A 205,664-nucleotide genomic window follows, 5' to 3' on the forward strand; every position below is an offset into this window, starting at 1 on the left:
CCTTCAGCTCGTACAGACCGGCACCGGTCAGGGCGGGGATGCCGAGGAAGAAGGAGAGCCGGGTGGCCGCGACGCGGTCCAGGTCCAGGATGAGCGCCGTGGACATCGTGGCGCCGGAGCGCGAGAAGCCCGGGAAGAGCAGGGCGAGGATCTGGGAGCTGCCGACCAGCATCGCGTCCTTGAACGAGGTGTCGTCCTCACCGCGCTTGTGCCGGCCCATCTGGTCCGCCGCCCACATCACACCACTGCCGACGATGAGCGAGCCCGCGACCACCCACAGCGAGCCGAGCGGGCCGTCGATGAGGTTCTTGGCCGCAAGGCCCACGATCACGATCGGGATGGTCGCGTAGATGACCCACCAGGCGAACTTGTAGTCGTGGTGCTGACGCTCGTTCTTGTCGCGCAGCCCGCGCCCCCAGGCGGAGACGATCCGCACGATGTCCTTGAAGAAGTACACGAGCACGGCGGCGATCGCGCCGACCTGGATGACCGCGGAGAACCCGACGACGGCGTTGTCGTCGACGGGGATGCCCATCAGCCCTTCGGTGATCTTGAGATGGCCGGTGGAGGAGACGGGGAGGAACTCGGTCACCCCCTCGACGGCTCCGAGGACGACGGCCTGACCGACGTTGATGACGCTCATGGGATCCAGTTCTGAGGAGTTGGTCGACAGTGCTGTAGACGGTGCTGGGGGACAGTCTTACCTACGCGTGCGAACGCCCGGCGCCTAGGTCCACAAAGCTTGCGCAAACGAGACCCCGCCGAACGCCGCGCCCAGGCCGGCCGTCACGCTCAGGATCACGTTGGCGGCAGCGTAGAACCCTGCGCCGGTCTCGGTCAGCCGCAGTGTCTCGTACGAGAACGTCGAGTACGTGGTCAGCGCCCCGCACAGACCCGTGCCGATCAGCAGCTGCAGGTGCGCGGAGGCATGGCCCGCCGAGGCCGCGCCGGTGAGGAGCCCCAGGACCAGACAGCCTGCCACGTTGACGACAAGGGTGCCCCAGGGGAAGACCGTGTCGTGTTTCAGCTGCACCGCCCGGTCGGTCAGATAGCGCAGGGGTGCGCCGACCGCGGCACCGATGATCACCAGCAGCCAGTTCACAACGACTTCTCACCTTTCCCGGCCGCGTCGCCTTTCCCGTCCGTGGCGTCGCGGGTGTTGCGGGAAGTGCCCTCGGAGGCGTTGCGGGGGATGCCCTCACCGGCACCGCCCCGTCCGACGTACCGGATGACCTCGCAGTCGTCGAGGATCACCAGACCCTCGGTGACGAGTTCGTCGAGCCTCGGCAGGAAGGCCCGTACGCGCTCCTCGGAGTCCACGATCACGATGGCCACCGGGAGGTCCTCGCTCAGCGAGAGCAGCCGGGAGGTGTGGATCAGGGAGGAGGCGCCGAAGCCCTCGATGCCCCGGAAGACACTGGCGCCGGCGAGGCCGGCCGCGTGGGCGCGGTGCACGATCTCCGTGTAGAGCGGCTTGTGGTGCCAGGTGTCGTTCTCGCCGATGAAGATCGTCACCCGCAGGGCGCTGCCCGTCAGCCTCGTCATCGCTGCCTCCATGCCAGGGCGCGGCGTGCCGCCGTCACCGCGAGCCATACCGCCGCGAGCGCCGCGAACAGGGTCGCGGCGAGGTAGGCCAACCCGGTCCCGGGGTGGCCCGCGTCGAGAAGTTTCTGGATGTCGACGGCGTACGTCGAGAAGGTGGTGAAGCCGCCGAGCACGCCGGTACCGAAGAAGGGCCTGACCAGCCGGTGGGCCGCCCACACGTCGGTGATGACGACCATGAAGGCACCGATCACGGCACAGCCGACGACATTGACCCAGAACGTGGCCCAGGGAAATCCGCCCGTCTGCACCGGCCACAGCAGCACCGCGCCGTAGCGGGCCGTGGCGCCGATGGCGCCGCCGAGCGCGACCATCGCCACGACGGGTCCCTGGCCGTGCCAGGGGGACGCCGCCCTCCGCACCGGCATGCGGACGGGGGCGGGCGTGTCGGGTTCGTCGACTCGCTCGGGGTGCGGGACTGTCATGGACGTACTTCTCCTACTCGCCGGGCCCCGCGGGGCACACGTCATCGCAAGTAGGGACCGTTGGCGGCAGCCATGCCGCGGTTCGGGTACGGCGGGCCCCACCGCCGCGCCGCGACACAAGATCGCGGCCGGTGAACAGGGTAACGCCGGAGGTACCGGCCGCGCACACTCGGCTCAGTCTGTGGCCACCGGCCGGGCGTCCGGGCGCCCTCCCTGACGACCGGCCGTGCCCATCGGCTCAGTCCGTGGAAGCGGGCAGGTCGCACAGGGCGATCCCCCGTTCCCAGATGCTCCCCAGGACCAGCCGGCCGTCGGCCTCGCAGGCGCTGGTGACCATGCGGAACCGTGCGCGGCGGCGGTCGAGGTGATGGAGGACGCGGCCTTCGTCGTCGACGGCGATGACCCCCGCGGTGCCCGGGGGACGGAACGGTGCGCGCACCGCGAGGCGGGCGGCGGTGTGCCGCAGCGCGGGGCCTCGGCGGTGGAGGAGTTCCAGGGCGGCGACGCGGGGTCCGGCCAGCGCGACCCAGATCGGGCCGTCGGGGGCGCGCCAGAGGTTGTCGGGCTGACCGGGCAGATCGTCGACGAAGGTCTCGCCGCGGCCCTGCTTCGGCCCGGCGAGCCAGTAGCGGGTGAGGCACCGCGCGCCGGTCTCCGCGACGACGAGGAAGGACTCGTCCGCCGCGGGTGCGAGTCCGTTGGCGAACTGCAGCCCTTCCAGGAGTACTTCGGGTTCCTTCTCCCCCGGTGCCAGGCGCAGCAGGCGGCCGGTTCCGGTGTGCTCGACAAGGTCGCCGATCCACTGCTCCAGTGGGTAACACCGGCTGGAGACCGTGAAGTAGAGCGTTCCGTCCGACAGTGCGACCACATTGCTGCAGAAGCGCAGGGGTTTCCCGGCCACCGTGTCGGCGAGGACGCGCACGATGCCGTCGTCGAGCCCGATCCGCAGCAGGCCGCGCCGGGCGTCGCAGACCAACAGGCCGTCGTCCGGGAGGAGTTCGAGGCCCAAGGGCCGGCCGCCCGTCTCCGCGAGCACCCGGACGCGGGTGCGGTCTGGATCGCCGAGACCATCCACGCGCACGATGCGGCCGTCCTCCAGGCCGGTCAGCACCCGGCCTCGGGAGTCGGCCACCACGTCCTCGGGGCCGCGGCCGTCGAGCGGGACGAAGCGCCGGGGTACGAGCGCGCCACGGCTACCGGCGCCGCGCGAGTGAGCCATGTGTGCCTCCTGCGGCCGGCTGCCGATGTCCTACCAGCCCTTCTCGAAGAAATGCGCGACCTCGGCGATGCGGTACTCGTCGCGGCGGTAGAAGGCCCGCCGTCTGACCTTCTTGACCCGCAGCAGCCCGATTCCGGTGAGCAGGTCGAGATGCGTGCGCGCCACGGCACGGCTCACACCGAGCTTGGCGGCGAGCGCCGCGGGGCTGACGCCGTCCTCGACGAGGTCGCCGTAGCGCTGTGGTGGGAAGTGCGCGGCGGGGTCCCGCAGCCACTCCAGAATGTCCAGGCGTTGCCCACTGACGGGAACCTTCAGCATGTCGCCCCCCTACGTCACGGCGGTCTTCCGCTACTGTCCCGCAGCCCGGGGCGACACGCACAGCCCTCCGGGAGCCTCACCCGCTCAGCGATGGCTGAATCCGTGGTGGCGGCGCCGTGCCCGAAGGATCTGAGCACGGCGCCGCCGAGTCCGACCGGATGTCCCCCCGGAGTCCGGCCGGGGTCTTGGGGTGGGATCGACCGTCGAGTCGCGCGGCCGTGGGTCGTCGAGTCACGCGGCCGTGGATCAGCCGTCGAGTCGTACGACCCGGACCGCGCCCGCGGGTACCGCGAGGCGGTCCGCGGCGCGTTCGCCCGTCAGCAGCTCGGTGCCGTGGGAGTCCAGCGGCACCTTGACCTCCGACGCGGTGTGGTTGATGGCGAAGACGTAGGTGCCCGACTCGCCGGCGCGGCGCACCACTTCGACATCGCGGGGCAGTTCGGCGCGGGGCGCGATGCGCGCGTCGTCGGCCGCCCAGCCGATCAGCGCGTCCAGGCCCTGGGGCCCCAGGCGCGTCGAGACATACCAGGCCGAGCCCTCACCGAGGCGGTGCCGGGTGACGGCCGGGTGGTCCGCGGTGAGCCCGTCGGCGTACGTCCAGACGGTCTCGGCGCCGCGCGGCACCACGAACTCGGTCCACACGTCGCCGGTGAGCTCGGAGCCGTCGGGGCCGGTGATCCGGACGAGGTCGCCCTGGAGGAGGGGCGAGAACTCCTCGACGGTCAGGCCGAGTACGTCGCGCAGGGCTCCCGGGTAGGGGCCGTCGTACACGGCGTCGTGCTCGTCGACGATGCCGGAGAAGTACGAGACGACGAGGGTGCCGCCGTTCTCGACGTACTCCTCGAGGTTGCGGCCGGCGGCCTCGGTCATCAGATAGAGGGCGGGCACGACGACAAGGGGATACACCGACAAATCGGCTTCCGGGTGGGCGAAGTCGACCGTGAGGTGGCGGTCGTACAGCGCCTCGTAGAACGCGTCGGCGCGCTCGCGCGGGTCGTGGTCCTCGCTGGGGCGCCACTGGAGGTTCTGCGCCCACCAGGAGTGCCAGTCCCACAGCACGGCGACGTCGGCGACGGTGCGGGTGCCCTTGACCGGCGTCAACGAGTCGACGGACGCGCCGAGCTCGACGGCCTCGCGCCACACCCGCGAGTCGGTGCCGGCGTGCGGCAGCATCGACGAGTGGAACTTCTCCGCGCCGCGCCGGGACTGCCGCCACTGGAAGAACATCGCGCCCTCGGAGCCGCGCGCGACGTGTGCGAGGGAGTTGCGGGCCATCTGGCCCGGGGCCTTCGCGGGGTTGCGGGGCTGCCAGTTGACCCCCGACGTGGAGTGTTCGAGCAGCAGCCAGGGGGCGCCGCCGGCCACCGAGCGGGTGATGTCGGCGGCCATCGCCAGGTTCACGTGCGTGCGGCGGCCGTCGGTGATCAGGTAGTGGTCGTTGGTGACGAGGTCGACCTCGCGGCCCCAGGCCCAGTAGTCGATGGAGTCGCACTGGCTCAGGGCGGTCATGAAGTTGGTGGTGACCGGGATGCCCGGCGAGAGGCGGTGCAGGATGTCCCGCTCGGCCACGAAGTTCTCACGCATGGTCGCGTCGGCGAAGCGCTTGTAGTCCAGGGCCTGGGCCGGGTTGCCGACGGTCGGGGTCACGCGCGGCGGGTTGATCTGGTCGAAGTCCGCGTAACGCTGGCCCCAGAAGGCGGTCCCCCACGCTTCGTTGAGCGCGTCGATCGTCTCGTACGTCCGCATGAGCCAGCGGCGGAAGTGCGCCGCGCAGGACTCGCAGTAGCAGGCCGAGACGGGGACGCCGTACTCGTTGTGGACGTGCCACATCGCGAGCGCGGGGTGTTCGGCGTACCGGGTGGCGAGCTGAGTGGCGATGTTCGCCGCGGCGGCGCGGTAGTCGGTGTTGCTGTGACAGATGGCGCCGCGCGACCCGAATTCGTAGCGGATGCCGTCGGCGGCCACGGGCAGCGCGTCGGGGTGCTCGCGGTAGAACCAGGCGGGCGGCACCACGGTCGGCGTACCGAGGTCGGCGCGTATGCCGTTCTCGTGCAGCAGGTCGAGCAGTCGGTCGAGCCAGCCGAAGTCGTAGGTGCCCTGTGCCGGTTCGAGCAGCGCCCAGGAGAAGATCCCGACGCTCACCATCGTGACACCGGCCTCGCGCATCAGCCGGACGTCCTCGTGCCAGACGCTTTCCGGCCACTGCTCAGGGTTGTAGTCCCCACCGAAGGCGAGCCTGGTGAGGCCCCTGGGGGTGGTGTCCGGCATGGATCTCTCCCGTTTCATCGATCACGTGGGAACGTGCACACACAGCGTCAGCGGCGTGAGCTCACGATAACCCGACAGCCGCAACCTATGACAAGGGCCCCGGGCGCCATGATCCTGTGAACGCTCACAGAAGCTGTCGACCACCGCGTCGGCGGTCGCCCGCTCCACGCTCGCGCCCTCCCCCGCTTCCACGGCCGCGAGCGGCATCCGTCTCGCGTGGATCCCCGCCGCCGTGATCACCGGCGGACCGCCCGCGATCATCCCGCCGGTCGCGCCGTTCCTGGTCATCCTGCGTTTATGGAGACTCGATCTGCTGTCGGGAGCCGTAAAGTCGTGACCATGACGAACGCGGGAGGCCGGCGCAGACCGCCGACGATTCATGACGTCGCGCGTGAGGCGGGTGTGTCGCGGGGCACGGTGTCGCGCGTGCTCAACGGCGGGCACTACGTCAGCCCCGCGGCGCAGGAGGCGGTCAACGCCGCCATCCGCAGGACGGGTTACGTCGTGAACCGGCACGCCCGCTCGCTGATCACCGGACGTTCGGACTCGATCGGCTTCCTGCTCACCGAGCCGCAGGAGAAGTTCTTCGAAGACCCCAACTTCAATGTCCTGCTGCGCGGCTGCACGCAGGCCCTGGCCGCGCACGACGTTCCGCTCCTGCTGATGCTCGCCGGCACGGAGGACGAACGGCGGCGCATAACGCGGTACATCACCGCGGGCCATGTCGACGGGGTGCTGCTGGTCTCCAGCCACTCCGGCGACCCGGTCGCCGAGGAGCTGCGCGCGGCAAATGTGCCGCTGGTCGCCTGCGGCAAGCCCATCGGGCTCGGCTCGAAGGTGAGCTACGTTGCCGGGGCCGACCGGGACGGCGCCCGGGACATGGTGCAGCACCTGCTGTCCCTGGGCCGCCGCCGCATCGCCACGGTCACGGGACCACTCGACACCCCGGGCGGTGTCGAGCGTCTCGCGGGCTACCGGGAGGTGCTCGACGAGGCGGGCATCGAGGCCGACGACCGCCTCGTCGTCTCCGGCGACTACAGCAGGGCCAGCGGTGAGGCGGGGGCCGAGCAACTCCTGGACCGGGTCCCCGACATGGACGCCGTGTTCGTCGCCTCGGACCTGATGGCGCAGGGTGTGCTGGCCGCACTGCACCGAGCCGGCCGTCGAGTCCCTGAGGACGTCGCGGTCGGCGGGTTCGACGACTCCCCCGCCGCCGTCGCCTCCACGCCCGCTCTCACCACCGTCCGGCTGCCCTGGGACCGCATCAGCGCCGAGATGGTGCGGGTGCTGCTCGCCCAGATAGGGGGCGAGGATCCGGCGGCGGTGATTCTGCCGGCGGAGTTGGTGCGGCGCGAGTCCACGTGAGGCGGTCCGGGGCGTCAGACGCTCGAGGCCCGCTGCGCATCCGGCGCGCTCGCCGTGGCAACCGGTCAGGATTCGAGAAGCCACCTCCCGCCCCTCCCGCTTAGCGTGAAAGCGCCGACGGGATCCGCGTCGGCGCCAGACGCAACTCGCACGCACCGACCAGCTCCACGGAGGAGTCGCCATGACCGCCGGACTCAAGACCATCATCTACCCCGTCAAGGACCTCACGCAGGCAAAAGCCCTGTTCAGCGCACTGCTGGGGGTGGAACCATACGCCGACGAGGCCTACTACGTCGGCTTCAAGGACGCGGGCCAGGATGTCGGCCTGGACCCCAACGGTCACGCCAAGGGAATGACCGGGCCCGTCCCCTACTGGCACGTCTCGGACATCAGGGGGACGCTGTCGGGCCTGCTCGACGCCGGGGCCGAGCTGCTGCAGGACGTCCAGGACGTGGGCGGCGGCAAGCTGATCGCCTCGGTCAAGGACGCGGACGGGAACCTCATCGGGCTCACCCAGGACCCGTCCGCCGAGTAGGCGAGCCTCGGCGGGCAGGCGGGCCCCCGCGAGTATGCGGTCCCGGCGAGCCGAATGGATGCATCTGCACTAGTTTCACTCTCAACAACTGGCCGGATCTCTGTTACCGTTCAGTTATGGCAACGAAGTCGTCCGACGCCCGGCTCGAGGACCACTGGCGAGAGATTCTCGCGGTGCACGCGCGCACGATCTGCGAGATCGACCGCGCCCTGCACCCGCACGGGCTCGGCGCCAGTGACTTCGAGGTCCTCGACATCCTGGCCTCGGGCACGGTCGCGGAGCCCGGCGAGCAGTGCCGTGTGCAGAACATCGCCGGCCAGGTCCATCTGAGCCAGAGCGCCCTGTCCCGGCTCATCGGCCGACTGGAGAAGGACGGCCTCCTGGAGCGCACCGTCTGCCAGGAGGACCGGCGCGGAGTGTGGGTCGCACTCACCCCGAAGGGACGCGACCTGCACTCCGAGGTACGCCCCCTGCAACGCGCCGCCCTCGCCCGCACGTTGAACGAGACCTCGAACGAGACGGCGACGACGGACGAGACCGCGACCTCGAACGCGACTGTGGCCTAGAACGAGAGCGCGGACCAGAACGAGACCGCGGCCTTGCAACGGGACCACACCCCACACCGCGCTCCAGACGACGAACTCAGCCCCGTCCAGGAGGACTTCCACCCCCGCCCGACCCACCGTCGCACTGGCGGCCGAGGCCGGATCGAGCAGCGGATTCGTGTTGTTGAGGTGGGTGTAGATCCTGCGCGGCCCGGGATGGCGGCCGAGGGCGGCCAGGCTGCCGTGCGCGCCCGAGACGGGAAGATGCCCCATCGCGGCCTGCCCGTCGGACGACCGCACCGTCGTGCCCATCTCGTCGGCCGCGTAGAACGTGCCGTCGAGCAGCGCGCAGCTCGCCGTGGTGAGCAGCTCGTCCAGCACGGGTGTCCAACTCCCCAGGCAGGGCGCGTAGACGAGCACTCCCCCGGTGGCCAGGTCCTCGATCCGGTACGCCGTCACCCAGCGGGCGTCCTGGGCGGGGCCGGAGACGTACTTCGGGGCCTTGGAGCCGACCGGATGCGTGCTGACGACCAGACCTCCGGCCAGCACGAACCCGCCCTCGGTCAGACTGTCCGCCCACTCCCACGGGGCGTAGCGGTCGAGCATCGCGCGCAGCGGGGTCAGCGTGGCGAGCACGGGAGGCGCGGCGTAGACCTTGAGTCCGGGGCCGCCGCGCAGGATGGTCAGTCCCATGACGTGATCGGCCTCGGCGTCGGTCAGCAGCACGCCGCGCACGGGCGTGTCCCTGGGCCCCGGACCGGGCGCGAGCGCCGGTGCGGTGGTCAGCTGCGTACGGATGTCGGGTGATGCGTTGAGCAGCCACCAGTCGCGGGAGTTGCCGCTGACGGCGACACACTCCTGCGTACGCGCGGACAGTTTGCCGTCGCGGGCGGCCGCGCACAGCGCGCAGGCGCAGTTCCACTGAGGGAAGCCGCCACCGGCGGCCGTACCCAGCAGGACGACTTTCAAGGGAACCCCCACCCCTCCGCATCCGGTCCTCCGGGGGGATCTTCCCGCCAGAACGGGCCGGACTACCCGGCGGAAGGGGGCAGTTCCGGACGGCCTTCGCCGGGGCGCCGGTCCTTCGGCCGCCGGGGAGGGATCGGGCTGGTGGCGAAGTCCCGCACCCCGGTCCACAGCGCGGGGACCGCGTCGCCGCGACGGCACAACTCGTAGGCGATCGCCTCGTAGTTGACCCGCCAGCCTCGGAAGTGCGGCCACGCCTGCTCGGCCGTCCGCTCGGCGGGGAAGCCCGCCGCCTCCACCATCGCCACGGCCGCGTCGAACTCCAGGAAGGAGAGCTGGATCGGGGCGTCGGGGCTGGGGTCGGTGTCGAAGTCGAAGCGCAGTGCGCGGGCGATGTCGCGCAGCGCGGTGAAGCCCGCGCGCAGCACCAGGCGCGCCTCGGGCAAGGCGCTGCGCGGTGTGAGCGCGAGCTGCATGGCGGCCGCGTCCATGACGGCGATCAGAGCGACGATCCAGCTGCGGTACGGCTGCGGGGAGCGGAAGGCCAGCAGGACCGGGTACGTGGAGTGGCTCTCGCCGATGTCCGCGGCGAGCCGCTCCCAGGCGCGGTACAGCTCGGGCAGCGCGGTCTCGGTGTCGACCAGCCACTGCCGGGCCAGGATCTCCGGGCCCCAGGCGGGCTCGCCCGCACGCGACTGGAGCAGGGTCACCTCGAGTTCGCGGCGGTTGTACGCGGCGTACAGCGTGGGCAGGTACGCGATCTGCAGCGCGATCACCACGGGGCCGGTGGCCGCCGCGAAGAAGTCCACGAAGGAGAGGTGGAGCCGGTCGCCGCTGGCGAATCCGAGCGTGAACAGGCTGGAACCGGCCTCCCGGAGGGACTTGGTCCAGGACAGCGAGGACAGGGCGTGCAGCAGCAGTCCGAAGGCGAACAGCGCCCCGCCGAGCCAGCTCGTGAGCATGCCGATCAGCATGAGCGGGGCCAGCCAGGTCTGCGCGCGGTCATGGGCCTGGTAATCGCCGCCGGACGCGGCGAGACGCAGAACGAAGCGCAGCGAGCGCCACCACCGGATCACCAGCGAGGAGTAGAGCCCGCGGGGCACCACGAGCGTGCGCAGGATGCTGAGGAGGACCAGCGCCAGGAGCAGTCCGCCGGCCACGCCGGAGATCCATTTCATGGGGGTCATTGTCACGCCGGGCCCGGACGGATCGTGCGGTCATTCGTCACGCCGGGTCCGGACATGTCGTGCGGTCATTCGTGGCGCTGGGCCCGGACGTGTCGTGCCCTCATTCGCCACGCCGGGCCCGCACGCCGTCAGCGCAGCAGATCCCGTACCGCGTCGAACGCCACCGTGACCGTCGCCGGGTCCGCTCCGGGGCGGGCCAGCGCGCTCATCGGGATCGGGGTGACCGGGGGCAGTCCGTCGTAGGGGGTGAGGCCGTCGGGAGCGGACCCGACCGCGGCGAGCAGGGCCACGCCCTGGCCGGTACGGGCGATGTCGAGGACACCCGCCAGATACCCGGCGTCGCCGACCACCGTGGCCGCCACCCCGTGCGCGGCGAGCGTCGCGATGGCCCGGCGGCGGATCGCGCAGGGGTCCTCGATGGCGACGAGCGGGACGGGAGCGGGCGCGGCCGGCGGCGTCCAGCCGGGCGTCGCGTGCCAGGTCAGGAGGTCGTCGTCCCCAAGGGCTCCAAGGTGACCGACATCGCGGGTCTGAGGGACAAGAAGGTCGGCTACATCCAGAAAGCGGGTGGCTGTCAGGCCTGCGGTCGGGCCAGCAAGCTCCGGACGCCCTCGGAGGTGAGAGTCAGTCCGTGCGGTGAACTGGCGTCGATCGTGAGCGACAGGTCGTCGGACGGCCACTGGGAGGCGAGTGCGCCGAGCGGCACCAGGCGGTAGCGGGAGACGGACGGGAGCAGCTCGGCCATCTCCCGCTCGGAGGTGAACACCGGCACCACCTCTTCCCCGCCCGGTTGCTCCAGGACGGGCAGCGCGACGGCCGTGGGGTCGGCGGCGTCCTCGTCACTGGCGTCGTCGGGCACCGGGATCAGCACTTCGCTGTCGGCCAGTGTGTCCAGCGCCACCGCGTCCTCGGTGTTCTCGCAGAGGGTGGTCAAGGCCTCCTGGGCCGGTGTCGTGGCCGTGGGCAGGTAGTGGCCGTTCAAGGGTGTGTCCATGGCAGATCCCCGGGTAGTGGCGGACGGGCCGCCCGGGACAGGAGCGGTCCCGGGCGCAACACCCGTCGCGTACCCAGCCCGGGGCGGGGCATTCCTCCTGTGCCGCTCAGGGCAGCAGCGGGATGTCGTCCGACGGCAGGCCGAGGCGGTCGCAGCCGACGCGCCGGTGGAGCGGCTCGGCCATGGTGGGGCCGACATGGGTCCAGTACGTGGCCGCGTCCCGGAAGTAGCGCTGCATCCGCTCGCCGTCGCGCGCGTACCGGGAGCCCGCCGTGCGGAAGAGGATGCCCTGCAGTACGTCCCAGGCCATGCGCCCGGCGGTGAGGAAGACGAGCGCGAGCCGGTTGTCCTCGGCGGTGGTGAACGCGGCCTCGCCCGAGACGTTGCGGCGGCAGGTCTCCATCCAGTCCTCGGCGTTGTGCCGGAGCGCCGCCTCGGCCGTGTGGATCGCGCCCAGCGCCTCACCCAAGTGCCGCTGGTAGTCGTGGAGTTCGGCGCGGGTGCGGCTCGGGTCCGCGATGAGCGGGCGTTCGGCGACGATCCGGGCGTACTCGTCCGCGGCCGCGTAAGCGGTGCCGATCATGATGGCGGCGAGTTCTCCGTGGAAGAAGCTGGGCGCGCGCCCCGCGTACAGGGCATTTCCGTGCAGCTTGGAACCGGGTGTGCCGCCTTCGACAGGCAGGTCGAGCAGACTCACCTCCTGGGTGAAGTACGCCGGGACGCGCCCCTGGTCGATGCGGATGCTGTTGGATCCGCTGCCGCGCAGGCCCAGGACGCCGTGCCAGTCGTCGACCACGGTCCAGATCGCGCGCGGCGCGACGAACAGCACGAAAGGTCCCGGCGGGTCGCCCGGCTTCTCGGGGGCGCGCAGGGTCTGGCCGACGTAATGCGTGGAGTACGGGGCGCCCGAGGAGTACGGCCAGGTCCCGTCGAGTACGACATGACCGTCGCCGTCGGGCTGTGCCACACCGATCGGTACGACGGTGGACGCGGCCCGGAAGTCGCCGTCGTCCCCGAAGATCTCGTCCTGCGCCCTCTCGTCGAAGAGCGCGGCGACCTGGAGGACATGGGCGGCGGTGAGCGACAGGGCCCAGCCGGTGGAGGGGCAGCCGCGCGCGATCTCGGTGACCACGCGGAAGAAGGTGGGCAGCCCGAACTCGTATCCGCCGTACCGGCGCGGTTGCAGCATCCGGTAGAACCCGGCCCGCAGGAAGTCGTCGTGGGTGTCCTTCGGATAATGCGTCAACTGCTCGGTCTCCGGCTGCCGTTCGAGCAGCGCGGGCCGCATCGCCACGGCCCGCTCGATCAGTTCGCGTTCGGTGAGTCCGGGTTCGGGGACGGCGATCACAGTGCCTCCTGAGGAGTGGGGCCATCTGTACGCGCGGCAATAGAAGTGATTGAACACGCCGACCGCTCCGGTGTACCCACCGGATAACGCCAAGTAGGCCGATCCGCCGGTCGGTTGAAGCGCTTGCCTGCCTGCCGGAGGGCGCGAAGGGAGCGCCTTCACGCGTTGCGCGCTCTCGGGCGCCGCCCGCTCCAATCACTTACCGTTACCGAAGTGCGCAGATATCCATACGGAGCGCGAGGAGCCGTCGCGCCGCCATCCGTGCGTTCACCGCCACAGGAATGAGGCAACCGATGCCGCTCGAGCAACGCGCGTGGTCCCAGGCCCACTTGGGCCTGGGACCACCCGCCGCTACTTCAGGTACGGGCCGTCGCTCCCGATCTTCCCGGGACCGTTCAGCACGTACACCCGGAGGTTCCCCTTCCCGGGAGCCGCCACGGACAGTGTGCCGTTCGAGACGGTCTTCACCTCACCGGTGACGGCATCGGTGTACGTCCCGTTCGGGATACCGGTGTACGTCGCGTCGCCGGTGACCGTGACGAGCGCGAAGCTGTCCGTCGATCCGCTCGTGTAGCGGCGCTTGAACGCCATCGAGCCGCTGATGCCGTCGGTGGAGTACTGGCCCATCTGGAGGGCCGGTATGGCCCGGCGGATCTGGTTGAGTCGCTGGAGGTGCTTGACCAGTGGCTGGGCCAGCGTCGTCGCGACCTCACCGCTCGCCGAGTCGACCTTGCCGAAGTCGGAGGCCGTGACGGAGCCCGCGAGGTGGTCGCCGTAGTACGCGCGACCGGTGGACGCCAGTGGGCAGGTCGGGCCGCAGTCGATCTGCTTGCCCTTCTGGAACTCGATCTCCGAGCCGTAGTAGAGGGTCGGGATGCCGCGGAACGTCCACATCAGCGCCATGTTCTCGGCCCAGGCGTCGGTGCCGCCGCTGTAGCGGGTGCTCGACTTGTTCGGGCCGTAGTCGTGGCTGTCGACGTAGACGACGTTGTACGTGGCGTCGTTGACGGAGTCGTCGGAGTCCTTGCCGTTGCTGTAGGCGTTCTGCGCGTCACCGAAGTTCATGTGCATGCGCATGTCGATGATGTTCATGCCGGAGAACTGGCTGCGGTCCGGTGTGTGGTAACTGTTGCCGCTCAGGAAGGCATTGGTGGACGTCGGCTGGTTGCCCGTCCCGAGCTGCTCCTCGTAGGTGTACTGCTCGACGGACGCCGTCTCGTCGTCCGCGCTGTATTCCTTGCGCTCCTTCCATGTGTAGAACTGCGCCGAGTGGTTGACGGACCCTCGGTTCCACTTGTCGTTGACGAAGGCGCCGACCTCGCCGAAGACGAAGAAGTTCTGCGCCGCGTCCGTACCGAACTTCTGGGTGACCCGGTCGTAGATGGCGGGCAGGAAGCGGCGGTTCCAGGTGACGCGCGGGATGTGTACGGCGGTGTCGATGCGGAAGCCGTCGACGCCCATGTCGATGTACTTGTCGTAGGCGCCGATGAGGTAGTTCTGCACGGGCGTCGACTCGGTGTTGAAGTCGGCGAGGTCCTCGTGCAGCCAGCAGGAGCGGGAGTCCTCGCCCTCCCAGTTGCCGATCCAGCACTGGTGGTAGTACGTCTTCGGGAACATGCCCGAAGTGGGGCTGGGCCACTGGCAGTTGTAGAGCGTGTAGCCCTCGGCGCTCTTGCCGCCGGTGGGCTTGCCCCAGTTGACGCAGGTGTTGCCGGAGGGCTCGGCCGTCGACCACAGGTCGCCGTTGTAGTACGACTTCCCGGACTTGGGCTCGACGGTCAGGCCGTCGTACTCGAAGCCTTCGTTCTTCTCGTCGTAGTACCAGCTCCACTCGGAGTCGCGGACCCCGTACACGGTCGGGGTGAACAGGCCCTTGGCGCCCCAGCGGGAGCTGTGGTTGTAGACCACGTCCTGGTAGATCTTCATGCCCTTGGCGTGGGCCGCGTTGATCAGGTCCTGGTAGGAAGCGCCGGCCGATTCCAGGCGCGGGTCGACCTTGTAGAAGTCGTAGCCGTGATAGCCGTGGTAGTCGTAGTCCGAGCGGTTGAGGACGACGGGCGTGATCCAGACGGCCGAGAAGCCGAGGGCCTTGATGTAGTCGAGCTTGTCGACCAGGCCCTTGAAGTCGCCGCGGAACATGGGGTCGTTGTTGGCGGCGTTCCCGGACTTGACGTCCTGGCTGCCGCCGCGGTTGTTGGAGCTGTCGCCGTCGTAGAAGCGGGCGGTGAGGACGAAGTAGATGGGGTCCTTGCGCGGGTCCGTGCCCAGCGGGGTGCCGGAGGCCGGTTCGGGGGCCTGCTCGCCGGTCGTCGCGGTGGCCTCGGCGGAGGCGGGTGAGGTGTTCCCGGCGGCATCGACGGCCTTCACCGTGTACGTGTAGGTGGTCTTCTCCTCAAGTCCCGTGTCCGAGTAGACCGTTGAGCCCACGTCGGTGACGACCGCACCCTTGGTGCCGCCGGTGCGGGTGACCTGATACTTCGTCACCGCCGTGTTGTCGGTGGCCGGGTCCCAGCTCACCACCACAGAGGTGTTGGTGGCGCTCGCGGTGACCTTGGTGGGCGCGGTCGGGGCCTCGGTGTCCGGCGCTTCGGCGGCGCACGGATCCTTGGCGTCCTGGGTGACCGTCTTGTCCTGCACGGTCGTGGTGCCGGCGGGGAGGGTGTAGTCGGCGCTGTTGTTGTTGTCCCAGACGCCGTTGCCGTTGTTGAAGGCGGCTTTCAGTGAGGTCGCCGTACCGATGTCGAGGGTCTTTTTCCACCAGCCCGTGCAGGCCGCTTCCATGCCGACGCCGGGGACCGTCGTCCAGGAGCCGCCGGTGGGCGCGTAGTGGATGTTGGCGGTGGTCCAGCCGGACGTGGCCGTCGAGTAGTAGACGGTGGCCTGGTTTCCGCTGCCCGTACCGGTGTCGGCGCACGGGTCACTGTGGGCGATCACACCGTCCTTGACGGTGATGGTGCCGGTGCCGAGCGCGTAGTTGTTGCCGCCGTTGTTGTCCCAGGTGCCGCTGCCGTTGTTGAAGGTGGCCTGAAGCCCGGTGGCCGAGCCCAGGTCGACGGTCTCCTTCACCCAGTCCGTGCAGGCCGTCTCCATCTGTACGCCGGGCACGGTGGTCCAGGAGCCGCCGTCCGGGGCGTAGTGCAGGTAGGTGGTCGGCCAGTTCTTGGTCTTCGTGTAGTAGAAGACGGTCGCCGTGTTGGACGCGGCGGCCGTCTTCTCCATGGAGCCCGCGTCCGGCGAGACCAGTCCGAGCAGCCCGGTCATCGCCACGAACGCAACGAGCGGGCGCCGCAGCAGGCGTGGGGGTGTCCGTCTCATGCGCGTCTCCAATGCGGTCCGGGGGGTGGGGAGTTGCTTTGCAAGAGGAACCAGCAAGTTCCTGAAAGGGCTTGCAGCGCGGAAGCTACAGGGACATGACAGCCACGTAAAGAGATCTCACAGCGCCCGCGGGGCAGGGTGAAAACGGACCAGTAGTGGTGATCGGCGCCCACTCGCGCATCGCGCACCGGCGCCTAGCGTGAGCGCATGCCGATGCAACCCTGGTTTTCCGATGCCAAGCTGGGCATCTTCATCCACTACGGCATCTACGCCGTCGACGGATGGGCCGAGTCCTGGTCGTTCTACACGGGCGAGGTCACGCACGAGGAATACATGAAAGAGCTCGACGGCTTCACCGCGTCGCGATACGACCCGGAGGCCTGGGCCGAGCTCTTCGCCCGTGTCGGCGCCAAGTACGCGGTGCTGACCACCAAGCACCACGACGGCGTCGCCCTGTGGGACACCTCCCACGGCGACCTGAACGTCGTCCGGCACACGCCCGCCGGGCGCGATCTGGTCACCGGATTCGTCGACGCGCTGCGTGCGCGGGACCTCAAGGTCGGCCTCTACTACTCGCACTCCGACTGGAACCACCCCGACTACCCGAGCATCCGGCACGTCAAGCCGGGCGACGAAACGCCGAGCCCGTTCTCGCACGCCGAGCCCGGCAAGGAGGACCCGGCGGCCTGGGAGCGCTACCTCGCCTACCGCGACGGCCAGGTCGGCGAACTCGTCGACCGCTTCCGCCCCGATCTGCTCTGGTTCGACGGCGAGTGGGAGCGCACCGAGGAGCAGTGGCGGATGCGGGAGCTCTCCGAGCTGATCCTCGCGGGCGACCCGGATGCCGTCCTCAACGCCCGCATGCTCAGTTACGGCGACTACGCCACGCCCGAACAGGGCGTCCCCCTCCAGGCCCCGGACGGCCCGTGGGAGCTGTGCCTGACGATCAACGACTCGTGGAGCTTCCGGCCCAAGGACCGCGACTACAAGTCGGTGCGCCAGCTGGTGCGTTACTTCACCGAGACGATCGCCATGGGCGGCAATCTGCTGCTCGACGTCGGCCCCCGGGAGGACGGGACGATCCCCGACGAGCAGGTGGAGCGCCTGGAGGGTCTGGGCGCGTGGATCGCGCAGCACGCCGACGCCGTGTACGGCACGGCCGCCGGGCTGCCCGCCGGGCACCACTACGGCCCCAGCACCCTCTCCGCCGACCGGCGCACGCTGTACCTGATGTGCTTCGACGCGCCCCGCGAGTGCGTGTCGGTCCGCGGACTGCGCAACGCGGTACGCCGGGTGACCGTCCTCGGCACGGGCACCGAACTGGGCCACCACGTCACCGGCGGCCTGGACGTCGTACCCGGCGTGACCTGGATCGACGCCCCCGCCGCGGCCGACCTCGACGAGTACGCCACCGTCCTCGCCGTCGAGCTCGACGGGGAGCTGGACCTCTACCGGGGCGCCGGCCGCGACTGACGGAGGAACGCGTCCAGCGCGTCCGCGCCCGGCCCGGTGGCAGGACCGGCCGCGGTGACGGCCATCGCTGCCGCCGCGTTGGCGCGGCGCGCCGCGGCAGCCGGGGCCAGTCCCCGGGCGAGGGCGACCATGAAGACGCCCGTGTGCGCGTCGCCCGCGCCATTGAGGTCGACGGCCCGGACGGTGAATCCGGGGATCACATCGAGCGTGCCGCCGTGGTGCAGGAGGCAGCCGTCGGGGCCCGTACGGACCAGGGCCGAGCCGCGCTTCAGCCGGGACCGCACGGCGTGGGCGGCGGCGGACGGGTCGTCGATTCCGGTGAGCAGCGCGGCCTCGCGGGCGTTGCAGCTCCACCAGTCGGCACGGTCCAAGAGCAACTCCAGGGCGGCCGAGGGGATTTCGCCCACCAGCGGGCCCGGGTCCACGATCACGGTGACGGCCGGGTCCAGCCGGGGCAGCCATCCGGTCAGTGCGGCGCGATTGGCCTCGTACAGCAGGCTGTAGCCGGAGACGTAGATCAAGTCTTGTGGCCCCGGCCGCAGTGGAGCCAGATCCTCCGGGGTCAGTGTGGCCTCGGCGCCCGGACTCGTGACGAAGGTGCGTTCGCCCTCGGCGTCCACCAGGCACACCACGAACCCGGTGTCGCGTCCGATGCGCGGGGCGAGCAGTACGTCGATGCCCTCGTCGTGCAGTGCGGCGCGCGCCCGGTCGCCGAAGGGGCCACTGCCGTGGGCTCCCGCGTACGTCACCGGCATGCCCTGACGGGCCGCCGCGGCCATGACGTTGAAGCCGCCGCCCGGGGCGCTCCGGGTGTGCGCGGCCAGCACGTCACCGCCCCGCTCGGGCAGCGCGGGCACGGCCAGGACCAGGTCCATCACCACGTTGCCCAGGTGCAGAATCCTCATGCGATCACTGCCGCCCGCGCAGCGCGAGCAGCGCCGTGGCCGTCGCGTCGAGGTCGAGCTTGTTGACCCGGACCAGGGTGGCCCGCGCATCGGCCGGGAAAGCCTCCACTCCGTGACAGGCACCCCCGATCGCGCCCGCGATGGCGGCGATGGTGTCACAGTCACCGCCGACGGAGGCGGCGAGCAACACGGCCTGCCACGGGTCCTCCTGACAGGCAGTCAGTACGGCGAAGGCGGCCGGTACGGACTCCTGGGTCGCCAGGCTGGTGCCCACCAGCGCGTACACCCGCTCGCACACCTCGGCCGTGGACAGCCCTCGCACGAGGCCGGTGGCCCAGACGATCCGCTCGGCCACGTCGGCGGCGGCCACCCAATGGCCGCGTCCGGCTCCGAGGCGGGCCGCGCCGACCGCCGCCTCCACCGCCTCGGGGACCGACGCGCCGTCGAGTCCCGCGCTGACCGCGGCGGCGACGGCCGCCGCGCCCGCGAGCGCGACCCCCGTGTTGTGGGTCAGCCTGCTGGCCTCGACCACCCGGTCCACCAGGGCGACCGGGTCCGCCGAGGGCACGGCGATGCCCACGGGGGCGATGCGCATCGCCGCGCCATTGGTCGTGCCGTACCGGCCGACCTGGTCCACCGGGGTCCCCGCCAGGACCAGTTCCACCGCACGTTTGGTGGACGGCCCGAGCAGGTCGAGCGAGCCGCGGGCCCGCATGTCGTCCTCCCAGGCCACCAGGCGCCGGGCCAGCTCCGCCGCGTCGACGGTGCCCTCGCCGTCGAGCAGCAACCGGGCGAGCAGCAGGGCCTGTTCGGTGTCGTCGGTGATCGCTCCGGCGGGCATTCCGGCGGCCAGCGGGTGGTCCGGGGCGGCGGCCCGGAAGCCGGTCAGGAGCGGTCCGTAGCGGGCGGTGATCTGCGGGCGGGACAGCATCTGCGTGGGCATGCCGAGGGCGTCGCCGAGCGCGAGTCCGTAGAGGGAACCGGTGGCGCGGCTGTGGAGGGTGGCAGTGTGGCGGGTGAGGCTCATGGGCGCTTTCGGGTGGTGGGGTCAGCCGAACTCGAGGGACAGCTGGAAGTGGTCGGGGTCCAGCAGGCTCACGACATGTTCGACGAAGGAGCCGTCGGCCGCGCGGCTCGTCCGCCGCGTGTCGAGGAACCAGTCGCCCGGTGCGCGGCGCAGCACCTCCGCCTCCCGCGCGTCGATCCGCCGTCCGGCCAGGCGCTGCTCACCATGGTCGGGGCGCAGTCCGGCCCGCCGCATCACCTCGGTGAGCGAGAGGTCGTCGAGGCCGCGCCGCGGCAGCTCCCTGACACCCGGAAGGGGCGGTAGACAGCTGCGTTCGTACGAGATCACGGAGCCGTCCGCGATGAGTTCCCGAGTCCGGTCCACCCGTACGAACGTGGGTGATTCCAGGGTGAGTTGACGGGCCAGGTCGGCGTCGTGGACCTCCTGGACGGCGAGCGTCCGCACACGCGTGTCGATGCCCTGGACGGCCAGGGCGTGTGCCCAGCCCAGCCGGTCGTCCAGCGGACGGCCGTCGTAGAGGACGTACGAACCCTTGCCGGTGCGGGTGGCGATCAGGCCCGCCTCGTTCAGCTCGGCGAGCGCGGCCCGCACGGTGGTGCGGCTGACGCCGAAGCGCTGTGCGAGGGCGTGCTCGCCCGGCAACTGCTCCCCCGCCGACCGGTGTCCGCTGCGGATCTCCTTGGCGAGCACCTCGGTGATCTGCTGGTGCTTGAGCCGGACACCGTTCATGACCGGCCCCCGGTGAGCACCTCGTCCACGGTGACGACGCGGATCAACGGCCGGTACAGGTCCATCACTTGGAGGGCCTTGGCATGCGAGTCGTCGTCCACTCCGGCGCAGGCATCGGCCACCACCAGCACCTCGGCTCCGGCGTCGGCGGCGGCGAGGGCCGTCGACAGCACGCAGCAGTCCGTGCTGACTCCGGCCAGCACCAGCCGGCCGTCCGCGCCGACGCGCTCGGCCAGCGCGGGGGTCCACTTGCCGAAGGTGGTGGCGTCCACCAAGTGCCGTGCCTGCCGGGCGAATTCGTCCGTCAGCTCCCACAGGCGGGCCTGCGGCGGCTGGAGCGCGAAGGGCCACTGGTCGTAGTACATGCGCCAGGCGCCGCTGGGCTTTTCGGGCGCGAGGAAGCGGGTGAAGGTGACGCGGTCACCGAAGGCCGGCAGCAATCGGCGTACACCGTCGGCGGCTTCGTCGAAGCGGGGGGTCGCCCAGGGGCTGTCGGGCTCGGCGAACACGCGCTGCATGTCGATGACGGTGAGCAGGCCGCGAGGCGCCTCGGCGTTCCGGCGGTCGTTGAGCGGGTACTCCGTGCTGTCGGTGAGCGGGTGCTCCGTACGCTCGGTGAGCGAGTGCTCCGTACTCATGCGCTGAGCACCTCCGCGCTCGCCGCCGGACTCGGGTCCTGGCGCTCCTGGGCGGCCACCCGGCCCCGGTCGAGCGCCAGCGTGCCGAGGAAGCCGAGGGCGAGCGCGACCAGGACGCCCAGGTTGGCGTAGGCCCAGGCGCCCGTCTTGCCGCCGAGTCCGAACGGGTCGAGCAGATAGCCCTGCCACTCCAGCCAGCTCGCGGCCGAGTTGGTGACCAGGCCCCAGCCGAGCCCGGTGGCGACGAGGGTGAGCAGCAGCGGCTGGAGCGGAACGTCGCCGTACCTGCCGCTCGTACGGAACAGATCCCGTTCGTCGTAGTCGCGGCGGCGCATCAAGAGGTCCGCCAGCATCACCCCGCACCAGGCGGCGACGGGAACGCCCAGCGTGGTGAGGAAGCCGATGAACTGGCCGAGGAAGTTGTCGGTGAAGAAGACGATGTAGACAGAGCCCGCGATCATCAGGACACCGTCGACGAGCGCCGCCAGATAGCGCGGCACCCGCAGACCGGCGGACAGCAGCGCCAGACCGGACGAGTAGATGTCCAGGACCGCGCCGCCGACCAGACCCAGCACGGCGACCACGGCGAAGGGGACCAGGAACCAGGTGGGCAGGATCGTGGTCAGCGCGCCGATCGGGTCTATGGCGATGGCCTGGCTGAGGTCGCCGGAGGAGCCCGCGAGGAGCAGCCCGAACACCAGCAGGAGCAGCGGTGCCACCGAGGCGCCGAAGGCAGTCCAGCCGATCACGCCCCGGCCGGAGGAAACGCGCGGCAGGTAGCGCGAGTAGTCGGCGGCGGCGTTGACCCAGCCGAGTCCGAAGCCGGTCATCATGAAGACGAGCGCGCCGATGAACTCCTGTGCGGAGCCCGCCGGTACGGCGCTGACGGTGTGCCAGTGGATGTGGTCGGCCACCAGCGCGATGTAAACGACCGTGAGCACGCCGGTGACGACGGTGATGACGGTCTGCAGGCGCATGATCAGATCGAAGCCCATCACCCCGCCGATCACGGTCAGCGCGCCGACCAGGATCAGGGCGACCACCTTGGTCTCGGTGCCGCCGCCCCAGCCGAGCCGCCCGAAGACGGTCGCGGTGGCCATGGTGGCGAGCGCCGTGAGCACGGTCTCCCAGCCGACGGTCAGCATCCAGGAGATCACCGAGGGCAGCCGGTTTCCCCGTACGCCGTACGCGGCCCTGCTGAGCACCATGGTCGGCGCCGAGCCGCGCTTGCCCGCCACCGCGATGAAGCCGCAGAGGAGGAAGGAGAACACGATGCCGATCACTCCGGCGGCGAGCGCCTGCCAGAAGGAGATGCCGAAGCCGAGCGCGAAGGCCCCGTAACTCAGCCCGAGAATCGAGACGTTGGCCCCGAACCAGGGCCAGAACAGGGTCCGTGGGGTGCCCTTGCGCTCGGCGTCGCCGATCACGTCGAGCCCGTGCGTCTCCACCTGGAGCTGCCGGCCCGCGGATGCGGATCTGTTGTCGAGGGAATCCGTCATCGTCGACCCACCTGTCTAGACGTGTTCAGTGGAGGCTAGGTCGGGCGCATCGGGGCGTCAAGGGAGGCGAGCGAACGGGAAGCCGGCCCGCCGAGGTTGGGACTCGCGGTGAGAAGCTGTGCCCGAACCGGCGTACTGAAGGTCGAGGGGCACCAAGCCACCGAGCCCTTCCCTACCGGAGGTACCTCACCCGTGACCATCACCAAGGCATCCCCGCCCCCGGTTGAGCACCGCGCCGCGGACGATCGGCAGGGGTGGCGGGGTTGGCAGTTCAACTCCCCCCTCGTCCTGACCATGCTGCTGCTCCTGGTGGTCGCGCTGCAGGGGCCGGTCCGGCGGGCGCTGTCCACGCCGGTGATGCAGAGCTGGATGACCGTGTTCGTCGCGGTGGTGGTTCAGGCCCTGCCCTTCCTCGTTCTCGGCGTGCTGCTGTCGGCGGTGATCGCGGTGTTCGTGCCGCCGTCGTTCTTCGCCCGCGCGCTGCCGAGCCGGCCCGCTCTGGCGGTGCCGGTCGCCGGGATGGCCGGGGCGGTGCTGCCGGGCTGCGAGTGCGCCTCCGTGCCGGTGGCCGGGGCGCTGGTGCGCCGGGGGGTCACTCCCGCGGCGGCGCTGGCGTTTCTGCTCTCCGCCCCGGCGATCAACCCGATCGTGCTGACCGCCACCGCCGTGGCGTTCCCCCGCAACCCGGAGATGGTCCTCGCCCGCTTCGTGGCGAGTCTGCTCGTGGCGTGCGCGATGGGCTGGCTGTGGCAACGCCTCGGTCGCGCCGACTGGATGCGCTCACCGGCCCGCCCGTCGCACGACGGCCTCGGCAAGGGGGCGGCGTTCTGGGGATCCGTACGGCATGACGTGATGCACGCGGGCGGCTTCCTGGTCGTCGGCGCGATGGCCGCGGCGACGCTCAAGGCCGTGGTGCCGGCGAGCTGGCTGCACGCCGCGGCGAGCAATCCCGTGGTGTCGATCCTCGCGCTGGCGATTCTCGCGGTGCTGTTGTCGATCTGCTCCGAGGCCGACGCGTTCGTGGTCGCGTCCCTGTCCCAGTTCTCCCTGACCGCCCGGCTGGCCTTCCTCGTCGTCGGGCCGATGATCGACCTGAAGCTGTTCGCCATGCAGGTCGGCACGTTCGGGCGCGGGTTCGCCCTGCGGTTCGCTCCCGCCACCTTCGCCCTGGCGATTCTCATGTCGGTCCTCGTCGGGGCGGTGCTGCTGTGAACCGGCTGGCGCAAGCGGCGGTGCTGTTCCTGGTCGGCGCGGCGGTGCTGCACGCCGGCGCCACCGACCTCTACCTGCGGTACGTCAAGGCCGGGTTGCGCCCGCTGCTGCTCGGCGCGGGCGTCGTCCTGATCGTCACCGCGGTCGCCACCGTCTGGTACGAACTGCGGCGGCCGCGCGCGGGCGGGGGGAAACAGGCCGAGGAAGCCCCGGGCCGCGAAGACCGGGTCCAGGAGGACCGGACCGCGGACGACCGGACTACAGACGGCCGGACCGCGGAACGCGGGACCGAGGACGACCACGACGATGGGCACGACAACACTCACGACGACAGTCACGACGACGGACACGGTCACGCCCACCGCGAACCGCGCGTCTCCTGGCTCCTCGTCCTGCCCCTGCTCGCCCTCATCCTGGTCGCCCCACCCGCGCTGGGCTCCTACAGCGCCATGCGCACCGGTACGGCCCTGCAGAAGCCCTTCGGCTACCCCGCCCTCCCTGCCGGCGATCCGCTCCCGCTGAGCCTGGTCGACTACGCCGGCCGCGCGGCCTACGACCACGGTCGCTCGCTCGACGGCCGACAGGTCAAGATCACCGGCTTCGTCGCCCTCGACCGCAGCGGTACGCCCTACCTCGTTCGTATGGCCCTCAACTGCTGTGCGGCCGACGCCCAACCCGTGAAGATCGGTCTGACCGGACGGATTCCCCCGGTGCTGCAACCCGACAGCTGGCTCGAGGTCACCGGGACGTACACCAGCAAGCGGGCCAAGGACCCCGTCAATGACGGCGTCATCCCCTTCATCGACGTCGGTCTGGCCAAGCCGGTCCCGACGCCACGCGACCCGTACGACGAGAGCTGGAACAACTGAGGGCGCGATCGCTGGTGCCGGGCCCCCCGGTAAAGGGGCACACCCAAGCCCGACGCGACGGTCCTCTCGTCCTCATCGCATCAGTTCGTTCGGTCCGCAACGCCATGCCCAGGCACCCTCAGTCCACAAACAATGCACATCAGACAGAACTGGAGCACAACTATCCAATTTCTGTCCGGGATCCGATCGAAGAGATCACAGTAACCACTGATAATTTGTGTGAGCCGCGATGTACCCAAGGGTCGGGGAGGGGGGCTCGCAGCCGCATTCGCGGCAGCTGCGTCTACCCGCGCGAGCAAGACTGAGTGCGGAGGGAGACGCAGGCATGTCCAGGCCATGGCAGCGAATAGGTGAGGTGCGCCCCGGAGGGGGTCCGCGCCCGGAAACCGTCCATGGCTAGGCCGGAGGGAGGCGGCGGCTCGGGCCGCCGCCGTGCCGCCCCGAAGCAAGCGGGGTTCCGCCGCGGCACGAGCGGTACCGGCGGGGAGGGGACGGCCGGCTCAGATCCCCAGGCCGACAGTGAAACCGAGGTCCAGGACGAAGCGGGCGCACCCGTACCGACACGGGTCGACCCGGAGTCCACCCTCATGCTCCGTGTCCTCGGCGCGGCCACGGCGCCTCGCCGCGGCCCCCGGCGCAAACCCGCGCCGGCGACCGCCACCCGTCGCGTCGTGGCGACCGTCGCCGCGCGCCTCGCCCCGGTCCTCAAAGGCGTCGCGCCCGTCGCCCGCCGGCTCCGTCCGCGCTACCCGCGGCCGGGCCGCAGCGGCTGGCGGCGCTGGATTCCGTCCTGGCGTCAGTGGCTGGGGGCCTGTCTGACGCTGTTCGGCCTGACCGGTTGCCTGCTGGGCATCGTCTACGCCACCACGGACATCCCGGACAACCTCAACACGTACGCCACCCAGCAGGACAACGTCTACTTCTGGGCGGACGGGACGCCCATGGCCCGCACCGGCTGGGTGCAGCGGCAGGAGATGCCCCTCAAGGACATCCCCGAGGACGTGCGCTGGGCGGTGCTGGCCGCGGAGAACGAGAGCTTCTACACCGACCCCGGCATCTCCGTCAGCGGCATCACCCGCGCGCTGTGGCGCACCGTGGGCGAGGGGGACACGCAGGGCGGCTCCACCATCACCCAGCAGTACGTCAAGAACGTCTATCTGACCCAGAACCAGTCGGTGAGCCGCAAGCTCACCGAAGCCATGATCGCCATCAAGCTCGACCAGCACATGAGCAAGGACCAGATCCTGGAGGGCTACCTCAACACCAGCTGGTTCGGCCGGGGCACCTACGGCATCCAGCGGGCCGCGCAGGCGTACTACGGCAAGGAGGTCAGCGAACTCAACGTCAGCGAGGCCGCTTTCCTCGCCTCGCTGCTCAAGGGAGCCGGCCTCTACGACCCGTCCCTGAGCGCGCACAACCACCAGCGGGCGGTGGAGCGGTGGTCGTGGATCCTCGACCGCATGGTGAAGATCGGCAAGCTGTCGGCGAAGGAGCGGGCGAAGTACACGGACTTCCCCGAGCCCCTCAAGCAGGCCAAGGTCTACGACACCGGTCACCAGAGCGACTATCTGGTCGAGTTGGCGACCCAGTACGCCAAGAAGTCCGCGCACATCTCGGACAAGCAGTTCGACCTGGGCGGCTACCAGATCTACACCACCTTCGACCGGAAGCGGGAGGAGTCCCTCACCCAGGCCGTCACCCGCGCCCGCAAGGAGGCCAAGGAGCGCGACGCCGCGAAGGCGAAGACCGCGCACTACGGCGCCGCCTCGATCGCCGACGACGGCCGGATCCTCGCCGTCTACGGCGGTCCCGACCACCGCAAGCAGGGCTACAACGAGTCCAACGCGACGACCGTGCCCGCCGGTTCGGCGTTCCTGCCGTTCGTCTACGCCGCCGGCCTGGAATACGGCATCCACAAGGACCGGACCACGACCACGACCCCGGTCGGCCCGGACTCCCTCTACAACGGTGACAACGACGTCCCCGTCACCACGCCCGAGGGGCCCTATTGGGACCGGAGTGGCAAGAAGGTCGCCGCCCACAACGACGGCGGCACATCGTGGGGGCAGATCTCCCTGCACACGGCACTCGCCTCGTCCGTCAACGCGCCGTTCATGCAGCTCGGTATGGACACCGGCCTGGACAAGGTACGCCTCACCGCGCAGGCGGCCGGCATGCTGTCGTCCAGCATGGGCCCGCAGGTACCCGCCCTGACGCTGGGCAGTTCGACGCCCAGCGCGATCAGGATGGCCAGTTCCTACGCCACGTTCGCCGCCGACGGGACACACACGGAGCCGTACTCGGTACGCCGCATCACCCGCAACGGAAGCGGCGTCGCCCTGAAGAAGCCGCAGTCGGACCGCGCGGTCCGCACCGAGGTCGCCCGCCAGGTCACCGAGGCGCTCACGGAGTCCTTCCGCACCCAGCACCCCACCGCGGCGCCGGCCTCGGCGCAGGTGGCGGGGAAGAGCGGCACGACCGAGAAGGACACGGCCGCCTGGTACGTCGGCACGCACCAGGCGGTGTCGACGGCGATCGTCGTCTACCGCATGGACCTGTCCAAGAGCCTCGAACCGCTGCCCTTGAAGGGCCTGGCCGGTTCACCCGCCACCACCGTTCCCTACGACATCTGGTCGAGCGCCATGAGCCCGCTCAGCTGACGCGAGCGGCGACGGCAACAGAGCCCGGTCCGCTCTCCCTCCTCGCAGAATGCGCCACCGATGAACTCCAACTCCCACCGCCGTCGTCGCAGCCGCAGCCACAGCCGCGTGCAAGTCCTGGGCCGCCGCCTCGCCGCCCGGCCCAGGATCCTGATCGCCGCGATCGCTGTCGTCATCGTGTGCATCGCCGTACCCCTGCTGGCGCTGGGGTACGGGGACGATGCGGCATCCACCGGATCAGCGGCCGGCAAGTCCTCCGGCAGCAAGGACAGTTCGGCCAAGGGGAACAAGGAGCCCCAGTGGGACGGCAAGACGAAGGTGATCGGGGACGGCTCCACCTCGTACACCGGGCCGCAGACCGGCGAGCTCAAGGCCGAGCCGCTCAAGCCCGGACAGAAGCCGCCGCAGTTCGTCGTCTTCTCCTGGGACGGCGCCCTGGAGGGTGACGACCATCTCTTCTCGCACTACCGGGAGTTGGCCAAGGAGTACAACGCCCATATGACGTTCTTCCTCACGGGCATCTACCTGCTCCCGAAGGACAAGAAGACGCTCTACCAGCCTCCGATGCACGACGCGGGAGCGGCGGCGATCAGCTACCCCACGGACGAGCACATCCGCACCACACTGGAACAGCTCGCCAAGGCCTGGGAGGAGGGGAACGAGATCGGTTCCCACTTCAACGGCCACTTCTGCGGCGACAAGGGCGGCGGCGACTGGAGCGTCGCGCAGTGGAAGAGCGAGATCAAGCAGTTCTACTCCTTCCTGGAGAAGTGGAAGACCAACACCGGGTACACCGATCTGGCGTCGCTCCCCTTCGACGCGAAGCGGGAGATCATCGGCGGCCGGGCGCCGTGCCTGGAGGGCCAGAAGAACCTGCTCAAGGCCATCAAGAGCTTCGACTGGCGCTACGACGCCAGCTCGGCGGGCGACTTCCAGATATGGCCCACCAAGAAGAACGGCATCTGGGACTTCCCGCTCCAGATGCTGCCCTACGAGGGTGGCAAGTACCAGGGCCTGTCCATGGACTTCAACTTCCTCTACAACCAGTCCGACGGCGAGACCGAGGGCGACCCGGCCAAATACCCGCAATGGCAGACGGAGACGGTCCAGTCCTATCTCGCGGGCTTCAACCGGGTGTACTACGGCAGCCGGGCACCGCTGTTCATCGGCAACCACTTCGAGGACTGGAACGGCGGCATCTATATGAAGGCCATCGACGACGTCATCAAGAACGTGTGCACGAAGAAGGAGGTCCGCTGCGTGTCCTTCCGTGAACTGGCCAACTGGATGGACGCACAGACACCCGAGACCCTGGAACGCCTGCGCAGCCTCGACCCGGCACAGTCACCGGACTGGTCGACCGTCGTCAAGTAGCCCTGGACCGGGGTCCCGTACCGATGCTGTTCGCCAGGGCACACGCACATGCCACGCCTTCATGAAATCTTCATCTGTACGGAGATCATGCGAAGATTCCCTCCCCCGGGATCCCCAACCCGGGGTCAAGGAGAATCCCTGTGAGATCAACGACGTTGAGCCGTAGATGCTCAACCCTGGCGGCGGTCGCCCTGTCGACCGTGCTGCTGCCCATATCCGCCGCACACGCGGCCGGTGACTCGGCGGCCGACACCCCGAAGGTGGACCGGGCGACGATCGACACCTTCGGACGCATCGCCGACGCCGTCCTCAGCGACCGTACGAACGCGCTGCTCGACGGCGCGCAAGTCGCCCGCACGAAGGCCCACTTCGCCGGAGGCGTGCGGCTCTCCTCCGCGCTGTCGCGGACGGAGAACTCCACCGTCTCCGCCCTGCACAGCAGGCGATCACGTCTCGCGGCGCTGGGCGAGGCCTACAGCGCCGCCGACACCCGGGTCGCCGTGACCAGGACCCGCGTCAAGGACCGGCGGGCCACGGTCGAGGTCACCGAGACGACGACCCTGACGTACAAGAAGATCCGTGGTGACGAACCCGCCACGACGGGCTTCACGGCGCACCATGAACTCACCTTCACCACCGGCTCGGACGGCACGTGGCAGCTGTCCGGCATGCGGTCCACGGACCAGGGCCCCCGGGAGATCAACCAGCCCGCCACGACGACGAAGACCACCATGGCCGCCGTCGACGCCCCCCGGGCAGCCACCACTTGGCCGGCACCGGCCAAGCCCAAGAAGCTCGGCACCGGCTCGGCCTACAACTACCCGGCGATGGCGGCCTACGCGGAGAAGTACTGGAAGAACTACAACTCCGCCTACCGGCGCTACAACTCGGCCGGCGGGGACTGCACCAACTACCTGAGCCAGTCCCTGAAGGCGGGCGGCTGGAAGCCCGTCACCAGCTCGGCCGAGGACTACGGCACCTGGTGGTACGGCACGTCCGGCCAGTCCGACTCATGGGTGGGCGTGAACGAGTGGTCATGGTTCACCCAGACCGCCAAGCGGACCACCAGCCTGGCGAACGTGTACCAGATGGACATCGGTGACGTCATGCAGATGGACTTCGACAAGGACGGGTCCAAGGACCACTCCATGCTCACCACATATCGGAGCGCGAGCGGCGTCCCGTACCTGACCTACCACGACACCGACACCTACCGCAGGTCGGTCTCGAGCATCATCGCGTCCTACCCGAACTCGGCGTACTACGCGTACCGCACCTGAGCACCCCCACGCCGTGCCCGACCGACGACCGGCCGGGCATCGTGCGGTGCGGCGCACGTACAGCGAGCCGGCGTGCGCCGCACCGCCGGCCACCGGCGCCGTCTACGCCGGAGTCGAGCCTTCCTGACGTTCCGTCGGTGCGGCGGTCAGCGTGAGCCGCGCGCCCTCGGTACCGCCCAGCCGGATCCGCTGGATCGTCCGTTCGCCGCGGATGGCGAGTCAGGGGTTCTCGTCGGTGCCGGGGTGGAGGACAAACTCCGGGAAGTCGCTGCTGTGGAGGTGCAGGCGCAACCGGTGCCCGGCACACGAACTCCTGCGCCTCCACGAACCCGACCGCGACCAGCGCCGCGACCGCGCCGCCGAACTCCTGGACCGCGTGGGCCTGGACACCCGGACGGCGCGCTCGGCGCCGAGCGCGCTGTCGGGCGGTCAGCGCCAGCGGGTGGCCATCGCCCGCGCCCTGGTGCCGCGTCCCCGGATCCTCGTCCTCGGCGAGGCCGTCTCCGCGCCCGACGTCTCCCTCCAGGCGCAGGTGCTCAACCTCCTCACCGACCTGCGCGCGGAGCTCGGCATCAGCTACCACTTCGTCACCCACGACCTGGCCGTCGCCCAGCAGGTGGCCGACGAGCTGATCGTGATGCACCGGGGCCGGGTCGTCGAACGCGGCGCCACGGACCAGGTGTTGAGCGCGCCGGAGGACCCGTACACCCGTGAGCTGGTCGCGGCCGTACCTCGCGAGGGCCGGCAGCCGACCCGCCGCCGGTGACGGCCGTCAGAGCGTGGCGCGCAGATGGCTGACCGTCACGAACTGGTAGCCGCGGGCGGTCAGCGTGCGCAGGACCTCCGGGACGGCGGGGACCGAGGTGGGGTGGCCTTCGAGGTCAAGGTGATGATCGGGGCTCAGGGGCGGCCAGAACTCCTGCCCCTGGCGCGCGCCCCCTACGACGCGTTCCGGCACTTCACGCGACGCTTCCTCGAAGCGCAGGGCTTCGCGCCGGACGATCCGCCGGCGCAGGTGCTGATGGCCCTCGGCGACGGCATGGTCTATGAGCGCGTCGTCTTCGGAGAGGACCACCAGACGGACATGGCGCGCCAGATCGAGGGGTTCAGGCGGCTGGTCCGATCGATCACCGGCGACCGGGCCGACTCCGCCTGACTGGAAGTTCGTCCGCTACACCCGCGAGGAGATGCTGCTGGCCCTCGGTACCGCGTCCAGCGAGACCGTCATGCCGCGCATGATGCAGAAGCTGCGCCAGGCGGGCTGCCGCGACGACGACGTGGGGCTGGTCCTGCCCACCGGGTACTCCTTCAACCTCGACGGCGCCTCCATCTACCTCTCCATCGGCACCCTGTTCATCGCCCAGGCCGTCGGCGTGGACCTCACCCTCGGCCAGCAGATCACCGTCGTGCTGGTGCTCATGCCGACCAGCAAGGGCATGGCGGGCGTGCCCGGTTCGGCCTTCCTCGCCCTGTCGGCGACCGCATCCGCGCTCGGGGTCATTCCCGTCGGAGCCGTCGCTCTTCTCCTCGGCGTCGACCGCATCATGGACTCGATGCGCGTCGCCACCAACCTCCTCGGCAACTGCGTCGCTGTCTTCGTCGTCTCCCGCTGGGAAGGCGCGTTGGACACGGACCGGGTCAAAAGGTGCTGGACGGCGAGATCGCGTTCGTACCGGAGGAGGACGGGCCGCAGCCCGAAACCAAGGACGTGGCCGATCTCCTCCTCCCGCAGCAGCCCGGCCACACGGAGCGGTCCGCCGGCCAGTCCCCCACCGACGTGAGCTGACCCCAGGGCGCGCCACGCCGCCGGCCGCGGCGAGCCCGCCCCATCCGCCCACCCGCCGTCACGTCGGCGAAGCGGCCCGGGTACTTCCAGGAGCCCTGGACAGGCGCCTGACCTGGTATTTCCCCAGACTCAGACGCCTTCGGCGACTCGCTCATCCGGAGGCCTGGAGTACCCCGTACCGCCCGGCTCGCCTCGCCTTCTTGACCAGATCAGGCCACCGGAACCGGGTAGGTCGGATACTCCACCCCGGATACGTGCTGGACCACCCGGATGACCTGGCAGGAATAGCCGAACTCGTTGTCGTACCACAGGTAGAGAATCGCGTCGTCGCCCTCGACCTTGGTGGCGCCGGCGTCGACGATCGAGGCGTGGCGCGAGCCGATGAAGTCGCTCGAGACCGCGTCGGGGGCGGTGGTGAAGTCGATCTGGCGCTTGAGCGGCGAGGTCAGCGACACGTTGCGGAGGTATTCGAGGACCTCCTCGCGGTTGGTCTCGCGCGCGAGCCGCAGGCTGAGAATCGCGATCGAGACGTCCGGCACCGGGACGCGGATCGAACTGCCGGTGATCCTGGCGTTGAGGTCGGGCAGCGCCTTGGCGACGGCGGAGGCGGCACCGGTCTCGGTGATGACCATGTTCAGCGGCGCCGAGCGGCCGCGGCGGTCGGACGCGTGGTAATTGTCCAGCAGGTTCTGGTCGTTGGTGAACGAGTGGACGGTCTCCACGTGGCCGCGCAGGACGCCGTACTCGTCCGCCATCGCCTTCAGCGGCGGGACGATCGCGTTGGTGGTGCAGGACGCGCAGGACAGGATCTGCTCGTCCGGCTTGATCATGTCGTGGTTGACGCCGTGGACGACGTTGGGGACGTCGCCCTTGCCCGGCGCGGTCAGGACGACCTTGGCGATACCGGGCTGAAGGTGCTGCGACAGGCCCTCGCGGTCGCGCCACCTGCCGGTGTTGTCGATGAGGATGGCGTCCTTGATGCCATACGCCGTGTAGTCCACCGACGTCGGATCGTCGGAGTAGATCACCTTGATCTCGTTGCCGTTGGCGATGATCTTGCTGTTCGCCTCGTCGACGGTGATCGTGCCGTGGAACTGGCCGTGGATGGAGTCGCGGCGCAGCAGCGAGGCGCGCTTGACGATGTCCTGGCCGGCGCCCTTGCGGACGACGATGGCGCGCAGCCGCAGGCCGTTGCCGGAGCCGGCCTTCTCGATGAGCAGGCGGGCGAGGAGACGGCCGATGCGGCCGAACCCGTAGAGGACGACGTCGCGCGACTCACGGCGTTCGATCTTGTTGGCACCCGTGGCCCCGGCCACGGCCTCGGCGGTGAACTCCTCGACCGAGAGACCGCGGTCATCGGTCCTGTACGTCGCGGCGAGCATGCCGATGTCGATCTGGGAAGGGCCGAGGTCGAGCGCGGTGAGAGCCTCCAGGAACGGCAGCGTCTCGGTGACCGAGAGTTCCTCACCGGCGATCTGCCGGGCAAATCGGTGGGTCTTGAGAATGCTGACCACCGACCTGTTCACCAAGGAGCGGCTGTGCAGCAGGACCGTGATGTCCCGCTCCCGGTGCAGCTTCCCGATGATCGGGATCATCGACTCCGCGATCTCCTCGCGGTTCTTCCAGTTGGTGAACGGGTCGTCATTGACAGTCACAGATCTATCTTTCGAGCTAGGCGGCGCTCATATGCTAACCCGGTGCCATGTCGATCATTCAAGCGGTGCCAGCTGAGGGGATTTCGCGCTCGCATTCATGGGGGAAGCACGCACACTCCGGCCCCGAACTACGGTGTCCCACCACACGTGCGCCTGACCTGCGCGTTCCTACGGTGTGCCGAGACGCACCCGTCCCCACCGGACACCGTCACAGAACGTGACCACGATCGCGGCTGCGAGCACGGCGGTCCGGTCCGCCGGAAGCTTCCAGATACCCCCCGGACCGCTCCTCTGCCGCCACGGCCCCAGGCGCCACTTCCTCGCCCCCGCCGGCACCTACTTCCCATCGAGGCATGTCCAAGGTCGCGAGGTCTTCACCTCCGGACGGGCGTACCTCACTTGGTCGAATCAAAGGCACCAAGGCTGATGGCTGTTGCGCGCCTCCAGCGCAGCTCCCTCCCGGAGCAGGCACACGCCACTCGTATGCAGTAGGGCGTGACCCGTGCGCAGCTCATCTCCGTCCATTTGGGCGGGGTCGTAGGGAAGTTGAATCGGGCAGCGAGCACTCCGGGCTCCCACGCCAGGCGTCCGGCAGCGAGGACTCCCTGGCGCCGTCGAGCGCCGCTGCCACGCCAACGCGAGTTCGAGTTCGAGTGGCAGCCCGACAGTGGGCAATGGAGACTGAGCAACGGTTTTGGAAGCGGCCAAGAGACCTCGACCTCATGACTTACGGATTACTCGCTCCGGACATCGAAAAGCGCGAGTACAGGGCGCCAACCGCAGTGGTCGAAGGCGCTCTAAAGTTCCTCAAGGAGCTCGCATGGAGGAGAAGTCCGTCGAAGTGCTGACACCCGGGCCGGATGAATCTGCGATCGACGAGCGCAGCGTCACCGACCCGAAGACCGGCATCGAGAAAGACCTCGCTGAGGTGCTGGCCGACGTCATATCCGTCGAGCGGGTGTCGGTCGACAGCCATTTCTTCGATGACCTCGGCGCCAACTCGTTGGTGATGGCTCAATTCTGTGCACGGGTCAGGAAGCGGGCGGACCTCCCATCGGCGTCGATGAGGGACATCTACCGGCACCCGACGATCCGCAGCCTGGCGACCGGGCTCGCGGACGCCGCGGACGCCCCTGTCGAATCGTCGGTCCCTGCGTCGACCGAAGTGGTGACACCGGCCGGCACGCCGCAGTACGTCCTCTGCGGAGCGCTGCAGTTCCTGCTTTTCCTGGGATATTCCTTCCTCGCCGGATTTGCTGCCGACCGAGGCTATGCCTGGATCTCCGCCGGCTCGGACGTGATCCACATCTACCTGCGATCGATCGTCTTCGGCGGCGCCGGATTCGTCGCTCTGTGCACCTTCCCGATCGTGGCCAAATGGCTCCTCATCGGCCGGTGTACATCGCGTGAGTTCCCGGTCTGGAGTCTGACGTATCTGCGCTTCTGGACCGTCAAGGTGCTGATCCACGCCAACCCGATGATCTTCTTCGTGGGCAATCCCCTGTACGTGCTGTACCTGCGAGCCCTGGGCGCACGGATCGGCAAGGGGGTCACGATCCTCTCCCGCACCATTCCCGTCTGCCCCGACCTGCTGACGGTCGGCGCCGGCACGGTGATCCGCAAAGACTCGTTCTTCCTCTGCTACCGGGCGCACGCCGGCCGTATCCAGACCGGCCGGGTCACCCTTGGCCGGGACGTGTTCATCGGTGAGAAGACCGTGCTCGACATCGACACATCGATGGGCGACGGGGCGCAACTCGGCCACACGTCCACGCTGTACAGCGGCCAGGCGGTCCCGGACGGCCAGCACTGGCACGGATCCCCGGCCCAGCTCACGGACCATGACTACCTTCGGATCGGGCCGGCAAAGTGCGGCACGCTGCGCCGAGCCGGCTTCGGCCTCGTCACCGTGCTTCAGCTGTTCTTCCTGTACGTGCCACTGACCGTCGGGGGCGCGTACATGCTGGTGCACTTGGTTCCGGCGCTGCACAACCGACTGGGCCCGGGCTCGGTGGGGTTCAGCTCGCCGACTCTCTACGTCGACGCGCTGATCCTGTCCTTCGTGCTGTTCTTCGGTTTCGTCGTCGTGGGCATGGCCGTACTGTTCACCGTTCCGCGCCTGCTGAACCTGGTCGTCAAGCCGGACAAGGTCTATCCGCTGTACGGCTTTCATTACTCGACGCAGCGGGCGATCGCGCGCATCACCAACATCAAGTTCTTCAAATGGCTGTTCGGTGACAGCTCCTACATCGTCCCCTATTTGCGGGGCCTCGGATACAACTTGTCCCGGGTCGAGCAGACCGGGTCGAACTTCGGCACGGAAGTGCAGCACGAGACCCCGTATCTGGTTTCTGTCGGCAGCGGAACGATGGTCGCCGACGGGCTCTCCATCGTCAACGCCGACTTCTCCAGTACGTCCTTCCGGGTTTCCCAGGCCTCGATCGGGCCACGCAACTTCATCGGGAACAACATCGCCTATCCCTCGGGTGCCAGGACCGGCGAGAACTGCCTCCTCGCGACGAAGGTGATGATTCCGCTCGACGGCGAGGTACGCGAGGGAGTGGGTCTGCTCGGCTCGCCGTGCTTCGAGATTCCCCGGTCCGTCGAGCGCGACTCCCGGTTCGACCATCTCCGGAACGGCGACGAGTTTCGCCGCAGCCTCGCCGCAAAGAACCGCTACAACATCCGCTCGATGGTCCTCCTCCTGCTCGTGCGGTGGCTTTACTTCTTCGTACTCACGGTGGTCGGCCTCGCGGACGTCGATCTGTACGATTCCTACGGGCATGTACTGATCGCCGTGTTCCTGGTTTTCAGCCTCGCTTTCACCCCCGTCTACTTCGTACTGGTGGAGCGCGGTGTCGTGGCATTCCGCGCGCTGAAACCGCAGTTGTGCTCCATCTACGACCCGTACTTCTGGTGGCACGAGCGCCTCTGGAAGGTCCCCGAGACGTACCTCAACGTCTTCAACGGCACCCCTTTCAAGAACGTGATCTGGCGAATGCTGGGTGTTCGGCTCGGCAGCAGGGTCTTCGACGACGGCTGCCATCTGACGGAGCGGATGCTCACCACTATCGGGAGCGACTGCACGCTCAATGCGGGAAGCAAGATCCAGTGCCACTCGCAGGAGGACGGCACCTTCAAGTCCGACCGCAGCACGATCGGCGTCGGCTGCACCCTCGGTGTCGGCGCGCACGTCCACTACGGCGTGACGATGGGCGACGGCGCGGTGCTCGCCCCCGACTCCTTTCTCATGAAGGGCGAGGAGGTCCCGGAGCACACCCGATGGGGCGGAAACCCCGCCGCGGAAATGCGAGATGCCCCCCGGTCGGGCCACCGAGCCGAGAAATCGACGACGACTACGGCGCCGCCCTGATGGGCACCCCACAGCGCCGTGGCGGCCGTGAGTGGAGCAGGGAAGATTCGATGGGAGTGCAAGTGGAAGCCGACCAGGAGTTCTGGCGCGGTGAGCTCGTCGCCGGTGGATTCACCGCGCTACCGCGGTGGACGCTCAATCCGGTGTCGGGCATCGTCGACCACGAGACGACGATCCCGGAAGACGTCGTAGGACCGTTGCGCCGGCTGGCGGAGGACCTGGCGGTGCCGTTCAACTCGGTGCTGCTGGCCGCGCACGCCAAGGTGCTCACCGCGCTGTCCGGTGAGCGCGAGGTCGTGTCCGGCTACGTCTCCGCCGAGGGCGGCCGGCCGTTGCCCTGCCGGCTGACGACCGAACCCGATTCGTGGCGGACGCTGCTGCTGAACACCCATCAAGTCGAGTCGGAATTGCTGTCGCACAAAGACTTTCCGGTCGATGATCTCAGGCGCGAGATGGGCCTGACCGAACCGTCGTTCGAGACCGTGTTCGATCCGAGTGGCGTCGGCGGCGACCTGGCCGAGGACACCGTGCTGTCGGTGGGGTTCTCGCAGTATGGCGGCCGGCTCGTACTTCGGCTGCGGTACCGGACAGACGTACTCGACGCGGACTGCGCCGGCCGGATCGCCGGCTATCACATCACCGCGCTCGCGCTGATCGCCGCAGATCCGGATGGCGAGCACGGGCGGCAGAGCCTGCTCTCCGCCGAAGAACTCCACTTCCAGCTCGAAGGGCTCGCCGGACCGCGCCGGGACCTGCCGAACCGCCGGTTGCACGAGCTGTTCGAACAGCGGGTGAGGGCACACCCGGACACCGTCGCGGCCGTACACGGCGAGCGGCAGTGGACCTACCGCGAGCTCAACTCCCGGGCCAATCGGCTGGCACGCGCGCTGTTGGCGCGGGGGCTGCGCCGCGAGGGAGTGGTCGCGGTGGTGACCGAACGCAACCTGGACTGGCTGGCCGCGGTGCTGGCGGTCTTCAAGGCCGGGGGCGTGTACCTGCCCATCGAGCCGCATTTCCCGGCCGGTCGCATCGCCACCACGCTCTCTCGTGCCGAGTGCTCCCTCGTGCTGACCGAACACGGCAGCACCACCACCCTCGACCACGCCCTCGACTCGCTGCCCGGGATCCGGACGGTCTTCATCGACGCGGCCTACCAGGAGGATCACGCCGACGGTGATCTGGGCACCGATGTCGCTCCGGACCAGCTCGCCTACATCTACTTCACCTCGGGCTCCACCGGGGAGCCCAAGGGCGCGATGTGCGAGCACCAGGGCATGCTCAACCACCTCTACGCCAAGATCGACGACCTGAAGATCGGCGAGGGACAGGTGGTCGCCCAGACCGCACCCCAGTGCTTCGACATCTCTCTGTGGCAACTGGTGTCCGCGCTCCTGGTCGGAGGGCGGACCCTGCTGGTGGAACAGGAGGTGATCCTCGACGTCCAGCAGTTCATCGACAAGATCGTTGACGGCCGGGTCGCCGTCCTCCAGGTCGTACCCTCCTACCTGGACGTCGTCGTGTCCTGTCTGAAGCAGCACCCCCGCGAGCTGCCGGACCTGCGATGCGTGTCGGTCACCGGCGAAGCGCTGAAGAAGGAGCTCACGCAGCGCTGGTTCGCCGCCCAGCCCGGGATCAAGCTGGTCAACGCCTACGGACTGACCGAGACCTCGGACGACACCAACCACGAGGTCATGGACCGCGTGCCCGACGGAGACCGGGTCCTGTTGGGCCCCGCCGTCAACAACGTGCACGTCTACGTCGTCGACGAGCACCTGACCCCGGTGCCGCTCGGCGCCCCCGGACTGATCGTCTTCTCCGGCGTCTGCGTCGGCCGTGGATACGTCAACGACCCCGAGCGCACCCGGCAGGCCTACCTGGCCGATCCGCACCGTGCGGGCGCCCGGCTCTACCGGGGCGGCGACTACGGCCGCTGGCAGCCCGGGGGCAAGCTGGAGTTCCTCGGCCGCCGGGACACCCAGGTGAAGATCCGTGGCTTCCGGATCGAGATCGGTGAGATCGAGAACACCCTGTTGCGGGTGCCCGGTGTGCGCGACGGTGCCGTGGTGGTCGCCGAGCGGGCCGACCAGAGCAAGCACCTGGTGGCGTTCTACTCCGGCCCGCGGCCACTGGAAGTCGACATCCTGCTGGACCGGCTCGCCGAGTCGCTGCCCGACTACATGGTCCCGTCGGCCTTCCACTGGCGCGAGAGTCTGCCGCTGACGGCCAACAGCAAGATCGACAGGAAGACTCTGCAGGCGCTCGCCGGAGAACTCGACGTCGTCCAGGACGACTACCACCCGCCGAACACGCCGACCGAACAGCAGCTGGCTGCCGCATGGGCGAAGGTGCTCGGCATCCCGCAGCACCAGATCGGACGGCGGGACCACTTCTTCGACCGGGGCGGCACATCGCTGTCGGCGGTGAAACTGGCCATTTCCCTGGACCGTGCGGTGTCCCTCAAGGACGTCACCCGTCACCCGGTCCTAGCCGATCTGGCCGGGCTGGTCGACAGCAGGTCCGAGCCGCGCTCCGGGCTGGTCGACGGCACGTCCGAGCGGCGCTCCGGGCTGCTTCAGTCACTGTCGGAAGCGGACGGTGCGCAGGCCGCTGCCCTGGTGTGCTTCCCGTACGCCGGCGGCAACGCGGTGAACTTCCAGCCGATGGCCAGGGCACTGCCGGGCGGCGCGCCCGCGGTCTACGCCGTCGAGCTGCCAGGTCACGACGTGGCCGCCGAGAGCGAGCCGTTCGCGCCGATGACACAGGTGGTCGAGCAGGTCGTCGTCGAGATCATCCGGCGTGGCCTGACCAGGGTCCTGCTGTGGGGCCACTCCTCGGGCACCGCGTTGGCCCTGGAGACGGCCAGAAAGCTGCAGGAGCGCGGGGTGGACGTCCAGCGGGTGTTCCTTGGCGCGCAGTTGCTCGGTAACGCCGCCGACCGGCGCGCCACCATCACGGAACTGACCGGGCGAAGCAACGCCGAGATCGCCGCGAAGCTGAGCGCGGACGGCGGGTACACCGAGCTCGGTGAGCTGGATGCGCGGCACGCCGAGCACGTCGGTGCCGCCTACCGGCACGACTGCGTGTCCGCACTGCGCTATTTCGCGGACGCCCTGGACAGCCCGCCGACGCCGAAGCTGTCCGCGCCGGTCACCGTGGTCGTCGCCGCCGACGACCCGAGCACGGCGGAGTACCGGCGCCGGTACGGCGACTGGCAGCTCCTGGCCGAGCAGGTCGACCTGCATGAACTCGCCGACGGCGGCCACTACTTCCTGCGCACCCGTCCGGCCGAGGCGGCACAGGCCGTGCTGCGCGCCGCCGAATTGATCGCCTCCTCCTGAGTGGCAACGGAAAGGAAAACGAGATGCCTTCCACATCCACGACGTCGCTGGTCGACGTGGAACGGAAACCCGGCAGACCTCCGCTCCTGCGGGTCGAGGCCACCGGCAACGCGCTGGGCTGGGCAGCCGAGCACCGGGACGCGCTGCGCGCTGTCGTCGCCGAGCACGGCTGCGTCCTGGTCCGCGGCCTCGGGCTGCGCGACGCGGCCGAGGCCGGCGCCGTCTTCTCGAGGCTGGCCACCGGTCTGATGACCGAGAAGGAGGCCTTCACGCCCCGGCAGACCTACTCCGACGGCGTGTACTCCTCGTCGAAGTGGCCGCCGAACCAGCCGATGTGCATGCACCACGAACTGAGCTACACGCTCGAGTTCCCCGGCCTGATGATGTTCACCTGTCTCGGCGCACCCACCGACGGCGGGGCGACCGCGGTGGCCGACTCGACGACCGTACTCGACGCGCTGCCCGCCGAGTTGACCGAGCGGTTCGAGCGGGAGGGCTGGCTGCTCACCCGCAGCTACAACGACGAGATCGGGGCGTCCATCGCCGAGGCGTTCGGCACCGAGGACCGTGACGCCGTCGAAAGCTACTGCCGCGCCAACGCGATCACGTTCGAGTGGCAGCCCGACGGTGGACTGCGCACCAGACAGCGCCGCAGCGCCGTGGTGCGTCACCCGGTCACCGGCCGACGCTGCTGGTTCAACCAGATCGCGTTCCTCAACGAGTGGACGATGGCCCCCGAGGTGCGCGAGTACCTGCTGGACGTCTACGGCGCCGACGGGCTGCCGTTCAACACCCGCTTCGGCAACGGCGACCCGATCGGCGAGGACGTCGTACAGCTGCTCAACAGCGTCTACGAGGCCAACACCGCACGCGAGCCGTGGCAGGCCGGTGACCTGATGCTCGTCGACAACATCCGCACCGCGCACAGCAGGGAGCCCTTCGAGGGACCGCGCGAAGTGCTCGTCGCCCTGGCCGACCCCGTGCGTCTGGCCGACTGCTCGCCGACCGTCGAGGTGACCACAGGATGACCACCATCGGTTCCAACGCAACGGAGTCCGCGATGGCCGCGCAGATCACCGTGCCACCGTTCGCGGTGATCTCAGGCGCCCAGGTCCAGGGCGCGCTGCACGGACGCGAGAAACAGATCGTGGAGCTGGTCGAGGCCACCTACCGGGTGCACGGCGCCGGTGATTCGGTCAACCCACCGTCGTACTTCCTGCGTTTCCCCGACCGCCCGTCCTCCCGGATCATCGCCCTGCCCGCTTCGATCGGCGGAGACATACGGGTGGACGGCCTGAAGTGGATCTCCAGCTTCCCGAAGAACGTAACGGCCGGTATCCCGAGGGCCTCGGCCGTGCTGATCCTCAACGACCATGACACCGGCTACCCGTTCGCCTGTCTGGAAAGCTCGATCATCAGCGCCACCAGGACGGCCGCGTCGGCGGCATCGGCGGCCGACTGGCTCAGCCGCGACCGGCCGCGACCGACGCGTATCGGGTTCTTCGGGGTGGGCCTGATCGCCCGCTACATCCACACCTTCCTGACCGGCACCGGCTGGTCCTTCGACGACATCGGCGTGCACGACCTGTCCGCCGACAGCGCGGCAGGCTTCCGGTGTTACCTGGAGCAGTCGGGCACCACCGGCCGGATCACCGTGCACGACAGCGCCGAGCAGCTGATCCGAAACAGCGATCTGGTGGTCTTCGCCACCGTCGCCGGTGAGCCGCACGTCAGCGACCTGTCCTGGTTCGCACACAACCCGCTGGTGCTGCACGTGTCGCTGCGCGACCTCGCGCCGGAGATCCTGCTCGCCTCGACCAACATCGTCGATGACATCGAGCACTGTCTGAAGGCGAACACCTCGCCGCATCTGGCCGAGCAGCTCACGGGCAACCGGAACTTCCTGCACGGCACGTTGGACGACGTGATGGCCGGACGGGTGACGGTGCCGGCGGACCGGCCGGTGGTGTTCTCGCCCTTCGGCCTCGGGGTGCTCGACCTCGCGGTCGGCAAGTACGTCTACGACGAAGTGGTCCGCTGCGGCGAGTTGCACGTCGTCGACGACTTCTTCCACGAACTGAGCCGGTACGGATGAGCCTGGCCTACAGCCCAGGAGGCTAGTCCAGGTCTCATCCCAGGAGAGATCACCGATCAAGCAGCCGCAGGTCAGGACGCACGAGACGGCGGCCGCTGACGCAGGGCCCCCGTCCGGCTCGGTTGGACAGGCTCCCGCCCGCACAAGCGAGAAGCCCGACCACGGCCGGATGGACCTTCCGAAGTGCTCTGCTCCAGACAGAGGAGACCGTTGTGCCCGTCATTTCCGTTCCCTACGCCTTCAACGAAGACGAGCTCTATGTCGACCTTCGGCCGATCTTCGGGCACTCGCTCTTCCTGAAGTGCGAGGGCTTCAACTTCGCCGGCTCGATCAAGTTGAAGGCCGCGACCGAGATGGTTGAGGCCGCCGAGCGTTCGGGAGTCCTGACGCCGGAATCGATCCTGGTCGAGTCCTCGTCCGGGAACCTCGGCGTGGCGTTGAGCATGATCGCGGCGAGCAAGGGCTACCGGTTCCTGTGTGTGACGGACTCCCGCGGCAACCTGTCGACCAGGATGATGATGGAGGCGTTGGGCAGCCAGGTGCACATGGTCTCCGGACAGGAGGCCAATGGCGGCTTTCTCGGCGCGCGGATCAAGTACGTCCGCGCGCTGTGCGCCTCCGATGACCGGTACGTGTGGCTCAGTCAGTACACCAATCCGAGCAACTGGAAGGCGCACTACCGCACGACAGGGCCGGAGATCGCCCGCCAGTTCCCGCAGCTGGACGTGCTGTTCGTCGGGGCCGGCACCACCGGGACCCTGATGGGCTGCGCGCGCTACTTCAAGGAGTGGCACCGGTCGGTGCGGATCATCGCAGTGGACAGCGTCGGCTCGGTGTCCTTCGGCGGTTCGCCAGGCCGCCGGATGATTCCCGGCCTCGGGATGAGCATGCGCCCGCCGCTGCTCGACGAGTCCTATGTGGATGAGGTGATATGTGTCGAGGAGGCGGACACCATCCGTACCTGCCATCGTCTGGCCAGGCGCGGATTCCTGTTCGGCGGCTCCACCGGCACGGTGGTCAGCGGCGCGACGGACTGGTTGGCCCGTCATGACGCGCGCGAACTCACCTCGGTGGCCATCGGCCCGGACCTCGGCGAGCGCTACCTCGACACCATCTACCAGACCAACTGGCTGCGGGATCTTTACGGCGCGGACGTGTTCCACGCCGACGAGGTGGCCGCCGATTCCTGGGCAGCCGCACCCGCGCCACCGACACGGTGGGGCCGGGCGCTGGACCTGCAGACCGGCGACCACAATGGCAACCAGCGCCATCAGTTCCAGGATCGTAAGACCTAGTGAGCCGGTCCGGAGATCCTGTCGTAGTGGCGGCGGATCCGGCAATCGTTACTCACAGCCGGGCCCTATGCGAGATCGAGGGTTCGGCCGGGAATCAGGTGGACCTCGGCGGTTTGATCCACCCCAGCGACCGCTCGACGGCTCGCTGCCAGTTGTCGTATTCCGATTCCCGCCGCTCGGGGTCCATGTCCGGCAGCCATTGGCCGGCCCGGTGCCAGTTACGGCGCAGGACTTCCAGGTCCGGCCAGTAGCCGACGGCGAGACCTGCGGCGTAGGCGGCGCCGAGGGAAACCGTCTCGACGACCATGGGCCGCACCACGGGCACGTCGAGCACGTCGGCCACGAACTGCATGAGCAGGTTGTCCGCTGTCATGCCGCCGTCCACCTTGAGCTGCTTCAGGGCGACCGAGAAGTCGGCGTTCATGGCGTCGACGACCTCTCGCGTCTGCCAGCCGGTGGCCTCAAGGACGGCTCGGGCCAGGTGTCCCTTGGTGATGTACGAAGTGAGGCCGACGATGACACCGCGTGCGTCGCTGCGCCAGCGGGGTGCGAACAGACCCGAGAACGCGGGGACGATGTAGCAACCGCCGTTGTCCTCGACCGTCCGCGCCAGCGTCTCGATCTCCGGCGCGCTGCTGATCAGTCCCAGACGGTCACGGAACCACTGGACCAGCGAGCCGGTGACGGCTATCGAACCTTCAAGGGCGTAGACCGGGGGCTGGTTCCCGATCTTGTAGGCAACGGTCGTGAGGAGTCCGTGCCGGGAGCGCACGACATCGGTACCGGTGTTGAGTAGCAGGAAGCTGCCCGTTCCGTACGTGCACTTCGCCTCGCCCGGGGAGAAACAGGTCTGGCCGAACAGGGCGGCCTGCTGGTCACCGAGCGCGGCCGTGATACGGACGCCCGGGAGGACCGAGCGGGCATCACCGTAGCCCTCGACCGAAGACCGGATCTCGGGCAGCATCTGGCGGGGAACCCCGAAGAACGCCAGAAGCTCCTCGTCCCAGGTGAGCGTACGGATGTTCATCAGCATGGTGCGGCTGGCGTTGGTGGCGTCGGTGATGTGCAGGCCGCCGTCCGTGCCCCCGGTGAGGTTCCAGATCAGCCAACTCTCCATCGTGCCGAACAGCACCTCGCCGGCCTTGGCGCGCTGATCGAGTCCATTCACATGGTCGAACAGCCAGCGGATCCGCGGCGCCGAGAAGTAGGTCGAGGGGGGCAGGCTGCAGCGCTCGAGGAAGAATTCATCTCCGGGTTGATGTCTCAGGTCCTCGACGAGCGGTGCTGTACGGGTGTCCTGCCAGACGATCGCCCTGCCGAGCGGAGTACCCGTCCGCCGGTCCCAGAGGACCGTCGTCTCTCGCTGGTTGGCAATACCGATGGCGGCGATCTCTCCCGCGCCGACACCGGCATCGGAGAGAGCCTCGGGCACGATGCGCCGCAGATTGCGCCAGATCTCGACGGCGTCGTGCTCGACCCAGCCGGGCCGGGGGAAGTGCTGCTGATGCTCCCGCTGGGCGACCGACACCAGCCGCCCATGGTGGTCGAACAGAATGCATCGGGTGGAGTTGGTGCCCTGATCGATGGACATCACATACCGTTCAACCATGATCAGATCTGCCTTCCGATGTGTCGAGGAGGCGGGGATTTACCAGCGAGCTGCTCCCAGGTCTCTGGAGATCGCCCGTGCGGCCTCGCGGAGCAGGGTGAGCAGGCTCGGTCGGGGACGGCCTTGGCTGTCGCAGATCCTCTCGACCGGGCCGGACAGGCTGATGGCGCCCACCACGAGGCCGCCGTGCCCTCGGATCGGCGAGGCGACGCCGGCTTCGCCCATGCTCATTTCCTGGACCTCGGCGGCCCATCCGAGTTCCCGGATCTCGGCGAGCGCCCGGGTGAGTTGCTCCGGGACGACCAGGGTGTGCCGGGTGTATGCCTCCAGCCCGGCTTCCAGGGCCGGCTCCAGGGGCGCGGTCCCGAAGGCCAGCAGAACCTTGCCGAGCGAGGAGGCGTGGAGAGGCAGCAGCGAACCCACGTCCAGGGTCTGGAGCGTGTCGTCCGGCCGAAACACGTGGTGGATGATGAGGACCTTGCCCTCCAAGGGGGTGCCCAGGCGGACCGCCTCCCCACTACGGGCGGCCAGGGCGTCGGCCCAGTTGATGGAGCGCGACCGCAGCTCATTGACGTCGAGATAGCTGGTGCCGAGGTGCAGCAGGGCCGCCCCGAGCTGGTATTTTCCGGTCGCCGCGTCCTGCTCCACGAAATCCACATGCTGGAGGGTGCGCAGGATGCCGTGGGCGGTGCCCTTCGCCAGGCCGAGCGAGGCCGCCACCTCGCCGAGCCCGAGTCGGCGGGGCCCACCGGCGAGCAGACGCAAGATCGCCGCCGCCCGTTCGATCGACTGGACTGGGCCGGCCATAAAGCGAGCCTAGTACCGCCATGGAGGGTCCGCTTTGTGTGCAGGTCCGCCGGTTCACCACCGGATGGGCGTTCGCGTTCGGTAATGCCGACCCACGTTCATTGACCGGCCTCGCTCCGCTTCCTAGCGTGCTCTGAGGCCCGGCAAGCGCGCTGAGCCCGGCATCCGGCCGACAGCGGTCACCGGAGGAGAGCAGATGGCGGTACAGCTCAATACGATGCTTCGGGAGGCAGTCGAACATGTGTGTCCGCTGCCGCACGCGCCCGGGGCCGTCTCGGCCGTACGCCGAGGTGTGAGGGCAGTCCTCGCCGACTGGAACGTTTCCCCGGAAATCTTCGAGGACGCGCTCCTGGTGGTGTCGGAACTGCTCACCAACGCGATCGTCCACGCCGTGCCCCCGGCGAAGCTGCGGCTGTCATGGGTCCGGGGCGACGGGCTCAGCACCCTGCGCGTCGAAGTCACCGACGCGGGGCCTGCGTTTCCGGCCGGACAGTCGCCCGCGGGATTCGACCCGGACGAGCACGGCCGGGGCGAGGAGATCGTCCACGCACTGGCGACTCGGCATGGCATACGTGTCCACCCCGGCGGGATCACCCGGTGGGCCGAGCTCATCGCAGTATGAGAATGCACGGCTCGTTCGCGAGAATGCGTGGCTCGCAGTATGAGAAACGCGGCCCTGCTGGTCAGTCCCGGTCCGGCAGGGGGTACCGACTGCCCTGCCCCAGCCGCTGGGGCAGCGCCCTGATCATGTGACCGGCCCGAGAGAGACGCCGCACCGGCCGTCGCACACAGCTTTCGGAGTAGCCCGCCCCGCGCGTAAGCGACACCATCGGCTCGGGTGCTCCACCAGCTACGACACGCCTGAAGAGGTACGCCGAGTCGCCGACGGTCTGCGGATCCGTGTCGACAGCGGCCTGTCGCACCAGGCCGACGAGTGGACCGACGCAACCGCACATTTGACGAACAGCTTGCGCCTGGCCGACCACGCGGTGCGGTCTGCCTGCCCCGGCGGCCCTCACACCCCCTTCCCGAGCGGCGCGTCCTAGCCCCTGCGGCGCAGCCGTACCGAAAGATGGTGCTGCATTGGCTGACCGACCGCCTCGAGGTCGTGGTCGAACGTGAGCGTGTCGTCGTCGATCAGCGCGTAGCGGCGACGGGTGGCGTTGACCTTCTTGGCGGTGGGAGCGAGGGCCACCTCGTGGGTGGAGAGGTCGACCGTGCCGTCGGTCGCGCGGCCGACCATGATCTCCGCGATGCCGGTGGGCTGGGTGATCAGTGCCTCCACCCGGCCGTCGGACTGAAGCCGCCACCAGCCGCTCTCCCGGGCCGACGGACGCAGCGGTGCGTCATCGGCGTCGAGCAGCCAGGCCCGGGCCTCATAGCGCAGGAACGGGCGGCCGTCGTGACTGAAGGTCACCTCCTGCGCGTACGCGAAGTCCCCGGTGAGCGTCGGGTACCCGCCCTGGCCCCGGCCGTACCAGGAGCCCAAGAGGCCGAGCACGGGCTCGAGCAGTGCGTGCGGTGCGGGCGCCTCGTCCGGTCGGTGGCCGTCGGGGTACGGGTGCTCGGGTGCGGGGTCAAACACGGTGTGCGCTCCTGGGGTTGGTGCCGGTGCCGGGTGGAAGCCTAGGCTGTCGATCCACGCGGCGACGCGCACGGAGGCCACCTGATCCGGGGGTTTGCTCCTGGTTCTGGTGGGTGCCCGCATACGCGTTCACCGCTTTCCCGCACGAGATCTGACGGCAGACCCAAGACCTGGTCCAACAACCCGCAAGAACGGCTGAACAGGAGATCCGCCGCCGCACCGACGTTGCTGGCGTTTTCCCCGACCGGTCAGTCCCACATGACGGAGTTCAACGCAGCATAGTCAGCGCCAAGTCAGCACGGGAGAGGCGAAGACGGGTGATGACGTGGGCTTTTGGTCGGCGCCCAACCAGCACGGGAGTCAGCACGGCATCATCGAATCGCCCCGAATGGTGCATCACAGACACCGCCTGTTCCGTCGCCGAACGAGCCTCTCACCCAGGCTTCGAACTCCTGGCATAGCGGCCACACGCACATCCCGCCCCGGAACTATGTTGTCCCACCACATGTGCGCCTGACCTGCGTCTTCCTACCGTGTGCCGACACGTACCCGTCCCCACCGACCACGAGGAAGTGGCGCACATGGTCTCCGCAGCAACCGCTCCCCCACCACCCGCCAGCCTCAAGCGGATCGTCGCCGCGAGCCTCATCGGCACCACCATCGAGTGGTACGACTTCTTCCTCTACGGCTCGGCCGCCGCTCTTGTGTTCAACAAGCTGTTCTTCCCGGATTCCGACCCGCTCGTCGGCACCCTGCTGTCCTTCCTGACGTACGCGGTGGGATTCGCGGCCCGGCCGCTCGGCGCGCTCGTGTTCGGGCACTACGGCGACCGGCTCGGCCGCAAGAAGCTGCTGGTGCTGAGCCTGCTGCTGATGGGCGGCGCGACGTTCGCGATCGGCCTGCTGCCCACCCACGCGACCGTCGGGGTGGCCGCCCCGGTGCTGCTGACCACGCTGCGTCTGGTGCAGGGCTTCGCGCTGGGCGGCGAGTGGGGCGGCGCCGTGCTGCTGGTCTCCGAGCACGGGGACGCCAGGCGGCGCGGGTTCTGGGCCTCGTGGCCGCAGACCGGGGCACCCGCAGGGCAGCTCCTGGCGACCGGTGTGCTCTCGCTGCTGACGGCCACGCTGTCGGACGCGGCCTTCGGCTCCTGGGGCTGGCGCGTGCCGTTCCTGCTCTCCGGCGTCCTGGTGATCGTCGGTTTGTGGATACGTCTGTCTGTCGATGAATCGCCCGTGTTCAAAGAGGCGTTGGCGCAGGCCGAGGCCCGCGAGGCGACGCGGAACGCGCAGGCCTCGGAACCGGAGAAGCTGCCACTGGTGTCGGTGCTGCGCCACCACTGGCGTGACGTACTGGTCGCGATGGGCGCCCGCATGGCGGAGAACATCAGCTACTACGTGATCACCGCCTTCATCCTCGTGTACGCCACCACGTCGGCCGGTGTCTCCAAGCAGACCGCGCTCAACGCGGTGCTCATCGCGTCCGCCGTGCACTTCGCCGTCATTCCGGCCTGGGGCGCGCTCTCGGACCGGGTGGGCCGCCGGCCCGTCTATCTGCTGGGCGCCGCCGGGGTCGGCCTGTGGATGTTCCCGTTCTTCTCCCTGATCGACACCGGCAGCTTCGGGAACCTGGTGCTCGCCGTCACCGTGGGCCTGGTGCTGCACGGCGCGATGTACGCGCCCCAGGCCGCCTTCTTCTCCGAGATGTTCGCGACGCGGATGCGCTACTCCGGTGCCTCCATCGGTGCCCAGTTCGCCTCCGTCGCGGCGGGCGCGCCCGCCCCGCTCATCGCGACCGCTCTGCTGTCCGGCTACGGCAGCTCCACACCGATCTCGCTGTACGTGATCGCGGCGGTCGTCCTGACCCTGATCGCGGTGGGAGCCGCGAAGGAGACACGGCACCGTGACCTGGCCGACGTGGATGCCTCCACCGCCGCCACGGAGCCCACTGCGACGCCGACGGCGGACGCCCGTACCGCTTGATCCCCGCTCCGGACCGGCCCCCGCGCGCCCTGTGCGTGCGGGGGTCAGTGCTGTCCGGCGGACGACAACCGGTGCAGCCGCAGGGCGAGTTGGATCTCCAGCGCGCGGGCCGGGCTCTGCCAGCCGTCCCCGAGCAGCCGTCCCACCCGCTCCAGCCGCTGCGCGACCGTGTTCACATGCACATGCAGGTCGTCCTTCGTGCGCGCCGGGCTCATGCCGCACGCGAAGTAGGCGTCGAGGGTGCGCAGCAGATCGGTGCCGCGCCGCTCGTCGTACGCCACGACCTGGCCGATGGTGCGGTCGACGAAGCCGGAGATGTCCCGGTCCCCGGCGAGCAGCAGCCCCAGGAACCCGAAGTCCTCGGCGGCGGCCCCGTCCCCGGCGCGGCCGAGCACACGCAGGGCTTCCAGACACCGCTGCCCCTCCGCGTACGCCTCCGCCACGGCGTCCGGGCGGGCGGCGAGCTGCTCGACGGGCGCGGAGGCGCCGACCGTGACCTCCTCGTGCACGGCACTGCCGAGGTGTCTGGCCGTGCGGCGGGCCAGCTTCGTCGCGGTGTCGCCGGGTCCTAGGGGCAGCAACAGGACGGTGCCGCCGTCGCGGGCGGCGGCCAGCCCGTGCCGGGTGGTGGCGAGATGGGACGCGGCGGACCACAGCCGTCTGCGGGCGGCGGCCTCCTGATCGGCGTCGGCGGCTCGCGCCTCCAGGCGGGCGGCCAGCACCACATGGGCGCCGTCGAGGTCGGCGTGCAGTCGCGCGGCGCGCTCGCGCAGCAGGCGCGGATCGCGGTCGCGGGCGTCCAGCAGGTCGTCCAACAGCTCCCCGCGGACGCGCTGTTCGGCCTCGGCGGCGGAGCGTCTGGCGAGCAGGAGCAGTGAAGTGACCATCGCGGCGCGTTCCAGGGTGCGCTGGTCGACGGGGTCGAGGCCCGGGTGGCCGCGCAGCATCAGGGCGCCGAGCAGCTCTCCGCCGGCGGCCACGGCGGCGACCCAGTCGTCCCCGTGCCGCACGGCGTGGCCCTCGGCTCTGGACGCCTCCAGAGCGGCGCCGGGCGCGGCGTCCGCCTCGGTGAAACCGACGGTGCCGTCGAGGACTTCGGACACCGCGGCGGCCACGTCGTGGACCCCGCCGCCGCGCAGCACGAGCTCGGCGAGCCGGTCGTGGACGTCGGACGCGCGCTCGATCACTCCGCTGCGGTCCCTGATGATCTCGTTGGCGCGGCCCAGGCGGTCGAGGGCCGAGCGGGTCTCCGTGAGCCAGTTCGCCGTGTCGATGGCCGCCGCGGCCAGGGCCGCGAACGAGCCGAGGAGTGCGATCTGTTCCCGTTCGAAGACGCGCGCGCGGCGGTCCGCGGCGAACAGTACGCCGATGACCTGGGGCCCGATCATGAGAGGAACGCCGAGGATCGCGATCAGGCCCTCGTCCCGTACGCCCGCGTCGATGGTCTGGGTGTGCTGGAAGCGCGCGTCCTTGAAGTAGTCGTCGGTGACATAGGGGCGGGCGGTCTGCGCGACGAGTCCGCCCAGCCCCTCCCCCATGCCGAGCCGCAGCTGCTGGAAGCGCGCGGCGACCGAACCCTCGGTGACACGCATATAGGTGTCGCCCCTGGCCGCGTCGTGCAGGCTGAGGTAGGCGACGTCGGTGCCGAGCAGTGACCGGGCCCGCTGCACGATCGCCTGCAGTACGGCGTCCAGGTCGCGCAGGCCCGCCAGGTCGTGCGCGGTCTCGAAGAGCGCGGAGAGCTCGGCCTCGCGGCGGCGCCGCCCCTCTATCTCCGAGCGCACGCGCAACGCGAGCAGCTTGGCCTGTTCCAGCGCGGCGACGCGCTCGGGCGGCCGGCCCTCGGCGCGGGCGAGCAGCACCGGCTGCTCGTACGCGTCGGCGGACGCGCCTCTGGCCAGCAGTTCCAGAAAGGGCGCCTCGGCGCTGTCGGCGGAGCGCTCGGTGGACTGCACGTGATCGCGGGACATGGTCACAGGATTACCCATCGGCGGGCCGGCGCCGCCAGACCTGTGGACAACTCATCATTCGCTCCGCTCAGTGCGCGGTCCAGCCGCCGTCCAGGGTCAGAGACGTACCGGTGATGAAGGACGCCTGCGGACCGCACAGGTACGCCACCGCCTCGGCGACCTCCTCCGGCTCGATGAGCCGCTTCACCGCGCTGTCCTGCAACAGCACCTCGGCCAGCACCCGCTCCTGGGGAATCCCGTGCGCCTGCGCCTGGTCGGCGAGCTGCTTCTCGACCAGTGGGGTGCGCACATAGGCGGGGTTCACACAGTTCGAGGTGACTCCATGGGGCGCGCCCTCCAGGGCGGCGGTTTTCGAGAGCCCCTCAAGACCGTGTTTTGCGGCCACATACGCCGACTTGAACGCCGAGGCGCGCAGCCCATGGACCGACGACACATTGACGATGCGACCCCAGCCCTGCCCGTACATATGCGGCAGCGCGCCACGGATGAGGCGGAACGGTGCCTCCAGCATCACAGTCAGCACGGTGTGGAAGACCTCGGGCGGGAACTCCTCGATGGGGCGCACCAGTTGGAGCCCGGCGTTGTTCACGAGGATGTCGGTACCCGCGGCGGCCTGCTCCGCCGCGTCGAGGTCGGTGAGGTCGAGGACGTGCGCCTCGACGGTGCCCGGAAGGCCTTGCGCCTGCTCGGCGAGCGCGTCCAGGCCCACAGCGTCCCGGTCGACCGCTCTGACCTTGGCACCGGCGGCGGCGAGCCGCAGCGCGCAGGCGCGGCCGATGCCGCCCGCGGCGCCGGTGACGAGAGCGGTGCGGCCACCGAGGTCGGAGGTGGGGGCGTGGGGGCCCGGGAGGGCGCGAGGCGCGGTCATGCCTCGACCCTAGGCAGCGCCCAGGCCCCAACCGATGTGGTCACCACCCACACTTAGCCCTCAGGTCATGGGGTCGAACCACGTGGGTGCATCAGTCAGTGCCTGCTTGATCAGGAAGCGGCTGTGCTCGTTGAGCCCGGGCAGGGCGTCCACCTCGAACCAACCGACCTGGAGCGACTCGTCGTCATTGACGTGGGCTTCGCCACCGACGGCTCGGCAGCGGAACACGATGTCCATGAACTGGCACATGTCGCCGTTGTCGTAGGTGACCGGCTGCCCGGAGCCGACGAGGACAACGCGCTCGACTTCGCAGCGCACGGCCGTCTCCTCGTACACCTCACGCACGGCGCAGGCCGCGGGCTGCTCGCCGGGATCCGGGATACCGGAGATCAGCGCCCACTGACCGTTGTCCGAGCGCTGCCCCAGCAGCACTCGGCCGTCGTCGTCGAAGACGACGGCGCTCACGCCGGGAAGCCAGAGCAGTTGGTGGCCCGCGGAGGCCCGAATCGTGCGGATGAAGTCAGGAGTAGCCATGCACCGACCCTAACGGCCCGGTCACGTTACGCCCTTGGGCTCCGGCAACGCCGTCCTAGGCGCTCGTGCTGTGTTCCGGCAACGCTGTCCCAGACGCCACTGCCCCGTCGTGCGTGGAACTACCCCGTCGTGCGCGGACCGCTGTCGTCGCCGCCCAGCCGAGTCCGCCCGCCGCGAGCAGCACCAGGACCATCTCGGGAAGGATCCCGAGCCGCGTCGCCGGCGTCTCGGAGGAGCGCAGCGGCACCTTCTGGACCAGCGAGTCCGCCACGAACATCCCGGTCCGCTGGGTGATCTTGCCGTCCGGCATGATCACGGCGCTGACGCCGCTCGTCACCGGCACGGTGACGGTGCGGCTGTGCTCGACAGCGCGGACGCGGGACATGGCGAGCTGCTGATAGGTCATCTCGCTGCGGTCGAAGGTCGCGTTGTTGCTGGGCACCGAGATCATCTGCGCGCCATCGGTGACGGTGCTGCGCACGGCCCAGTCGAAGGCGGCCTCGTAGCAGGTCGCGAGGCCGACCTTGGTGCCGTCCATGGTGAACACGCCCGCCTTGGTGCCGCGGCTGAAGTCCTGGCGCACCATGGTCGTCCAGTTCTTGTTGACGGCCCCGAGGAGCGAACGCAGCGGAAGGTACTCGCCGAAGGGCTGGACCTGCCGCTTGTCGTACGTGTCGACGGCGCCCTTGTCCGGGTCCCACAGAATCTGCTCGTTGTAGAGCTTGCCGTCCCGCTCGACGACACCGCCCACCGAGATGGGGGCGCCGATCGCCTTGGCCGCCCCGTCTATCACGGCGGCCGCGTCGGGGTTGGCGAACGGGTCGATGTCGGAGGAGTTCTCCGGCCACAGCACGAAGTCCGGCTGGGCGACCTTGCCCGCCTTGACCTCGGCGGCCAGCCGCTCGGTCTCCCGCGCGTGGTAGTCGAGAACGGCGCGCCGCTGAGCGTTGAACTCGAGCCCAGCACGGGGCACGTTGCCCTGGATGACCGCGACGGTAGCTGTTCCGTCCTCGGCCTTGTCACTCACCAGAGTCCGCGCGGCGAGCGCGCCCACGACGGGGACCACGACACTGAGCAGTGCCGCCGCGGCAGCACCTCGCCGTACGACACCGGTGCGGCGGCCTTCGACGACCTGGCGCACGATCTCGTACAGCCCGAAGCCGCAGAGCACGACCGCGAAGCCGAGCACGGGAGTGCCGCCCACCGCGGCGAGCGGAAGGAAGACGCCATCCGCCTGTCCGAAGGCGATCTTTCCCCAGGGGAAGCCGCCGAAGGGCGCACGCGCGCGTGCCGCCTCGCCCGCGATCCACACCGCGGCCGCCCACAGCGGCCACCCGGGCAGCCGGGCCACGACCGTGATACCCGCGCCGACGAGCGCGATGTACACCGCTTCCACGGCGACGAGAGCGAGCCACGGCCCGGAGCCGACCTCCACACCGGTCCACACGAGCAGCGGCAGCAGGAATCCGAGGCCGAACAGATAGCCGAGCCCGAGCCCGGCCTTCCAGCTGCGGCCGCGCAGCGTCCAGCCGAAGACCGCGAAGGCCGGCAGGGCCAGCCACCACAGCGTGCGGGGCGGAAAGCTGACGTACAGCAGCACCCCGGAGAGCGTCGCGGCGGCGGCCGGAACGAGACGCCGCGCCAGTCCGGCCGCGCGCGAGGCGGGAGCGGCCTGGGGTTCGAGCTGTTCCGGCTCGTCTACGGTGGTTGCGGTGGCAGTCACTTGGGGAGTGTACGGCGCGTGACCTGGGCGCCGACAGCACGGTCCCCTCGGCCTCGGCGGCCGACCCGCTGTCCGGCCGGGCGCTCCCCGCGCATCTGCCGCAACGTTCCTGCGCAACTTGTCCACAAACTGGTACATCACCCGTTACGGTGTGCCCGAGCCTCTGACGTGCGGCCGGATGCGGCCACGACGGCCGGGGCCCGTCATGAGTCGGGGGGCGACGGGGTGGGGTTCACGGGGACGACGTCCGCGGCCGATTCGGCGGCAGCGGGCGACAGACGCAACGCATCGGACGCCACGGGCGTGATCGTGCTCGCGGCCTGCGCGATCTGGTCCTTGATCACGGCGGCCGCGCACGACGGCCGTCCCGAGGGCGTGCTGCTGGCGGTGCTCGCCGTGGCCGCCGGTTATGCCTCGGGCCGGATCTTCGGGGCGCTCCTGCCGGTCGCCGCCCCTTGCGCCGGAGCGCTCGCCGGACTCGGCCTCGCGATCGCCGCTCCGCACACCACTCCCGGCCCGCAGATCGCCTCGCCGCTCGGACACACCGGCGCCACGGCCGCCCTGCTGGCCCTCTCTGCCGGAGCCGCGTGCTGCGCGGCCTGGGCGGCCCGCCCACCGGTGCTGCGCCTCGCGCTGCGGCTGCTGGCCGCCGCGATCGCGGTGACCGCTGCCGTGCTGGGGTCGACCACGGGGCTCGTCACGTGTGCCGGGGTGCTGCTGTGCTCGCTCGCCGCCGACCGCATGCGCCGCCGCGCCCTGGGACTCACGGGCCTCGCGCTCGCCGCGGCGCTGGCGGCCGGAGCGACCTGGGCGGTCGCCGAGGACGTCCTGCCCGGCGGCCTGACCGCCTCGCTGCAGGGCCGGCTCACCGAGCACCGGGTCCTGCTCTGGCACGACGCGCTCCACCTGGCCCGCCAGGATCCCGCGCTGGGTGTCGGCCCCGGACGCTACGGAGAACTCAGTCCGACGGTCGCCCAGTCACTGCTGCCCGACGGCAAGCCCCACTCCGCGCCCTTGCAGCAGGCGGCCGAGCAGGGCGTGTTCGGGGTGGCGCTGCTCGCGGCGGCGTTCTGCTGGTTCCTGTACGCGTTGTGGCACACACCGCGTACGACGCCCGTCGCGCTGACGGCGGGCGCGGCCCTGACCGCACTGGCCGCGATCGCGTCGATGGGCAACGCGCTGAGCTTCACCACGGTGACGGCCGGTGCGGGCCTGCTCGCGGGGATGGCCACGGCACGGCCACTGTCCGACGAGAGGCCGGACAACGTCACAGACCCGGGCCGACGTCCGCGCGGCAACCGCCTGGAACCGTAGTCGGGCGGCCCGGGGCGCTCTCCGCCGCTGCCACCGCGCAGGCCATGGGCGCGCCGGTGGTCGCCGTCAGTGCACCGCGCCGGGCGCGGTCGGCCGCAGCCGGTCCCGGATGATCCGTACCGCCGCCTCCGCGTTGTCCACCGTGATCGTGAACGTATGACCGTCCCCGAGGCGAAGCACCACGCCCTCGCCACGCCGGACGATGACGGCGGTCCCCATCTCCGGCCGCCAGCGGTAGCCCCAGCCGCCCCACTGGCGGGGCGTGACCTGGGGCGCGAAGTCGGCGCCGACGACGCTGGAGAGCGGGATGCGGCGGCGCGGCAGACCGATGTGGCCGCAGCGCACCTCGACGCAGTCCTTGTCGACCTTCACGGCGACATGTACGAACGCGAGCGTGCCGAAAAGGATGAGCAGTCCGGCCGCGATGCATCCGACGACGGACATGACGAGCGGGGCACTGCCCGACGTCCACACGGAGTCGACGGCCAGCTCGATGCCGAGCGCCATACAGGCGGCACCGGCGAGGGCGGGCAGCCACTGGACGCGGTTGGTCGCGCGTCCGGTCCAGATCTCCGGGTGCGAGGTGCTTTCGCCGTGGGGGTGGTCCCTCATGCCTACGAGACTACTCAGGTTCCGTACTGCGGGCATCGGGTTGCGGAGCGTTGCTGCTCCGGGTGGACGTTCGCCTTACGGAGGGCGTTCATGTGGTGGCCGACCGTGGTCGTACGCAGGGTCGCAGCCGGTTACCGTCGGTCAGCGCGCGGGGCTGACCGCCGACAGGAGGCGGCCTTCCCCGTACGTGAGCGCGGTCGCGGGCATCACGCCCTCGCGGCCGCTCAGGATGACCGTGACGGTGGAGGCGGCGGGTGCCTCGGGGTCCGGGAGCTCGCCGATCCTGCGCAGCGCCTGGGCGGCGACCGCCCCGGCTGTGCCGTGCAGGATGAGGGGCGCGTGGCCGGGCTGCTGCACGGCCGCGCGGATGCGCTCGGCGACCAGTTCGTAGTTGGTGCAGCCCAGGACGACCGTCGTCACATCGTCGGGGGTGAGTGCGGCAGCCGCGGCGATCGCGGCGTCGGTCGCCGACTCGTCGGCGTGGTGCACGGCGTCCGCGAGCCCGGGGCACGGCACTTCGGCGACCGCCACGCCGTCGGCGAACTCCCGGATGAGACCGCGTTGGTAGGGGCTTCCGGTGGTGGCGGGTGTCGCCCAGATGGCGACGGGCCCACCGCCCGCGGCGGCCGGCTTGATCGCCGGGACCGTGCCGATGATCGGCAGGTCCGGTTCGAACCGTGCACGCAGCTCGGGCAGGGAGTGCACGGACGCGGTGTTGCAGGCGACGATCAGGACATCGGGACCGTGCGCGGCAGCGGCCTCGGCGACCGCCAGGGCGCGCCGGGTGATGTCCTCCGGGGTGCGCGGTCCCCAGGGCATCCCGTCCGGGTCCCAGGAGAGCACGAGATCCGCGTCGGGTCGCAGACGGCGTACCGCGGCCGCGGCGGGAAGCAGGCCGATTCCGGAGTCCATGAGCGCGATCTTCACCCGGCCACGATAGACGATGCGCTCCGACGAGCCGGTCCTGTGGGGCAGACTGCGCCCGTGAGCGCCTTCGTGTGGATCGCCGCCGGATCACTCGCCGCCTGGTTGTGGCTGCTGCTCTGCCAGGGCTTCTTCTGGCGCACGGACATCAGGCTGCCGGCTCGCAGTGACCCCGCCGACTGGCCGTCCGTCTGCGTCGTCGTCCCCGCGCGCGACGAGGCCGCCGTGCTGCCCGCGAGCCTGCCGTCACTCCTCGCCCAGGACTATCCCGGGCGGGCTGAGATCTTCCTCGTCGACGACGGCAGCTCGGACGGCACCGGGGAGCTGGCCCGCGAGCTCGCAGGGCGGCACGGTGGCCTGCCGCTCACCGTCGACTCGCCCGGCGAACCGCCCGCGGGCTGGACGGGCAAGCTCTGGGCCGTACGCCACGGCATCGGCTTGGCACGCGCGCGTGGACCCGAATATCTGCTGCTGACGGACGCGGACATCGCCCATGCGCCGGACAGCCTGCGGGAGTTGGTGGCGGCGGCGCGCACCGGTGGCTTCGACCTCGTCTCGCAGATGGCCAGGCTGCGCGTGGAAAGCGTGTGGGAGCGACTCGTCGTGCCCGCCTTCGTCTACTTCTTCGCGCAGCTCTATCCCTTCCGCCGGATCGCCGTGAAGGGCTCACGGACGGCCGCCGCGGCGGGTGGCTGCGTCCTGCTGCGCGAGGACGCCGCCGAGCGGGCGCGCATTCCGGAGGCGATCAGACACGCCGTCATCGACGACGTGGCGCTCGCGAGGGCGGTCAAGGGCAGCGGGGGCCACATCTGGCTGGGGCTCGCCGAGCGGGTGGACAGCGTGCGTCCGTATCCGCGGCTGCACGATCTGTGGCGGATGGTCTCGCGCAGCGCGTACGCGCAGTTGCGGCACAATCCGCTGCTGCTCGTCGGGACGGTCGCCGGCCTCGCCGTGGTCTATCTGGTGCCACCGGTCGCGGTCTTCGCGGGCCTCGCCGCGGGAAGTCCGTGGGCGGCGACAGCCGGAGGGCTCGCGTGGCTGCTGATGACGGCGACGTATCTGCCGATGCTGCGCTACTACCGCCAGCCCCTCCGGCTCGCTCCGCTGCTGCCGGTCACCGCGTTTTTGTACCTCCTCATGACGGTCGATTCCGCGGTGCAGCACTACAGGGGGCGCGGCGCGGCCTGGAAGGGGCGCACTTACGCGCGCCCCGATGCCGCCCTCGACGAGCGCTGATCGCTCACTTCCTGCCGGGGGTCCAGTTCATGCCCCACCCATAGGCGTAGTCGACGGTGCGCTGCGGGCTCACGCCGCGCTCGGGCACCAGGTACCGGGCCTCGCGCTGAACGACCAGATCGCCGCCGTTGTTGGTGATGAGGGCGAGGGCACAGACCGTCGAAGGCACCGTGCACTCGTCCAGCGAGAAGTCGACCGGGGCGCCGCCCATCGGCTGGAGGGTGACCGTGGCGTGCAGGTCGGCGAACGAACGCGCTCCTTCGTAGATGGTCACGAAGATGAGGATGCGCCGGAAGCTCTGTTTGTGGTCGAGGTTGATGGACAGGTTCTCGCCACTGGCCACGGCGCCGGTGCGGTCGTCTCCGTCGAGATGGATGTACGGCGGCTGGTGCAGCGCCCCGAAGGCGTTGCCGAGTGCCTGTACGACGCCCTTGCGGCCGTCGGACAGTTCGTACAGGGCGCAGAGGTCGAGGTCGAGATCCGCGTGCATCGCCACGGCCCGGCCCCGCTTGCTGCCCCACCCGGAGAACTGCTTGCGCACCTGCCAGTTGAGGTTCACGCGCAGGGCACCGGACGTGCCGCCCTGCTTGGCCAGCGAGACCGAGGGGGCTTCCTTGGTGAGCGTCACCTTGGAGAGGCGCACCGGGGCCGTGGGCGGGGCGGGCGGCGGAGCCATCGCGGGCGGCGGCATGGTGACAGGCGGAGCGACCGGCGGGGGCATGGTGACGGGAGGAGCGACCGGCGGGGGCATGGTCACAGGCGGCCCCACCGGCGCCGGTGGACCGTCCACGCGCGTGCCGGGCGCCGGCGGCACCGCGGCGGGCCGCGCCGTGTGCTGTGGCTCGTCCACCGTGATCCCGTAGTCCGTGGCGAGCCCTTCCAGGCCACTGCTGTAGCCCTGCCCGACCGCGCGGAACTTCCAGGCGCCCTGGCGTCGGTAGAACTCGCCCAGCACGAAGGCGGTCTCGACGGTCGCGTCGGCGTCGAAGCGGGCGACCTCCGTGCCCCGCTGCGCGTCGAGCACCCGGATGTACAGTCCGGGCACCTGCCCGAAGGTGCCCCCGTCCGCGGAGGCGGCCAGGACGACGGTCTCGATCGCGGGTTCCACGCGCGCGAGGTCGACGAGCAGCGCGTCGGTCACCTGGCCGCCCGCGTTGCGCTTGCCCTCGTGCCGCACGGCGCCGGAGGAGTGCGCCGGCTGGTTGTAGAAGACGAAGTCGCTGTCCGAACGGACCTTCCCGGACACCAGCAGCAGCGCGGAGGCATCCGCGTCGGGCACCCCAGATCCTGAACGCCATCCCAATTCCACGCGCAACGCAGTCGTCGGCACGGGAACATTCGATCCTTTTGGCATTGACATGTACGCCCCCATCACGTGTCTCCGCGCCGGGCCGCGTCTCCGGCCCCGTTCCCGCCAAACCTATTCCCCCGCACGGCGAACTCCCATGACCCGCACAGGAAGATCGGCGGCCAACCGCCGGTAACCCGTCAGGAACTCGGCTTTTACACGATCCGAACGCTCTTCGGTGCCCTTTTTTGCCGAGTTCGCTCGCATTGGGGATCCCGCGTCACTGCCGACACGGAAAACAACCCTCTTATCGGTCTCCCCAACCAGCACATCGTGGGCTTAACTTATGTGCCATGACCTCCCCCCGCTCCACCTATGGCGGCGGTTACTACTCCGCGCCGTCCTTCTTCCCGGACACCCCGATCTACGACTCCCTCGTCGCCGAGCGGGGCACCCCTCAGATCGCCCCGATCCGGGTTCCCGCCGCCTACGACACGGGCAGCCATCTGCCCGCGCTCCCGTCGGCACTTCCCGCCCTGCCGGCCGGACCGTCTCATCAGGCTCCCTCGTACGGCTACCCGCAGGCCCAGCAGCCCGCGCCGCTGCAGCAGGCCCCCGCGCCGTACATCCCGCAGCAGGCGGCGGGACCGCGCGGCTATCCGGGCACCCAGCCGCAGCAGCAGCAGCGCCCGATGGCGGCCGGCACGGGCTACGAGGCGATGCGCCCCGCGGCTCCTCGTCCCGCCCCGGCTCCCTACCAGGATCCGTACAACGGCCAGCAGTATCGGGGTTACTGAGGCATTCCCGACGGATTGTCGGTGTCTGCTGGCACCATGACGTCATGGGAAACGCGGAGCTGCACTCGATCCATGTCCATCCGGTCAAGGCGTTCCGGGGCCAGTCGCCCGCGGAGGCCGTCGTGGAGCCCTGGGGGCTGGCCGGGGACCGGCGCTGGGTACTGATCGACGACGGGGGCAAGGTCGTCACTCAACGCCAGCACCCACGCCTGGCACTGGCCGCCGCCGAGCTTCTGCCCGGCGGCGGCATACGGCTGTCCGCGCCCGGCCGTGAGCCGGTGAGCGTTCCCGTGCCGGAGCCGATCGGCACGACGACGCTGGACATCTTCGGGGACAAAGTGGAGGCCATCCTCGCCGACCACGCCGCGCATGAGTGGTGCAGCGAGTATCTGGGGGCCGATGTACGCCTCCTCCACATGGACGATCCCGCCGCCCGCCGGCCGGTCGACCCGGAGTTCGCGCGCCCGGGCGAGACAGTCAGCTTCGCCGACGGCTACCCGCTGCTCGTCACCACGCTCGCCTCACTGAATGCTCTCAACTCCCTCATAGCGCAGGGCGATCACGCCCATGAGGGCCCGCTTCCCATGAACCGCTTCCGGCCGAACGTGGTGGTGGCAGGCACAACCCCCTGGGCCGAGGACGACTGGTCGCGGATCGCCATCGGCGAGGTCACCTTCCGGGTCGCCAAGATGTGCGGCCGGTGCGTCGTGACCACCACCGACCAGGAATCGACCGAGCGCGGCAAGGAACCGCTGCGCACCCTCGCACGCCACCGCCGCTTCGGAAGCGATCTCGCCTTCGGGCAGAACCTGGTGCCCGAGTCCCCCGGCACGGTGCGCGTCGGCGATCCGGTCACCGTCCTTGAATAACTCCCGCGATCGAGTTCCGCGAATGGGTACCCGAGGAGGGAACCCGGGCCCTGGGCACGATCGTTGAGACTCCGTGAGAAGTTCATGACAGGCGCATGGGGAGGGTGATTTCGCTCTCTCTTCCCGGGCCTCGCGCGTGAACGGCTCCGCTGCGGGTTATCACGGACGCGGAAGGGGGTGCGGGACGGTGCGAGCTATCAGCGGCCTTTGGCGCTGGCGACACAACCCGCTGCGTCGCACGACCGATCTGGTCGAGGCCTGGCTGGGCCTGCTGGCCATCCTGCTCATCCTTGTCGCCGCGCCCCTCATCGGCGCCGTCGTCGGGGCCTCGGCCCAGGACGCCCTGCAACAGTCCGTACGGGACCAGCGGCAGGCCCGCCACGAGGTGACGGCGACCGTCGTCAAGAAGCTCTCCCGCGGCCCCCTGGAGCCCGACCCCGAGACCTCCTCCGCCCGCGACGCGCACAGCCGCGTACTGGCCGACTGGACGGCACCGGACGGGACGGCACGTCACGGCACGGTCATAGCGGCTCTCAAGTCCCCCCACCACGGGGACCACTTCATGATCTGGACCGACCTGCACGGCCGAATAGTCGGCCGCCCGCTGGACAGCGCCACCGCGACCACACACGCCGTACTGGCCGGGTTCGGCGCGGCCATGATGTCCGCAGGACTCATCGAGGGCGGCAGGCGGCTGCTCGTCTGGCGCATGGTCCTTCGCCGATACGTCCGTTGGGACCAGGCATGGGACAAGGCAGGCCCCGACTGGGGCAGGACCGGCACCGGCAGCTGACGGCCTGCCCGCTCCGGTCAACCGCGTGTCCCCGCGCACGCTACGGTGGACCGGCCGAACTGTTCGGCACCGTCGTGAGAGGCTGTCCGTGATCTCGACGGGGTTTCATGACGGCCTCGCAGGACCCGCGTACGACGAGGTGGGGGCACAACAGCGCCATGGCACAGGGCACGGTCCAGGTGACGCACACCGGCACCTCGCGGTGGCGGCGCCGCACGGGTGAGTACGCATCGCTGGCCGCTGCCCTGGAGGCGGCGGGTGACGGCGATGTCCTCACCGTCTCTCCCGGCACCTACCGGGAGAACCTGGTGGTCCAGCGCGCGGTGACACTGCGCGGCCCCGAGGGTTCCCCCGGCTCCGTGCGCATCGCGCCGGTGGACGGGGTGCCGCTCACCGTGCGCGCCTCCGCTGTCGTCCAGGACCTGCATGTGGAGGGCCAGGACTCGGCCGCGCCCGCGCTGCTCGTCGAGGTGGGCACTCCGGAGCTCCTCGACATGCGGATCGTCACGCGGTCGGCGGCCGGAATCGAGGTGCGCGGCGGCGCGCGCCCGACCGTGCGCCGCTGCACGGTCGACAACCCGGCCGGCATCGGCATCGCCGTACTGGACGGCGGCGGTGGGGTGTTCGAGGAGTGCGAGGTCGTCTCGGCAGGCCAGTCGGGTGTCGCGGTGCGCGGAGGTGCCCGTCCGCGCCTGGAGCGCTGCCGGGTGCACCACGCCTCCGGCGCGGGGCTGTCGGCGACCGGCGAGAACTCCTCGCTGGAGGCGGTCGGCTGCGAGGTGTACGAGGTCAAGGGTTCCGGGGTGCAGATCACCGGACGGGCCACGGCTCATCTCACCGACTGCGATGTGCACCGTACGACCGCGGACGGCGTCACCCTCGACACCGACGCGGTGCTCACCCTCGCCGACTGCCGCATCCACGACATCCCGGAGAACGCGGTCGACCTGCGCTCGCGATCGGTGCTCACCCTGACCCGCACGAGCGTGCGGCAGTTCGGGCGCAACGGACTGTCGGTCTGGGACCCGGGCACCCGCGTGGACGCCAACCAGTGCGAGATCTTCGACAGCACCGGCGACTACCCCGCGGTGTGGGTCAGCGACGGCGCGACCGCGGTGCTCGACTCGTGCCGGGTGCACGACGTACCGGACGCCCTGTTCGTCCTCGACCGCGGTTCGCGCGTGGACGTCGTCGACAGCGACCTCTCGCAGGTGCGCAACACGGCTGTGTCGGTGAGCGACGGCGCCACCGCCCAGCTCGACGACTGCCGTATCCGGGACGCCGCGACGGGCGCCTGGTTCCGTGACCACGGCAGCGGCGGGACCCTGTCCGGTTGCACCGTCGACGGCACGCAGACCGGCGTGATCGTCACCAAAGGCGCCGATCCCGCCGTCGAGCGCTGCACGGTCACCTCACCGGCCGAGGCGGGCTTCTACGTGTCGGCGGGTGGCCGGGGCAGCTTCCTCAACTGCCGGGTGACGGACAGCGGGGGTTATGGCTTCCACGTCATCGACGGCTGCCGTGCGACGCTGAAGAAGTGCCGCACGGAGCGGTGCGCGCGCGGGGGTTACGAGTTCGCCGACGGCGGCCACTCGCCGGGCGGCGGGCCGGTCGTCGAGGACTGCACGAGCGACGAGAGTGCCGGACTGCGGACCCCGGCGCACGAGACCGCCATACAGACGTCGAGCCCGTCCCCGAGCCTGCTGGGCGCGATCCCGGGCCAGCGCACCACCGAGCAGGAGCCGCTCGTCGCCGCCCCGGAGCCCGAGCAGCCGGCCCGCACGTCGAAGGCCGTCCTCGGTGAACTCGACACGCTGGTGGGCCTGGAGAGCGTCAAGCGCGAGGTGCGGGCCCTCACCGACATGATCGAGGTGGGCCGCCGCCGGCAGCAGGCGGGCCTCAAGGCGGCCTCCGCCCGGCGCCATCTGGTCTTCACGGGTTCCCCCGGCACCGGCAAGACGACGGTCGCACGGCTGTACGGCGAGATCCTCGCCTCGCTCGGCGTGCTGGAGAAGGGGCATCTCGTCGAGGTGTCCCGCGTGGATCTGGTCGGCGAGCACATCGGCTCCACTGCGATCCGGACCCAGGAGGCCTTCGACCGGGCGCGCGGCGGTGTGCTCTTCATCGACGAGGCGTACGCGCTGTCGCCGGAGGACTCGGGCCGCGACTTCGGGCGCGAGGCCATCGACACGCTGGTGAAGCTGATGGAGGACCACCGGGAGGCGGTGGTGGTGATCGTCGCGGGCTACACGGTGGAGATGGAGCGGTTCCTCTCGGTCAACCCCGGTGTGGCCTCCCGCTTCTCACGGACCATCACCTTCAGCGACTACGTCCCCGAGGAGCTGCTGCGGATCGTGGAGCAGCAGGCCGAGGAGCACGAGTACCGGCTGGCCCCCGGCGCCTCCGAGGCGCTGCTGAAGTACTTCACGGCGATCCCGAAGGGACCCGCGTTCGGCAATGGCCGCACCGCGCGGCAGACCTTCGAGGCGATGGTCGAGCGGCACGCGGGGCGGGTCGCCCAGCTGGACGATCCGAGCACGGACGACCTGACGCTGCTCTATTCGGAGGACCTGCCGGAGCTACCCTGAGGCGCGCCGCCATGCCCTTGACTGCCCTGAGGCGCGCCGCTCAGGCACCCTGCTGCGGGCTGCCGTCGTCCTGTGTGCGCGGGGCCGGGACGTCCGGCCTCAGCCTCGCCAGTAACCGTTTCCGCTCCTCGGCGAAGGCCGGGTCCGCCTGGTAGTCGGAATGGCCGAGGATCGGCGCGGGCAGCGGGTGCTGTTCGGTGCGTCCGTAGGCCAGCGGGTCCCTGAGGGGCTCGTGGTCGACCTGGGGGCCGCAGTCTCCGGGCAGCCGTACGGGGCCGCCGATGGGGTCGGTCAGGCGGTACAGATTGCGCCAGCAGGCCACCTCGCGGTGCAGGGAGGTGAGGGCGGCCGGGCCGAAGTGCGCCGGGAACCAGCGCCCGTACAGGCGCTCCAGCGGGGAGCCGTAGGTGAGCAGTGCGACCCGCTTGCGTACCGCCGGCTTCAGCTGCCAGGCCGCGGCGGCCGCCAGCACACTGCCCTGGGAGTGCCCGGAGAGCACGAGCCGTCCGCCGCTCGTGCGGGTCCAGGTGGCCATGCGCCAGGTCAGGTCGGGCACGGCGCGCTCGGCGTAGCAGGGCGGTGCGAAGGGGTGGGCGGCGCGCGGCCAGAAGGTGCCGACGTCCCAGAGGATGCCGATGGTGCGGCGGGCGGAGGGGTCCTGGTAGGCGCGGCGGCCCCAGGTGACGAAGAGTATGAAGCCGAGTCCGATCAGCCAGGAGCCGAGCGCCTGGGCGGTCTCGGCGGCGCCTTGCACGAAGGCGTACGCCCCCCGCGCGGCCTCGCCCGGAGGGTCCTCGGTCGCGAAAGCACCCGCCAGGGCTCCGGCGCCCAGCAGCAGCGTCGCGGACGAGATGATGCCGAGCATGAGCGGCGCCCGGTCGGTGAGGGCGGCCATCGCTCGCGTGCGGGCGATGCGGCTCGTGCGGGCGGTGTCTTTGGGCTCCCCCTTGTAGTCGAGCTGCACGGTGTCCCTCTCGCGGCTCCGCAGCTGCCAGGTACGCCAGGCCAGCCAGCCGAAGAGGGCCAGCAGCACGATGATCAGCGGGGGGATCGCGGAGGCCTGCCAGGTCAGCAGGACGGGCGGGCCAGGGACCGAGTGCCGGGTGCCGTCCAGCCAGTCGGCGACACGCTGGGAGACCCCGCCGGACATCACGCCGCCCAGCGCGCAGGCCAGCATCGCGACGGCGGGACCGGCCAGACCGCGCATCGCGGTGCGCGTGTCGGGACGGGTGCGGTACAGGATGCGGGCGACCACGCCGAGCGCGATGACCAGCAGCCCCTGGAGGAGGGCGATGCCGCCGAACGTCGTGTCGCCGGGCAGGCGCCCGGCCGAATGCCAGCCGGGGCGTGACCATCCGGCGTACACCAGGGTCAGGGCGAGCAGAACGATCGAGCCCAGGGGCAGCCAGCGCACGAGGGTCTGGTCCAGTTCCTGGTCCAGCCGGTTCTCGCTGCGGCCCCTGCGGCACACCACCCACACCACAACGACCGTGCCCACAACGAGGGTTGCCTCCAGGAGCCGGCCCAGGATCTCGAATACGGCGGGGCCGCCGGACCTGCGGTCGTAACGGGCCGCGGCGCTGCCGACCGCCGCGGCGACCGTGAGGAAACCCGCGGCGGTGTGCGCGGCGCGCAGCCGGGCGACCAGGCGGCGCCCGTACCAGAAGCCGGGTCGGCCGAGCCCGGTGCGGTCGGTCTCCTCGTCGGGCTCCGCCCTGCGGGACATCGGCTGGTGGGACTCGTACGCGCTCCAGGTGCGGTGGGACAGGTACCACAGGAGGCCGGTCAGCGCGGCGGGCACCAGGCAGGCCAGGGCGAGGCGGCGCCCCGGCTGACTCCACCAGCCGTCGCCGGACACCGCCGGTGAGAGGAACCCCAGCCAGGAGTGCTCCTCGGCGCACGCGCGCGTGCCCGCGCACTGCCAGGCGGTCAGATCGAGGGCGACCTCACAGGCGGCGGCGACCAGCAGGACCGTGAGGCTGAGTCCGGCCAGGCGGACGAGGAGGCCGTACAGGCGGACCGTCCTCTTGCGGCCGCGGGTGGTGGGGCGCATCCAGTGGGCGAGGTTGACGACCATGAAGGGCAGCAGCAACAGCCACAGGGCGCGGGCGCCGTTGCCGGACGTGAGGTTGCACCACACGTAGGCCTCGGGGACCGGTTTGCCGCGGTAGTCGTCAGGACGCCGCTCCGCGTCGGCGTCGTCGATGCGCCGGTAGACGGCGGCTGTCCCGTCGCCGGTGATCCGGACGGTCCGTGGATCGTCCAGCATTTCCTCGGGTGTGGTGCCGCCGACTCCATGGACCAGGAGTTCGAGGGCGATCTCGGCCGCTTCGGGCCGCTGGGCGGGGCTGCCGTGCTCCCCCGCCGAGGCATGTTCCCGTGCACGTTCCACTGTTCTGCACTTCCCCCGTGCCGCGCGTATGGCATGTGTCATGTGCAGGCACAAGAATCTCCGCTCCGGGCGGTGTGCACACCTGTTGTCACAGAATCTCCCCGATACGTGTGACAGCGGCGGCACGGGAGGTGCTCAGTGTCCGTACAGGCAGTGACGCGGCTGTCGGTGAGCCATGCGAGGATGGGGCATCCTCCAGACCTCGGACAAGGAGAATGTCCACGTGGGAGTGGGTTCGGACGGCGTGTCGGGCAGAGTGAGCGAAAGGACCGGAGCGGACGTGAGTGAGAATCAGAACCTCCTCGCGGAGCAGCGCCGCGCCCTCATCCTCGACGAGGTGCGACGCCGCGGTGGCGTCCGTGTGAACGAGCTGACCCGCAAGCTCGGCGTCTCCGACATGACGGTCCGCCGCGACCTCGACGCCCTCGCGCGCCAGGGCGTCGTGGAGAAGGTGCACGGCGGCGCGGTGCCGGTGGTCGAGGCGAGCACGCACGAGCCGGGCTTCGAGGCCAAATCGGGTCTGGAGCTCAGCGCCAAGGAGGACATCGCGCGCGCCGCCGCCGAGTTGGTCGCGCCGGGCTCGGCGATCGCGCTCTCGGGCGGTACGACTACGTACGCTTTGGCCCATCAGCTCCTTGACGTCCCCGACTTGACCGTGGTGACCAACTCGGTACGGGTGGCGGACGTGTTCCACTCGGCGCAGCGCACTTCCGGCCAGCGGCAGGGCGCGGCCACGGTGGTGCTGACGGGCGGGGTGCGCACGCCGTCCGACTCCCTCGTCGGGCCCGTGGCCGATCAGGCCATCGGGGCGCTCCACTTCGACGTGCTGTTCCTGGGTGTGCACGGGATATCGGTCGAGGCGGGCCTGTCGACGCCAAACCTGGCGGAGGCGGAGACCAACCGGCGACTGGTGCAGTCCGCACGGCGTGTCGTGGTGGTCGCCGACCACACCAAGTGGGGCACGGTGGGCCTGAGTTCGTTCGCCGCGCTGGAGCAGGTCGACACCCTGGTCACCGACGCCGGACTGCCGGCCGAGGCCCGTGCGGAGGTCTCGGAGCACCTGAGGCGGCTGGTGGTGGCGGGAGAGTCCGGAGACCGTACAGACATCTGACGGTCCGCCAGCTATGGTGACGCTGCCCGCGCCACCTGCGGTGCGGGCCTGCCCTGGGCATGGACCGTTGCCGCCCGGGACTCCGTTCTCGCAAGGGGGTTTCGTACATGGCACGCCGTCTGCGTCAGGTGGGACCGGACTTCGTCGAGACCGCTCCGCTGCGTCTGGTGTTCGCGCGGGGGGTGGCCGCGCCTCCGGAGGCGGTCTTCCGTGCGCTCGCCGAGGACGTAGCCGGCTGGAGCGAGTGGTTCTCGGCGGTGACGCTCGCCCGGCCGACCCATGACGGCGCCGGGCGCGAGGTCCGGCTCAGGGGCGGCACGCGCTTCGAGGAGACGGTCCTCGTGGCCGAGGCTCCCGAGGTGTACGCGTACCGGGTGGATGTCACGAACGCACCCGGGGCCCGCGCCCTGGTCGAGGAGTGGCGCCTCACGCCCGACGGGACGGGCACACGCGTCCAGTGGACGTTCGTCGCCGACGGCAGCGCCCCGTTCCGGTTCGCCCTGAAGCTGGGCCGAGGGGGACTGGGCCGGGCCTTCCGCGACGCGGTCACGGCACTGGACCGGCGGCTGGCGCCGGCACGCGCCTGACCGGGGTCAGTGCGGCCAGACGCCCGTATCGAGCAGTGACGCGATCGCCGCCATGTACGGCGCGATGTCCAGCCCCTGTTCGGCCAGCCACGCGTCCGAGTAGTACTTGTCGAGATAGCGGTCACCGGGGTCGCACAGCAGCGTCACCACACTGCCCGTACGACCCTCCGCCACCATCTCGGCCACGATCTTCAGCGCGCTCCACAGGCCGGTGCCCGTCGAGCCGCCCGCCTTGCGGCCGATGGCCTGCTCCAGGGCGCGCACCGCGGCGACGCTCGCCGCATCGGGCACCTTCATCATCCGGTCGATGGCGCCGGGCACGAAGCTCGGCTCCATGCGCGGCCTGCCGATGCCCTCGATGCGCGAGCCGCAGTCGCAGGTGACATCCGGATCGCCGGTGGTCCAGCCCTCGAAGAAGCACGAGTTCTCCGGATCGGCGACACAGATGCGGGTGTCGTACTGCATGTAGTGGACGTAGCGCGCGAGGGTGGCCGAGGTGCCGCCGGTGCCGGCCGTGGCGACGATCCACGCGGGTTCCGGGAACCGCTCCAACTCCAGCTGGCGGAAGATGGATTCGGCGATGTTGTTGTTGCCGCGCCAGTCCGTGGCCCGTTCGGCGTAGGTGAACTGGTCCATGTAGTGACCGCCGGTCTCGACCGCGAGGGCGGCGGACTCCTCGTACATTTTGCGCGAGTCGTCCACGAAGTGGCACTGCCCGCCGTGGAACTCGATCAGGCGGCACTTCTCGGCGCTCGTCGTACGCGGCATGACCGCGATGAAGGGGACGCCGATGAGCTTCGCGAAGTAGGCCTCGGAGACGGCCGTCGAGCCGCTGGACGCCTCGATGACGGGGCGGCCCGGCCGGATCCAGCCATTGCACAGCCCGTACAGGAACAGCGAGCGGGCGAGCCGGTGCTTGAGGCTGCCGGTGGGGTGGGTCGACTCGTCCTTCAGGTACAGGTCGATACCCCACCGCTCGGGCAGCGGGAAGCGCAGCAGATGCGTGTCGGCCGAGCGGTTGGCGTCGGCCTGGACCTTGCGCACGGCTTCTTTGAGCCAGGTCCGGTACTCCGCGTCGCTGTGGTCGACATCGAGGGTTTCGCCGGTCCGGATCTGCTGAGGGGTGCTCACGGCGGGGCTCCTTACGCATCGCGCCGACGCCGGTTCAGATGGTCGGACGCCTCGATCATAAACACCTTGCGCACGCTTCTCACCTGCATAAACACACCTTTGAGCAGCTCAAAGGCACCCCTGGGGGACGGGTGTGCGAGGCGGCGGGGGGCGCATCCCGGCGTATGCTCCCGTCCCTGCCATCGCCTCGCCATGCGTACTGGTGCTCGCCGCCACCTGCGGGCAGACTGCACCGCACGGGGGCGACGGTCCCCGACGGGAATGCACACTGGATCACGGCGGAGCACAGCCGAAGCGCACAAGGGGGCGGGGCATCATGGCGGAGCCGGAGTTCACGGCCACGGGCGTGCGGATCGGGAAGAGGTTGCGCTCGCTCACCCGGGCCGGGCAGGTCCGGATCAGCGACGGCAGGCTGCAGTTGCTCACCAGTTACGGCAGCGAGATCGACAGCGCGCCGGTGCAAGCGGTGCGGGCGTCGAAGCCATGGTTCGCGCACGAGGACCGGGCGATGGCGGACGTCAACGGCACGCGCTATTCCCTCATCCTCGGCGAGCACGATCCCGCGCCCGGAAAACCGGGGCCGCCTTCGGCGCGCCGGTTCATCGAGGCGGTGCGCGAGGCGGCGGGGCGGCACGGCTGAAGCCGGTCGCGAGACAGCGGGGCCCAACGGCCGAGGCATGTGCAAGACGGCGGGAAGCAACGGCCGGAGCAATGGGCACGACAGCGGACCGCAACAGCCGAGGCCACGTGCACAACAGCGGGATGCAGCGGCTGAAACAGCGGCCGCAGCGGCTGAGAGTGCCGCGAGTTGCAGGACCGCACCCCCTGGGTCACGCTGGTCTCACATCATCACTCTGGGTTTACCGGCGATAACGCTGCGAACCAGCCCGCCGGCCACCTCAGCAGGCGGCCGTTCCACTCAGCCACTCTGCTGGATCCGATCTCCGTCTTCTTCCGGACCTCAATTCGGGGAGTCGCAGCCGTGATCAGCCAGCCAAGCAGGCATTGCACGGTGGAGCTCCAAGCCCTGCCGTCGCGGATCGGCCAGGTCCGCAGAATCGTCTCTGCGCAGTTGCGCTACTGGCATCTGGACCCCTTGATAGACCGGGCCGCGCTCGGTGTGACCGAGCTGTTGACCAACGTCCACCGGCATGCCCAGCCCGACAAGCAGTGCACCGTGGAGATCGAGCTGCTGCTCGACCGGCTCACGGTGTCGGTGCGCGACCACGACCCCCGCCTTCCCGAGGTACGGGACGCGGACCCCACCGCCACCGGCGGACGCGGCCTCGCGATGGTCGCCGCGGTGAGCGAGAGCTGGGGAGCGCGTCCCGACGGCGAGTCGGGCAAGGTCGTGTGGTTCACGCTGCCGGCCACAGTGCCCAAGGTGGCGGTACCGCCCGCCCTGTCGCCCCATGACACGGCCCGCGAGACCGCGCGCAGGCACACGGTCGACGGGCGCAGGCCCGAACACGCTCCCGCCCGGTCCGCCGTTGCCGGCTGACCGGGCGGTGACCCCCACCTGGCACATCACAGGGTGGTACATCCCTGGGTGGCTCACTCGGTGGCGATGGCGCGCAGCACGTCGAGGCGCGCCGCCCGCCGGGCCGGGCGAAGGCCCGCGAGGGCTCCGGCCGCGAGGCCCACCAGCGCCACCACGACGAGCCGCGCGGGCGGCAGGGCGAAGGCGAAGGCGCTGTCCGACGCGCCGTCGGAGGCCTTGACGAGCACCCAGCCGAGGAAGGCGCCGAGGGCGAGCCCGCCGACAGTGCCGAAGGCGGCCACGAGGACCGACTCCCAGCGGACCATGGCGCGCAGTTGCGCCCGGGTCTGTCCGACGGCCCGCAGCAGGCCGAGTTCGCGGGTGCGCTCGTGGATCGCGAGCGTGAGGGTGTTGGCGATGCCGAGCAGCGCGATGAGCACCGCGAGCGCGAGCAGCGCGTAGACCAGGGTGAGCATCATGTCGATGCCGCCGGCCGAGGACTGCGCGTACTCGTCACGGGTCTGCACGTCGGGGTTGCCGTACCGCTCCGCGACCTTCTGCACCGCGGCCTTGCCCTCGTCCGTGCTCACCCCGTCCTTGAAGGACACCGCGACGAGCGTGTCGGAGTCCTGGGTACGGTGCGGGGCCCAGGCGGCTCGAGTGATGACGTAGTCGCCGGCGAGTTCGGACTGGCCGTAGACCGCGCGGACGGTGAAGGGCTCCTTCTTGCCGTCGGTGAAGGCGAGTCGGGCCGTGTCGCCGACCTTGAGGTGCTGCTTGTCGGCCTCCTTCTGGGTGATGGCGATGCCGTCGAGGCCCAGGTGGTCGAGCGAGCCGCGTACGTCGCCGAGGTCGAAGACCTCGGCGAGCGTGACCGGGTCGGTGACGGTCAACGCGCGCCCCTTGCCGTCCACTTCGGCGACTCCGCGCCCCAGGCCGACGGCGTTTTCGACAGTCGCCTGCTCGGCGATCGCGGGAGCCAGCTTCGGGCTCAGCCCGCTGCCGCCCGCGCCGAACGACGGGGTGCTGACGGCGACATCGCCCGCGAAGGACCGGGAGACCGTCTGGTCCATGGTGGCCTTCAGTGAGGCGCCGAAGACCGTGAACAGCGAGACGACGGCGACGCCGATCATCAGGGCGCTCGCGGTGGCGGCGGTCCGCTTCGGGCTGCGCAGCGCGTTGCGCCGGGCGAGTCCACCCGTGACGCCGCGCAGCCGGTCGAGGGGGACGCCGAGGACACGTACAGCGGTCGAGGACGCGACGGGGCCGAGGACCACGAAGGCGGCGAGGGCCAGGACGGCGCCGAGGCCCGCGAGCCACAACGACGGATTCGCCAGTACGCCGGTCAGGGTGGTCCCCACCGCCAGTGCGGCCAGACCACCGCCGACGATCGCGCGCCCGCGCGAGGCCCCGGACTGGTCGACGGCCGTCTCGCGCAGCGCGGCCAGCGGTGCGGTGCGTCCGGCACGTACGGCGGGCAGCAGCGCGGAGCCGAGGCAGACCACGATGCCGACCGCGAGCGGCAGCAGCATGGACAGCCCGCTGATCACCAAGTTGCCGTCGGGGAACGGGAATCCGATGGCCGGGAAGAGCGCCTGCAGCCCGGCCGCGATGCCGATGCCGCCCGCCAGGCCGACGGCCGACGCGGTGACGGCGACGACGCTCGCCTCGACGAGGGTCGAGACGGTGACCTGGCGGCGTGAGGCGCCGAGGGCGCGCAACAGGGCGTTCTCGCGGGTGCGTTGGGCGACGACGATCGCGAAGGTGTTGTGGATGGAGAAGGTCGCGACGAGCAGCGCGATGCCGGAGAACACCAGCAGGAAGGTGGTGAAGATGGTCAGGAACTGGCTGGAGATCATGTCGGTGTTCTCCTGCGCCGACTCCTGGCCGCTGATCGCCTCAACTCCCTGGGGCAGTACGGGAGTCAGGTCGGAGACAAGCTGTTCCTGACTGACGCCGGGGCCTGCGCGCACGCGGATGCTCGCGGCCTCGCCGGGCTTCGCGGTGAGGTACTTCTCGGCGTCGGCCTGCGTCATACCGGTGAACGTCACCTGCGCCATGCCGTCCGCGCCGCCGAAGGTCGCGAAGCCCACGATCGTCACCTTGACGGGATCGGGCGTGCGCAGGGTCGTCGTGTCGCCGATCTTCAGGTCGCCCTTCTTGGCGGCACCCCGGTTGACGACGACCTCGCCGGACTGCGACGGGGCCCTGCCTTCGGCGAGTTGGTACGCGTTGAGCTTCGGGTCGTCGATCCAGTTGCCCGCGAGCGTGGGCGGGCCCTTGCCGCCGATGGGCTTGCCGTTGGAGCCGACGAGCTGGCCGGCGCCCTGGATGTCGGGCACGGCGGCCGCGACACCCGGGGTCTTCTCGATCGTGTTCACCAGGCCGGTGTCGACGGGCCGGCGCACGCCCTGGCTCTCGCCGGGTGTAGTGATGGTGTCGGCGCTGCGGACGACGGCGTCGGTGCCCTTCGTCGCGTTGCCGAACATCGAGTCGAAGCTCGCCCGCAGCGTGTCACCCATGACCAGCGTTCCGGCCAGGAAGGAGACACCGAGGAGCACGGCCAGGAACGTACCGGCGAAGCGTCGTTTGTGGGCGCGCAGGGACGAGACGCTGATGCGCAGCGAGGCGTTCACGACCGGACCCCCGTGCCGTCGAAGGCCTTCATCCGGTCCAGCACCTTGTCGGCCGTCGGGGACTCCATCCGGTCCACGAGGCGGCCGTCGGCGAGGAAGACGACCTCGTCGGCGTGCGCGGCGGCGACCGGGTCGTGGGTGACCATGACGACGGTGCGGCCCATCTGGCGCACCGCCCGGCCGAGGAGGTTCAGCACCTCCCCGCCGGAGCTGGAGTCGAGGTTGCCGGTGGGTTCGTCGGCGAAGACGACGTCGGGCTGTCCGGCGAACGCCCTTGCCACGGCGACGCGTTGCTGCTGTCCGCCGGAGAGCTCGCTGGGGCGGTGGTGGAGCCGGTCGCGCAGGCCGACGACGTCGACGAGCGCGTCGATCCATTCGCGCGTGCCCGTGGCCCCGGCGAGGTCCATCGGCAGCGTGATGTTCTCCGCGACGGTCAGCGTCGGGACCAGGTTGAACGCCTGGAAGACGAAGCCGATGCGGTCGCGGCGCAGCAGGGTGAGGCGACGGTCGTCGAGCGTGCTCAGCTCGGTGTCGCCGATGAACGCGGCTCCGGAGGTGAGCGTGTCCAGGCCCGCCGCGCAGTGCATCAAGGTGGACTTGCCGGAGCCCGAGGGCCCCATGATCGCGGTGAAGCGCCCGGCCTGAAAGCCGACGCTCACCCCGTCCAGGGCCGTCACGGCGGTGTCTCCGCTGCCGTACACCTTGACGGCGTCGGCGACGCGGGCCGCGGCCTGTGTGACGGTCGCGGTGGTCATGCCGCACCTCCCTTGCCCGTACGGCCGAACTGCTCGTCCAGGACGGAGAGCCGGCGCCAGTACTCGTCCTCGTCGATCTCGCCGGAGGCGAAGCGGCGGCCGAGCATGGCGATCGGCGAGTCACCCGTCAGGCGGGAGTCGCCCTCAGGCCCGCCCATCCCGCGCCACGGGCCGCGGCGTCCGCGCCGGCCGGTGCGGCGCAGGACGGTCACGACGCCGATCACGACGGCCGCCCAGATCAGCGGGAAGAAGAGGATCCACGGGCCGGGTCCGCCGTCCCAGTTCGCCAGGGTCTGCATCTCGAGTCATCTCCTCGGTGGGATCTGTTGCGATGCTTCGAGACTCGCTCCGGGAGGGGGTCCGAGTCGTCGTACGGCCAGCGGCCGTTCGCGTACCTCCGTGGGAGTACGCGGGGGGGTCGTCGGCTGCTTCCTGAGGCGCTCCTTCAGGGGCGCGAAAAGAATCTCGCAGGGGCGCGAAAAGGATCTCGACTTCTGTACCTACTAGTATGGATTCTGTACCTACTAGTAGGTACAGTGGCGTCATGAGCACTCCGGAGCGACTGATCGAGTCCACGCGCGAGCTGTTGTGGGAGCGCGGTTACGTGGGCACCAGCCCCAAGGCGATCCAGCAGCACGCGGGCGCGGGGCAGGGCAGCATGTACCACCACTTCAAGGGCAAGCCCGATCTGGCGCTCGCCGCGATCCGCCGCACCGCCGAGGAGATGCGGGCCACCGCCGAGGGCGTACTGAGCACGCCCTGTTCGCCGTACGAGCGCATCGAGGCGTATCTGCGCCGCGAGCGTGACGTCCTGCGCGGCTGCCCCATCGGACGGCTGACGATGGACCCGGATGTGATCGCGAGCGACGAGTTGCGCGCACCGGTCGACGAGACGATCGACTGGCTGCGGGAGCGCCTCGCCGGCATCGTCGAAGAGGGCAAGGAGCAGGGCCAGTTCGCGCCCTCGCTCGACGCGGAGGAGATCGCCGCGACGATCATCGCTACCGTCCAGGGCGGCTATGTCCTGGCCCGCGCGTCCGGCTCGCCCGCCGCGTTCGACACGGGAGTCCGCGGACTGCTCGCCCTTCTCTCGCCCCGCCGATAAGGCTCTCCCCCGACAAGGAAGTTCACCTACGTGCACATCACCAGGAAGCGCCCCGACACGCAGCCGGGCTCGGCCGAGAACTTCACGGGGACGGTGTGGCTCGACGAGGTCGCCGTGCCCGAATCCCCCTCCCGGCTGCGCGTGTTCAACGTCCACTTCGCGCCCGGCGCGCACACCGCCTGGCACCGCCACCCGCACGGTCAGGTCCTGCACGTCCTGGAGGGCGAGGGTCTGGTCCAGCGCGAGGGCGGTGGCGTCGAGACGATCCGCGCGGGCGACACCGTGTGGATCGAGCCCGGCGAACGGCACTGGCACGGCGCGGCGCCGCGCACCTTCATGACGCATCTCGCGGTCGTCGAGGCGGCCGAGGACGGCACGACGACCCACTGGGACGCGCACGTCGACACGTATCCCGCCTGAGGAAGGGCATCCCGATGCACGCCATGCAGTACGAGCTCACCTTCCCCGCCGACTACGACATGGACATCATCCGCGGCCGTGTCTCCCGCATCGGGCACCTGCTCGACGACTGGGACGGGCTCGGATTCAAGACGTTTCTGATGCGCGAGCGCGGGGTGGACGGTTCGCCGGTCAACCAGTACGCGCCGTTCTACCTGTGGAACGCCGCCGAGGGCATGAACTCCTTCCTCTGGGGCGGCGCGTTCCAAGGGCTCGTCAATGACTTCGGGCGGCCGGTGGTCCAGCACTGGACGGGTCTCGCGTACGAGGAGGGCGGCGCCGCCGGCTCACCCGCCAAGGTCGCGGTGCGGCGGCGGCAGCCCATTCCGGAGGGGGTGGAGCTGTCCGAGGTGATGGAGGAGGCCGCGCGCGAGGCCGGGCGGCTGGCCGCGCTGGACGGCGCGGTCTGCGCGGCTGCTGCCGTCGATCCGCGCCACTGGGAGCTGGTGCACTTCTCGCTCTGGGACCACGACTCCCCCAAGGCCTCGGGCGAGGTCTTCCGAGTGCTGCACATGTCGGCCCCGGAACGCGACCGGCTGCCGCGGGGCCGGCAGTGGTGAGCAGGGTCCGTACGGTGCTCGGGGACGTACTCCCCGAGGACCTGGGAGTGTGCGATGCACACGACCACCTCTTCTTCGCCAGCCCCCAACTCCCGGGCCAGGAACTGCGCGACGTGTCCGCCGCGCGGGCCGAGCTGGCCGCGTTCCGCACGCAGGGCGGCACGAGCGTGGTGCAGTGGACGCCGTACGGCCTCGGCCGGCGCGCCGCGGAACTGCCGCTGATCGCCCGCGACGCCGGCGTCCACGTGGTCGCGGCGACCGGGCTGCACCAAGCGGCACACTACACACCGGAGTTGCTCACCGCAGTGCGCGGCAGGCTGGCCGAGGTGTTCGTGTCCGAGCTGACGGCGGGTATCGGCACGTCCGGGGTCCGGGCCGGGCTGATCAAGGTCGCGGGCGGTTTCCACGCCCTCGACGCGCACGCCCGCTGGACAATGACCGCAGCGGCCGAGGCCCATCACGCCACGGGGGCGCCGATCGCCGTCCATCTGGAGCTGGGCACGGGTGCCCTCGACGTACTCGACCTGCTGTGCGGGGAGTTGGACGTACCCGCGCACCGGGTGATCCTGGGCCACCTCAACCGCTCACCGGACTTCGTGGTGCAGCGCGAGGCCGCCGAGGCGGGCGCGTACCTCGCCTTCGACGGCCCCTCCCGCGCCCACCACGCCACCGACTGGCGCATGCCCGACGCCGTACGCGCCCTCGCCGACGCCGGTTTCGGCCACCGCCTGCTCCTCGGCGGCGACACGACGACCGCGGCGGCACGCTCGGTCAACGGCGGTCCTGGGATGCCGTATCTGCTGCGCCGGGTGCGCCCGCGGCTCGAACTCGCCCTGGGCAAGGACCTGGTGGACCACCTCCTCACCGACAACCCAGGGCGCGCCTTCGCCGTCACATGGCGCTAGGCCACCGAAATGTCCACAGAGGGGCGCAGTTTGCCCGCGGACCCACCGCCGGAGCCGTTCCCGATCGGCTTGTGCGTACGCCGAACGGACCTGCGCCGACCCCTGGTCGCGGCGCTGTGGAGCCTCACGGGGGGGAGTTTCGCCGCTAGGACTTGTCCTGGCCGACGGGGTGGACACGGACGAAACCCTCGGTCCACTCGTCGCCGTCGATCGTGTACTCGTCGATGACGAAACACTCCGGCTCCTCGGCGAAGCCCGGCAGGAGCCGTGCGCGGCGCTTGCGTTCCTCGGCCTTCGCCGGCGTGGAGTAGACGCCGAGCAGCTTGGGGTCGTCACCGTCCTGCTCGTCGATGTGCACGGTCTCGCCGTCGAGGTGCAGGGTCGCGCCGCCGTCACCTGCTTCGTTCTGGTGTCCGATGTGCCACAGCAGATAGACCGTCATGGCCGCACGCTATCTTTCGAGCCTTGGCGGGGTCCGCCAGAGGGCCCTAGATCTGGGCCAGCGCCGCCAGCGGGTCGTCGAGTACCGGCTGCCAGGCCAACTCGGCCGCCCCCACAAGACTGTTGTGGTCCAGTGTGCAGGCGAGGATCGGTACGCCGCCGCTCTGCCCCCACAGGCTGCGGTCGGCGACGACGGCGCGCAGCCGGTCCGGGTCGGCGTCGAGCAGGGTCCGGTGCAGTCCGCCGAGGATGATCCGGTCGGGATTGAGGATGTTGACGAGGCCGGCGAGTCCGAGGCCCAGCCGGTCGATCAGCGCCTCCGTGGCCATGCGGACGCCCGGGTCGGCGTACTGGCCGCGGATCAGCTCGTTGGCCTGCTGGAGCAGCGACACCTCGGGGCCCGGATCGCGGCCCGCCGCCGTGAGGAAGGCCAGCGGGTCCGCCTCGACGTCGAGACAGCCGCGGCTGCCGCAGTAGCAGGGGCGGCCCTCGGGGTTGACGGTGAGGTGGCCGACTTCGAGGGCCAGCCCCGAACTGCCCGTGTGCAGGCGCCCGTCGAGGACGAGGGCGCCGCCGACGCCCCGGTGTCCGGTGGCCACGCACAGCAGGTCGCGGGCCCCGCGGCCCGCGCCGTGGCGGTGCTCGGCGAGGGCGGCGAGGTTGACATCGTTGGCCGCGAAGGCCGGCCCCTGGATTCCGGCCGCGCGCACCCGCTCGGCGAAGATCTGCCGTACGGGCGCGCCCGCGGGCCAGGCCAGGTGCAGCGGGTTGAGGGCGAGCCCTTCGGGTTCGGCGACGGCGGACGGCACGGCGAGACCGGCGCCCACACAGCGCCGCCCGCTCGCGCGGAGCAGTTCGGTGCCGGCCTCGACGACCGAGGCGAGCACCTTCGCCGGATCGGCGTCGACGGTGTCGCAGTTGGGCGTGGTCGCGACGATCCGGCCGCCGAGCCCGACCAGCGCGGCACGGAACCCGTCGGCGTGCACCTGCGCGGCGAGCACGACGGGCCCGTCCTCGGCGACCTCGAGGCGGTGCGAGGGCCGCCCCTGCGAACCGGCCGCCGCCCCGGGCCGCGCGTCGACCCGGATCAGCCCCAGCGCTTCGAGCTCCGCGGCCACCGCGCCCGCGGTCGCCCGGGTGACCCCCAGCTCGGCGGTGAGCACGGCACGCGTCGGCGCACGTCCGGTGTGCACGAGCTCCAGCGCGGGCCCGAGCGCCCCGCGCCCCCGGTCCAGTCGCGTCCGCGTGTTCGCATCCCCCGCCGCCCGGGGGCCCGCCTTGCCGTTCATGAGGGCGAGTCTCCCATGATCCGCTCGTCCGGAGGCCCGTCCGGCACACCATCGCGGACCGGCGCGGGCTCAGAGGCCGCTGACCCGCAGCGTGACGTTCAGACGGCCGGTCAGCCCCAACTCGGACGGCGCCGTGCCCGCGTACACCCGCGGTACGCCGTGATACGCGAGCCGGGAGGCCCCGCCGAACACGAACAGATCGCCGCTGCGCAGCTCGACATCCGTGTACGGCCGCGCCCGCGACTCGGTGTTCCCGAACCGGAAGACGCAGGTGTCGCCGAGGCTCAGCGACACCACCGGCACGTCCGACTTCTCGTCGCTGTCGCGGTGCATGCCCATGCGGGCGTCGGCGTCGTAGAAATTGATCAGTGCGATGTCGTACGGGGCTGTCGCCGCGGCCTCCGGGCCGAGGGCGTCGCCGACCGCGCGGCGGCCGAGGTCGGCCAGCCAGGCCGGGAAGGGCTTCACCGGGGAGCCGTCACCGTCGACGACGGTGCGCGCGTACCCGTACGGATACCAGTGCCAGCCGAGGCAGACCTGGCGGGAGGTCATCGTGCCGCCACCGGGGGTGCGGACCGTGCGCAGTCCGGCCGGGGGGCGGGCCCACGTCCGGCAGGCCTCAAGGAGCTGCCGCTGATGGTCGGCGTCCAGCCAGTCCGGGACGTGCACCGCGTCGGGCGCGATCTCGGTACGGCTCCGGGGGAAAAGCTCCGCGTCCATGGACATGGCTTCATCCTCGCGCACCCGGCCCGCCCCGGGCTGAGCTGCGGCTCGGCTAGCCTGGACCCACGATGAACGACCGAATGACCACACCCTGGGGCGAGTACGCGCTGGCCCGCTTCCCCGAGAACCCCCGCGACCAGCTGCGTGCCTGGGACGCCGCCGACACCTATCTGCTGCGGCACCTCGCGGAGAGCGGGACCCCCCTGTCGGGTGCGGTCGTGGTCGTCGGCGACCGGTGGGGCGCGCTCGCCACGGCGCTGTCTGCGCACCGGCCGACGCAGATCACCGACTCGTTCCTCGCGCAGGAGGCGACCCGGGCGAATCTGGCGCGGGCCGGTGCCGAGACGGACGCGGTGCGTCTCCTCACCACGCAGGACCCCCCTCCCGAGCGCATCGACGTGCTGATCGTCCGGGTGCCGAAGAGCCTCGCTCTCCTGGAGGACCAGCTGCACCGGCTGGCGCCCGGCGTGCACGAGGGGACGGTCGTGGTCGGCGCCGGGATGGTCAAGGAGATCCACACCTCGACGCTGCACCTCTTCGAGCGGATCCTCGGTCCGACCCGCACCTCGCTGGCGGAGAAGAAGGCCCGGCTCATCTTCTGCACCCCGTTCCCGGGGATCGCGCGGGAAGCGAACCCGTGGCCGTACAGCTATGAGCTCCCCGACGGCATCGGCCCGGTCTCCGGCCGCACCGTCACCAACCACGCGGGCGTCTTCTGCGCCGACCGTCTCGACATCGGCACCCGGTTCTTCCTGGGGCACCTTCCGCGCAGCCGCGGTGCCGAGCGCATCGTCGACCTCGGCTGCGGCAACGGAGTCGTCGGTACGGCGGCCGCGCTGGCCAATCCCGAGGCCGATGTGCTGTTCGTGGACGAGTCGTACCAGGCGGTGGCCTCGGCGGAGGCGACGTACCGGGCGAACGTCGAGGGCTCGAGCGCGGAGTTCCGCGTGGGTGACGGGCTCGCGGACGTCCCCGCCGGGAGCGTCGACCTCGTCCTCAACAATCCGCCGTTCCACTCCCACCAGGCGACGACGGACTCCACGGCCTGGCGGATGTTCACGGAGGCACGGCGTGCGCTGCGGCCGGGTGGCGAGCTGTGGGTGATCGGCAACCGCCACCTCGGCTATCACCTGAAGCTGCGCCGGCTCTTCGGCAACAGTGAACTCGTGGCCAGCGACGCGAAGTTCGTCGTTCTCAGGGCCGTCAAGAAGTAGCCCCCCGCAGTGACCTCGGCGCGGCCCCGAGCTCCCTGCGGCACGCCTTGTTGAAGGCCTGCAGGTCGGGGATGCCGACGGAGGCGGCCACGGCCGGGATGGAGAGCGTCGAGGCGCGCAGCAGGTGGCGGGCGCGCTCCAGTCTGCGGCGGCGTATGTAGGCCACGACGGTGATGCCCGTCTCGGCGCGGAAGAGCCGGGTGAGGTGGTTGTGCGAGATCCCTGCGGCGCGGGCGATCTCGGGGATGGTGAGCGGGGCGGCCAGGTGCGCCTCGATGTGGGCGATCGCCGTGCTGACCGCGGGATGCGGCCCGGGGCTCGTGGCGACGGCCGGGGTGAGGTGGGCGACGCGCCACAGGGCGGTCCAGATCTCGGCCCGGGTGCGCTCGGGTGCGCCGGGGGCGGCCGCGATCGCGTGCAGCAACAGGCCGGTGAGTATAGGGAGTTCGGGTCCCGCGTCCTGCACGACGGGGACGGTGCGCGCCGGGCCGACGGGGGCGATGCGCAGGTGGGCGTAGAGGTGTTCGGAGCGGCCCTGGTAGCGGTAGCGGACCGTGGTGCCGGGCGGGACGAGGCTCACGCGGCCGGGACGGATGACGTGCGCCGTGCCGTCGACGGTCAGCTCGGCGTCGTACTGGTAGAGGTGCAGCTGCCACAGCTCCGGCAGCCGGAAGACGTCCGTGGCGCCGGCGACGCCGTGCACGCCGACGCCGATATTGACGACGGCGGGCGGCTCGCCGAGGTGGAGCTCCGTGTCCCGCATGGTGAAAAACTACCAGCGGTGGTGAGTGGGGCCAACGCGCAGACGACAAGGCCGCTCCTACGTTGGGGCGCATGACCAACACGTGGGAGCACACGACCGGCACCTTGGGGCACACGACCCGCACCGCACTCCTGAGTTCGGTGCGGATGGCGCACTTCGTGGCCCACGGCTCACTGCGGCTGGATGCCGTGGTGCCGCCGGAGATGAACGCCGAGGGGTTGGACGTGCTGAGCAACGGGCTGCCCCGCGTGCCCTGCGGCAGCGCGGTGCCGGACGCCTACCCGGAGGGGTCCTTCGTTCGCCGCCTCCTCGAAATCCCTGGTGTGGCAGGGGCGTTGCACAGTCTGGTCGGGCCCGGTCCCGCCGTGGACCATCATGCCGTCCACGTCCGGGAGCCTCGTCAGGGGCAGGCGCAGCCGCTGCACGGTGACGCGATCATCGATGTGCGCGCCGATGCCTTCGATGTCCAGTTGATGTACTACCCGCAGGACGTCACGCTCGACATGGGCGGCACCCTCAGCGCGCCGGGCAGCCATCTGCGCCGGACGAACGAATCGGACACCGGGCGCTATCAGAACCTGCGCGGGCAGAGCCGCCTTGTCTGCCCGGCCGGCACCGTGGTGTTTCTGCACCATGGGCTCTGGCACGGCGGGCGGCGCAACGACAGCGATGCGGTCCGCTATATGTTCAAGATCCGCTTCAATCCGACGGTACGGCAGCGACGACTGTGGGACACCTCGGATCTCGGTGACCCGCGGGTCGCCGAGGAACTCGCCACGACGTTCCCGTGGTACGAGCCCGCCACAGGCCGCCTCGAGGTGTACAACCGCGTCCTGCTGTGGCGTTCGCTCACCGGGGACGACTCCTTCGACGTGGACCACTGGGTGACCAGGGTCTCCAACCGCCCTCAGGAGCACACCGCATGAGCATCCGTCAGCAGGTTCTCGTCCTCTACCTGGCCACCTCCGCGCTGGACGCGGACGTGGTGGGCTGGTCGGTCTACGACGGCACCGGCCGTACGTTCCCCACGACCGGGGACAGCGACGAGCCGCCGTACAAGTCGGGCGTGCACGCCCTGGAGGACGGCTGGCGGCTGTTCCAGGCGGCCCAGCTGATCCCGCCGTATCCAGGTCACGAGTACGACGTGTCGTTCCTCAAGCACGAGTTCTTCTTCGAGAAGCTGGTCGAGATCGAGGCTGCCTGAGGTGACCCACGCAGTACACCGGTGGGTCGGCCACGCAGAACGCGAGTGGGTCACCCGCGCAACACGCCTATGGGTCACCCACGCAGCACCCCGGTGGGTCACCCGCGCAACACGCCGATGAGCCGCGCGACCGTCCGCGCCATCGCCTCCCGTCCCACGCTGAGGTATTTGCGTGAGTCCACGGCCTCGGGGTGGGTGGCGAGGAACTCCCTTACGGCGCCGGTCATCGCGATGTTGAGGGCCGTTCCGACGTTGACCTTGGCGATGCCACCCGCGACGGCCGCCGCCAGTTCATCGTCCGGCACTCCGGACGAGCCGTGCAGGACGAGCGGCACGCCGAGCGCCGCGGTGAGCCGCTTGAGCAGGTCGTGGTCGAGGGCTGCGGTGCGGGTGGTCATGGCGTGCGAACTGCCGATCGCCACGGCCAGCGCGTCCACGCCGGAGTCGGTCACGAAGGTGCGGGCCTCGGCGGGGTCGGTGCGGGCGCCGGGCGTGTGCGCGTCGAGCGGTGCCTCACCGTTCTTGCCGCCGACCTGCCCCAACTCGGCCTCGATCCACAGTCCTTGGGCGTGTGCCCAGTCCGCGGCGGCCCGGGTCGCGGCGAGATTCTCCTGGTACGGCTGCCGTGCCGCGTCGTACATCACGGAGCTGAACCCGGCGCCGGGCGCCTGCCGCAGCAGGTCGTCGCTCTGGACGTGGTCGAGGTGGAGCGCGACCGGCACCGAGGCGCGTTCGGCCGCCGTGGTCGCGGCGCGGGCCAGCGGGAGCAGCCGTCCGTAGCGGAATTTGACCGCGTTCTCGCTGACTTGGAGGACGACGGGCGCGTTCGCGGACTCGGCGCCCGCGATGACGGCCTCGACGTGTTCCAGGGTGATGATGTTGAACGCGGCGACGGCGGTCCGCGCCTGGGCGGCGGCGGTGACCAGTTCACCGGTTGCTGCGAGTGGCACAACTCCTCCTTCTTGGCGAGTGGTTGAGCCGACTCAGCGGGCCGTCTGGCTGAGGATCACCGAGCGGGTGAGGTGGCGCGGCTGGTCGGGGTCGAGCCCACGGGCCGCGGCGACGGCGACCGCAAGTCGCTGGGCGCGGACGAGTTCGGCCAGCGGGTCGAGACCGCCGGCCACCCACACCCCGCCGGTGGCCCGGACCTGTTCGGCGAGTCCCTCGGGTGCCTCGCCGAGCATCCAGGTGGCGGTGCCCCGGGTGGTGATGCTGATGGGGCCGTGCCGGTACTCCATCGCCGGGTAGGCCTCGGTCCAGGCCAGCGACGCCTCGCGCATCTTGAGCCCGGCTTCGTTGGCGAGTCCGACGGTCCAGCCGCGGCCGAGGAAGGTGAACTGCGTGCAGCCGACGAGCCCGTCTGGCAGCGGGGTCTTCAGCGCGGTGCGCGCGTCGGCGACTACGGCGTCGGTGTGCAGCCCGAGGTGGGCACGCAGCAGCGTGAGCGCGGTGGTCGCGAACCGGGTCTGCACGACGGACCGCTCATCCGCGAAGTCGAGCACGACGACGTCGTCCGCGGACTGCATCACGGGAGTCCTGGGGTCGGCGGTTATCGCGGTGGTGCGCGTACGTCCACGCAGGTGTCCGAGGAGTTCGAGCACCTCGGTGGTGGTGCCGGAGCGGGTGAGGGCGACCACACGGTCGTACGCGCGGGTGCCCGGGAACTCCGACGCGGCGAAGGCGTCCGTCTCACCCTGCCCGGACTGCTCGCGCAGCGCGGCGACGGCCTGCGCCATGAAGAACGAGGTGCCGCACCCCACGATCGCGACCCGCTCCCCCGCCTCGGGCAGCGCGGCCCCGTGCGCCGCGGCCTGCTCGGCGGCGCGGATCCAGCACTCGGGCTGGCTGTTCAGCTCGTTCTCGACATGGGTCATGCCGTACCCCTCCCACTGATGCTTGTTTGTGCAAGATATAGCGAACTTTCGAGCACAATCAAGCATTCGGGCGGGAGTGGGGGTGCGCTAGGGTCGCGGAAGATCGAGGAATGGAGAGTGCGGATGTCGCGCGACGCCCGCTGGAAGGCGCTGCTGGAACTGCTCGTGGAGCGGGGCCGATTGGATGTCGAGGAGGCGGCGGCCCAGCTGGAGGTGTCGGCCGCGACAATCCGGCGCGACTTCGACCAGCTCGCCGAGCAGCAGATGCTCGTACGCACCCGGGGCGGCGCGGTCGTCCACGGTGTCTCGTACGAACTTCCGCTGCGCTACAAGACCGCCCGCCACGCCTCCGAGAAACAGCGCATCGCGAAGGCGGTGGCCGACCTCATCGTGCCCGGCGAGGCGGTCGGCCTGACCGGCGGCACTACGACCACCGAGGTGGCCCGCGCCCTCGCCGTACGCCCCGATCTCGCCTCCGGTTCGCCCGCGCTGACCGTGGTCACGAACGCGCTGAACATCGCCAACGAGCTCGCCGTCCGTCCCCAGTTCAAAATCGTGGTGACCGGCGGGGTCGCGCGCCCTCAGTCGTACGAGCTCATCGGCCCGCTCGCGGACGGCGTCCTCGGCCAGATCACCCTCGACGTCGCCGTGCTCGGCGTGGTCGCCTTCGACGTCACACACGGCGCGGCCGCCCACGACGAGGCGGAGGCCGCGATCAACCGGCTGCTGTGCGAGCGCGCCGAGCGCGTCATCGTCGCCGCCGACTCCAGCAAGCTGGGCCAGCGCGCGTTCGCCCGGATCTGCGCGGCCGAGTCGGTGGACACCCTGGTCACGGACGCGGCGGTGGGGCAGGAGACGGTGCGGCGATTCGAGGAGGCGGGGATCAGGGTTGTCGCGGTCTGACGTGTCCCGGTGATCGCCTTGGCCGGAGCACCGACCGGTCCGGCTCACTGAGCGCCCTTCGCGCTCTCATCCCTTCGCACTCTCATCGAGGTCGGCTTGTCCGGCTGGGCCGTCCTCTGGTTCCAGTCGGCCTGTCCGGTTGGGCCGCCCTCCGGTTCCGCGAGCGTTCACGAGGCCATCATGTCCAGGCCGCCGGACGCGCAGACGACCGCACTGGCGTCCTGCGGTCAACCGAACCCACAGGAGTGAGGTCTCGATGTCCCCAAGACGCTTCCTCGCCGGCCTGGCCCTGGTGCCGGTGTTCGCCTTCCCGGTGGCCGCTCACGCGACGACGGACCATGGCCCCGAAGTGCCGTCCCACAAGACCCACTTCGACCTGCAGGCCCACCGCGGCGGCATCGGCATGACCACCGAGGAATCGCTGGAGGGCTTCGGCAAGGCTATGTGAGCTGTTCGTCCGCCGGGTCTACCAGGAGATCCACGCCTCCGGCATCGAGGACCAGGTCACCATCCAGTCGTTCGACTGGGGCGCGCTGAAGGCGATGCACAAGCTCGCGCCGAACTGGCCGCTGGTGGCGCTCACGAACTACGACTTCCTCCAGGTCGGCCGGCCCGGCGCCTCCCCGTGGCTCGGCGGGATCGACGCCGACGACTACGACGGCGACTTCGTGAAGGCGGCCGCCACCATCCCCGGCGTCAGGGCGCTGTCCCCCAGCTACGGCTTCCCGCAGAGCGGCAAGACGGTCAGCGCCCATGTGCCCCCGGGCATCCAACGGCTTGCCGCGCGCCTGGGCGACGTCCCGATCGGGGTGTTCACCGCCGACTGGACCCTCGTGTGGTGGAACACCACGTGGAGCGCCCTGCACGGCGACCCCGCCGTGCTCCCGGCCCCCGAGCGGAACCTCGCGCGCGCCCTGTTCGGCAACGGCGCCGCTCATGCCTCGATGCTTCCCGTCCGATCCGAGGCCGGACAGGACGCCTTCGAGGCGTCGATCGTCGCCGATCTCAAGGACGCCGTGTCCCGCTATCCCGCGGACGCCCCGCTCGATCGTCTCGTGCGGGAACTGCGAGGCATGTCCGACGTCTTCGCCCATCTCTGGGCCACTCGGACGGCCGCCGCCCAGCACACGGCCGACCGGAAGACGATCCGGCATCCGGAGGTCGGCGACATCGTGCTCGACTGCGACGTCCTGATCGTTCCGGGCGCCGACCTGCGCATGGTCACCTACACGGCAGCGGCCGGGAGCAGCGACGCGGGAAAGCTCGACCTTCTTCGGGTCACCGGTGGTCATACCGCCACCACGCGCCCCTGACACCGGCTCCCGCTACCACTGCCACTGCGGCTGCGGCTGCGGCTGCGGCTGCGGCTGCATCGTGGGCGGGACGCCCTTCCTCATCACCCGCGACGCCCGGGGTACTTGTTCCCTGGTGTCCGAGCCAGGACTACACGGCCTTGAAGTTGTGACCTTCTTCGAGGTCCGGGATGAGCGCGGCCTGCCCGGGATACCAACCCAGCTACTTCTGGGTCAAGGCGCTCGACGCCGGGCCGTCGAGCGACGCGAAGGCGCCGAGGAAGCCGAAGTGGGCGTCTGCCTCTTCGCGGGAAATACCGGTCACCGGCAGGTTCAGGTGCCGACCGATGACGTCGGCGATGTCACGGAAGGGCACGCCCTCCTCGCCGGCCCCGTGCAGTCGTGCGCCCGCAGGCGCCGCTTCCAGACCCCGCAGTAACTCGTCGGTGAGCGGGGCGAAGGGGCCGCCATCGTCCGTCGCCGTCGCCGTCGCGTCCCAGAACGTCCTGGTGGCTATCGGGCACCTCGCTTGATCTGCCTGAGGATGGACTCGTCGGTGATCTCGGTGTCGGCGGCAAGCAGGAACGCCTTGCTGAGAATCAGCGAGAGCCGGTCGTCCTCGAACGGCAGGAACACCTTGCCGTCACCCTTGCCACGCGACGGGACGATGCACAGGTAGGAATCGTCCGGCTCCATCAGGATGTTGGCCGAACCCAGATGGATCTTGTACGTGCCCAGGTCCCCGCGGACGACCAGGAAGCGGCCGTCGAGCGAGCACCGGCCGGCGATCTTCAGGCGCGGCAGGATCCGTTCCAGCGCCTCGCGGCGGACCTCGGCGCTCGCCGGCAGCGCACCGAACGTGGACGTCCGCCAGTACACGGCATAGCGGTCCTCGCCCCGGTCGGCCCAGTCGGGATCGGCGGCGATCGAGGTCACGCCCACGAACAGATCGACGTCCCTCATCGCCTCGCTGAACACCGGCGGGGGCACCTCCGCCAGCGGAACCTCCCGCCAGCGCCGGCCGTCCCGCCGCTCGAAGCGGACCTGGTCCGTCGCGGCATGCTCGGGCTCGTAGCCGCCGTCGTCATCCGCGGCGGGCTCGTGGTGGAAGCAGGCCCGCCACGTGCCGTCGCCGAACTCGGCCCGCGCCTTCCCGTCGTAACCGCCGTCGTGCCGGCCGAGGAAATTGGCCTGCCAGCCGCGTTCCTTGAACAGCGCGTAGAGCTGCCGGTAGTGGACGATGTGGGCGGCGAACCGGTTGGAGTAGACGCCGGTCTCCTCCTCCGCCGGGGTGAGCAGGTAGACCTCCCGGAAGGCCTGTTTGAACGGCTGCCGCAGCCGCTCGGCGACGAGCCGCTCCCGCCACGCCCTGATGTCGTCCCTCGACGCCCGGATCGGATGCCACAACCGGACGCGCTCGGGCCGACCAGGCGGATCGGCCATCGGTGCCACCGTGCGCCACTGGCTGTCCGCGTCCTGGAACTCCCAGATCAGGCCGCGGACGAGAACCCCCGTGACCGGATGGTCGCGGTAGTAGCGGCACCACTCGTCGCACGGCCACTCGCGCCCGGCCGACATCAGCGCCTCGACGCGGGCCCGCTCGCCCGACAGCGTGCTCCGCACCTCCTTGGCCAGGGCCTTCAACTCCTTGAACTCGTCCGGGTGTCCGTCCTTCACCTCCGCCGGAGCAGTGCGGGACGTCCCCCCGTCGGGGCCGGTGAAGGTGAGCCGCACGGTCGCCGCTTCCTCGATCGCCACCCGTACCCGGTATCCGCCCAACTCCAGTTCCAGCGAGCCGTCCGGCGCCAGGCCGTGGTCCGGCACGCTGCGCTCGACGAGCTGCCCCGCCGTGATGCCCTGCCGGTCGGCGGCCGTCACCAGAGCGGTGTCGAGCTGCTTGCGCAGAGCCCGGTGCTTGATCCGGGACTGCAGCCGCCACAGAGACTCCAGGGCGGCCGGATCGTCGATCTCGGCCAGCGCGTTGATCGTCGCGCCCGCGAGCTTGAGGTCCTCGATCACGTCGGATCCGGGGCCGCCGGCCCGCAGGGCGAGCGCGTCGAGGTACGGCACCGCGGCCGGGCTGCCGGTGAGCGCGGCCGCCCAGACGACGCCGCGCGCCAGGTCGCCGTCGCTCTGATGAACGACGTAGTGGTAGTGGTAATCGCCCATCCAGCCGGTGTGCGGACCCTGTCCGCTGCTGCACAGCGGATCCCCCTCGGTCAGCCCCCGCAGGATCTCGACCGCGAGGTCGCCCACCGCCGCCGCGTCCGCGAGCGCGCGGCATGTCCGCCGCCACCGCTGCGTGGGACGCGGCCCCGACAGGCTTGCCAGGTGCCGGACGAAGCCGGCCAGCTCCGGCGTCGGCGTCGTGTTGACGCGGTCGCGCAGTGGGGCGGCCCAAGGGGCGTACGAGGGGATCAGTCCCTCGGGGATGTGAGCCTCGTCCACGCTTTCGAGCAGCGTACGGAGGCGTTGGGCGAGCGGCCCGCGCCGGCGCGCCGCGACATCGGTGTTCATGAGCTCCGCGTGGGCGTGCCGCAGCCAGGGCGCGACCGCGCGGCGGCCGTCGGCGTCGAGGCACTCGGCCGCGTTCAGCACCATCCTGAGCGATTCGGCAAACCAGTGGCTCATGTCGTACTCGGTGGCGCGAAGCAGCATCACGGCGACCTCGTCCGAAGTCCAGCCGCGCACCCGCGAGATCAAAGTCCCTATCTGGCTGTCGTACTGCCAGAAGCCGGTGTCCTCGAAGCGGGCTGCCAGCAGGAGGCACAGGACCGCGGCCCTGCACTCCTCGTCCGCGCAGGCCGCGAGCCGCATGTCGATCTCGGTCTGGGTCGCCGCACACGCCGCCGCGAACCGCTCGTGCCCGCCGGGCTCCAGCCACCTGACGTCGCCCCACCGGGAATCCGTCCGCTGACGTTCCAGGAGGTCGACGAGCCAGCGGACGCGGCCGAGCGCGGCAGACCTCACGTCGTCGAGCGAGTCGTTCCTACGGGATTCGGCCACCAGGGCGTCGTAGAGCATGGGCGGGATCATGGCAGAGGGGACTGACAATGCGATCAACCCGCTGGATCCTCGCGTCGGTTCATGTGATCCGGGGCCCGACTACCGGCGGTGCGGAGGTTCCGGAAGCCGGGGGGGGGGGGGGGGGGGGGGGGGGGGGGGGGGGGGGGGGGGGGGGGGGGGTGTGGGGGGGGGGGGGGGGGGCTAGGTGGGGGGGCGGGTGGTTGAGCACCCCCCCCCTCCCTCCCCCCTTCTCTCTCCCCCCCCCCCCCCCCCCCCCCCCCCGGGCCGCTCCCCTGGGCGGCGGTGCACCGACTACGGGGTCCAGGTGTGCCCCGGCGCCGCGCGGAGTCCGGCTCGGCCGGGTGTGGCGCAGGCGCCGGCTGCGCACGCCGTGAGCCACTGGTCGAAGTCGGCGTCGTAGCGGGTGGCGATATCGGAGCCGTAGACGGCGTATCCGCCCGTGTAGTCGCCGACGCGGAAACGGGCGAGCATGCGGTGGATGTCCGTCGGGTGTTGCTCGAACATGTAGCGGACCGCGAGGTAGCCCCATGGGTAGGTGCGGGTCACGTCGCTGTTGGCATAGGTGTTCTGGAACAGCGTGCTCAGTCGGTAGGTGTGCTTGCCCGCCTCCGTGACCGCCTGTTCGTCGGTGATGCCGCGGTAGCCGTAGGAGACGTATTCGGCCAGGCCCTCGATCCACCAGACGTCCGGCACCGACGTCTGCTGGGCGAAGTCGCCCTTCATGTCGTCGCGGGCGTCGAGGAAGTGCGTGTACTCGTGGTTGAGGTTCCAGATCCGGGCCGTGAAGCCGTCATCGACGTTCTTCTGGTACATGATCGCCAGCGGTTGGTTGGCGGGGTCGGACGGGTCTCCTGTCAGCGTGATGCCGCCGTTGTCCGTACTGACGCCGAAGATCGCCCCGGCGTAGGTCTGGTAGTCCGCGCGGCTGGCGAAGACGACGAGTTGGAGGGTCGACACGTACTGGCCGGGTATGGGGCCGTCGTCCGTGACGAGACTGTCGAAGTACGGGTCCTGACCCAGCAGGTTGGCGCAAACCGCGTCGAGTTCGGCGGAGGTGAGCGCCTGGGCCCGGACGGTGTGGTTCGCGTCGCAGGTGTGGGTGATCGGCAGGGCCGCCCTGGTCAGCCGGCCGGTCAGGTCGCAGACGTCGTAGTACGAGCAGTTGGGGCCGTCGTAGTAGCCGGCCTGCGTCGCCACCGCGATCCACAGCCCGGCCTTGGGGCCGGTGATCTCCGACGCGTTCAACAGGTCCTTGGCCAGAGGCCGGACCGTCGCCTGCAGCGCGGTGTGTTCGACGTAGCGGGCGAGATTCATCCCGGCGTTGGAGTTCAGGTAGGCGCGGTCGGTCCCGAGCAGATCCAGGTGCTTGAGCGCGAACGTGTGGAGGGTCCGGACGACGCCCGGGTCGGCGGCGACCGCGTTGACATAGTCCGTGTTCCAGTTGCCGCGCCACAGCGGGGTGTAGACGTCGTTGACGGCCGCGAGCATGCTGCCGACGGCGTCGTAGGAGCTGTCGTATCCGTTGAGCACCCGCCGGTAGACCTTCAGATAGCGGGCCTGCTGGTCGGCGCTGTCGGTGAGGATGACGACCTCCCCCAGCACGTCACCGTTCGCCGCGGTGACATCCCCGGAGTGCCGGTTGGCGAAGAAGGCGTCCAGGCCGCGTGTGGTGGCCCCGGACAGGGTCGCGCCGTAGGGGCCGACGTCGGCCGGGTTGTTGAACTGCACGTAGTAGCCGGCACGCAGGAACAGGACGAGCTGCCACACCTGGGACGAGTTGTCGCCTCGATAGCGTTGCGCCTCTCGCGTGAAGGCCTTCGCCATAGTGACCATCTGGGACTCGCGGAAGATGTCGCGGGCGTCGGTACCGGTGACGGCGAACAGGGTGTTGACGCAGTCCGTGGTCGAGGCTTTGACGAACGCGACGAGTGCGGAACCGGTCCTGCCGGCGAAGTCGGCCGGAGCGCAGGAGGCGGCCTTCGGTGTGGTCTTCGTACCGGTTCCCGCGCTCGGACGGGCCCGGGAGGGCGTCGGCGCCAGAGGAGGCAGCTGGGCCGCGGTGAGCGGTCGGCCCTGTCGGGCGGGACGGTCGGTGGCGCCGACGGTCGAGCCGGTCGGCGGCGGGGGTGGCGTCGCCTTCCGGGACGCGGTCACCGGGGTGGTGCCGTCCCCAGCGGGGGGTGCCGCGAGCGCCGGCGTCGACAGCAGGCCGGCGAAGGTGACGCAGACGGCGAGGACGCCGGCCATGCGTCTGGGCAGCGCGAAGCGGTAGCGCATCTGGACTCCTCCACGGATGGATGCGCCTCGATACGGGTGTTGAGGCGTGTGTGGCACCTTCTCAACACCGGCCCGACCCAACAATGGCGTGTGACATAGCACATTGCATCGGCGAGCCATAACACCAGGAGCCGCCCTACGCCCCGGTCACGCTCCAGGTGCGCGCGGCCCACGTCCTCAAGTGCGGTGACTGGCCGACGAGTTCGCGGTACGCGGAGGTGGCGGAGTGGAACAGCGTCTCCGCCACTTCCCCGGCAACCGCATCGCGCCGCCAGGCCAGCACGTAACGGCACCACAGTGGCGTACCGATCAGCGGCTTGATCACCACGTCCGGGATCGGTCGCAACGTCGCCTGTACGACGGACACACCGAGGCCGTCGCCGATCATGCTCTGCAACTGCAGCTGGTCGCCGAGGAATTCGTGCACGGCAACCGGCGAGAAACCGGCCGCTTCACAGGCGGTGTAGAAGACTCGCGGCCAGCCGGCTCCGTCGTCCGGTGTCAGGAACCACGCGTCCTCGGCCAGATCGGCGAGCGAGACCTGAGCGCGGTGTCTGAGGCGATGGCGGGACGGCAGGGCCACGAACGTGGGCTCGGTGACGATCCCGCGGTGCGTCACCGCGTCGGAATGCCTCAGCTCCATTCCGGGGTAGTCCGCGGCGACCGCCGCGTCCACCGCGCCCTCCTCCAGGAGTTCCACGATCCGCGAGGAGGCGTACACACTGCTCACCGCAAGCGGGACATCCGGCAGCCTGGCCCGGACCCGGGAGACCATGCCCGACAGCACCGGGGAATTGGTCGCCGCCACGCGCAAGGTCCGACGGGTTCTCGCGGCTTCGCCGGCCGGACGGCACCCGATCGCGGCGGTACGGGACAGGACATCTCGCGCCTGAGCGACGACCTCGATGCCGTACGGTGTCAGCCTCACCCCCGCCGGCCCGCGCTCGAACAGCGACTCGCCGAAGTAACGTTCGATCCGCCGGAGTTGGGTGCTCATGGCCGGCTGCGAGTAGCCCAGGTCCGACGCGGCCCGGCCCACGCTCCCCGCGTCGGCGATCGCGCACAGGACGCGCAGATGCCGAAGCTCCAGCTCCATCCGTCCACTCCCCCATCCGTCCACCCGGCCGGCCCCACGACGTCATCGCCGGCGTGGGCCCCTACTGAGCCGATGCCGGTCCGTGGTCGCGGCCGGCGGACAGGAAGCGTTCCATCGCGTCGTCGCAGGCACAAGGCACATGTCCGCCACGGCGCGGCCGACCGCGCCCATCGCGTCCGTCGCAACACCAAGGCCGAGAAAGCGGTGATCGCGACCATGATCGCCCACGGCGCCATCAACACCGGCATGGCGCCGTGGCAGCCCGCTCCCTCACCGTCGCCCGTCCAGCGCTCAGTGTCCGCGGAACGCCTCCTCAAGCCACCAGGCCCCCCGGTCTCTGACCACCTTCGCGTCGATGAGCAAAGGCGCGGATCGTGGCCCGGCGACCCAGTCCTCGACGGCGTTCAGATCCGCCCGCGTGCGCACGGTCACCGCCTCGAAGCCGTATCCGCGCGCCACGGCGGCGACGTCCGTCGGCGGGAACTCGACTGTCCCGAGCGGATATCCGTCGGGCCCGAAGTGGTGCACCTCGGCTCCGTAGGCGTCGTCGTTGTACACGACGACCACCATCGGCAGCCCGAGCCGGCGTACCGTGTCGAGTTCCGCGGCGCCCATCATCGCGCCGCCGTCCCCGAGCGCGGCCACCGGAAGCCGGTCGGGCTGCGCCAGTGCCGCACCGATCGCGGTCGCCAGCCCCAGGCCGATCGACTGGAACGCCTGGGTGAAGCACAGGCCGTTCTCGTCCGGCACCGACAGGTACATGCTCGGGTAGCCCATGAAGTTGCCGGAGTCCACGCCGATCACCCGCTCCATGGGGAGAATGCCGTCCAGCGCGATGCTCAGCGTTCGCGGGTCGATCCGCTCGCGGCTGCTCGTGTCTTCGTACGGCACATCCCGCCACCGCACGCGTGCGGGGAGAGCCGCCCCGACATCGGCGGTCCGATAGCCGTTCCGCCGCCCGCCGGCCCTCGCGAGCGCACGCCGCGCCGTCAACTCCACGTCACCGGTGACCCCGAGGTCCACTTCCCGATGCGCACCCAGCGCCGAGGCGTCGTCGTCGACCTGTACCACGGTGGTGTCCGGACCGATCAGCCGGCCGTGGCGCATGGTCCACATGTTCAGCGCGCAGCCCCACCCCACGATCAGGTCCGCCCCCTGGATCAGCTCGGCCGCCAGGGGTGACGCGAAGCCTCCGGACACGTCGAGCGTCCACGGATTGCCGTGGAACAGGCCGCGGGCGACGGCCGACGTCGCCAGCAGCGCGCCGTGGCGTTCGGCCAGCGCCGCCAAGGCCTCCCGGGAACCGGGCGAGCGCGCGCCCCGGCCGGCCACGAAGACCGGGCGCCGGGACTTCTCCAGCGCCTGTGCCAGCGCCCCCACGTCGGCCGACGCCGGCTCGATCGCGGTCCGTTCGGGCGGCGCCACGGCCAGGGCGGGTGCGCCGTCGGGTGCATCGAGGGCCTGTACGTCCAGCGGGAGGTTGAGCAGCACGGTACGTCGCTCGTGCACAGCACGTCGTAGCGCGTCGCAGGCCTGCGTGACGGCGCCCTCCGGCGACGTCACGCGCGCCGTGACCGCGCCCACCGATCGCGCCAACGCCTCTTGGTCGACGTAGAAGTTGGATCTCGGCTCGGTCACCTCGGCTGCCAGCACGAGCAGCGGTGTACGGCTCTTGGCCGCCTCGGCGATGCCGGTCATGGCGTTCGTCAGGCCGGGTCCCTGATGAACGCTCAGCGCGGCCACTGTGCCGCTCATCCGGCTGTAGGCGTCGGCCATCGTCGCCGCGCCGCCTTCATGGCGTGCGGCGACGAACCGAGAGCCCTGCGCGACCATGGCATTGGTGAGATGGAAGTTGCCCGATCCGACCACGCCGAAGACATGGCCGACCCCGGCCGCGGACAGCGCCCGCCCGACGGCCTCCGCGACTTTCACGAGCTCTCCACGAGCGCGAGCACCCGCGCGGGAGCCCCCGACCCCGTGACGATGGGCAACGGTCCGGCGATGACGACGCAGCCGGTCGGCGGCAGCAGCTCCAGGTTCTGCAACTGGGTCAGCCCGTACTTGTCACTGCCCATGAGATAGGAGTGACACGGGAAGGCCGGGTCGAAAGCGTGCGCACGTCCTGCGTCGGTGCCCACCGTCTCGACTCCGAGGCCGATCACCGGCGACTCCTGAGCCACCCAACGGGCGCATTCCGGCGACAGGCCAGGGGTGTGCGGGCCGTTCTCGTCCGCGTTGAGGAACGCCTCCTGAGAGTGCGCGCGGGCGTCCCAGCCGGTGCGCAGCAACAGCCATCCGCCGTCGGGCAACGGCCCGTTCTCAGCTTCCCAGGCCCGCACGTGATCCACCTCTACGAGGAAGTCCGGGTTCTCGCGCGCCTCGGCGGTGAAGTCCAGCACGGCGGCCGGTGCGATCAGCCGACGCGCCGGCACCGACGCCACGTCGGAGAGGTCCTTCCCGGTCACCCAGTGGTTCGGGGCGTCGAAGTGGGTCCCCGTGTGCTCGCCACTGCGGAAGTTGTTCCAGTACCAGGCCGGCCCCTGTTCGTCATACCTGCTGATCTCCTCCAGTTCGAACACCGCCGTCTGGCCGAACTCCGGCGGCAGCTGGATCACCGGTGTCGACGACGACAACGGCGACGTGAGGTCGACGACTTCGATCGACCCGCCCCGCAACCCGGACACCAGCGAAGCGAGGACGGACGGCTCGGACATGAGGGCCTCCTGAGACAGCGCGGAACTGACAGCATGCCAGCCCGATGTGACGGTGGCTCAGATGAACGAGCCGACGCGCCTCACCACGCGTGTGGCCGCCAGGCAACACCGGGGCCGGTCGTGAATACGCAGCCACCCCTGCTCGTACTGTGTTCCCGTTGGGGGCGGAATACGGGGTCAGTGCTTGGCGAACTGGACCCGGGTCGGCTGCACGACGTTCGGCCGGATCGCGATCCCGTCGACTGTGAGTCGTTCTCCGAAGATGTCGGTGATCCTGATCGCGCCGCCGCATCCGGTGCCGTCGTCGGAGATGAAGTAGTTGTAGTCGGTGCGGGGCAGCTGACGCCAGCCGCTGCCGGCACGGACCTCCAGCCGGGCCACTGGATTCCGGTGACCTATTACCTGGATGCCGCACCAATAACGGGTGGACCCGGTCTTGTACCGGATCGACATCGTGCCGGGAGTGCTGGGGCTCACCAGCTTCCACGTGATCGGGATCCGGCCGAGCGAGGGGTTCGCGAGTTCGGCGAAGGCCTCTGCGCTGAGGTCGATCTGCCCGGGTGAGCACTCTCCTGGGCATTCGTTGGTGATGCGGACCGTGATGGAGGCTCCGTTGGCCGCGCGGACGGACACATACGCGCCGCAGGCCTTGGCCGACTCGTAATCGGTGGAGTTCATCGCTCCGGTCATGACATCACCGCTCGGGTCGTACAGGCAGGCGCCTCCGCCGTCCGAGTCGTAGAAGGTGGCGACTCCTTCGTAGGTGACGGCGGGCCGTATGCGTCCCGACAACGGTGCGCCGGCGGACACCGCTTGCGGGGTGCCCGTCGCTGACGGCTTCGCCGACGCGGCGCTCGCGTCGGCGGACGGCGTCCGCGAAGTGTTCTTGGCTGACGGCTTCGCCGACGCGGTGGTCGCACTACCGGAGGAGGTCGGAGACCCCGTCGCGGGCGTGACGCTCGCCAAGGTGCCGACGACGGGCGTGGCCGCGGCGTGCCTGGCGTCGGCCTCATGGTCGGGGAGGAGCACCACGACCAAGGAGGCGACCACGAGCGCCGCGGCCGCCGATATGAACAGCCACCGCCTGTACATCGGACCTCCTTGACGGCCACCACCCGTTGCTGCGAGTGACGGGCGCAGCGATCGTTCCAGACCCGGGGGCACGACGGCAAGCCTGATCTCGGGGCGCACTTGTGGCCCAGCGCGGTCCGAAGAACCTCCCGGTGAGCCACTCGCCGAAGAAGCCGGGCTTCTTCCAGACACAGAAAAGGGGCGCCTACTCACGGGTGGTGAGGATGCCGTCGGCGTCGCTGTAGACGTGGCAGCCAGGCGTGAAGGTCACCTCGCCGAACGAGACTTCGACATCCTTGTCGCCGGTGCCTCCTTGCGGCTCTTGCGGCTCTTGCGGGGGTTTGATCCGATGGCCCTGATGCCGAGGTTGATCTTGGACAGCGCCTCGACGTCGCGGACGGCGCCGTGGTCCGGCAGCACAACGTCCCACGCGGCCGTGTGCCTCGTACTTGTCGTACGTGCTGAGCTTCGTCCCGCCATGCTTCCGTGTTCCGCAGGCAGCGGATTTGCGCTGGTCACCCGGCCGCGGCGCTGAGGGCCGGTCCGGTGATGGACATGTCGCCGCTGAACTGGGTGACCTGTGAAACGGTCACGTTCTCGAAGGTGACTGTGCGGGTGGGAACAGCGGGGTGGGAGAGCCACGGGGGCAGCGCGTCGGGCGTGACGGTGACGCTGCGGTCCGCCGGGAGCGGAGCGCCGCCCAGTCCGACGAGCGTTCCGGACAGCTTCTGGGTGTACAGCGTCACCACGTCCTTGCCCTTGACCGTAGATGTGGTCGCGGGCTTGGCCCGCAGACGCATCGCCGCGCGGCCGCGGCCCGCCGTCAGGTCGAGGTCGCCGAAGTCCATCGACCGTGCGGTGAACTTCAGCACCCGCTTGGACCCGTCCGCGGTCCGGACGGTGACCACGCCGCGGAAGGCACTGCCGTGGAGCACGAGTCTGTCGGCGCGCAGCACCCAGGGGACGTTCGCCGGGCGGGCCGGCAGCCGGTCGACCGGTGTGCCGGCACCTGCTGGTGCCTTGGAGGTGCGGATGCCGCCAGGGGCGAGCAACGCCTTCGAGGCCGCTGGTGTGGCGAGCTGTAGGACCAAGGACAGGACGGCCACTGCCAGCGCGCAGGCGAGGGGCCGCAGCAGCTGGCCGGCCGAGCGGCTCTTCACCGCACTGCCCAGATGGCAGGGCTCGGACTCCGGCCCGCTTGCTGCATGACCGGTCAGGTCGTCACTTGCCACCGTGGTCCTCACCCGCGGGGACGGTCGTTGATGCACGGTTCGCTGCGGGCTGCGACCCGGCGGCGCCCGTCGAAGGAACCCAGGCACAGGCGAGGGATCCGCCGATCAGGCCGGAAATCAACCCGATGAACAGGCCCCCGAAATTGGCGACGGGAAACGAGATGAGGGCAAGCAGAATGACCGTGATCCCTGCGAACACGCGCACCTGCTGGTGGAACCAGAGGGAGATGCCCAGGACCACGAGTAGAACCCCGATGATCAGCGACCCCGCGCCGGCGGAGGTCGACAGTGCCAGTGGGATGGCGCCGAAGTTCAAGTGCGCGTACGGAAAGTAGATGATGGGCAAGCCCGCCGCGAAGGTGAACAGTCCCGCCCAGAAGGGACGTTCGTCCCGCCAGGTCCTGAATCCCCGTCGGGCGTCGGCGGCAGCGACACGCAAGTTCCGGCGTCTGCCGAATAGTTCGAGAAACACGTGGGCTTTCCATGATGTGCGACGGGCGGGAGTGTGCCGCGAGCGGGCACGGAGGGTGCGTGCTCCACGCCGACGGGTCAGAAGCACTCGTGGCGGCCTTGCTTGAGCCGCACATCGAGGTCCGGAACGTTGAACGTGGCGGCCGAGACTGCGACCGTAGTGAAGCGCACGTCGCTCAGGGAGGCCGAATCCGCCTGCTGAGCAAAGCCGTTGGGATCGAAGAACCGGGAGTTCCTGTCCTCCCGACTGATCGGGCCCTTGCTGACCGCTCCCGCCGCCACACCGATGTCGAGGTCGTCGAAATTCGCCTGGCTGCTCGACAAGGATGTCGCGTCGAGGAACAAGTTCTTCGCCTCGACCCGGCTCCGTTCACCGCCGGTGACCCTCAGCGTGTACGGGCCCAGGACCGGGATCGGGACCACCACGGACTGGCACAGCCCGCTGATCTCCGCACGGCTGGCCCCGGTGACCGCGACCGGCACGAGGGCGCCCTTCCTGGTCACGTCCACCATGCCGTAGATGCTCAGACCACGGACGTCCAGAGTGGCCAGGGCCACCTGGAACTTCTGGCCGGAGATGAAGAACGACGCGGCCAGTGCTCCTTGCGCCATGCCGATGCCGAGGGCCGCGGCGGCCATGACACTCGGGACGAGAACGGCGGCAAAGCGCTTCCAGGAGGTCCTGCTGGCGCGGTGCAGCATCCCGTCTCCTCCGGTCATGAGGTGGGCCCGCCGATGCCAAGACAGGGGTAGGCGACGTCCCTTTCTCTAGTGGCGGATCCTAGGCTTCCCGGTGCGGCAGCCGTCGGCATGTCAGGTCGGCCAGATGGGTGATGCGGTTTCCGCTGCGGCATCCGGATGACACGCGGTGCAGTGATGAGGTCGATGTCTGCGGGGCACTGACACTTGGACCTCGCAGAGATGCAACGTCCCTGGCCTCACAGGCCAAGGAGCTGCGACGAGCGAGGGTGCCGGGCCGTCCCGGCGGCGTAGCTGCACCGGACGATGACCCATGACGACCACCCAGCCGCAGCCGCACCCTGCTCTACCCCTCCCGTCACAACCAGCTCGACAACCACGGCTTGGTGAGTGCTGGTCCGCGTCGAGGAGGCGTGGGCTAAGCCCGGTGCGCGTCGTCGTGCACCAGGCCGGCGATGTGGGCGATGAGCGTGTCGAGGATTTCGGTCCAGGCGGACTCGTCACCGAGCACGAGGTAGTTGAGGGTCAGACCGTCGGTCATGGCAGCCAGATAGCGGGCCAGCACCGGGACGAGCACACGGAGTTGGAGGTTCATGCTCCGGGTCAACTGGTCGATCAGAGCGGCGTACGCGTCGCTGTACAGCTCGTACTGCCGTCGGGCCAGATGCTCGAACCCCGGCTGGCGCAGGGCGTATTGCGTCAGTTCGTAGGTGAGCATGTGCTCGTCGGGGTGGGCGCGGACGTGGCCCCAGTACGCCTGGAATCCGGCCCGGACCGTCTCCTCGAGCGTGGCCCTGGGTCGTAGTGCGTCCTTCACCACTGTCACGGAGTGTTCGGTGAGGGTCATGATGACGGACTCGACCAGGGCATGCTTGGAATCGAAGCAGTAGTGGAAGACGCTCAGGGACACGCTCGCCTCGGCGGCGATGGACCGGGTCGTCGTCTTGGCGACGCCGTCCCGGGCCATCGCCCTGATCGCCGCTTCCGTCAGCTGCCGGCGCCGTTCGGCCAACGGCATCCGTGCCATCCGCGTGTCCTTCGTGCTCGTGCCGCAACTCAGCTGCTGTGGACGCCCACTTCGTAGAGCGAGTATCCCCAACTGGTGCCGCGTTCCAGTCCGTGGATACGGACGTATCGGGCCGGTGCACCGGTGAACCGGGTCGTGTCCAGGCCGCCGTCGCCGGACGTCGTGGACCAGGCGGTCTGCCAGTTCACTCCGTCGGTGGAGAGTTCGATGCGGTACGACTCCCCGTACGCACGCTCCCAGTCGAGCGTGACGCGCCCGACCAGGTGCGTGGAGCCAAGGTCGATGCGCAGCCACTGGTCGTCGCTCCAGTCGCTGGCCCAGCGGGTGTCCCGTGTGCCGTCCACGGCCCGGCCGGGTGCGTAGCTCGTGAACGGGTTCCACTCCGCCGAACTGGCCGTGGCCGCCGCGCCCTTGGCGAGGTTGACTCCGGCCTGGTGCTTCTCGGCCGCGCCCCACGTGTCGAGGTAGGACTCGGCGCCCCGGAAGAGGTCGTTCACCACGTCCTGTCCGCCGACGAGCCGGATGTCCTCGATCCAGTCCGGCACGAGGCCGTAGTGCGCGGCTCCGTCGGTGTTCAGGTCCCAGGTGCGCTCGCCGGTGGTCTGCCTGTCGATGACGGAGCCGCCGTCGACGCTGCGGAAGGGGTACGTGACCTTGTTGACGGCGTCCGCGCCGCGTGGTGCCGGCCAGCCGCCGACGCCGTTCATGTCCGTGCCGTAGCCGTAACCGACGTCGTACTTGTCCCGCAGCGCGTCCGTACGCTTGGCCTCCGCGCTGAACGCCTCGGAGCCGTGCATGTACTGGGCGACGAAGCCGCCGAGGCCGTAGACCCGCTCGGTCCAGTTCAGATCCATCCAGCTGTGCGAGGAAATCACGCCGGGATACGACTCGGCCTCGAAGATGTCGAGCGCGCGGCCGACGGCCTTGACGCTCATATGGTCGATCTCCAGCATCATCTTGCGTTTCATCATGCCGCGCACGGCGTACTCACCGAGGTCGGTGAGACCGCGGGTGTTGCACTGGGCGTCGCTGTCGTACGCGGGGACCTCCACGCCCGTCGGGAGTTTCTCCTCGGCCTCGGACGCGGAGGCTCCGTTGATGGGGTTGTCGTGCTGCGGGCCCGTGCACTTCTCCGTCTTCCAGAAAGTGCCGGTCGACAGGAACTGCCCGACGTTGATGGCCGTTCCGAGCGCACCCTCGTCGAAGCGGACCCCGCACAGGGCGTTGTCGAACTTGTGGCACAGGAACATGCTGCGCACGCCCAGCGCGTACAGCTCGTCCAGCCCTGCGTCGATGTCGGCCTTGCTGCACTGCGCAATGTCCAGGACCTGCTTGCAGCCGAACGGCTCGGAGGTCTCGACGCCCAGGATGACCGCCAGTTTGCCCTGCTTGATGACCTCGCGGGCCTGCGCGCTGTCAGTGACGATCCGGAACCATCCCTTGCCCGTACCGCCGTACATCTTGTCGACGTAGGCCTGCAGGTCGTACGTCAGCTTCGCCTGCAGTCGGATCGACGTCATCTCGTCGCAGCTGCGGTCCTTGAAGAAGTACACCGAGCAGATCACACCGTTGGTGACGAGGTCGTTGACGAGCACCCGCTGGCCGCCGCGCCAGGCCCGTTCCACCCAGGCGTAGTAGTTCTGCTGGTGGGTCAGCGAGTCGTGCGCGGGCCAGTCCTTGAACGTGGGCCAGCCGACCGGGTCGTGTCGGCCGTCACCGCCCTTGGTGATGAAGTCGAAGACCGCGAGCGAACCATCGGGGTAGTGCTCGGGACAGTCCTTGAGCGCGTCGGCGATCCCGGCCTCGGAGAATGTCTTGCCGCAGATGAGTCGCCCGCCGAAGGCCTCGTTGGCAAAGAGGTGGTCGTGGGCGTCGACGAAGCCGCGCACCTCTCCTTCGGCGTTGGTGCCCGTGAACGGCTCACCGGTGACGTTGATCTGGGAGTCCGGGGTGGGGCGTGCGGTCGGGGTCCACCAGTCGTTACCGGCGGCCGAACTCGGCGTGGGGCCGAGGGCCATGGCCAGCACGAGGAGGAGCAGCGACACAAGTGTGACGTCCTTGCGCCTGTGGTACGAGCATCGATCCACGGCCACTACCCACATCCCTCGGTCGGCGGGGATGACGCGGTCAACGAGCTGACCGGCGGGGGTCCGAAGACAGCCCCTCCGAATTGTCATGACCGGTGCAAGTTATGCGACGAGGATCACGGCTGACACATTCCGAGTCAAGAGTCCCGGACGATTGACCTGATGGCCCCGTGACGCCCGTCCCCTCGGCCGGAGCATTTGGCCCGGGTCGGGAAACCTGGACTCCTTGGCCGTCACAGCAGCCGTCCCCTCGCATCAGCGGATCGCCGTCGACGACGGTCAGGTCGGCGAGCCGGTCTTCCTCGACAGCGCCAAGGTCGACGCCGAAGGCGCAGGCGGGCGGGACGGTCACCGTACGCAGGGCCTGTGCCGGGGACAGGCCGCCCCGGTGCGGCGATGGTCGCGGCAAGGAAGGTACGCCGGGCATTCCCCGTAGATCGTCATCAGCGCCGCCCGCCCCCCAACCGAGCCGGAGAGGGCAGACCGGGCGGCGGGCCAGACCCGTCGGCGCGCGCCTCGGTGATGGGAGCCTGACGTGACGCGGCTGTGACCCGGAACTATGGCCTCCATCACAGTCGGGTTTCCCGGATCCTGATGAGCTGGCTCGATGCGCAGAGCCGCCCCCCACTTACTGGTCCTCGCCTCAGCACTCGCCCTCACAGCGTGCGGGCACCAGGCCGACGCGCCCACGTCCCACGCGGGGCCCACCTCGTCGGACGACCCGAGGTTCCTGCCGCTGGACGCGTACGACATGCCCGAAAACGACGGCCGTACGGTTGGCATGGCCCGGTGGACGCTCGCCAAGGAGTGCATGGCCCGCCTCGGGTTCGACAGCCTGAAGAACCTCGCCACCGACCCCGTACCCGCCTGGCCCCAACGCCCCTCCGGCACGGGCGTGCTGACGGCCGTCCTGTACGCCTCGGACGACTTCCGCTACGGCATCCAGGACCCCGAGCAGGCCGCGCGGTACGGCTATGACGCGGCGCAGGCCGAGTATCAGCGCCGCTACCCGGAGAAGAAGTGGTCCCTCCCCCAATACCTCGCGCTCACCGGCGAGTTCGTCGGGGACGATCCGAAAACTGTCCACGGCCACCGCATCCCGGAACGCGGCTGTCTAGGCGAGGCAGATCGCACGATCTACGGGACGAACCGGCAGGACCGGAAGGATCCGGTCCTGGACCTGGAGACCAAGAGCCTCCAACAGGGCATGCGGGACCCCGCCTGGAAGAAGGCGGACAAGGCGTGGTCGGCATGCATGCGGAAAGCGGGCTACCACTACGCCACCCCCAAGGACGCCGCGATCGGCAGCGACCGCAACCGTCAGGAGCTTGAGGAAGAGCTGACCGGGCGGCAGCACGACCCCGCCGTGCCGTCCGACCTCGAGAAGAAGACCGCGACCGCCGACGCCCGCTGCAAGCGACAGACGGGCTACGTCCGCACGGTGCACGCCATCGACGTACGCATCCAGAACCAGCTCATCGCCAAGAACGGAACGAAGCTCGCGGAACAGCGCCGCTGGAACCGCGACGCGGCCCGTAAAGCCCACGATGTCCTCGAGGACCGGTCATGAGGACCGGCCTTCCGTCACCCGCGCTCGTCGGCGTCCTGGACCCGACCATGTGCGGAGCGGAGCGCGACGGCTTGTCGGGCGGTGCGGCGGTGCCGCCGTGTCGACCCGGACGCCACTCGGCGACCCACTGACCTCGAGAGGGTTCGCCGCTCCTGATCCGCTCTTTCAGCCGTCGCCGGCATTGCTGCGGCGTCGTCTGGGGCTCACGCTCTCGGGAGCTCTGGTCCGCGAGCTCAACTCCTGTCGACAACGGCTGCCGGGCAACCGCTTTCAGCCAGCGGCAGACGGGGCAACGAGCCGTTTCGACAGGGACTTGCAGCCACTCTTCACCGCTCCAGCCAGTCTTCTCTCTTGCCCTGACCTCCATCACCGACCTAGCCTGACTTTGTGCCGCTAATAAACAAAGTCCGAACGCACAACGCCGTGCCGGGCAACGACCTCACCCGACTCCGCATCGCCCTCACCGCCTTCTTCGCCCTCGACGGCTTCGTCTTCGCCGGCTGGGTCGTCCGCATCCCCGCCATCAAGGAACAGACCGGCGCCTCGGCCAGCGAACTGGGACTCGCCCTCCTCTGCGTCTCCGCCGGGGCGGTGATCACGATGACGCTCACCGGTCGGCTGTGCCGCCGCTTCGGCAACCACCCGGTGACCGTCGTCTGCGGCGTCCTGCTCTCGCTGAGCGTGGCGCTCCCGCCGCTGACACACTCCGTGCCGGCCCTGGGCGCATTCCTGTTGATCTTTGGAGCGGCATACGGCGGGATCAATGTGGCGTTCAACAGCGCCGCCGTCGATCTGGTGGCCGCGCTTCGGCGGCCGATCATGCCCAGCTTCCACGCCGCGTTCAGCCTCGGCGGCATGATCGGCGCGGGGCTCGGCGGACTGGTCGCGGGATCCCTGTCGCCCGCCCGCCATCTGCTCGGCCTCGCCGTGATCGGCCTGCTGGTGACCGCACTCGCGGGACGCACCCTGCTGCGCCACGAACCCGCAAAGGCACCGGATCGTCCGCACTGCGAGGATGACGCCCCGCGCCGGCTCGACGCCCGCACCCGGGGACTGGTCACCGTCTTCGGTCTGATCGCCCTCTGCACGGCGTACGGCGAGGGCGCCCTGGCCGACTGGGGTGCGCTGCACCTGGAGCAGGACCTGGACGCGCACCCTGGCGTCGCGGCCGCGGGCTACTCGTGCTTCGCCCTGGCCATGACGATCGGCCGGGCCGGCGGGACGACCCTGCTGGAACGGCTCGGGCGGACCCGGACACTGGTGGCGGGCGGCACCCTGGCCACCGCCGGAATGCTGCTCGGCTCGCTCGCCCCCTCGCTGTGGGCGGCCCTGCTGGGCTTCGGCGTCACGGGACTCGGGCTCGCCAACATCTTCCCGGTCGCCGTCGAACGCGCCGGCGCCCTGGCCGGCCCCAGCGGAGTCGCGATCGCGTCCACGCTCGGCTACGGCGGCATGCTCCTCGGCCCGCCCTCGATCGGTTTCATGGCGGACTGGTTCTCCCTGCCCGCGGCCCTCACCAGCGTGGCGGCGCTCGCGGCGGTGGCCGCCCTCATCGGCGCCGCGACCCGCCGCGCGGCCCTGAGCTGACGCTCCACTCCCGCAACGCGCCGCCCCCCACGCCTTACCCTCGACCGCAGTCCATCCGGCACACTCGCCGCATGGAGATTTCGGAGTTCGTGGAAACCCTGGGCCGGGAGGGCCGGTTGCTGGCAGCGGCCGCCGAGGAGGCCGGGTCCGACGCCAAGGTGGCGACGTGCCCCGGCTGGCAGGTACGGGATCTGGTGCGGCACACGGGGATGGTGCACCGGTGGGCCACCGCGTTCGTCGCCGAGGGGTACACCTCGTACCACCCCGACGGCGGCCTGCCGGACCTCGACGGTGACGAGTTGCTGGCCTGGTTCCAGGAGGGCCACGGCCGGCTCGTCGACACGCTCAGCGCCGCTCCGCCCGATGTGGAGTGCTGGAGTTTCCTGCCCGCACCCTCGCCGCTCGCCTTCTGGGCCCGGCGGCAGGCGCACGAGACGACCGTGCACCGAGTCGACGCGGAGTCCGCGCTCGGCGGGGAACCGACCGCGCCGGCCACGGACTTCGCGGTGGACGGGATCGACGAGTTGCTGCTCGGGTTCCACGGTCGCCCGAAGAGCAGGCTGCGGACACAGGAGCCGCGCGTCCTGCGCGTGCGGGCCACGGATTCCCCGGACGCGGTGTGGACCGTACGGCTGTCGGCGGATTCACCGGCCGGCGCACGAGGCGGACCAGGAGAAGCGGACTGCGAACTGGCCGGACCCGCCGCGCGGCTCTACCTGGCGCTGTGGAACAGGCTGCCGTTCCCGAGCGTGACGGGCGACGCCTCGCTGGCCGCGCTGTGGCGGGAGAAGTCCGGCGTCACCTGAAGTTGACCACAGAGGTGAGGGATCGCCCGGAGCCGTCACTCGCAGGCGGAGGCCGGGCCGCCCGCCAGCATTCGCGTCAGCACCGCACGCTGCACCGGCAGCACCTCGCCGTGCAGCTCGCGTCCCTTCGGCGTGAGGCACACACGCACGCCCCGCCGGTCCTCCTCGCACATGCCGCGCGTCACGAGACCGTCCTTCTCCAGGCGGCCGATCAGCCGGGACAGGGCGCTCTGACTCAGGTGGACGCGCTCGGAGATCTCCTGGACGCGGAAGGCGGCGCCGCCACCCGACGCGGTGCCCTCGGCCAGTACGTCCAGCACCTCGAAGTCGCTGGCGCCCAGGCCGTGTCGATGCAGCTCGCGGTCGAGCTCGCACAGGGTGCGCGCATGCACCGCGAGGATGTCGCGCCACTGATCCACGAGCACCTGCTCGGCCTTCTTCGCCGCCATGGGCGCACCGTAGCAAAGAATTTTCTTTGTTGCATCGGAATTAAATGCACTTGCATTGAATGCATGCGCATGTAGTGTCTACGTCATGACCTCTCCGCTCACCACCCCCGCGTCCCAGGGACGCTGGACCCCTCGACTGTGGGGCACCCTGCTGGTGCTCTGCGCCGCGATGTTCCTGGACGCGCTGGACGTGTCGATGGTCGGCGTCGCCCTGCCGTCCATCGGTTCCGAACTCGATCTCTCCACCTCGACGCTCCAATGGATCGTCAGCGGCTACATCCTGGGATACGGCGGACTGCTCCTCCTCGGCGGACGCACCGCCGACCTGCTGGGCCGCCGCCAGGTCTTCCTGGTGGCCCTGGGCGTCTTCGCGCTCGCCTCACTGCTCGGCGGACTCGTCGACTCCGGCCCGCTGCTCATCGCCAGCCGCTTCATCAAGGGCCTGAGCGCGGCATTCACCGCGCCCGCGGGCCTGTCGATCATCACCACGACCTTCGCCGAGGGCCCGCTGCGCAACCGCGCGCTCTCGATCTACACCACCTGCGCGGCCACCGGCTTCTCCATGGGCCTCGTCCTGTCCGGCCTGCTCACCGAGGCCAGCTGGCGTCTGACCATGCTGCTGCCCGCGCCGATCGCGGTCATCGCCCTGCTGGCCGGGCTGAAGCTCATCCCGCGCAGTGAGCGCGAGAAGGACCACCGCGGCTACGACATCCCGGGCGCCATCCTCGGCACCGCCTCGATGCTGCTGCTCGTCTTCACCGTCGTGCAGGCGCCCGAGGTGGGCTGGGGCTCGGCCCGCACGCTGCTCTCCTTCCTCGCCGTCGCCGTACTTCTCGCCGTCTTCGTGACCGTCGAGCGGCGCAGCCCGAGCCCGCTGATCCGGCTCGGGGTGCTGCGCTCCGGCAACCAGATCCGGGCCCAGCTCGGCGCGATGGCGTTCTTCGGCTCGTACGTCGGATTCCAGTTCCTGGTGACGCTGTACATGCAGTCGCTGCTGGGCTGGTCGGCGCTGCACACCGCGCTCGCCTTCCTGCCGGCCGGCGCGCTGGTCGCGCTGTCCTCCACCAAGGTGGGGTCGATCGTCGACCGGTTCGGCACCCCGCGGCTCATCGCGGTGGGCTTCGCCCTGATGGTCGTCGGGTACGCGCTCTTCCTGCGCGTCGACCTCGACCCGGTGTACGCGGCGGTCATTCTGCCGACCATGCTGCTGATCGGCGCGGCCTGCGCGCTGGTCTTCCCCTCGCTCAACATCCAGGCCACCAACGGTGTGGACGACCACGAGCAGGGCATGGTCTCCGGTCTGCTCAACACCTCGGTCCAGGTCGGCGGCGCGATCTTCCTGGCCATCGTGACGGCGGTCGTGACCGCGAACTCCTCCGAGGGTTCGTCGCCGCAGGCCGTGCTCGACAGCTACCGGCCCGGCCTGATCGTGGTGACGGGCATCGCCCTCGCGGGTCTGCTCATCACGCTGCCCGGGCTGCGGACGCGGCGTCCACAGGAGAGCATCCTGATCGCCCGGTCCGCGCAGGAAGTGACGCAAGAGGCGCGGGTGGCGGTCCGCGACTGATCCGCCTCTCCAACTCGGTGCGTCCGGCGGGCAGTTCCTTGCCCGCCGGACGCGCTGCCGTGACACTCGACGCATGGGGAAGCGCACGCAGGCCGAGCGCGACGCGATGACCGTCGAGATCGGCTACGCGCTGTTCGCCGCCACGGTGCCGGCGGGCGCGTCGTACTTCGCCGTGACCGAAGTGGCGCCCGAGTTCGTCGGATCACTGAGCGAGCGGCAGACCCGGCTCAACGCGGTCGCCCTCCCGCTCACCGTGGTCGTCTTCGTCGTGGTCGTCGTGACGGTGCTGGTGCGCTTCCGGCGCGCCCGTCAGCCCAGCCAGCCCGGCCGCACCAGCCCCGACTCATAGGCCAGCACGACCAGTTGGGCCCGGTCGCGGGCGCCCAGTTTGACCATCGTGCGGCTGACGTGGGTCTTCGCCGTGAGCGGGCTGACCACCAGACGGCGGGCGATCTCGTCGTTGGACAGACCGATACCGACCAGGGCCATCACCTCCCGTTCCCGCTCGGTGAGTTCGGCGAGGGAGGCGGCGGCCGCGGGCTCCTTGGAACGGGCCGCGAACTCGGAGATCAGCCGGCGGGTCACCCCCGGCGAGAGCAGGGCGTCACCCTCGACCACCGCCCTTACCGCGCGCAGGAGTTCCTCCGGCTCGGTGTCCTTGACCAGGAAACCGGAGGCTCCGGAGCGGATTGCCTCGAAGACGTACTCGTCCAGCTCGAAGGTGGTGAGCATGACCACCTTGACGTCCTTCAGGTCCGCGTCGTCGGTGACGCGACGGGTCGCGGCGAGGCCGTCGAGCAGGGGCATGCGGATGTCCATCAGGACGACGTCGGGGCGCAGTTCGCGCACCTTGCGCACCGCCTCCTCGCCGTCCGCCGCCTCACCGGCCACCTCGATGTCCGGCTGCGCGTCGAGCAGCGCCTTGAAGCCTGCCCGGACCAGCGACTGGTCGTCGGCGAGCAGTACGCGGATCACCGGTCCTCCTTGACGTTCAGCGGCACTACGGCCAGCACACGGAAGCCTCCGTCGTCGCGCGGGCCCGCCTCGATCGTGCCACCCAGGGCCACGGCCCGCTCCCGCATTCCGGCGAGCCCGTTGCCGCTGCCGCCCGCGTCCGCGCCGGTCGCGGGCCCGTCGTCGTCGATACGCAGCCGCAGCGCACCCTCCGCGTGATCGAGCCGCACGCGCGCGTGCCGCGATCCCGAGTGCCGTACGACATTGGTGAGCGCCTCCTGGACGATGCGGAACGCGGCGAGGTCGGTGCCGGGCGGAAGCTTCGGTGCCTCGCCCTCGATCTCGACCGTCAGGCCCGCGCCCGCCGCCTGTTCGACGAGTTCGGGGAGCCGGTCGAGTCCGGGCGCCGGCGTGCGAGGCGCGTCCCCCGGCGCACGCAACGTGTCGAGCACCTGCCGGACCTCACCGAGCGCCTCCTTGCTCGCCGCCTTGATGGTGGTGAGCGCCGTGCGCGCCTGTTCCGGATCGGAGTCGAGGAGCGCGAGGCCGACGCCCGCCTGAACGTTGATCACCGAGATGCTGTGCGCCAGGACGTCGTGCAGCTCTCGGGCGATCCGCAGCCGCTCCTCGTCGGCGCGCCTCCTGGCAGCCTGCGCGCGCTCCGCGCGATCGCGGGCCCACTGCTCACGGCGTACCCGGACCAGTTCCGAAACCGCCACCATCGCCACGATCCAGGTGGCGATGGCGATCTCCTGCCCCCATGATTCAGGCCGGTCCCCCGACGGCGGCAGCCAGCGGTAGAGCCAGTGCGCCACCAGCACATGCCCGGCCCAGAGCATGCCGACGGCCGTCCAGGCGGCTCTGCGGTGTCCGGCGACGACAGCGCTGAAGCAGCCCAGGGCAACGGTCAAGAAGATCGGCCCGTACGGATATCCGGCGCCCAGATAGACCAGGGTGACCGCGGCCGTGCCGAAGGCGACGAGCACCGGCTGCCGCTGCCTCCACAGGAGCATGCCGCAGCCCACGAGCAGCAGCGCCCGCGCGAAGAAGTCCAGGGAAACCCGGTCGCCCTCCTGAGCGTGGGCCGCGAAATTGGAGCCGCCGAGCACGAAGGCGGTCAGCAGCAGCGTGGAACGCCACGGCCAGTGGGCGCGGCGCTCCTCGTCGTCCCAGCGGCTCCACCCGGGCGGCCCGTGCCGCCACCTCTGGGGTGGACCACCCCATGACGGGGACCTGGGAGTGCGCTGCTCTTCCATGACGGTCACGCTAGACGGCAGGGACCGCCCGCGGCGTCCGCCGGGCGAGGTGATCACACGTACTCCCCGGGGAGTACCGCATCGGTGATCCCCCGGCGTCTGCTCGGAAGGTCGCCGGGCGAAGGGCGACCGCGGCCTCGACGATGAGCGCGGAACCTTCGCCCGCCTCCTGACCCGTTTCGTACAGGACTACGACACTCTCCGCAGCCCGGACCACGACGGCCGCGAAGGCCCGCAGCGCTGAACCCGCCGAACGCGCCGACCCCTCCGACATGCGCCGCCCGCACCGCGACCGGTGTGCGACCGGTGCGCGGCCGGTGCGCGGCCCGGTCACTTGCTACCGGAGCCCTTGCCCGCAGCGCCGGTGGGTTGAGGGAACACCAGGCCGACCCCGTGCGCGAGTTGGTCCACCGCATGCCGGAAGAACGTCTCGCGGTCCTCCACGACCCGGTTGAACTGCCCGAACAGCTCGAAGCCGATCAGCCCGTAGAGCTGTGCCCAGGCGGCCACGAGCGCCACGGCCACCTCGGGCGGGAGGTCGGGCGCAAGATCGGCGGCCATCCGCTGCGCCTCGGCCTTCAGTTCGGCGGGCAGCGGCGGGCGGGCCACGCCCTTGCCCCGATACGCGTCGCGGACGATGCCGATCAGCAGCAGGCCCACCCGGGACGCGGCCGGGATGGTCGTCTCCGGCGCGGTGTATCCGGGCACGGGCGAACCGTAGATGAGCGCGTACTCGTGCGGATGCTCCAGCGCCCAGCGGCGGGCCGCCACGCACACGGCGATCCAGCGCTCCCGCGGGCCGGCGTCGGCGACTTCGGCGTGCGCCGACTCCGCGGTCTCGCCGAGGGAGTCGTACGCGTCGATGATGAGTGCGGTCAACAGGTCGTCGCGGCTGGGGAAGTAGCGGTACAGCGCGGAGGAGACCATGCCGAGCTCGCGGGCCACGGCCCGCAGCGAGAGCTTGGAGGCGCCCTCCGCAGCGAGCTGTCTGCGCGCCTCGTCCTTGATGGCCGCCGTGACCTCGATCCTGGCTCGGGCCCGTGCCCCTCGTGCGGTACTCATGCGGGGCAGTGTCCCACGTTTTCGGAGCAGTGCACACAAACGAGAGCGGCGCTCTGAAACCGGAGCGGTGCGCTCTGGCCCGAGCGGTGCACCAAATCAAGAGCGCCGCACAAAATCGAGAGCACTGCTCTTGCTTTGGATCACCGATCTCATGCAGACTGCTCTCAAGCGAGAGCAGTGCTCACAAAAGGAAGCAGCGCTCTCCATAGCTGGGGGTCACCATGCCGTCGTCATCGCCGTACTACCTCAAGGGCAGCCCGCTCAACGTCCGCCTGAACAGCGTCATCGGCTGGCTCGCCCGGCACGGGATCAGCCTCATGGGCTCGGCCGAGATGTCGGTGCGTGGCCGCAAGAGCGGGCAGATGCAGCGCATCCCCGTCAACCCGCACACGTACGACGGCACGCAGTACCTGGTGTCCGCCCGCGGCCACTCGCAATGGGTGCGCAACATGCGGGTCGCGGGCGGCGGCGAGCTGCGCGTCGGGCGGAAGGTCCGCGAGTTCGCCGCGGTGGAGCTTCCCGACGAGGAGAAGCTCCCGATCCTGCGCAGCTACCTGGAGAAGTGGGGCTGGGAGGTCAACCAGTACTTCCAGGGCGTCACGGCCAAGTCCACCGACGAGGAGCTGACCGCCGCCGCCACCGACCACCCGGTCTTCCGGATCACGGTCAAGAGCTGACTGCCGCCGCCCTGCAGGTCACCGGTCTATGGCGGTCAGGGCGCGCCCGGCCATCGGGTGGGAGCGCACCAGCTCGCCCAGCGTGGTCGAACCGCGAGTGATCCCCGCGAACGCCCTCCACGCGGGCCTGAAGCCCGTGATCGCGGCGTGGAACATGCCGGGGCGGCGCTCGAAGAGGGTGAGCAGGCGCTTGCCGACGCTCATCTCGACGCCGAGCCCCGCCTTGATCGCGAAGGCGTAGTTCAGCGCCTGGCGGCGGGCGTCCACCGCGTCGTGCGCCTCGGCGATCCGTACCGCCCACTCCCCCGCGAGCCGTCCGGAGCGCAGTGCGAAGGAGATGCCCTCGCGGGTCCAGGGTTCGAGCAGTCCCGCCGCGTCGCCGCACACCAGCACCCGCCCGCGCGACAGCGGCGAGTCGTCGGCGCGGCAGCGCGTCAAGTGGCCGGAGGAGATGGCCGGTTCGAAGCCGGCGAGGCCGAGCCGGGCGATGAAGTCCTCCAAGTACCGTTTGGTGGCGGCCCCTTCACCCCGGGCGGAGATCACACCGACGGTGAGGGTGTCGCCCTTGGGGAACACCCAGCCGTAGCTGCCCGGCATGGGCCCCCAGTCGATGAGGACCCTGCCCTGCCAGTCCTCGGCGACGGTCTCCGGCACCGGGATCTCCACCTCCAGGCCGAGGTCGACCTGGTCGAGCTTCACGCCGACGTGCGCTCCTATGCGGCTGGCGCTGCCGTCCGCTCCGACGACGGCCCGCGCGAGCAGGGTCTCACCGCCCTGCAGGACGACGGCGACGGTGCGCCGGTCCGGTACGGCCGACCCGTGCTGTTCGACCCTCGACACCGTGACACCCGTACGCAGCTCGGCGCCCGCCTTCTGGGCGTGCTCGACGAGCTGCTGATCGAACTCGGGCCGGTTGATCAGCCCGAACAGCATCTGCTTGGAGCGGCGGGTGCGGTTGAACTTGCCGTCGAGCGAGAACGTCACCGCGTGCACCCGGTCCTGGAGCGGCAGCTCGAAGCCGGGTGGCAGCGCATCGCGCGAGGGGCCGATGATGCCGCCGCCGCACGTCTTGTAGCGGGGCAGTTCCGCCTTCTCCAGCAGCAGGACACTGCGTCCCGCGACCGCTGCCGCATAGGCGGCCGAGGCGCCCGCGGGCCCCGCGCCGACCACGACGACGTCCCACACCCGCTGCCCGTCGTCCGCCGACGCCCGCTGCTCGTCGTCCGCCGATGAGTTCTCGCTGCTCACGATGGTCTACTGCTCCCAGTCCAGCCGTCTGCCGCACCTGTCTCCCGCATCCTACGGCGGGCATCGCCGCAGGCCACTGTGGGAGGATCGGCGGCGTATGCGCCCTGCAACCAGTACGCGCCTACGCACCGCACGATCATCTGTACACAGAAATACAACGTCGCACCCACAAGGAGCGTGCCCATGTCGTCGAATCCGGTCGCCGAGACCGTCGCCTCGCTCATGCCCCGGGCCAAGGCGGAGCTCACCGAGCTGGTGGCCTTCAAGTCGGTGGCGGACTTCGACCAATATCCCAAGAGCGAGAGCGAGGGCGCCGCGAACTGGGTCGCCGACGCGCTGCGCGCCGAGGGTTTCCAGGATGTGGCGCTGCTCGACACCCCCGACGGTACGCAGTCGGTGTACGGCTTCCTGCCCGGGCCCGAGGGTGCGAAGACGGTCCTGCTGTACGCGCACTACGACGTGCAGCCGCCGCTGGACGAAGCGGCCTGGGTGACGCCGCCGTTCGAGCTGACGGAGCGCGACGGCCGCTGGTACGGGCGCGGCGCCGCCGACTGCAAGGGCGGCTTCGTCATGCACCTCCTCGCGCTGCGGGCGCTGAAGGCGAACGGCGGCGTTCCCGTGAGCGTCAAGGTGATCGTCGAGGGCTCGGAGGAGCAGGGCACGGGCGGTCTGGAGCAGTACGCCGAGGAACACCCGGAGCTGCTGACCGCCGACATCATCGTCATCGGCGACGCCGGCAACTTCCGGGCCGGTCTGCCGACGGTCACCGCGACCCTGCGCGGCATGACCCTCGTACGCGTCCAGGTCGACACCCTGGAAGGGAACCTGCACTCGGGGCAGTTCGGCGGCGCGGCGCCCGACGCGCTGGCCGCGCTGATCCGCGTACTGGACTCGCTGCGCGCCGAGGACGGTTCCACGACCGTCGACGGGCTGGCGGCCGACGCCCAGTGGGACGGCCTGCAGTACGAGGAAGCGGCGTTCCGCGAGGACGCCAAGGTGCTCGACGGGGTGGAGCTCATCGGTTCCGGCACGGTCGCGGACCGGGTCTGGGCGCGTCCGGCCGTCACCGTCCTCGGCATCGACTGCCCGCCGGTCGTCGGCGCGACGCCGTCCGTGCAGGCGGGCGCCCGCGCGCTGATCAGCCTGCGGGTGCCGCCGGGCATGGACGCGGCCGAGGCCACCAAGCTGCTCCAGGCCCATGTGGAGGCGCACACGCCGTGGGGCGCGCGGGTGAGCACCGAGCAGATCGGCCAGGGCCAGGCGTTCCGCGCCGACACCTCCAGCCCCGCGTACGCGTCGATGGCCGAGGCCATGTCGGTCGCCTACCCGGGACAGGAGATGCAGACCGCGGGCATGGGCGGCTCCATCCCGCTCTGCAACACCCTCGCCTCGCTCTACCCGCAGACGGAGATCCTCCTCATCGGCCTGAGCGAGCCGGAGGCACAGATCCACGCGGTGAACGAGAGCGTCTCGCCGGACGAGTTGGAGCGCCTCTCGATCGCGGAGGCACTGTTCCTGCGGAACTACGCGGCGAGCTGATCCCGGACGCGACCGGCTGATCCGTCTTGCCCACAGCAACCGGCTGATCCGGTTCTGCCCACGGCACTCGGCGTCGATCGTCCGGGCCATCACCGAGAGCGGCCGGCACCCTGCCGACGTACGACACATCGTCCTGACCCACTTTCATGAGGATCACGCGGGAGGGGCGGGCGAGTTCGCCGCCCTGAGCGGCGCCTCCGTGCTGGCCCACCGTCTGGACGCGGGCGTCGTGCGCGGTGAAGTCCCGGGGCCTCCACCGGTGTTCGAGGACTGGGAGCGTCCGATCCACGCGGAGGTCAGCAGGCTGTTGCCGCCGCGGCCGATCGAACCCGCCTGTCCCAATGACATCACCGAGCTGTCGGACGGCGATGTCCTCGGCTTCGGTGGCGGCGCACACGTCGTGCATGTCCCGGGTCACACGGATGGCAGCATCGCGCTCCATCTCCCGGCGCACGGCGTGCTGCTCACGGGCGACGCGGTGGCGGCCTCGCCGGTGGACGGCCAGGTGATGCTCGGCGTGTTCAACCTCGACCGGGAACAGGCGGTCACCTCGTTCCGCCGGTTGGCCGAACTCGACACCGACGTGGCCTGTTTCGGGCACGGCGACCCGGTGATCGGGCAGGCCTCGGCGGCACTGCGGGAGTCGGCGGCGCGGTACGACGAGGGGTAGCTTGTCGCGGTGAAGAGTCCTGACACGGCGCATGCCGCCCGCATCGATGTCCACGGTGACGTCTCCACGTCGCTGGCCCTGTGCAGTGATCGCGAGCTGGCGGAACTCCTCGCCGCCGCGACGCCTCTCGGCTCCGGCATCGGTGGGAGATCCGTGCTGATGGACGTCGCCGAAACCCCGGTCTTCGTCAAGCGAGTCCCGCTCACCGATCCGGAGAGGCTGCCGGAGAACGTCCGGTCCACGGCCAACCTCTTCGGACTGCCGTCCTTCTGCCAGTACGGCATCGGCGGCCCGGGCTTCGGAGCCTGGCGCGAGCTCGCCGTGCACATCATGACCACGAACTGGGTGCTGGCCGGGCAGTTCGGGGGCTTCCCGCTGATGTATCACTGGCGGGTGCTGCCCGACTCGGTGCAGCCGCTGCCCGAGGAACTGGCCGACGTGGAAAGGGCCGTGGCCTACTGGGGAGGCTCTGAGGAGGTGCGCCACCGGATCGAGGCGCTCCGTACCGCTTCGGCGAGCATCGCGCTGTTCCTGGAGTACATCCCTCACACCCTCCACGACTGGCTCGGTGCCCGGCTACAGGACGACAACCAGGCGCTCGCCCTGGTGGAGCGCGGCCTGGAAACCGGGGTCTCCTTCATGAACGCGCGCGGACTCGTGCACTTCGACGCACACTTCGAGAACATCCTCACCGACGGCCGACAGCTGTACTTCGCGGACTTCGGCCTCGCACTCTCCTCCCGCTTCCAACTGTCCCGGGAGGAACGCGACTTCTTCGACCGGCACCGGACCTACGACCGTTCCTACACGGTGACGCATCTGGTGAACTGGCTGCTCACCGCCTTGTACGGGTACGGCAAGGAGGAGCGGGACGCGGTGGTGCGCGCCTGCGCCGAGGGCGAGCTGCCCGAGGGAATCCCCTCGGCGGCCGCCGCGATCCTCGACCGCCACGCGCCCCTCGCCGCCGTGACGGCGGACTTCAACCGCAGGCTCCAGTTGGAGAGTCGGCAGACCCCGTACCCGTGGGAGGAGCTGCGCCGACTCGGTCAGAGCAGCTCGACACTCTCCGCGTAGTGACAGGCCACCGGGTTTCCGCCACCGATCCGGTGACCGACTTGATCCGGTCGTAGCCGGCGGTGCTCTGCGGCGAGCAGCCCTTGGTCTGGGTGGAGTCGCTCGCGGGCGGCGGCGGACAGTCCTTGCCGTTGTTGGTGCGCCAGTAGTAGACGAAGTCGTCTGCGGTGATGGCCGTACCGTCGTTCCACGACGCCTTCGATGCTGAAGTCGGTTGCGGGTATGAAGACTTGGGGCAGGACGACGCCGAGGGTCTCGCCGTTCTCGAAGGTGTTGCCGTTGGTGTCCTGCACGTTCCACTGCTGGATTTTCTTCTCGTCGTAAGTTCCCGATCCATACCGGGATTGCGTCGATTCTCCCTCGCTTCCCTCTTGGATCCCTCTCGCTTCTCTCTCGGAACGTCTCATGCCGGGCAAAGTCGCGACGTCAGCCGACTGGAACCCCTGCCTCCAGATAGAGCGCCGCCCCGCGCTCGCGCGCCCGCAACGCCCACCTCAGCCGTTCGTAGCGCACGGGTGGCAGCAGTTCGGCCGCCTCCTGTTCGGTGACGAAGCGCCAGTCACGCAGTTCGGGGCCGGGCAGCAGCAGACGCCCGGTCTCCGCGGTGTCGAGGCGGCCGCCGTCGAACAGCAGGCGCAGACCGCCGAAGCCGGGGGGTGCGGGCGACTCCCAGTCGACGACGAGGAGACGGGGTACTTCGTCGAGCGTGAGGCCGGTCTCCTCGGTGACCTCGCGCATGCCCGCGCGCGCGGGGGCCTCGCCGGGTTCGACGACGCCTCCGGGAAATTCCCAGCCGGCCTTGTAGGTCGGGTCGACGAGCAGCACGCGGTCCTGTTCGTCGAAGAGGAGCACTCCCGCGGCCACGGTCTCGGCGGTGGGTTCGGGGGTCTGCACGATGTCGCACACGGGCGCGTCCCCGGTGCGTACGGCATCGGCGATGCGCAGGGCGGTGTCGTACGGGGTGAGCGCGCTGGTGTCCACGGGGTGGGCGTCGGCGGTGAGCCAGGAGGCGAGCGCCGCGTGGTAGGGCTCGATGTGGTCGTAGGACCACTGGCGCACACGCATTTCACCGTCGGGCAGGTCCGGGGGCACCTCGCGCCCGGCTATTCGCTCGCGCAGGATCGTTTCCGCCGGGGCGAGGAGCACATGCCGTACGGGGATCCGGCGCGCGGCGAGGCCGCCGAAGATCTCATCGCGGTACTCCTGGCGGAGCAGGGTCATCGGGACCACGAGGACGCCACCGAGCTCGGCGAGCATGGCGGCCGCGGTGTCGACCACCAGGCGTCGCCAGATCGGCAGGTCCTGGAAGTCGCCGACCTCGGCGAGGCGTTTGGGCGGCAGCAGGTGCGTGAGTGTGCCGCCGATGTCCTCGGGGTCGAAGAGTGTGCTGTTCGGGATCAGCTCGATCAGTTCCCGTGCGGTGGTGGTCTTCCCCGCACCGAACGCACCGTTGATCCAGACGATCACGGTTCCCCCTCTTCTATTGGCCCCCTGTGGCTTGCCCGCTTCACCCTGCCGCGGAAACCAGGCCCTGATGAGGGAGCCGACCCGCCGGCGCCGGTGCCCCGTCCCAGGAGGCACCGGCGCCGTCGATGGACCCTTCAGGTGTTCTGGCCCAGCGCGCCCTCGTCCATGGCCAGACTGTCGCTGCTGATGGTGTGATCGAGGGTGCTGACCGTGTCGTTGACATTCGGATCGCCGAGGACATGGCCGTCCGCGGCATGGGACGGGGTGATCGCCGCGACGACGAACCCGGTGGCGAGGGAGGCGATGGCGAGCATGCTGCGCTTCTTCATGCCCGGTTCAACTGCGAAACCGAGGGTGGGTCACGGTTCACTCGCGTGACGGTCAGGACGTGACCTGCGGAGTCCCGGGGCCCCTGCTCCAAAGGGGTGGAGCAGGGACGCGGGTTCACTTGCGCCGGCCCAGCAGCGTGGCGAGGACGGCCAGCGCGGCGGCCCTGCGTTCGGGCCTGCGCGACCAGACGGCCGGAGCGACCGCCACCATCACCACGAGCAGCAGTGCTGCGGCGACCGAGACGGTCATGAAAAGAGCCGCGTGATCACGAAACGCGACCGCAAGAATTGCGCCAGTGATGGCTGTGCCGGCAGGCACAACCGCCGAAGCGCGGCTCGAATCCATCGGCGCGGTTTCTTCCGGGGGCTCGGGCCCCGTAGGCTGGGTATCGATGATTCCCTCCTTGAGCAGAGCGGATTATCACTCGCGGCTCCCCGTCGTCAGCGGGGAGCCGCTTTTACATTGTGCCGCCGCACGCTCGGCCGAACTGTCAGATCTCGACAGCGCGGAGGGGGTAACGCACAGTCCGGGTCCACCAACTCCGCCACCGGCCGACCAACTGCCGAGAGGAGCGAGTTGGCGACCTGGCGGTAGACGGCCTCACCAGCGGGAATAAGGACCACGGGTCGGCAGTTCGGAGTCCTGGGCGGCTCAGCCGACTCGGTCAACACAGTCAACCGGACACTCAAGTTGTCCCCAGTTGGTTACTGCGCTCGATTCGACTGGCAACCAAGTGGGGACAACTTGCTGTCGTACACATAAGCCGGGAGAACTCGCCCGCCGGGCTTCAACAGCGGGGATTGCGAAAGCCGGACGAAGCTGGCACCCAACTTTCGACCAACTTCATTCGCACGACGCTTCCACGAGATCATGGCTATTCAGCTGGCATATGATCTGGATCTACCAACTCGTTTCGTTGATCGGCCGAAAATCACCGCTGCCGAAATGGCCTGCTCGTCGCCGAGCCCGTCCTGACTCAGTCAGCCCTTCGTCGACCCCAGCGTCAACCCCGCGATGAAGTGCCGTTGCAGCACCAGGAACACAATGATCGTCGGGAGGGCGACGAGGACCGAGCCCGCGGCCAGCAGGTTGTAGTCGGTGAAGAACTGGCCGCGCAGGTTGTTGAGGGATGACGTGATCGGGAGCTTGTCGGGGTTGGAGATGAAGATCAGGGCCCAGAGGAAGTCGTTGTAGATCCAGGTGAATTCCAGGGTGCCGAGGGCCGCGAGGGCCGGGCGGCAGAGCGGCAGCGTGATGCGCCAGAACTGGGTCCACACGCCCGCGCCGTCGACGATCGCGGCCTCCAGGATCTCCTGTGGCAGCGTCCGCATGAAATTGGCGAGCACGAAGACGCAGAAGCCCAGCTGGAAGCCGATGTTGACGATGATGACGGCCCAGTAGGAGTCGTACATCATCAGGGAATCGGACATCCACCAGGGCAGCGGGATCTTGTTGAACAGGACGTACAGCGGGGTGACGATGACCTGCTGGGGCAGCAGATTGCCCGCCGTGAAGAACATCAGGAGTACGAGGCCGCCGCGCAGCTTCAGGCGGGAGACCGCGAAGGCGACGAACGAGGCCAGGAACAGGGTGATCAGCACGCCGGGTACGGCGATCAGCAGCGTGTTGGTGAAGTACTTGCCCATGCCGGACTCGGTGTAGGCACGGCGGTAGTACTCGAAGGAGAGGTGTTTCGGGAAGGAGAAGTAGCCGTGCTGCGCCGTCTCCTCGTACGGGCGCAGCGAGGCGTAGACGGCGAGCAGGAGCGGCGCGAGGAAGGCGAGCGAGACGCCCATGAGGAAGATGTGCACACCCCAACGACCTTGGCGCGTACGGGGCTTGGGAGTCTCCACCGGAGCTGCGGCCGGACGGGTGGGGGCGCCGGCGCGGATGTCGGCTGTCATCGGTCGCGCACACCTCGCAGCTCTTGGACCAGGAACGTCACGATGAACCCCAGGGAGACGGTGAGCAGGACGACCGCGATGGCGGAGCCGAATCCGATGCGGCTGGCTTCTCCGATGATGTTGTCGGTGATCAGGACGGAGAGCAGTTCCAGGCCGTTGCGGCCCTTGTTGACCGCGTAGACGATGTCGAAGGCGCGCAGCGCCTCGATGACGGTGATCACGCCGACGATGACGTTGACCGGGCGCAGCGTCGGGAAGACCACACGGAAGAACGTCTGGCGCTCATTCGCACCGTCGATCGCGGCCGCTTCCTTCAACTGCGGGTCGACGGACTTGAGTCCGGCGAGGTAGAGGATCATCACGTAGCCGGTATGCCGCCAGCTCGCCGCGATCATCATCATCCAGAGGTTGATGTGCGAGTCGCCGAGCCAGTCGACCGGGTCGTTGTGGTTGTTCAGGATCGTGTTGATGACGCCCTGGTCGGTGCCCAGGATCAGCTGGGCGATGAAGCCGACGATGGCGAGCGAGAGCACGACCGGCAGGTAGATCGTCGACTGGTAGAAGCGGCTGAAGCGGACGCCCCGGTCGATGAGGACGGCCAGGAAGAGGCCGAAGGGGGTCGCGATCAGGCCGAGGAAGAGCAGCCACAGGATGTTGTGGCGGACGGCCGGCCAGAAGACCGGGTAGTTCTCGACCATGTTCTTGTAGTTGTCACCGCCGACCCAGTGGATGTCGCCGATGCCGTCCCAGGAGGTGAAGGACAGTCCGATGGAGGCCAGTGTGGGGCCCCAGATGATGACGATGTCCAGCAGGACGGGTATGCCGAGGAGCACGCTGAGGACGACGACGTCGCGGCGGGTGAACCGCCGCAGCCGCCGCCGTCCGGCGCGCCGTGGGATGTTGAGCGCCACGGAACGTCTTCCCCCAGGTTCAGCCGACGGGCGACGAGAAGATGGTCTTCTTCTGTCGTTCGATGCTGTTGCAGAGACCGTCGACGTCCTTCGGGTTGCCGATGAAGTCCTGGATCGCCTTGATCATCACGGTCGAGGCGAAGTCGGGCCGGGTGTCGCGGTCCATGAACTGCGAGATCTGCTTGGCGCCCGAGACGAGCTGGGCCGACTTCTTCTGCAGGGCGCTGTACTTGGAGGTGTCGGCGCCGTCGTTGACCGCCACGTTGTTGGGGTCGAGGGCGAGGTAGGTGTCCTCGGCCTTGGGCGTGCCCAGCCACTTCAACAGGGCCTTGGCGCCGTCCAGGTTCTTCGACTTCTTGGCGACGAGGAAGCCGTCGATGGGGGCCTCCACGGCGTCCTGCGCGTACTGCGGGTCGATCTCGGGAAAGGCGAAGAAGTCGATGTCGTCGCGTTCGTTCTCCGGGAACTGGGTGCCGGGGTGCGGCATTCCGAAGACCGCCATACCGGTCTTGCGCTGCTGGAGGCTCTGCCCGGCCTCCTCCCAGGTACGGCCGAGGGCGCCCTTCTGGTAGTACGGCATGAGCTCGCGCCAGGTGTCGAAGACCTTCTTGACCTTGGTATCGGTCCACGACTCCTCGCCCGCCATGAGGGACTTGTGGAAGTCGTATCCGTTCAGGCGCATGTTGATGTAGTCGAAGGTGCCCATGGCGGGCCAGCCGTCCTTGTCGCAGAAGGCGACCGGTGTGCCGTCCTTGGACATCTGCTTGGCGAGAGCGGCGAACTCGTCCCAGGTCTTGGGCTGTTGATATCCCTGCTTCTGGAAGAGGCTCTTCCGGTGGAAGACGGCCCACGGGTAGTAGTAATAGGGCACGAAGTACTGCTTGCCGCCGTGCGTCGACTGCTCCTTGAGGGCATCCGAGAATCCGGTGAAGCCGCTCCACACATCGCTGATCTCGTGCAGGAGCCCCTTCTCCGCGAAGTACTGCATGCGATATCCCGCGAACCACATGAAGACGTCGTCGGGCGTGCCCTGGAGATAGCGGCTGATGTTCTCCTGGAAGTCGTTGTGGTCCTTGGTGTTGACCTTGACCTTCTTGCCGGACTTCTTCTCGTACGCCGAGAAGGCCGCCGCGTACGCCTTCTTGGGGACCGGGTCCGACGCGTTGGACCCCACGGTGACTTCGTTCTTGTTTCCGCCGGGCCCGCTGCCGCACGCGGAGAGCAGGGCGGGGAGCGTGAGCGCACCGGCACCGACGGCCGCACCACGCAAGAGATTTCGCCGGGACATCCGATGTCCTGTCGTTCCTCCGGGCACGACGAGCCCCTTCACCGATGACTGTGCCATGTCCCCCTCCTCGGGGTGCCACTCAACACAACCGAACGCGAGGCTTGGATCTCACTCCCATGTGGCGAGACGGTCAAGGGTTCTGACGAGATATCGAACAACCGTTACCACTTCTCTTCCAACAGAGTCCGACACGTCCTAACGTAAACGCGCACCGTTGTCGCGGACATGCAGACATCCAACCTTTCGCGAGTTCGGAGGAACGTAACGATGCGTCACCTTCCCACCCGCACAACCCGCCGAAGAGTGATCGGAGCGCTCGCCGCAGGACTGTTGTGTACGAGCGGGCTCATGACGCCCGCCTTCGCCGCTCCCGCCCAGGAACCCGCCTCCCCGGCACTGGCGGACGGTCTCGCCCTCACCCCGCCGATGGGCTTCAACAACTGGAACTCCACGCACTGCCGTGCCGAGTTCAACGAGGACATGGTCAAGGGGATTGCCGACATCTTCGTCGACAAGGGCCTCAAGGACGCCGGGTACCAATACGTCAATCTGGACGACTGCTGGGCACTCCCGACCCGGGACGCGAACGGCAAGTTGGTACCCGACCCCGTGCGATTCCCCAATGGAATCAAGGCGGTTGCCGACTATGTGCACACCAAGGGGCTCAAGCTCGGCATCTACACCAGCGCGGGCACGAAGACGTGCAACAGCGCGGGATTCCCGGGCGCGCTCGGCCACGAGTACAGCGACGCCCAGCAGTTCGCGGACTGGGGTGTCGACTACCTCAAGTACGACAACTGCAACAACCAAGGCGTGGACGCCAAGTTGCGCTACACGACCATGCGTGACGCTCTGAAGGCGACCGGCCGGCCCATCGTCTACAGCATCTGCGAGTGGGGCCAGAACCAACCCTGGGAATGGGCGTCGGACGTCGGACATCTGTGGCGTACGACTGGGGACATCAGCGACAGCTGGGGCTCGATGCTGTCGATCCTCAAGCAGAACCTGCCGCTCGCCGCGCACGCCGGTCCCGGGCACTGGAACGACCCGGACATGCTGGAGGTCGGCAACGGCGGCATGACCGACACCGAGTACCGCTCGCACTTCTCAATGTGGTCGATCATGGCGGCGCCGCTGCTCATCGGCTCCGACCTGCGCAAGGCGTCCGCCGCGACCTTCGACATCCTCGACAACAAGGAGGTCATCGCGGTCGACCAGGACCCGCTGGGCGAGCAGGGCACGGTGCTCTCCTCCGAGGGCGGACGCTGGGTCGTCGCCAAGGAGCTGAAGGACGGCAGCCGGGCGGTGGCGCTGTTCAACGAGACCGGCAGCGCACAGCGGATCGGCACGACCGCGCAGGCCGTGGGACTACCCGACGCGCACGCGTACACGCTGCGCGATCTGTGGCAGCACACGAGCTACAACACCGCGGGCGCGATCTCGGCGACCGTCCCCGCGCACGGCACCGTGCTCGTACGCGTCTCCACCGACGCCGAGTGGGCCAAGAACCCACCCGCCGTCGAACTCGGCCTGAACGGGAGCCCGTTGGTCGAGGCGGCGAAGACGGCCGTGCTCACGTCGACCGTCACGGACCTCGGCCGCACGCCCGCGAAGCACGTCTCGGTGACGCTGAGCGGGCCGGAGGGCTGGACGGTCGAGGCGACCTCACCGACCACCGCGGGAGCGGTGCCGACGGGCCGCTCACTGCGTACGAGATGGAAGGTCACCGCGCCCGACGGCACGTCCACGGGCTCGTACGACCTGACGCTGAAGGCCAGTTACCGCTCACCGACCGGCGTGCGCGCCGAAAGCGTGCTGCCGCTGAAGGCCTCCGTGGTCGTGCCGCCGCCCTCGGGGGTCTCCTACCTCGGGGACCTTCCGTGGCTGTCAACGACCAACGGCTGGGGGCCGGTTGAGCGCAACACCAGCAACGGGGAGAGCGCCGCGGGCGACGGTCGTCCGATCACTCTCGGCGGGGTCGTATACGCCAAGGGGCTCGGTGTGCACGCCGAGAGCGCCGTCGAGTACTACACCGGCAAGGCGTGCGAGACGGTCACCGCGGACGTCGGCGTCGACGACGAGAAGGGCGCCAACGGCACCGTCGCCTTCGAGATCTGGGCCGACGGTACGAAGGTCGCCTCGACCGGCGTCCTCACCAACGCGCTGCCGGCCCTGCCTGTCTCGGCCGACGTGACCGGCGCCCAGGTGGTCCGGCTCGTCGTCACCGACGGCGGCGACGGAATCGACTCGGACCACGCGGACTGGGCGGACGCCAAGCTCAGCTGCTGAGGCCGGACTTCGGGCGAGGTCGGGCCTCGGCCGAGGTCAGGCCTCGGGCGACGTCGGGCCCCCGCCGAGGTCAGACTCCGGCCGTAGTCACACTCCCACCGAAGTCGCGCCCCGCCGAAGTCACACTCCCGCCGCGGTCGCGTTCGCCCTCCGGGTGAGCGCGGCCGCCGCCGCGCCGACCAGACCGGCGTCCGTGCCCATCAGCGCGGGCGCCACGGTCACACGCTGCGCGAACGACAAGGTGGCGTACTCACGCAACGCGGCCCGCAGCGGCGTGAAGAGCACGTCCCCCGCCTTGCCCACTCCCCCGCCGACGACGGCGATGTCGATCTCGACGAGGGTCGCGGTCGCTGCGATGCCCGCCGCGAGCGCCTGCGCGGCCCGCTCGAAGGAGGCCACCGCCACCGGGTCGCCCGCGCGGGCGGCGGCGGCCACCGCCTCCGCCGAGGTGTCGCCGTCGGGACCGGGCTGCCAGCCGCCCTCAAGGGCCCGGCGCGCGATGTTCGGGCCGCTGGCGATGCGCTCGACGCAGCCCCGTGACCCGCACGGGCACGGGTCTCCGTCCAAGTCGACGCTGATGTGCCCGATGTGGCCCGCGTTGCCGGTGGGGCCCGGGTGAAGCTGCCCGTTCAGGACGAGACCGCCGCCGACGCCCGTCGACACCACCATGCACAGCGCGTTGTCGTGGCCGCGCGCCGCGCCCTGCCAGTGTTCGGCCGCCGTGATGGCCACACCGTCGCCGATCAGCTCGACCGGCAGCCCCCGCGTGGCCGTACGGACTCGCTCGACCAGCGGGTAGCCGCGCCAGCCCGGCACGTTCACCGGGCTTACCGTGCCCGCGGAGGCGTCCACCGGGCCCGCGCTGCCGATGCCGACGGCGCGCGCCCCGCTCCACAGCGGGGAGACCGTCAGCTCGCCGATCACGTCCTCGACGGCCCGCATCACGGTGTCGCCGTCCTCCTGCGCGGGCGTCGCGCGCTGCGCACGCAGGAGGATCCGGCCGTGGCCGTCCACCAGCGCTCCGGCGATCTTGGTGCCGCCGATGTCGAGCGCGGCCACGATGTCGGTGTGCATCAGAGTCAGGTCTCCCAAGGCGGTGTCGTATCGGGCCCGCCGCGCTGCGGGTCCGGGTCCCCGGCCGGGTATTGGGCAGGACGACGCGCCCCTGGGGGAAGGCGCAGGCCGGAGATTGCGGTGGACAGTCTCCCTCGCATCTGACAACGTTGTCCAGGCTCTATGCTCGATGCCACATCCTCATACGACCCCATGGACCGACGCCTCCCCGTGGACGACAGGACAGGACAGCACATCGTGGCCGAGACCGCCCGCCGACCCGACAGCCGCTACGGCAACCGTCCGACCATGAAGGACGTAGCCGCGCGTGCCGGAGTCGGCCTCAAGACGGTCTCGCGCGTGGTCAACGGCGAGCCGGGGGTCACCCCGGACACCGAGCGCCGCGTCCAGGAGGCCATCGACGCGCTCGGCTTCCGCCGCAATGACAGCGCGCGTGTGCTGCGCAAGGGCAGCACCGCGAGCATCGGCCTCGTCCTGGAGGACCTCGCGGACCCGTTCTACGGGCCGCTGAGCCGGGCGGTCGAGGAGGTGGCCCGCGCGCACGGCGCCCTGCTGATCAACGGCTCCAGCGCCGAGGACCCGGACCGCGAGCAGGAGTTGGTCCTCGCCCTGTGCGCACGCCGCGTGGACGGACTGGTCGTCATCCCGGCCGGTGACGACCACCGCTACCTGGAGCCCGAGATAAAGGCGGGCGTCGCCACGGTCTTCGTGGACCGCCCCGCCGGAAAGATCGACGCCGACGCCGTACTGTCGGACAGCTTCGGCGGAGCCCGCGACGGCGTCGCCCATCTCATCGCACACGGCCACCGCCGGATCGGCTTCATCGGCGACATGCCCCGCATCCACACCGCCGTCGAGCGGCTGCGCGGCTACCGCGCCGCCATGGAGGCCGCGGGCATACCGGTCGAGGACGCCTGGATGTCCCTGGGGGTCACCGACCCGCAGCGGGTACGGAAGGCGGCCGAGGGCATGCTCTCCGGTCCTTCCCCCGTCACCGCGGTCTTCGCGGGCAACAACCGTGTGACCGTCACCGTGGTCCGCGTCATCGCCGAGCGCGGCCGCCCCGTCGCCCTCGTCGGCTTCGACGACATCGAGCTCGCCGACCTGCTCCAGCCCGGCGTGACCGTCGTCGCGCAGGACGCCGCCGCCCTCGGCCGCACCGCGGCCGACCGTCTCTTCCGCCAGCTCGACGGCACCCTCGTCACCCCGGAACGCATCGAACTCCCGACGCGGCTGATCACCCGCGGTTCGGGGGAACTGCCGCCGGCGGACTGAGCCATGGCCGACCCGGACCCCCGTTCGCTCGAAGCGCTCGGCCTCGCCGAGGCACCCCGCGACCGTCCGTTGAGCTATCCGGGCGCCTGGCCGGTGGAGTCCGGTCTCCTGGACGGGGACCGGCTGTTGCCCCTGAGTCGTCTGGTGTACGAGGACCGTGTCCCGGTCGTCGCGGTCGGTTCCAACGCCTGCCCCGGGCAGCTGCGGCACAAGATGGCGGAGCACGGAGTCTCCGCCACGATCCCGATGGTGAAGGCGCGGGTCACCGGCATCGGCATCGGTGTCTCCGCCCATGTGAGTCTGCTCGGATATGTGTCCGCGTCACCGTTCCACGCGCCGGGAACCGTCAGCGAGTTGTTCATCACCTGGCTCGACGCGGCCCAGCTCGCGATCGTCGACGCGAGCGAGGGAGTGCCGGTGCCGACCGGTGCGTACGACCGTGCCAGGCTCCCCTCGTACGACTTCCGGATCGAGATGGAGTCCGGCGAGCTGCTGCCCGGCGCGCACCTCTACGTCAATCGCCGCGGCGTCCTGCACAACGGCTCCGGGACGCCCCGCACGCACCCGGGCGAACGTCCGCTGCTCGCCGCTCTCCTCGCCGCGTCGCCGCGCCTGCGCGAGCTGTTCGGGGACACGCCCGAGGAGTTCTGCGCGCGGGCCCGCTTCGACCGACGGCTCTGCGAGCGGGGCACCCGGCTGTTCGCCGAGGAAAAGCTCACCACGGCATCCGGTCTGGAGAGGTACGTACGGCCTCAGCGGACCGGAAGCCACGGCAGCGGTGCATCGTTGTCGCCGCCTTTGATGTAGACGACGCTGACGAAGACGTTCGACGGCCCCTGTGAGGCGATTACTTGGCCGAGATCGTCAGATCCCCCCGCCTCGGCGACGCGAAGCCCTCCAGGTCGACCCGGGTCAGACCGGTCACGCGGGCGACCTCGGCGATGTCGAGGGCGCCGCAGTCCAGACCGCGCAGGAGGTAGCCGCTGAGCGCCTTGGCGGTGGCGGGCTCGTCCATGACATCGCCCGCCGCGTGGTTGGCGTACCGGGAGAGGCGCGCCGCGGCCTGCTCGAAGCCCTCACGGTAGAAGGCGAAGACTGCGGCGTAGCGGGTCGGGATGTGGCCGGGGTGCATGTCCCAGCCCTGGTAGTAGGCGCGGGCCAGGGCACGGCGGGTGAGGCCGTAGTGCAGCCGCCAGGCGTCGTGGACCTTCTCGGTGGAGCCGACCGGCAGGACGTTCGTGGAGCCGTCGGAGACGCGTACGCCGGTGCCCGCGGCCGCGACCTGCATGATCGCCTTGGCGTGGTCGGCGGCCGGGTGGTCGCTGGCCTGGTAGGCGGCGGAGACGCCGAGGCAGGCGCTGTAGTCGAAGGTGCCGTAGTGCAGACCGGTGGCGCGGCCCTCGGCGGCCTGGATCATCCGGGCGACGGTCGCGGTGCCGTCGGTGGCGAGGATCGACTGGCTGGTCTCGATCTGGATCTCGAAGCCGATCCGGCCCGGCTCCAGGCCGCGCGCCTTCTCGAACTCCTCCAGGAGCCGGACCATCGCGGTGGCCTGCTCCGCGTACGTCACCTTCGGCAGCGTCAGGACGAGCCCTTCGGGCAGGCCGCCCGCCTCCATCAGCCCGGTGAGGAAGATGTCGAGGGTGCGGATGCCGCGGTCACGGACCGGGGCCTCCATGCACTTCATACGGATGCCCATGTACGGGGCCGCCGTGCCGTTCGCGTACGCCTCCGCGATCAGGCGTGCTGCCCGCGCGGCGGCCTCGTCCTCCTCGGCGTCGGGGCGCGGGCCGTAGCCGTCCTCGAAGTCGACGCGCAGGTCTTCGATGGGCTCGCGCTCCAGCTTGGCCCGTACGCGGTCGTACACGGGCTCGGCGAGCTCGTCGGTGAGGCCGAGGACGGCGGCGAAGGAGGCGGCGTCCGGGGCGTGCTCGTCAAGGGCGGCGAGGGCCCGGTCACCCCAGGAACGGATGGTGTCGGCGGCGAACACGTCACCGGGTACGTACACGGTGTGGACGGGCTGCCGGCTGCCGGGGTCTCCGGGGTAACGGCGCTCCAGCTCGGCGTCGACCGGGGCGAGGGAGGCACTGATCTCCTCGCTGACGGCGCCCGCGAGGCTGGTCGCCACCTTCTCCTGCTGACCCTGACCCATCCCACACCCTCCTATTTTCCGCTTCACGGAATCAAAAATCCGTATAGCGAAGTTATCCGGGGACCTTCCCGCTGGTCAACACTCTCTTGCACCCTTCATCCTGACCCGCGACCGAAGGAGCACGCGTGCCGAACACCAGCAGAGTGACCCGTCGCATGGGGCTGCGGACCGCCGTGGCCGCGGCGGCCGCCGTACCCCTGCTCAGTACAGCGCAGGCCTCCGCGGTCAGACGCGCGGGCAGACCCCTGGACGTCATGACGTTCAATCTCCGCTTCGCGAGCACCGCCGAACCCAACAGCTGGGCCGTGCGCCGGCCGGTGATGCGCGAGCTGTTGCGCCGCCGGGCGCCCGCCGTCATCGGCACCCAGGAGGGCCTCTACCAGCAAGTACGCGACATCGCGTCCGACCTCGGACCCCACCACGACTGGATCGGCACGGGCCGCGCGGGCGGCAGCCGTGACGAGTTCATGGCGGTCTTCTACGACACCCGCCGCCTCGCCCCGGCCGAGTACGACCACTTCTGGCTGTCCGACACTCCCGACGTGATCGGTTCGAACACCTGGGGTGGCGTCTGCGTCCGGATGGTCACCTGGGTCCGCTTCCGCGATCTGCGCGACGGGGAGCGGGAGTTCTACTTCCTCAACACCCACCTCGACAGCGAGAGTCAGTACGCACGCGCGCGTGCCGCCGCACTGATCGGTCAGCGCGTCGCGGGGCTCGATCGCTCCCTGCCGCTCATCGTGACCGGCGACTTCAATGTCGCGGCCCACAAGAACGCGGTCTACGACGCGATGCTCGGCGCCGGCCTCGTCGACACCTGGGACACGGCGGCCGAGCGGAGCAAGCTGTACGCCACGTTCCACGGCTACCAGCCACTGGTACCGGACGGCGACCGCATCGACTGGATTCTGGCCACGCCCAAAGTGACGGCACACCGGGTGGCGATCGACACGTTCGCCCTGAACGGACAGTTCCCGAGCGACCATCTGCCCGTGTGCGCGACGCTGAGCCTGGGATGAGCCGAGGCCCCCGTGACCGCGACGGTCACAGGGGCCTCGTACCCACGAAACAGCTCAGCCCTTGCGGGACTTGATCTCCTCGGTGAGCTGGGGGACGACCTCGAAGAGGTCGCCGACGACGCCGTAGTCGACCAGGTCGAAGATCGGGGCCTCGGCGTCCTTGTTGATGGCCACGATGGTCTTCGAGGTCTGCATACCGGCGCGGTGCTGGATCGCGCCGGAGATGCCGGAGGCGATGTACAGCTGCGGCGAGACCGACTTGCCGGTCTGGCCGACCTGGTTGGAGTGCGGGTACCAGCCGGCGTCGACCGCGGCGCGCGAGGCGCCCACGGCGGCACCGAGGGAGTCGGCGAGCCCCTCGATGATCGAGAAGTTCTCGGCGCCGTTGACGCCACGGCCGCCGGAGACCACGATCGCGGCCTCGGTCAGCTCGGGGCGGCCGGTCGACTCGCGCGGGGTGCGGGCGACGACCTTGGTACCGGTGGCCTTCTCGGAGAAGGACACCGCGAGGGCCTCGACCGCACCGGCGGCCGGGGCAGCCTCCACGGGAGCCGAGTTCGGCTTGACCGTGATGACCGGGGTGCCCTTGGAGACACGGGACTTGGTGGTGAAGGAGGCGGCGAACGCGGACTGCGTGGCCACCGGGCCCTCGTCGCCGGCCTCGATGTCGGTGGCGTCAGTGATGATGCCGGAGCCGATACGGACCGCGAGGCGGGCGGCGATCTCCTTGCCCTCGGCGGAGGACGGGACGAGCACGGCGGCCGGGGAGACGGCCTCGTACGCGGCCTGGAGCGCGTCCACCTTCGGTACGACGAGGTAGTCGGCGAACTCGGGCGCGTCGGCGGTGAGGACCTTGACCGCGCCGTGCTCGGCGAGCGCGGCAGCGGTGTCGGCGGCACCGGCGCCGAGAGCGACGGCGACGGGCTCGCCGATGCGGCGGGCCAGCGTCAGCAGCTCAAGGGTGGGCTTGCGGACGGCGCCGTCCACGTGGTCGACGTAGACGAGAACTTCAGCCATGGGGATGCTCTCCTGCGGATTGCGAAGTCTGAGGGGCGGTAAGCGGGGTGGGCCTTGCATGCTGTGTCGGCCCGGGGGTGAACCCCGGACCCCCAGCCGCTAGATGAACTTCTGGCCCGCGAGGAACTCAGCGAGCTGCTTGCCGCCCTCGCCCTCGTCCTTGACGATCGTGCCGGCGGTGCGCGCCGGACGCTCGGCCGCGGTGTCGACCTTGGTCCAGGCACCCTCGAGGCCGACCTCGTCCGCCTCGATCTCCAGGTCCTCCAGGTCCCAGGACTCCACCGGCTTCTTCTTGGCGGCCATGATGCCCTTGAAGGACGGGTAGCGCGCCTCACCCGACTGGTCGGTCACCGACACGACGGCCGGGAGGGAGGCCTCCAGCTGCTCGGAGGCGGAGTCGCCGTCGCGGCGGCCCTTGACCGTGCCAGTTGGGCCACCCTCGACGGAGACCTCGGAGAGCAGCGTGACCTGCGGGACGCCCAGGCGCTCGGCCAGCAGCGCCGGGACCACACCGGCGGTGCCGTCGGTGGAGGCCATGCCGGAGATGACCAGGTCGTAGCCGGCCTTCTCGATCGCCTTCGCCAGCACCAGCGACGTACCGATGACGTCGGTGCCGTGCAGGTCGTCGTCCTCGACGTGGATGGCCTTGTCCGCACCCATGGAAAGCGCCTTGCGCAGCGCGTCCTTGGCGTCCTCGGGGCCGACGGTCAGCACCGTGATCTCCGCGTCATCCGCGTCCTCGGCGATCTGCAGCGCCTGCTCGACGGCGTACTCGTCGAGCTCGGACAGCAGGCCGTCCACGTCGTCACGGTCGACGGTCAGGTCATCGGCGAAGTGCCGGTCGCCAGTGGCGTCGGGCACGTACTTCACAGTGACAACGATCCTCAAGCTCACGCCGGCTCTCCTACTGCATCGTCATTTCTGGGCTGCCTTCTTTCAGGCAGCATAGGCGCCTGAAGCGGCCGATCCCGGTCGGGGCGGCCCGCGCTCCGAACGAAATATTACTCGTCAGTACACCCAGTTCGTGCCCACTAAGCAAGCGCTTTGAACTGTGACCTTGGCAACGCTGTGTAACCGGCGAGTAGGTTCAGCCGGGCGGGTTCAGTCGCGCAGCCCGTTGAAGCGCCCCTGGTGATAGAGCAGCGGGCGGCCCGCGCCCGACGGGTCGCCGAGGGCGACCTCGGCCAGGACGATGCGGTGATCCCCCGCCGGCACGCGCGCGACGACCCGGCACACGAGCCACGCGAGGACGTCGTCGAGGACGGGGACGCCCTCCGGACCCTCGCGCCAGCGGGTGGGCGCGCCGAAGCGGTCGGCGCCGCTCCTGGCGAAGGTGGCGGCGAGCTCCCGCTGGTGCTCGCCGAGTATGTGGATGCCGACGTGCTCGGACTCGGAGACCGCGGGCCAGCTGGAGGCGCCGACACCTATGCCGAAGGAGACGATCGGGGGCTCGGCGGAGACCGAGGTGAGCGAGGTGGCGGTGAAGCCGACGGGGCCCTCGCCGCCGGGGGCCGTGATCACGGCGACACCGGCCGCGTGCCGCCTGAAGACGGAGCGCAGCAGGTCGGGAGAGGCGAGTCGAGGAGTGCCTAGGTCGGGCGTGGCCGTCATGGAGTTGTCCTTCTGCGAGAGGTGACGAGCTGGTCCGTGGCTGCTCAACAGCGCGGACAGCGCGCACTCGCGGTGCGGGCCAGGTCCACGTGGACACGCTCGAAAAGAAGGAGTTCCGGGGGCATACGGTCAGGCTGACGATAGATGGTGGGTGCAGTCAAGTGCGTTCCGGCATCTGGGAGATGCCTCACCCGGATCGCCATGACTCAGACGGCCTCTCCCAGCGCCGCGATGACATCCGCCTTCCGCGGCTGCCCGGTCGCGCGGCGCACGATCCTGCCGTCCGCGTCGAGCACCAGGACGGTCGGCGTCTTGAGGATGTCGAGTTCGCGTACGAGGTCCAAGTGGTCCTCGGCGTCGATCTCCACGTGCGACACGCCGGGGACGATGTCGGCCACCTCGGTGAGCACCCGCCGCGTGGCCCGGCAGGGCGCGCAGAAGGCGCTGGAGAACTGGACGAGCGTGGCCCGTTCACCGAGTCCCTCGCCCAACTCCGCTGCGCCGAGCCGCTTTCCGCCGTCGCGCCCGCGCACTCTCACCCTCCCGCTCCGCTGCCGATGCAGCACTCCGTACGCGCTCGCCGCCGCGAGCACCACCACGCACACCACAAGTCCGGTCACAACCTGCACAAGCATTCACGAGACCGCAAAGATTCCCGGCTCCACGGATCGCTTCCGATACGGAATGCTTGAACCATGGACATCGATGTGAGGGGACCGCGGTTCGGTGCGGTCCTCACGACCGTCGTACTGGCGGTCGTACTGATCACCGGCAGCGCCTGGCTGCTGGCCTGGCAGGTACTTGCCTTCGCGCTGGGCGCGTCGGGCGGCGTGACGCGCTCCCCGTACGGCTGGCTGTTCCGGAAGGCCGTGCGCCCCCGACTTGGGGCGCCGACGGAGTTCGAGGCGCCGGAGCCGCCGCAGTTCGCGCAGGCGGTCGGGCTCGTCTTCGCCGTCGTGGGGCTGATCGGCTACACGGCGGGGCCTCAGTGGCTCGGTCTCGCGGCGACCGGATGCGCACTGGCGGCCGCGTTCCTCAATGCCGCGTTCGGGTACTGCTTGGGGTGCGAGATGTACCTGCTCGTACGCCGGGTGACGGTACGCGCGGAGTAAAGGCGAGTTAAAAGCCCGAGGTGGATCAAGGGATGGACGTGACGAGAATCTCGCCGCTCTCCGGCACCAGGACTGGCTACTCGTCCGTTCTTCGGGCACGATCTGCGCAATGCCGTAAACCTACGGCTGCGTAACTTTCCCGCCGGGAGACCCCGTTCCCAGGCAGAGAGAAGGGTCCACCCCGTCCATGGCTGAGCTTGTCTACCGTCCCGTCGTCGGTCTCGCCCAAACGTTGTTCAAGGCCTGGGACCTCAAGATCGACTGCCAGGGATCGGAGAACATTCCGCGCTCGGGCGGCGCCGTGCTGGTGAGCAATCACATCAGCTATCTGGACTTCATCTTCGACGGTCTGGCCGCCCTTCCGCAGAGGCGCCTGGTGCGCTTCATGGCGAAGGAGTCGGTGTTCCGGCACAGGATCTCCGGTCCGCTGATGCGGGGCATGAAGCACATCCCGGTGGACCGCAAGCAGGGTGAGACGGCGTATCAGCACGCGCTGGACTCGCTGCGCTCGGGCGAAATCGTCGGCGTCTTCCCCGAGGCGACCATCTCGCAGTCCTTCACCCTGAAGAGCTTCAAGTCCGGTGCCGCGCGCATGGCCCAGGAGGCCGGGGTCCCGCTGATCCCGATGGCCCTGTGGGGCACCCAGCGACTGTGGACCAAGGGCCACCCGCGCAACTTCAAGCGCAGCCACACCCCGATCACGATCCGGGTCGGCGCGCCGGTGGAGGCCCCGCAGGACCAGTACGCGGGCGCCATCACGCGGCGGCTGCGCGAGCGCGTCCAGGAGCTCCTGGAGGCCGCGCAGCGCGCCTATCCCGTACGCCCCAAGGGTCCGGACGACACCTGGTGGATGCCCGCCCACCTCGGTGGCACGGCGCCGACCCCCGAAGAGGTGAAGGCAGCCGAGGCCCGCTGACCCACCGGCTGCCGAATCGTCACTCCGGGGCGTGGACGGTGATCCGCGCGCCGGGGCTGAACTTCTCGAGCAGTTCGGCGAGTTCGCCCCCGGCGGCCTCGACGTCGGCCACCGGCATCGGCGCCAGGCTCTCAAGCAGGAAGATCGCGGAGGTGGACTCCTCCGTGAGCCGTGTGCGCGGCCCCTGGCGCCAGTTCCAGCGCCGGCAGGTCACGCCCGCGTCGTCCCGCCACACCACCTCGCCCGCGTCCGGGTGCTCGACGACCTCCTCGCCGCCCGCCACGGTCACGAAGTCCTCGTCACCGAGAGCGCGCACGAGGCGCATCCCGCCCCGGATACGGTCGGTGTCCTCACCGCCGACCGGGAGCAGATGGGCGACGCTGATCGCGTTGTAGACGTCGACGAGCACATTGATCCGGGGCAGTCCGGCATCCGACAGGGCTCTCTTCGCCAGCGCCTCCGCCGAGTTGCGCGTCCGCGACGGCTTGGAGCCGAAGGCCGTGTAGACCTCCCGCCAGGCCGCCATGTGCGGGTCCTCGTGCGGAGCGCGACCGTCCAGTCGCCGGGCCAGACGGCGGGCCGCGTCGTCGAGCAGCGCCGAAGTCCCCTCGGTGCTGGGCCCGTTGACGAGTCCGTACGCCTCGATGGCGACGTGGGTGAAACCGGGCGCGAGGGTGCGCACCTCGTCGGACACGGTGAGCGTGAGAGTCATCGTCCGCCTTGTCTCAGAGTGCTGTGGGGAGCGTCTTCCACAGGGACGGCCGGTCCGGGGCGCCCATGAGGGCGCGCAGAACGGCCAGGTGAGGTTCAGCGTACAGTACCGGGTAGTCCACCTCACTGGACTTCGGGTCGGGAATCCAGGCCAGCCGCTCGCCGTCGAGGGAGAACTGGGCATCGACGCCGGGCTTGTTCCCGCGGCAGTCCTGCCGGTGCCAGGCCCCGTGGAACCGGACGGCGACCAGACCGTGCACGGCACGCGCGCTGCCGTCGTCGTGCATCAGCGACTGGTAGCACAGGGCGGTCGGAATGCCCTCCGCCCGCAGCAGCGCGGCCAGCGCGTGCGCCTTGGCGTGACAGATGCCCGTGCGCTTCTCCAGGACGTCGGAGGCGCGCCAGGTGACGCGCAGGTCGCCGGCGTCCTGCGAGTGCGGAATGGTGTCTCGCACGAATTCGTACGCGGCTCGCGCATAGGCATACGAGTCCACCGCACCCTTGGCGAGGCGCGCGGCCGTCTCCCGCACGAGCGGATGGTGATGGTCGATGACCTCGTCGGCTGCCAAGTAGGCGGACAGGTCAGGGGTTTCCTGGATGAGCTCCATGTCCGCAGAGCATAGGAATACGGCCGACCGAGAGTCAATGACTTTTCGGTCGGCCGTATATCTATGCACAGTGTGGCGCGCCGGTGAGCCGCGTCGGCCTACTGGTGGGCCATCTCCTCCTTGAGCGCCGCCACGAACCCGTCGACGTCGTCCTCGGTCGTGTCGAAGGCGCACATCCAGCGGACGTCGCCCGCGGCCTCGTCCCAGAAGTAGAAGCGGTAGCGCTTCTGCAGGCGCTCGCTCACGTCGTGCGGAAGGCGCGCGAAGACCGCGTTGGCCTGGACCGGATAGAGGATCTCCACGCCGTGCACCGCACGGACGCCCTCGGCGAGCCGCTGGGCCATCTCGTTGGAGTGGCGGGCGTTGCGCAGCCAGAGGTCCTTGGCGAGCAGCGCCTCCAACTGCACCGAGACGAAGCGCATCTTGGAGGCGAGCTGCATCGACAGCTTGCGCAGATGCTTCATGTGGCTGACGGCGTCCCGGTTGAGGACGACCACGGCCTCGCCGAACAGCGCGCCGTTCTTCGTCCCGCCGAGGGACAGGATGTCGACGCCGACCGCGTTGGTGAACGTCCGCATCGGGACGTCCAGGGAGGCGGCCGCGTTGGATATCCGGGACCCGTCCAGGTGCACCTTCATGCCGTGCGCGTGGGCGTGGTCGCAGATCGCTCGGATCTCGTCGGGCGTGTAGAGGGTGCCCAGCTCGGTGCTCTGGGTGATCGAGACGACCTGCGGCATCGCGCGGTGCTCGTCGTCCCAGCCGTACGCCTGCCGGTCGATCAGCTCGGGCGTGAGCTTGCCGTCGGGTGTGGGCACCGTGAGCAGCTTGAGGCCGCCCATGCGCTCGGGGGCGCCGCCCTCGTCGACGTTGATGTGCGCGCTCTCCGCGCAGATCACCGCGCCCCAGCGGTCGGTGACCGCCTGGAGCGCGACCACGTTCGCGCCCGTGCCGTTGAAGACCGGGAAGGCCTCGGCCGTGGCACCGAAGTGGCTGCGGATGATCTGCTGGAGATTCGCCGTGTAGTCGTCCTCGCCGTAGGCGACCTGGTGTCCGCCGTTGGCCAGGGCCAGGGCGGCGAGCACCTCGGGGTGAGCCCCCGCGTAGTTGTCGCTGGCGAAGCCGCGGACGGCCGGGTCGTGGTGACGCTGGGCGTCGGTCTTCGGAGGGTTCACGGCTTCTCGGTCAGCCACAGACGTTTTCCGTTCACTTCACCGGCGGGCCGGTCCCAGACGCCGGCGATGGACTCGGCCAGATCCTTGACGTCGGTGAAGCCCGCGAACTTCGCGTTCGGGCGCTCGGCGCGCATGGCGTCGTGCACCAGTGCCTTGACCACCAGGATGGCAGCCGCGGATGTCGGTCCCTCCGCGCCCCCGGCCTTGCGGAAGTAGTCGGCCATGGCCAGCGTCCACGCCTCGGCGGCGGCCTTGCCCGCTGCGTAGGCGGCGTTGCCCGCGGTGGGCTTGCTCGCGCCCTCGGCGCTGATCAGGACGTACCGGCCGCGGTCGCTGCGCTGCAGCGCCTCGTGGAAGGCGAGGGAGGTGTGCTGCACGGTGCGGATGAGCAGCAACTCCAGGAAGTCCCAGTCGTCGAGGCTCGTCTTGGTGAAGGTCTCGCTGCCACGCCAGCCGCCGACGAGGTGGACCAGACCGTCGACGCGGCCGAAGTCCTTCTCGATGCGGGTGGCCCAGTCGTGGGTCGACTGCAGGTCGAGCAGGTCGACCGTGTCCCCGACGACGGTGGCACCGCCGTGCCCGTAGCGGGCCGCGTCCACGGCCTCCGCGAGCCGCTCGGGGTCGTTGTCCGAACCGACGACGGTCGCGCCCGCGTCGGCGAGCCGGGCAAGTGTCGCGCGCCCGGCGGGTCCACCCGCACCGGCCACCGCGATCACCGCACCGCTGAGAGCCCCGTTCTGCATCTTCTTCGCCTCCTGAACATCCCCGGTATGAGCACTCACGCGGCGGCCCGCTCGGCGCTCGCCGCGGTGATGCCCCTGGTGGAGGCGATCACGTTCTTCAGCTTCTTGGAGAGCGCCTCATAGAACATGCTCAGCGGAAACTCGTCCGGAAGCACGTCGTCCACGAGTTTGCGCGGGGGCTGAGTCAGGTCGAGGGCGTCCGGACCCTTGGCCCAGCGGGAGCCGGGGTGCGGGGCCAAGTAGGTGGAAACCAGCTCGTACGCCTTGAACCAATGGACGAGCTTGGGGCGGTCGATGCCCGCCCGGTAGAGCTCCTCGATCTCGGCGCACAGCTGGTTGGTGACCTGCGGGGCGCGCTGCCAGTCGATGTGCAGCTTGTTGTCCGTCCAGCGGACGACGTCGTGCTTGTGCAGGTAGGCGAAGAGCAGCTGGCCGCCGAGGCCGTCGTAGTTGCGGACCCGGTCGCCGGAGACCGGGAAGCGGAACATCCGGTCGAAGAGCACGGCGTACTGCACGTCGCGGCCGTGCGCGCTGCCCTCGGCCTCCAGCTTCACGGCCTCCTTGAAGGCGGTGAGGTCGCAGCGCAGCTCCTCCAGGCCGTACATCCAGAACGGCTGGCGCTGCTTGATCATGAACGGGTCGAAGGGCAGGTCGCCGTGGCTGTGGGTGCGGTCGTGGACCATGTCCCAGAGCACGAAGGCCTGCTCGCAGCGCTCCTGGTCATGGACCATCGCGGCGATGTCCTCGGGCAGCTGAAGGCCCAGGATGTCCACCGCGGCGTCGGTGACGGCGCGGAAGCGGGCGGCCTCGCGGTCGCAGAAGATGCCGCCCCAGGAGAAGCGCTCGGGGGCCTCGCGCACGGCGATGGTCTCCGGGAAGAGGACGGCCGAGTTCGTGTCGTAGCCCGCCGTGAAGTCCTCGAAGGTGATGCCGCAGAACAGCGGGTTGTCGTAGCGGGTGCGCTCCAGCTCGGCCAGCCAGTCCGGCCAGACCATGCGCAGCACGACCGCTTCGAAGTTGCGGTTCGGATTGCCGTTCTGCGTGTACATCGGGAAGACGACCAGGTGCTGGAGACCGTCCTCGCGGTGCGCGGCGGGCTGGAAGGCCAGCAGCGAGTCGAGGAAGTCGGGCACCTGGAAGCCCGCGTCCGCCCAGCGGCGCAGGTCCTTGACGAGCGCCTCGTGATAAGCGGCGTCGTGCGGCAGCAGCGGGGCGAGCTGCTCGATGGCGTCTATCGCACGGCGTACGGCCAGATCGGCGTCGGAGGCATCGGGCGCGCCCTCCGCCTCGAAGTCGATGGAGCCGTCCTTGGCCTGCCAGGGCCGGATCTCCTCGACGGCATCCTTGAGCACGGGCCATGCCGGGTGCTCCACCACCCTGGCCACGGGAGGAACCCGCTCCTCCGTACCCACCTGCACAAGAATTTCCGTCATATCCCATCCTCCACGGGAGAACCACGCGTATGGACACCGTATGTAAACGAGGTTCCTTCCCGCAAGAGGAGACTCGGGAGATTATCCTGCGCCACCCCCGCCTTCACCGCTCTTTTTCCTGCCGGACACCGTGGAGGCGATTACTTCCGCCACGCGAGACTGGGCGGCACGGGCGTCCGCGAGAAGTTCGGGGAAGCCGAAGAAACCGTGGAACATCCCCGGGTAGTGGCTCTGCGTGACCGGCACTCCGGCATCCCGCAGCTTCGCGGCATACGCGCGGCCCTCCTCGTCAAGAGGGTCGAAGCCCCCGGTGACGATGTGCGCGGGCGGCAGACCGTGGAGCTCGGCCACGACGGGCGAGGCATGCGGGTGCGCGCGGTCGCCGTCGGGCCCGAGGTACTGCTCGACGAACCAGCGGCCCTGGGCCTCCGTGAGGAAGTACTCCTCGCCACCCGGGCCGCGCCGGTCGTCCCGCGGCCGGACGTCGGTGGCGGGGTAGACCAGAACCTGGAGCGCGAGCGCCGGTCCGCCCCGGTCGCGGGCGATCAGCGCGGCCACGGTCGCGAGGTTCCCGCCCGCGCTGTCACCGGCGACCACCAGCGCGCCGGGGTCCCCGCCCAGCTCGCCTATGTGCTCCGCGGCCCAGCACAGGGCGGCGTACGCGTCGTCGACGGCCGCGGGGAAGCGGGCCTCGGGCGCGAGCCGGTAGTCGACGGAGACGACGGCCGCCCCCGCGTCACGGCACAGGGCGCGCGCGATCGGGTCGTGGGTGTCGAGGCCGCAGATGACCCAGCCGCCGCCGTGGAAGAAGACGACGGTGGGACGGGGCTCAGGGCCGCTCGCCGACTCCGGCAGATAGATCCGTACGGGAATCTCCGGCGCCCCCCGCGGCCCGGGGATCGCACGGTTCTCGACCGAGCCCACGGCCGGCGGCTCGAACGGCGAGGACGGCGCGGCGGCGAGGATGCGGCGGGCCTCGGCCGCGTCGGTGACGGCGCCTCCGAGGTCCGGGAAGTATGCCGTGATGACGTCGATGAGGGCACGGACGTCGGGTGCGGGTTCGGTGGCCATCGCACGACCTCTCAGGTGCTCGGGCGAACTCCCTTACCAGGAAGGGAATATGACTAGTCGTCATGTCGCGAGGAGGCAAGGGGGACGCCCCGCGGTCAACCGTCGTGAGACTCGCCCACGCCAGGGTGACGCGACCGGGCGGCACGGTGCCGATCTCCCCGGCGGGACGCCCCCATTGCCCGCTGTAGAAGCGGGTACATCGTCGAGCCGGGCCATTAGGCTGCGGCCTTGCCGCGTGGGCGCCCCCGTCGCTACCACGCGCGAGCCGAGCCGCCGTCGACGGAAGCGAGTCGAACCTTGAACTTCCTCACCATCGGTCACCGCGGAGTGATGGGTGTCGAACCCGAGAACACTCTCCGTTCCTTCGTCGCCGCCCAGCACGCGGGCCTCGACCTGATCGAACTCGATCTGCATCTGAGCAAGGACGGCGCTCTCGTCGTCATGCACGACGCCGAAGTGGACCGGACGACCGACGGCTCGGGGCCGATCGCCGAGAAGACGCTCGCCGAGCTGCGCGCGCTGGACGCCGGCCATGGTGAGCGCGTTCCCGTCTTCGAGGAGGTCCTGGACGCCATCAGGACGCCTCTGCAGGCCGAAATCAAGGACCTGGCGGCGGCCAGGGCGCTGGCCGAGGTGATGCACCGGCGAGACCTGGTCGGGCGGGTCGAGGTGTCGTCGTTCCACGACGAGGCGATCGCCGAGATCGCCCAGCTCGTGCCGGGCGTCCGCACCGCGCTCATCGCGAGCCGCTATGACCTCGATGTCGTGAACCGCGCCACGGAGGCGGGCGCCGCGACCGTCTGCCTGAACATCCGCCGGCTGACCCTGGAGGTCGTCGAGGCCGCCCGCAAGGCAGACCTGAGGATCATCGGCTGGGTGGTGAACACCCAGGACCAGCTGCGGCTGGTGCGCGCCCTGGAGCTGGACGGCGCGACCACCGACTACCCCGAGATCAAACGCACCGGCCGCTTCACCGCGTGAAGGTCACACCAGCGGCTTGACCAGCAGCTCGAACTGCAGGTCGTCGCGCTGCGGAATGCCGAAGCGCTCGTCGCCGTACGGGAAGGGCGTCATCTTTCCCGTACGGCGGTAGCCGCGCCGCTCGTACCAGGCGATGAGGTCGTCGCGTACGGAGATCACGGTCATGTGCATCTCCGTGACACCCCACGTCTCGCGGGCCGTCCGCTCCGCCTCGGCGATGATCACCTTGCCGAGGCCGCCGCCCTGCAGGGTGGGGCTGACCGCGAACATGCCGAAGTAGGCGTGGTCACCGCGGTGTTCGAGCTGGCAGCAGGCGACGACCGTGCCGTCCCGCTCGACGGTCAGCAGGCGGCTGTCGGGCGACTTGATGACGTCGAGCACGCCCTCGGGGTCGGTCCGCTGGCCTTCGAGGATGTCCGCCTCGGTGGTCCAGCCGGTCCGGCTGGAGTCTCCGCGGTACGCCGACTCGATCAGCCCCACCAGGGCGTCCACGTCGCTGTCGGCGGCGTTGCGAAAGGTCAGTCCGGTGGAGGCGGCGGTGTCCATGGAGCGGTTCTCCGTTTCAGTGGCGCGGCTCGGGCACCGACGAGCGTAACCCTCCTCTACGCTCCGGGTGCATGGTGCATGTACTGAGCAGCCGAACCCTTCTGCGCCCCACCGACCCGGAACGCTCCCGGGCGTTCTACGGACAGCGGCTCGGTCTCGCCGTCTACCGCGAGTTCGGCACGGGCCCCGAGCGCGGCACCGTCTACTTCCTCGGCGGCGGCTTCCTGGAGGTCTCGGGCCGCTCCGAGGAGCCGCCCTCCCCCGCTCTCAAGCTGTGGCTCCAGGTCGCGGACGTGACGAAGGCGTACGAGGAGCTGACGGCCGCCGGTGTCGAGGTGCTGCGGCCGCCGGTGAAGGAGCCGTGGGGGCTCATCGAGATGTGGATCGCGGATCCGGACGGCACCGAGATCGTGATCGTGGAGATCCCCGGAGATCATCCGCTGCGCTACCGGCCGTGAGGCCTCGCCCCGGTCCCCGCCTCCGGATGGCCGGTGCGGCGGGCGGGGCTTAGCGTGCTGAAGGGGTCTCGGTGCGGAGGGAACGTCATGATCGCTGCGGAAGGAACCTCATGAAGCTCGACAGGCCGGTGACCGGCGGGCCCTGCTGGACCGAGCTGGGGACCAGCGATCTGGAGGGGGCCAAGCGCTTCTACGCCGATCTGTTCGGCTGGCGCCCGGAGACGGATCCGCGCCAGGAGGCGGGCGGCTACACGGTCGCCCACCTCGGCGACGCCGCCGTCGCGGCGATCTCCCCGCTGTACCAGGAGTCGCAGCCCGTCGCCTGGAACGTGTCGTTCGCCGTGAGCGACGCGGACGCCGCCGTGGAAGCGGTGACGGCCGCCGGCGGCACGGTCGTCCTCGGCCCGATGGACGTGTTCGACGTCGGCCGTTTCGCGGTGGCGTACGACCCGGGCGGCGCGGCCTTCCAGCTGTGGCAGGCGCGGGCCTTCCCCGGCGCGGGGCTGTTCAACGCCCCGGGCGCGCTCGGCTGGGTGGAGCTGCTGACCCGCGCACCGGACCGGGTCACGGAGTTCTACACGACTGTGTTCGGCTGGACCGTGAACGCCTCGGAGCACTACACGCAGTGGGGCATCGACGGTGCCGACTTCGGCGGCATGCTGACGATGGGCGACAAGTTCCCGCACGAGGTCCCGTCGCACTGGCTGCCGTACTTCGCCGTCGAGGACGTGGACGCCACCGCGGACGCGGCCGTCGGGGCGGGCGGCAGCATGCTGATGGAGCCCACATCCGTGCCGGAGGGACCACGGATCGCCGTGCTGCGGGACCCGCAAGGGGCGGCCTTCGGGATCCATGTGGCGGGCGAGGAGGGCTAGGGCTGGGCCAGGGCCTGTCCGGCGGATCAGGTCGGAGGAAGGCAGCGGCATCTGATCAGCGCCGGTGAGCGGCTCCTGGTGCGTCCAGCTGCAAGGCGGAGGCGGGCGTCGACGCGATGGGGGTCCTCCCGCGCGAGCGAGGCCGAGCGTGGGGGAGGGCGTGCCAGGAGCCGCGTCTCCGGGATGATCCGTCGGACAGGTCCTAGCTCCCTGGCCGCATCGGTGTGAGCTGATGGATGCCGTGCCGCGACCGTACCTGCGCGATCGCGGCCACGTCGGGCGGACCGGGGGCGTCGAGGATCTCGGCGATCTCCTGGATGTAGTGCTCGTGGCCCGCGGGCGCGGCGAGGAAGAGCATCCGGGCGGGCTCGGAGCGGGGGTTGGCGAAACCGTGCGGGCAGCCCGAGGGGAGGTACATCAGGCTGCCCGAACCTCCGCGTTCGGCCTTCCGCCCGCTGTCGGACTCCCAGGTCTGCCAGTCCCCGGCCGTCCTGACCCGCGGCTCGAAGGCCAGCAGGTCGAGTTCGCCGTCGATGATGTAGAACAACTCCTCGGCGTCGTCATGGAAATGCGCGCCCACGTCGAATCCCGGCTGAACCTCGGCCTCGAACACCGACCATCGGGCCGAGTGTTCGGCCCCCACCTTGAGCGTCATTCCGGACGTACCCATCCGGCGGCCCGACCCGGGCGGCAGCACCAGTCCATCGGTCATGGCGCACATCGTCACCCGGAAGCCGGACTTCAGGAAGGTGTCAGGCCAGAGGTGTCAGGCCAGAGGTGTCACCGCCACCTGGTCGATGACGGGCGCGTACGCGGAGCGCTGCCGGTACGCGTTCGATGTGTCGCCGTCGAAGTCGGGCAGCTCGTCGGCGGTGAAGGTCAGGGTGTTGGCGCCCTTCTCCAGCGTCACCGCGACGGTGAGGTCCCAGAAGTTGTTGAAGTGGAAGGTGGTGGGGAAGAGGACGCGCTGCGGCGTCGCCGCGTTGACGGAGATGTCGGCGTGGCGGCAGACCGGGTCCGGGTTGTAGTGGGTCGCGGGGGCCTGCTCGCCGTTGGAGTAGCGGATGGTCAGGGCGTGGCGACCGGTGTCTGCGGCCGTGACGGTGAGGGTGAGGGCGTTCCCCGCTCCCCCGCCGATGCCGTCGACCGCCTTCCCGCCGGTGGCGAAGGTGTGGGCGCCGGTCACCTTCGCGTCACCCGTCCGGGTGCCTTCTTCGGCGGCGTACACGGTGGTCTTCAGGCGGTCCTGCCCCGGCCCGACCAGCAGGCGGTCGAGGACAAGCCGGTCCGAAGTGGCCGTGACCGTCAGCTTGTTGATGCCACCGGCCAGGAACAGCGGCATCCGCCCCAGACGCCCGAGGGTCTCCCCGTTGACCGTCAACGTGCCCTCGCCTCCACCCAGTTGACCGACCGTCACGTCCGCCTCACCGTCGGCCGCCGCGTGCACCCAGAAGGTGGCGGTGCCTCCGCGGGGCAGCACGGCGGCACCCGGGCCCGAGGCCCCGCGGTGCGCATGGCTGACGTGCGCTCCGCCGCCGAGGGCCGCGTACTCGGCCTCGTAGAGCGCGGGAGCCGTCACGCGCTCGTCCCGGAGCGCCAGGTCGATCCTGTCGATGATCGCGTCGCCCCGGGTGACGCCGAGTTCGGGGTCCTGGGCGGACAGCGTGAGCGCGTGCCTGCCCGCGGTCAGCCGCACCTGGGTGTCGGTGTGGCCCCACACCACCCACTTGTAGCCGAGCGGCAGCCGCAGCTCCTGCGGGTCCCCGCCGTCCACGCGCAGGAAGACGTTGGTGGGGCCCTGCTCCTTCACCAGGTCGTCGAGGTTGTAGGAGTTGGCGAAGACACGCAGGTCGTACGTCCCGTCCTCCGGGACCTCGACGGTGAAGGCGAGGACGACGTCGGACCCGGTGCGCAGACCGCCGACGTGGTGACCGCCCGAGGTGGCGAACTTCTCGACGTCCGCGGGCGATCCCTCGGGTCCGTTCCTGGAGTAACCGGTGCCTGTGTACGCCGCGTTCTCGGCCTCGTACGTCGCCCGGAAGCCCACCGACGGCGATGCGGAAACGGCACCCCCGCCGCCGGGCGAGAGGATGATCTCGTACGCGGACATCTCGTCCAGGTCCGTGAGCGACAGGGTCACCTGGCCGTCCGTGACCGGCAGTTCGCCGTCCTGGAGCCGCAACGGCTGGGCGCAGGCGCCGACTTGGCCGGTCCACGGGATCTCGTGGAGCCGCAGGTGCACCGTCTCGCCGAAGACCTCGGCCGGGATGTTCGCGAAGACGACGTCCGCCGTGCCGCTCTCGCCGCCGAAGAGGGCCCGCGCCTGCCGCTTGTCCTCGTCGAGCGCGGCGACGCCCTGGAGGGTGTACTGGACGTTGGGCCGGGGCGCGGTCACCCGGACCGTGTGGCCGGTCATCCGCCCGTAGGCGTTGAACAGCCACCACTGGCCGTTGCCCTTGTTCGCCTCGACCGCCGAGTCGTTGAGGTTGCCGTCGATGTTCCAGTACGCCAGGTCGGCGTCGACCTTCGACTCCTCGATGGCGGAGATCCACTGGACGACCTGGCCCGGCACGGACAAGTGGTAGTTGTGAGCGTACTCGTTGATGTTGACGGGGAGCGGGTCGATGCCCAACTCCTCTTCCATGCGGCGGTACTTGGCGACACTCGTCCGGATCGCGGCGGGCGTGGACAGCTCGTGCCAGGTGATCACGTCGGGGAGCGCGTCCTGCGCCTTGGCGAACTCCAGGAAGTCCTTGACCTCGTCGTACAGGATGCTGGTGTTGGGGCCCGCGATGCGCGCGTCCGGGTCGAGGTCCTTGATGAGGCGGTGCACGTCCTTCCAGGCGGCGAAGTAGTGCCGCGGGTCGGTGCGCCAGGAGTTCTTGTCGTAGCTCCACTCCTCCGTACCGAACATGTTCCCTTCGGGCTCATTGAACGGCACGTACACGACATGGGACTTGTACGCGCCCATCGTCAGGACCTGCCTGACCTGCTTCTCGATCCGCGCCTTGAATCCGGCGAGCCGCTCCTCCCCCGTGGCGCCCGGCCACTGGTAGGGGAAGCCGCGGTAGATGTCCGTCATGTAGACGTAGACGTCCTTGCCGCCGGAGTCCACGAAGGACGGGAGGATCTCGAGCGCGTCGGCGCCGGGGTGCTGGGTGCCGTCCTGGGCCTTGGTCGACACCGTGCGGACGTACATGCCCTCGACGACGTTGCGGCTGGGCACGCCGTCGCCGTACAGGCCGTAGAGGGTGCCGCTCGCGCCGCCGTGAAAGGCGCCGGTGTCGGTACCCAGGTCGATGGTGAGCGCGGTCTTTCGCGTCACTCGCTCTCCCCTCCGCACGGCCTGAGCCGTCCCTCGTCAAAGCCATCCGCGTTCGACATTCCGACCATCGGCCGGAGTGCCGAACCGCAGCCGTGCCCGAACGTAGGAGGGGCGCTCACCTCATGTCAACGGTCGGTCACCGTAAAGCTCCTGACGGGCGCGACGGGATTCAGCCGCGGGGCATTCCCAGACGGCCTTCCAGCCGCCCGAGCAACTCACCCAGCAGTTCAGCCAGTTCACGCTGGCGGTCGAGCTCGACCCCGGACAGGACAGTCGTCTCGTACGCGAGCTGCGCGGGGAGGATGCCGTCGACGAGGTCGCGCCCCTCGTCCGTCAGCCGGACGTACGCGACCCTGCGGTCACGGGTGTCGCCGCGCCGCTCGACCAGTCCGCGCTCGGTCAGCTGCTTGAGGCGCTTGGTGACCGCCGCGCCCGACGAGAACGTCTCGCGGGCGATCTCACTGGGGGTCAGCTCGTGCCCGGTGCGTCGCAGCGTGCCGAGCACGTCGAACTCGGGGCGGGTGAGCCCGGCTCGGCGCAGCGGGGCGTCCTCGGCCTGCTGAAGAAGCGCCGCACAGCGGTTGATGCGGCCGATGACCTCCATGGGGCCGGTGTCGAGATCGGGGCGCACCGCATGCCACTGCCGCACGACGGCGGCCATGGTGTCGTCGGGCGCCGCCACCGGTCCGGCGTGGGCGCCGGACACCTCCGCGTGCGCGGCGGGGCCCACCGCGGCCTCCGCACCCTTACCCGCGTTCACGCTCGCCGCCCGTTCAGCACCCGTGCTCGCGTGCGCGCTCGCCGCCCGCCCGGCACGGGAATCGCGGGAATCGCGGGAGTCACGGGAATCCGCCGCCTCCGTACGCCCGACAGGGGCGCCCGCGGCCCCCGGCCGCCCGGCACGCGTCCCCGCGGTCCCCGTGCGCCCCGCGTCGGCGCCCTCGCCCGCCGCTCGCCCATCCGCTGCCGTCATGCTTGTGCGCCCTCCAAGGAGTGCAGTCCCTGCCGTCGTACCGTCGCCGCGAGCGTACGGTGTCCGGCCTGTTCAGCCAGCATCACCCGCTCCTGCGGCAGGGCGCGCTGCCACCATTCGCCGGCCGCGGTGTCGGCGGTGGCGCGCAGGTCGACGACGGCGGCGGCCAGACCCCGCCGGGCGGACTCCAGGGCACCGGGCTCGGGGTGCTCGGCGGCCAGCACCCCGGCCGCGCGCTCCCGGGCGCGCTCCACCGCGGAGAGGGCGTGCTCGATGCGGTCACCGGCTCGCCGGTTGGTGACGGCGACCGCGGCGACGAAGCCGACCAGCGCGCCCACCAGGGTGTCGACGACTCGCGCGGTGATCAGCTCGCCGGGCTGCTGGAGGCGTACGAACTCGGTGATCAGCAGAGCCATGGGCGTCACGCAGATGCTGCCGAGCCAGTAGTTGCGGCCGATCAGCGCCTCGGCACCGAAGTTGAAGGCGAGGCAGCACAGCACGAGGGCGGCCTGGCTGACGTGGGCGAGCGGGGCGACCGCGGCGAAGACCAGCACTCCGACGATGTTGCCGACGACACGCTGCACTCCCCGGCTCCAGGTCAGGGTGATGTTGGCCTGGTAGAGCGAGGCGGCGGTGACCAGGGCCCAGTAGGGGCGGCCGACACCGAGCTCGAGCGAGACGTATCCGGCGAGCGCGCAGCCCAGCGCGGTGCGCAGGGCGATGGGGGCGAGCGGGCCGAGGCGGGCGAGCAACGGCCTTTCCCCATAGGCGAGTTCGACCTCGACGCCGAGGAGTTCGTCGGCGGCGTCCGCGAGGTCGTCGGGCCGCGGAACGGGCCCGGTGCCGCGCAGCTCGCGGGCCCACCCGCGCAGCCGCTCGGGCTCCGTGTCGGCGGGCGCGGCGAGCGCGACCTCGGCGCGTACGACGAGTCGTTCGAGGGCGCGCCGGGGCGCGGAGCGGGCACCGGTGGACAGGAGCGACTGCCAGGCGGCGTGCACGGCGGCGGCCGCGGCGGCGCGGGCACGGGCGGCATGTGCGCCGTCCCCCCGCGTCTCGGCGTAGGCGGCCGCGGCGTTCAGGGCGTGCGCGGTGGCGCGCCGCTCCGGCCCGTGCGGACGCACGAGGCCCGGGGCCATGCCGACGATCCAGGCCCAGCCGCCCGCCGCGAGGGCCAGCGCGAGATGGCCCGGGACCTGGCCGAGGCTCTGCGGCGCGAACAGGGACGCGGAGCTGATGAAGGTGAGGACCACATGAGCGGGCGGACCGATGCGCGCGGCGTCGCACAGCACCTTCTGCACGGCGGCCAGCAGCGCGCCGATCGTGACCAGCACGACGGCGTCCGTGGTGAGCGAGGCCGTCACGAGCGCGACGGCGAGACCGCCGACCATGCCGAGCACCACCCAGGCGAGGGCGCGGGCCCGAGCGGCGTAGGGACGGTTGTGGGCGTACAGCGCGCAGAGCGACCCGGCCATCGTGTACATCGCCAGGTCCAGCCGGCCGAGCGCGAGCAGCGTCAGATTCGGCGGGGCGATCGCGGCGACGGCGCTCAGCGCGGGCTTGAACCAAATGTCGGAGGGCCTGCCGATGCGCAGCACACCGGCCAGCGGGAGGCGACGTACACGTGGGAGCTTGCGGGTCGTACTACTCATACCTACAAGGTTAGCATGTGTTTTACTCGTAAAGCATCTCTCCTTATGCGCTCCTCACCTGCGGTGCACCCCCGCACGCCCCCGCGCGTACACCCTTGCGCCCGCTTGCGCTCCACCCGTGCCGGGCATGCCCTGACCAACTGTCCGATGTCCGGCATCGTCGAGCGGGGAGGTACGCGGTGCACGAACCGGCTTCGCCCGGCTGGCTGCTCGTCGCGCTGTGCGCGACGACCGGGGCGTACTGCCTGCTGCGCATGCGCAGCCCCGTCGAGGAACAGCGGCGCACCGCGGGCGGCGAGGCGCTCATGGGCTTCGGCATGGCCGCGATGGCGGTGCCCGCGGCCGTGGCCTCGCCACCCCGCTGGGCCTGGCTCGCCTACGCCGCCGTGTTCGGCGCGGCCGCCGTGCGCGCCCTGTGGGCGGCCCGGACGAACCCCCACCATCTGCACCACCTGATGGGCGCCTTCGCCATGGTCTACATGGCGGCCGTGATGGCCGCGTCCCCCGCGCACCACGCCCACGGCGGCTCCGGCATCCCGCTGGTGACTGGCATGCTCCTCCTCTACTTCGCGGGCTACGTCCTGCGGTCCGGCATCCGACTCCTGCCGGCGACCTCGGTGACCACCGCGACCTCCACGACCACCGCGACCTCCGCGCCCTCCGTGACCACCGGCCCCCAGACCCTCGGCTGGGGCGACCGCGCCGAACTGTCCCAGGCGTGCCGCCTGTCCATGGGGATCGCGATGGTGGCCATGCTCGTCACGCTCTGAGACCGAGACCGAGACCCCCGCCCGGCGGAATTCGGGCGTGTGCCGCTGTACGAAACCGTGGCGTACGTCACTTGCCGTCGCAGCCCGTATCCTCCGGCGACGCTCCGCTCATAGGCTTCAGCCATGATGGTCCCCGCGGCACTGTTGCTGCTCGGCGCCTTGGCCGCCGTGGTCGCTCCGCGACTGCTCGCCCGGGCCGACTGGCCGGACCGCGAACCGGTGGTCGCCCTGTGGGTCTGGCAGTGCGTGGTGGCGGCCGTTCTGCTGTGCTGCATGCTGTCGATGACGCTCAGCGCGGCGGCCGCCTGGGTGGCGGTGCGCGGCCATGTCTTTGGTTCGGCGCCGCGCTCGGTCGTGGACGCCTACGCACTGAGCACGGGTGGCGCCTGGGCGGCGACAACCGCCGTGACGCTCGCGTGCGGCGGCGCGTGGACCGCCGCGATGCTGGTTCGCGAGATCGTACGGGCTCGGGCGCGCCGTCGGCAGCGAAGGGCCGAACTCCTCGTACGCGCCCCGCTGTTGCCCGGCGAGGAGCCCGGAGCCGACCCTCTGGTGCTCCTGGAGGGCGAGCGCCCGGACGCCTGGTGGCTGCCCGGCGCGGCACCCCAACTCGTCATCACCACAGCCGCGTTGCGCCGCCTCAAGGGGCGCCAACTGGACGCCGTGCTCGCCCATGAGCAGGGGCACGCGCGGGCCCGGCACGACTGGCTGCTGCACTGCTCGGCCGCGCTGGCCACAGGCTTCCCGCAGGTCCCGGTGTTCGCCGCGTTCCGCGACGAGATGCACCGCCTGGTCGAACTGGCCGCCGACGACGTGGCGTCGCGCCGCTTCGGCCGCCTCACGATCGCCCTCGCGCTCGTGGAACTCAACGAGGACCGGGGCGTGTTCGGCCCCTGCCCCACCCCACAGGCCCATGTCCCGCAGCGCGTCCACCGCCTCCTCACGCCCCCGGGCCGGCTCACGGCGGCGCGGCGGCTGCGGCTGACGGCGGCGGCCGCGCTGGTGCCGGTGATCCCGGTGCTGGTCGCGTTCGTACCGGGGTTGCGGGCACTGGGCTGACCGGCCATCGGCGACTCGGGCGCCCGGGGGTGGCCTGCCGCCCTGAAGCCGACGCCACGCCCCCGGGGCTGACCTCCCGCCCCGGACGTCGACGAGGATCACACCATGCACTCCCCGCCCGTCGGCTCACCGTCCCGCACACCGGACCCCCGCACCGCGGCGCTCACGATGGCGGCTCTCGCCGTGCCCTTCCTGCTGCTCCTCCTGCTGGTCACGTTCTCCTGGCATCCACTGCTCGCCCTCGACGGCGACATCGCGCGCACCACGCACCGCTGGGCCGTCGACGAACCCGGTATCACCCATGCGTTCCGTGTCCTCACGGACTGGGTGTGGGACCCCTGGACGATGCGCGCGGTGTGCGCGGCCGCTGTGATCTGGCTGGTGTGGCGCCGCTCGGCATGGTGGTTGGCCCTATGGGTGGTGGCCACATGTGCGGTGGGCACACTGGCGCAGCAGGTACTCAAAGCGGCGGTCGGCCGCGAACGGCCCGTCTGGCCCGACCCCGTGGACTCCGCCCACTACGCGGCCTTCCCCTCCGGCCACGCGCTGACGGCCACGGTGGTGTGCGGGCTGGTGGTGTGGCTGCTCCACCTGTACGACGCCGGACGCGCCCTGCGGCGTACGGTGTCGGCCCTGGCGGTGGTGTCCGTCGTGGGCGCGGGCCTGACCCGGATCTGGCTCGGCGTCCACTGGCCGTCGGATGTGCTGGGCGGCTGGCTCCTCGGAGCGCTGCTGGTCGCGTCGGCGGTGGCCGCGTACGAGCGGTGGCCCGGCTCGAGACGCCCTTGACCGGCCACGGTCGCGCCACGAAGGATCTCCCTCATGACGATCAAAGGCGTGCTCTTCGACTTCTCCGGAACCCTCTTCCGCGCCGAATCGACCGAGTCCTGGCTGCGCGCCGTGCTCCGCGGAGCCGATCGCACCCTGCCGGAAGGGGAGTTGGCCGAGGCCGCATACGCGCTGGAGATGGTGGGCGCGCTGCCCGGCGGAAGCCGGCCGCCTCACCTGCCCGAGGGCCTCGACGAGGTGTGGCGCACCCGCGACGAGAGCGCCGAGCTGCACCGGGCCGCGTACACCGGCGTCTCCCGCCAGGTACCGCTGCCCGACCCTCGGCTCTACGACGCGCTGTACGACCGTCACATGGTCCCGGACGCCTGGCACCCCTACCCGGACGCCGACGAGGTGCTGGGCGCGCTGCGTGAGCGCGGGGTCGCGGTCGGTGTGGTCAGCAACATCGGCTGGGATCTGCGGCCCGTCTTCCGCGAGCACCGCCTCGACCCGTACGTCGGCGCGTATGTCCTGTCGTACGAGCACGGCATCCAGAAGCCCGATCCCCGGCTCTTCGCCACCGCCTGCGACGCGCTCGGCGTCGCTCCCGAGGACACCCTGATGGTCGGTGACGACCGCCGGGCGGACGGGGGTGCGGCGGCCCTGGGCTGCGGAGTGCACTTCGTGGACCATCTACCGGTGACGGACCGCCCGGACGGGCTGCGGCCAGTGCTCGACCTGGTCGGCTGACCGGCCCTCCCGCAGGCCCTCGCTCGTGCTTCCTCAGCCCTGATAGCCCTCGACCTGCGACTGGGGGCGCACCCGCGCCTCGTCCGGGTTCTCGCCGTACTCGGACTTCGCGCGACGCTGGCGCAGCAGGTCCCAGCACTGGTCGAGCGCGCGCCCCAGCTCTCCGAGCCGTTCCTGTTCGGTGTCGCTGTCGATCTGCCCGGACGCGACGGCGTCGCGCAGGCGTCGCTCGTCGTCCACCATCGCCGTGATCCTGGCCAGGATCTGGTCTTGATCCATGTCCGTACGCCTCCTCGGCACTCCAGCCCACTCTAAGGAGGCCACCGCGGCTGTGCGACTTGCTCGGGGCCATGCACGTCTGCCTCGGATGTTCCCCCGCGCCACCCGAGGCAGACGGCAGGCCGGAGCGGACCCGTGAAGGGGCCGGCCCGACGCGTTGAGTATAGTTGGCTGGCAGCCAGTCAACGCAGGAGTTCCAGCATGTCCCCGCGCAGCGCCTCGGTCAATGAAGAGTTGCGGCGGCGTTCCCGGGAGCGGCTCCTGCAGGCCGCGGTGGAGCTGGTGAGCGAGCGCGGTTACGAGGCGACCACGCTCGGCGACATCGCCGATCGCGCGGGATCGGCGCGCGGACTGGTGTCGTACTACTTCCCCGGCAAACGCCGGCTCCTGCAGTCCGCGGTGCACCGGATGATGCACCGCACGCTGGAGGAGGCGCTGGAGCGCGAGCCGTGTACCGAGGACGGCCGGGAGCGGATGGCGCGGGCCATCGACGCGATCCTGGGCCTCGCCCGGGACCAGCCCGTGCTGATGCGCCAGCACATGGCCGGGATCCTGCAGGCCGAGGGGTTCGTGCAGTGCCCGGAGCAGCAGCGTCTCGCGCAGCTGCTCCGGGACACCGTCGCCCGGCACGGCTCGCCGGACGCGGCGACCGACTACCCGATGCTGCGGGCGCTGCTCATGGGCTCGGTGTACGCGGCTCTGGTGCCGGGCGTTCCGATGCCGATCGCCACGCTGCGGGCCGAGCTGTTCAAGCGGTACCGCCTGGACTGGGAGATGGGTGTCCCGCCGGACACCGCGGTGCCCGGCGGGACGTGCGAGACGGATCTTTCACGGTTCTTCGCGACCGGCGACCGGCCCGACGGTCACTCCGACGGGCCGGACGGCGAATCCGATCGGTCTGACGGCCAGTCCGATCGGTCCGACGGTCAGTCCGATCGGCCGGACGGTCAGTCGAAGTAGTCCGGCTGCGTCTGGACGTTGAGCTCCCGCAGATGGACGCGCTTGGCCGGGTCCGTGCGCCGGTCGCTGAGCTTCAGCACGTCGAAGCCCTTGGCGATGTCGTTCGAGTAGATGTAGCCGTTGTAGTAGTACGCCGACCAGGAGCCGCCGACCGTGAGCTTGTCGGTGGTCAGCGGGCCGCGCTCGAAGTAGGCGATCTCCCGCGGGTCGGCGGAGTCGGTGAAGTCCCAGACGGAGACGCCGCCCTGGTACCAGGCCTGGACCATGAGGTCCTTGCCCTTGACCGGGATCAGCGAGCCGTTGTGGGCCACGCAGTTCTCGGTGTCGGCCTGATGGCGGGGGATCTTGTAGTAGCTCTTGAAGACGAGCTTGCGGTCGTCGCCCTTGCCCACGATGTCATAGATGCCGTCGGCGCCGCGGTTCGGACCGGTGGCCTCGTTGCAGGTGGCCGCGCCACCGCCGCCCAACTCGTCGGTGAACACCACCTTGTCGGCCTTCTGGTTGAAGGTCGCCGAGTGCCAGAACGCGAAGTTCACGTTGTCCTCGACCTGGTCGATGACCTTGGGGTGCTCCGGGTCCTTGATGGAGAAGAGGATGCCGTCGCCCATGCAGGCACCCGCCGCGAGGTCCTTGGACGGGAGCACGGTGATGTCGTGGCAGCCGGTGGTCTTGGAGACGCCCGGGTTGGTGGGCGCGCCCGGGTTGCCGCCGCCGTCCGGGCCCTCACCCGGGAACAGGACGGGGAAGTTCACCACGGCCGCCTTCTCGGGGGCGTTGCGCGGCACCTTGATGACCGAGATGCCGTCGTGCGGCGGCCGGCAGTCGGGGAAGGTGGCGCTCGGCGAGTACGAGGAGACGTAGAGGTAGACGTTCTTGCGCTCGGGCACGAGTGTGTGGGTGTGCGAGCCGCAGGCGGTCTCGACGGCGGCGACGTACTTCGGGTTCGCCTTGTCGGTGATGTCGAAGACCTTCATGCCCTCCCACGAGGACTTCTCGGTCGCGGGCTGCGTGGTGCTGGCGCATGAGTTGTCGCTGCGCGAGGAGTCGGTGGACAGGAACAGCAGGTTGCCGGAGACGGAGACGTCGTTCTGCGAGCCCGGACACAGCACCTGCGCGACCGTCCTGGGCGCCTTCGGGTTGCTGATGTCGAAGATGCGGAAACCGTCGTAGTTGCCGGCGAACGCGTACTTGCCCTGGAAGGCCAGGTCCGAATTGGTGCCGGGCAGGGCATCCTTGGGGATGTTGGTGAGGTGCTCGATGTTGTCGGAGTGGACGATCTCGTCCTGACCGGGTATCTCACCGCTCGCCATCGCCGCCCGCGCCTCGGCGGCGTCGCTCGGGGAGATCTGCTCCTGCGCAACAGGACTGTCCCCGGGGTCGGGGGTCGCGGCCGCCGGGCCGGCCGTCAGCAGCGCGGCCAGGAGTCCGGCCGCGGCCACGGCAACTCCCAGTCGTCTGTGCCGCGTTCGGGGGTTTTTCAACAGGGTCACTGTGTCCTCCCTTGTAGCCGTTCGCAGTTGAACGGTTCACGGACCCCCGCAGTATCGTCCGCACCAAGCATTGATCAACAGATGGCAACGGACTCGTAATGAAAGTTTTCGATCAGTCACGTGCGGAAGCGTGCTAGGACGGTCAGCAACACCCTTGAGGTGTCCGTCCGTTCATGTGCCGCAGGAGGTCGCCGTGTCCTTTCGCCGTACGTCCCGTGCGTCCCTGGTCGCGGCGTCGCTGGCGGTCGCCGCGCTCGCGCTCGGGGGGTGCGACTCGGGTTCCGGGAGCAAGTCCGGCAAGACGAGCGGACCTTCGGTGATCGCACCCGGCAGGCCGGGCGAGGCGGCCGAGACCCTCTCCGCCGAGGATGCCGCGAAACAGCGGTCCGACGACGACTCCCCCAACTCGGCGGACTTCGCGTACGCGCGGATGATGATCGACCATCACACGCAGGCGCTGGAGATGACCGAACTCGCCCCGAAGCAGGCCGAGTCGGGCAAGGTGAAACGGCTCGCCGCGCGGATCACGGCCGCGCAGGGGCCGGAGATCGCCACCATGAGGAGCTGGCTGAAGACGCACAACGGCGAGAACACCGTCACGGAGCACGAGCACGGGGCGATGCCCGGAATGGCGACTCAGGCACAGCTGAAGAAGCTGCGCGCGGCGCGGGGCACGGCGTTCGACCAGCTCTTCCTCAAGCTGATGATCACGCATCACGGCGGGGCGATCACGATGGCCACGGATGTGAAGGCTCAGGGCAACAACATCCAGATCGAGGAGATGGCCGACGATGTGATCGCGCAGCAGACAAGTGAGATCAGCAGGATGCGCGAGATGTCGTAACGCCGCTAACGGCGGGCGTGGCGAGGCGTCAGGAAGCCGGCGTCGCGGGCCCCGGCGATGAGCCTGAGGGACCTGCGCCGGCTGTGCCCGGTCGCGCACATCACCGCCAGCACCGGGTCGATGCCTTTGTCCCGTGCCGCGAGGTACTCCTCGGCGACGAGCCGGCGGCCCTCCATGCCGCGCGGCCACGCCGTCCGGGCGCGGTGCGAGGACCCTTCCTCCGACCCTTCCTCCGACTCGTCCGGCGGCACGGTCCGCGCGCCGCACGCTTCGAAGAGCGGTTCCTCGATCCAGTCGGCGAGCATCGTGAGGTCGTCGAGCGAGAGCGGCGGCTGGGCCCGCACGTCCTCGATCGACAGGTCACCCCCGGACAGCACGGCGAGCAGGTCGACCTGGGCGCCGTCTCCGAAGGCCAGCCGGACGTTGAACCACGATGTGGCGCACTCACGCTCCCGTACTTCCCACGCGGGCCACACGGACACCGCACCGTCCGGACGGCGGCGATCAGACAGATTGAGAAAGGATGCCGCTAGCACATACGGAACGTAACCGCGTCATCACACTCCATACGAACGGACACGCACGGGTGCGCCGCGCGCCGCACCCTGTCAGCGGAGCTCCCGTGGTGCGATCCTGGAGCCATCAGCGATCTCCTCGAGCTGTTCGGGTTTCGGATAAGGAGTTCCGCCGTGCTGCATGTCGCCGTCGTCGGCTCGGGACCCAGCGGGGTCTACACCGCTCAGAGTCTCGTCCAGCAAAGCCAGCTGCCGGAGGTCCGGGTGGACGTCCTGGACCGGCTGCCGTGCCCGTACGGCCTGGTGCGCTACGGCGTGGCACCCGACCACGAGAAGATCAAATCGCTGCAGAACAATCTGCGGACCGTCCTGGAGGACGAGCGGGTGCGGTTCCTGGGCGGCGTCCAGATCGGCCCCGGCGGACTTGCGCCGGACCGGCTGCGGGAGCTGTACCACGCGGTCGTCTACTGCGTGGGCGCCGCCACCGACCGCCACCTCGGGATCCCGGGCGAGGAACTGCCCGGCAGCTGGTCGGCGACCCAGTTCGTGTCCTGGTACAGCGCACACCCGGACTCCGCGGCGGACGGATTCGTGCCCGGCGCCCGCTCTGCCGTGGTCATCGGCGTCGGCAACGTCGCCGTCGACGTGACCCGGATGCTGGCCCGCGGCACGGCCGAGCTGAGCCCCACCGACATGCCGCAGGCGGCGCTCACCACGCTGGCCGCGAGCACGGTGACGGAGATCAGCATGATCGGGCGGCGCGGCCCCTCACAGGCCCGCTTCACCACCAAGGAGCTGCGCGAGCTGGGCGCGCTGCCGGACACCCAAGTCGTCGTGGACCCGGAGGAGTTGGCGCTCGATCCGCACTACGTCGATCCGTCCGCCCTGCCTGCCGCGCAGCGCCGCAATGTGGAGGTGCTGCGGGGGTGGGCCGCCGCACCGCCGCAGGATCGGCCGCGCCGTATCCGGCTGCGCTTCTTCCTGCGCCCCGTCGAACTGCTCGCCGACGGCGACGGCGGACGCGTGGGCGCGGCGCGCTTCGAGCGGACGGTGCCGGACGGATACGGCGGGGTGACGGGCACAGGGCAGTACGAGGACATCGAGGCGCAGTTGGTGCTGCGCTCGGTCGGCTATCGCGGGGTGCCGCTCGAAGGGCTGCCGTTCGACGCGGAGCACTGCACGGTGCCGCATCTCGCGGGGCGGGTCCTGCGGGACGGGGCGATCGCACCGGGCGAGTACGTGGCGGGCTGGATCAAACGCGGCCCGACCGGCGTCATCGGCACCAACCGGCCGTGCGCCAAGGAGACGGTGACGTCGCTGCTGGAGGACGCCCCCACGCTCGTACGACGGGACCTTCCCGAGGATCCGCTCGCGGTGCTGCGGGCGGACGGGCTGACGCCGGTCGAGTGGGATGGATGGCAGGCGATCGAGCGGGCCGAGGCGGAGCTGGGCGCCTCCCTCGGGCGGCGCGTGGTCAAGCTGCCCGACTGGACGTCGCTGCTGGCGGCGGCGCGGACGGCGGGTTCGTAGCCGGGTCCGGTGCTGCGTCGTAGCAGAGTCGAGTTCACCTCTGTGGGCATGACACATATCGGCAACAGGCCGGAAATCAACAAACTGTTCAAGCCCCCTACGGTCTCGTGCTGTTCGGACGTTCTCGTGCCGTTCGGACTTCCCCGCTCCTCCGCCGCTCCTGGAGTGCCCATGGCAACCCCCGCGCCCGTACATCCCGTCGACGAGGTCCCACCCATACGCCAGTTGGCCGCCTTCGGGCTCCAGCACGTGCTCGCGATGTACGCGGGCGCGGTCGCCGTTCCGCTGATCGTGGGCGGCGCGATGAAGCTGTCGCCCGCCGATCTGGCGTATCTGATCACCGCGGATCTGCTGGTGTGCGGCATCGCGACGCTCATTCAGTGCGTGGGTTTCTGGCGCTTCGGGGTGCGGCTTCCGATCATGCAGGGGTGCACCTTCGCGGCCGTGTCGCCGATGGTGCTCATCGGGACGACGGGCGGCGGACTGCCCGCGATCTACGGCTCGGTGATCGTGGCCGGCCTCGCGATCGTGCTCCTCGCTCCGGTCTTCGGGAAGCTGCTCCGCTTCTTTCCGCCGCTCGTGACCGGCACGGTCATCCTCGTCATCGGTCTCTCCCTGCTGCCGGCCGCGGGCAACTGGGCCGCCGGCGGACAGGGCAGCGCGGACTTCGGTGAGCCGAAGAACCTCGCGCTCGCGGGCTTCGTGCTCGCCGTGGTGCTCGGCGTGCAGCGGTTCGCGCCGGCGTTCCTGAGCCGCGTCGCGGTGCTGATCGGCATGGCCGTGGGACTCGCGGTCGCGGTGCCGTTCGACTTCACGGACTTCAGCGGGGTCGGGGACGCCGACTGGGTCGGGGTCAGCACGCCGTTCCACTTCGGCACGCCCAGCTTCCACGCCTCGGCGATCATCTCCATGCTGGTGGTCGCGCTGGTGACGATGACCGAGACGACCGGTGACCTCATCGCGATCGGTGAGATGACCGACCGGAAGATCGACCCGCGCTCCCTCTCGGACGGCCTGCGCGCCGACGGCCTGTCGACCGTCCTCGGCGGCATCTTCAACACCTTCCCGTACACGGCGTACGCGCAGAACGTGGGCCTGGTCGGCATGACCCGGGTGCGCAGCCGCTGGGTCGTCGCCACCGCGGGCGGCATCCTGGTGCTGCTCGGCCTGCTGCCCAAGCTGGGCGCCGTGGTCGCGGCGATACCGGCGCCGGTGCTGGGCGGCGCGGGCCTGGTGATGTTCGGGACGGTCGCCGCGAGCGGCCTCAGGACGCTGGCCCAGGTCGACTTCAAGGACAACCACAACCTGACGATCGTCGCCGTCTCCGTGGCCGTGGGTGTGCTGCCGGTCGGCGTGCCGACGATCTACGAGAAGTTCCCGGACTGGTTCCAGACGGTGATGAACAGCGGGATCAGCGCCGGGTGCCTGACGGCGATCGTACTGAACCTGCTCTTCAACCACCTGCCGGGCAAGGCGAGTTCAGCCGAAGCCGCCGTCGAACCGGAGACCGCTTCAGCCTGAGCCGGGCCGGTCGGCCTGCCGGGTGGCCGCTGTCAGGACACTGTCGAGGAGGCCGGGGAACAGCGCGTCCAGGTCGTCCTTGCGCAGGGCGTTCATCTTGGCCGTGCCCCGGTAGATCTGCCGGATCACCCCGCTCTCCCGCAGCACCCGGAAGTGGTGCGTGGTCGTGGACTTGGTGACGGGCAGGTCGAAGTGCGAACAGGAGAGCTCGTCGCCGTCGGCGGCGAGCTCTCGCACGACCTGGAGCCGCATCGGGTCGGACAGCGCGTGCAGCACACTCTCCAGGCGGATGTCCTCGCTCGCGGGATGCGGGAGATCCCGGGTGCTGCCGGGGGCTGCGGTCGTCACGGCGGCTCCATTCCTCGGGGCGGGCTCTCGCCCGGCGAGGTCCCTGGAGGGACTTCACCGGTTCCCGCGCACCTCATTGTACGAGATCTCTCGTAGTTTGACATCTGCCATACTACGATGCCTATCGTACGAGGCGTACACCGGCCCCGCCATGAAGGGAGTCCGCCGTGAGCGCACTCTTCGAGCCCCGCACCCTGCGCGATGTCACCATCCCCAACCGGGTGTGGATGCCCCCGATGTGCCAGTACTCGGCCGCACCCGAGGGACCGTCGACGGGCGCCCCGAACGACTGGCACTTCGCCCACTACGCGGCCCGCGCCGCCGGAGGCACGGGGCTGATCATCGTCGAGGCGACCGCGGTCTCCCCCGAGGGCCGCATCAGCCCGTACGACCTCGGCATCTGGAACGACACACAGGTCGAGGCGTTCCGCCGCATCACCCGCTTCCTGAAGAGCCAGGGCACCGTTCCGGCGATCCAGATCGCTCACAGCGGCCGCAAGGGATCGACCGAGCGCCCCTGGAAGGGCGGCGCGCCGGTCGGACCCGAGGCGTACGGCTGGCAGCCGCTCGGTCCGAGCCCGGCCCCGTTCGACGACCACCACCCGGTGCCGACCGAGCTGACCGTCGCCGAAATCCAGGCCGTCGTCGGGCAGTTCGCGGATGCGGCCCGCCGAGCCCTGGACGCCGGCTTCGAGATCGCCGAGATCCATGGCGCCCACGGCTACCTCATCAACTCGTTCCTCTCCCCGCACTCCAACCACCGCACGGACGAGTACGGCGGCTCGTATGAGAACCGCACCCGCTTCGCCCTCGAAGTCGTCGACGCCGTGCGCGCAGTCTGGCCCGACGACAAGCCGCTCTTCTTCCGCGTCTCCGCCACCGACTGGCTGGACGAGGACGGCTGGACCGCCGACGACACCGTCCGCTTCGCCGGCCGGCTCAAGGAACACGGAGTGGATCTGCTGGACGTCTCCACGGGCGGCAACGCCTCCGGCGTACGCATCCCGGTCGGACCCGGCTACCAGGTCCCCTTCGCCGCCCGTGTGAAGAACGAGACGTCCCTGCCCGTCGCCGCGGTCGGCCTCATCACCGATGCCGAGCAGGCCGAGAAGATCCTCGCCAACGGCGAGGCCGACGCGGTCCTCCTGGGCCGGGAACTGCTCCGCAACCCCTCGTTCGCCCGCCTCGCGGCCCGCGAACTCGGCGCGGACGTCCACGTGCCCGATCAGTACCACCGCTCCGTGCAGGCGCGCGGAGGGCGTTAACCCTACGTGATGTAGGGTGAACGCCGCTCGTGCACACTTCACGGCTGCCGGTCGTCGTACGACCGTGAGCCTCTGACGTCCCGGGGGACCCATGAAGGCACCTGACGCCGTGCGAACGGGACGCGGACCGGTGGCCGTGCTGGCCCTGCTCGTGCCGAGTCTCGGGGTCGCCGCCGCGGGCGTGTATGTCCTGTGCGGCTTCGACCTGCACGCCCTGCACGTACGCCCGCACTTCGGCGACGGACTCGTCATGGCGATTGTGATAATGGCCGCCGTGACGGCGGGAGCGGCCCTGGGCGATCTCCTCTGGTGGGTGACGACGCGCAACCGTTGCGCCGCGGACGACGGGGAGCCTCGTCCGGGTCAGCCCTTGAGGAGGGCGCGGCCCAGCCAGTCGGAACGGTTCTTCACGCCCGGCAGGGCGAAGAAGTAGCCGCCCCCGGTGGGGATGATGTAGTCGACGAGCGGCTCGTCGATCAACCGTTCCTGGGTCGCCTCGAACTGCCGTACCACGTCCTGCTGGTAGCAGCAGAAGACGAGCCCCATGTCGAGGTTGCCCGCCTTGTCGACGCCCCGGTCGTAGTTGTAACCGCGGCGCAGGATCCGGGTCGCGTCGGTCTTCGTCGTACGGGGGTTGGCCAGGCGGATGTGCGCGTCGAGCGGGATCGCCTGGCCCTGCGGGTCCTTGGTGTAGCGCGGGATGTCGGTCTCCTGCGCGCCGTCGAGCGGAGCCCCGGTGTCGCGGCGGCGGCCGATCATCTTCTCCTGTTCGGTGAGCGAGACCCGGTCCCAGAACTCCACGAGCATGCGGATGACGCGCACGACCTGGTAGCTGCCGCCGACCGCCCAGTCCGGTTCGCCGTCTGCGTCGGTGACCCAGACCAGCTTGTCCATCTCGCGGGCGGAGGTCGTGTCGGGGTTGGCGATGCCGTCCTTGAAGCCCAGGAAGTTGCGCTGCGCGCCGGTCGGGCGGGACGGGTTCTGGAAGCCGTCGACGCGCCACTTGATCTGCATCCCGCCGCGTGTGTGGCGGGCGATGTCGCGCAGGGCGTGCAGCACGGTGTCGGAGTTCGCGTGGCGCCCGCGAGGGCGGCTCCGGCCGCGCCGACACCGGGGCTCCGTGGCCGTGGTGATGCGGCGCCACAAACGGGCCGCGTGGATCTTCAACGTGCTGCTGGCCGGACCGCTCTGCGCGCTCTACGCCCTGGCCCTGACCCAGGACCGGTATCAACGGCACGTCTTCAACTGGATCTCGGCGCTGCTCACCGGCCTCTTCGTCGCCGCGCTGCTGCTGGGGCGCAAGGAGTTCCACGCCGTCGGGGACCGCTCCAACCCCCGACTGGCGCTGGCCGTGGGGGTCGGTGGCCTCCTGGTCTGCGGCACCGTCGGCACCCTGCTGGTGAGCGCCACCAACCAGGTGTCCGGGACACCGATGAGCGACCGGATCGCGTACACCTTGCTGCGCGGAGTCAGCGTCGGCCCGCTCGCCGACCGCTTCGACACCGTTGCCGCACCCCGCTGGGTGGACATCCTGATCAACGTCCTCATGGCCGTGACCTTCCTCCTCATGCTGTACGCGTGCTTCCGCGCGCCGCGCGGTCGCGAGCTCCTGGGCGAGGAGGACGAGCAGCGCCTGCGGGAGCTGCTCGCCCGGCACGGCGAACGGGACTCACTGGGCTACTTCGCGCTGCGCCGCGACAAGGCCGTCATCTGGTCCCCGAGCGGCAAGGCGGCGATCGCCTACCGAGTCGTCGGGGGCGTGACCCTGGCCTCCGGCGACCCGATCGGCGACCCCGAGGCCTGGCCCGGCGCCATCGAGGCATGGCTGCGGGAGGCGCGCCGGCACGCGTGGACACCTGCGGTGATGGGCGCGAGCGACGAAGCCGGCACCATTTACGCCCGGCACGGCCTGGACGCCCTGGAACTCGGTGACGAAGCCATCGTGGACCGCGCCGACTTCACCCTGGAAGGGCGCGCGATGCGGGGAGTCCGGCAGGCGCACAACCGCATCCGCCGGGCCGGATACACCGTCCGCGTCCGCCGCCACGCGAGCATCCCCGAGGCCGACATGGCCACCCTGGTCGACAAGGCGGACCACTGGCGCGACGGCGAGACCGAGCGCGGCTTCTCCATGGCCCTCGGACGGCTCGGCGACCCGGCCGACGGGCGTTGCGTCATGCTGGAGTGCCACGACAGCGAGGGTGAACCCCGGGCCGTGCTGAGCTTCGTACCGTGGGGCGAGCGGGGGCTGTCGCTGGACCTGATGCGACGGGACCGGAACTCCGAGAACGGGCTGATGGAGTTCATGGTGATCGAACTGTTGCTGCGTGCCCAGGAGTTCGACGTCGAGCGGGTGTCCCTGAACTTCGCCATGTTCCGGTCCGTCTTCGAACGCGGCTCCCGGCTGGGCGCGGGGCCCGTGCTGCGACTGTGGTGTTCGGTGCTGACGTTCCTCTCCCGGTGGTGGCAACTCGAGTCCCTCTACCGGGCCAACGCCAAGTACCGGCCCGTCTGGGAGCCCCGCTATCTCCTGTTCGAGAAGAGCAGCGACCTCCCCCGCATCGGGATCGCCGGCGCTCGCGCGGAAGGCTTCCTCGCCCCGCCCGCCCTGCCGCGGTGCGGGTTCAGTGCGCGGCGCCCGAGGCCTCTGCGTTCTCGTCCTTCATCGCCTTGGCCTCGCTCTTGAGGATGCGCATCGACTTGCCGAGCGCACGGGCGGTGTCCGGCAGCTTCTTCGAGCCGAACAGCACGACGAGCACGATCGCCACGATCAGCAGGTGCCAGGGTTCCAGTCCGTTGCGGAGCATCGCGCCCCCGCCTTCCTCGCATCGGTCGAGGGCGCGCCTCTCCGGCGACCCCTCCATGGTTGCTACATTGCGCAACTGTACAACCATGAGGTGGCTTGCCGGCCGCCGTCCCTATTCCGTGCGCAGGGCCGTGGCGGTGCGGGTCCGGGCGGCCCAGCCCGCGGGCAGCAACGCGCCCAGGACGGCGATGAGCAGCCCGCCGAGTGCGAGCAGGATCAGTTCGGTTGTGCCGTAGACGGCGATGGCGGAGTCGGGCAGCTTGAGGTCGGCGCTGTGGCCCATCGCCGGGATGACCCAGCCGTGCAGTGTCACGCCGAGCGGCACGCCGAGGGCGCCGCCGACGAGTCCGGTCACGAGGACCGAGGTGACGACCATGGTGACGATCTGCCGGGGGGTCATCCCGAGGGCTTTGTGGATTCCGAGGTCACGAACCCGTTCGCGGGTGTCGAGGACGACGCCGTTGAGCACGCCCAGACCGGCGACGGCGACGAGCATCACCGTGAGGATCGCGGTCAGTGTGTTCAGGATGACGGCGGTGTCGCTGCCGTTGCGCAACTGGGCGATCGCGGCGGTGACGCCGAGGGGCTTCAGCGCGCTGTTCAGCTTGTCGACGTACGCGGACACATCCGTGCCGGCCTTCACCGCGATGTGGTGGCTCACGACCTTCAGGTTCGGCTCCGCGGCCTTGAGCGTCCCCACGTCGGTGAAGACCTCCATGCCGTCGTTGTGGGTGTCGAGGACTTCGCCGACGATCCGCACGGCGACCGCCTTGCCGTGGTCGTTGAGCGTGACGGTGTCCCCGACGCGTGTCCCGGTGGCGGTCAGGAACGGAGTCGGCACCACGGCCTCGCCGGCCTTGGTGAACCAGCGCCCCGTGACCATCGCGTAGCCGCCCCAGGAGCCGTCGCCGGAGAACGCGACGACGTCGGTGGTACCGGTCACCCCGGAGACGGTCGCCTGCGCCATGGCGATTCCGTAGTACTTCCCTGTCCCCGGCTGGGAGTTGATCGCCTCGGCGATCGCGGCGGGATCAGCAGCGGGATCAGCGGCGGGATCAGCAGGGGCCGATCCCGCTGGGGTCTGCTGCACGCCGCCTGCGATCTGCGGTCCCACGGGTTCGATGACGACGTCGGCGGCGTTGTGCTCCCGTGCGGTCATCACCTCGCTGAGCGTCGAGCCGAGGCCGACGGCGAAGGTGACGGCCACGGCGCCGAAGGCGATCGCCGCGCACATGGCGGCCGCACGGGCGGGCCGGACGAAGGGCCGGGCCAGCCCGAGCACGACCGGCCGCGGCAGCGGCAGCCGGGCGCTCAGCCGGGCCGCCCGACGGCCGTGGCCGGACGACGGGGTTCGTCCGACGGCGAGCGCGTCGACCGTGCGCAGCCGTCCGGCGCGCCATGCGGCGGCCCACGCGGTGCCGGTCACCAGGCCCAGCGCCCCGGCGACCACGGCGATGTCGACCCACGGGGCGACGGCGGAGCCGGTGGTGCTGTAGGCATCCTCCGCCTCGGACAGCACCGGGACGGCGGCGAGGTTGCCCGCGACGACGCCGAGCACCGTGCCGACCGCCGCCGGGAGAAGCGCCTGGCCCACATAGGCCCGGACGACCTGGCGCGGGGTGAATCCGACGGCCTTGAGGATGCCGATCTGGCGCAGCCCGGAGCCGACCGTGCCGGCGACCACGTTGCCGACGATGAGCACCGACATGACCAGACCCAGGATGCCGAACGCGACGAGGAACGGGACGAACAGCGCGGTCTGGCGCTCGGCTGCCTTTTTGACGGCGAGCCAGGACTGCGCCCCCGTCACGGCTTTCGCCGGGACGGCCGCCGTCACCGCGCGGCGGCCCGCGGCGACCTGCGCGGCGGTGTCCGCCGCGGTGAAGCGGTAGAGCATCTCGTACCCGCCGCCGCTGCTCGGCGTGAGCGCGGCGATCTGTGCGGGGGCCACCCAGGCGTCGGCGGTACGGCTGACCGACCGGGCCCAACCGACCACCTTCAGCGTCGGGTTGCCGGGAAGACCGGCGAAGTGCAACTGCCGGCCCGCGCCAGGGAAGGTCTCCAGATCGGCGGAGACGACGATCTCACCGGGCCGGGTGGCCCACCGTCCCTTGGTCAACGTGACGTCGTCGACCGCTCTTTCGCCGGGTTCGGCTCGGCCGACGACCGTCATCGGCGTCAAGTCCTCGCCCTGGTCGCCCTGTGGGGTGACCGACGCCGTACGGAACGGACCGGACGCGTCGGCGACCCCGTCGGTGTGCGCGGATGCCGACAGTTGCGCGGCCGTGGCTCTGTCGGCGTCGAACTGCACGGACAGATGCGCGCCGTGCTGCCTGCTGAAGGCGTGTTCGAACGGTGCGCTGGAGGCGACCAGCAGGGAGCCGCCGAGGACGGACGCGGTCACCGCCATCATCATGGTCAGCCCGATCACCAGGGTCTGCACCCGGCGGCGCCCCACACCCGAGCGCACCACTCGGCCGAGCGCGCTCATCGGACGGTCTCCGCCGCGAGGTCGCCGGTGATCCGGCCGTCGACGAGCTGGATCGTGCGAGTGGTGCAGGCGCGGGCCAGCGCGAGGTCGTGGGTGACCACGACGAGGGTCTGTCCGTCGGCGTTGAGCTCGGCGAGCAACTCGCTGACATCCTCGCCGGAGGCCGTGTCCAGGGCTCCGGTCGGTTCGTCGGCCAGCAGCAGCGGCGGGCGGTTCATCAACGCCCTGGCCACGGCGACGCGTTGCCGTTCGCCGCCGGACAGCCGGCCCGGGTAGGCGCGGGCGTGCCGGTCGACGCCGAGCGTTTCGAGCAGTTCCGTCGCGCGCCGACGCGCCTCCCCGCGTGCCATGCCTGCCAGTTGCGCGGGCAGGACGACGTTGTCGGCGACGGTCAGGTCGTCGAGCAGGTTGAAGAACTGGAAGACCATACCGATCTTGGCTCGCCGGAAGCGCGCCGCGGCGGCCTCGCCCAGCCCGTCGACCCGTACGCCGTCCACGGTGACGGTTCCGCTGTCCGGCCGGTCGAGCCCTGCGATCAGGTTGAGCAGCGTGGACTTGCCGCTGCCGGACGGCCCGAGGACCGCGACGGCCTCACCGGCCCGTACGGTCAGCGACGCGTCGCGCAGCGCGGGCGGCCCGTCGTCGTAAGCGCGGCTGGCATCGCGCAGCTCTATCACCGGCGTGGTCATGGTGTCTCCCTCGGTCCGTCCGACGGTCAAGTCCGTCCGACCCGTCGGAAGTTAGGCGCGCGCGCCGTACGGCCGCGTCGGTCGGCCGGGTCATTTCCGGTACCGCGCCGGGAGGAGGGCCTCTCGTGTCATCCCTGCGAAGTAGGCGACGGATGTACCCGGCCGTCGGACGGAGGTCCGCCGGGAGGATGTCGCGGCGTTCGGCCGTCGGTGAGAATGAGCCGGTGAAGAGCTCGTCAATGGCGGACCTGCTGCGACACGGAGTTGTCCTGCTGCGGCGCCCAACGGGTCCGCTGCCGCGGCCGGGCCGGCGCAGCCTCGCCTTCGACGCGGCGCTGACGCTGCTCGTCGGTGTCGCGGTGCTCCACTACGCCGTCGACGTGGCGCAGGACAAGATGCGCGAAGCCACCGATGGCATCGGCCCGTACGTCCGCGCCACGGAGGCGGCCAGCGTGACCGCCGCGGCGGTTCTGGCGATCCTCGCCGCGGCGCCCTTGGCGCTGCGCCGCAGGTATCCGCTGGCCGTGCTGTGGGCCGTGACGGGCGCGTCCGCGCTGACGCCGCAGGATGCGCAGCGAATCGTCATCTACTCCTCCGTCATAGCGGTGTACAGCGCCGTGGCCTACAGCCCCTACCGAGTGGCGACGCTGGCGAGTGTGCCGGTGACCGTACTGGCGGTCGGCAGCCTCACGAGTGATGTGCCGGCAACCGCCGTCGCGCCCGACCCCACCAAGGTCGTCATCAGCTCCTCCCACTACGTCACCGTCCCCACCCAGTACGTGCCGCTGCTGATCCTGGTTCCGCTCATCCTGGCGACCAACGGCCTGCGCACCTGGCGGATCCGCGCCGACGAGAGCCAGGCGCAGATGTCCGCGCTCGAACGGGAGCAGGCCGAGGAACTGCGCCGCGCGACCGAGCAGGAGCGCGCCCGCATCGCCCGCGAGCTGCACGACGTGGTGACCCACAACGTCAGCGTGATGGTCATCCAGGCCGGCGCCGCCCGCAAGGTCATGGATGTCGCCCCGGACCAGGCCCGCGAGGCCCTGCTCGCGGTCGAGGCCAGCGGCCGGGGGGCCATGTCCGAACTGCGGTACGCCATGGGCCTGTTGACGATGGACTCCGAAGGATCCGACCCGGCGGCCACCGCGGATCTCGCGCCCCAGCCGGGCCTGGACCAGTTGCAGGCCCTGGTCGGCAGGGTGCGGGACTCCGGTGTGCCCGTCGGGCTGACCGTGACCGGTACCGCCCGGCCCGTACCGGCCGGGGTCGGGCTGGCCGCGTACCGGGTGGTGCAGGAGGCGCTGACCAACACGGTGAAGCACGCCGCCGGTGCGACCGCGGCGGTGACCCTCGAGTACGGCGGCGACCACCTGCGGGTCGCAGTCACCGACACCGGCGGCCGGCCGAGCGCGTCCGCGGCCACCGGCAACGGACACGGCCTGATCGGACTTCGCCGGCGGCTGGCCGTCTACGGTGGCACCCTGCACACCGGAAGACGCCCCACCGGCGGCTACCGCGTCACCGCACTGATCCCCTTGGAGGCACCGTGACCGGGCAGCCGTTGCGCGTGGTGGTCGCCGACGACCAGACCCTGGCCCGTACCGGATTCCGGATGATCCTGATGGCCGACGGCATCGACGTGGTCGCCGAGGCGGCCAACGGCGCCGAAGCCGTCACCGCGGTCCGGCGCACCCGGCCCGACGTCGTGCTGATGGACATCCGGATGCCCGAGCTGGACGGCCTGGAGGCCACCCGCCGCATCCTGAACGGCGCCCCCGGCGCACCGCGCGTGATCATCCTGACCACGTTCGACCTCGACGACCTCGTCTACGCCGCGCTGTCCGCGGGAGCCAGCGGCTTCCTCCTCAAGGACGTCACCCCCGAACACCTGGTCTCCGCCGTCCGCATGGTGCGCTCCGGCGACGCCCTGCTGGCACCGGCCATCACCCGCCGCCTGGTCGAGAGGTACGCCCGCCGGGGCCCCGAGGCCGCGGCACTCCACCGCGATCTGGCCGCGCTGACCCCGCGTGAACTCGAAGTCCTGCGCCTGCTCGCCCAGGGCCTGAGCAACACCGAACTCGCCGCCCACCTCCACCTCGCCGAAACGACCGTCAAGACCCACATCGCCCGCATCCTCTCCAAACTCGGCCTCCGCGACCGTGTCCAGGCCGTGGTCACCGCGTACGAGACGGGCCTGGTCACCCCGAGCACCCCACCACCCGCCGGGCTGCCGTCAGCGCCGTCGCGTACAGCGTGAGGACCGCGGCAAGGAGCACGTAGTAGAAGGCCGGCAGTGCGGTCATGCCGAGGAGCGGGCCCAAGGGGGAGAGCGGGAGCAGCAGACCGGCGGCGGCGAGTGCGGTGGCCGCCAGGGCGAGCACGCTCGGGGGCCGGCGGTGCTCGGCGGTGCGGCGGCCGACGCGCAGGAGCACCATGACCAGGGCCTGGGTCGTCAGGTTCTCGGTGAACCAGCCGGAGTGGAACGCGGCCGCGTCGTCGATGGCGTCCGGCCCGTCCAGGGCGAGCGCGAGGATCGCGAAGGTGGCCAGGTCGGCGACGGCGTTGAGCACGCCGAAGCCGGTGATGAAGCGCAGCAGGCGCCGCGGGCGCAGCACCGTGGGGCGGCGCAGGGCGCCGGGGTGCGGGCGGTCGTAGGCGAAGGCGAGTTGTGCCGCGTCGAAGCACAGGTTCTGGGCCAGGACCTGCGCCGGAAGCATCGGCAGAAAGGGCAACAGCAACCCCGCGGCGAGCATCGCGATCACATTGCCGAAGTTCGAGGACAGCGTGATGCGCAGATACGAGGCGATGGTGACGCTGCTGTGCCGGCCCGCCGTCACTGCATGCTCGATCGCGGTGAGGTCCTTGGCGGCGAGGACCACGTCGGCGCTCTCCCGGGCCACGTCGACGGCGTCGCGCGGTGCGATCCCGACGTCGGCGGCGCGCAGTGCGGGCAGGTCGTTGACGCCGTCCCCGAGGAAGCCCACGGTGTGCCCGCCTGCCCGCAGGGCGACGGCGATACGGGCCTTGTGCTCCGGGGTGCAGCGGGCGAAGACGGTCGTACGGCGGACGGCTTCGGTCAGTTCGGCGTCGGTGAGGGCGTCGATCTCCGTGGCGGTGAGGGCATCGATTTCCGTGGCGGTGAGGGCATCGATGCGGCCGACTGCCGCCACCTCGCCGGGGTCGAGGCCCAGGTCGCGGCAGGCACGGGCCGCCGTGCCGGGGTGGTCGCCGGTGAGGATCTTGACGGTGATCCCCCGTTCGACAAGGGCCTTCAGCGCGTCGGCGGCGGTCGGGGCGAGCGCGTCGCGGAAGGTGAGGAAGCCGCGGAAGGCCAGGCCGCGTTCGTCGGCGGGTGTGCAGTCGTGGGTGCGGGCGATGGGGGTCCCCCCGCTCGAGCGAAGCCGAGAGTGGGGGAGTTCGGCGGTGGCGACCGCGAGCACCCGCAGTCCGTCGTCGGCCTCGCGCGCGGCGAGGGCGAGCAGTCGCGCACGCTCGGCCTCTTCCAGTACGCACCTCTCCAGTACGTTCTCGACGGCGCCCTTGACCACGAGCGTGTGCACGCCGAGTCCGCGCGGGTGGCGTACGACGGCGGTGGCGAGGCGGCGCACGGGATCGAAGGGCAGCGCCGCCACCCCTTCGTACGGCTCGGCCTCCCCGTCCGCCGCCTCCAGGACCGCCTCGTCGAGCGCGTCCGGCGTGGGCAGTTCGGCGATCTGGAGGGTCCACCAGGCGTTGACGGCGGCCCAGCGCAGGACGTCGGGGTCGTCCCGCCCTTCCCCGTCCAGGGCGCGGTGGACGACCGGCCGGTCCTGGGTGAGGGTGCCGGTCTTGTCCAGGCACAGCACATCGACGGCACCGAGGTCGTGCAGCGCGGGCAGCCGTTTGACGATCACCTTGTGGGTTCGGGCCAGCAACGACGCACCGCGCGCCAGACACGTGGTGACGATGACCGGCAGCATCTCGGGGGTGAGCCCGACCGCCACGGCGACGGCGAACGGCAGGGTCTCCACGGCCCGCCCGCGCAGCGCCGCGTTGGCCATCAGCACCAGCGGCGGCGTGAGCAGCATGAACCGGATGAGCACCCAGGAGATGCCGTGCACGGACCGGTCGAAGGCACCGGCTTGGGACGGGCCACCGCGAGACGTACCGCCGTACGCGGACGAGAACCACGTCCGCGCACCCGTGGCGAGCACCACCGCCGTCGCACTGCCCGTCACCACACTGCTGCCCTGGAAGCAGAGCTGCCGCTGCGCGAAGACCCCGTCGTGCGACGGATCCGGTGCGTCGACGGCTGCCTTCGCGACCGCCGCCGACTCCCCCGTCAGCGCCGCCTGGAGCACGGTCAGCCCACTCGCCCGCAGCAGCCGTACGTCGGCCGGGACAAGGTCGCCGGGCCCGAGCCGCACCACATCGCCGGGCACCAACTCGTCGACGGAATGTCCCGGGCCCGTGCGGGAGCGTCCGCGTCGGCCCGCCGCAGCACGGTCGCGGTGCCGGCGACCAGCTCGCGCAGCCCTGCCATGGAACGGTCGGCCCGGTGCTCGCCGGACGCGCGCAGCGCGCAACTGACCACGACCAGACACAGGATCACGGACGCCGTCCCCCACGCGGCCACGACCGCCGACACCAGCCCGAGGCACAGCAGCACCGCGGTGAAGGGGTCGCGCAGGCCGCGCGCGAACAGGCGCGGCCCCGACCACGTCCGCCGGCCCGGAACCGTGTTGGCGCCGAAACGGACCAGCCGCGCCTCGGCCGCCGCCTCGGTGAGCCCGCGGGGGCCGGCGTCCAGCTGTCGCAGAACTTGGAGCGAGGTCAGCCCGGCGAGACCCTGAGGGCCATCACCGGCGAGGGACGCACCGGCGTGCGCGCGCTCCCTCCCGACCGCGGTCGCGGCGGTGTCAGACCCCAAGGCCACGGATGCGCCGCGCCGAACCCCGCGCGGCGCGGTCGGCTCGCTCGGCACGATCGGCGCGGTCCGTCAGCTGGCCGACCATGAGCCGTACGACGGTCACCACGTCCGGGTCGTCGACGAAGTAGATCTGGCGCCGCCCTTCGCGCCGGGACCGTACGAGACCGGCGAGCTTCAGCTTGGTCAGGTGCTGGCTCACCGCGGGCAGCGCCCCGCCGACCCGCTCCGCGAGCCCGGTCACATCGCTCTCGCCCTGCGCCAGCGCCCACACGATGTGCAGCCGCGCCGACGACGCGAGCAGCCCGAAGTTCGCCGCCGCCTCCGCCAGCACCTCGGCGGACGGATCCTCGAAGCCACCGGCCTCCGCCACCACCGCCACCACCGTCTGTCCTTCCCGTCCCGCCGGGACCGTCTCCTGTGAATCGTCCCAGTCTAGGGCGCCGCCGCACGTGCCCCATGGGGCGGCGAGGGCGCCGGTACGGCTTCCGGGCGTCACTGTCAGTGCCGTGGTGCACACTCGCGATCAGTTGCCTTACGCCTGGGGAGGACGGCCGAACTGGTCCGGGACCGCGACCCCGAAGTACGCCGGGCGGTGCCTACGGCGCTCGTGCGGTTCCTCGACGAACCGGCGTGTGTGCTTGGCCTGTTGAGGCAGCGACTCGACGACGAGCAGGAGCGCCGCGTCCGGCTGGCGCTGGCCGAGGGCCTCGGGCTGTTCGCGTGGCTGCGTGCCGAGTCCTCCGCTCCGGCGGTGGACTGTCTGGTGGCGCTCTGCGTCGCGCCGCACGATCCCGGGCTGCGGCTCGCCGCGCTCGGTCAACTCGCCGGCTGCGCGCCGGATCGCCTGCCCGCCGACCTCGTGCCCACCGTCATCGCCCTGCTCCGGGCCAGATCGCAGCGCCGCCCGGAGCCCGCCGAGCCCGAACGGCCCGACACCGACACACTCATTGGCCATCTGTGGCGTCTTCGGCCCGCGGACGAGGAGGGCTCCCACCTTCTGCGTACGCTCCACTCGGCCCTCGACGGCCGCACCGCCGACCGGATCGCCCTGCTCAAAGGGCAGTTGACCAGCGAGAACCCGGCCGACCGGAGCAATGCTGTGTGGATGTCCGCGGGGCTGCTGCGCGAATGGCGCGCGCCGTACGAGGAGCGTTGCGCCCGCGGGCTGCGCCGGGCACGGACCACCGGCCCTGCCATGGGTCCGGTCGGCCCGTCCATGGGTCCGGTCGGCCCCGGGACAGGCCCAGGCCCCAGCCAAACACCCAGACACCCCCGACGACCCGGTCAGCTCGTCATCCGTCCCCACAGCGGACCGATCCGCTCCCACTCCGCGTCCCACTGCCCCATGCGCCGCCGTTCCAGACAGCCACAGAGGAGGCGTCCGCAGACGAAGGGCACGCCCGCCACGCTCACGCCGGCGAGGACTCCCACCATGGAGGCCCGCAGCTCGGCCTGGGACGCGGTGGCGGGTTTGGTGACGAGGTGGCCGTCGAGATCCGTCCAGACGGTGACCCGGGTGCCCGCGCCGGTGCCCCCGAACACCCGTGCTTGTCCCGTGCGCGCAGAGCCGTCCGCCGCGGTCCAGCGCACCTTCGCCCACACCAGGTCGGTGCCGGTTTCCGTCGCGCTCGCATCCGGCGCGTTCTCGCTGAGGACCGCCGGGACGGAGTGCCACTCGGCGCGCTGCCGGGCGAGACCGTGCTCCACGGACTGGGTCGCCGCCAGACCTGTGAGTACCCCGCCGAGCACGGTGAGTAGCCAGGCGACGAGCATGATCCAGGCCTCCAGGGCATCACTGCGACGCCGTAGCGGGTTGCGCCGCCATCGCCACAGCCACACCTTTGGACCACGGAATGCCGCCATCAATGGCATCCTCCTCCACAACCGCACGGACGTGCCACTTCTCCCTCCCATACGCGATCGGTCCCCCCGATGCTCAGACCGCGGCCATCGACTCATGGGTCCCAGGTCTTCCGGCATCCCTCGGCCGCATTCGACGGGGGCCGCCAAGAAATCCCGCCAAGCACCGAAAACACCGCTCTGACCTGCGGAAATACCGTGTCCAGGGGTGACTGTCAGTGCCGGGGTGCAGACTGGCCGGTGTCTGAGACAACGACGTCGCGGAGGTGGTCGGCATGGCCGACGTACTGCTCACCGTGGGCACTCGCAAGGGGCTCTTCATCGGGCGACGGCGCGGTGGCGCCTGGGAGTTCGACGAGAGTCCGTACTTCAACGCGCAGGCCGTGTACTCGGTCGCGATCGACACCCGGGGTATGACGCCAAGGCTGCTGGCCGGAGGGGACAGCGCGCACTGGGGCCCGTCCGTCTTCCACTCCGACGACCTGGGCCGGACATGGACCGAACCGGCTCAGCCCGCCGTCAAGTTCCCCAAGGACACGGGCGCTTCGCTGGAGCGGGTGTGGCAGCTGCACCCGGCGGCGGCAGAGCCGGACGTGGTGTATGCGGGCACGGAGCCGGCCGCGCTGTACCGCTCGGCGGACCGGGGCGAGTCCTTCGAGCTGGTACGCCCGCTCTGGGAGCACCCCACGCGGTCGAAGTGGGTGCCGGGCGGCGGCGGGGAAGGACTGCACACCGTCCTCACCGACAAGCGTGATCCCAGCGCCGTGACGGTCGCCGTCTCCACGGCCGGGGTGTTCCGCACACACGACGGCGGTGCGAGCTGGGCGCCGTCCAACTCCGGTGTCTCCGCGGTGTTCCTGCCGGATCCGAACCCGGAGTTCGGCCAGTGCGTGCACAAGATCGCGCAGGACGCGGCGACTCCGGACCGGCTGTATCTGCAGAACCACTGGGGTGTGTACCGCAGCGACGACGCGGGCGGGCACTGGACGGACATCGGCAAGGGCCTGCCGTCCACGTTCGGTTTCGCCGCGGCCACGCATCCGCACCGCGGCGACACGGCGTACGTCTTCCCGATCAACGCCGACGCGGACCGGGTCCCGGCAGGGCGCCGATGTCGCGTCTTCCGCACGGCGGACGCGGGCAAGAGCTGGGAGCCGCTGACGGCCGGGCTGCCCGCCGAGGACCACTACGGCACGGTGCTGCGCGACGCGCTGTGCACGGACGGCGCGGACCCGGCGGGCGTCTACTTCGGCAACCGCAACGGCGAGGTGTACGCATCGGCCGACGACGGTGACAACTGGCGGCAGTTGACCTCGCATCTGCCGGACGTACTGTGCGTACGCGCCGCCGTCGTGGGCTGAGGGCGTCCCGGAGTCACCCCGTTCGTCAACCCGGCGGTCAACACCGGTCGCCCTTCGGCCACCGGTTGATCTCCGTCGCGTGTACGGCAGTAGGGTGACGCCCGTGGCACCACGACCGTTGCATGAAATCGTCGAACCGGGCTGGGCGAAAGCCCTGGAACCCGTGGCCGGACGGATCGCCGAGATGGGCGACTTCCTGCGCGCGGAGATCGCCGCGGGACGCACCTATCTCCCGGCGGGGGCGAATGTCCTGCGCGCCTTCCAGCAGCCCTTCGACGAGGTACGCGTCCTCGTCGTCGGGCAGGACCCGTATCCGACACCGGGGCACGCGGTGGGGCTGTCGTTCTCGGTGGCGCCGGACGTACGTCCGCTGCCCGGCAGCCTGATCAACATCTTCCGGGAACTCAACACCGACCTGGGCCTGCCCCAGCCGTCCAACGGCGACCTGACGCCCTGGACACAGCAGGGCGTGCTGTTGCTCAACAGGGCGCTCACCACGGCTCCGCGCAGTCCCGCGGCGCATCGCGGCAAGGGCTGGGAGGAGGTCACCGAGCAGGCGATACGGTCGCTGGCGGCGCGCGGGCGCCCGCTGGTGTCCATCCTGTGGGGCCGTGACGCCCGCAACCTGCGTCCCCTCCTCGGCGACCTGCCCTCGGTGGAATCCGCCCACCCCTCCCCCATGTCGGCGGACCGCGGCTTCTTCGGCTCCCGCCCCTTCAGCCGCGCCAACGACCTGCTGGCCAGGCAGGGAGCCCAGCCCGTGGACTGGCGTCTGCCGTGACACCCGGCGGCGCGCTGCCGGGTGTGCTGGCCGTGGATTCGGGGGGCTCGGGCCTGCGCGCGGTGCTCGCCGTGCGCAGGGAGGTCCGCGGCGTTCCGCTGACGTCGAAGGAACCGGTACGCACGGGCCCGCGCGGTATCGACGCCGGACATCTGCTGGAGCAACTGCTGCCGATGGCACGGCAGTTGATGGCCGGAGCGGGGGTCGGCGAGCTCGCGGCCGTCGCCGTCGGGGCAGCGGGCCTGGCCACCCTCGGCGACGCGCTGCGCGCCGAGCTGCCCTCGGCGCTGGAGCATGAACTCGGCGTGCGGCGGCTCGCGTTGGTCGCCGACGCCGTCACCGCGTACACGGGTGCGCTCGGTCAGCGACCGGGCGCGGTGATCGCGGCGGGCACCGGCATGATCGCGGTCGGGACCGACCTGACGCGCTGGCGCCGGGCCGACGGATGGGGCCATCTACTCGGCGACTGCGGTGGCGGAGCGTGGATCGGCCGTGCCGGGCTGGAGGCGGCCGTACGGGCCTTCGACGGGCGCCGCGGCGGGTCGGCGGCGCTGCTGACGCGCGCCGAGGAGATGTTCGGCCCGATAGCGGGGCTGCCGGGCAAGCTGTACCCGCGCGCCGACCGGCCGGCCGTCCTCGCCTCGTTCGCCCCCGAAGTGGCCGCGTGCGCCGGGAGTGACCCGGTGGCGGCGGGCGTGCTGCGGGCGGCCGCCCGGCACATGGCCGAGTCAGCGGCCGCCGTCTGCCCGGACACCGGCGAGGCCCAGGTCGCCGTCACCGGTGGCCTGTTCAAGATGGGCGACCCCCTCCTCGTACCGCTGCGTGAGGAGCTGGCCCGGCAACTGCCGTACGCCCGGCAGGTACCGGCCGCGGGAGATCCGCTGGACGGTGCCCTGCGCATCGCCGTCGACCTGGCGGACGACCGCCTCGCGCTCCCTCGCGACGAGCGGATGCTGCACGTGGTGACCGAGTAGCCAAACCCGAAATGGGGGATTGATCCACCTTATCGGATAAGTGAAGTTGACGCTCAGCCCGGGTGCCGTCGCGCGTCACAGGGCAGGCAAGTGGTTGGTACCGATCACTTCCGATCCGTACGTAACTCATCAGACAAAAGTGGACGGATACCGCTCACCTGCACCCTCCCCGAACAGGGGAGCCCAACAAGCCAGTAACATGCGGCGCCATGAGCTCCTCCACTGGGCCCGCGTCCGGCCTGCCAGTACGAATGCCGCGACCCCGCCAGCCCGGGCGGCACCGCCGTCCGGAACCCCTGGCGGCTCCCGAGGGCGCGCCCGCGCTCGTCCTCGCGGTGCCGGGCACCCCCAGCGCGGCCACGCGCAGCCTCACCGAGGAGGTCGTGAGCATCGCGCGCTCCGAGCTCCCCGGCCTCGACGCCCGGATCGGGTACCTCGACGGGGACGACGCCGAATTCCCCACGCTGCAGTCCGTGCTGGCCCGCGCCGCCGAGGAGCGTGCCGCTCGCTTCGAGCAGGCCCGCGCCGCCGGTGCGGACGTGGCTGAGCCCGACGGCCCCGTCGCCGTCGTGGTGCCGCTGCTCGCCGGGCCGGACAACGCGCTGCTGCGCCGGGTCCGCCAGGCCGTCATGGACAGCCGTGTAGCTGCCGATCTGACCGATGTGCTCGGCCCGCACCCGCTGCTCGCCGAAGCACTGCACGTGCGCCTGTCCGAGGCGGGTCTGGCACGTGCCGACCGCGCCCGGCTGTTCACCGTGGCGACCGCCGCGGACGGCATCATCCTCGCCTCCGTGGGCGGCGAGGAGGCCGTGCAGGCGGCCGGGATCACCGGCATGCTGCTCGCCGCGCGGCTCGCCGTGCCGGTGATGGCTGCGGCGCTCGACGAGGAGGGCGCGATCGCGGCCACCGCCGAGCAGCTGCGCGGCTCGGGCTCCCAGCAGCTCGCGCTCGCGCCGTACCTGATCGGTCCGGAGCTCGACGCGGGTCTGCTCGACGCGGCCGCCAAGGAGGCGGGCTGCGCCGCCGCCGAGGCGCTCGGCCCGTACCCGGCGATCGGCAAGCTCGCGCTGGCCAAGTACACGACGGCGCTGGGCATCGCCCCGCAGCAGCCGCAGGGCGCGCCGGTCCTCTGAGCCGCCCGGCACACCAGTACGAAAAAGGGCCCGCTCCTCTCGCAGGAGCGGGCCCTCTGCCATGCGCGCGACGGCGAGGTCAGCGGGCGGAGGTCAACGGCCGGAGGTCAAAGGTCAGCGGTCAGGGGGCAACGGTCAGGTGTCAGGGGTCAACCCTCAGCCGAAGACCACGCAGGACGCCGCCGGAGCCTCGACCGAGCCGCCGCGGCGCGGCACACCCGTGTCCGGGTCGACCGCGAACCAGGTCACGTCGCCGGAGCGCTCGTTGGCCGCGTACAGGAAGCGCCCCGAGGGGTCGATGGCCAGCGCACGCGGCCAGGTGCCTCCACAGGGCACCGTGGCGACCAGCCGCAGCCCCTCGCCCACCGCGTCGGGCGTGAGCACGGAGACGACGTCCTGGCCGCGTGTGGCGGTCCATACGAAGCGGCCGTCGGGCGACACGACGATGCCCGAGGGGTACGCGTCACCGTCCGGGACGCCGGACAGCACCGGCGTCTCACCGACGGGCCGCAGCGAGCCCTCGGCGGCGTCCCAGCGGCAGACGGTGACGGTGGGCGCGAGTTCGTTGAGCACGTACGCGTGTTCGCCGCGCGGGTGGAAGACGAGGTGGCGGGGCCCGGAGCCGGGGCGCAGCGCGATCTCGCGGTGCAGCGTGAGCGTTCCGCCGTCCAGCGCGCACACCCGTACGGAGTCGGTGCCGAGATCGACGCTCACCGCCCAGCGGCCGCTCGGGTCGGGCTGCACCTGGTGGGCGTGCGGCCCCTGCTGACGCCGGGTGTGCGGGCCCGAGCCGGTGTGCTGGAGCACACTGGAGACGGCGCCCGCGAGACCTCCGTCGGCGCGTACGGGCACGGCGGTGACGCTGCCGGAGCCGTAGTTGGCGGTCAGCACATGTCCGGCGAACACGCTGAGGTGCGTGGGACCGCTGCCGCCGACCGCCACGGGCGGCGCCGTCAGCTCCGGCTTGTCGCCGCGCACGCGGTACGCGGCCACCGCGCCGTCGGCCGTCTCACTGACCGCGTACAGCACGTCCCGGGCGGGCGACAGGGCGAGGTACGACGGATCGGGGACGCCGTCGACCGCGCTCAGGACGGTCAGCGCGCCGCTGGCCGAGTCCACGGCCGCGGTCAGGACACCCAGGCCTCCCGCCGCCGTGAACGAGCCGATGAACGCCCGCTGTTGCCGCCTGCCGCCGTCTGCCACTGCTGTCTCCTCTCGGTCCCGCGTCGTCCGTGGCGACGGTAGCAGCCGAAGATCGGCGGTCTAGACCAGGAAGGCGCCGCGTGCCCGTTCGTGGGCCTCCGGGTGGTGGACGTACGCGGGACGCCGCTCCACGGCCTCGTACGTGCGGTGGAAGACGGGCGTGGCGCTGCCGGAGATGGGCGGCACGATCCACGACCAGTCCGCGCCCACCGGGCGGCCCTTGCGCTCCTCGCGGCCGAGGTGGGTGAGGAAGCGCCGGGACTCGGTGTGGTGGTCGGTGACCGTGACACCCGCGCGGTCGAAGGAGTGCAGGACGGAGCGGTTGAGTTCGACGAGCGCGCGGTCCTTCCACAGGGAGCGGTCGGTGCGGGTGTCGAGGCCGAGGCGCTCGGCGATGTGCGGCAGGAGGTCGTAGCGGTCGGTGTCGGCGAGGTTGCGGGCGCCGATCTCCGTGCCCATGTACCAGCCGTTGAAGGGCGCGGCCGGGTAGCAGATGCCGCCGATCTCCAGGCACATGTTGGCGAGCGCGGGGACGGCGTGCCAGCGCAGTCCGAGCGCGCGCCACCAGGTGTACTCCGGGTGCGCGAGCTCTACTTCGAGCACCGCGTCCTGGGGCAGCGCGAACCAGCGGGGCTTGTCGTGGGCGCCCTGGATCACCAGCGGCAGCACGTCGAAGGGAGTGCTGGGGCCGCCGGGCCAGCCGAGTCGCCGGGCGAACGCGGTCAGGCCCGCGTTGCGCGGATCGCCGGTCACACCGCCGTCGGGGCGTGCGTAACCCGCGTACCGGATGAGCTGTTCGTTCCAGATCCGCGGGCCGGGACGTCCCGGCCCGTCGGGCGCGAAGACCGTGATGAGCGCCCGGATCCGGCCATCGCGGGTCGCCTCCCGCAGATGGTCCGCCGACGCCTCGGCGACGTCCTCCGCGTCCCGCACGTCCCTGCGGTCACGTACGCACAGGGAGTGCCAGTAGAGCCGCCCGATGCACCGGTTGGCGTTGCGCCACGCGACACGTGCGCCGAAGACGAGTTCCTCTGTGGTGTGGCGGTACGTCCCGGTGTCCGCGATCTCCGCGCGCGCGGCGGCGATGCGTCGGGCCGGGTCACCGAGGCGTTCCTCGGTGTGGTGCAGGGTGAGGAACTCGGCTGCTGCGCGGAGGCGTTCGTACGGTGCGGGCTCGTCGCCCGGCGGGACCACCTCCTGATCGGCGAGGGCGCCGCTGTCGAGACCACCGGAATTCCGCGGTCCCCTGACGCCCGGGGTACATGCACCGGAGCCACCGCCGACCTGCGCGTACGGCGCGTACGGGGCCGTACCGTCCCGCAAGCGGCCGGCCGGAACCCGGTCCAGCCAGCCGCCCGGCCCGCCGGCGGGCGGCGCCGGGCATCCCTCGCTCCCGTCGTCGGCGAAGCGTTCTCCGTGTCCGGTTCTGCGAGGGAAGTCCCGCATGGCGCCACCCCCAAGAGGCTCCGCCCGCGGGCCGCTCCCGCACGGTCCGCGGGTTCCGTGCGTCTGATAGCCGCGGGGTTACCCGGCCGCTGCGGTGATCCACCCTCTAGATGGCCGGTGAAAGTGCCTCAGTCCGGGGCTCGGTGTCCACACGGCCTGGTGGCCGCGTCCTGGTGCCGGACGCTCATGAGCCGCTGTCAGGCGCTCATGAGCTGCGCGCGGCGCAGGGGCGTGGCGAGCGCGACGAGCGCGTGCTCCAGGCCATGGAGGTGGGCGAGTGCCTGCTCGGCGCCCGGGTGGTGGCCAGGGGCGCCCCGGTGGGCCGTCAGAGCGCGTTCCGGCACGGCGCCGACCAGGGTCTCGACCGCCGTCTCCACGCGTCGGCACGCGGCCGTGAGGCGCGCGTCGTGCGAGGCGTCCGGGTCGGCGGCGACGGCCGCGAGGCCGCGTACCTCGCGGGCGCAGTCGTCGAGCAGGGCGAGTACCTGGCGGGCGCGGGCCTTGCGCGCTCGCGCCGGGTTGAGGGGGTGCACGAGGGGCGCGAGCGCCATCCGTACGCGCCCCAGAAGTGCTTCGAGCTCCGCCGCGCGCGGCGCTGGGTCGGCAGAGGCGTCGCCCGCGAGGCGCCCGGCCGCCGCCGCGGTGCAGCCGTGCACCGCGTGCAGTGCCCGCTCGACCCAGCGGTCGGTGACCGCGTGCGTGGTGATCGGCAGGATCAGCGCGACGGCCAGCGCGGATCCGAGCGCTCCGACGCCGGTCTCGGCGAGACGGAGGCCGAGCAGCCCGGGGTGCAGCACGCCGAGCAGCCCGTACAGCAGGCCCGCCATGACGGTGACGAAGAACATCATCCAGCTGTATGACGGCGCGGCCGTGTAGAAGATCCCGAAGACGCAGACCGCGACGAGCGCGGCCGTGGGCACCGGGGCGCCGTGCAGCGGTACGGCGATCAGGAGCCCGGCCACGATGCCGGTGACCGTGCCGACGACGCGCCGGAATCCGCGGATGAGCGTCTCCCCGCGCGAGGCCGTGTTGACGAAGATCCACCAGGCGGTGCCGACGGCCCAGTACCAGCGGTCGTGCGAGAGCCACTGGCCCGCGGAGAGGGCGAAGGCGCAGGCGGCCGTCGCCTGGAAGGCCTGGCGCGTGGCGGGGCGCGCGAGCCCGCGTCCGTCCAAAGGCGCCGGCGCGGAGGGCAGCGGAGTGCGCCGCTCGATGCACCACGCGCCGAAGCGCGCCACCGAGGACGCCCCCACGGACAGCGCGACGGCCGCGTACAGCTGTGGGAGCTGGCCGGGGACGGCGTGCAGGAACTGCGTGGTGAAGAACATCATGAACGCGAAGATGCCGAGCGCGTGGCCGCGCGGGCCCCAGCGGCGAGCGTAGACACCGCAGAAGATCACCGCGAGCCAGGACGCGTCGCGCAGCGTCGGCATCTCGTGCAGGGCGGTCGCGAGCGCGAGCACCGGGAAGCCGACCACCGGCAGCAGGGCGGTCGTGAACGCCTGGCCGCGCACGGTCGGGTCGCCGACCGTGAACAGCGCGAGAAGGGCCGCGAGCCCGCCCGTGATGGAGGCGGGCAGCGAGAGCCCGGCCAGCTCGGACAGCGACACCGCGAGGCCGATGCCGAGCACCGCCCGCAGCGAGACCCGCAGCCGGAACAGTTCCGGATCCGGAGCCATGAACATCTTCTTCACCGTCGGCGGCCCGCCCCCACATCGCTTCAGCATCGACACATGCGAAAGGCGCCGCGGGTCCGGTACGGCGCCCTTGCCGTCCGGCGCTGCGCAGCGCCATCAATACAGACAAGGTATGCAACAGCCAGGAACTGGCTCAACAGGCTCAGTTCTGGCTGCGCCATTGGTACAGTCGGTGGTGATCACCTCAGGCGGCAAGGAGGCCAACGGACCATGGCCGTGGACGAACTCGACACCCGCATCCTGCGACTGCTGCTTGAGCAGCCGCGCACCAGCGTGCGCGAGTACGCCCGCATTCTCAGTGTCGCCCGCGGCACGCTGCAGGCCCGCCTCGACCGGCTGGAGCGGGACGGAGTGATCACCGGGACGGCCCCGTCCCTGTCCCCCGCGGCCCTCGGCCATCCCGTCCTCGCGTTCGTGCACATCGAGGTCACCCAGGGCCACCTCGACGACGTGGGCGACGCGCTCGCCGCCGTACCGGAGATCATCGAGGCGTTCTCGATCACCGGCGGCGGCGATCTGCTGACCCGCGTCGTGGCGCGCGACAACGCGCACCTGGAGGACGTGATCCAAGCGCTGATCAGCCTGCCCGGCGTCGTCCGCACCCGCACCGAGGTGGCGCTGCGCGAGCGCGTCCCGCAGCGGCTGCTGCCACTGGTGGAGTCGATCGGGCGCGCCGCGAGGGGGTGACCGGCGTCGCTGCGAGAACGCGAGGAGGTGACCGACGTCCGCGCGAAGAGCCGGCCTGCGTCGCCGCGAAGAGCCGACCGGTGTCCCGGCACGGAGTTGATCATTGGCATCCTGGACCCCATGAGCACTCTCGGCAGCACTTCGGTCATCTTCGATCTCGACGGAACGCTCGTGGACAGCGAGCCGAACTACTTCGAGGCGGGGCGGCAGACGCTCGCCGAGCAGGGCATCATCGACTTCACCTGGGCCGACCACGAGCAGTACGTCGGCATCAGCACCCAGGAGACGCTCGCGCTCTGGAAGGAGCGCTATGGCTTGACGGCCCCGCTCGACACGCTGCTCGCCGACAAGAACCGCCGCTATCTGGAGCTGGCCCGCGCCACCACGCGCGTGTACCCGGAGATGCGGAAGTTCGTGGAGCTGCTGGCCGCCGAGGGCGTCCCGATGGCCGTGGCCTCGGGTTCCTCGCCGGAGGCCATCGAGGCGATCCTGGCGGGATCGGGCCTGGCCGCCCACCTGACGACCGTCGTCTCGGCCGACGAGGTCGCGCACGGCAAGCCCGCGCCGGACGTCTTCCTGGAAGCGGCGCGCCGTCTGAGTGCCGCCCCGGTGGACTGTGTGGTCCTGGAGGACGCCGCTCCTGGTGCCGCCGCCGCGCACGCGGCCGGGATGCGCTGCATCGCCGTCCCGTACGTCGCCGCGCAGGCCGACGACCCGGCGTTCGCGACGGCCGGGCTGCTGCTGCGGGGCGGTCAGGCCGACTTCACGGCGCAGGCCGCGTACGACTGGCTGACGGACTCGGCTCCGGCTTTCTGACCTCTTGGCCTCCGGACCTCGTGACCTCTTGACTCCCGACCTCCGGACCTCGTGACCCCCTGACCTCGTGACCCCTGCCCCTGACCTCCTGAGCTCAGCCCCGGCTGCCGATTGACGTTGACGTCGGCATCACTGAGCATGGCGAGGCCGACCGCGGCTTCTCGGAGGGGCTCATGGGTTCTGCCGCCGTACTCGTCGCCAACCGCGGGGAGATCGCCGTACGCGTCCTGCGCGCGGCCTCCGAACTCGGGCTGCGCACGGTCGCGGTGTACGCGGAGGGCGACGATCTGCACGCCCGGCGGGCCGACGAGAGCGTGCCACTGAAGAGCTACCTCGACGGGGACGCGCTCGTGGCCGCCGCACGGAGCACCGACTGCGCCTTCCTCCATCCCGGCTACGGCTTCGTCAGCGAGAGCGCGGAGTTCGCCCGGCGCTGCGCCGCCGAGGGGATCGGATTCGTGGGCCCCTCCCCCGAAGTCCTCGACCTCTTCGGCGACAAGGCACGCGCGCGTGCCTTCGCTTCCGCACTCGGGGTGCCGGTGCTGCCCGGGGGCGGCACGACCGTGGCGGAGGCGCGGGAGTTCCTGCGCGACGGGCCGGTGATGATCAAGGCGGTCGGCGGGGGCGGCGGGCGTGGGATGCGGGTGGTACGCACGGCCGGGGAGCTGGCCGAGGCCTGGGAGCGCTGTCGCTCGGAGGCTCAACAGGGTTTCGACCGCGGCGAGTTGTATGTGGAGCGCCTACGGGAGGGCGCCCGGCACATCGAGGTGCAGATCGTCGGCGACGCGACCGGTGCCGTCACCCATCTGTGGGAGCGGGACTGCAGCGCCCAGCGCCGCCACCAGAAACTCGTCGAGATCGCCCCGGCTCCCGAACTGGCGGACTCCGTGAGGGAGAAGCTGCTGTCCAGTGCCCTGCGGATGGCGGGCGCGACGCGCTACACAGGGCTCGGCACCTTCGAATTCCTCGTCCGTGGCGAGGAGTTCCACTTCATCGAGGCCAATCCGCGACTTCAGGTGGAGCACACGGTCACCGAGGAGGTGACGGGCGTCGACCTGGTCGCCGTACAACTGCGCCTGGCGGCGGGCGAGTCACTGGAGTCGCTCGGCCTCGCGGGACCGCCCGCGCCGCCGCGCGGCTTTGCCGTGCAGGCGCGGGTCAATGCCGAGGTGACGTCGGCGGACGGGGTGGTCAGGCCGTCGGCGGGGCGGCTGACCCGTTTCGATGTGCCGACGGGACCGGGCGTGCGGGTCGACACGGCCGCACGCGCGGGTGCCGAAGTCGGCGTCCGCTACGACTCGTTGCTCGCCAAGGTGGTGGCCCATGTGCCGCACGGCGGCTGGGAGGCGGCCTGCGCGCGGGCCCGCCGGGCGCTCGGCGAGTTCGTGGTCGAGGGAGTACGGACGGGCATCCCGCTGCTGCGGGCGGTTCTCGCGCAGCCGGATTTCTGGGCGCACACGGGCTTCGTCGAACAGCATCTGGCCGAGCTGCTGCCCGAGGAACCGGCGCCGGAGTCCGTATCCAGGGACGGGGACGGGGACGGGGACGGGACAGCGGGCGCGCCCCTGAGCGGCACGGTCGTCTCGCTCGACGTCGCGCCGGGCGACCGAGTGCGCGCCGGCCAGCAGTTGCTGGTCCTGGAGGCGATGAAGATGGAGCACGTGGTACGGGCTCCGGGCTCCGGAGTGGTCCGCGCTCTGCACGTGCGCGTGGGCGACACGGTCGGCGAGGGCCGTCCGCTGGTGCGGCTGGACGAGGTACGGGACACGGCTGCCGAGGACGGCCCCACCGAGGCGGTGGACCTCGACGCCGTACGGCCCGACCTGGCCGAGGCGCTGCGCCGGCACGCGGTCGGCCTGGACGAGCACCGTCCGCAGGCCGTCGCCAAGCGCCGTGCGATCGGCCGGCGTACGGCACGCGAGAACATCGAGGCGCTGTGCGACGAGGGATCGTTCACCGAGTTCGGTGCCCTGGCGATCGCCGCGCAGCGGCGCCGGCGGTCCCTGGAGGAGCTGATCCGCACCACTCCGGCCGACGGGCTGGTCAGCGGCACGGGGCGGGTCAACGGGGCGCCGTGCGTGGCGATGTCGTACGACTACACGGTCCTCGCCGGTACGCAGGGGCTGCAGAACCATCGCAAGGCCGACCGGATGCTCCAGCTCGCGGAGGATCGACGGCTACCGGTGGTGCTGTTCGCGGAGGGCGGCGGGGGCCGCCCGGGTGACACGGACACCACGTCCGTCGCCGGGCTGGACGTGACCACGTTCCACCAGATGGGCCGGCTGAGCGGTCTGGTCCCGCTGGTCGGCATCGCTTCGGGACGCTGCTTCGCGGGCAACGCCGCCCTGCTCGGCTGCTGCGACGTCGTCATCGCCACGCCCGATGCCACGATCGGCATGGGCGGCCCGGCGATGATCGAGGGCGGCGGGCTCGGCGTGTTCCGTCCCGAGGAGGTCGGGCCGGTGTCGGTCCAGGTCCCGAACGGGGTCGTGGACATCGCGGTCGCCGACGAGGCGGAGGCGGTGACAGTGGCGCGCCGCTATCTCTCGTACTTCCAGGGAACACAGGGCAGTTGGGAGGCACCGGACCGGCGGCTGCTGCGCCATGTCGTCCCGGAGAACCGCAGGCGTGCCTATGACATGCGCGCGGCCGTCGAGGCGCTGGCGGACACGGGCTCGGTGCTGGAGCTCCGACAGGCGTTCGGCGTGGGCGTGTTGACGTGTCTGGCGCGGATCGAGGGCCGCCCGATGGGCCTGGTCGCGAACAACCCGGCCCACCTCGGCGGGGCCGTCGACCGCGACGCCGCGGACAAGACGGCCCGCTTCCTCCAACTCTGCGACGCCTTTGGGCTGCCGGTCGTCTCGCTCTGCGACACACCGGGATTCATGGTGGGTCCGGACGCCGAACGGACGGCGACGGTACGGCACTTCGCCCGCCTCTTCGTGACGGGCGCGAACCTCCGCGTTCCCCTGGTGACCCTGGTGCTCAGGAAGGCGTACGGCCTGGGCGCGATGGCGATGATGGGCGGCTCCACCCGTGCCCCGCTGGCCACCGCCGCCTGGCCCACGGGCGAGTTCGGCGGCATGGGCCTGGAAGGCGCGGTCCGCCTCGGCTACCGCAAGGAACTGGCGGCGATCACGGACCCCGAGGAACGCGAGCGGGCCTTCGAGGCACGCGTGGCCGAGCTGTACGAACACGGGAAGGCCGTCAACGCGGCGGCCGCGTTGGAGATCGACGCGGTGATCGACCCGGCGGAGTCGCGCGCGTGGATCCTCGCGGCGCTGGACGGTCACCAGAGCCGGGCAGAGGAGCGCGGGCACGAGCGGGGGCACGGGTTCATCGACACCTGGTGATCCTCCTGCCGAGGTGCCGCCCGCCGCTCAGGACACCTTGAGCGCGATCTGGGGGCTGAGGAACATCGGAACGAAAACCGGCGCCAAGCCCGTCCGGCCTCTGCGACGGCATGGAAGACCAGATCGGCGCGCTCGGCCTGGTGCTGAACGCGCTGGTGCTGTTCAACACCCGGTACATGGACGCCGCCGTCACCCAGTTCCGCGCCGACGGCTTCGACGTCCGCGACGAGGACGTCGCCCGCCTCTCGCCGTTCGTCCGCCACCACATCAACATGCTCCGCCGGTACTCCTTCCAGCTCCCCGACCTGCCCGGCGGCATGCGGCCCTTGCGTGACAAGGATGCCCCCGAGGGCGAATGAGGGGTGCGGCCCGCGGCTGCGTCGTCGAGGCACTGAACCACGGCCGCCGCCCGGAGCGATCACCGAGCTCGCGGCGCCATCCCAGCAAGGGCACCGAGATGACCACCACCGCCGAGAAGAACATGGCCCTGCTGCGCGCGGCATACCAGTCGCTGGAGAGCGGTGACCTCGACGCGTGCGTAGAGCTGTTGACGGAGGACTTCATCGCCAACGTCCCCGGCCTGCCCGACCCGCTGCACGGCCGGGAGGTCTGGCGGCAGGGCGCGCAGGCCATGCTGGAGGCCTTCCCCGACCTGAAGATCGATGTCCAGGACATGTTCGGCGCGGGCGACAAGGTGACGGTGCTGGTCCACTTCCACGGCACTCACCAGGGCGCGTTCCAGCAGTTCGAGGCAACGGGCCGGCAGGTCGCCTACCGGAGCATCGAGGTCTACCGAATCGAGGGGGACCAGATCGCCGAGGAGTGGGTCGCCCCGGACATGCTCAGTCTCATGCAGCAGATCGCGCCCGCCCCCGCCGGCCACTGACCCAGGCCCGATCTACCCACTGCGCGCCAGGGAACTGGCACATGGGCCGACTGCAGCTGTTGCTCTGGCTCTTCCGCGACCTGACCTGACCGACCGCCCATAGAACCGCGAGACGCCCCTCCCCTACGGGTCAGGCGCGTCTCGCGGTTCGTAGCCCTCAGGCCCCGATCTTCCCTCGCCGGCGCCCGTCCTCGAGAGCCGCGTAGGCCCGTGCGGTCTCGGCCGGCGGCACCACACGGTCGACGCGCGGGGCCGGCTTGCCGTCGGCGACCAGCCGGGACAGCTCGTCCAGGCCTGCCCGGTCGGGCTCGACGAGGAACACACCGCCGTCCTTCAAGGGGTCGGGCGGGGCGACGATGCTCACCAGCACACCACCGGGGCGCAGTACCTGCCAGGAGCGGTCCTGGGTGTCGTCGCCGACCGTGTCGAGGACCAGGTCCACGTCCTTGACATGCTCCTCGAAGCGTTCGCCGCGGCAGTCGACGACCTGCTCGGCACCCAGCTCGCGTACGAAGTCCGCGGCCCCGGCGGCGGCCGTCGCGGTGACGGACGCGCCCAGTGCCGCCGCCGGCTGCACGGCGACCGAGCCGACTCCGCCCGCGCCGCCGTGCACCAGGACCCGGGAGCCGGGGCGCAGCCCTCCGTGACCGACCAGGCCCTGCCAGGCCGTCAGCCCGGCGAGCGGCAGGGCCGCCGCCCGGTCGTGGTCGAGCCGCGGCGGTTTGGCGGCCGGCACGACCGCGGGGACGGCGACGAACTCGGCGGCGGCCCCGTCCCTGGTGAACGGGATCAGCCCGTACACCTCGTCACCCACCGCCCAGTCGGTCACCCCCGGGCCCAGCTCGGCGACGACCCCCGACGCCGACGGTGACCTCGCGCCGCGTGCATCGTGCTCATGTCGGCCTCCGGCTCCGTATCGGTACTTCCAGACTGCGGGGCGGAGCGCCGTGGTGCCATGAGTGAGTCATCCGACTGAAGTCGTCGACACCGTCACCCGTTCGCGGTCACCGGCTCGGGGCCGCTCGTCGGTGTCATGGTGGATCGGCGTCCGTGCGCCGGTCAGCGGTACGCCCGTGCCGCCTCGCCGCGCCGCGACGATCTCCGCGGCGATGGACAGGGCGGTCTCCTCGGGCGTACGGGCGCCGAGGTCGAGGCCGATCGGTGAGTGCAGCCGGGCCAGTTCGGGTGCGGTGAGCCCGGCCGCGCGGAGCCTGCGGTCGCGGTCCTCGTGGGTGCGGCGCGAGCCCATCGCGCCGACGAAGGCGACCGGCAGCCGCAGGGCGGTCTCCAGCAGGGGTACGTCGAACTTGGCGTCGTGCGTGAGCACGCACAGGACGGTGCGCTCGTCGGTCTCGGTGCGCCGGAGGTAGCGGTGCGGCCAGTCGACGACGATCTCGTCGGCGTCGGGGAAGCGGACGCGGGTGGCGAAGACGGGGCGGGCGTCGCACACGGTCACATGGTGGCCGAGGAACTTGCCCGCCCGGACGAGCGCCGCCGCGAAGTCCACGGCGCCGAAGACGATCATCCGGGGCGGCACCACCTTCACCTCGACGAACAGAGTCACGCCGCCCGGGCAGCGCGATCCGTCCTCCGAGAGCTCGACCGTGCCGGTGCGGCCCGTGTCCAGCATCGCGCGGGCCTCTGCCACGGCGGTCCGGTTCAGCACCGCGGTCCGGTCCGGCAGCGCGGTCGGATCCGGCACCGCGGTCCGGTCCGGCAGCGCGGCGGGATCCGGCACCGCGGTCCGGCCCGGCAGCGCGTTCCGATCCGGCACCGCCGTCCGGCCCGGCACCGCCGTTCCATCCGGCGTCGGGTGCCCGCCAGGACTCCCTTCGCGCGGTCCGAGACCGCCCTCGTACGACCCGTCGGTGTGGATGAGCAGCGGTCTGCCGAGCAGTTCGGCCGGGCCCCGGGCCACCCGGGCGACCGCTGTCGCCTCCCCTCGCGCCGCGGCCGACAGCGCCGCGGCGAACACCGCCCGCTCCGGCGCGTCCGCGCGCACCGGCGTGACCAGCACCTCGATGACCCCGCCGCAGGTGAGGCCCACCGCGAAGGCGTCCTCGTCGCTGTAGCCGAAGCGCTCCAGGACGGTCTCGCCGTCCGCCAACGCCTGTTGGCAGAGCTCGTACACCGCACCCTCGACACAGCCACCGGAGACCGAGCCGATGGCCGTGCCTTGGCTGTCGACGGCGAGGGCGGCGCCGGGAGCGCGCGGGGCGCTGCCGCCGACGGCCACGACGGTGGCGACGGCGAAGTCCCGGCCCTCCTCGGCCCACCTGTTCAACTCGTCGGCTATGTCAAGCACTTCGGCTCCCGGCCGCTGGTGCGGTTCCCGCGAGCAGGACGCGGTCGGGCCGGATCGGCAGGTTCCGGTGGCGTACGCCGGTCGCGTGCCAGACCGCGTTGGCGATCGCCGCGGCGGCGCCCACGATCCCGATCTCGCCGATGCCCTTGATCCCGATGGGGTCGTCCGGGTCCGGGTCGTCCACCCAGTCCGCCTCGATGAGCGGCACGTCGGCGTGCGCGGCGACGTGATAGCCCGCGAGGTCGGCGCCGACGTGGCCACCCGAGGCCTGGTCCCTGATCGCCTCCTCGTGCAGGGCCATGGAGAGGCCCCAGGTCATTCCGCCGATGAACTGGCCGCGCGCGGTGAGGGGGTTGACGATCCGGCCGACGGCGAAGATGCCGAGCATGCGCCGCACGCGCACCTCGCCGGTGGAGACATCCACGGCGACCTCGGCGAACTGGGCCCCGAAGGTGTGCCGCTCCTTCTGTGCCAGCGCGCCGATGGCCTCGGAGGTGTCCGACCTCGCGGTGATCCCCTCGGGCGGAATGTCACCGCCCAGGGCCAGTTGCTCGCGCAGCTCGCCCGCCGCGGCCGTGATCGCCCAGGCCCAGGAGCGGGTGCCCATCGAGCCGCCCGCGAAGATCGCCTGGCCGAAGTCGCTGTCCGCGATCCGCATCCGGATGCGCTGCGGCTCCACTTCCAGCGCGTCCGCGGCGACCAGGGTCAGCGCGGTCCGCGCCCCGGTTCCGATGTCCGCCGCGGTGATCCGTACGGTGAAGGTGCCGTCCGCCTCCGCCGTCACGGCCGCCGTGGACGGGGCGGACAGTGTGGGGAAAACGGCCGCGGCCGTGCCGGTCCCGAGCAGCCAGCGCCCTTCGCGGCGGATCCCGGGACGCGGGTCGCGGTCCGCCCAGCCGAACCTGCGGGCCCCCTCCTGGAAGCAGGCGCGGACATTGCGGCTGCTGAACGGCAGCCCGGAGACGGGTCCCACGTCCGGTTCGTTGCGGCCGCGCAGCGCGATCGGGTCGATGCCGCACTTCTCGGCGAGTTCGTCGAGCGCGGACTCCAGCGCGAAGGATCCCGTGGCTTCGCCCGGCCCGCGCATCCAGCTCGGGGTCGGCACGTCGAGCCGTACGACACGGTTGACGGTGTGGTGCGCGTCGGCGTCGTACATGGGGCGCCCGAAGTCGGCGCTCCGCTCGACGAATTCATGGACGGTGGAGGTGAGGCACTCGGCCTGGTGGTCGAAGGCGCGCAGCCGCCCGTCGGCGTCGGCGCCGAGCCTGACCCGCTGAGCCGTCGGGCTTCGGTAGCCGACGAGCGAGAACATCTGACGGCGGGTCAGTACGACTCTGACCGGCCGGTGCAGGACGGTCGCGGCCATCACGGCCGTCACTTGGTGCGGGGTGACCGTCTTGGACCCGAAGCCGCCGCCGACGTGTTCGGAGCGCACCCGCACCGAGGCCGGGTCGAGGGAGAAGAGTTTCGCGAGTTCGGACGCCACCCAGAGCGTGCCCTGATTGGAGTCGACGACCTCGAGCCGGCCGCCCTCCCAGCGAGCCGTCGCCGCGTGCGGCTCCAGCGCGCTGTGGTGCTCCTCCGGTGTGCTGTACTCCGCGTCCACGACGACGGCGGACGCGGCGAGTTCGGTCTCGACATCCCCCTTCTCCGTCTCCGCCCGCCCCATGGGGGAATCCTCCGGCGTGTACGCATCGGGACGCCCAGCAGAGAACGCGATGTCGTGCGGCTCCTCGTCGTACTGGACGACCAGCGCCTCCGCGGCCTCCCTCGCCTGCTCGGACGTCTCGGCCACGACCAGGGCCACCGGCCAGCCCACGTACGGCACACGGTCGTGCTGGAAGACCCCGAGGACGGGGTTCGGCCGCCCGTGCAGGCTCAGGTACTCGGTGTCGACGCGTGGAGCGTTCCCGTGGTGCAGCACGGTGAGGACGCCGGGCATGGCGAGGACGGGGGCGTCGTCCACCGAGCGGATACGGCCGCGCGCGACGGTGGACAACACCAGCCAGCCGTGGGCGAGTTCGGCGAAGGGGATCTCACCCGAGTAGCGGGCCGCTCCGGTGACCTTGTCCCGGCCCTCCACCCGGGTGTGCGCCGCGCCTACCGCTCCGGTCACCACCGCACGTCCGGTCGTCGTGGTCATCGGGCGGCCTCCTCGGTGAGTTCGGTCAGCACGGCGACGACGAGATTGCGCATCAAGGTCACCTTGTATCCGTTCTGCGGCAGCACCTCGGCGACCGCAAGTTCGGCGTCCGCGGCGGCGGCGAACGCCTCGGCGCTCGCCGGACCCCCGGTCAGCACCCGCTCGGCCTCCCTGGCGCGCCACGGCCGGGACGCCACCGCCCCGAAGGCGAGACGCACTTCGCGTACGGCATCGTCCTGGACGTCGAGAGCGGCGGCGATCGAGCCGATCGCGAAGGCGTACGAGGCACGCTCGCGCACCTTCCGGTACCGCGAGACGGCGGCGACCGGGGCGGGCGGCAGCGTGACGCCGGTGATCAGCGCGCCCGGCGGCAGCGCGGTCTCCAGGTGCGGGGTGTCGCCCACGGGCAGATAGAAGTCGCCGAGCGGCAACTCGCCCGGCCCGTCCGGCGTTTCGTAGGACACGACGGCATCGAAGGCGGCGAGTGCGACCGCCATGTCCGAGGGGTGGGTGGCCACGCAGTGCGCGGAGGCACCGAGGATCGCGTGGTTGCGGTGCTCGCCCTCGACGGCCGGGCAACCGCTGCCGGGGGCACGCTTGTTGCAGGGCTTCGACAGGTCGGTGAAGTAGCCGCAGCGGGTGCGCTGGAGCAGGTTCCCGCCGACGGTGGCCATATTGCGCAGCTGTCCCGAGGCACCGGCCAGCACGGCCTGCGCCAACGCCGGGTAGCGGCGGCGTACTTCGGGATGCGCGGCGAGATCGCTGTTGGTGACGGTCGCGCCGATGCGCAGTCCGCCGCGTTGCGTGAACTCGATCTGGCCGAGGGGGAGTTCGCGCACGTCGATGAGCCGCGCGGGCCTCTCCACGCCGGCCTTCATCAGGTCGACCAGGTTGGTGCCGCCACCGAGGAAACGGGCGTCGGGATCGTCACCGAGCAGGGCGACCGCGCCGGAGACGTCGAAGACGCGCTCGTAGCCGAATTCCCTCATGCCGCGGCCTCCTTGGTGCCGGCCTCGGCCTCGGCCGCCTGGGCTTCCGCCGCCCGAGCCACCGCCTGGACGATAGACACATACGCGCCGCAGCGGCACAGGTTGCCGCTCATCCGCTCGCGGATCTCGTCGGCGGTGAGCGGCGGCACTCCCGCTTCGGGCCGGACATCGGCGGTCACGGCGCTCGGCCAGCCCGCCGCGTGCTCCTCGATCACCGCGAGGGCCGAACAGATCTGCCCCGGTGTGCAGTAGCCGCACTGGTAGCCGTCGAGGTCGAGGAAGGCCTGCTGCACCGGATGCAGCCGCTCACCGTCCGCCACACCCTCGATGGTGGTGATCGCGCGCCCTTCGGCGGCGACCGCGAGCTGCAGACAGGAGACGGCCCGGCGGCCGTCGAGCAGCACCGTACAGGCGCCGCATTGCCCCTGGTCACAGCCCTTTTTGGTACCGGTCAGATCGAGATGCTCACGGAGCGCGTCGAGCAGCGTGGTGCGGTGGTCGACGGGCAGCGTGTACTTCTCGCCGTTGATGTTCAGGGTGATGGCGCTGTACGTCGATGAGGGGGCTGGGGCCATGATCAGCCTTCTTTCGCGTTTGCGGTGCGCGTCGAAGTCGAAGTCAAAGAGGAGAGTCGAAGTCGAATAGGAGATTCGTGGCGGCTTGAAAATCTGCCCGGTGCGCGAGAATTCCGGTCGGCGATCGGTTCCGGCCATGCACACGGAGCGTGTCAGCCACTAAAGTGAGCTCTAAGCGGACAGCTGTCCGTTATCCATGAACCTAACGGACAGCTGTCCGCTTAGCAAGGGCGGCCCGGCCGTGATTCCGGAAGGAGCCCGGCCATCGTTCCTGAAGGAGGACGAGTGCACGCCGACAAGGAGGCACCGTTGCGCTCGGACGCGCAACGGAATCGCGAGCGCATCCTGGAAGTGGCCCTCGCCGAGCTGACGCGTTCGGCGGACGCCCCGCTGAGCGCGATCGCCAAGAAGGCGGGCGTCGGACAGGGGACGTTCTACCGCAACTTCCCCAACCGCGAGGCGCTCGTCCTGGAGGTCTACCGCTACGAGGTACAGCAGGTCGCCGACACCGCGGCCCAGCTGCTCGAGACCCGCCCGCCGGATCAGGCCCTGCGGGAGTGGATGGACCGCCTCGCGCAGTACGCCATGGCGAAGGCCGGCCTGGCCGACGCGATGCGCAAAGCCACCGCCGACGTGGCGCGCGGCACCCTGACCAAGCTGGGACACGGCCCGGTGACCTCGGCCGTCACGCTCCTGCTGAAGGCGAACGAGGAGGCCGGGACCATCCGCCCGGGGGTGACTCCCGACGATTTCGTGCTCGCCATCGCCGGGCTCTGGCAGATCGACCCGCACGAGAGCTGGCAGCCGCGCGCCGCACGCCTCCTGGACCTCGTGATGGACGGGCTGCGGGCGGGAGCGCCCGGGCCGGGTGGGGCGGGCACGTCGGCTTGATCGGGCGAGCGGGGGCCCAGCCCCGCCGGAGAAGGCTGAGCCACGCTGAGCCCCGCCCGAGAAGGCTGCCCCGCCAAACCCCGCCGAGCCCCGCTGCCCCGTCCGGCAAGGCCGAGCCGGACCGCCGAAGACGTCAGCAACGGACCAGCCGGGCGTGCGTGGCGGCGGGCGAGCCGACCAGCTCGGCGACCCGATAGCCGTCGATCCCGTCCCCCAGGTTGTCGAGCAGACGCTCACCCCTGCCCAGGAGTTTCGGGACGATGGCCAGGTGCAGCTCGTCGACCAGACCGGCGCGCAGATACTGCTGGATGGTGCCCGGTCCGCCGCCGATGCGCACGTCCTTGCCCGCCGCCGCCTCGAACGCCCGCGCGAGCACCGTCTCGATGGGCTCGTCGGTGAAGTGGAACGTGGTCCCGCCCTCCATCGTCAGCGACGGCCGCAGGTGGTGCGTGTGCACGAACACGTCGTTGTGGTACGGCGGGTTGTCGCCCCACCACCCCTTCCACGACTCGCCCGCCCACGGCCCGCGCTGGGGCCCGAACATGTGGCGCCCCATGATGGTCGCCCCGATGTTCTCCTCACTCCGCTCGACGTATTCGACGTCGACCCCCGTCTTGCCGTCGGCCCGGTCCCGCATCGCGGCGAACATCCACTCGTGCATGCCCTCGAAGCCCTCACCGAGCGGGTGCTCCAGGCGTTGGCCGGGACCGGCGGCGAAGCCGTCCAGCGAGATCGTGAGGTTGTGTACGCGCAGCTTCGGCATGGCCGTGCTCCTTGGGTTCGTCGTTTCGCACTCTCACCCATGCGTCGAACGGAATACGCCCGGATCGACAGCCCTTCCGAGAAAGCTCTCGCACTCAGTCGCCGTCAGCATGGTTCAACCCATCAGTGATCGCCCGCCCTGTCTCCGCCGCCGTGAGGTAAGGCCGGACGTCGTGCGCCTTGGCACCGTTGTGCACCAGTACGTCGGTCACTCGGTCGCCGAAGAACGGGGCCAGTTCCTTGACCAGGGCTACGACATCACCTCGATCGGCGATGTTGGTCCAGCGACTCACCGGTGCGGGCCACCTTCCGTATCCCGCCCTTGGCTGCGGCAGAAGGCGGTCGAAGACCAGGCGGGGCACGGCGAGCGGGGAGCCGAGGGTGACGAGCTTGAGGTCGGGCCAGTCCGGTCGTGCGCACAGTGCCTCGTAGGCGACGACGGTGCCGAGGGAGTGAGCGACGATCACCTCCGTGCTGTCGGTGACGGCGCGTGCCAGGCGGTCCTGGATGTGTGCGCGGAGCTCCGGCTCGGTGAAGTAGCGGCGAACCTGCCGAGCGCTGTAGATCATCAGCCGTTCACTCACTCCGGCGAAGAAGGCCGAGTGGCTCAGCGCGTTGAGCGCCCGCTGCACGGTGTCGGAGGTACGCATCCGCGCGGCGGCCTGCGGCCCGGCGACCTGGCTCTCCTCGCGGGCCGCCGACTCCCACCACTGAAGCAGCAGTTCGCGTTCGAGTCCCTCCTCCACGTCGCCGGCGTCTAGGTCGGGAATGCCGAGCCCTCGGTGCCCTGCGGGGCGGAACAGGTCGCCGTAGAACGCCATGTCCACCTGGTCGGCGCCCAGTCGGGGCCCACCGGCCAGGGCGACGCCGTCACACAGTGCGGGAAACCAATCGGCCAGCAGCGTCTCGGCTCCCTTGAACTGCTGTCCGATGCCATGAACGACCACGATGCGGGTCATAAGGCGCTCCCCGGCTCCTTCACAAGCTCGGTCAGGTGGATGCCGAGCACGACGGCGCCCATGTGCGTGGCGACGCAGACTCGATCGCCACCGACCGCGAGATCGGTGACACCGCTGCCGATGTCGAGTTCCGCCGACCAGTTGGCGGACCGCAGGTCCCACACTCGTGTGATGCCGTAGCCATCGGCCGCGATCAGCATCGGGACGCCCTGGATGTCCGCGACCCGAAGCGCCCGGACGGCCGACGGGAACGGTTCCAGCTCGACGCCCGCGTCGGTCTGGTCCGCCAGATCCCAGAAACGCAATCTCCCGTCGCCCGCACCCGACACCAGGACGTCGCGGCCGAGGCGGGCGAAGTCCACGCTGAACGCGCCCCTGCCATGGCCGCCGATCGGATCCGACAGGCTTTCGCCTGTGCGCAGGTCCCACAGCCGGACGGTTCCGTCCACCGAGGCGCTGGCAGCGAGTTCCACCTCGCCGACCCGGCCCGCCCGCAGGCCCATCACCTCAGCCGTGTGACCGGTCATCGGTGGGCACAGGGGCGACTGGGTGTGCAAGTCCCAGGCGTGCAGCGTGTGATCGCCCCCGGCGGACACCACGACGGGTTTGCCTGCCAAGGTGTGCAGACACGCCCGCCAGGCAACGCCGGAACGTCTGCCCAGCCGCCGACGGGGTTTCAGGCCCCAAGCCTCCGCTTCCGTCCAACTGCCGCGGACCACAACGGTCTCGCCGTCCACCTCGGCACTCGCCACGTCGAACACTGTTTGGACGGCCGACGCGATGTGGGCGGCGGTCTGGCGCCCGTCTCCGAGGTCGTGAACCCGTACCGTGCCGTCGACGCTGCCGGTGACGACGATCTCCCCGCCGTCCGGGACGGGTACGACGTCCGCCGAGACCAGGGCGTGGTTCACACCGCACAGCGGTTCCCCGATCGGCTGCATGGTGGTCAGGTCCCACACGCGCACCTCGCGTGAATAGGAGGTGATCGCCACGGGGTTGCCGTCCACCCGACCCAACGCCGGAGCGGGAGGGTCCTCCGCACCACCCAGCCTGGTCAGACCTTCCAGCGGTGCCCCCAGGGCCGCACCCGTGTCCAGGTCCCAGACGCGCGCCGTGTCGTCGAAGGCGACGGACGCCACCAGGGTGGTCGTGCCGGTGCGGACCAAGCTCCCCGCAGTGAGGTAGCCGGTGTGGCCCAACAAAGGGTCGCCGATGGCGGTGCGGGTCGCGATGTCGTGCACGTACAGGCCGTTGCCCTCGCGGGTCGACAGCACGACCGGGCGGTTTTCGTGGAAGGCCACGCCGACCGCCCGGGCGGTCGGCGTCAGGTCCTCGATGTCGAAGTGCGAGGCAGGTGCGTTCGGTTGGACCGTGCCGCTGCCGCCCACCCGCCACACGTACGCGTGGTCGAGCGAGGTGGCGATGGCGATCTCCAGATGCCGTGCGGTCGAGCGGACCGCCAAGTGACGGACGGCGCCGATGTGCCCGGAGAGCGGGGGCGCCACCTGCGCCCAGGAGCGAGCGGACCAGATCCGGACCGTGCCGTCCTCCCCTCCGCTGACCACGACCGGCTGGTCAGCCAGCAGACCGAGCGCCACGCACCGCACGACGTTGGTGTGTCCCGTGAGCGGTGGGCCCAAGGCCTCCCCGCGCAGCGGGTCCCAGAGCCGGACCGTGGTGTCGGATCCTCCCGTGACGGCGAGCAGACGCCCGCCCACGTCCTCAAGGGCCACAGCGAGTACCTGGCCGCGATGGCCTCCCATGGGGCGTCCGGCCTGGCTGCGCGTTCGGAGATCCCACAGCCGCGCCGAACCGTCCTCTCCTCCGGTGAGCGCCAGGGGACGGCCCCTGACGTCACGGAAGGACACCGAGTGCACCTGACCCGAGTGGCCGTCCGCCGGCTGGTCGCTCGAGAGATCCCAGATACGGGCAGTGCGGTCGTCTCCGACCGTGACCGCCAGCGACGCGTCCCCCCGGTCGGTGAGAGCGGCCGCGGCGATGTCGTTCACATGCCCGCGCAACGGGTGGCCGAGTTGTCGCAGCGTCCGCAGATCCCACAGCCTGGCTTCCCGCACACCGGCGGTCAGGGCCACGGCACGGCCGTTGAAGTCACCGATCATGGCCGAGGCGACCCCACTGCGTACCAGGTAGCGATGAGCGGTCACCTGCTCGCCGAGCTGGCGGCGTTCGGCCAGGTCCCACAGGCTGAGCATGCCGGACTGATCGCCGACCAGTGCCACCGTGCGGTCGTCCAGCCGCCCCAGACTCACCGCCGTGACCGCCTGTGCCGGACCGATCAGGGGGCTGCCGTCGATGCGGGGGTCGCCCCCGGTCAGTACGTCGCTCAGGTCCCAGACGTAGACGGCCTTGTCCTCGCCGCCGGTGACCGCGACCGGACGCCCGTCGAGCTCGCCCAGGGCCGCATCCCTGACCGTGCGCTTGTGCACGGCCAGTTCGCAGCCGAGCTGCCTCCTGGCGACCAGGTCCCAGATCCGTGCCGTGCCGTCCTGGCTGGCCGTCAGGACGACCGGACGCCCGTCGATGGCCCCGATCCGCATGGCATTGATCCGGTTGGTGTGGCCGGTCAGCGCCTGCCCGTACTCCTGTCCCGCCGAGAGGTCCCAGACCCGCACCGTGCCGTCGACGCCTCCGGTGAGGGCGACCGTGTAGTCGTCCAGGTCACCGATGGCGATCGCGCTCACGGCGATGCCGACCGGCAACGGTTCGCCGATCTGCCGCTGGGTCGTGAGATCCCAGACCCGCGCTGTCCTGTCCAGACCACCGGTGACCGCGATGGGCCGCCCGTCGAGGTCGCCGATGGCGACACAGCTGACCCCTTTGGTGTGCCCGCTGAGCAGCCGGTGAGCGCCGCTCGCCGACCACCAGGCCCAGCGCGCGGTCCACGGCAGCGCCACCCCGAGTTGACCCATACGGTCGGCCAGTTCGTTGGCCTCGCAGCGCCGCGCGGACAACTGGAGGTCGGCCGCTCGGCTGCCGAGTGACCGGTCGGGCGTCATACGGTGCGCCACCTGCTCGTACGCCGTCCGTATCCGTCTCGGGCCCTCGCCGTCGATCGAGGTGAACGCCCGCAGCAGGCCCAGCGGTTCGCTCGCCAGCAGGAAGCCCGGATCCCTGATGAGATCGACGAGTACACCCGCCGCACCGGCGTGTGTGGCCAAGTGCCGGCGGAGGTACGGAGGCGCGGCGAACCAGTCGGGCCGGCCATCGTCGGGTGCGACGGGGACGACGCCGGTCAGGGCGTCGACGACGGTCTTCTGGATCTCGGCGGCCGGGCGGCCGGTGGTGGTGCGCAGATGCTCCGCCAGGGCTTTGTGGTAGAGCCGGTAGACCGAGCGGCCGTCGTCGTCGATGACTTCGGCGACATAGGCTCCGGCGACGTCCAGCAGCCAGGAGGCGTCCTGCTCCGTGCACACCGTGCCGGAGATCGCGGAGCTCAGCGTCGTCCATACCTGGCCCCGGGGAAGGCCCTTGCCCTCGGAGAAGGCAAGCGGGAGCAGCATGCGGCGCACGCGTGGCTCGTCCGGGCCGAAACGCGCCAGATAGTCGTCGAACGCCTCACCCACCTCGCTGGGCAGCCCCTCCGCCCAGCCCGGCCGGGAGACGTCCACGACGGCGCGGTCCGATCTCAGGGTGCGTGCCGTGGTCCTGGCGTAGAGGTAGACGCCGTCCGCCCGGGTCGCAACGCCCCGGGCGACGGTTTCGGCGAGCTCAGGGGAGTGCCGGTAAGGGGTGCGGACCTCGGGCTCCTCCGTCGCGAGCAGCACCTTGGTGACATATCCGGTGACGTCTGCCTCGTCGGCGCAGTAGCCGGGGAGGTCGAGGTCCAGGCAGGTGAACGTGGGGCCCAGGGGCGTCACGAGTTCGTGCCGGGTGCCTACCAGCAGACGTACACCCGGGATTTCCGACATCGGCCGCAGCAGTTCACGCGTGATGCGGCGGGGCTCCCCATGACCGCCGGCGTCGGCCGCGGTGTCCGATCCCGCTTCGTCGACTGCGTCGACCACGATGACGACCGGCGGTCCCTGGCGGCTCCGGCGGGTGAGTTCCTGGAGCAGGGCCGCCGTGCCGTCCACTTCGGTACCGAGCGCGGTGGCGATCCGTTCGACGACCTCCTCCAGCCGCTTGTGGCGCGCGTGCACAGCGGCCGTCACGCATCCCTCGGGGACCACGGTGACCGGATCGACGCCCGACAGGTCGAACCGCGCTCGGTACAGCCCGTCCGACAGCGCGACGATTCTCCCCAGGACCGCTGATTTGCCGCACCCGGGGCTTCCGGTGACGACCCGGCCCCTGCCGTCCCCGTCCTCGGCGGTGAGCCAGGCCGCGAGTTCGGTCAGGACCTGCACCCGGCCGCTGAAATAGAGGCCCTGTTCGGACTCGAATTCCACACCGCGAGAGCGCGGGCCGAAGTGCTCGGTGAGGTCCCGGGCGGCCACCCGGCGTTGCACTTCGAGGTCGGTGCCGAGGGGCGGCAGCTCTTCACGGAAGCCGGAGTTGGGCAGGAACGGCGCGAGGCCGGTCACCAGCCCGCTGGCGAGTTCGGCACGCTGGCCGCGCCCGTCGCCGTCGAAGCACTCGTTCACCGCCTTCACGAGTTCGGTGAGGTCCAAGTACTGCTGCCGCTGTCCGGTACGGCCCGTCGTGATCTGCACGGAGGAGCGCAGCGCGATCGCGAAGGCGCCGTCCTCGGCGATGTCCTTGCGACGGGCGGAGGCCAGGAACCACAGTCCGCCGGCGCTTCCGGAGCCGCCGTGCCGATAGGCGATGGACTGCAGCGCGACCCCGGCCGCATCCGCGCTGCCCGCACCGGCAGCGCAGGTGTCCAGGATGAGAAGGAGGTGGCGCAGGTCTCCTCGGCAGAGGATCCGCACCAGGTCCTCGGTGGCCAGGGCGGTGGTGGCCGGATCCTCCGCCTGGGAGTCCCAGCACATCAGATAGTGCCGGTCCCGGTCCTGTACGAGTCCGTGTCCCGCGAAGTAGACGACCACGACGTCATCGGGAGACAGACACGTGTCCGCCGACCAGTGGCGTAACTTCTGCCGTATCTGCTCGGCTCCGTCGTACTCACCCAGTCCGGGCAGCACCGCCCGGTATCCGAAGCTCTCGAAGAGAGCCGTCATCAACCCGACATCCGCGGGGACTTGGTGGAGCTGTTCGTCTGCTGCGAGGTGGCAGTAACGACCGCTGCCCAACGCTATGAAGAATCGCCGCTCCACTCGCAGCCCCACTGTCGCCTCTGACTGGCTTACGGAAGAACTGTAACGAGATGATCGCCGTCTGTGCCGGTCAAACGATGAACGCTGGTGGACCCGTCCCCTTCATGTCCGGGACGCCTCGCGGCCGCCGCCCGGACTACGCGCCCCGGCGGACCCGTGCGGCCTTGCGTGCCTCGGCTGTCTGGCGGGCCTCGGCGGAGCGACGGGACTCACCGCCGGCGCGGCCGGACCGTCCCGGGCGGGTGCCCATGCCGCGGAACGGGGCGCCGCCGCGCTGAGGGCGCTCCGTGGCCGGCGCACTGCCGTTGATGGGAACGCCGGACGGGGCTTGCGCGCCGGTGATGCGGCTGAGTTCGGCCTCGCCGGAGCGGACCTGGATGGTCCGCGCGCTGACGCCGGCGTCCGCCATGAGGCGCGCCATGTCCCGACGCTGGTTGGGCAGGACCAAGGTGACGACGCTGCCGGACTCGCCGGCACGCGCGGTGCGGCCGCCGCGGTGCAGATAGTCCTTGTGGTCGCTGGGCGGATCGACGTTCACCACCAGGTCGAGGTTGTCGATGTGAATGCCGCGGGCCGCGACATTGGTGGCCACCAGCACCGTGACATGGCCCTCCTTGAACTGGGCCAGGGTGCGGGTGCGCTGGGGCTGGGACTTGCCACCGTGCAGCGAAGCGGCGCGCACACCGCTGCCCAGGAGGTGTCTGGTGAACTGGTCCACGGCGTGCTTGGTGTCCAGGAACATGATCACCCTGCCGTCGCGGGCGGCGATCTCGGTGGCGGTGGCGTACTTGTCGGCACCATGGACGTGCAGCACGTGGTGCTCCATGGTCGTGACAGCGCCGGCCGAGGGGTCGACCGAGTGGACCACCGGGTCGTGGAGATAGCGACGGACCAGAAGGTCGACGTTGCGGTCCAGCGTGGCCGAGAACAGCATCCGCTGCCCGTCGGGGCGTACTTGGTCCAGCAGTTCGGTCACCTGGGGCATGAAGCCCATGTCGGCCATCTGGTCGGCCTCGTCCAGGACAGTGATGTTCACCCGGTCGAGGCGGCAGTCCCTGCGTTCGACCAGGTCCTTGAGGCGGCCCGGAGTCGCGACGACGACCTCGGCACCCGCGCGCAGCGCACCGGCCTGCCTGCCGATCGACATGCCGCCGACCACGGTGGCCACGCGCAGCTTCAGCGACCGGGCATACGGGGTGAGCGCGTCGTTGACCTGCTGAGCCAGTTCCCGGGTAGGCACCAGGACCAGGGCCAGCGGCTGCCGCGGCTCGGCGCGCTTGCCCGCGGTACGGGCCAGCAGCGCCAGGCCGAACGCGAGGGTCTTGCCCGATCCGGTGCGTCCGCGGCCCAGGACGTCCCGGCCCGCGAGGGAGTTCGGCAGTGTGGCCGCCTGGATCGGAAACGGCTCGTTCACGCCGAGGCCGCCGAGCGTCTTCAACAGCTCCTGCGGCATGTCCAGTTCGGCGAAGGCCGCAACCGGGGGGAGGGCGGGCGTGACGGTCGCCGGCAGCGCGAACTCCCCTTGCGGTGCGGAGGGGCGCCGCCCCCGGCCGCCGGGACCGCCCTTGCGGGCGTTGGAGTAACGGTCATTCGTACGTGCTGAGCGGTTCATGGAGAACCTTCCTCGATATGGCACGTATCGAGGAATTCTCGGCAGGAATGAGCCGATTGAATTGCAAGAACGAGCCCTGATAAATAACTGAATTGCAAACGGTCGCACCGGTGCGGAAAATAGTGACGTCTGGCGTCGGAATTCCGGTGCGGAAACAGCAGCGAGCTGGGGCCCGCACCCCAAGGTGCGGGCCCCAGCTGTGTCGTGCGCCTCGACGTCAGGCGGGAACGATGTTCTCCGCCTGCGGGCCCTTCTGGCCCTGCGTGACGTCGAAGGTCACCTTCTGGCCTTCCTGAAGCTCACGGAAGCCAGAGG

180 protein-coding genes and 10 pseudogenes (1 of these 190 cut by a window edge) are annotated in these 205,664 nt (G+C 70.5%); 83 read left to right on the forward strand and 107 right to left on the reverse strand.

The window, feature by feature from the left end; all coding sequences use genetic code 11:
• The 7 genes from ACZ4WS_RS16000 to ACZ4WS_RS16030 all read right to left on the reverse strand — a co-directional run.
• A protein-coding gene (locus ACZ4WS_RS16000; protein ID WP_467980800.1) for an undecaprenyl-diphosphate phosphatase crosses the window boundary here: on the reverse strand, positions 1–643 show its 5' portion. It extends 194 nt beyond the left edge of the window; only the first 643 of its 837 coding nucleotides appear in the window; its start codon is at positions 641–643; the stop codon falls past the left edge of the window.
• An 84-nt stretch (positions 644–727) separates the two neighbouring features.
• A complete protein-coding gene (gene crcB / locus ACZ4WS_RS16005) occupies positions 728–1,102 on the reverse strand; it encodes a fluoride efflux transporter CrcB (protein WP_467980802.1) in 375 nt (124 codons plus the stop codon).
• A complete protein-coding gene (locus ACZ4WS_RS16010) occupies positions 1,099–1,545 on the reverse strand; it encodes a DUF190 domain-containing protein (protein WP_467980804.1) in 447 nt (148 codons plus the stop codon). Before ACZ4WS_RS16010 ends, crcB (ACZ4WS_RS16005) begins: the two co-directional genes overlap by 4 nt.
• Positions 1,542–2,027, reverse strand: coding sequence for a fluoride efflux transporter CrcB (crcB, locus tag ACZ4WS_RS16015; RefSeq protein ID WP_467980806.1), 486 nt, complete (start codon positions 2,025–2,027; stop codon positions 1,542–1,544). The genes ACZ4WS_RS16010 and crcB (ACZ4WS_RS16015) overlap by 4 nt, the downstream gene beginning before the upstream one ends.
• A gap of 238 nt (positions 2,028–2,265) precedes the next feature.
• Positions 2,266–3,246: an SMP-30/gluconolactonase/LRE family protein gene (locus tag ACZ4WS_RS16020; protein WP_467980808.1), complete on the reverse strand. Its 981-nt coding sequence runs from the start codon at positions 3,244–3,246 to the stop codon at positions 2,266–2,268.
• 30 nt (positions 3,247–3,276) lie between these two features.
• Complete coding sequence (locus ACZ4WS_RS16025; RefSeq protein WP_467980809.1) at positions 3,277–3,564, reverse strand: ArsR/SmtB family transcription factor; 288 nt, start codon at positions 3,562–3,564, stop codon at positions 3,277–3,279.
• A gap of 246 nt (positions 3,565–3,810) precedes the next feature.
• Entirely contained in the window at positions 3,811–5,832 is a 2,022-nt protein-coding gene (locus ACZ4WS_RS16030) for a beta-galactosidase (RefSeq protein ID WP_467980811.1), read from the reverse strand.
• Positions 5,833–6,064: 232 nt separating this feature from the next.
• Here ACZ4WS_RS16030 and ACZ4WS_RS16035 point away from each other — a divergent pair.
• The 4 genes and pseudogenes from ACZ4WS_RS16035 to ACZ4WS_RS16050 all read left to right on the forward strand — a co-directional run.
• Positions 6,065–6,169 (forward strand): annotated as a pseudogene (locus tag ACZ4WS_RS16035) (carbohydrate ABC transporter permease); the annotation flags it as partial.
• The gene (locus ACZ4WS_RS16040; protein WP_467980813.1) at positions 6,166–7,197 is read left to right on the forward strand and encodes a LacI family DNA-binding transcriptional regulator; all 1,032 of its coding nucleotides are present in this window, start codon (positions 6,166–6,168) and stop codon (positions 7,195–7,197) included. The pseudogene ACZ4WS_RS16035 and the gene ACZ4WS_RS16040, both read left to right, overlap by 4 nt.
• 181 nt (positions 7,198–7,378) lie before the next feature.
• On the forward strand, positions 7,379–7,732 hold the full coding sequence (locus ACZ4WS_RS16045; RefSeq protein ID WP_467980815.1) for a VOC family protein: 354 nt from the start codon (positions 7,379–7,381) through the stop codon (positions 7,730–7,732).
• 116 nt (positions 7,733–7,848) lie between these two features.
• Positions 7,849–8,298 carry a MarR family winged helix-turn-helix transcriptional regulator gene (locus tag ACZ4WS_RS16050; RefSeq protein WP_467981097.1) on the forward strand — a complete coding sequence of 150 codons (450 nt, stop codon included), beginning with the start codon at positions 7,849–7,851 and terminating at the stop codon, positions 8,296–8,298.
• A gap of 84 nt (positions 8,299–8,382) precedes the next feature.
• Here the strand turns inward: ACZ4WS_RS16050 and pqqB are convergent.
• From pqqB to ACZ4WS_RS16080, 6 genes and pseudogenes are all read right to left on the reverse strand, one after another.
• A pseudogene (gene pqqB / locus ACZ4WS_RS16055) lies at positions 8,383–9,414 on the reverse strand (pyrroloquinoline quinone biosynthesis protein PqqB); the annotation flags it as partial.
• Entirely contained in the window at positions 9,309–10,421 is a 1,113-nt protein-coding gene (locus tag ACZ4WS_RS16060) for a hypothetical protein (RefSeq protein WP_467980817.1), read from the reverse strand. The pseudogene pqqB and the gene ACZ4WS_RS16060, both read right to left, overlap by 106 nt.
• A gap of 137 nt (positions 10,422–10,558) precedes the next feature.
• Positions 10,559–10,792: a hypothetical protein gene (locus ACZ4WS_RS16065; protein WP_467980819.1), complete on the reverse strand. Its 234-nt coding sequence runs from the start codon at positions 10,790–10,792 to the stop codon at positions 10,559–10,561.
• A gap of 212 nt (positions 10,793–11,004) precedes the next feature.
• Positions 11,005–11,424, reverse strand: coding sequence for an SseB family protein (locus ACZ4WS_RS16070; protein ID WP_467980821.1), 420 nt, complete (start codon positions 11,422–11,424; stop codon positions 11,005–11,007).
• 106 nt (positions 11,425–11,530) lie between these two features.
• Positions 11,531–12,772, reverse strand: coding sequence for an acyl-CoA dehydrogenase family protein (locus tag ACZ4WS_RS16075; protein ID WP_467980823.1), 1,242 nt, complete (start codon positions 12,770–12,772; stop codon positions 11,531–11,533).
• A gap of 351 nt (positions 12,773–13,123) precedes the next feature.
• Positions 13,124–16,087 carry a carbohydrate binding domain-containing protein gene (locus ACZ4WS_RS16080; RefSeq protein ID WP_467980824.1) on the reverse strand — a complete coding sequence of 988 codons (2,964 nt, stop codon included), beginning with the start codon at positions 16,085–16,087 and terminating at the stop codon, positions 13,124–13,126.
• Positions 16,088–16,294: 207 nt separating this feature from the next.
• On the opposite strand from ACZ4WS_RS16080, the gene ACZ4WS_RS16085 reads away from it, so the two are divergent.
• Positions 16,295–17,560, forward strand: a complete 1,266-nt coding sequence (locus ACZ4WS_RS16085) for an alpha-L-fucosidase (RefSeq protein ID WP_467980825.1) — start codon at positions 16,295–16,297, stop codon at positions 17,558–17,560.
• Here ACZ4WS_RS16085 and ACZ4WS_RS16090 read toward each other — a convergent pair.
• From ACZ4WS_RS16090 to ACZ4WS_RS16110, 5 genes are read right to left on the reverse strand one after another with little or no spacing between them, the layout of a single operon-like run.
• Positions 17,536–18,465 carry a PfkB family carbohydrate kinase gene (locus ACZ4WS_RS16090; protein ID WP_467980827.1) on the reverse strand — a complete coding sequence of 310 codons (930 nt, stop codon included), beginning with the start codon at positions 18,463–18,465 and terminating at the stop codon, positions 17,536–17,538. The genes ACZ4WS_RS16085 and ACZ4WS_RS16090 overlap by 25 nt on opposite strands.
• Before the next feature lie 4 nt (positions 18,466–18,469).
• Complete coding sequence (locus ACZ4WS_RS16095; RefSeq protein ID WP_467980828.1) at positions 18,470–19,492, reverse strand: ADP-ribosylglycohydrolase family protein; 1,023 nt, start codon at positions 19,490–19,492, stop codon at positions 18,470–18,472.
• Between the two features lie 21 nt (positions 19,493–19,513).
• On the reverse strand, positions 19,514–20,221 hold the full coding sequence (locus tag ACZ4WS_RS16100) for a GntR family transcriptional regulator (RefSeq protein WP_467980829.1): 708 nt from the start codon (positions 20,219–20,221) through the stop codon (positions 19,514–19,516).
• Positions 20,218–20,859 (reverse strand): cysteine hydrolase family protein, encoded by a 642-nt coding sequence (locus ACZ4WS_RS16105; protein WP_467980831.1) that lies wholly within the window; start codon positions 20,857–20,859, stop codon positions 20,218–20,220. The genes ACZ4WS_RS16100 and ACZ4WS_RS16105 overlap by 4 nt, the downstream gene beginning before the upstream one ends.
• A complete protein-coding gene (locus tag ACZ4WS_RS16110) occupies positions 20,856–22,358 on the reverse strand; it encodes a purine-cytosine permease family protein (RefSeq protein ID WP_467980832.1) in 1,503 nt (500 codons plus the stop codon). The genes ACZ4WS_RS16105 and ACZ4WS_RS16110 overlap by 4 nt, the downstream gene beginning before the upstream one ends.
• A 192-nt stretch (positions 22,359–22,550) precedes the next feature.
• Here ACZ4WS_RS16110 and ACZ4WS_RS16115 point away from each other — a divergent pair, with 192 nt between their 5' ends.
• The 8 genes and pseudogenes from ACZ4WS_RS16115 to ACZ4WS_RS16150 form a co-directional block, all read left to right on the forward strand.
• On the forward strand, positions 22,551–23,570 hold the full coding sequence (locus tag ACZ4WS_RS16115; RefSeq protein WP_467980834.1) for a permease: 1,020 nt from the start codon (positions 22,551–22,553) through the stop codon (positions 23,568–23,570).
• A complete protein-coding gene (locus ACZ4WS_RS16120; RefSeq protein ID WP_467980835.1) occupies positions 23,567–24,439 on the forward strand; it encodes a TIGR03943 family putative permease subunit in 873 nt (290 codons plus the stop codon). Before ACZ4WS_RS16115 ends, ACZ4WS_RS16120 begins: the two co-directional genes overlap by 4 nt.
• 392 nt (positions 24,440–24,831) lie before the next feature.
• Positions 24,832–27,099 carry a transglycosylase domain-containing protein gene (locus ACZ4WS_RS16125; protein ID WP_467980837.1) on the forward strand — a complete coding sequence of 756 codons (2,268 nt, stop codon included), beginning with the start codon at positions 24,832–24,834 and terminating at the stop codon, positions 27,097–27,099.
• A 60-nt stretch (positions 27,100–27,159) separates the two neighbouring features.
• A complete protein-coding gene (locus ACZ4WS_RS16130) occupies positions 27,160–28,473 on the forward strand; it encodes a polysaccharide deacetylase family protein (protein WP_467980839.1) in 1,314 nt (437 codons plus the stop codon).
• A gap of 140 nt (positions 28,474–28,613) precedes the next feature.
• A complete protein-coding gene (locus ACZ4WS_RS16135; protein WP_467980841.1) occupies positions 28,614–29,753 on the forward strand; it encodes an amidase domain-containing protein in 1,140 nt (379 codons plus the stop codon).
• Positions 29,754–29,904: 151 nt separating this feature from the next.
• Positions 29,905–30,519, forward strand: coding sequence for an ATP-binding cassette domain-containing protein (locus ACZ4WS_RS16140; RefSeq protein WP_467980842.1), 615 nt, complete (start codon positions 29,905–29,907; stop codon positions 30,517–30,519).
• 24 nt (positions 30,520–30,543) lie between these two features.
• The gene (locus tag ACZ4WS_RS16145; protein ID WP_467980844.1) at positions 30,544–30,909 is read left to right on the forward strand and encodes a hypothetical protein; all 366 of its coding nucleotides are present in this window, start codon (positions 30,544–30,546) and stop codon (positions 30,907–30,909) included.
• Position 30,910: 1 nt separating this feature from the next.
• Positions 30,911–31,539: pseudogene (locus tag ACZ4WS_RS16150) on the forward strand (cation:dicarboxylate symporter family transporter); the annotation flags it as partial.
• A gap of 209 nt (positions 31,540–31,748) precedes the next feature.
• Here ACZ4WS_RS16150 and ACZ4WS_RS16155 read toward each other — a convergent pair.
• Complete coding sequence (locus tag ACZ4WS_RS16155; RefSeq protein ID WP_467980846.1) at positions 31,749–33,194, reverse strand: glyceraldehyde-3-phosphate dehydrogenase; 1,446 nt, start codon at positions 33,192–33,194, stop codon at positions 31,749–31,751.
• Between the two features lie 820 nt (positions 33,195–34,014).
• On the opposite strand from ACZ4WS_RS16155, the gene ACZ4WS_RS16160 reads away from it, so the two are divergent.
• The 5 genes from ACZ4WS_RS16160 to sbnA all read left to right on the forward strand — a co-directional run bounded on the left by ACZ4WS_RS16160 (position 34,015) and on the right by sbnA (position 43,295).
• On the forward strand, positions 34,015–36,567 hold the full coding sequence (locus ACZ4WS_RS16160) for a Pls/PosA family non-ribosomal peptide synthetase (RefSeq protein WP_467980848.1): 2,553 nt from the start codon (positions 34,015–34,017) through the stop codon (positions 36,565–36,567).
• Positions 36,568–36,617: 50 nt separating this feature from the next.
• A complete protein-coding gene (locus tag ACZ4WS_RS16165) occupies positions 36,618–39,905 on the forward strand; it encodes a non-ribosomal peptide synthetase (RefSeq protein ID WP_467980850.1) in 3,288 nt (1,095 codons plus the stop codon).
• Between the two features lie 23 nt (positions 39,906–39,928).
• Entirely contained in the window at positions 39,929–40,933 is a 1,005-nt protein-coding gene (locus tag ACZ4WS_RS16170; RefSeq protein WP_467980852.1) for a TauD/TfdA family dioxygenase, read from the forward strand.
• On the forward strand, positions 40,930–42,000 hold the full coding sequence (gene sbnB / locus ACZ4WS_RS16175; protein WP_467980854.1) for a 2,3-diaminopropionate biosynthesis protein SbnB: 1,071 nt from the start codon (positions 40,930–40,932) through the stop codon (positions 41,998–42,000). The genes ACZ4WS_RS16170 and sbnB overlap by 4 nt, the downstream gene beginning before the upstream one ends.
• Positions 42,001–42,212: 212 nt before the next feature.
• Positions 42,213–43,295 carry a 2,3-diaminopropionate biosynthesis protein SbnA gene (sbnA, locus tag ACZ4WS_RS16180; RefSeq protein ID WP_467980855.1) on the forward strand — a complete coding sequence of 361 codons (1,083 nt, stop codon included), beginning with the start codon at positions 42,213–42,215 and terminating at the stop codon, positions 43,293–43,295.
• Between the two features lie 94 nt (positions 43,296–43,389).
• Here the strand turns inward: sbnA and glpK are convergent, their stop codons facing one another.
• Together glpK and ACZ4WS_RS16190 are read right to left on the reverse strand one after the other, a co-directional pair.
• Positions 43,390–44,904 carry a glycerol kinase GlpK gene (glpK, locus tag ACZ4WS_RS16185; RefSeq protein WP_467980857.1) on the reverse strand — a complete coding sequence of 505 codons (1,515 nt, stop codon included), beginning with the start codon at positions 44,902–44,904 and terminating at the stop codon, positions 43,390–43,392.
• 39 nt (positions 44,905–44,943) lie between these two features.
• Positions 44,944–45,711 (reverse strand): IclR family transcriptional regulator, encoded by a 768-nt coding sequence (locus ACZ4WS_RS16190; RefSeq protein ID WP_467980858.1) that lies wholly within the window; start codon positions 45,709–45,711, stop codon positions 44,944–44,946.
• Between the two features lie 196 nt (positions 45,712–45,907).
• On the opposite strand from ACZ4WS_RS16190, the gene ACZ4WS_RS16195 reads away from it, so the two are divergent.
• Complete coding sequence (locus tag ACZ4WS_RS16195; RefSeq protein WP_467980860.1) at positions 45,908–46,333, forward strand: ATP-binding protein; 426 nt, start codon at positions 45,908–45,910, stop codon at positions 46,331–46,333.
• Between the two features lie 420 nt (positions 46,334–46,753).
• On the opposite strand, the gene ACZ4WS_RS16200 is transcribed toward ACZ4WS_RS16195, so the two are convergent.
• The gene (locus ACZ4WS_RS16200) at positions 46,754–47,296 is read right to left on the reverse strand and encodes a nitrobindin family protein (RefSeq protein WP_467980861.1); all 543 of its coding nucleotides are present in this window, start codon (positions 47,294–47,296) and stop codon (positions 46,754–46,756) included.
• Positions 47,297–47,877: 581 nt separating this feature from the next.
• Between ACZ4WS_RS16200 and ACZ4WS_RS16205 the strand changes: the two genes are divergently transcribed.
• A complete protein-coding gene (locus ACZ4WS_RS16205) occupies positions 47,878–49,275 on the forward strand; it encodes an MFS transporter (RefSeq protein WP_467980863.1) in 1,398 nt (465 codons plus the stop codon).
• Between the two features lie 44 nt (positions 49,276–49,319).
• Here the strand turns inward: ACZ4WS_RS16205 and ACZ4WS_RS16210 are convergent, their stop codons facing one another.
• The 4 genes from ACZ4WS_RS16210 to lnt form a co-directional block, all read right to left on the reverse strand.
• Positions 49,320–51,245, reverse strand: coding sequence for a helix-turn-helix domain-containing protein (locus ACZ4WS_RS16210; protein WP_467980865.1), 1,926 nt, complete (start codon positions 51,243–51,245; stop codon positions 49,320–49,322).
• Between the two features lie 67 nt (positions 51,246–51,312).
• Entirely contained in the window at positions 51,313–52,113 is an 801-nt protein-coding gene (locus ACZ4WS_RS16215; protein ID WP_467980867.1) for a 3-hydroxybutyrate dehydrogenase, read from the reverse strand.
• A gap of 60 nt (positions 52,114–52,173) precedes the next feature.
• Positions 52,174–52,647 (reverse strand): NUDIX hydrolase, encoded by a 474-nt coding sequence (locus tag ACZ4WS_RS16220; RefSeq protein ID WP_467980869.1) that lies wholly within the window; start codon positions 52,645–52,647, stop codon positions 52,174–52,176.
• A gap of 55 nt (positions 52,648–52,702) precedes the next feature.
• Complete coding sequence (gene lnt, locus ACZ4WS_RS16225; protein WP_467980871.1) at positions 52,703–54,370, reverse strand: apolipoprotein N-acyltransferase; 1,668 nt, start codon at positions 54,368–54,370, stop codon at positions 52,703–52,705.
• 225 nt (positions 54,371–54,595) lie between these two features.
• On the opposite strand from lnt, the gene ACZ4WS_RS16230 reads away from it, so the two are divergent.
• Positions 54,596–55,684 carry an O-antigen ligase family protein gene (locus ACZ4WS_RS16230; RefSeq protein ID WP_467980872.1) on the forward strand — a complete coding sequence of 363 codons (1,089 nt, stop codon included), beginning with the start codon at positions 54,596–54,598 and terminating at the stop codon, positions 55,682–55,684.
• A 66-nt stretch (positions 55,685–55,750) separates the two neighbouring features.
• On the opposite strand, the gene ACZ4WS_RS16235 is transcribed toward ACZ4WS_RS16230, so the two are convergent.
• Positions 55,751–56,296, reverse strand: a complete 546-nt coding sequence (locus ACZ4WS_RS16235; RefSeq protein ID WP_467980874.1) for a hypothetical protein — start codon at positions 56,294–56,296, stop codon at positions 55,751–55,753.
• Positions 56,297–56,437: 141 nt separating this feature from the next.
• A complete protein-coding gene (locus ACZ4WS_RS16240) occupies positions 56,438–57,223 on the reverse strand; it encodes a glutamate racemase (RefSeq protein WP_467980875.1) in 786 nt (261 codons plus the stop codon).
• Positions 57,224–57,280: 57 nt separating this feature from the next.
• Here ACZ4WS_RS16240 and ACZ4WS_RS16245 point away from each other — a divergent pair, with 57 nt between their 5' ends.
• Complete coding sequence (locus tag ACZ4WS_RS16245) at positions 57,281–58,456, forward strand: glycosyltransferase (RefSeq protein WP_467980876.1); 1,176 nt, start codon at positions 57,281–57,283, stop codon at positions 58,454–58,456.
• A gap of 4 nt (positions 58,457–58,460) precedes the next feature.
• On the opposite strand, the gene ACZ4WS_RS16250 is transcribed toward ACZ4WS_RS16245, so the two are convergent.
• The gene (locus ACZ4WS_RS16250; RefSeq protein ID WP_467980878.1) at positions 58,461–59,816 is read right to left on the reverse strand and encodes a TerD family protein; all 1,356 of its coding nucleotides are present in this window, start codon (positions 59,814–59,816) and stop codon (positions 58,461–58,463) included.
• A gap of 281 nt (positions 59,817–60,097) precedes the next feature.
• On the opposite strand from ACZ4WS_RS16250, the gene ACZ4WS_RS16255 reads away from it, so the two are divergent.
• From ACZ4WS_RS16255 to ACZ4WS_RS16270, 4 genes are all read left to right on the forward strand, one after another.
• Positions 60,098–60,541, forward strand: a complete 444-nt coding sequence (locus ACZ4WS_RS16255) for a DUF6643 family protein (protein ID WP_467980879.1) — start codon at positions 60,098–60,100, stop codon at positions 60,539–60,541.
• Positions 60,542–60,585: 44 nt separating this feature from the next.
• On the forward strand, positions 60,586–61,410 hold the full coding sequence (locus ACZ4WS_RS16260) for an MOSC domain-containing protein (RefSeq protein ID WP_467980881.1): 825 nt from the start codon (positions 60,586–60,588) through the stop codon (positions 61,408–61,410).
• Positions 61,411–61,597: 187 nt separating this feature from the next.
• The gene (locus ACZ4WS_RS16265) at positions 61,598–62,203 is read left to right on the forward strand and encodes an Rv1733c family protein (RefSeq protein WP_467980883.1); all 606 of its coding nucleotides are present in this window, start codon (positions 61,598–61,600) and stop codon (positions 62,201–62,203) included.
• Positions 62,204–62,361: 158 nt separating this feature from the next.
• Positions 62,362–64,791, forward strand: a complete 2,430-nt coding sequence (locus ACZ4WS_RS16270; protein WP_467980884.1) for a right-handed parallel beta-helix repeat-containing protein — start codon at positions 62,362–62,364, stop codon at positions 64,789–64,791.
• 40 nt (positions 64,792–64,831) lie between these two features.
• Here ACZ4WS_RS16270 and ACZ4WS_RS16275 read toward each other — a convergent pair whose 3' ends face one another.
• Positions 64,832–67,183 (reverse strand): hypothetical protein, encoded by a 2,352-nt coding sequence (locus tag ACZ4WS_RS16275; protein ID WP_467980885.1) that lies wholly within the window; start codon positions 67,181–67,183, stop codon positions 64,832–64,834.
• Positions 67,184–67,463: 280 nt separating this feature from the next.
• On the opposite strand from ACZ4WS_RS16275, the gene ACZ4WS_RS16280 reads away from it, so the two are divergent.
• Together ACZ4WS_RS16280 and ACZ4WS_RS16285 are read left to right on the forward strand one after the other, a co-directional pair.
• Positions 67,464–68,294, forward strand: a complete 831-nt coding sequence (locus ACZ4WS_RS16280; protein ID WP_467980887.1) for a DeoR/GlpR family DNA-binding transcription regulator — start codon at positions 67,464–67,466, stop codon at positions 68,292–68,294.
• A 107-nt stretch (positions 68,295–68,401) separates the two neighbouring features.
• A complete protein-coding gene (locus ACZ4WS_RS16285) occupies positions 68,402–68,881 on the forward strand; it encodes an SRPBCC family protein (RefSeq protein WP_467980889.1) in 480 nt (159 codons plus the stop codon).
• Between the two features lie 6 nt (positions 68,882–68,887).
• Here ACZ4WS_RS16285 and cds1 read toward each other — a convergent pair whose 3' ends face one another.
• Positions 68,888–70,012, reverse strand: a complete 1,125-nt coding sequence (gene cds1 / locus ACZ4WS_RS16290) for an L-cysteine desulfhydrase Cds1 (protein WP_467980890.1) — start codon at positions 70,010–70,012, stop codon at positions 68,888–68,890.
• Between the two features lie 316 nt (positions 70,013–70,328).
• On the opposite strand from cds1, the gene ACZ4WS_RS16295 reads away from it, so the two are divergent.
• Both ACZ4WS_RS16295 and ACZ4WS_RS16300 read left to right on the forward strand, forming a co-directional pair.
• Positions 70,329–70,652 (forward strand): hypothetical protein, encoded by a 324-nt coding sequence (locus ACZ4WS_RS16295; RefSeq protein ID WP_467980892.1) that lies wholly within the window; start codon positions 70,329–70,331, stop codon positions 70,650–70,652.
• A gap of 342 nt (positions 70,653–70,994) precedes the next feature.
• Positions 70,995–71,513 carry an ATP-binding protein gene (locus ACZ4WS_RS16300; protein ID WP_467980894.1) on the forward strand — a complete coding sequence of 173 codons (519 nt, stop codon included), beginning with the start codon at positions 70,995–70,997 and terminating at the stop codon, positions 71,511–71,513.
• A gap of 53 nt (positions 71,514–71,566) precedes the next feature.
• Here the strand turns inward: ACZ4WS_RS16300 and ACZ4WS_RS16305 are convergent, their stop codons facing one another.
• Genes ACZ4WS_RS16305 through ACZ4WS_RS16315 form a run of 3 tightly spaced genes read right to left on the reverse strand, consistent with a single transcriptional unit; the run spans position 71,567 to position 75,182 of the window.
• Positions 71,567–74,128 (reverse strand): ABC transporter permease, encoded by a 2,562-nt coding sequence (locus ACZ4WS_RS16305; protein WP_467980895.1) that lies wholly within the window; start codon positions 74,126–74,128, stop codon positions 71,567–71,569.
• Positions 74,125–74,883 carry an ABC transporter ATP-binding protein gene (locus ACZ4WS_RS16310; RefSeq protein WP_467980897.1) on the reverse strand — a complete coding sequence of 253 codons (759 nt, stop codon included), beginning with the start codon at positions 74,881–74,883 and terminating at the stop codon, positions 74,125–74,127. The genes ACZ4WS_RS16305 and ACZ4WS_RS16310 overlap by 4 nt, the downstream gene beginning before the upstream one ends.
• Positions 74,880–75,182, reverse strand: coding sequence for an SHOCT domain-containing protein (locus ACZ4WS_RS16315; RefSeq protein ID WP_467980899.1), 303 nt, complete (start codon positions 75,180–75,182; stop codon positions 74,880–74,882). Before ACZ4WS_RS16315 ends, ACZ4WS_RS16310 begins: the two co-directional genes overlap by 4 nt.
• Positions 75,183–75,427: 245 nt before the next feature.
• Between ACZ4WS_RS16315 and ACZ4WS_RS16320 the strand changes: the two genes are divergently transcribed.
• From ACZ4WS_RS16320 to ACZ4WS_RS16340, 5 genes and pseudogenes are all read left to right on the forward strand, one after another.
• A complete protein-coding gene (locus ACZ4WS_RS16320; protein ID WP_467980901.1) occupies positions 75,428–75,988 on the forward strand; it encodes a TetR/AcrR family transcriptional regulator in 561 nt (186 codons plus the stop codon).
• Between the two features lie 30 nt (positions 75,989–76,018).
• The gene (locus ACZ4WS_RS16325; RefSeq protein ID WP_467980902.1) at positions 76,019–76,408 is read left to right on the forward strand and encodes a (R)-mandelonitrile lyase; all 390 of its coding nucleotides are present in this window, start codon (positions 76,019–76,021) and stop codon (positions 76,406–76,408) included.
• Between the two features lie 14 nt (positions 76,409–76,422).
• Entirely contained in the window at positions 76,423–77,007 is a 585-nt protein-coding gene (locus ACZ4WS_RS16330; RefSeq protein ID WP_467980904.1) for a DUF4865 family protein, read from the forward strand.
• Complete coding sequence (locus tag ACZ4WS_RS16335; protein WP_467980906.1) at positions 77,004–77,912, forward strand: phosphotriesterase family protein; 909 nt, start codon at positions 77,004–77,006, stop codon at positions 77,910–77,912. The genes ACZ4WS_RS16330 and ACZ4WS_RS16335 overlap by 4 nt, the downstream gene beginning before the upstream one ends.
• A gap of 30 nt (positions 77,913–77,942) precedes the next feature.
• Positions 77,943–78,140 (forward strand): annotated as a pseudogene (locus tag ACZ4WS_RS16340) (hypothetical protein); the annotation flags it as partial.
• On the opposite strand, the gene ACZ4WS_RS16345 reads toward ACZ4WS_RS16340, so the two are convergent.
• From ACZ4WS_RS16345 to ACZ4WS_RS16355, 3 genes are all read right to left on the reverse strand, one after another.
• Positions 78,058–78,354 carry a DUF7336 domain-containing protein gene (locus ACZ4WS_RS16345; RefSeq protein ID WP_467980908.1) on the reverse strand — a complete coding sequence of 99 codons (297 nt, stop codon included), beginning with the start codon at positions 78,352–78,354 and terminating at the stop codon, positions 78,058–78,060. The pseudogene ACZ4WS_RS16340 and the gene ACZ4WS_RS16345 overlap by 83 nt on opposite strands.
• A 46-nt stretch (positions 78,355–78,400) precedes the next feature.
• Positions 78,401–79,642, reverse strand: coding sequence for an ROK family protein (locus ACZ4WS_RS16350; RefSeq protein ID WP_467980910.1), 1,242 nt, complete (start codon positions 79,640–79,642; stop codon positions 78,401–78,403).
• Between the two features lie 69 nt (positions 79,643–79,711).
• Positions 79,712–80,362 carry an alpha-ketoglutarate-dependent dioxygenase AlkB family protein gene (locus ACZ4WS_RS16355; protein ID WP_467981099.1) on the reverse strand — a complete coding sequence of 217 codons (651 nt, stop codon included), beginning with the start codon at positions 80,360–80,362 and terminating at the stop codon, positions 79,712–79,714.
• 83 nt (positions 80,363–80,445) lie between these two features.
• Between ACZ4WS_RS16355 and ACZ4WS_RS16360 the strand changes: the two genes are divergently transcribed.
• Positions 80,446–81,579, forward strand: a complete 1,134-nt coding sequence (locus ACZ4WS_RS16360; protein WP_467980912.1) for a methyltransferase — start codon at positions 80,446–80,448, stop codon at positions 81,577–81,579.
• Here the strand turns inward: ACZ4WS_RS16360 and ACZ4WS_RS16365 are convergent.
• On the reverse strand, positions 81,569–82,342 hold the full coding sequence (locus ACZ4WS_RS16365; protein WP_467980914.1) for a helix-turn-helix domain-containing protein: 774 nt from the start codon (positions 82,340–82,342) through the stop codon (positions 81,569–81,571). The two genes, ACZ4WS_RS16360 and ACZ4WS_RS16365, sit on opposite strands and share 11 nt — an antisense overlap.
• A 71-nt stretch (positions 82,343–82,413) precedes the next feature.
• Here ACZ4WS_RS16365 and ACZ4WS_RS16370 point away from each other — a divergent pair, with 71 nt between their 5' ends.
• Entirely contained in the window at positions 82,414–83,268 is an 855-nt protein-coding gene (locus tag ACZ4WS_RS16370; RefSeq protein WP_467980917.1) for a phytanoyl-CoA dioxygenase family protein, read from the forward strand.
• A gap of 2 nt (positions 83,269–83,270) precedes the next feature.
• Complete coding sequence (locus ACZ4WS_RS16375) at positions 83,271–83,546, forward strand: hypothetical protein (RefSeq protein ID WP_467981101.1); 276 nt, start codon at positions 83,271–83,273, stop codon at positions 83,544–83,546.
• Between the two features lie 98 nt (positions 83,547–83,644).
• Here ACZ4WS_RS16375 and ACZ4WS_RS16380 read toward each other — a convergent pair whose 3' ends face one another.
• Both ACZ4WS_RS16380 and ACZ4WS_RS16385 read right to left on the reverse strand, forming a co-directional pair.
• Positions 83,645–84,496: a class II fructose-bisphosphate aldolase gene (locus ACZ4WS_RS16380; protein WP_467980919.1), complete on the reverse strand. Its 852-nt coding sequence runs from the start codon at positions 84,494–84,496 to the stop codon at positions 83,645–83,647.
• 33 nt (positions 84,497–84,529) lie between these two features.
• The gene (locus ACZ4WS_RS16385; RefSeq protein ID WP_467980921.1) at positions 84,530–85,420 is read right to left on the reverse strand and encodes an SIS domain-containing protein; all 891 of its coding nucleotides are present in this window, start codon (positions 85,418–85,420) and stop codon (positions 84,530–84,532) included.
• Positions 85,421–85,543: 123 nt separating this feature from the next.
• Here ACZ4WS_RS16385 and ACZ4WS_RS16390 point away from each other — a divergent pair, with 123 nt between their 5' ends.
• From ACZ4WS_RS16390 to ACZ4WS_RS16400, 3 genes and pseudogenes are all read left to right on the forward strand, one after another.
• On the forward strand, positions 85,544–86,323 hold the full coding sequence (locus tag ACZ4WS_RS16390; RefSeq protein WP_467980923.1) for a DeoR/GlpR family DNA-binding transcription regulator: 780 nt from the start codon (positions 85,544–85,546) through the stop codon (positions 86,321–86,323).
• A gap of 256 nt (positions 86,324–86,579) precedes the next feature.
• Positions 86,580–87,060: pseudogene (locus tag ACZ4WS_RS16395) on the forward strand (hypothetical protein); the annotation flags it as partial.
• 18 nt (positions 87,061–87,078) lie between these two features.
• Positions 87,079–87,636: an MmyB family transcriptional regulator gene (locus ACZ4WS_RS16400; RefSeq protein WP_467981102.1), complete on the forward strand. Its 558-nt coding sequence runs from the start codon at positions 87,079–87,081 to the stop codon at positions 87,634–87,636.
• Positions 87,637–87,838: 202 nt separating this feature from the next.
• Here the strand turns inward: ACZ4WS_RS16400 and ACZ4WS_RS16405 are convergent, their stop codons facing one another.
• The 14 genes from ACZ4WS_RS16405 to ACZ4WS_RS16470 all read right to left on the reverse strand — a co-directional run bounded on the left by ACZ4WS_RS16405 (position 87,839) and on the right by ACZ4WS_RS16470 (position 103,743).
• Positions 87,839–87,991, reverse strand: a complete 153-nt coding sequence (locus ACZ4WS_RS16405) for a hypothetical protein (protein WP_467980925.1) — start codon at positions 87,989–87,991, stop codon at positions 87,839–87,841.
• Positions 87,992–88,128: 137 nt separating this feature from the next.
• The gene (locus ACZ4WS_RS16410) at positions 88,129–90,639 is read right to left on the reverse strand and encodes a DUF4132 domain-containing protein (protein WP_467980927.1); all 2,511 of its coding nucleotides are present in this window, start codon (positions 90,637–90,639) and stop codon (positions 88,129–88,131) included.
• Between the two features lie 294 nt (positions 90,640–90,933).
• Positions 90,934–92,919 carry a collagenase gene (locus ACZ4WS_RS16415; protein ID WP_467980928.1) on the reverse strand — a complete coding sequence of 662 codons (1,986 nt, stop codon included), beginning with the start codon at positions 92,917–92,919 and terminating at the stop codon, positions 90,934–90,936.
• Between the two features lie 136 nt (positions 92,920–93,055).
• Entirely contained in the window at positions 93,056–94,015 is a 960-nt protein-coding gene (locus ACZ4WS_RS16420) for a LysR family transcriptional regulator (protein ID WP_467980930.1), read from the reverse strand.
• A gap of 291 nt (positions 94,016–94,306) precedes the next feature.
• Positions 94,307–95,947, reverse strand: coding sequence for a thiamine pyrophosphate-binding protein (locus ACZ4WS_RS16425; RefSeq protein ID WP_467980931.1), 1,641 nt, complete (start codon positions 95,945–95,947; stop codon positions 94,307–94,309).
• Positions 95,944–96,729, reverse strand: a complete 786-nt coding sequence (locus ACZ4WS_RS16430; protein WP_467980933.1) for a cyclase family protein — start codon at positions 96,727–96,729, stop codon at positions 95,944–95,946. The genes ACZ4WS_RS16425 and ACZ4WS_RS16430 overlap by 4 nt, the downstream gene beginning before the upstream one ends.
• A gap of 177 nt (positions 96,730–96,906) precedes the next feature.
• Complete coding sequence (locus tag ACZ4WS_RS16435; RefSeq protein WP_467980934.1) at positions 96,907–97,821, reverse strand: expansin EXLX1 family cellulose-binding protein; 915 nt, start codon at positions 97,819–97,821, stop codon at positions 96,907–96,909.
• Positions 97,822–98,005: 184 nt separating this feature from the next.
• Positions 98,006–98,230 carry an RraA family protein gene (locus tag ACZ4WS_RS16440; protein WP_467980936.1) on the reverse strand — a complete coding sequence of 75 codons (225 nt, stop codon included), beginning with the start codon at positions 98,228–98,230 and terminating at the stop codon, positions 98,006–98,008.
• Between the two features lie 85 nt (positions 98,231–98,315).
• Entirely contained in the window at positions 98,316–99,032 is a 717-nt protein-coding gene (locus ACZ4WS_RS16445) for a hypothetical protein (protein WP_467980937.1), read from the reverse strand.
• Positions 99,022–99,471 carry a DUF6114 domain-containing protein gene (locus tag ACZ4WS_RS16450; protein WP_467980939.1) on the reverse strand — a complete coding sequence of 150 codons (450 nt, stop codon included), beginning with the start codon at positions 99,469–99,471 and terminating at the stop codon, positions 99,022–99,024. The genes ACZ4WS_RS16445 and ACZ4WS_RS16450 overlap by 11 nt, the downstream gene beginning before the upstream one ends.
• Positions 99,472–99,581: 110 nt before the next feature.
• A complete protein-coding gene (locus ACZ4WS_RS16455; RefSeq protein WP_467980941.1) occupies positions 99,582–100,205 on the reverse strand; it encodes a DUF6230 family protein in 624 nt (207 codons plus the stop codon).
• Between the two features lie 415 nt (positions 100,206–100,620).
• A complete protein-coding gene (locus tag ACZ4WS_RS16460; RefSeq protein ID WP_467980943.1) occupies positions 100,621–101,229 on the reverse strand; it encodes a TetR/AcrR family transcriptional regulator in 609 nt (202 codons plus the stop codon).
• 29 nt (positions 101,230–101,258) lie between these two features.
• Complete coding sequence (locus ACZ4WS_RS16465; RefSeq protein WP_467980945.1) at positions 101,259–103,331, reverse strand: galactose-binding domain-containing protein; 2,073 nt, start codon at positions 103,329–103,331, stop codon at positions 101,259–101,261.
• A gap of 25 nt (positions 103,332–103,356) precedes the next feature.
• A complete protein-coding gene (locus ACZ4WS_RS16470; protein WP_467980947.1) occupies positions 103,357–103,743 on the reverse strand; it encodes an amidohydrolase family protein in 387 nt (128 codons plus the stop codon).
• A 180-nt stretch (positions 103,744–103,923) separates the two neighbouring features.
• On the opposite strand from ACZ4WS_RS16470, the gene ACZ4WS_RS16475 reads away from it, so the two are divergent.
• The 3 genes from ACZ4WS_RS16475 (at position 103,924) to ACZ4WS_RS16485 (ending at position 107,279) form a co-directional block, all read left to right on the forward strand.
• On the forward strand, positions 103,924–104,886 hold the full coding sequence (locus ACZ4WS_RS16475; protein WP_467980949.1) for a hypothetical protein: 963 nt from the start codon (positions 103,924–103,926) through the stop codon (positions 104,884–104,886).
• 423 nt (positions 104,887–105,309) lie between these two features.
• On the forward strand, positions 105,310–106,473 hold the full coding sequence (locus tag ACZ4WS_RS16480) for an MFS transporter (RefSeq protein WP_467980951.1): 1,164 nt from the start codon (positions 105,310–105,312) through the stop codon (positions 106,471–106,473).
• A 71-nt stretch (positions 106,474–106,544) separates the two neighbouring features.
• Positions 106,545–107,279, forward strand: coding sequence for a maleylpyruvate isomerase family mycothiol-dependent enzyme (locus ACZ4WS_RS16485; protein ID WP_467980953.1), 735 nt, complete (start codon positions 106,545–106,547; stop codon positions 107,277–107,279).
• 35 nt (positions 107,280–107,314) lie between these two features.
• Here ACZ4WS_RS16485 and ACZ4WS_RS16490 read toward each other — a convergent pair whose 3' ends face one another.
• Positions 107,315–107,728, reverse strand: coding sequence for a MarR family winged helix-turn-helix transcriptional regulator (locus ACZ4WS_RS16490; RefSeq protein WP_467980955.1), 414 nt, complete (start codon positions 107,726–107,728; stop codon positions 107,315–107,317).
• Between the two features lie 85 nt (positions 107,729–107,813).
• Here ACZ4WS_RS16490 and ACZ4WS_RS16495 point away from each other — a divergent pair, with 85 nt between their 5' ends.
• The gene (locus tag ACZ4WS_RS16495) at positions 107,814–109,295 is read left to right on the forward strand and encodes an MFS transporter (protein ID WP_467980956.1); all 1,482 of its coding nucleotides are present in this window, start codon (positions 107,814–107,816) and stop codon (positions 109,293–109,295) included.
• A gap of 73 nt (positions 109,296–109,368) precedes the next feature.
• The gene (locus ACZ4WS_RS16500) at positions 109,369–109,644 is read left to right on the forward strand and encodes a DUF6332 family protein (protein WP_467980958.1); all 276 of its coding nucleotides are present in this window, start codon (positions 109,369–109,371) and stop codon (positions 109,642–109,644) included.
• On the opposite strand, the gene ACZ4WS_RS16505 is transcribed toward ACZ4WS_RS16500, so the two are convergent.
• From ACZ4WS_RS16505 to ACZ4WS_RS16515, 3 genes are all read right to left on the reverse strand, one after another.
• Complete coding sequence (locus tag ACZ4WS_RS16505) at positions 109,605–110,270, reverse strand: response regulator (protein ID WP_369244635.1); 666 nt, start codon at positions 110,268–110,270, stop codon at positions 109,605–109,607. The two genes, ACZ4WS_RS16500 and ACZ4WS_RS16505, sit on opposite strands and share 40 nt — an antisense overlap.
• On the reverse strand, positions 110,267–111,505 hold the full coding sequence (locus ACZ4WS_RS16510; protein ID WP_467980960.1) for a sensor histidine kinase: 1,239 nt from the start codon (positions 111,503–111,505) through the stop codon (positions 110,267–110,269). The genes ACZ4WS_RS16505 and ACZ4WS_RS16510 overlap by 4 nt, the downstream gene beginning before the upstream one ends.
• A gap of 330 nt (positions 111,506–111,835) precedes the next feature.
• Entirely contained in the window at positions 111,836–112,567 is a 732-nt protein-coding gene (locus ACZ4WS_RS16515; RefSeq protein ID WP_467980962.1) for a TetR/AcrR family transcriptional regulator, read from the reverse strand.
• A 221-nt stretch (positions 112,568–112,788) separates the two neighbouring features.
• Here ACZ4WS_RS16515 and ACZ4WS_RS16520 point away from each other — a divergent pair, with 221 nt between their 5' ends.
• Complete coding sequence (locus ACZ4WS_RS16520; RefSeq protein ID WP_467980964.1) at positions 112,789–113,244, forward strand: nitroreductase/quinone reductase family protein; 456 nt, start codon at positions 112,789–112,791, stop codon at positions 113,242–113,244.
• A gap of 18 nt (positions 113,245–113,262) precedes the next feature.
• Here ACZ4WS_RS16520 and ACZ4WS_RS16525 read toward each other — a convergent pair whose 3' ends face one another.
• The gene (locus ACZ4WS_RS16525; protein WP_467980966.1) at positions 113,263–114,492 is read right to left on the reverse strand and encodes a geranylgeranyl reductase family protein; all 1,230 of its coding nucleotides are present in this window, start codon (positions 114,490–114,492) and stop codon (positions 113,263–113,265) included.
• 183 nt (positions 114,493–114,675) lie between these two features.
• Between ACZ4WS_RS16525 and ACZ4WS_RS16530 the strand changes: the two genes are divergently transcribed.
• The 3 genes and pseudogenes from ACZ4WS_RS16530 to ACZ4WS_RS16540 all read left to right on the forward strand — a co-directional run bounded on the left by ACZ4WS_RS16530 (position 114,676) and on the right by ACZ4WS_RS16540 (position 117,775).
• Positions 114,676–116,031, forward strand: a complete 1,356-nt coding sequence (locus tag ACZ4WS_RS16530) for a M20/M25/M40 family metallo-hydrolase (RefSeq protein ID WP_467980967.1) — start codon at positions 114,676–114,678, stop codon at positions 116,029–116,031.
• A 70-nt stretch (positions 116,032–116,101) separates the two neighbouring features.
• A pseudogene (locus tag ACZ4WS_RS16535) lies at positions 116,102–116,701 on the forward strand (MBL fold metallo-hydrolase); the annotation flags it as partial.
• Between the two features lie 9 nt (positions 116,702–116,710).
• Positions 116,711–117,775, forward strand: coding sequence for a protein kinase family protein (locus ACZ4WS_RS16540; protein ID WP_467980969.1), 1,065 nt, complete (start codon positions 116,711–116,713; stop codon positions 117,773–117,775).
• Here the strand turns inward: ACZ4WS_RS16540 and ACZ4WS_RS16545 are convergent.
• The 7 genes from ACZ4WS_RS16545 to ACZ4WS_RS16575 form a co-directional block, all read right to left on the reverse strand.
• The gene (locus ACZ4WS_RS16545) at positions 117,748–118,068 is read right to left on the reverse strand and encodes a hypothetical protein (RefSeq protein WP_467980970.1); all 321 of its coding nucleotides are present in this window, start codon (positions 118,066–118,068) and stop codon (positions 117,748–117,750) included. The two genes, ACZ4WS_RS16540 and ACZ4WS_RS16545, sit on opposite strands and share 28 nt — an antisense overlap.
• A 133-nt stretch (positions 118,069–118,201) precedes the next feature.
• Positions 118,202–119,242, reverse strand: a complete 1,041-nt coding sequence (locus ACZ4WS_RS16550) for an NUDIX hydrolase (RefSeq protein ID WP_467980972.1) — start codon at positions 119,240–119,242, stop codon at positions 118,202–118,204.
• Positions 119,243–119,376: 134 nt separating this feature from the next.
• Positions 119,377–119,571: a hypothetical protein gene (locus tag ACZ4WS_RS16555; protein WP_467980973.1), complete on the reverse strand. Its 195-nt coding sequence runs from the start codon at positions 119,569–119,571 to the stop codon at positions 119,377–119,379.
• Between the two features lie 115 nt (positions 119,572–119,686).
• Complete coding sequence (locus ACZ4WS_RS16560) at positions 119,687–119,821, reverse strand: hypothetical protein (RefSeq protein ID WP_467980975.1); 135 nt, start codon at positions 119,819–119,821, stop codon at positions 119,687–119,689.
• A 731-nt stretch (positions 119,822–120,552) separates the two neighbouring features.
• A complete protein-coding gene (locus ACZ4WS_RS16565; protein WP_467980976.1) occupies positions 120,553–121,476 on the reverse strand; it encodes a carbohydrate ABC transporter permease in 924 nt (307 codons plus the stop codon).
• Entirely contained in the window at positions 121,473–122,387 is a 915-nt protein-coding gene (locus ACZ4WS_RS16570; protein ID WP_467980977.1) for a carbohydrate ABC transporter permease, read from the reverse strand. Before ACZ4WS_RS16570 ends, ACZ4WS_RS16565 begins: the two co-directional genes overlap by 4 nt.
• A gap of 19 nt (positions 122,388–122,406) precedes the next feature.
• On the reverse strand, positions 122,407–123,675 hold the full coding sequence (locus tag ACZ4WS_RS16575) for an ABC transporter substrate-binding protein (RefSeq protein ID WP_467981104.1): 1,269 nt from the start codon (positions 123,673–123,675) through the stop codon (positions 122,407–122,409).
• Between the two features lie 348 nt (positions 123,676–124,023).
• Here ACZ4WS_RS16575 and ACZ4WS_RS16580 point away from each other — a divergent pair, with 348 nt between their 5' ends.
• Positions 124,024–125,964, forward strand: coding sequence for an NPCBM/NEW2 domain-containing protein (locus ACZ4WS_RS16580; RefSeq protein WP_467980978.1), 1,941 nt, complete (start codon positions 124,024–124,026; stop codon positions 125,962–125,964).
• Between the two features lie 120 nt (positions 125,965–126,084).
• On the opposite strand, the gene ACZ4WS_RS16585 is transcribed toward ACZ4WS_RS16580, so the two are convergent.
• Positions 126,085–127,038 (reverse strand): ROK family protein, encoded by a 954-nt coding sequence (locus tag ACZ4WS_RS16585; protein WP_467981106.1) that lies wholly within the window; start codon positions 127,036–127,038, stop codon positions 126,085–126,087.
• Between the two features lie 192 nt (positions 127,039–127,230).
• Here ACZ4WS_RS16585 and ACZ4WS_RS16590 point away from each other — a divergent pair, with 192 nt between their 5' ends.
• Complete coding sequence (locus ACZ4WS_RS16590) at positions 127,231–128,313, forward strand: LacI family DNA-binding transcriptional regulator (RefSeq protein WP_467980980.1); 1,083 nt, start codon at positions 127,231–127,233, stop codon at positions 128,311–128,313.
• A 3-nt stretch (positions 128,314–128,316) separates the two neighbouring features.
• Entirely contained in the window at positions 128,317–129,120 is an 804-nt protein-coding gene (locus ACZ4WS_RS16595; RefSeq protein ID WP_467980981.1) for a hypothetical protein, read from the forward strand.
• Between the two features lie 40 nt (positions 129,121–129,160).
• Here ACZ4WS_RS16595 and ACZ4WS_RS16600 read toward each other — a convergent pair whose 3' ends face one another.
• On the reverse strand, positions 129,161–130,465 hold the full coding sequence (locus ACZ4WS_RS16600; protein ID WP_467980983.1) for a DUF6986 family protein: 1,305 nt from the start codon (positions 130,463–130,465) through the stop codon (positions 129,161–129,163).
• 125 nt (positions 130,466–130,590) lie between these two features.
• Between ACZ4WS_RS16600 and ACZ4WS_RS16605 the strand changes: the two genes are divergently transcribed.
• Positions 130,591–131,484, forward strand: a complete 894-nt coding sequence (locus ACZ4WS_RS16605) for an endonuclease/exonuclease/phosphatase family protein (RefSeq protein ID WP_467980984.1) — start codon at positions 130,591–130,593, stop codon at positions 131,482–131,484.
• Between the two features lie 54 nt (positions 131,485–131,538).
• On the opposite strand, the gene ACZ4WS_RS16610 is transcribed toward ACZ4WS_RS16605, so the two are convergent.
• The 4 genes from ACZ4WS_RS16610 to ACZ4WS_RS16625 all read right to left on the reverse strand — a co-directional run bounded on the left by ACZ4WS_RS16610 (position 131,539) and on the right by ACZ4WS_RS16625 (position 134,732).
• Positions 131,539–132,501: an electron transfer flavoprotein subunit alpha/FixB family protein gene (locus ACZ4WS_RS16610; RefSeq protein WP_467980986.1), complete on the reverse strand. Its 963-nt coding sequence runs from the start codon at positions 132,499–132,501 to the stop codon at positions 131,539–131,541.
• Positions 132,502–132,600: 99 nt separating this feature from the next.
• Positions 132,601–133,395, reverse strand: coding sequence for an electron transfer flavoprotein subunit beta/FixA family protein (locus ACZ4WS_RS16615; RefSeq protein ID WP_467980988.1), 795 nt, complete (start codon positions 133,393–133,395; stop codon positions 132,601–132,603).
• A gap of 207 nt (positions 133,396–133,602) precedes the next feature.
• Positions 133,603–134,112, reverse strand: coding sequence for a flavin reductase family protein (locus tag ACZ4WS_RS16620; protein ID WP_467980990.1), 510 nt, complete (start codon positions 134,110–134,112; stop codon positions 133,603–133,605).
• A gap of 206 nt (positions 134,113–134,318) precedes the next feature.
• Entirely contained in the window at positions 134,319–134,732 is a 414-nt protein-coding gene (locus tag ACZ4WS_RS16625; protein ID WP_467981107.1) for a TlpA family protein disulfide reductase, read from the reverse strand.
• Between the two features lie 75 nt (positions 134,733–134,807).
• On the opposite strand from ACZ4WS_RS16625, the gene ACZ4WS_RS16630 reads away from it, so the two are divergent.
• Both ACZ4WS_RS16630 and ACZ4WS_RS16635 read left to right on the forward strand, forming a co-directional pair.
• Positions 134,808–135,224: a DUF4395 domain-containing protein gene (locus ACZ4WS_RS16630; protein ID WP_467980992.1), complete on the forward strand. Its 417-nt coding sequence runs from the start codon at positions 134,808–134,810 to the stop codon at positions 135,222–135,224.
• A gap of 187 nt (positions 135,225–135,411) precedes the next feature.
• The gene (locus ACZ4WS_RS16635; protein WP_467980994.1) at positions 135,412–136,140 is read left to right on the forward strand and encodes a lysophospholipid acyltransferase family protein; all 729 of its coding nucleotides are present in this window, start codon (positions 135,412–135,414) and stop codon (positions 136,138–136,140) included.
• 19 nt (positions 136,141–136,159) lie between these two features.
• On the opposite strand, the gene ACZ4WS_RS16640 is transcribed toward ACZ4WS_RS16635, so the two are convergent.
• The 6 genes from ACZ4WS_RS16640 to ACZ4WS_RS16665 all read right to left on the reverse strand — a co-directional run bounded on the left by ACZ4WS_RS16640 (position 136,160) and on the right by ACZ4WS_RS16665 (position 141,878).
• A complete protein-coding gene (locus ACZ4WS_RS16640; protein ID WP_467980996.1) occupies positions 136,160–136,852 on the reverse strand; it encodes a B3/B4 domain-containing protein in 693 nt (230 codons plus the stop codon).
• 13 nt (positions 136,853–136,865) lie between these two features.
• Positions 136,866–137,459 (reverse strand): transglutaminase domain-containing protein, encoded by a 594-nt coding sequence (locus ACZ4WS_RS16645; RefSeq protein WP_467980998.1) that lies wholly within the window; start codon positions 137,457–137,459, stop codon positions 136,866–136,868.
• Positions 137,460–137,557: 98 nt separating this feature from the next.
• On the reverse strand, positions 137,558–138,631 hold the full coding sequence (locus ACZ4WS_RS16650) for a threonine aldolase family protein (protein WP_467981000.1): 1,074 nt from the start codon (positions 138,629–138,631) through the stop codon (positions 137,558–137,560).
• The gene (locus ACZ4WS_RS16655; RefSeq protein WP_467981001.1) at positions 138,628–139,374 is read right to left on the reverse strand and encodes an SDR family NAD(P)-dependent oxidoreductase; all 747 of its coding nucleotides are present in this window, start codon (positions 139,372–139,374) and stop codon (positions 138,628–138,630) included. The genes ACZ4WS_RS16650 and ACZ4WS_RS16655 overlap by 4 nt, the downstream gene beginning before the upstream one ends.
• Before the next feature lie 35 nt (positions 139,375–139,409).
• Positions 139,410–140,807, reverse strand: coding sequence for a DUF6421 family protein (locus tag ACZ4WS_RS16660; RefSeq protein ID WP_467981003.1), 1,398 nt, complete (start codon positions 140,805–140,807; stop codon positions 139,410–139,412).
• A gap of 81 nt (positions 140,808–140,888) precedes the next feature.
• On the reverse strand, positions 140,889–141,878 hold the full coding sequence (locus ACZ4WS_RS16665) for an alpha/beta hydrolase (protein WP_467981005.1): 990 nt from the start codon (positions 141,876–141,878) through the stop codon (positions 140,889–140,891).
• A 297-nt stretch (positions 141,879–142,175) separates the two neighbouring features.
• Between ACZ4WS_RS16665 and ACZ4WS_RS16670 the strand changes: the two genes are divergently transcribed.
• Positions 142,176–142,859, forward strand: coding sequence for a glycerophosphodiester phosphodiesterase (locus ACZ4WS_RS16670; RefSeq protein WP_467981006.1), 684 nt, complete (start codon positions 142,176–142,178; stop codon positions 142,857–142,859).
• 3 nt (positions 142,860–142,862) lie between these two features.
• Here the strand turns inward: ACZ4WS_RS16670 and ACZ4WS_RS16675 are convergent, their stop codons facing one another.
• The gene (locus tag ACZ4WS_RS16675) at positions 142,863–143,405 is read right to left on the reverse strand and encodes a GNAT family N-acetyltransferase (RefSeq protein ID WP_467981008.1); all 543 of its coding nucleotides are present in this window, start codon (positions 143,403–143,405) and stop codon (positions 142,863–142,865) included.
• Positions 143,406–143,476: 71 nt separating this feature from the next.
• Here ACZ4WS_RS16675 and ACZ4WS_RS16680 point away from each other — a divergent pair, with 71 nt between their 5' ends.
• Together ACZ4WS_RS16680 and ACZ4WS_RS16685 are read left to right on the forward strand one after the other, a co-directional pair.
• On the forward strand, positions 143,477–143,863 hold the full coding sequence (locus ACZ4WS_RS16680) for a VOC family protein (protein WP_467981010.1): 387 nt from the start codon (positions 143,477–143,479) through the stop codon (positions 143,861–143,863).
• 110 nt (positions 143,864–143,973) lie between these two features.
• Entirely contained in the window at positions 143,974–144,738 is a 765-nt protein-coding gene (locus ACZ4WS_RS16685) for a VOC family protein (RefSeq protein ID WP_467981012.1), read from the forward strand.
• Positions 144,739–144,940: 202 nt separating this feature from the next.
• Here the strand turns inward: ACZ4WS_RS16685 and ACZ4WS_RS16690 are convergent, their stop codons facing one another.
• The 4 genes from ACZ4WS_RS16690 to ACZ4WS_RS16705 all read right to left on the reverse strand — a co-directional run bounded on the left by ACZ4WS_RS16690 (position 144,941) and on the right by ACZ4WS_RS16705 (position 150,685).
• Positions 144,941–145,459: a cupin domain-containing protein gene (locus ACZ4WS_RS16690; protein ID WP_467981014.1), complete on the reverse strand. Its 519-nt coding sequence runs from the start codon at positions 145,457–145,459 to the stop codon at positions 144,941–144,943.
• A 45-nt stretch (positions 145,460–145,504) separates the two neighbouring features.
• The gene (locus tag ACZ4WS_RS16695) at positions 145,505–148,063 is read right to left on the reverse strand and encodes a cellulosome protein (protein ID WP_467981015.1); all 2,559 of its coding nucleotides are present in this window, start codon (positions 148,061–148,063) and stop codon (positions 145,505–145,507) included.
• A 169-nt stretch (positions 148,064–148,232) separates the two neighbouring features.
• Positions 148,233–148,724 carry a MarR family winged helix-turn-helix transcriptional regulator gene (locus ACZ4WS_RS16700; RefSeq protein ID WP_467981109.1) on the reverse strand — a complete coding sequence of 164 codons (492 nt, stop codon included), beginning with the start codon at positions 148,722–148,724 and terminating at the stop codon, positions 148,233–148,235.
• Between the two features lie 308 nt (positions 148,725–149,032).
• Positions 149,033–150,685 carry an FUSC family protein gene (locus tag ACZ4WS_RS16705; RefSeq protein WP_467981017.1) on the reverse strand — a complete coding sequence of 551 codons (1,653 nt, stop codon included), beginning with the start codon at positions 150,683–150,685 and terminating at the stop codon, positions 149,033–149,035.
• 179 nt (positions 150,686–150,864) lie between these two features.
• Between ACZ4WS_RS16705 and ACZ4WS_RS16710 the strand changes: the two genes are divergently transcribed.
• The 4 genes from ACZ4WS_RS16710 (at position 150,865) to ACZ4WS_RS16725 (ending at position 154,032) form a co-directional block, all read left to right on the forward strand.
• Positions 150,865–151,455, forward strand: coding sequence for a DUF5134 domain-containing protein (locus tag ACZ4WS_RS16710; protein WP_467981019.1), 591 nt, complete (start codon positions 150,865–150,867; stop codon positions 151,453–151,455).
• Positions 151,456–151,578: 123 nt separating this feature from the next.
• Positions 151,579–152,514 carry a M56 family metallopeptidase gene (locus tag ACZ4WS_RS16715; RefSeq protein ID WP_467981021.1) on the forward strand — a complete coding sequence of 312 codons (936 nt, stop codon included), beginning with the start codon at positions 151,579–151,581 and terminating at the stop codon, positions 152,512–152,514.
• Positions 152,515–152,619: 105 nt separating this feature from the next.
• The gene (locus ACZ4WS_RS16720) at positions 152,620–153,303 is read left to right on the forward strand and encodes a phosphatase PAP2 family protein (protein WP_467981022.1); all 684 of its coding nucleotides are present in this window, start codon (positions 152,620–152,622) and stop codon (positions 153,301–153,303) included.
• A gap of 33 nt (positions 153,304–153,336) precedes the next feature.
• Positions 153,337–154,032, forward strand: coding sequence for an HAD family hydrolase (locus tag ACZ4WS_RS16725; protein WP_467981023.1), 696 nt, complete (start codon positions 153,337–153,339; stop codon positions 154,030–154,032).
• Positions 154,033–154,065: 33 nt separating this feature from the next.
• On the opposite strand, the gene ACZ4WS_RS16730 is transcribed toward ACZ4WS_RS16725, so the two are convergent.
• Positions 154,066–154,311, reverse strand: a complete 246-nt coding sequence (locus ACZ4WS_RS16730; RefSeq protein WP_467981025.1) for a DUF2630 family protein — start codon at positions 154,309–154,311, stop codon at positions 154,066–154,068.
• Positions 154,312–154,512: 201 nt separating this feature from the next.
• Here ACZ4WS_RS16730 and ACZ4WS_RS16735 point away from each other — a divergent pair, with 201 nt between their 5' ends.
• Entirely contained in the window at positions 154,513–155,271 is a 759-nt protein-coding gene (locus tag ACZ4WS_RS16735; protein ID WP_467981026.1) for a TetR/AcrR family transcriptional regulator, read from the forward strand.
• On the opposite strand, the gene ACZ4WS_RS16740 is transcribed toward ACZ4WS_RS16735, so the two are convergent.
• Positions 155,259–156,761 carry an LVIVD repeat-containing protein gene (locus ACZ4WS_RS16740; protein ID WP_467981028.1) on the reverse strand — a complete coding sequence of 501 codons (1,503 nt, stop codon included), beginning with the start codon at positions 156,759–156,761 and terminating at the stop codon, positions 155,259–155,261. The two genes, ACZ4WS_RS16735 and ACZ4WS_RS16740, sit on opposite strands and share 13 nt — an antisense overlap.
• A gap of 193 nt (positions 156,762–156,954) precedes the next feature.
• Here ACZ4WS_RS16740 and ACZ4WS_RS16745 point away from each other — a divergent pair, with 193 nt between their 5' ends.
• The gene (locus ACZ4WS_RS16745) at positions 156,955–157,605 is read left to right on the forward strand and encodes a DUF305 domain-containing protein (RefSeq protein ID WP_467981030.1); all 651 of its coding nucleotides are present in this window, start codon (positions 156,955–156,957) and stop codon (positions 157,603–157,605) included.
• A gap of 5 nt (positions 157,606–157,610) precedes the next feature.
• Here the strand turns inward: ACZ4WS_RS16745 and ACZ4WS_RS16750 are convergent, their stop codons facing one another.
• Entirely contained in the window at positions 157,611–158,087 is a 477-nt protein-coding gene (locus ACZ4WS_RS16750; protein ID WP_467981031.1) for a DUF6214 family protein, read from the reverse strand.
• 207 nt (positions 158,088–158,294) lie between these two features.
• Between ACZ4WS_RS16750 and ACZ4WS_RS16755 the strand changes: the two genes are divergently transcribed.
• Positions 158,295–159,650 carry an FAD-dependent oxidoreductase gene (locus ACZ4WS_RS16755; RefSeq protein WP_467981033.1) on the forward strand — a complete coding sequence of 452 codons (1,356 nt, stop codon included), beginning with the start codon at positions 158,295–158,297 and terminating at the stop codon, positions 159,648–159,650.
• Between the two features lie 171 nt (positions 159,651–159,821).
• Positions 159,822–161,171: a nucleobase:cation symporter-2 family protein gene (locus tag ACZ4WS_RS16760; protein WP_467981035.1), complete on the forward strand. Its 1,350-nt coding sequence runs from the start codon at positions 159,822–159,824 to the stop codon at positions 161,169–161,171.
• Here the strand turns inward: ACZ4WS_RS16760 and ACZ4WS_RS16765 are convergent.
• Positions 161,163–161,519, reverse strand: a complete 357-nt coding sequence (locus ACZ4WS_RS16765) for an ArsR/SmtB family transcription factor (protein WP_467981037.1) — start codon at positions 161,517–161,519, stop codon at positions 161,163–161,165. The genes ACZ4WS_RS16760 and ACZ4WS_RS16765 overlap by 9 nt on opposite strands.
• 167 nt (positions 161,520–161,686) lie before the next feature.
• Here ACZ4WS_RS16765 and ACZ4WS_RS16770 point away from each other — a divergent pair, with 167 nt between their 5' ends.
• Complete coding sequence (locus ACZ4WS_RS16770) at positions 161,687–162,784, forward strand: NADH:flavin oxidoreductase/NADH oxidase (protein ID WP_467981039.1); 1,098 nt, start codon at positions 161,687–161,689, stop codon at positions 162,782–162,784.
• A 109-nt stretch (positions 162,785–162,893) separates the two neighbouring features.
• Entirely contained in the window at positions 162,894–163,217 is a 324-nt protein-coding gene (locus ACZ4WS_RS16775) for a hypothetical protein (RefSeq protein WP_467981041.1), read from the forward strand.
• Here the strand turns inward: ACZ4WS_RS16775 and ACZ4WS_RS16780 are convergent.
• Positions 163,148–163,858: pseudogene (locus ACZ4WS_RS16780) on the reverse strand (Dyp-type peroxidase); the annotation flags it as partial. The gene ACZ4WS_RS16775 and the pseudogene ACZ4WS_RS16780 overlap by 70 nt on opposite strands.
• Positions 163,859–163,916: 58 nt before the next feature.
• Here ACZ4WS_RS16780 and ACZ4WS_RS16785 point away from each other — a divergent pair.
• Complete coding sequence (locus ACZ4WS_RS16785; RefSeq protein ID WP_467981111.1) at positions 163,917–165,470, forward strand: phosphatidylglycerol lysyltransferase domain-containing protein; 1,554 nt, start codon at positions 163,917–163,919, stop codon at positions 165,468–165,470.
• Here ACZ4WS_RS16785 and tatA read toward each other — a convergent pair.
• The 3 genes from tatA to ACZ4WS_RS16800 are packed head-to-tail and all read right to left on the reverse strand — an operon-like array spanning position 165,409 to position 168,770.
• Positions 165,409–165,666 (reverse strand): Sec-independent protein translocase subunit TatA, encoded by a 258-nt coding sequence (tatA, locus tag ACZ4WS_RS16790; protein WP_467981043.1) that lies wholly within the window; start codon positions 165,664–165,666, stop codon positions 165,409–165,411. The two genes, ACZ4WS_RS16785 and tatA, sit on opposite strands and share 62 nt — an antisense overlap.
• A gap of 36 nt (positions 165,667–165,702) precedes the next feature.
• Complete coding sequence (locus tag ACZ4WS_RS16795) at positions 165,703–168,081, reverse strand: ABC transporter permease (protein ID WP_467981044.1); 2,379 nt, start codon at positions 168,079–168,081, stop codon at positions 165,703–165,705.
• Positions 168,078–168,770, reverse strand: coding sequence for an ABC transporter ATP-binding protein (locus tag ACZ4WS_RS16800; RefSeq protein ID WP_467981045.1), 693 nt, complete (start codon positions 168,768–168,770; stop codon positions 168,078–168,080). Before ACZ4WS_RS16800 ends, ACZ4WS_RS16795 begins: the two co-directional genes overlap by 4 nt.
• Before the next feature lie 239 nt (positions 168,771–169,009).
• On the opposite strand from ACZ4WS_RS16800, the gene ACZ4WS_RS16805 reads away from it, so the two are divergent.
• Both ACZ4WS_RS16805 and ACZ4WS_RS16810 read left to right on the forward strand, forming a co-directional pair.
• Complete coding sequence (locus ACZ4WS_RS16805; RefSeq protein ID WP_467981112.1) at positions 169,010–170,320, forward strand: sensor histidine kinase; 1,311 nt, start codon at positions 169,010–169,012, stop codon at positions 170,318–170,320.
• Complete coding sequence (locus tag ACZ4WS_RS16810; protein WP_467981046.1) at positions 170,317–171,027, forward strand: response regulator; 711 nt, start codon at positions 170,317–170,319, stop codon at positions 171,025–171,027. Before ACZ4WS_RS16805 ends, ACZ4WS_RS16810 begins: the two co-directional genes overlap by 4 nt.
• Here the strand turns inward: ACZ4WS_RS16810 and mgtA are convergent.
• Positions 170,969–173,685 (reverse strand): annotated as a pseudogene (gene mgtA / locus ACZ4WS_RS16815) (magnesium-translocating P-type ATPase). The gene ACZ4WS_RS16810 and the pseudogene mgtA overlap by 59 nt on opposite strands.
• Entirely contained in the window at positions 173,669–174,052 is a 384-nt protein-coding gene (locus tag ACZ4WS_RS16820; RefSeq protein WP_467981114.1) for an ArsR/SmtB family transcription factor, read from the reverse strand. Before ACZ4WS_RS16820 ends, mgtA begins: the two are co-directional and overlap by 17 nt.
• 234 nt (positions 174,053–174,286) lie before the next feature.
• Here ACZ4WS_RS16820 and ACZ4WS_RS16825 point away from each other — a divergent pair.
• Positions 174,287–174,442, forward strand: a pseudogene (locus ACZ4WS_RS16825) (hypothetical protein); the annotation flags it as partial.
• Positions 174,443–174,963: 521 nt separating this feature from the next.
• Here the strand turns inward: ACZ4WS_RS16825 and ACZ4WS_RS16830 are convergent.
• Positions 174,964–175,542, reverse strand: a complete 579-nt coding sequence (locus tag ACZ4WS_RS16830) for an Rv1733c family protein (protein ID WP_467981048.1) — start codon at positions 175,540–175,542, stop codon at positions 174,964–174,966.
• A gap of 272 nt (positions 175,543–175,814) precedes the next feature.
• Between ACZ4WS_RS16830 and ACZ4WS_RS16835 the strand changes: the two genes are divergently transcribed.
• The 4 genes from ACZ4WS_RS16835 to ACZ4WS_RS16850 all read left to right on the forward strand — a co-directional run bounded on the left by ACZ4WS_RS16835 (position 175,815) and on the right by ACZ4WS_RS16850 (position 179,788).
• Positions 175,815–176,900: a WD40/YVTN/BNR-like repeat-containing protein gene (locus ACZ4WS_RS16835; protein WP_467981049.1), complete on the forward strand. Its 1,086-nt coding sequence runs from the start codon at positions 175,815–175,817 to the stop codon at positions 176,898–176,900.
• A gap of 103 nt (positions 176,901–177,003) precedes the next feature.
• A complete protein-coding gene (locus ACZ4WS_RS16840; RefSeq protein WP_467981051.1) occupies positions 177,004–177,681 on the forward strand; it encodes a uracil-DNA glycosylase in 678 nt (225 codons plus the stop codon).
• Positions 177,678–178,655, forward strand: a complete 978-nt coding sequence (locus tag ACZ4WS_RS16845; protein ID WP_467981053.1) for an N-acetylglucosamine kinase — start codon at positions 177,678–177,680, stop codon at positions 178,653–178,655. Before ACZ4WS_RS16840 ends, ACZ4WS_RS16845 begins: the two co-directional genes overlap by 4 nt.
• Before the next feature lie 209 nt (positions 178,656–178,864).
• Positions 178,865–179,788, forward strand: coding sequence for a sirohydrochlorin chelatase (locus ACZ4WS_RS16850; RefSeq protein ID WP_467981055.1), 924 nt, complete (start codon positions 178,865–178,867; stop codon positions 179,786–179,788).
• A 156-nt stretch (positions 179,789–179,944) separates the two neighbouring features.
• On the opposite strand, the gene ACZ4WS_RS16855 is transcribed toward ACZ4WS_RS16850, so the two are convergent.
• The 3 genes from ACZ4WS_RS16855 to ACZ4WS_RS16865 all read right to left on the reverse strand — a co-directional run bounded on the left by ACZ4WS_RS16855 (position 179,945) and on the right by ACZ4WS_RS16865 (position 184,122).
• A complete protein-coding gene (locus ACZ4WS_RS16855) occupies positions 179,945–180,991 on the reverse strand; it encodes a lactonase family protein (protein ID WP_467981057.1) in 1,047 nt (348 codons plus the stop codon).
• A gap of 60 nt (positions 180,992–181,051) precedes the next feature.
• Positions 181,052–182,437 carry a nitric oxide synthase oxygenase gene (locus ACZ4WS_RS16860; RefSeq protein ID WP_467981058.1) on the reverse strand — a complete coding sequence of 462 codons (1,386 nt, stop codon included), beginning with the start codon at positions 182,435–182,437 and terminating at the stop codon, positions 181,052–181,054.
• 197 nt (positions 182,438–182,634) lie between these two features.
• Positions 182,635–184,122 carry an FUSC family protein gene (locus tag ACZ4WS_RS16865; protein ID WP_467981115.1) on the reverse strand — a complete coding sequence of 496 codons (1,488 nt, stop codon included), beginning with the start codon at positions 184,120–184,122 and terminating at the stop codon, positions 182,635–182,637.
• Positions 184,123–184,344: 222 nt separating this feature from the next.
• Between ACZ4WS_RS16865 and ACZ4WS_RS16870 the strand changes: the two genes are divergently transcribed.
• The 5 genes and pseudogenes from ACZ4WS_RS16870 (at position 184,345) to ACZ4WS_RS16890 (ending at position 189,876) form a co-directional block, all read left to right on the forward strand.
• A complete protein-coding gene (locus ACZ4WS_RS16870) occupies positions 184,345–184,821 on the forward strand; it encodes an Lrp/AsnC family transcriptional regulator (protein ID WP_467981059.1) in 477 nt (158 codons plus the stop codon).
• 120 nt (positions 184,822–184,941) lie between these two features.
• Positions 184,942–185,637 carry an HAD family hydrolase gene (locus ACZ4WS_RS16875; protein ID WP_467981061.1) on the forward strand — a complete coding sequence of 232 codons (696 nt, stop codon included), beginning with the start codon at positions 184,942–184,944 and terminating at the stop codon, positions 185,635–185,637.
• Between the two features lie 173 nt (positions 185,638–185,810).
• Positions 185,811–188,990 (forward strand): acetyl-CoA carboxylase family protein, encoded by a 3,180-nt coding sequence (locus ACZ4WS_RS16880; protein ID WP_467981063.1) that lies wholly within the window; start codon positions 185,811–185,813, stop codon positions 188,988–188,990.
• A gap of 104 nt (positions 188,991–189,094) precedes the next feature.
• Positions 189,095–189,349, forward strand: a pseudogene (locus ACZ4WS_RS16885) (Tn3 family transposase); the annotation flags it as partial.
• 98 nt (positions 189,350–189,447) lie between these two features.
• Positions 189,448–189,876, forward strand: a complete 429-nt coding sequence (locus ACZ4WS_RS16890; protein ID WP_467981064.1) for an ester cyclase — start codon at positions 189,448–189,450, stop codon at positions 189,874–189,876.
• Positions 189,877–190,033: 157 nt separating this feature from the next.
• Here the strand turns inward: ACZ4WS_RS16890 and ACZ4WS_RS16895 are convergent, their stop codons facing one another.
• The 5 genes from ACZ4WS_RS16895 to ACZ4WS_RS16915 form a co-directional block, all read right to left on the reverse strand.
• Positions 190,034–190,690, reverse strand: coding sequence for a zinc-binding dehydrogenase (locus tag ACZ4WS_RS16895; protein ID WP_467981066.1), 657 nt, complete (start codon positions 190,688–190,690; stop codon positions 190,034–190,036).
• A gap of 150 nt (positions 190,691–190,840) precedes the next feature.
• Complete coding sequence (locus ACZ4WS_RS16900; RefSeq protein ID WP_467981068.1) at positions 190,841–192,181, reverse strand: XdhC family protein; 1,341 nt, start codon at positions 192,179–192,181, stop codon at positions 190,841–190,843.
• On the reverse strand, positions 192,174–194,324 hold the full coding sequence (locus ACZ4WS_RS16905) for a xanthine dehydrogenase family protein molybdopterin-binding subunit (protein ID WP_467981070.1): 2,151 nt from the start codon (positions 194,322–194,324) through the stop codon (positions 192,174–192,176). Before ACZ4WS_RS16905 ends, ACZ4WS_RS16900 begins: the two co-directional genes overlap by 8 nt.
• Positions 194,321–195,313, reverse strand: coding sequence for an FAD binding domain-containing protein (locus tag ACZ4WS_RS16910; protein ID WP_467981071.1), 993 nt, complete (start codon positions 195,311–195,313; stop codon positions 194,321–194,323). The genes ACZ4WS_RS16905 and ACZ4WS_RS16910 overlap by 4 nt, the downstream gene beginning before the upstream one ends.
• On the reverse strand, positions 195,310–195,888 hold the full coding sequence (locus ACZ4WS_RS16915) for a 2Fe-2S iron-sulfur cluster-binding protein (RefSeq protein ID WP_467981072.1): 579 nt from the start codon (positions 195,886–195,888) through the stop codon (positions 195,310–195,312). The genes ACZ4WS_RS16910 and ACZ4WS_RS16915 overlap by 4 nt, the downstream gene beginning before the upstream one ends.
• A 285-nt stretch (positions 195,889–196,173) precedes the next feature.
• On the opposite strand from ACZ4WS_RS16915, the gene ACZ4WS_RS16920 reads away from it, so the two are divergent.
• The gene (locus ACZ4WS_RS16920) at positions 196,174–196,779 is read left to right on the forward strand and encodes a TetR/AcrR family transcriptional regulator (protein WP_467981074.1); all 606 of its coding nucleotides are present in this window, start codon (positions 196,174–196,176) and stop codon (positions 196,777–196,779) included.
• 133 nt (positions 196,780–196,912) lie between these two features.
• Here the strand turns inward: ACZ4WS_RS16920 and ACZ4WS_RS16925 are convergent, their stop codons facing one another.
• The 5 genes from ACZ4WS_RS16925 to ACZ4WS_RS16945 all read right to left on the reverse strand — a co-directional run.
• On the reverse strand, positions 196,913–197,542 hold the full coding sequence (locus tag ACZ4WS_RS16925) for a dihydrofolate reductase family protein (protein WP_467981076.1): 630 nt from the start codon (positions 197,540–197,542) through the stop codon (positions 196,913–196,915).
• A gap of 94 nt (positions 197,543–197,636) precedes the next feature.
• On the reverse strand, positions 197,637–198,500 hold the full coding sequence (locus ACZ4WS_RS16930) for a hypothetical protein (RefSeq protein WP_467981078.1): 864 nt from the start codon (positions 198,498–198,500) through the stop codon (positions 197,637–197,639).
• Positions 198,497–203,749, reverse strand: coding sequence for a caspase family protein (locus ACZ4WS_RS16935; protein WP_467981080.1), 5,253 nt, complete (start codon positions 203,747–203,749; stop codon positions 198,497–198,499). Before ACZ4WS_RS16935 ends, ACZ4WS_RS16930 begins: the two co-directional genes overlap by 4 nt.
• 124 nt (positions 203,750–203,873) lie before the next feature.
• Positions 203,874–205,349, reverse strand: a complete 1,476-nt coding sequence (locus ACZ4WS_RS16940; RefSeq protein ID WP_467981082.1) for a DEAD/DEAH box helicase — start codon at positions 205,347–205,349, stop codon at positions 203,874–203,876.
• 217 nt (positions 205,350–205,566) lie between these two features.
• Positions 205,567–205,664 (reverse strand): cold-shock protein (locus ACZ4WS_RS16945; RefSeq protein WP_467981117.1); only part of this gene is annotated, 98 nt, incomplete at its 5' end.

The organism is Streptomyces sp. NPDC029292, assembly GCF_055569295.1.

What these genes read in the sequence shown, in the direction of transcription:
- ACZ4WS_RS16295 (WP_467980892.1), top strand. Translation starts at nt 70,329, where the DNA reads ATGGCGGAGCCGGAGTTCACGGCCACGGGCGTGCGGATCGGGAAGAGG.
- ACZ4WS_RS16805 (WP_467981112.1), top strand. Translation starts at nt 169,010, where the DNA reads ATGGCGGACCTGCTGCGACACGGAGTTGTCCTGCTGCGGCGCCCAACG.
- ACZ4WS_RS16485 (WP_467980953.1), top strand. Translation starts at nt 106,545, where the DNA reads ATGGAGATTTCGGAGTTCGTGGAAACCCTGGGCCGGGAGGGCCGGTTG.
- ACZ4WS_RS16345 (WP_467980908.1), bottom strand. Translation starts at nt 78,354, where the DNA reads ATGACGGTCTATCTGCTGTGGCACATCGGACACCAGAACGAAGCAGGT.
- ACZ4WS_RS16250 (WP_467980878.1), bottom strand. Translation starts at nt 59,816, where the DNA reads ATGTCAATGCCAAAAGGATCGAATGTTCCCGTGCCGACGACTGCGTTG.
- ACZ4WS_RS16655 (WP_467981001.1), bottom strand. Translation starts at nt 139,374, where the DNA reads ATGCAGAACGGGGCTCTCAGCGGTGCGGTGATCGCGGTGGCCGGTGCG.
- ACZ4WS_RS16595 (WP_467980981.1), top strand. Translation starts at nt 128,317, where the DNA reads ATGGCCGACCCGGACCCCCGTTCGCTCGAAGCGCTCGGCCTCGCCGAG.
- ACZ4WS_RS16510 (WP_467980960.1), bottom strand. Translation starts at nt 111,505, where the DNA reads ATGGAAGAGCAGCGCACTCCCAGGTCCCCGTCATGGGGTGGTCCACCC.
- ACZ4WS_RS16050 (WP_467981097.1), top strand. Translation starts at nt 7,849, where the DNA reads ATGGCAACGAAGTCGTCCGACGCCCGGCTCGAGGACCACTGGCGAGAG.
- ACZ4WS_RS16495 (WP_467980956.1), top strand. Translation starts at nt 107,814, where the DNA reads ATGACCTCTCCGCTCACCACCCCCGCGTCCCAGGGACGCTGGACCCCT.
- ACZ4WS_RS16530 (WP_467980967.1), top strand. Translation starts at nt 114,676, where the DNA reads ATGTCGTCGAATCCGGTCGCCGAGACCGTCGCCTCGCTCATGCCCCGG.
- ACZ4WS_RS16080 (WP_467980824.1), bottom strand. Translation starts at nt 16,087, where the DNA reads ATGAGACGGACACCCCCACGCCTGCTGCGGCGCCCGCTCGTTGCGTTC.
- ACZ4WS_RS16560 (WP_467980975.1), bottom strand. Translation starts at nt 119,821, where the DNA reads ATGACCGTCTCGGTCGCCGCAGCACTGCTGCTCGTGGTGATGGTGGCG.
- ACZ4WS_RS16020 (WP_467980808.1), bottom strand. Translation starts at nt 3,246, where the DNA reads ATGGCTCACTCGCGCGGCGCCGGTAGCCGTGGCGCGCTCGTACCCCGG.
- ACZ4WS_RS16600 (WP_467980983.1), bottom strand. Translation starts at nt 130,465, where the DNA reads ATGGGTCAGGGTCAGCAGGAGAAGGTGGCGACCAGCCTCGCGGGCGCC.
- ACZ4WS_RS16190 (WP_467980858.1), bottom strand. Translation starts at nt 45,711, where the DNA reads ATGGCCGGCCCAGTCCAGTCGATCGAACGGGCGGCGGCGATCTTGCGT.
- ACZ4WS_RS16365 (WP_467980914.1), bottom strand. Translation starts at nt 82,342, where the DNA reads ATGCGGGACACGGAGCTCCACCTCGGCGAGCCGCCCGCCGTCGTCAAT.
- ACZ4WS_RS16680 (WP_467981010.1), top strand. Translation starts at nt 143,477, where the DNA reads ATGGTGCATGTACTGAGCAGCCGAACCCTTCTGCGCCCCACCGACCCG.
- ACZ4WS_RS16210 (WP_467980865.1), bottom strand. Translation starts at nt 51,245, where the DNA reads ATGTCCCGCGATCACGTGCAGTCCACCGAGCGCTCCGCCGACAGCGCC.
- ACZ4WS_RS16170 (WP_467980852.1), top strand. Translation starts at nt 39,929, where the DNA reads ATGCCTTCCACATCCACGACGTCGCTGGTCGACGTGGAACGGAAACCC.
- ACZ4WS_RS16455 (WP_467980941.1), bottom strand. Translation starts at nt 100,205, where the DNA reads ATGCTGCACCGCGCCAGCAGGACCTCCTGGAAGCGCTTTGCCGCCGTT.
- ACZ4WS_RS16460 (WP_467980943.1), bottom strand. Translation starts at nt 101,229, where the DNA reads ATGGCACGGATGCCGTTGGCCGAACGGCGCCGGCAGCTGACGGAAGCG.
- ACZ4WS_RS16590 (WP_467980980.1), top strand. Translation starts at nt 127,231, where the DNA reads ATGGACCGACGCCTCCCCGTGGACGACAGGACAGGACAGCACATCGTG.
- ACZ4WS_RS16665 (WP_467981005.1), bottom strand. Translation starts at nt 141,878, where the DNA reads ATGGCCACCGAACCCGCACCCGACGTCCGTGCCCTCATCGACGTCATC.
- ACZ4WS_RS16515 (WP_467980962.1), bottom strand. Translation starts at nt 112,567, where the DNA reads ATGAGTACCGCACGAGGGGCACGGGCCCGAGCCAGGATCGAGGTCACG.
- ACZ4WS_RS16785 (WP_467981111.1), top strand. Translation starts at nt 163,917, where the DNA reads ATGCGGCGCCACAAACGGGCCGCGTGGATCTTCAACGTGCTGCTGGCC.
- ACZ4WS_RS16145 (WP_467980844.1), top strand. Translation starts at nt 30,544, where the DNA reads ATGGCTGACCGTCACGAACTGGTAGCCGCGGGCGGTCAGCGTGCGCAG.
- ACZ4WS_RS16360 (WP_467980912.1), top strand. Translation starts at nt 80,446, where the DNA reads ATGACCACACCCTGGGGCGAGTACGCGCTGGCCCGCTTCCCCGAGAAC.
- ACZ4WS_RS16660 (WP_467981003.1), bottom strand. Translation starts at nt 140,807, where the DNA reads ATGACGGAAATTCTTGTGCAGGTGGGTACGGAGGAGCGGGTTCCTCCC.
- glpK (WP_467980857.1), bottom strand. Translation starts at nt 44,904, where the DNA reads ATGGTTGAACGGTATGTGATGTCCATCGATCAGGGCACCAACTCCACC.
- ACZ4WS_RS16025 (WP_467980809.1), bottom strand. Translation starts at nt 3,564, where the DNA reads ATGCTGAAGGTTCCCGTCAGTGGGCAACGCCTGGACATTCTGGAGTGG.
- ACZ4WS_RS16415 (WP_467980928.1), bottom strand. Translation starts at nt 92,919, where the DNA reads ATGCGCTACCGCTTCGCGCTGCCCAGACGCATGGCCGGCGTCCTCGCC.
- ACZ4WS_RS16330 (WP_467980904.1), top strand. Translation starts at nt 76,423, where the DNA reads ATGCACGCCATGCAGTACGAGCTCACCTTCCCCGCCGACTACGACATG.
- ACZ4WS_RS16905 (WP_467981070.1), bottom strand. Translation starts at nt 194,324, where the DNA reads ATGACCACGACGACCGGACGTGCGGTGGTGACCGGAGCGGTAGGCGCG.
- ACZ4WS_RS16575 (WP_467981104.1), bottom strand. Translation starts at nt 123,675, where the DNA reads ATGTCCCGGCGAAATCTCTTGCGTGGTGCGGCCGTCGGTGCCGGTGCG.
- ACZ4WS_RS16235 (WP_467980874.1), bottom strand. Translation starts at nt 56,296, where the DNA reads ATGAGGGACCACCCCCACGGCGAAAGCACCTCGCACCCGGAGATCTGG.
- ACZ4WS_RS16070 (WP_467980821.1), bottom strand. Translation starts at nt 11,424, where the DNA reads ATGGACACACCCTTGAACGGCCACTACCTGCCCACGGCCACGACACCG.
- ACZ4WS_RS16285 (WP_467980889.1), top strand. Translation starts at nt 68,402, where the DNA reads ATGGCACGCCGTCTGCGTCAGGTGGGACCGGACTTCGTCGAGACCGCT.
- ACZ4WS_RS16940 (WP_467981082.1), bottom strand. Translation starts at nt 205,349, where the DNA reads ATGAACCGCTCAGCACGTACGAATGACCGTTACTCCAACGCCCGCAAG.
- ACZ4WS_RS16580 (WP_467980978.1), top strand. Translation starts at nt 124,024, where the DNA reads ATGACGCCCGCCTTCGCCGCTCCCGCCCAGGAACCCGCCTCCCCGGCA.
- ACZ4WS_RS16205 (WP_467980863.1), top strand. Translation starts at nt 47,878, where the DNA reads ATGGTCTCCGCAGCAACCGCTCCCCCACCACCCGCCAGCCTCAAGCGG.
- ACZ4WS_RS16715 (WP_467981021.1), top strand. Translation starts at nt 151,579, where the DNA reads ATGATGGTCCCCGCGGCACTGTTGCTGCTCGGCGCCTTGGCCGCCGTG.
- ACZ4WS_RS16260 (WP_467980881.1), top strand. Translation starts at nt 60,586, where the DNA reads ATGGGAAACGCGGAGCTGCACTCGATCCATGTCCATCCGGTCAAGGCG.
- ACZ4WS_RS16620 (WP_467980990.1), bottom strand. Translation starts at nt 134,112, where the DNA reads ATGACGGCCACGCCCGACCTAGGCACTCCTCGACTCGCCTCTCCCGAC.
- ACZ4WS_RS16675 (WP_467981008.1), bottom strand. Translation starts at nt 143,405, where the DNA reads ATGGACACCGCCGCCTCCACCGGACTGACCTTTCGCAACGCCGCCGAC.
- ACZ4WS_RS16125 (WP_467980837.1), top strand. Translation starts at nt 24,832, where the DNA reads ATGGCTAGGCCGGAGGGAGGCGGCGGCTCGGGCCGCCGCCGTGCCGCC.
- ACZ4WS_RS16195 (WP_467980860.1), top strand. Translation starts at nt 45,908, where the DNA reads ATGGCGGTACAGCTCAATACGATGCTTCGGGAGGCAGTCGAACATGTG.
- ACZ4WS_RS16320 (WP_467980901.1), top strand. Translation starts at nt 75,428, where the DNA reads ATGAGCACTCCGGAGCGACTGATCGAGTCCACGCGCGAGCTGTTGTGG.
- ACZ4WS_RS16555 (WP_467980973.1), bottom strand. Translation starts at nt 119,571, where the DNA reads ATGAAGAAGCGCAGCATGCTCGCCATCGCCTCCCTCGCCACCGGGTTC.
- ACZ4WS_RS16390 (WP_467980923.1), top strand. Translation starts at nt 85,544, where the DNA reads ATGTCGCGCGACGCCCGCTGGAAGGCGCTGCTGGAACTGCTCGTGGAG.
- ACZ4WS_RS16730 (WP_467981025.1), bottom strand. Translation starts at nt 154,311, where the DNA reads ATGGATCAAGACCAGATCCTGGCCAGGATCACGGCGATGGTGGACGAC.
- ACZ4WS_RS16690 (WP_467981014.1), bottom strand. Translation starts at nt 145,459, where the DNA reads ATGTGCGCCATGACCGATGGACTGGTGCTGCCGCCCGGGTCGGGCCGC.
- ACZ4WS_RS16865 (WP_467981115.1), bottom strand. Translation starts at nt 184,122, where the DNA reads ATGTTCATGGCTCCGGATCCGGAACTGTTCCGGCTGCGGGTCTCGCTG.
- ACZ4WS_RS16795 (WP_467981044.1), bottom strand. Translation starts at nt 168,081, where the DNA reads ATGAGCGCGCTCGGCCGAGTGGTGCGCTCGGGTGTGGGGCGCCGCCGG.
- ACZ4WS_RS16915 (WP_467981072.1), bottom strand. Translation starts at nt 195,888, where the DNA reads ATGGCCCCAGCCCCCTCATCGACGTACAGCGCCATCACCCTGAACATC.
- ACZ4WS_RS16350 (WP_467980910.1), bottom strand. Translation starts at nt 79,642, where the DNA reads ATGAACGGCAAGGCGGGCCCCCGGGCGGCGGGGGATGCGAACACGCGG.
- ACZ4WS_RS16930 (WP_467981078.1), bottom strand. Translation starts at nt 198,500, where the DNA reads ATGACCCGCATCGTGGTCGTTCATGGCATCGGACAGCAGTTCAAGGGA.
- ACZ4WS_RS16310 (WP_467980897.1), bottom strand. Translation starts at nt 74,883, where the DNA reads ATGACCACCGCGACCGTCACACAGGCCGCGGCCCGCGTCGCCGACGCC.
- ACZ4WS_RS16470 (WP_467980947.1), bottom strand. Translation starts at nt 103,743, where the DNA reads ATGCCCGGCGTACCTTCCTTGCCGCGACCATCGCCGCACCGGGGCGGC.
- ACZ4WS_RS16500 (WP_467980958.1), top strand. Translation starts at nt 109,369, where the DNA reads ATGGGGAAGCGCACGCAGGCCGAGCGCGACGCGATGACCGTCGAGATC.
- ACZ4WS_RS16105 (WP_467980831.1), bottom strand. Translation starts at nt 20,859, where the DNA reads ATGAGTACGGAGCACTCGCTCACCGAGCGTACGGAGCACCCGCTCACC.
- sbnB (WP_467980854.1), top strand. Translation starts at nt 40,930, where the DNA reads ATGACCACCATCGGTTCCAACGCAACGGAGTCCGCGATGGCCGCGCAG.
- ACZ4WS_RS16835 (WP_467981049.1), top strand. Translation starts at nt 175,815, where the DNA reads ATGGCCGACGTACTGCTCACCGTGGGCACTCGCAAGGGGCTCTTCATC.
- ACZ4WS_RS16100 (WP_467980829.1), bottom strand. Translation starts at nt 20,221, where the DNA reads ATGAACGGTGTCCGGCTCAAGCACCAGCAGATCACCGAGGTGCTCGCC.
- ACZ4WS_RS16720 (WP_467981022.1), top strand. Translation starts at nt 152,620, where the DNA reads ATGCACTCCCCGCCCGTCGGCTCACCGTCCCGCACACCGGACCCCCGC.
- ACZ4WS_RS16475 (WP_467980949.1), top strand. Translation starts at nt 103,924, where the DNA reads ATGCGCAGAGCCGCCCCCCACTTACTGGTCCTCGCCTCAGCACTCGCC.
- ACZ4WS_RS16610 (WP_467980986.1), bottom strand. Translation starts at nt 132,501, where the DNA reads ATGGCTGAAGTTCTCGTCTACGTCGACCACGTGGACGGCGCCGTCCGC.
- ACZ4WS_RS16010 (WP_467980804.1), bottom strand. Translation starts at nt 1,545, where the DNA reads ATGACGAGGCTGACGGGCAGCGCCCTGCGGGTGACGATCTTCATCGGC.
- ACZ4WS_RS16110 (WP_467980832.1), bottom strand. Translation starts at nt 22,358, where the DNA reads ATGACGGATTCCCTCGACAACAGATCCGCATCCGCGGGCCGGCAGCTC.
- ACZ4WS_RS16870 (WP_467981059.1), top strand. Translation starts at nt 184,345, where the DNA reads ATGGCCGTGGACGAACTCGACACCCGCATCCTGCGACTGCTGCTTGAG.
- ACZ4WS_RS16410 (WP_467980927.1), bottom strand. Translation starts at nt 90,639, where the DNA reads ATGCTCTACGACGCCCTGGTGGCCGAATCCCGTAGGAACGACTCGCTC.
- ACZ4WS_RS16565 (WP_467980976.1), bottom strand. Translation starts at nt 121,476, where the DNA reads ATGACAGCCGACATCCGCGCCGGCGCCCCCACCCGTCCGGCCGCAGCT.
- ACZ4WS_RS16130 (WP_467980839.1), top strand. Translation starts at nt 27,160, where the DNA reads ATGAACTCCAACTCCCACCGCCGTCGTCGCAGCCGCAGCCACAGCCGC.
- ACZ4WS_RS16490 (WP_467980955.1), bottom strand. Translation starts at nt 107,728, where the DNA reads ATGGCGGCGAAGAAGGCCGAGCAGGTGCTCGTGGATCAGTGGCGCGAC.
- ACZ4WS_RS16435 (WP_467980934.1), bottom strand. Translation starts at nt 97,821, where the DNA reads ATGTACAGGCGGTGGCTGTTCATATCGGCGGCCGCGGCGCTCGTGGTC.
- ACZ4WS_RS16060 (WP_467980817.1), bottom strand. Translation starts at nt 10,421, where the DNA reads ATGAAATGGATCTCCGGCGTGGCCGGCGGACTGCTCCTGGCGCTGGTC.
- ACZ4WS_RS16465 (WP_467980945.1), bottom strand. Translation starts at nt 103,331, where the DNA reads ATGTGGGTAGTGGCCGTGGATCGATGCTCGTACCACAGGCGCAAGGAC.
- ACZ4WS_RS16385 (WP_467980921.1), bottom strand. Translation starts at nt 85,420, where the DNA reads ATGACCCATGTCGAGAACGAGCTGAACAGCCAGCCCGAGTGCTGGATC.
- ACZ4WS_RS16910 (WP_467981071.1), bottom strand. Translation starts at nt 195,313, where the DNA reads ATGAGGGAATTCGGCTACGAGCGCGTCTTCGACGTCTCCGGCGCGGTC.
- ACZ4WS_RS16635 (WP_467980994.1), top strand. Translation starts at nt 135,412, where the DNA reads ATGGCTGAGCTTGTCTACCGTCCCGTCGTCGGTCTCGCCCAAACGTTG.
- ACZ4WS_RS16850 (WP_467981055.1), top strand. Translation starts at nt 178,865, where the DNA reads ATGAGCTCCTCCACTGGGCCCGCGTCCGGCCTGCCAGTACGAATGCCG.
- ACZ4WS_RS16630 (WP_467980992.1), top strand. Translation starts at nt 134,808, where the DNA reads ATGGACATCGATGTGAGGGGACCGCGGTTCGGTGCGGTCCTCACGACC.
- ACZ4WS_RS16585 (WP_467981106.1), bottom strand. Translation starts at nt 127,038, where the DNA reads ATGCACACCGACATCGTGGCCGCGCTCGACATCGGCGGCACCAAGATC.
- ACZ4WS_RS16315 (WP_467980899.1), bottom strand. Translation starts at nt 75,182, where the DNA reads ATGCAGACCCTGGCGAACTGGGACGGCGGACCCGGCCCGTGGATCCTC.
- ACZ4WS_RS16220 (WP_467980869.1), bottom strand. Translation starts at nt 52,647, where the DNA reads ATGGCTACTCCTGACTTCATCCGCACGATTCGGGCCTCCGCGGGCCAC.
- ACZ4WS_RS16725 (WP_467981023.1), top strand. Translation starts at nt 153,337, where the DNA reads ATGACGATCAAAGGCGTGCTCTTCGACTTCTCCGGAACCCTCTTCCGC.
- ACZ4WS_RS16095 (WP_467980828.1), bottom strand. Translation starts at nt 19,492, where the DNA reads ATGAGCCTCACCCGCCACACTGCCACCCTCCACAGCCGCGCCACCGGT.
- ACZ4WS_RS16165 (WP_467980850.1), top strand. Translation starts at nt 36,618, where the DNA reads ATGGGAGTGCAAGTGGAAGCCGACCAGGAGTTCTGGCGCGGTGAGCTC.
- ACZ4WS_RS16685 (WP_467981012.1), top strand. Translation starts at nt 143,974, where the DNA reads ATGAAGCTCGACAGGCCGGTGACCGGCGGGCCCTGCTGGACCGAGCTG.
- ACZ4WS_RS16890 (WP_467981064.1), top strand. Translation starts at nt 189,448, where the DNA reads ATGACCACCACCGCCGAGAAGAACATGGCCCTGCTGCGCGCGGCATAC.
- ACZ4WS_RS16760 (WP_467981035.1), top strand. Translation starts at nt 159,822, where the DNA reads ATGGCAACCCCCGCGCCCGTACATCCCGTCGACGAGGTCCCACCCATA.
- ACZ4WS_RS16270 (WP_467980884.1), top strand. Translation starts at nt 62,362, where the DNA reads ATGGCACAGGGCACGGTCCAGGTGACGCACACCGGCACCTCGCGGTGG.
- ACZ4WS_RS16880 (WP_467981063.1), top strand. Translation starts at nt 185,811, where the DNA reads ATGGGTTCTGCCGCCGTACTCGTCGCCAACCGCGGGGAGATCGCCGTA.
- ACZ4WS_RS16520 (WP_467980964.1), top strand. Translation starts at nt 112,789, where the DNA reads ATGCCGTCGTCATCGCCGTACTACCTCAAGGGCAGCCCGCTCAACGTC.
- ACZ4WS_RS16085 (WP_467980825.1), top strand. Translation starts at nt 16,295, where the DNA reads ATGCCGATGCAACCCTGGTTTTCCGATGCCAAGCTGGGCATCTTCATC.
- ACZ4WS_RS16370 (WP_467980917.1), top strand. Translation starts at nt 82,414, where the DNA reads ATGACCAACACGTGGGAGCACACGACCGGCACCTTGGGGCACACGACC.
- ACZ4WS_RS16875 (WP_467981061.1), top strand. Translation starts at nt 184,942, where the DNA reads ATGAGCACTCTCGGCAGCACTTCGGTCATCTTCGATCTCGACGGAACG.
- ACZ4WS_RS16430 (WP_467980933.1), bottom strand. Translation starts at nt 96,729, where the DNA reads ATGTCCGAGCCGTCCGTCCTCGCTTCGCTGGTGTCCGGGTTGCGGGGC.
- crcB (WP_467980806.1), bottom strand. Translation starts at nt 2,027, where the DNA reads ATGACAGTCCCGCACCCCGAGCGAGTCGACGAACCCGACACGCCCGCC.
- ACZ4WS_RS16800 (WP_467981045.1), bottom strand. Translation starts at nt 168,770, where the DNA reads ATGACCACGCCGGTGATAGAGCTGCGCGATGCCAGCCGCGCTTACGAC.
- ACZ4WS_RS16645 (WP_467980998.1), bottom strand. Translation starts at nt 137,459, where the DNA reads ATGGAGCTCATCCAGGAAACCCCTGACCTGTCCGCCTACTTGGCAGCC.
- ACZ4WS_RS16255 (WP_467980879.1), top strand. Translation starts at nt 60,098, where the DNA reads ATGACCTCCCCCCGCTCCACCTATGGCGGCGGTTACTACTCCGCGCCG.
- ACZ4WS_RS16160 (WP_467980848.1), top strand. Translation starts at nt 34,015, where the DNA reads ATGGAGGAGAAGTCCGTCGAAGTGCTGACACCCGGGCCGGATGAATCT.
- ACZ4WS_RS16640 (WP_467980996.1), bottom strand. Translation starts at nt 136,852, where the DNA reads ATGACTCTCACGCTCACCGTGTCCGACGAGGTGCGCACCCTCGCGCCC.
- ACZ4WS_RS16090 (WP_467980827.1), bottom strand. Translation starts at nt 18,465, where the DNA reads ATGAGGATTCTGCACCTGGGCAACGTGGTGATGGACCTGGTCCTGGCC.
- ACZ4WS_RS16735 (WP_467981026.1), top strand. Translation starts at nt 154,513, where the DNA reads ATGTCCCCGCGCAGCGCCTCGGTCAATGAAGAGTTGCGGCGGCGTTCC.
- ACZ4WS_RS16215 (WP_467980867.1), bottom strand. Translation starts at nt 52,113, where the DNA reads ATGACCGCGCCTCGCGCCCTCCCGGGCCCCCACGCCCCCACCTCCGAC.
- ACZ4WS_RS16925 (WP_467981076.1), bottom strand. Translation starts at nt 197,542, where the DNA reads ATGCCGAAGCTGCGCGTACACAACCTCACGATCTCGCTGGACGGCTTC.
- ACZ4WS_RS16030 (WP_467980811.1), bottom strand. Translation starts at nt 5,832, where the DNA reads ATGCCGGACACCACCCCCAGGGGCCTCACCAGGCTCGCCTTCGGTGGG.
- ACZ4WS_RS16355 (WP_467981099.1), bottom strand. Translation starts at nt 80,362, where the DNA reads ATGGACGCGGAGCTTTTCCCCCGGAGCCGTACCGAGATCGCGCCCGAC.
- ACZ4WS_RS16830 (WP_467981048.1), bottom strand. Translation starts at nt 175,542, where the DNA reads ATGGCGGCATTCCGTGGTCCAAAGGTGTGGCTGTGGCGATGGCGGCGC.
- ACZ4WS_RS16045 (WP_467980815.1), top strand. Translation starts at nt 7,379, where the DNA reads ATGACCGCCGGACTCAAGACCATCATCTACCCCGTCAAGGACCTCACG.
- ACZ4WS_RS16420 (WP_467980930.1), bottom strand. Translation starts at nt 94,015, where the DNA reads ATGGAGCTGGAGCTTCGGCATCTGCGCGTCCTGTGCGCGATCGCCGAC.
- ACZ4WS_RS16705 (WP_467981017.1), bottom strand. Translation starts at nt 150,685, where the DNA reads ATGAGTAGTACGACCCGCAAGCTCCCACGTGTACGTCGCCTCCCGCTG.
- ACZ4WS_RS16700 (WP_467981109.1), bottom strand. Translation starts at nt 148,724, where the DNA reads ATGGCCGCCGTCGTGCGGCAGTGGCATGCGGTGCGCCCCGATCTCGAC.
- ACZ4WS_RS16860 (WP_467981058.1), bottom strand. Translation starts at nt 182,437, where the DNA reads ATGCGGGACTTCCCTCGCAGAACCGGACACGGAGAACGCTTCGCCGAC.